The organism is Sphingomonas sp. SORGH_AS_0879 (genome assembly GCF_030819175.1).
In the GTDB taxonomy this organism is placed as follows: domain Bacteria; phylum Pseudomonadota; class Alphaproteobacteria; order Sphingomonadales; family Sphingomonadaceae; genus Sphingomonas.
The window spans coordinates 1,650,231-1,880,916 of the sequence record NZ_JAUTBJ010000002.1; the positions used below are offsets into that span (position 1 = coordinate 1,650,231).

Sequence of the window (230,686 nt, forward strand, 5' to 3'; positions counted from 1 at the left end):
GGCGGGCGAATAGGCGCGCAAGCTGACGCTGCGCGGTGTGCTATCGCCGATCTGCTGCACCTCCAGCCTGATCTCGCCCGCGCGCGCATTCTTGAGCGGCAGGGTCACGGTGACGCCGTCCGTCCCCCGCAGCGTGAAGGGCACCGGTTGCGCCGTGCCGCCCGGCCCGCGCATGGTGACGCCGGTGACGCAAGCGGCGGCGGGGCCGCTCAGCGTCACCGCATTGTCGCGACCGACGACCAGGCTCTGTCCCGCATCGCCCGCGCGCCATTCGCCGCCATCGGAGAATTGCAGCGTGAAGCCGGGCCCCTCGAACCCGTCGAAACCCCATTCACCGTGCAGCTTGGCGGTTACCTTGCCCGACAGCGCCCCCGCAGGCAGCGGCTCGGTGAGGACATAGCCGCCCCGGTCGGCACGCGCGCGCACGGGTACATCGATGGTCTTGCCGTTCGCCCCGGTCAGTGACACCCTCATGTTGCGCGCGAAGGCGGTGGAGTAGATCAGCGGCGCGCCCTCGACTGGCAGGACGAGGGCGGGACGCGCCCCGCACAGCGGCGCGTCCCCGGTCACGCGCAGGCGCGGCGGGCTGGACGCATCGATGGCGGGCATGGCGGCGACCAGCACCGATTTGGGCTTGGCGAAGGACGGCGCGGCGTTGAGCAACAGAGACAGCCGGTCCCCCTCGCGCGTGGCGAGCGTCGGCAGATAGCTGAACTGCGGATTGCCGAACGCGCCGAACACGCGTGCGATGTCGCGGATCACGCCGATATAGGGGCTGTAATAGCCCAGCCCCGCCTCACGCGTATAGCTGAGTTGCAGGGCCAGGTCGGTCGGCGCCCCGATCAGCGTGTCGGTCATCGAACTGCTGTGAATGTCCGCCAGCACCAGCGAGTCGCGGTTCTCCAAAAGGCATGCCGCCTGCAACTCGATGACGCGCGCCAGGCAGTCGGGGTTCAGCTTGATCGCCAGGCTGTTCGAGAGGGCGGGGGCCAGGGTGCGCAGGAATTCCGGGTGGCTGTTCTCCTGCGCGCGGATCGCCGCGACGAAGGCGTTGAGCCGCGACCGGTCGAGCGAGGCCTGGTTCAGATCCTGCACCGCGCGGACGAACTCGCCGGGCCGGTCGCGCACCGCATCGACGATGGTGCCCGATGCGCCGCCGGTCTCCGGCACCAGGAACAGCGCCATCTGCCGCGCCCCCTTGGGCACGGTCAGGGTCAGGCGGCGATCCTTGTCCTTGGACTTCCATGTCTCGGCGGACTGGACCCAGTTCTTGGGCGGCGGATTGGTCGCGCCGCTGAGGAAGGCGGAGAAGAGGATGTAGCGGGCCCGCTGGTCGCTGGGCAGGTCCGCATCGATCGTCAGCCTGTCGCCGGTGGCGAGGTTGGGCACCTCCGCGATGGGCAGGCTCTTGTCCCCGCGCGTCACCATGATGCGCAGGCCCGGGCCGGGCAGGTCGAAGGGCGCGGGATCGGCGGCGCAGAGCGGGCTTTCGACCAGGGCGGCGGCGGCCAGCGCGAGCGCCATCAGGGGACGGGGGAAGCGAAACATGACAGGGTTAAGGCCCAGACTGCCGAAAGGATCAACCCTCTGGCAGCAAATGACATAGGCGTGTCATCTGCAAATCCTCCCCATCTATGATGGGGAGGGGGACCATCCGAAGGATGGTGGAGGGGCGGGGAGCCGGACATTGCCCCCCCACCACCGCTTCGCGGCGGTCCCCCTCCCCAAGCGAGCTTGGGGAGGATTTACGGTCAGGCGAGCTTGTCTGCCGTGCGCAGGTCGAAGTCGCTGGCTTCGTGCCGCTCGGGCAATTGCTGGGCGGGATCGCCGAAAGTGCGGTTGACCATCCGCCCGCGCTTCACCGCCGGGCGCGCCGCCAGTTCCTGGGCCCAGCGCAGGACATGGGTGTATTCCTGCACCTGAAGGAATTCGGCGGCGTCATAGAGATCGCCCAGCACGACCTGCCCATACCAGGGCCAGATCGCCATGTCGGCGATGCTGTATGCGTCGCCCGCGACATAGGCGTTATGCTCAAGCTGGCGGTTCAGCACGTCGAGCTGGCGCTTGGCCTCCATGGCATAGCGGTTGATCGCATATTCGATCTTCACCGGCGCATAGGCGTAGAAATGCCCGAAGCCGCCGCCCAGGAACGGCGCGCTGCCCATCTGCCAGAACAGCCACGACAGGACCCGCGCCCGCGCGGCGGGCTCGGTCGGCAGGAAGGCGCCGAAGCTCTCCGCCAGGTGCATCAGGATCGCACCGGATTCGAAGATGGGCAGGGGTTCGCCGCCGCGACGGTCGACCAGCGCGGGGATCTTCGAATTGGGATTGATCTCGACGAAGCCGCTGCCGAACTGGTCGCCCTCGCCGATACGGATCAGCCAGGCGTCATACTCCGCGTCGGCATGTCCGGCGGCGAGCAGTTCCTCCAGCAGGATCGTGACCTTCACGCCGTTGGGCGTGCCCATCGAATAAAGCTGGAGCGGATGGCGACCGACCGGCAGCGGCTTGTCGTGTGTCGCGCCCGCGACCGGCCGGTTGATCGAGGCGAAGCGGCCGCCGCTTTCCTTGTCCCAGGTCCAGATGGCGGGCGGGGTATAGGCGTCGTCACTCATGCGCTTGCGGCTCCATAAGAGGGTTCGCCGCGGCAAATGGGGCGGGGCGGATACGAAAACAACCGCGACCGTGCTTTTATTTCGGAAGGGAAACGAGCCGGTCGCGACGGACGTAAAGCAGTTCGTGTCGCCCCTCGCGCGGGACCGCCATGACCGGGCGATAGTCGCTCGCCAGTGCTTGCGTCATCAGCCTTTGCGTCGCCGCGTTCCAGGGGGAAAAGGGGTCGTCCAGCGTCACGATGGCGGGCGGACGGCGGGCGAGGATGCGCGCGACCTCCGCCCTTTCGTCCACCCCGATCGCGCCCCGCTCGGCTTCATAGGCGAGCGAGGAGGGAAAGGCATAAGGGGTCGGCACGCATCCGCCCGACAGATGATAGAGGCTGGAATCTCCGGCGAAGACATAGGGACATTCGCCGCCATCGACCGCCGCCATGACGCTGGCCATGCGGCGGATGCCATCGCCCTCGCCGGGGTCGTTGGTGGCGGCGTGGAAGACGAACAGCCCGGCGCCGATGACGAAGACGGGCACAAGGGCCTTGCGCCCCATGGCGAAGGCGGGTGCGGCGGCGAGCGCCAGCGGGGCGAGCAGCGGCAGGGCGTAATGGTCGAAAAAGGCCCCGATCATCGCGAAGGCGATGAGAGCGAAGGCCAGCCAGATGCGGGTCAGCGTCATGGCGGGGCACTGCGGTCCCTTGCGCCAGGCGACGACCGCGCACGCGATCAGCGGCAGCAACTGTCCGCCGATCCCCGCCAGCCGCCCCGCGATCTTCGCCGCCGGATAGCCGCGACGCAGCGTGATCGAGGTGAAGTTGGCGAACCAGAAGCCATCGAACGCCGCTGTGCCCTTCAGCCAATATTGCAGGACGATCAGCGCGGTCGGCAACAGCCCCAGCACCATCCAGAGCAACGCCGCCGCCACGACCGTCGCCGGCTTCGCCCGCGCCCGCCACAGATACCAGAGATGCGCGAGGCCGAAGATCGCGCCCTCGACCAGCGGGGTGTATTTGATCTGGATCGCCACGCCCGCCAGCAGGCACGCCCCCACGCCGCTGAGTAGGATCATGCCGCTCGCGCGCCGCTCGGCCAGGCGGGGCAGTTCCAGCGTCAGCATTGCCGCCGCCGTCATCGCCAGATTATAGAAGACCGGCGACTGGCCGCTCCCGCCGCTGAGCAGCGGCAGCCAGAGGATATAGGCCGCCCCCGCCGCCAGCCCGGCGGGCGGGGCCAGCGCCATCCGCCGCGCCGCCAGCCAGATCAGCCAGCCCGTCGTAGCCGCGCATAGCGTGGCGACCAGTTGATAGGCCAGAAAGCCGTCGCCGGGCAGCAGGCGGAACCCGGCGAAGAGCAGGAACAGGCCGGGCGGCTTGCGATCCCACAGATCGATATAGAGCCGCGCACCGTGCAACAGCCGGTCGCCGACCAGCAGATAATATTGCTCATCGACATGCGCGACGGGATTTCCATAATCGCGCGCCCGGACCAGCACGGCGAAGACCAGCAGTACGATCGCCACGCCGATCGGCCTGTTGAGAACGCGGGGCGTGGCAAAGCGGCTGGCGTTAAATCGGGGCGACGTCAGGTCCGTCATGTCGATCCGTTCTGGGTGGGCCGCCGGGGCCCCCGGCTTCGCATCGCCCATGTCATCGCCGCAGGTCCGATCGCAAAGGAAATCGGCGTCGCATCCGCCCTGCGAAAAATATTTCCTAACTTATGTCCGGTCCGCGGGCGGCGGTGACGTCAGCCTTATGAAACACCTCGGCTTGGGCGGAAACGCTGTCGGGCGGGGGCTTTGGCAACGAGGATGTTTTCGGATTTCATGGGCGGGGTGGGGTAATGCTGCTCGATGCGGAAGGCGCGGCTTGGCGCAATGCCAGGGCCTGGGCCGATGCCGGCAAGACGGAACAGGCGGCGGCCTATGTCGCGCCATGTTGGACGGTGGTCGTGCCCTTCTTCAACGAAGAGGCCGAACTGGCGGCGACGCTGGAAAGCCTGGCGCGGCAGAAGGTGCGTTTCCGGCTGGTGCTGGTCGATAACGGGTCGCTCGACGCCAGCGCGCGGGTCGCGGCGGAAAGCTGCGAGCGGCTGGGGCTGGACCATGTCCTGTTGCATCAGGGAGTGCCTGGCAAGATCAACGCGTTGCGGCTGGGCCTCGACCATGTCCATACGCGCTTCGTCGCCACCTGCGATGCCGATACCCTTTATCCGGAGACCTATCTGGCCGAGGCGCAGGCGCTGCTGGAGCAGCCGGGCTGCGTCGTGGCGGGGGCCTATTTCATCGCACCCGGCGACGGCGAGGCGGAGCGGCGGCGCGAGTCCGCGACCATCCGTCTGGCCGCGCGGCTGCTGCCGCGGCAATGCCATGCGGGCGGCGCGGGACAGGCTTTCTGCACCAAGGCGCTGAAGGCGGCGGGCGGGTTCGATCCGCGCCGTTGGAACTATGTGCTGGAGGATCATGAGGTGATCCACCGCGTCCTTCGCCATGGCACGATGCGCTATGCCGACGGTTTCTGGTGCGTGCCGTCGGATCGCGAGCGCGACCGGGAGTCGATCCGCTGGACGCTGGCCGAGCGCTTGCTCTACAGCGTGACCGCGCCGTTCGCGGGGGACTGGTTCTTCTACACATTCCTTGCGCGGCGGCTGACGGCCCGGCGTCTGACCACCGAGCGGATGCGCGAAAAGGCCTATCAGGATCTGGCAGGAGTGGTGGGTGAACCGGCTTATTCTGTGCGCTGACGATTTCGCCTTTTCCACCGAAGACAGTCTGGTCATCGCCGAGCTTCTCCATGCTGGAAAGCTGAACGCCACGAGTTGCATGACGCTTCGCCCCAATTGGGCGGAGGACAGCGCGATGTTGCGCGACGTGCCTGCGACCGTGCAGATCGGGCTCCACCTGACACTGACCGAGGAAGCGCCGATCCATCCCAATGGCTTTACGCAAGATGGGGTGATGCCGGGAATCGATCCGCTGACCCGGCTGGCGGTGCGGGGACGGCTGGACCCTGCCGAGATCGCACGCGAGTTGGAGGCGCAGTTCGACCGGTTCGAGGCGGCGATGGGCCGCCCGCCCGCCTTTGTCGACGGGCACCAGCATTCGCACGCGCTGCCCGTCATCCGCCCGATCGTGCTGGAGATCACCCGCCGTCGCGCACCGGATGCATGGCTTCGCACCTGTGAGGACCGGGTCGCCGGGCTGCTCGGGCGGCCATGGCGTGGCAAGGCGATCGGTAGTGCCTTTCACTCGCGCGGATTCGCGGCGGCGGCGGAGGCGGTGGGCCTACGCTGCAATCGCGGCTTTGCGGGCCATTACGGGTTTGACGGTTGCTTCGCGCAGGCTCTGCCGCGTTTTCTGGACCGGGCGGGGGCCTATCATCTGGTGATGTGCCATCCGGGCGCGGGAACGCGCGCGGGCGACGCCATCGCGGCGGCGCGGCGGGACGAGGCGGACGTCTTGCGCAATATTTCGGTTTCCGACATGGCGGCGTCACGCGGGCTGGCCTTCGCCGCCTGACCAGAGGGCGGCGGTTTGAGCGATACGGGTCTGGAGGGCCAGTTCTTGGAGGCGCGGCCGCTGCTGCGTCGCCTGTTGGAGGCCCGGCTCGGTTCGGCGGAGGATGCCGAGGACGCGCTTCAGGATCTGTGGCTGCGCATCGCCGGGATGGACGGCGCGCATGTCGAGCAGCCGGTACCCTTTTTCTGCCGCATGGCGACCAATCTGGCGACCGACCGCCGGATCGCCGCCGCCCGGCGCAGCGCGCGTGACGGGGCATGGGAAGAGGTGCAGCCCAGGTCGGATGAATATGCCGATCCCGAACGCATCGTCGCGGGCCGCCGCGCGCTGGAACAGGCCCATGCCCGGATCGCGCATATGCCCGACCGGATGCGCCAGGCCTTCACCCTGTTCCGCTTCGAGGAGCAACCGCAAAGGGTGATCGCCGAGCGCATGGGGATCAGCGTCAGCGCGGTCGAGAAGCTGTTGCGGCGCGCCTATCGGTTTTTGCAGGAAAATCACGAAGGGGAGGGTGCGGATAGGGGGCTACCGCATCGTCCTGATCATGAAAGGAGCGCGGACGGGTGACGCGTGAAGAGCAGGCGATCGACTGGCACATCCGGCAGCGCGACATGAGCGCCGCCGAATGGGACGCCTTTGCGACGTGGCTGGAAGACAGCCCGGCCAATGCGCGCGCCTATGACGCGGTCGCCATGGCCGATGCTTTGCTGGTCGCGCCGCCCGTGCAGGCGGAAGCCGAGCCGGTGGTCGAAGCCGCCAACGACAATGGCGGATGGGGGCGCTGGTGGTTGCTCGGCGGCGTCGCGGCGGCGGTGGCGCTGGTCAGCGGGCCGGTGCTGTTGAATAACGGTCCCGACATGCGGGTCGAGCAGACCCGTGCGGGCGAGACCCGCCGGATCGCGCTCAATGACGGCACGCGGATCGACCTCGCGGGGGGATCGCGGCTTCGCTACGACCGCAACGACACGCGCGTCGCGACGCTGGAGGCGGGGCAGGCGCTGTTCCATGTCCGCCACGACCCGTCCGCGCCGTTCGAGCTTCATTCGGGCGGCGTCGTCATTCGCGATATGGGAACGGTGTTCGACGTACGGCGCACGGGGCGGCGACTGGACGTGGCGGTCGCGGAAGGATCGGTGGCGCTGGCCCCGCTGGGGCAGGAGATCGCGCTGACGGCGGGGCAGGGCATCCATCTGGACGAGGCACGGCACAGCCTTCGCCGAGTGACCGTCGATCCGTCGACCATCGGGGGGTGGCGCGGCGGGTTGCTCGATTTCGATGGCGAGCCGGTCGGGGCGATTGCTGTACGATTGCAATCGGCTTATGGCATGCGGATCGCGGTGGAGGGGGCTCTGGCCGATCGCAACGTCACGGGTGTCGTCCGCATGACGGGCGATGCCGGTCGGGACGTTCCTCGTTTCGCGAAGCTGATCGGAGCGGAGTGGCGCCAGAGCGGTGGGGACTGGATATTGCGGGCGTCGAACGAGGATCGCTGAGCGCGGCCTATGGGCTGCGCTCTGCCTCGTCACGCCGGTCGCGGTTCAGGCGCGGGAACGGCCGGTGTTGGTCGCGCGGCCCATCCGTATCGCTCCCACGACGCTGGACATGGCTCTGCGCGAACTGGCGCGGCAGGGCGGGATCACCGTCATCACCACCGATGACCGATTGCGCCGGGTCCGCACCCCCGCACTGACCACCGACATTCCGCCAGCCCGCGCGCTGAGGCTGTTGCTGCGTGGCACCGGATACCGCGCGGTGGCGATCGATGGGGAGGGTTTCCGCATCGTCGGGGCACCCCGCCCGCCACGCCCGGCCCCCCGACCCGCGCTGCCCCCGCCGAGTGGCAATGCGCAGGACATCATCGTCACCGCCAGCAAGCAGGGCACCGAACTGGCCCGCTATCCGGGCAGCGTCTCGGTCATCGGGCGCGGCGTCACGGTGCCGGTCGGTTCGGTCGACCTCAGCGACGTGGCGGCACAGACCCCGATCCTTCAGACCACCGCGCTGGGACCGGGGCGCAACAAGCTGTTCATTCGCGGCATCGCCGACAGCAGCTTCAACGGCGCGACCGAGTCGACCGCCAGCCTGTATCTGGACGAGGTGCAGATCGCCTTTGCCGGTCCCGATCCCGGCTTGCGCCTCTATGATATCGGCGAGGTGGAGATCGCCGAGGGGCCGCAGGGGGCGCTGCACGGATCGGGGGCGATCGGGGGGATCATCCGGCTGACCTCCAATCCGGTGGCGCTCGACCGGGATGCCGGGCGGCTGGAATGGGGCGGCGGGCTGGCCACCCATGGGTCGCCGAGCGGCGACGTGGCGGCGGTGGCGAACAAGGTGCTGCTGCCCGGAACGCTGGGGGTGCGGCTGGTCGGCTATCATGCGGTCGATGGCGGCTATATCGACAATGGCCGGACGGGCGCGACCGACATCAACCGCGTGCTGACCAGCGGGTTGCGTGGCACGCTGCACTGGGACGTGGGCGATGGCTGGCAGGCCGAACTGGGCGGCGGAGGCCAGTCGATCGTCGCGCGCGATGCACAATATGTGATGAGCGAGGACGTGCTGGTCAGCCGCGCGGCGATCGCGCAACCCTCCTGGAGCGACATGGCGTTCGGTCGTCTGCTGTTGACGAAATATTGGGGCGACGGCCTGCAATTCGTGTCGGCGACCGGGCTGGTCCGGGGAGCCTCGTTCGAGCGGTTCGACGCCAGCATGCTGGGTGCGGGCCTGGCCTATCAACTCGATGGATCGAAGACCCTGTTCACGCATGAAAGCCGCCTGTCGCGGCGGCTGGCAGGCGGCGGCTCCTGGGTCGTCGGCATCAATCTGGTGTCCGACCAGTCGGTGATGGGGCGTACGCTGACCGCCAGACAGGGGGTGCGACCGGTGATCGGCGTGACCAACCTGACGCGCAGCGGCGCGATCTTCGGCGAGGCGACGCATCCGCTGAGCGCTCGGCTGTCGCTGACGCTGGGCGGGCGGGTGACGGCGGCGCGGGTCGATGGCGAACCCTCGATCCGGCCGCGCAGCGCCAATTACGTCCGGGGGCGCTCGACCACGCGGGTCGATCCGACCTTCGGCTTTTCCTGGGTGATGGCCCCGGCCTGGAGCCTGTTCGGTCGCTATCAGTCGGGGTTCCGCACCGGCGGTCTGGCGGTCGCGGCGGGCGTGGGGCGGGTCGCCAATTTCGAATCCGACTCTATCCATATGGTCGAGTTCGGCGTCCGCCGTCTGCGACGCGGGCCGACCGGGCTGTCCGCCTCGCTCAGCCTGTCGCACGCCCGCTGGACCGCGATCCAGGCCGATCTGCTCAACCGATCGGGGCAGCCGGTGACCAGCAATATCGGCGACGCACGGGTCGATGCGCTGGAAGGCTGGGCCGAATGGGTGCCGCAGCGCGACTGGCACCTGACCGGGGCGGTCTTCGTGACGGACAACGAGGTGACCGGCGCCACCGCCGCGCTCAGCCGGGCGAAGAACCGGCGGCTGCCCGAAACGCCCAGCGTCTCGGCCCGGCTGGGTGTGGCGCGCGATTTCCGGGTGTCGCCCGAACTGATCCTGTCGGCGCGGGGGGAGGCCAGCTTCGTCGGGCCGTCGGTGCTCGGCGTCGGCGACATGTTCGACGTGCAGCAGGGCGGCTATGGCATCGGCAACCTGTCGCTGACCGCGCGCAAAGGCCGCTATTCGCTGGCTGCCACGCTCGACAACATCCTGGACGAGCGGGGCAATCGCTTCGCCTATGGCAATCCGTTCCTGCTGGGTCGGCGCAACGTCTCCACCCCGGTCAGGCCGAGGACGTTCGGGGTGCGGATGGGCGTCGATCTGTGATCGCGGCGCGGGCGTAGGCGGCGAAGCCCGCCAGCACATGGCGCAGGCGAAAGGCGTGGAAGTGGCGGATGGCGGGCACCGGCCCGACGAAGCGCATCCGCAGGTTGCGAACATCCTCGCGGATCAGCCGTCCGATGCGGCGGTCGGTCCACAGATGCTTGGCATAAAGCGCGCCGTCGCCGAAGCCATAGCCCGCCAGCAAAGCGACCGCTTCGTCCTCACGCCTGCGGCCATGATAATGGTCGACCACGAAACCGGGATCGTAGCGGATGGGGATGCCCGCCGCCTGTGCGCGGAACAGGAAGTCGGTATCCTCGGCGGCACGGAAGGGCGCACCCGCCCCGAAGCGTTCGTCGAACCGCCCGACCAGGCTCCGCACATCGGCGGTGAAGGCCAGGTTCGCCCCCATCACGAAGCCGCCGGGAAACCTGTTCGGGTCCGCCGTCATCGGATGATCCTCCAGCTTGACGGTGACGGGCAGGTCCGCCGGATCGCCCAGCAGGATGCGCCCGCCGATCACGACGGGAGCGGAGAATGCGGCAAAGGCCCGGATCAGCCGGGCGAAGTAATCGGGATGCAGCACGCAATCGTCATCGGTCATCGCGATGATCCGCCCCCGCGCCGCCGCCAGCGCCATGTTGCGGGCCCGCGACAGGCCGGGGCGCGGTTCGGACAGCAGGCGGATGGTGAAGCCGCGCTCGGTCGCCCAGTAGCGCACCATGGCGGGCGTACCATCGGACGATCCGTTGTCGACGACGATCAACTCCAGCCGCGTCCCGCGCACCTGCTCCGCCGCCCGCACGATCGAGGCCAGCGTCGCGGCCAGGCTGTCGCGCCGATCGCGGGTGCAGATGAGCAGGCTGACGTCGATCATCCGGCCACCATCGCCGCCACCTCCAACGGAGAGCGGGCCCGGCGGACCAGCGGACTGGCCTGCGTCCAGGTGGCGATATAGGCACCGACCTTGCCATAATCATTGTCCAGGACGACATGCGGAATGCCGAGCAGCAGCGCCAGGATATGGCCGTGCAGCCGGTCGGTCACCACCGTCTCCCCCCGCGCCAACAGGCGAAGCCCGCGCTCGACGCGGATACGCGACCGGGCGAGCGGATCGTCGGTGGCGACCGGCGGCTCCTCCAGCCAGTCGAGCATGACGCTTCCCCTGATGCCCGAGAGCGGCGCATCATCGCGCTCCGCCCGTTCGGCGTCGGAGCGCAGCAGCATCAGGCAGGCGCAATCCGGATCGGCGGGGCGGGCAACCGCGCCGAGGCCGAAGGCGGAGTCTGGCGCAAGCGTCGTCGGGCAGTCGAAATGCCGTTCCGCCAGTGCGAGGCTGGCGGTGTCGCGGACATGGAGGTGAAAGTCGGGATGCTCGGTCCCCACCTTCGCGAAACGGTCGCGCTGGGTTTCGTCGCGGAAATGGATCGACTGGGGAAGCTGAACCACCCGGCGGTCGCGGAAACGAGCCAGTATCGTCTCACGGAAATGCTGGTGATGCGGCCAGATATCGCCCAGATTGCCGCCGCCATGGATCAGGATCGGACCGTGGGGGCAGGCGTCCCGCAGCGCCGCCTCGTCGAAATCGTCCCAGCGGCAGATATAGGCCGGACCGCCCGCGCCGATGTGATGCAGACAGGCCATCTCCCCCAGCCAGATCGCGCTGTCCCCGACATTGGGATGATCGGGAAAGTCGACCAGCGCGTAAGCTTCGCCCGGTCGGACATGGCGACGATATAGCTCGTGCAGCAACGTCCGCTGGTGTTCGATGACGTCGCCGGTCATGCGGCGATGGCGCTCGGCCCGGCGGCGCAGACGCTGGCATAGAGCGCTTCGCACCGGTCCAGCCACAGGTCGCGGGCGAAATGCGTCTCCACCCGGCGACGGGCGACGCTGCGGGGGATGGCGATGGCGGCAAGGATCGCCCCGCCCAGCGCCGTGCTGTCGCCCGCCGGGGCGATGCACCCGGCCTCGCCCACGACCTCGCGCGCCGCACCCGCATCGAACGCCGCGACGGGCAGCCCACAGGCCATCGCCTCGATCGCGACCAGCCCGAACGGCTCGTCCCAGCACGGCGTGAACAGGAAGACCGATGCCCGCCCCAGTTCCGCCGCCAGGGCCGTGCCGTCCAGATGCCCGCCATAGCGGATCCCACCGCCCAGCCGGGGCTCGACCTCCGCCGCCCAGTAATCCGGGTCCTCGACCGCGCCGAACAGGGTCAGCGGGACGCCTGCGATCCGCGCCGCGTCGATCGCCTTATGAGTCCCCTTGTTCGGGGTGATCCGCCCGCACCACACCGCCTCGCCATTGCCGATCGGCACGAAAGGCCAGGCGGCGGGGTCGATGGCATTGTGCAGCACCGACGCCTCGGGCGGCGCACCCTCCGGCCACCAGGCACGAAGCTGGCTGGCGGAGGTTACGGTCAGGCGGTGGCTGGGCGCGGGGCTGACCCGGACGAAGTGATGCAGCGCGTCATAGGGCGGCACGTGCAGCGAGGTGACGGTCGGCGTCACGGCGGTGCGGCGCGGCTCCAGCGGAAAGCGGTGCAGGCTGTTATTGTGCACCACGTCGAACCCGCCGCGCGCGATCCGGTCGCAGGCCTCGGCATAGCCCGCATCGACATGCGCGATCAGTTCGGGCTTGCCGCGATGCTCGGCCCAGGGGAACACCGCCTCATAATGTTCGGGCAGTACGGGATCGATGGTGAAGCGCGGGTCGCTGTCGCCGCTGGCGAACAGCACCACCTCATGCCCGCGCGCCGCCAGCCCCTCCGCCAGATACCAGCCATGCGCCTCCATCCCGCCGAGAAAGGGCTGGCGGATCGGCTGGCGGACATGCGCGAGCAGCGCGATCCTCATGCCGCGACCTGGGCGCTCGCGGCGCGCTCCTCCAGCAAGCGGATGACGCTGGCGGTGTTGGCATAGGGCTGATGGCTCTGCTGGCCGGTCAGGCTCAGGTCATCGGCATCGGGGCGGCGCAGGATGCGAATCGGGCGACCGGGCGTGTCGTCGATCAGGCCCATCAGGCGAAAGGCGTGCAGCCAATGGCCCATGGTGCGGTATCCCCATTTCTCCTCGAACAGTTCGGCATTGCGCACCACGCTGTCGATATGATGGACGGGGGGCATGTGGTGCGGGTGGTATTGGTGATAGGCGAGGCCGCCCTTGATCCAGGCGATCGGCACGCCCGCCTTGTCGACCAGCTTGCCGAAATCGGTATCCTCGCCGCCATAGCCCGAATAGCGTTCATCGAAGCCGCCCGTCGCCAGGAAGGTCGCCCGCCGCATCGCGAAATTGAGCGACCAGAAGCAGCGATAATCCTCGCACCGCTCGATCCCCTCCGGCGGGGGGCCGCGCCGGTCGGAATGGCGGACGGCGCGCGCCGCGAAGTCTTCATAGCGCCATTCGCCCTGGGTCGCGCCGCCGGGCAGGTACAGGACCTCGCCCATCAGCAACCCGTCCATCTCGTCCAGATAGCGGTCATATTGGGCGATCAGGTCGGGCGCGGGGATGCAGTCCATGTCGAGGAAGACCAGCTTGTCGCCGATCGCCGCCTTTGCCGCCGCGTTGCGCGCCTGGGCCAGCGGCAGGCGCGGGCCCGACACCATCATCTGGCGGATCGGGAAGGGCGCGTCGGGCAGGTCATAACCCTCGTCCTGGATCACCGCGACGATCAGTTCGACCGGGAGCAGCGTCTGACGGCTCAGGCCCAGCACCACGTTGCGGAGATGATCGGGGCGGCCCCCGGCAAGAGTGACCACCGAGATGCTGGATGGCGAGATCATGAATGGGCTCCGGCGGAATTGGGGGTGGGGGAATGATCGAGTTCGACCGGCCAGAGCCGCGCGGCCAGCGCCTCCAGCCAGTCGGCGGCGTCCTGCGCGGGGGTGTCGGCGATCATCACGCGCTGGGCGGCGGGGCGGTGCTGGCTGCGGGTTTCGGCCAGCGCGGCGGTCCAGCTTTGCGCCGAAGAGGGAAGGTGCGGCCGGACACAGGCGACGCCCGCCGCCGCCAGCGCCTCGGCCTTGCGGTGCTGCTCGTCGAAATAGCGCCATTCCGGAATGGCGAGCCAGGGCCGGGCGGCGGCCAGGATCTGCTGGCAGGTGGTGTTGCCGGTCGAGGCGATGACCAGGTCGGCGGCGGCGACATGATCCGCCGGATTGTCGACCCAGCCGCGATGCTCGATATTGGCGGGCTCGGTGGCGTGCCAGTCGCGCACGACCGGGCCGATGGTGATCCAGCGCGAGCCCGGACGGCTGCGCGCCCCGACGCCGAGCGGGGCCTGAGCGAAGCCTTCGCCGCCGCCGCCCGACAGGACCAGGATCACCTCTTCCTCCGGTCCGACGCCGATCCGCTGGCGGGCGAGTTCGCGCTCGGGGACGCGGGTGTCGACGCCCAGGCCGCCCGCGAAACAGGTCTTGGCGCGCATCGCCGCGTCCCATTCGGGCTGGGCCAGCGCCTCGTCGAACGCGGCGAGCAGCCCGGCGGCCCCGTCATAGGCGGCGCGGTGGCCCGGATCGCTCCGATCGCCATGTTGCAGGATCTTCACATGCGGGACCGAGCAGATGCGCGCGAGCTGTGCGATCTCCGCCGACACGTCGCAGATCATCAGCGCGGGGTCGGCGCGGTCGAACCAGCCCGCGATCACCGCCATGGCATGCCGGATGCCCGGCCAGCCCAGCGGGGCGCAGTGGAGCGTGTCGGGCGTCGGCACCGCGTCCAGCCCGCGTGCCTCCAGCCCGGTCGGCTCGAACAGGGAGGGGATGACGACCATCTCCACCTGCGGCGGCAGCGGGGAGAAGATATCGTCGCGTGCACAGAACACCGTCACCGGCCGCTCGGGCGGCAGCGCGTTCAGGATCGCGGCGCAGCGTTCGGCATGGCCGCGCCCCTGATGGTGGACGAAATAGCCGAAGGGCCGGGTCATGCCGCGCTGGCCCGGATGGCGCTGCGCACCGGGATCGCGGCGGGCCTGGGATCGGCCAGACCCAGACGTTCCAGCCCCTCCAGCACGCCGCGCGCATGATGGCCCGCGACACGCATCAAACCCTCACGCGGGGGCAGTCCCGCGAGTTCGTCGCTGGCATTGCCGACGACGATGGCATGGCCGCACGCCTCCAGCATGTCGACATCGTTGCCGCTGTCCCCTGCCGCGATGCATGCACCCAGCGGCAGGTTGAGCCGCCGGGCATAGGCCGCCACCGCCGCCGCCTTGCCGCCCATCGGCGCGAGCACGTCGATCAGCCGACCATGCGAGAAGACGGTCTTGGCGGCGATCCCCCGTTCGGCCAGCGTCGCGCGGACCCGCATCGCATCCTCCGCCGTGCCGAAGAAGCTCAGCTTGTGCGGCCCGGCGGTGTCGCGCGGCTGGGGACGCAGGCGCAGCGGCTTGAGGGCGGCGACCACCGCCTTGCGGTCCCATCCGTGATTCAACCGGGCGGAGAAGGCTGGACATTCCTGCCAGCCGCGCTGGCTCTTCAACATGATGCGCGTGCCGACATCGGTGATGAAGGCATCGGGTTCGGGCAGGCCCCATTGCGACAGGATCGCGCGCGCCATCGCGAAGGAGCGCCCCGTCGCCACGACGAAGGGAAGGCCGCTCGCCCGCCGCCATTCGGCAAACCCATAGGCCCCCGCCGGGCAGCCGGTCAGCGTATGATCGATATCGCTCGCCAGCAGTCCCGGCGCGCGGGGCAGCCGAGCATAGAGGTTGATCGAGTCCGCGGCATAGCGCCGCCAGTCATAGCGGGCCGCCCCCGAACGCCCCGCCTCGCTCATCCGCGCATGGCATTGGGGATCGGACAATATGGTCAGGCACGCCTCGGCAATGGCGCTTTCGTCGCTCGGCTCGACCAGCAGGCCATGGTCCAGCGCCCCGACGATCTCGCTGGGGCCGCCATGGCGAGTCGCGACCACCGGCACCCCCGCCGCCGCCGCCTCGATCAGCGTCAGGCCGAAGGGTTCGTGCAGCGCCGCGTTGACGAAGATGCCGCCCTTTGCCGCCCGGTCATAGAGCGCCGCGACGTCGTGCCCGTCATGTTCGGGCGGCAGCGCGAAGCAGCCGTGCAGCGCGGGGCTTTGCGCCAGCGCCTGAAGTTCGGCCAGCACCGCGCGTTCCTCGGGCGATCCGGGGCCCTCATGCTGTCCGGCCAGAATGACCAGATTGGCCGCGTCCCGAAGCGCTGGCGAGGCGGCATAGGCGCGGGCGAGCGCGCCGAGGTTCTTCTTGGCGACGGGCCTGGCAATCGCCAGCACGATCGGCTTGGCGGGGTCGGCCAGCATGGTGTCTAGCCGTTCGGACAGCGAGGGGCGGCTGATCGGACTGGCGTCGCGGCTGGGGACGCCGGGCGGGATGCAGTGGATGCGGCCCGTGACCGGCGCGGCATAGGCATGGACCTGCCGCTCCGCCTCGTCGCGGGTGGAGACGATGATCGCATCGGCCCCGGCGATGGCGCTGCGCTCGGCGGCGATCCGTCCGTCCAATGCGGGGCTGTTGCCCTGATGCTTGCGCTTGTCGATGCCCAGCGCATGGGGGGTGTAGATGAAGGGGATGGCGAAGCGGCGCCGTGCCTCGGCCGCGACGGCGGCGGCGTCGGAGAAATGCGCGTGGATCACGTCGGGCAGGCGCGGCAAGCCTTCCAGATGCGCGCAGAACGCCTCGGTAAAGGCCGCCAGGTCGTTGGCCAGCGCTTCCTTTTCGAGATAGCGGTGATCGCCCGTCGCGATCCGATCGATGGTCAGCTTGGGCGAAATCCGCTCGCTGGCCAGACCATGTTCGCGGTCCAGCGCCACATCCTCGAACAGCCGGGTGACGATCGAGACGTGATCCGTATCAATATGATCCGCCTGCGCCATCGCTGCATCGAGAATATAGGCGATATGGCCGCCCGTGTCGGCGGTGATGCCATAATGGACAGGCGGCGATTTCAGGCAGCCGCCAAGTGCCAGATGCAGGATGAACAATCTCGCCCCTTTCGTTATGGAGCAAGAACGTTAGTAATATTGATTAGCTCCCAGCCGTTTCAGGGATTTGTCGGGGGCGGCGGCCACGATGGTTTTCGTTGTTCCGATCTTGATCTTTATCAAGTTTGGTTGGACCGATCGGGTTGGGGGTCATTGGACAGAAAGATGATGGCCTCAGTGATATCCGCCGGTTCGGCACTGCGGCCCGTCGGGATGCCGTCCTTCAGCTTGGCGATCAGCCCGGTATAGGTCAGTGAGGAGTTGACCACGTTGACCCCCACGCCGGGCACCAACAGGCGTCGCGCGACACCGTTCCCCGAAGGCTTCGAGAATGCGCGTCGGGAACACTCCGACAGAAGCGCATGCTTTGGGAGCGCGAGGCAAACTCGCAACGCATGATCGGGCCCACTGGCGCGGGACATGAACATTATTTTATGTTGCGGAGCGGAGCGGCATTTCGCGCTTTCTCGCTTCCATCGACGAATGGTGGAGACGTCAGGATGAATCGACGCACGGCGCGTCGCGCGATGGGCGCGGCGGTCATGACGGCCATGGCGGCTGCGGCCCAAGCGCAGGATGGTCGGATGCCCGACAAGGCTCCCGGCGCGGATCGGCCCGTGCTGGGCCAGACCGAGCGGGACGCGCCGTTCGCGACCGAGTCCGCGATGGTCTACCCCAGGACGATCGGCTGGCCGGAGGGGCGGACCCCCGTCGCGCCGCGCGGCTGGCGCGTCACCAAATTCGCGGGCGGGCTCGACCATCCGCGCCAGGCGCTGATCCTGCCCAATGGCGACGTGATCGTGGCGGAGGCGCGCACCGCCCTGAAGCCCGACCTCGAACCCGAACAGGCGCGGGCGCGGCATATGGCGCGCGGCTATGGCTATTCCGCCAACCGGCTGACCCTGCTTCGCGATGCGGACGGCGACGGCGTGGCGGAGCAGTGCCATGTCCTGCGCGAGGGGCTGAACCAGCCCTTCGGGATGCAATATGCGAACGGGCGGCTCTATGTCGCCAACACCGATGCGGTACTGAGGTTTCCCTATCAGCCGGGGCAGACGCAACTGACCGGCGCGCCGCGCACCGTGGTCTCGCTTCCGGCGGGCGGGTATAACAATCACTGGACGCGCAACCTGCTGCTCTCGCCAGACGGACGCACGCTGTATGTCTCGGTCGGCTCCGCCTCCAACGTCGCCGAGAACGGTATGGACGAGGAAAAGCGCCGCGCCGCCATCCTCGCCATCGACCTGTCGAGCGGGCGGGAGCGGCTTTACGCCTCGGGCCTGCGCAATCCGGTGGGGATGGACTGGGCACCGGGGTCGGGAACGCTGTGGACGGCGGTCAACGAGCGCGACCATTTCGGCGATGATATCTCGCCAGACTATCTGGTCGGCGTTAAGGAGGGCGGCTTTTATGGCTGGCCCTATAGCTATTACGGCAAGCAGGATCCGCGTCATGCCAACAACCGGCGCGATTTGTTGGCGACGACCCTGATGCCGGATGTGGCGGTCGGTGCCCATGCCGCCGCGCTCGGCCTCGCCTTCGCCAAGAACACGCCGGCGGACGCGCAATATGCCTATGTCGCGCGGCATGGGTCGTGGAATCGATCGACGCTGAACGGCTATGACGTGCTGGTCGTCCCCTTCGCGCAGGGCCGCCCGACCGCCGCGCCGCAGCCCTTCCTGACCGGCTTCGTCGCCGACGCCAAAAAGCGGGAGGTGTTCGGTCGTCCGGTCAGCGTCCAGACGCGCTCCGACGGTGCGCTCTATGTCGTCGATGATGCCGGGGATACGGTCTGGCTGGTCCGACGCGCCGGATGATGCTCCGGCTCGCGGGGCTGCTCGCGCTGCTTCCCGCCGCTCCGCTATGGGGGCAGAGCGTGCCGCTGGTCGATACCGAGGACGCCACATTGTCCTCGGTATCGGTGGGCGGGGGCTGGGGAGGGGGCGGGATGCATCCGATCCTGACCCTGGACGTGCGCAACGGCGATTATGCCCGCGCGACCTATGACCAGGACGGACCGGGGCTGGACCGCGTGTCGGTTCATATCGGTATCGGGCTGGCGGTGGTGCTGGATCGCGATGGGGCGGGACGGGGGCGCTGGTTCCTGACGGGGCAGAGTTCCAATGGCTTCCACGCGCCGTCGCCCGGCGAGCGCAGCCGCCCGCGCGCTTTTTACGAAAGCAACACGATCGCGGCGCTGGCGTGGCGTCCGGTCGAGGGGCTGACGGCGGCGCTCGCCTATGCGGTGAAGACCAGCCCCAACGGCGTCGATCCCACGACACAGGAGGCGAGCGTGACCATGGCCTGGACCGGCAAGGACGCGCTGGGCGATCTCGGCCCCAATATCGTGGTCACCCGGCGGACGCAGGGCGATGGCGGGTTCTTCACGCTGGCGAGTCTGTCGCCGTCGCAAAAATTGGGCGAGGGCGAGGATGCGGCGCAACTCTCCCTGCCGTTGGCGTTCGGCATGGGTTGGGATGGTTTCTACGGCGAAGGTCTGGGCGACCGCGCCTATGGCAGCGCGGGGTTTGCTCTGTCGCAACCGCTGACGCTGGGCGGCGCGAAGGCGACCTTGCGGGCGGAGATATTGGCGCTGATCCGCGACGGGGCGCTGGCCGCATCGGAAGCGCCCAATGCGACCAGCGACCGGATCATACCACTCGCCACCCTGTCCTTGCGGATGGGGTGGTGAGCGGCGTGGGAATCAGCGCTTGGTGAAACCGCCGATCCCGGCGATCGCCAGCTTTTCGGCGGGCTTGGACATTTCCGCGAAGGTCAGCCGCAGATAGCGGACCGGGCGGACGCTGGTGAAGGGCAGGCGCTGGGTCGAGAGGGCATAGGCGATGTTGGAGAATTCGCCCGACCCCGCCGGGGTCCAGCTTTTCCCGTCGACGCTCGTCTCCGCGACATAGCCGCGCGGCGGGGCGGCGTCGATCATCACCTGGCGCGAGGGGGTCAGGCTGAAGCCCGCGACATCCTGCGTCTTGCCCATGTCGATGGTCACGCTGGCGGGCTTGCCGGGCGTGGGGGCAGGTTGGACCCAGATGGTCTTGGCGTCATTGTCGAGCAGCTTTTCCGCCCCCGGCGCGCTGGCCGTGACGATGGCCCAGCCCTTGCTATCCATGACCGTCGGGTCGCTCGACACGATGGCGGGGACGGGGACCGGCGCGACGCTTTTGAAGAGCGAGATCTCGCTGATCGCGGGGCAGACGGCTGCGTCGACGATGCGCAGGCGTAGGCGGCGTGCGGTGATCGGCGCGGGCAGGCGGATGATCCGCTGTGCGCTGATGCACTCATGCTCGGCCAGTTGCTGCCATGCGCCGTTCACCTCGGCATCGACCGCGAAGCGCGTCACGCGGACGCCCAGCGGCAGATATTCGCGGATGCGGATCAGGTCGAAGCTGCGCCCCGGTGGCAGATCGAGCGTCAGGCTGGGCGTGGTCACGCCATCGGGTGCGGACCAATAGGTATCGCGGTTGCCGTCCAGCACTTTGGCCGCCTCGAACCCCTTGCCGCGCACATGGCTGGCGCTCGCCACCGCGCCTTGGGCGAGGTCGCTTGCGAAGCTGGCGCGGATCGCGTCGCCGAAGCTTTTCAGGATCTTCACATCCTGATCGGGGATGCGCCCGCGCCGGTCGGGCGGCAGGTTCAGGTTCATATTGGTGCCGCGCGCGACCGAGGTGTCGAAATAGTCGACCAGATTTTCAGGGGATCGGACCTTGGAATCCTCGTCGGCGTGATAGAACCAGCCGGGCCGGATCGAGGTGTTGGTCTCGGCAGGCCACCAGAGCGCCCCCCCGCGCACGCCCGAATTGCCTTCGGACTGGACGTACGGATGGTTCGGCATGGTCGGCCAGCAGGGATCGCCCGCCACGCCATCCTCATTGCCGACCCAGCGAATGTCCGCGCCGAGCGGATCGAAGGTGCAGGCCATGGGCTGGTGCTGGTGGACCAGCGCGATGATCGAGGGCCAGTTATAATATTTGGGCGCATCGATCTGCCGCGTCTCGCGCGCCCCGCCATAATAGCCGTCGCCGCCATTGGCCCCGTCGAACCAGAATTCGAACAACTCGCCATAGCCGGTGCAGAGTTCGACCACCTGCTTGCGGAAATACTCCACATAAGCGGGCCGACCATATTCCGGGTGGTTGCGATCCCAGGGTGACAGATAGATGCCGAACGCGAGCCCGGCGCGCTTGCAGGCGTCCGACATTTCGCGAACGATATCGCCCTGGCCGTTCTTGTAGGGCGCGTTGCGGATGCAGTGCTCGGTCAGCCGGGTCGGCCAGAGGCAGAAGCCGTCATGATGCTTCGCCGTCAGGATGATGCCCTTCAAATTCCCCGCCTTGGCCGCCGCGACGATCTGGTCGGCGCTGAAATCGCTGGGGTTGAAGGTCCTCGGGTCTTCGTCGCCATAGCCCCATTCCTTGTCGGTGAAGGTGTTCATGGCGAAGTGGATGAAGGCATATTGCTCGCGCTGATGCCAGCGCCACTGCCGCGCCGAGGGGACCGCGCCATAAGGGGCGGGGGCACCCGGCCCGGCTTTGGCGAAGGCGGGCGTGGCGGAGGCGACGAGCCCGGTGGCGAGGACGGCGCGGCGGGAGAAATCGGTCATCTTCAAGGCGGCTCCGGGAGGGATCAGGCAGGCAGGTGGTCGAAGGAGGGCGGGCGGTCCTTGGGGTTGCGACCAAAGGCGCGGTTGGGCTGCGCGCCCATGGTGAAGGACAGGGTGCCGCCCTTGGACAGCGTCGCATGGTCGATCCAGCTCTTGGTCCAGGGACGACCGTTCCAGGTCACCGACTGGATATAGGGCGTGGTCGGACCATTGCCCTTGGCCTCGATGGTCAGGGTTCGATCCCCGCCCATCGCCACCTGCGCCCGATCGAACAGCGGACCGCCGAACACATAGGCGCCGCTGACCGGATCGACCGGATAGAAGCCGAGCGCGGAGAAGAGGAACCACGCGCTCATCTGGCCGCAATCGTCATTGCCGATGATGCCGTCGGGCGCGTTCTTGTACATCTCGGTCAGCAGGCGGCGGACCATGGCTTGGGTTTTCCACGGCGCGCCGACATAGGCGTAGAGATAGGCGGCATGCTGGTCCGGCTCATTGCCATGCGCATATTGCCCGACCAGCCCCGAAATGTCCGGCGGCGCGTTCTTGGGCAGCGTCGAGGGCGCGTTGAACAACTCGTCCAGCCTGGCCTCGAACTTGGCGTCGCCGCCCATGTGGCGGATCAGGCCGTACACGTCATGCTGGTTGAGGAAGGTCGCCTGCCAGCCATTGGCCTCGGTGTAATCCCGCCACCAGGGCTTGGGCATATGGCCGAGTTGGACGGGATCATAATCCTTCCACCAGCTACCGTCATCGAAGCGCGGACGGGCGAAACCGATCGAGGGATCGATGACGTTGCGCCAATTGCCCGAGCGCTTGAGGAGGCGATCGGCCTCCGCCGTCTTGCCGACCCGGCGCGCGATGTGCGACGCGGCCCAGTCGTCATAGGCATATTCCTGCGTCCGGCTGACGCTCTCGAACCATTTGTCGGCGGGGACATAGCCCTTGGCGTCGTACAGGTCGCGGCCCTTGCTATTGTCCAGATCGGGCGCGGAGAAGTCGAAGCTGCGCTTGGCGATGCCGGGCCAGGCGGCGGCGTAATCGGCGGGAATGCCCTTCACCATCGCCTCGGCCATGATCGGCGTGCCGTGCCAGCCGATCATGATGCCCGTTTCCTTGCCCTGAAGCGTCCAGACCGGCGGGCCGTAGAGGCTCTGTTGGGTCTGGCGGATGACGTCCTCGATCAGCTTCCTGGCCTGTTCGGGCTGGGTCAGGATCAGCCAGGGGTGCAGCGCGCGGTACGTGTCCCAGGTGGAATAGGTGCTGTAGGCGAACTGGCCAGCGGGTGTCGTGTGCTCCCGCCCGTCCAGCCCGACGTAACGCCCGTCCACGTCGGAGAAGAGCGTCGGCGCGATCAGCGTGTGGTAATTGGCCGAGGCCATGATCGTCCGCTGATCCGGCGTCCCGCCCTCGACCCGGACCCCGCCCAGCGCGGTCGCCCAGTGGCGTTGCGCCGTCTCCAGCACGCGACCGAAGTCCCAATGCGACGCCTCCGCCGCCAGATTGGCCTTCGCCCCCGCCACATCGACTGCCGAGATGCCGCAACGGATCAGCAGCGGCGCATCGCCCATTTCGTCGAAATGAAGCGCCGCCTTCAACCGGTTGCCCTTGGCGTTGGTGCCCGCAACCGGCGCATCGCCGTCACCATAAAGCTGGATACGGCTCGGCCTCTTCGACAATTGCATCGCGAAGAAGATGCGCCGTCCCTTGGCCCAGCGGAACACGCGGCGGGTGCCGGTGATCGTGCCATCGGGCTCGATGGTCAGCTCGGCGTCGGTAATCAGCGGCCTGGCATCGCTCTTGTCGAGGACCAGGTGCGACAGGTCGATCAGGACATGGCCCGGCCCCTGGGGATAGGTATAGCGGTGCCACCCCGTCCGCTCGGTCACGGTCAGTTCGGCCAGAACGCCGGACTCCAGCTTGACCCGGTAATAGCCGGGTTTGGCCATCTCGTCGGAGTAGCGCTGGCGATAGCCTTCGTCCGGGTTGGACAGCGGCCCCGGCACCAGCTTCAATTCCCCGCGCGTCGGCACCACCAGCACGTCCAGCATGTCGCCGATCCCGGTGCCCGACAAATGGGTATGGCTGAACCCCATGATCGAGCCGTCGCCATGGTGATAGCCCGAACAGGTGTCCCAGCGCTCGACATCGGTGTCGGGGCTCAACTGCACCATGCCGAAGGGCAGGACCGCGCCGGGATAGGTATGACCGTCACCGCCCGTCCCGACGAACAAATTGGGTCGGGTCGGTAAGGCGGGCAGGCTGGCCATCACACCGCGAATGGGGAGGGCGGCGAGCGCGGTTCCGGCCAGGAGCGCGCGGCGGCTCAGGATCATGCAAAGGTCTCCCGCAGGACTTCCGGCCTCGTGGCCGCGACATGGACGACCAGTTCGCCGAACAGGCCATTGGCCCAGGCGAACCAGTCGCGCGTGAACTTGGTGGGATCGTCCATATCGACCCCTTCGTGAATGAAGCCGGTCCCGCCATGCGACTGCCGGATCATGGCGAGGCTGGCGCGAAGCAACGCCGGATCGGTCGAGGTCAGCGCGCGGGTGATGACCGACATGGGCCAGACCTGGCCCGGCCCGGTATGCGGGCCGCCGATGCCGCTGATTGCGCGTCCTTCGAAATACCAGGGATTGTTCCGGCTCCAGCAGGCCGCGACGGTGCGCTGCCACAGCGGATCGGCGGGATCGACGCAGCCCAGATAGGCGAGCCCCGAAAGCGAGGGCACATTGGCGTCGTCCATGAAGACGGCATTGCCATAGCCATCGACCTCATAGGCCCAGACCCGCTCGCCATTCGGCAGCGTCATCGTGCCGAACTGCCTGAGCGCGGTTTCGACTTCGGCACCGAGGGCTGTCGCATCCTGCGCCAAGGCGGCCTCGCCGACCGCATTCGAGAGCGCGGCCAATTCGCGAAGCACCGTCATCGCGAACAGATTGGCGGGCACGAACTGCCCGTACAGGCAGGCATCGTCCGAGGGGCGAAAGCCCGAATGGATCATGCCGTTCGGCCGCGTCGGCAGGCCGGTGCCGCGATACAGTGTCTCGGTCGGCTCGGGCGCGGACCGCCGGAAGCGATAGGGGCCGGGGCCGTCCTTGCGCTGCTGCTCGCGGAAGGTCTTCACGATCAGCGCGGCGGACGCCTTCCACTCCGCATCGAACGGCGTCGTGTCCCCCGTTTCGCGCCAATAGCCATAGGCCAGCCGGATCGCGTAGCAGAGCGAGTCGATCTCCCATTTCCGCTCGGCGACGCCGGGGTTTCATCTCGGTATCGTCGCTCAGCGCCCATTTCAGGTTCGTCCGGGCGCTCGGGTCCTGCATGAAGGCATTGGCGTAAGGATCGATCAGGATCGACCGCGCCTGTCGCCCGATCAGCCCCCGGAAGAGCCGCCCCAGCGCCGGGTCGCGCTTCACGAGGTGAAGGTACGGCCGCAACTGCGCCGCCGAATCCCGCAGCCAAAGGCACGGAATGTCGCCGGTGATGACGAAGGCGTCCGGCTTGCCATTCACCTCGCCCAGCGACAGGACGGTGGTGTCGAGCGTATTGGGATAGCAGTTGCCGAACATCCAGCGGAGTTCGGGATCGGCGATCATCTTCGAGACGCGGGCGATCTCCGCCTCGACCGCCTTCGACACGAAGCGGCGTTCGGCCACCGGCGGCCGCTTGCTGATAAGCGAAGGCGCGGCGGCGAAGGCCGGGGCGGCGGCCAGCGCCGCGCCCCCGGCGATCAGTTCACGACGGCTGGGCCTCACTTGGGCAAGTCCTGCGCCTGACCGGTGACGGTGAACTGCGTCCACTGGCCCGCGCCGTCACCCGGCTGGCCGCCGCCGATATAGAGATTGTACGTACCCGGCAGGATGCGGCGGCTGCCGTCGCGCCATACCTGGCTCATCAGGCGCGGATCGATGGTGAAGCGCGCGGTGCCCGCCTGGCCGGGCTTGAGCGCGACACGGGTGAAGCCGACCAACTGGCGTTGCAGCACGGGGTCGGTCATCACCGGCTTCTCGTCGGTGGTCGGCGGGACCAGATAGGCTTGCGCGACTTCCTCGCCGCTACGCTGGCCGATATTGCGCAACTGCACCGCGACCTCGACCGGCTGGCCGACGGCAACGCTGGCGGTCACGGTCGGCTGGCCATAGTCGAATTTGGTGTAGCTGAGGCCATGGCCGAAGCCCCAGGCGGGCTTGCCGGTGAAATAGCGATAGGTCCGCTCCTTCATGCCGTAATCGGCGAAGGCGGGCAGATCGGCGGTTGACCGATAGATGGTGACGGGCAGGCGGCCCGACGGGTTGACGTCACCCGACAGGATCTCGGCCAGTGCGGTGCCGCCCTCGGCCCCCGGATAGAAAGCCGCCAGCGTCGCGGCGGGCTTGAAGTCACCCAGCGACACCGCCGAGCCCGACACGACGACCGCGACCACCGGCTTGCCGGTCGCCTGGAGCGCGGCGAGCAGCTTGCGCTGCATCTCGGGCAGCACGATATCGGTGCGGTCGCCCCCTGCGAAGCCGGGGACCGAGACGCCCAGCGCCTCGCCCTCCAGATCCGGCGACAGGCCGACCACCGCGACCAGCACATCGGCATCGCCCGCGACCTTCAACGCCTCGGCCTGAAGCGCCTCGGCGGGGGGGAGCCATTGCAGGCGGAAGCCTTCGTCGCCGCCCTTATGGTCGATCTCGACGCGGATGCGGCGCGGCGCGCTGCCGTCGATCGCGGTTTCCAGCGTCTTGCCGCCGATCACGTCGTCGATAACCAGATGGTCGTCGATGTAGAGCTTCACCGCGTCATGCGCCGGGCAGGCATGCCAGCAGGCCGGGCCGTCGAGCCGCAGGCGATACTGGCCCGGCCCAGGCGGGGTCAGCGTGCCGGTCCAGCGGCGCTGGAAGGGCGCGACCTTGGTATAGTTGAAGTCGATGCGGCGGTCCTGACCCGCCGCCGACCACTGGCCGTTCGCGCCCAGTGTCTCGAGGGCGAGGCCGGTCTTGCCGTTCGCCGACAGCGCGGTTTCGGGCACGCCGACGAACGCCCCCTCGGCCAGCACCGAGCCTTGCGCATAGCGAATGTCGCGCCCGAACTTCGCGCGGATGCCCTCCAGCGGCGTCACCGGGTTGATCGCGGTGCCGTGGTAATTGGCCTCCAGCACGCCCAGATCATCGGCATTCGCACCGAACACCGCGATCCGCTTGCCCTTGAGCGGCAGCAGGTCGCTCGGATTGTCGAGCAGGATGATGCCCTTGCGCGCCGTCTCCAGCGCCAGCGCGCGATTGGCCGGGGTGGCAAGCTGGCTGGGCTTGATCCGGTTCCATGGGCTATCGACCGTCAGCATCCGCCGCACCGCCAGCGCACGGGCCAGCGCGGTGTCGATCTCACCCTCGGTCACCAGGCCGCGCTTCACCCCTTCGGGCAGCGACAGATAGGCCTTGCCGCAATTCAGGTCGGTCCCCGCGCGCAAAGCCGCCGCCGCCGCGGCGGGCGCGTCCGGCTGGGCATGGTGGAACATCCAGATATTGCCGACCGCGTCGCAGTCCGACACGACCAGCCCGTTGAAGCCCCAATCGGTGCGCAGCCGCTGGGTCAGCAGCATCGGGCTGGCGCAGACCGGCGTGCCGTGGATCGCATTGTACGCGCACATCAGCGACAGCGCCTGCCCCTCGGTGATCGTCGCGCGGAAGGCGGGAAGATAGGTCGCCTCCAGATCGCGCGGGGACACCATCACGTCGAAGCTGTCGCGCCCGCCCTCCGGCCCCGAATGGACCGCGAGATGCTTGACGGTGGCGATGACCTTGGGGTGCTTGAGGTCCGGCCCTTGCAGGCCACGGACGAAGGCGATGCCGATGCGGCTGGTGAGGAAGGGGTCCTCGCCATAGGTTTCCTGACCCCGGCCCCAGCGCGGATCGCGGAAGATATTGATGTTGGGCGACCAGATGGTGAGCCCCTGATACAGCCCGCGATCGGCGTTCAGCGGCCGGGAATTGAACTTCGCGCGCGCCTCGACCGCGACGACATCGCCGACCTTCTGGATGAGTGCGGGATCCCAGGTGGCGGCCATGCCCATCGCCTGCGGAAAGACGGTCGAGGGCCCGTTGCGCGCGATGCCATGCAGCCCCTCGCTCCACCAGTCATAGGCGGGCAGGTCGAGCGCGGGTTCGGCAGGGGCCTCGTTGACCAGTTGCGCCGCCTTCTGCTCGATGGTCAGCTTCCGTGCTGCTTCGGGAAGGGCGGGGGGAGCAGCCTGACCGGCGGCGGCGAGGAGGAGGAAGGGGATCACTGGGCGTCCTTCGGACCGAGGGTGTAGATGGCAAGCGTGCGCGCCAGCGTGGCGGCGTCCGCGTCACTCCGGATGGTGAGCGTGATGCTCTCGCCTGGCAACAGGTCGAAGCCATCGTCGGACGGTTCGGCGGCGATGGTGCCGAAATTGACCTGTACCTGCCGCGCGAGGTTGCGCGCGCTCAGCGTCAATTGCTTGCCCTCCCAGCGGGCGGTGATGCCGGGGGCGGGATAGGCCATGTCGCGCGGCACCTTCCGCTCGACGATCTGGCGCGCGATCGCCTTGTCGCCGTCGAACAGTTCGGCGACGGCGTAGCTGCTTTCGGGCGCGGCATTGGCGAACAGCGCTGCGTCGGGAATCATCGCGACATCGCTGGCCGAGGCGGCGGCCATGGTCACGCCGCCCGATTGCGAGCCCAGCTTGCGGCCGTCCATCGCATAGCCGGTGACGCGCCAGCCCAGCGGCTTGGGACTGGTCGCGTCCGACACCAGGGCGATCCGGGTCGCACCGGGCTTGGTCTCGGCCACGATGGTCTGGGGCGCGAAGAAGCGGCGGACCTCGTGCTGGAGCATCTTGTCATGCCCGGTCCAGTCGATGCTCGACCAACTGATCGCAGGCCAGCTATCGTTGAGTTGCCAGTAAAGCGAACCCAGCGTCACCGGGCGGCAGGCGCGGTGATGGCGCGCGGCGAGGCCGATGGCGCGCGCCTGCATCGCCTGGGACAGATAGACCAGATCGGCAAAGTCGCGCGGATCGCGCAGATTCTGCTTCAGGTAGAAGGTGATGCGGTCATTGCCTTCACCGCTCAGGAACTTCTGGTGCGCCTTCATCACCGGACTGTCGATGCGGAAGTCCGCCGGGTCGGCGAAGGTCGCGATGGTCGACAGGTCGGGGAAGGCCTGGAAGCCATATTCCGACATGAAGCGTGGGCAGCTATCGGTATAGCGCTCGACTGGCTTGGAGCCCGACCAGACATCCCAGAAATGGCGGTCGCCATCCTTGTCGGTGTCGGTCGGCCCTTCATAATCGGTCGAGGGCGAGCCGGGCCAATAGGGGATGCCGGGTGAATTCTTCGTCACCGCCTCGCGCAGCACGCGGTCGAACAGCACCGCCATGCCGGTGCCGATCCGTTCCTGTTCGTCCGGGCCGACCGCCTTCTTGAACGCCTTGCGATCCGACCAGTTTTCCCAACCCGACAGCACCTCGTTATTGCCCGCCCAGATGACCAGCGAGGGGTGCGATTGCAGGCGCGCGACCTGTTCCTCGGCCTCGATGCGGACATTCTCGCGGAACTTCGCGTCGGGGGGCGTCACGCTGCCGCCGAACATGAAGTCCTGCCAGACCATCAGGCCCAGTTCGTCGGCGGCGTTGTAGAAGCTGTGCTCGGGATAATAGCCGCCGCCCCAGATGCGGACCATGTTCATGTTCGCGGCGACCGCCTTTTCCAGCATCTGTCGCTCGGTCGCGGCGGAGACGCGCGCGGGGAAGGCGTCGAAGGGGATGACGTTGGTCCCCTTGGCGAAGATCACGTTGCCGTTGATCTTCAACCCGAAGCTACCCCCTTCACGGACCAGTTCGACGGTGCGCAGCCCGGTGCGCTTCTCCACCGCATCCGCGCCCGCCAGCGTGGCGTTGACCGTGTAGAGCGGATGCGCGCCGAAGCCGATCGGCTGCCAGCGCTGTGGGCGGGCGATCGAGACGGGGACGGTGACGTCATTCTCGCCCGCCTGCAACGCCACATCGCGGCGGACACGGATGCGGCGGCCATCGGGCCCGGTGACGGTGACGTCCATCCGTCCGGTCTGGGCACGGTCCGCCACCACCGAAGCGCGGGCGAGGATACGTGCCTCGGCATCGGTCAGCGCCTCCTGCTCAATGCGCAGGCCATCGATCCGCGCGGCGTCCCACGCCTCCAGCCGGACCGAGCGCCAGATGCCGATATCGACGATGCGCGGTGCCCAGTCCCAGCCATATTGGTACTTCGGCTTGCGGATATAGGGGGCGGTCTGAACGCCCTTGGGCTCGTCGCCATAGGGGGAGTCGTACTCGCCGGGCAGCGGATGCTTCTCGGCCAGCACCATCGGCTGGAGCGTCTTGATCGGCGAGGCGAAGGTGACGACGATCTCGTTCGCGCCAGCCTTGAGCAACGGCTTGGCATCCGCGCGCCAGCGGCGATGCGCATTGTCGGCGGAGAGCAGCGTCCGACCGTTCACGCTGACGGTCGCGAAAGTGTCCAACCCCTCGAACACCAGGTCCAGGTGATCGCGGCGGAGCATCTCCGGCGTGACGTTCAGCGAGGTCCGATACTGCCAGCCGGTCAGCCCCGCCCATTGGATCGGCGCTTCGTTCGCGCCCTTATAGGGATCGGGGACGATCTTGGCGGCGATCAGGTCCTGCTGCACGCTGCCCGGCACCGTCGCGGCCAGCCAGTTCGCCGCTTGGGGGTGCGCACGCGCGGCCTCTGCGTCCTTCGGATCGATCCGCACTTGCCAGCGGTCGAGTGTCGCCACCGTCTTGGGCGCGGCCAGCGCGGGGAAGGCCATGGGCAGGGGGAGGGCGAGCGCGGCCAGGATCAGGCCGAGGCGATGTTTCAAGCGGATGCTCCCAGAAACTGACGGCTTCGCAGGTGCCGCGAGCGGCAAGCCGATGGGTGAAATTCCCTGCAATGTCAGGCTCTTCTTTGGCACCCGCATCCCCTTGCTTGCCGGCTTATCATGCGCCGGTATTCTCATGATATGTTTTGGTATCATGGCAAGGCGGACCAAGGGCGTCCACCCTTTTATGAGGTTGCGAGCATCGCACCGGCGATGCAACCGATTGGCGGGTTATTGACGGGCGGCAGGCGGGTTCAGTGCGCGATACCGAGCGCCAGCAATCCAATCACCCAGAGCAGCAGGACAAGCTCCGCCATCACGCACAATATGATGGTCATGACCAGGCCGGACAGCCAGCCCAGCCCATAGGCCCCGCGCGTCTGGAAGAAGAGATGGACCGGGAAGGCGAGCAGCAGAAAGGCCTCGCCCGGCAGATGCGCCAGCTTCGCCCACAGGATCATCATCGCGAGCAACAGGCTGACGAAGCTGAGCGAATAGGTGACGAAGACCGCATGGTCGAACATCGCCACGCCGCGCTTCCAGATGAAGACCAGCCCCATGAAGGGCATCGACAACAGGATCAGCGCCCAAGAGAATTTATAGCCATTGGCCTCCATCTTGAAGAGGAGGAATTCCGGGTCGCGAATGGCATGGGCCAGCTTTTCGTCGAGCGATTTCCAGCCCGTTATGACCCGCTCTTCATGCTCGCCGTCGCCCGACGCAGTCGCCTTCGTCGCGCCACCGCCCAATGCGGTGCTGGTCAGTTCGAGCTGGCGATAGCGCTCCGCCAGCCGCGCACGCTCCTGGTCGACCGCCCCGACATTGCCCTTGTCGGCGAGGATGCTCGATCGCTGGCGGTCGAGCGCGGCGATCTGGCCCTGCGTCTTGACCGCCTCGGCATGGACTTCGGTCGCCGCTTCCCGCGCGTCCGAGGCGTTGATCGACCCGAAGCCCCCGAATATCGAATAGGCGACGTACAGCAGGAAGACGCCGAACAGATACAGCGCCAGCGGCGACAGGAAGCGCCGCCGCTCGCCCGCGATATAGCGCCGGGTCAACTCGCCGGGGCGGGTGAACAGGAAGGCGATGGTGCGCCACACCTGCCCCTCGATATGCAGGACGCCGTGGCTGAAATCATGCCACCACGCCCCCAGCGTCCGGTGGATATGCGAGGACTGGCCGCATTCATGGCAATAATGCCCGACCAACGCCGCTCCGCAATTCCGACAGCTTTCCCCGATCTGCGCGTGCATCCCATCCCCCCGATGCAAAAGCCCGTTGGCGAGACACGATAATTTTCGCGACCGCGCAAGCGCAAAGATGACCGCCGCGTCAGCTTTGCGCGGAGAGGCGCGTGTCGATAAGATCGAGTTCACGCCCCAGTTTCTGTGCCGTGCCGGAGCCGATCATCCGTGCGTTGAGCATCTCGAACACCACCCGCCGCTCGGCACGGATCGCGGCGAGGCGCATCTTGCGCTCGACCTCTTCGAAACGCTTGGCATCGGGATCGAAGTCGCCTTCCAGCGTGTCGATCCGGCTGCGATAGTCGTCCATCAGGCGCGAGGCGATCTCGACATATTGGTCGGCATCGTCGCGCCCCTCCGCCATTTCGTGCTGGAGCCGCTCCAGTTCGGCGATGGCGGCCTTGGCGGCGGCGACGCGGGTGCGGTCGAGTTCGCTGGCTCCGTCTTCGCTCGGCAAGGCGAGCCCGCGCAGCAACAGCGGCAGGGTCAGGCTGGCGATGACCAGCGATGACAGGATGACGCCACAGGCCAGGAAGATCACCAGATCGCGCGCCGGAAAGGGCGTGCCGTCGGTCAGCGTCAGCGGCAGGGTCAGCGCACCCGCCAGCGTGATCGCCCCGCGCGCGCCCGCCACCGACATGGCGGTGATGACCCGGCGCGGCGGGCTGGTGCGGCCCGGCATGTTGCGCTGGCGGAACAGGGTCAGGCGCAGCGCGACCCAGGTCCAGGCGAAGCGCAATGCCGCCAGTCCCGCGACGATGGCGAGCACGTACAGGCCCAGCCACCAGACGCTGTCATGCCCGGTCAGCATCACCGTGTCGCGCGCGCCGGCGAAGACCTGCGGCAATTGCTCGCCGAGCAGCACGAAGATGATGCCGTTCAGCGTGAATTGCAGCATGTCCCACACCGCCTGCCGCCGGATGCGCGTCGCGGCCTTGGCCCCGGACGAGACGTTGGTGAAGGACATGGCGATACCCGCCGCCGCCGCCGCCAGCACGCCCGAACTTTCGATATGCTCGGCGACCAGATAGGCGGCGAAGGGGATCAGCAGGCTGACGAGAATATTCGATCCGCTGTCATCGCCGAAGCGGCGGGCGAACAGCCCCTTGGCGGTGATCGTGCCCCAGGCGATCGCGACGCCCAGGCCGACGCCCGACACCGCCATCCACAGGAATGTAAGACCCGCTCCGGTCAGCGAAAACGCCCCCGTCAGCGCCGCCGCCACCGCGAAGCGCAGGCAGACGAGACCCGACGCATCGTTGAGCAGCGATTCGCCCTCCAGAATGTGCATCATCCTTTTGGGAATCGGCGCTTTTTGCGCGATGGCGGACACCGCGATCGGATCGGTCGGCGACACCACGGCGGCGAGCGCGAAGGCGACTGCATAGGGCATGGCCGGGATCATCCAATGGATGAACAACCCCATGCCCAGCACCGTCAGGAACACCAGCCCCAGCGCCAGCCCCAGCACCGCGCCCGCGTCGCGAAACAATTCGTCCTTCGGAATGCGCCAGCCGTCGAGGAAGAGGAGCGGTGGCACGAACAACAGGAAGAAGATTTCCGGATCAAGCTCCACCCGGATTTGCGCGATGCCCCCGATCACCGCGCCCAGCGCGATCTGCACCAGCGGGCGTGGCAGCGCCGAGGGCAACAGGCGGGAGATGACACCGCTCAACACCACGGCGAGCAGGAGAAACAGGCTGAGCGTAATGACGTCCAATCGGGGACCTTTCGGGTGCAGCGGTTGGAGCGGCCATGGCGACGAGCGGCACGACCGAGAAATCAGCGACAGGCGGGCCAAACCCGCACCGAATCGCGCGAAGCCCATGAATGACATGGGCGGCAAGGGTGGTTCAACCCGTTAAACGGGTTTTCGGGGGAGGGGGTGGTGGTTTGGGCCTCTTCCTCCCCTCGCAGGATTCCTCTGCGAAACGGCTCATTTGTGACAGAGGATCTGGGCGAGGCTGTCGCTTCAGGGATCCGGTACGGGCCTTGGTCAGCTTTGGCTGGCCGGTTTGGAGGGGCAGGATCGCTCCGGCTCAGCCAGCGGCAAGGATGGCGGCGCGTCTGATATTGTAGATGGTGGCAAAGGCGAGGAAGTCTGCGGCGTTCCGCTCGATCGACAGGCATCTGGTGCGCGCCTTGCCGTAGAGGCGCTTCATGGCGCTGAAGACCGCCTCGACAGGGGCGCGCCGTCTGGCGATGAGGTGGTTGCGCCGGGCCTGCCAGCGCGGCAGCTTTGGCATGTAGCGGTGCCGGCGATGCATGATGCGATCCTTGATCCCGGCCGCCTTCAGGGCCTTGCGACGCGCCTGGCCCTCATAGGCCCGGTCGGCATAGACCGCGCCTTCGTCGCCGCAGACCAGCGCGTCGGCCCGTTCGACATCCTGGACCCTGGCCGAGGTGAAGGCCAGCTTGCGGATCAGGCCCGAGCCCTCGTCCATGCCGATATGGAAGCGGTAGCCGAACACCGGCTTGCCGTCCTTGCGCGTCCAGTCGGCACCCGGCTCCTGGGGGTGCGGATCACCCGGCGCGATCCCGTCCCCGCGCGGGGGCTTGCGGGTCGCCTTGACCACCGAGGCATCAAGGATCGTCCCCCGCCGCAGCACCAGCCCCTGCGCATCCAGCTGCCGGTTGATCTCGGCAAAGCAGCGCTCCAGCACGTCCCCCGCCGCCGCCGCCGCGCGAAACCGGCACAGCGTCGTCTCGTCCGGCGTGCCGCCATCCAGCGCAAAGCCGCAGAACCGCCGGAACGACAGCCGGTCGAGCAGCGCCTCCTCCAGCCCGGGGTCCGACGGATCATACAACGCCTGTAGATACAGCGCCTTGACCATCGCCAGCGGCGCATAGGGCGGTCGACCCGTCCGACCCTGCCGCAGCGGCGACACCAGCGGCTCCAGCCGGCTCCAGTCGATCAGCCGCTCGATCCCCGACAGCTTCGCATTCGATCCCAAGCGCGGATCCATCAACGCTTCCACCAGCGATCGCTGCTCGACCATCACCATGCCCTCCTGCCCGCACAGTGAATCACTCAACCATCCTCATTGCCAGACGTTTCGCAGAGGAATCCTCGCAGGGGAGGAAGAGCGACCTACGCCGCCATGCGCAGGCTTCGGTCGATCGGGGCGAGGGCCGCCAGGAATTGTTCGGCGCTCGCCCGCCACGTGAAGCCCTGCCCATAGGCCGCACAGCGATCGCGATCGAGCGTCAGGGCTTTCGTGATGGCCCGCTCCAGTGCCTCGTCCATCACCCCGACCTGGGGGGTCAGCACATCCAGCGGCCCCTGCACCGGCAGCGCGGCGACCGGCGTGCCGCAAGCGAGCGCCTCGATCATCACCAGTCCGAAGGTGTCGGTCCGGCTTGGGAAGACGAACACATCCGCCGCGCGGTAGATGGCGGCCAGATCCTCACCGAACTTCGCACCCAGGAAATGCACCTGTGGATATTCTGCCGCCAAGGCCGCGCGGGCCGGGCCGTCGCCGACCACGACCTTCGATCCCGGTACATCGGTCGCGAGGAAGGCGGCGATGTTCTTCTCTACCGCGACGCGGCCCGCATAAAGCTGGACCGGGCCGGGCAGGGCGCGGACGACGCCGTCGCTTGGGCCATCGGCGCGGAACAGCGTGGTATCCACCCCGCGCCCCCAATGGCGGCTTTGCGGCAGGCCATGCGCCGCCAGCGCCCGCGCCACGCTGGGCGTCGAGGCGAGGATCGCGGCGGAGGGCGCATGGAACCAGCGGACATAGCGCCAGACGAATTCCGGGCTGACCGCCCGTATGCGCGCCGCGACATATTCGGGAAACTGGGTGTGATAGGCGGTCGTGAAGGGCAGCCCCCGGCTCAGGCACCAGCGGCGCGCCGACAGTCCCAGCGGCCCCTCGGTCGCGATATGGACCGCTTCGGGCCGGAACGCCGCCAGCGTCCGCCCGACTTCGCCCGGCCTGGGCAAAGCCAGGCGGATTTCGGGATAGGTTGGGCAGGGGACCGAGGGGTAAAGATCGGGCGAGACGATCGACAGGTCATGCCCCATCGCGCGCAACTCCGCCGCGACCGATTGCAGCGTGCGGACCACGCCGTTCACCTGCGGCGACCAGGCGTCGGTAACGATCGCGATGCGCATGACCCGTCCGTCCCTCTCGTTCAGGCGGCGATGGCGGCGACCGTCGGCAGATTGCGCCGCGCCTCCATCTCATCGCCCCAGTGCAGGATTTCCATCGTGCCGTCGAAATGCTCGACCAGCGCGGTGCAACCCTCCACCCAGTCGCCGTCATTATAATAGGTGACGCCGCCGATCTCACGGATTTCTGCGGTGTGGATATGGCCGCACACCACCCCGTCGACACCGCGCGCGCCCGCCGCATGAGCGACGACTTCCTCGAAATGCGAGATGAAGGCGACGGCGTTCTTGACCTTGGCCTTGGCGTGCTTGGACAGCGACCAATAGGGGCGCTTCATCCACCGCCGGACGATGTTGACCCAGCGGTTCACCTCCATCAGCGCGGTATAGGCGAAGTCGCCGACATGGGCGAGCCAGCGATGCGCCAGGGTGATCGCGTCGAACTCGTCGCCATGCAGGATCAGCAGGCGACGACCGTCCGCCGTCTCGTGGATCGCCTTGCGACAGATGGCGATGCCGCCGAAGTCCATGCCGGTGAACTGGCGGAAGATCTCGTCGTGATTGCCGGGGATATAGACGACACGGGTGCCGCGCCTGGCACGCTTCAGCAGCCGCCAGACCACGTCATTGTGCGCGGCGGGCCAGTAGAATTTCTTCTTCAGCCGCCAGCCATCGATCATATCGCCGACCAGATACATGGTTTCGCTGTCGACATGATCCAGAAAGTCGATCAGCATTTCGGCATTGCAGCCGCGCGTGCCCAGGTGGACGTCGGAAATCCAGATGGTGCGGTAACGGCGGCGTTCATTGCCTTCCGGCTCCGGCGTGACCGGCGCACGCGGAATGAAGTCAAGAATGGCGGCGTCCTCGTGCAATGCGCCATCGATCGGAATGCTGGTCATCGGCATCGGCGTTCCCCCACGCTTGAGCGTCGATGCTGTCATGCCCGTCATCTGTTACGCCCGCATCGCAGATCGGTGACAGAGGCAAAGCAGTTTCGTGACCGGTTCAAGTCATGGGCAAAGAAAAAGCCCGGCCGATCCATGGGACCGACGGGCTGTCTCGACGAACCGAACTTCGTGTGTCTCACGCCCCTCCCGCAAACGGGAGGGGATGGGGGAGGGCAGGGATTCTCACCGAGGCTATCGCCCGCGGCCTTTCCCTCCCCAAACCCCTCCCGCCTGCGGGAGGGGCTTAAGAAGAGAGGAAAGTTAGAACCGCACCGCCACGGCTGCGGAATAGGTCCGGCCGTTCTTGTAGAAGGCGGTCGGACGGTCCGGCGTCGCGTTATACTGGTAATAGGTTTCGTCCAGCAGGTTCTGGGCGTTGAAGGTCAGCGTGATCTCCTTGGACAGGTTCACACCCGCCGAGAAGTCGAGCTGGCTGTACGGCGCCACCATCTCGCGCGAGCCGAGGCGACCGATCGTGCGGAAATAGCTCGAACGATAATTGTAGCTCAGCCGCGCCTGGAAGATCCCGCTTTCGAAATAGGGGATCACGTTGACCGTGTGACGCGACAGATAGGGCAGGTTGAGCGCCGCACCCGTCGTGTCGACCGACGAGGTCGAGCTGTCCTGGTACGAATAGTTCGCCTGGATGCCGAAGCCGCCCCAGATTTCGGTCTGACCCGAAATCAGCGCGCCATTGACCTTCGCCTTGCCGCCATTGATCGGCTGGTTGATGTTATAGGTGGTCAGCGCACCCGCCAGCGTGTTGAAATACACCGCATTGGTGCGGGTGTTGATGATGTAGTTCGAGATGTCGCGACGGAACAGCTCGACCGCCACCAGCGAGCCGGCGCGCGGATACCATTCCGCCGTCAGTTCGTAATTGGTCGACTCATAGGGCTTCAGGTTCGGATTGCCGCCGCCGCCGTCGAGGGTGACGTTGTTGAGCGACAGGGATGCCGCCAGATCCTCATAGCGCGGCCGCGAGATCACCCGGGCGACCGCACCGCGCACGATCACCTGCGGGCTGATCGAATAGGCGAGGTTCACGCTGGGCAGGAACTTCAGATAATCGGTGGTGGTCGTGGTGGGCACCGGCACCGGATTGGTGAGGTTGCTCTGCGTCACCGCATAGCGGGACTGGTCGCGGGTATAGACCAGACGACCACCGATATTGCCGCGCAGGCCGCCCTGGTCGAAATTCGCCTGGACATAGGACGCCATGACGGTTTCGCGCACGCGGGTGGAGGCACCGATCTTGTTGACCAGCGGGCTGTTGATCGCCTTGGACAGGATGTCGATCACCGCCTGGTCGGGCAGGTTCAGATACTGGGTCGCATTGCCCGAGCCGCCGGTTCCGTCGAACACGCCGCCCGGCGTGACCAGCGTGGGCACGCCCAGTTTGTCGGCGGTCATCGAGGTCGTCATATAGGTGTTGATGCCGCGCGCATCGAGCCGGTTGACGTGGTCGGTCACGCGGCTGCCCAGCAGGATCTGGGTGAAGGGGCCGAATTCGACCGGGATGGTCGCGTCATAGCCGCCGTAAATGTCACGGTCGGTGGTGACGCTGTAATCCAGCCCGCCGATCTGCGCGGCGTTCAGCGGCTGGCCGTTGACGATGACCGGACGGCCCTCGATCGTGGCGGCATTGTTGTTCGGGTTGGTGAAATAATTCGCGGGGTTGGTCGGATCGCCGACATAGTTCACCGTCGCCGACTTCGGCCCGAACGCATAGCTGAACGGCAGCCTGGTCTGCACGTTGAACAGATATTCGGGGTTGCGGCCACCGACCGCGCGCGACCAGCCGCCCGCGAAGCTGATCTTGGCGCCGTCATCGCCTTCCCAATCGGCGAAGAAGTTGAGGTTGTCGGTCTTCAGCTTGGTCTTGCGGACCAACGTGTCGAGCTGCGACGACTGGCTGTTGGCCGCGCCGAAGCTGGCCGAGTTGACCGTGCCGTTGCTGACATTGGCGGTCTGCAACACGTCGCCGGTCCAGGCGCCGGGGATGGTGTACATCGACTGGCTGTAATTGTTGTAATTGCCGTCGATGTGCAGCCCGTTCAGGGTCAGCGTCAGATTGTCGGCCGGGCGATACTGGATCGTGCCCGACACGCTGGCGCGCTCGCGGGTCTGCTGGAAATAGGCATAGTTGATGCCGAAGGGCAGATAGGCGTTGGCCAGATCCTGGCGCGTGCCGCCGGTGACCGTGGCGTTGGTATTCTTCAGCAGCGGCTGGCCGCCCGCATCGTAGATCAGCAGGGGGCGGCCGTCGGCGCCGCGCAGCGTCTCGTCCTTGGCGTTCTTCTGCGTCTGGAAGAAACGCTCGTCGCCGCGCTCATAGCCGAAGAACTCGACACCCGCGCGGGTCAGGCTCTGGCGGTCATAGGTGGCGGCGACCAGGAAGCCGAAATTGTCGGCCTGATTGTGCCAGCTATACAGGCCCGAGGCGCGGACATTGCCCTTTTCGGAACGGTCATTGTACGAATAGCCGCCCGAGGCGAAGACCGAATTGGGCGCGAGGTCGAGCGGACGACGGGTGCGCACGATGACCGTGCCGCCCAGGCTGCCTTCCTCGATGCGCGGTTCCGGCGACTTGTAGACTTCGAGGCGGTCGACCAGTTCGGGGGCGAGCAGCGAATAGTTGAAGGTACGGCTGGACGGGTCGTTGTCGTTGCCGCCCCAGTCGGCCGAGGCCAGCGCGTGGCCGTCGAGCAGCATGCGGTTGAGCGCCGGATCGGTGCCCAGGATCGCGACCTTCTCGCCCTCGCCGAAGCGGCGGTCGATGCTGACGCCCGGAATGTGCGACAGCGATTCCGCGACGTTGCGGTCGGGGAACTTGCCCACGTCCTCGGCGGTGATCACGTCGACGACGGCGTTCGCCTCGCGCTTGACGTTGATGGCGTTGCGAAGGCTGCTGCGGATGCCGGTGACGACGACGTCGCCGCTGCTATCGGACTGATCGCTGCCCGGCGCGGTCTGCGTCGGCGCGTCGGCGGTCTGTCCGCTGGTCTGTGCGAAGGCGGTGCCCTGGATACCCGCGAGTGCGGTCGCGGTCAGGATGATGCTACGAAAGCTCAACACGCTGAAATCCCCCCAATTGCTGTCGCGCCATCTCGCGAAGCCTTGTCGATCCTCGGGTCGGGAGGTCGATGGCTTCCTCCCGTCGGCATCTTTTTTATACAGTATGCTCGAGACACCAACTTGTAACCAAAATGACATTGGTCCGTAAACGGGAAAAATGTGACGTTTGGTTCATGGGACCATTATGCTGGCGCATCGCGCCCCGTGCTGCTTAAATGACGCAATCCCGGCGTTCGCCGTGTCAGGGGCGGAGCGGCCGTCGAGAAGAGACTTTGGGGGATGCAGGCCATGGCGATACCACCGTCCCGAATTGGGTCGACGCTGTTGGAGATTTGCGTCGACGATGCCGATGGCGTGGCTGCCGTCGCGGCGGCCGGCGGCGACCGGATCGAGCTGTGCGGGGCGCTGGCGCTGGGTGGACTCACGCCATCGGCGGCCCTGGTCGCCTGCGCGGTCGAATCCGGTGTGCCGGTCCATGCGATGGTACGCCCGCGCGATGGCGATTTCCGTTATGACGACCGCGATGTCGCTCTGGCGACGGCGGAAATCGAGCGCATGGTGACGCAAGGCGTTGCGGGCGTCGTGGTCGGCGCGATGGCGGACGACCGGCAACTGGACCTCGACATATTGGCGCGCTGGCGGGATGCGGCCAAGGGCGTCGCGATCGTGCTCCACCGCGCCATCGATCTGGTCGCGGACCCCGTCGCGGCGGTCGAGGCGGTGGCACGGCTGGGCTATGACCATGTGCTGACCTCGGGCGGCGCGGTGACGGCGGAACAGGGCGCGGCGGTCATCGCGGACATGGTTGCGGCGGCCAGCGGGCGCATGGCGATCATCGCGGGGTCGGGTGTTTCGGCGGACAATGCGGCGCAACTGGTCGCCCGGACCGGGGTTGATGCGGTCCATGCCTCCGCCAGCGTGCGCGAGCCCTGGGGGGATTCGCGGATCGAGGCGATGGGCTTCGCATCGGGCCCCCGACGACGAACCGAGCCCGCGCGGATCGCGGCGCTAAGACAGGCTATCAAGTGGAGATGAAATCCAATGTATGCCAAATATAATACCTATTGCCCGACCGGTAGGGCTGCGATAGATCAAGTGGCGAAGCGGGGCGTGGCATGAGTGACGCCCGGGCAAAGGGGGATGGCGCGGCCATGACATTTTCGGCGCAGGTCGGCTCCTTCCGAAAGGGGAACCCCGCGCCGTTATACCTTCAGCTTCAGCAGCTGTTGCGCGACGCGATCAACGGCAATGTACTGGCGGAGGACGATGCCATCCCGGCCGAGCGCGATCTGGCGATCGAATATGACGTGTCGCGGATCACGGTGAGGAAGGCGATCGGCGGTCTGGTCGAGGAAGGGCTGCTGACGCGGCGGCGCGGCGCGGGCACCTTCGTCGCCGGGCGTGTCGAGAAGAGCTTCTCCAAGCTGTCCTCCTTCTCCGAGGACATGATCGCGCGCGGGCGCACGCCGAGCAGCCAGTGGGTCAGCCGCGCGCCGGGTACGGTCACGCCGGAGGAAGCGCTGTCGCTGGGCCTGTCGCCGGGCGCGCCGGTCTATCGGTTCCAGCGCGTGCGCTTCGCCGATGAGGTGCCGATGGCGGTCGAGGTTTCGACCATCGCCGGTTTCGCGCTCCCCTCGATCGAGGCGGTCGACCGCTCGCTCTACGCGGCGCTGGATCGGGCGGGGCATCGACCGGTGCGCGCGCTGCAACGCCTGCGCGCGGTGCCGTTCGGCGCGGACCATGCCAAGATGCTGAACGTCGATCCGGGCCATGCGGGCCTGTTGATCGAGCGGCGCGGATTTCTGCGCGATGGACGGGCGGTGGAATATACCCAGTCCTTCTATCGCGGTGATGCCTATGATTTCGTCGCGGAGTTGACAGATGTCTGAACTGATGACCGCCGGTAAAGCGGGAACCGGCACCCTGATGGGAGCGGAAGCGGGCGAGGCGCCGGAGGCGATCGCCCGGCTGCTCGCGCGCAACGCGCCGACCGTCAGGGCGCTGGCCGAGCGGCTGCGTGCCGCCCCGCCGCCGGTGATCATCACCATCGCGCGTGGGTCGTCGGACCATGCCGCGACCTATGGCAAATATATCCTGGAAACGAAGACCGGCGTGCCGGTGTCGTCGGCGGCTCCCTCGGTCGCGTCGATCTTCGAAACGCCGATGAAGGTGCAGGGTGCGCTGGTCATCGCCATCTCGCAGTCGGGGCGCAGCCCGGACCTGCTGGCGACAGTCGAGGCGTATCGGGCGGGCGGCGCGCATATCGTGGCGCTCGTGAACGATGAGGAGTCGCCGCTGGCAACCGGCGCGGACACCTTCCTGCCGCTGTCGGCCGGTCCCGAAAAGGCCGTCGCCGCCACCAAGTCCTGCCTGACCGCGCTGGCGGGTCTGGCGCAACTCGCCGCCGCCTGGGCGGGGGACGAAACGCTGGAGGCCGCGCTCGCCGAACTGCCGGGTCAGGTCGAAGAGGCGCTGGGCCTCGACTGGTCCCCGGCGGTCGAGGGATTGCGCGAGGTCAGCCAGATGTTCGTGCTGGGTCGCGGTTACGGTTACGGCGTGGCGCAGGAAGCCGCGCTGAAGCTCAAGGAAACCTGCTCGATCCAGGCCGAGCCGTTCAGTGCCGCCGAAGTCCGGCACGGCCCGATGCGCATCGTAGAGCCCGGCTATTCGGTGCTCGGCTTCGCCACCTCGGATGTGGCGGGCGAGGATGTGAAGGCGGTCGCCGACCAGTTCGCGGAGCGTGGCGCCAAGCCGTTCGTCGCGGGGCAGGGCGGTGCGCTGCCCATGGTCGAAGGCCACCCCGCGCTGGAGCCGATCGCGATGCTCGCCAGCTTCTACCGCATGGTCGAGGCGCTGGCGCTCGCCCGTGGCATGGACCCCGACTCGCCGCCGCACCTACAGAAAGTGACCCGTACGCTATGACCCGCTTCCGCTTCATCAATGGTCATGTCGCGACGGCGGACGGTGTCCTGCCGGGCGCGGAGATCGTCGTGCAGGGCGACCGGATCGCGTCGATCGGCGCGGTGGAGGGCGTTGGTCAGAATGGGGGCGACACGATCGACCTGAACGGCGGCTGGGTCGTGCCCGGCTATATCGACACGCAGGTCAATGGCGGCGGCGGTGTGCTGTTCAACGATCGCCTCGACGTGGACGGCATCGCGACCATGGCGGCGGCCCATGCCGCCTATGGCACGACAGCGATGCTGCCGACCCTGGTCAGCGAAACGCCCGACAAGATCGCCCGCGCCCTCGACGCCATCGATGAAGCGATCGCGGCCGGAGTGCCCGGCATCGTCGGCATCCATGTCGAGGGGCCAGTGCTCAACCCGGCGCGGAAAGGTATCCACGACCCGACGCGCTTCCGCGATCTGGACGACGATATGGTCGCCGTCCTGACCCGCCCGCGCCGTGGCAAGGTCATGCTGACCATCGCGCCCGAACGGGTGCCGGTCGCCACGATCGAGCGGCTGGTCGCGGCGGGCGTGCTGGTCAGCGCGGGGCATAGCGAGGCGAGCTATGAGCAGGCGATGGCGGCGTTCGATGTCGGCCTGTCGGGCATCACGCATCTCTACAACGCCATGCCCGCGATGCAGCAGCGTGTGCCGGGGCTGGCGGGCGCGACGCTCGACGATCCGCGCCCTTATTCGGGCCTCATAATCGACGGCTTCCACGTCTCCGCGCCGATGCTGCGGCTGGCGTTGAAGGCGCGGCCCTTCGACAAGCTGATGCTGGTCACCGATGCGATGTCGTCGGTGGGCGCGGTCCAGAAGGACTTCGTGCTGCACGGACGGCATATCGATGTGTCGGGCGGCAAGTGCGCCTATGCCGACGGCACGCTGGCGGGTTCGGACCTCGACATGGGCTCGGCGGTCGCCAATGCGGTCGAGCAGTTGCGCATCACCGTCGATCGGGCCGCCGCGATGGCCGCGACCAATCCGGCGGCGTTCCTGGGCCTCAGCCATGAGCGTGGTTCGCTCGCCCCCGGCCTGCGCGCCGATTGGGTGGTGCTCGACGCCGTATTGAAGCCGGTCGAGACCCGTATCGCCAAGCCAGAGAGGATTGCGGCATGACCGTCGCGCGCCGCGAACTGCTGCTGGGCAGCGCCGTCGTGGGACTGGTCGGGGGGATCGCCCCCATGCCCGTCTTCGCCGCACGGCGCCGCCCGGCGGAGGGGGCCGGCGCGCTTCCCATGCCCGAACCGGTCGACACGCTTCCCGCCGCCCTGCCGGTGCAGGACGCGGCGCGCGTGCTGATGGATCGCGGATGGATGTTCCATGAGGGCGATGTCGACCCTGCGCCGCTGGAAACGCATGACGCGACCTATGCCTCGGTCAAGGCGGGCAATGCGCGCGGCGCGGCGGCGGTCGATTTTGACGACAGCGACTGGCAGTCGGTCGACCTGCCGCACGACTGGGCCTCGTTCCAGCCCTTCGAGAAGACCGCCAATGTCGCGCAAGGCTATCGCGCGCGCGGGATCGGCTGGTATCGCCGCACCTTCCGGCTGGACCCCGCGCTTCGCGGTCGCCGGATCGAGCTGGAGTTCGGCGGCGTCGCGACCAACGCCACTGTTTGGGTCAATGGCAGCGTCGTCTCGCACAATTTCTCGGGCTATAGCGCGATCCGCATCGACCTGACCCCCTTCGCGCGGTTCGGGGACGAGGCCAATGTCGTCGCGGTCCGCGTCGATGCCAACGCCATGGAGGGCTGGTGGTATGAGGGCGCCGGGCTCTACCGCCATGTCTGGCTGGGCGATTATGCGGCCGTCTCGATCGCCACGGACGGCGTGCATGGCGATCCCCGCCGCCGCGCCGATGGCGGCTGGCATGTCCCCGTCACCATGACGCTGACCAGCATCGCCCCTACGGAAACCCCGGTCACGGTCGAGGCACGGCTGCTGGATCCGCAGGGCCGCGTGGTCGCCACCGGCCAGGCGCAGGCGAGCGTGCCGTCGCTGGACGAAGGGACGGCGACGCTGGACCTGCCGGTCAGCGACCCGACGCTCTGGTCGATCGAGCGCCCGACGCTCTACACCCTGCATGTCCGGCTGCTCCGCGACGGGCAGTTGGCCGATGAGCGCCGCGTGCCGATCGGCTTCCGCACCATCCGCTTCGATGCGGACAAGGGCTTTTTCCTCAACGAAAAGCCGGTCAAGCTGAAGGGCGTCTGCCTGCATCAGGATCATGCGGGCGTGGGCACCGCGATCCCCGATGCGCTGATCGGCTGGCGGTTGGAGCGGTTGAAGGCGATGGGCTGCAACGCGGTCCGCTCCAGCCACAACGCGCCGACGCCCGAGCTTCTCGACTGGTGCGACCGGCTGGGTCTGGTCGTGATGGACGAGAACCGCCAGTTCAACCCCGCGCCCGAATATCGCGCGCAACTGGAATGGCTGGTCCGCCGCGACCGCAATCATCCCAGCGTCATCCTGTGGTCGGTCTTCAACGAAGAACCGATGCAGGGCACGCCGTCGGGCGTCGAGATGGTCAAGCGGATGGCGCACTGGGTCCGCGCGCTGGACGACAGCCGACCGGTGACCGCGGCGATGAACGGTGCCTTCTTCAACCCGATCAACGTCGCGCAGGTCGTCGATGTGACCGGGTTCAATTACTATCAGGGCGATTACGACCGCTATCATCAGCTCAATCCGACCAAGCCGATGACCAGCTCGGAGGACACCAGCGCGTTCATGACGCGCGGTGCTTTCGAGAGCGACCCCGCGCGCCACATCGCCTCCAGCTATGACGACGAGGCGGCGAGCTGGGGCGCGACCCACCGTGTCGCGTGGAAGAAGATCGCCGACCGGCCCTATGTCGCGGGCGGGTTCGTGTGGACCGGCTTCGACTATCATGGCGAGCCGACGCCCTATGAATGGCCGACCATCGCCAGCTTCTTCGGCATCATGGATCTGTGCGGCTTCCCCAAGACCGCATTCGACATCCACCGCGCCGCCTGGGTCGATGACGAGGCCGTCGTTGCGATCGCGCCGCACTGGACCTGGCCGGGGCGCGAGGGCAAGCCGACCAAGGTCATGGTCCTGTCCAATGCCGAGCGCGTCGTCCTTCGCCTGAACGGCAAGACGATGGGCGAGGCGGCGGTCGACCGGCTGATGGGCAATGAATGGACCGTGCCGTACGCGCCGGGCCGGATCGAGGCTATCGCCTATCGCGGCGGGCGCGAGGTGGCACGCGCCGCGCATGAGACCACCGGCGCGCCGGTCGCGCTCCGCCTGACCCCGGCGCGCACCGTGATGGCGGGCGATACCGAAGATGCGCAGGCGATCACCATCGACGCGGTCGATGCCAAGGGGCGTCACGTTCCGACCGCCAATCTGATGACCCGCTTCACGATCGAGGGCGGGGCGATCATCGGCGTAGGCAATGGCGATCCCAACAGCCACGAATCCGAAAAGGGCAACCAGCGCTCGCTGTTCAACGGTCTGGCGCAGATGATCGTGCGGCCCGATACCGGGCGCGGGCGGATCACGATCCGGGCGACGGCGGACGGGTTGAAGCCGGCCACCCTGCGGCTCGACCGGCTGGGCGTGGTCCCGCGCGCGCAGGTGCCGGTGGCGGCGGGCGACATGGACTTGCGCGACTGGCGGCGGTCGGAGCGGCAGGATACCAAGCCCTCGCCCGATTTCGCGCCCGCCTCGAACGACAATAACGGCTGGGCCTTTGTCCGGGCGGGCACGCCGACCCCGGCGGAGGCGGCGGGATATCGCGTCTATCGCACCGTGATGACGCCGCGTCATGCGGTGGCGGCGCGGGGCGGGGAGATCCGCTTCGCCTCGGTCGGCGGCATGGCCAGCCTGTGGGTCGATGGGAAGATGGTCGCGGAGAAGCGCGATCCTCAGCCCGGCCCGCTCGTCGCGCCGCTGGCACCGGGCGTGGGCAAGCGGACGATCGTCCTGATCGTCGCGGGGCTGGGCAATATCGAGAGCGGCCTGCTGGGCCGGGTGTCGGTGCGCGACCGCTGACCGGCGGGGCCTGCTCAACCGACAAAGGAAGCGATTTGGCGAAAGTGACTGCAATGAGTGACCTGACCGTTTTTGCCCCTCTGGCGGGTTGGGTGACGCCGCTGGCGGACGTGCCGGACGCGGTTTTCGCCGAGAAGATGCTGGGCGATGGCATCGCGATCGACCCGGTGAACGACATGCTCTGCGCCCCTTGCGACGCGGTCGTCCTGACCGTGCACGAGGCGGGGCACGCGGTCACTCTGCGCAGCACCGATGGCTATGAGTTGATCTGCCATATCGGCATCGACACCGTGTCGCTGGGCGGCCAGGGGCTGACCCCGCAGGTGCAGGCGGGGGCGAAGGTGCTGGCGGGGCAGCCGCTGATCCGTTTCGACCTCGACCATCTGGTGCGCAATGCGCCCGCCGTGGTGACGCCGATCATCGTCGCCGACGCCACCCTCTATGGTGTCGAGTTGATCGCCAAGGGGCTGGTCGCGGTCGGCGATCCGCTGTTGCGCGTCGTGCCGCTCGCGGGTGAGGCCGTTGAAAGCGTCGCCGGTGGCGAGACGCTGGTGCAGGAAACGGTCGTCGCACTGTCGCACGGTCTCCACGCCCGCCCCGCTGCGCGACTGGTCGAGGCGGTGCGGCGGCATGAGGCGAAGGTCACGCTCTATCACGGCGATCGCCATGCCTCGGCTTTAAGCGCGGTCGGATTGTTGGGGCTGGGCCTGGGCCATGGCGCGACGGTTCGGATCGAGGCGAGCGGCGCGCAGGCCGCCGCCGCGCTGGCCGATGTCATCACGTTCCTGAAGGACGCCACGGTGGAGGAGACGCCGGTCGAGGCCCCGGAGCCCGCCCGTGCCGAAGGGCCGGGGCTGGGCGGCGTGCCCGCCGCACCGGGGCTGGCGGTAGGGCCGATCCACCGGCTGACCCGTGCGGCCATCCCGGTCGAGACGGTCGCCGGATCGGCGGACGAAGAAACCACGAAGCTGAACGATGCGCTGGCCCGCGTCCGCGAAGGGCTGGAGCAGGCCGCCACCGCCGGTGGCGCGCGCGGTGGGGTGATGGCCGCGCATGGCGCGATGCTGTCCGACCCGACGCTCAGCGAGGCGGCATTGACGGCAATCGGCCGGGGCCTGAGCGCGGGCGTGGCGTGGCAGGAGGCGATCGCCGAACAGGTCGCGATCCTTCTGTCGAGCGGCGACCGACGTATCGCCGAGCGTGCCGACGATCTGCGCGATCTGGAACGTCATGTCCTGGCCGCCCTTGCCGGATTGCCGATCGAGGGGCCCAGCGTCCCCGCCGGGGCGATCCTGGTCGCCGAAGACCTGCTGCCCAGCCAGGTCGCCGCGCTCGACGCCGCCAGCGTTGCGGGCATCGCCTTGGTCCGGGGCGGCCCGACCTCGCACGCCGCCATATTGGCGGCGGGCATGGGACTGCCGATGGCGGTGGCGTTCGGCGATCCGCTGGCTGCGCTGGAGGATGGCCGCGACATCATCCTCGACGCCGATCGCGGTCTGATCGATCCCGACGCGGATGCGGAGGCGCAAGCGGACGCGCGCGATACCATCGCCCGTCGCAAGGCCGAGATGGAGGCCGCCCGCGCTGCGCAAGGTCCTTGCCGCACGCTCGACGGCACCCGGATCGAGATGTTCGCCAATCTGGGCTCGGTCGCCGATGCCGAGGTGGCGGTGCGGGAAGGTGCCGAGGGCTGTGGCCTGTTGCGCACCGAATTTCTGTTCCTGGACCGCGCCACCGCGCCGACCCGCGAGGAACAGGCCAGGGATTATCAGGCGATCGCCGATGCGCTGGGCGACCGGCCGATGATCGTCCGGCTGCTCGACGTCGGCGGAGACAAGCCCGCGCCCTATATGGACCTGCCCGTCGAGGAGAATCCGGCGCTGGGCCTGCGCGGTATTCGTGTGTCGCTGGCCGATCCGCAATTGCTGGAGGATCAGGTCGGGGCGATCCTGTCGGTCCGCCAGCCATGCCGGATCATGGCGCCGATGGTCGCCAGCCTGTCAGAACTGGAGGCGGTCCGTGCGGTCGTCGAGCGGCAGGGCGGAAAGGCCGAGGTCGGCGTGATGATCGAAACGCCCGCCGCCGCGATCTCCGCCGATATCCTGGCGCGCAAGGCGGACTTCTTCTCGATCGGGACCAACGACCTGACCCAATACACCCTCGCCATGGATCGCGGTAACGCGGCGGTGGCGGCCGGGGTCGATGGCCTTCATCCGGCGGTGCTGCGGCTGATCGGCGCGACCTGCGACGGCGCGGCGCGAAACGATACGCCGGTGGGGGTGTGCGGCTCGCTGGCGGCCGACCGGCTGGCGGTGCCGATCCTGCTGGGGCTGGGCGTGACCGAATTGTCGGTGCCGCCGGCGCGCGTCGCCGCGATCAAGGCGCTGGTCGGCAAGCTCGACCTCGCCCGTTGCCGCGCGGCGGCGATGCAGGCGCTGGCGCTGCCTTCCGCCCCGGCGGTGCGCGCGCATGTCACCAAGATGCTTCAGGAGATCGGCGCATGAGCTCGCCCATGGCCTCGCTTCAATCGCTCGGTCGGGCGCTGATGCTGCCCATCGCGGTCCTGCCGGTGGCGGGGTTGCTGCTCCGGCTGGGGCAGCCCGACCTGTTGAACATCGCCTTCATGGCCAATGCCGGCAATGCGATCTTCGACAATCTCGGCCTGTTGTTCGCGGTCGGCGTCGCCACCGCCTTTGCCCGCGACGGCAATGGCGCGGCGGCGCTGGCGGGGATCACCTGCTACCTCGTCACCATCAAGGGTGCCGAGACGCTGGTCGTACCGCCGCCCGGCACCGGCGCAGGGCTGGCCAAGGATATCGCCGCGACGATCGATGCCGCATGGCGGACCAAGGCGGTTCACAAATTCGATGTGCCGGTCGGTATCGTCGGAGGGTTGATCGGCGGCGGCTTCTATAATCGTTTCGCCACGATCAAGATGCCGGAATATCTGGCCTTCTTTGGCGGTCGGCGGTTCGTGCCGATCATCTCGGGGATTGCGGGCCTTGCGCTGGCGGGTCTGCTGGGCGTGGCGTTCGGGCCGGTCAATGCCGGGATCGATGGCCTCAGCCAGGGCGTGGTGCAGGCCGGTGGCCTGGGGCTCTTCGCCTTCGGCGTGCTCAACCGGTTGCTGATCGTCACCGGTCTCCATCACATTCTGAACACCGTGGCCTATTTCGTGGTCGGTGACTTCCACGGCAAGACCGGCGACCTGAACCGCTTCTTCGCGGGCGACCCGACGGCGGGGGCCTTCATGAGCGGTTTCTTCCCGGTCATGATGTTCGGCCTGCCCGCCGCCTGCCTCGCCATGTATCACGAGGCGCTGCCGGAACGGAAAAAGGCGGTCGGCGGGATGCTGTTCAGCCTGGCGCTGATGTCGTTCCTGACCGGCGTGACCGAGCCGATCGAGTTCAGCTTCATGTTCCTGGCGCCCGTCCTCTACGCCTTTCACGCCGTCCTGACCGGCCTGTCGGAAGCGCTGATGAACGCGCTGGGCGTGCGGCTGGGCTATGGCTTTTCGGCCGGGCTGTTCGACTATGTGCTGAACTTCGGACAGGCGACCAAGCCGTTGCTGCTGATCCCTGTCGGAGTGGCCTATGCGCTGATCTATTATGCCGTGTTCCGCTTCGCCATCCGCCGCTGGAACCTCCAGACGCCGGGCCGCGATGTCGAAGCGGTGACCGAAGGCGATACCGCGAACGAGGCCGGGTCTGCGGTCGAGGGCGGGCGAGGCGCGTCCTTCGTCGCCGCGATGGGGGGCAGTGCCAATCTGACCGAGGTTGCCGCCTGCACCACGCGCCTGCGCCTGATCGTGGCCGATCCGGCTCAGGTCGACGAGCCCGGATTGAAGCGACTGGGCGCGCGTGGCATATTGCGGCCCTCTGCGAACGGGGTGCAGGTTGTGCTGGGTCCGGTGGCCGATACGGTTGCGATGGAGATGCGAGCGGCGATGGAGGCGGGGCCGATCGCGGCCTCGGCGGCACGCGTAACCGCTACGCCGATTGCGGCCGACCCGGTAGTATCCGCCCCCGTGGCCGCAAAGGCGGAAACCCTGCCCGATGCGCTGGCGCGCGTCGTGGGCGGTTCGGACAACATTCTGTCGGTCACCCGATATGCCGGGCGTTGGCGCGTCGAACTGAAGGACGATGCCAAGGTCGCGGTCGAGCTTCCGTCATCGGCTCGGGGGCTGGCGCGCGTCGGGCTGAACGTCGTCCATCTGCTCGACGGTTAAACTAGGTTGGATTTAAGTTTCTGATATTGCCGCCCATTGGGCAATCGGAGTAGGCGTTGCGGAACGTTGCATGGAGCGATTCCGACCGGGCGGTACTGGGATCGCGATGGAGATTCCTGATTGATTATGGATAGGGTTGCCAACGTTGACGACAAGCGCCTCTACCGAGCGCCGGCGTTGGAAAAGGGGCTGGACATACTCGAACTGCTGTCGGCCGAGGAAAGCCCCCTGACGGTGAGCGCCATCGTCAACCGGCTGGGACGCTCGACGGGCGAGTTGTTCCGGATGATCCAGGTGCTCGAACATCGCGGTTACGTGACGCAGGGTCCCGATGGCTATGTCATCACCTCGCGCCTGTTCCATCTGGGTCTGAAGCGGCCGCCGGTCCGTAGCCTGATGGAGCAGGCGCTGCCCGAGATGCGGCTGCTGTCGGATCGGATCGGCCAATCCTGTTATCTCGCCATCGCATCGGGTGCCGCTTCGTCGGTTATCGCGCGCATGGAGGCGGACACCACGGTCGGTTTCTCGGTGCGCGTCGGCTATCGCCGTCCCATGCATGAAACGCCGTCGGGCATCTTGCTCTATGCGTGCCAGCCGGAGGCGATCCGTCGGGAGTGGGAGGCGATGTTCGATCCGCCATTGTCCGAACAGGCACTGAGCGAATTGCGGGTCGAGGCGGATGCGATGCGGGCACAGGGTTTCGCCCAGGCGGAAAGCGTCGAACTGCTCGGCATGGTCGAACTGGCCGCGCCGATCATGCGCGGGTCGCGCGCTTGCGCGGTGTTGACCGTCCCGTTCGTCCGCATCATCGACGCGGTCGCCGGCGAGGATGAGGTTCTGGCCGAACTTTGCGATGCGGCGAAGCAGGTGTCGGAACAACTGATCGGCGGCGACCTGCGGGTCTGATCGCCGCTTGTCGCGATCCCGCTTCGCGGCGATAGAGCCCTTTGCCCGATGAACAAATCCGGCGGCCCGGACTTTACCGTCCGACCGCCGGATCGCCATGTGCGGTCGGTGCGGAAGCGACAGGGGGTTCGTGCGTGCTGCTGAAATATTATAAGGGTTCCTTCCTCTTCACGGCGCTCTGCCTGGCCGCAGCGGCGTGGCTGGGTTTCCAGAGCACGGGAAGCCTGCCCGGCACGCTCGGCGTCCTTTGGATCGTCCTGGTGCTGGGCGTGCTGGAGGTTTCGCTGTCGTTCGACAATGCGGTCGTCAACGCGACCGTCCTGCGCGACATGGACGACAAATGGCGTCATCGCTTCCTGACCTGGGGCATCCTGATCGCCGTCTTCGGGATGCGGATCGTCTTCCCGCTCGCCATCGTCGCGATCGCCGCGCATATGGGCCCGATCGAAGCGGTCAAGCTGGCCGCCGGGAACCCTGTCCGGTACGAACAGATCATCACCTCGGCCCATGTCGGCATTTCGGGGTTCGGCGGCAGCTTCCTGGCGATGGTCGGCCTCAACTTCTTCCTCGATGAGGAGAAGGAGGAGCATTGGATCGGCCCCATCGAGCGTCCGCTCGCCGCGCTGCGCCGGATTTCGGGACTGGCGATGGGGATCGTCCTGCTCGCACTGTACGGCATCGGGCAGTTCATTCCGGCGGACGAGGCGATGACCTTCCTGACGGCGGGCATATTCGGCCTGCTGACCTATATCGTGGTCCATGCCATCGGCGTGCTGCTGGAGGGCGATGGGGATGCCGTAACCGGGGCCGCGGCGCGGTCGGGGTTCGCGGCCTTTCTGTATCTGGAAGTGCTGGACGCCAGCTTCTCGTTCGACGGGGTGATCGGGGCCTTCGCCTTGTCGAACAACCTGTTCATCATCGCATTGGGGCTGGGCATCGGCGCGATGTTCGTCCGATCGATGACGATCATGCTGGTCGATAAGGGAACGCTGACCCAATATCGTTACCTGGAACACGGGGCCTTCTATGCCATCGTCGCACTGGCCGCGATCATGCTGTTGTCGGTGCGCTTCCATATCCCGGAGACGATCACCGGCCTGATCGGCGCGACCCTGATCGGCCTGTCCTTCTGGGCCTCGATGCGCAGCAATCGCAGGCATCCCGAACAGGGGCTGGAGGAGGCTCAGCCGGTCCGCCCGTCCGGCAAATCGGTCGGCGCGTAGTCGCCCGCGGGCGGCGACGGAACCCTTTGCCCTGGCCGGGGATTTGCCCTGGTGTCTGCCACGGGAGGGATCGCGCCATGTCGGTGTCCGCCATCGATACGCTGAGACAGCCAAGGCCGAGCAAGGATCGACCAAGCCTGACCGGCCTGTTCCTGAAGGACCGCGGGCGCGAGACGATGACGCCCGAGGAGATCGCCATGCTGGAAAACAGCGTGGACGAGGTGCGCTCCATCCCCGCCCGCACCATCGTCATCCGCCGGGACGAGCGTGTCCGCAACAGCAGCCTGCTGCTGGAGGGCGTAATGTGCCGTTACATGGACGACCGGCAGGGCAATCGTCAGATCGTGGCGTTTCACGTACCCGGCGATTTCGTCGACCTGCATGGCTTTGCGATGCGGTATCTGGATCATGACGTCGCGACGCTTACCCCGACGCGGGTGGCCCTGGTCGGGCATGATCGGCTGGAGCAGATCGTCGAGCAGCAACCGCGTCTGACCCGCCTCTTGTGGTTCTCGACCTTGCTCGACGCCGCGATGCACCGCGAATGGGTGTTCCGCCTGGGACGGCTGGAAGCGGATGGGCGAGTGGCGCATCTGTTTTGCGAGCTTCATGCGCGGCTGGCGATGGTCGATCTGGTGCGGGACGGCATGTTCCGCTTTCCGGTGACCCAGATCGACATCGCCGAGGCGGCGGGCGTGACCCCGGTCCATCTCAACCGCGTCCTGCGATCGCTGCGGGAGAGGGGGCTGATGACCTTTCGCGGCGGCGCCGTGCACATCCAGGATATCGGGGCGTTGACGGCGCTCGCCGATTTCGACCCGGCCTATCTGTATGGCGGCGGGCCGACATTGGAAGGGGCGGGGTCGTGACGCCGCCGGTCGCGGGGGCGCATGTGCATAGCGAGGCCGGGCTGGCGACAGCGGAACAGGGCATCGTGATGCTCGACGGTCCCAACGGCGTGGCGGTATCGATGACGCCATCCGCCGCGCGGGCGACAGGCGAGGGGCTGGTCGCCGCCGCTCGACTGGCGGAGAAGCAGCAACGCAAGGGGTAAAGCGTTTCGTCGCAGGACTTTACGTGATGGGCTCGTGGCTTATGGTGATGACGCGTCTTTCATGACCGGGAGTTCACTTTGCGTCATCTGCCTCTTGCCGTCGCTCTGGCGGCCCTTATGAACACCTCCGCCATGGCCAGCCTCCCGCAGGCGACCCAGGCCCCCGCCACCAATCCGTTGCTCAGCCCCTGGACCGGCCCCTATGGCGGGGTGCCGCCCTGGGACAAGGTGAAGCCCGAACTGTTCCCGGCGGCCTTCGCGGCGGCACTGGCCGAGCGGCGGGCGGAATATGAGCGGATCGCCAACGATCCGGTCAAGCCGAGCTTCGCCAATACCTTCGTACCGATGCAGAATGCCGGGCAGACGCTGAACCGCGTGATGACGCTGTTCGGGGTGATGACGGGGAACATGAACTCGCCCGCCTATCAGGCGCTCGACCGCGAATGGTCGCCCAAGCTGGCCAAGGCGTCGGATGAGATCACCTTCAACCCCAAGTTGTTCGCGCGGATCGAGGCGATCTACAAGACACGCGACACCAGCGGCCTCGACGAGCAGCAGAAGCGGTTGGTCACCCGCACCTATGACAGCTTCGTGCGGCAGGGCGCGAAGCTGACCCCGGCCCAGAAAGCGGAACTGTCCGCCTTCAACCAGAATCTGGCGATCAACTTCAGCGAGTTCTCCCAGCGGCTGCTGGCCGATGAGGGGACCGCGATCATCGTCACCGACGAGGCGCGGCTGGCGGGCCTGCCCGACAGCGTGAAGGCGGTCGCCAAGGCCGCCGCCGCCGAGCGCGGGCAGCAGGGCTGGGCGATCGTCAACACGCGGTCGGCGGTCGATCCCGTGCTGACCTTCGCCACCGACCGTAGCCTTCGCGAGCAGGTGTGGCGTGCTTTCACCAAGCGCGGCGACAATGGCGACATCAACGATACCAAGGCGACCATCGCGCGCATCGTCCGCCTGCGGGCCAACCGTGCACATCTGCTGGGGTTCAAGACCCATGCCGACTGGCGGATGCAGGACACCATGGCCAAGACTCCGGCCGCTGCGATGGACCTGATGATGCGGGTCTGGCCCGCCGCCAAGGCGCGCGTGGCGGAGGAAGTCCGCGATATGCAGGCGATCGCCGATAAGGAAGGGGCGAAGATCACGATCGAGCCCTGGGACTATCGCTTCTATCAGGAGAAGGTGCGCAAGAGCCGCTACGACCTCGATCAGGCCGAATTGAAGCCCTATTTCGAGTTGAACAACATCATCCAGGGTTCGCTCTATGCCGCGAACCGGCTCTATGGGCTGGAATTCAAGGAGATCACCGGCACGGTTCCGGTGTTCGAGCCGAACATGCGGGTCTGGCACGTCACGCGGAACGGCAAGGAGGTCGGCCTGTTCTACCGCGACGATTTCGCGCGGACCGGCAAGCGTTCGGGCGCCTGGGCGAACACCTATCGCGGCCAGCGCAACCTGCCGCCGGTGCAGAATGTCCTGTCGTCGAACAACAACAATTTCGCCAAGGGCGCACCCGGCGAGCCGGTGCTCATCAGCCTGGACGATGCCGAGACGCTGTTCCACGAATTCGGCCACGCCATCCACGCGATGCTCCAGAACGTCACCTATCCGGGGCTGGCGGGCACACCGCGCGACTTTGTGGAATATCCCAGCCAGGTGAACGAGCATTGGCTGCTGACCCGCGACGTGCTCGACAAGTACGCCCGCCACTACAAGACCGGCCAGCCCATGCCGCAGGCGCTGCTCGACAAGATCAAGGCGTCCGAGACCTTCAACCAGGGGTTCGCGACGACCGAATATCTGTCCTCGGCAATCGTCGACATGAAGCTGCACACCATCCCGGACGGGGTGGTCGATCCGGCGGCGTTCGAGGCGACGACCCTGCGTGAGATTGGGATGCCGAAGGAACTCGTGATGCGGCACCGCCTGCCGCAGTTTAACCACCTGTTCTCCTCCGACAGCTACTCGGCCGGCTATTACAGCTATCTCTGGTCAGAGACGATGGACGCCGACACCTTCGCCGCCTTCGAGGAAGCGGGTAGCCCGTGGGACAAGGCGACGGCGGACCGCTTCGCGCGGATCCTGTTGTCGACGGGGAATGAAACCGACCGGGCGGAAGCGTACCGAGCGTTCCGGGGGCGTGACCCGGACGTCAACGCATTGTTGAAACAGCGGGGCTTCCCGACGAAGTAACCGCTTAAATCCTCCCCATCGTCAGATGGGGAGGGGGACCGCGCCCGCAGGGCGTGGTGGAGGGGCAGGGCCGGTCCGTCTCGCCCCTCCACCATCCTTCGGATGGTCCCCCTCCCCAAGCATAGCTTGGGGAGGAATTGGGGTTACAGCGCCTTCAACCGGATCGCCTGGCCGCCGCCGGGGGCGAGCGACAGGGTGAGGGTATCCCCCTTCTTCACCATCCGCGTCTCGAACGCGATCGAATGGCGGGCGTCGGTGGCATAGGTCGCACCGGGGCCGTCCTTATAGACCTGCGCCTCATAGGTCTTGCCGGCATCGAGGAAGTCGAGCGTCACGGTCAACGCTCGAGAATTTTCGTCGGTGATCGAGCCGATATACCAGTCCCGGCTTTTCCGATCCCGCCGCGCGAAGGTGACGTAATCGCCGACCTCGCCGTTCAGCACCCGGCTGTCCTCCCAATCCACGGGCACATCCGCGATGAAGCGGAACGCCTGTGGGTATTTGGCGTAATTCTCCGGCGTATCCGCCGCCATCTGCACCGGCGAATAGAGCACGACGTAGAGCGCCAACTGCTTGGCGATGGTCGACTGGATCGGGCTATTGTCGCTGCCGGTCAGGCTCAGCACGCCCGGCGTGAAGTCCATCGGGCCTTCGAGCATCCGGGTGAAGGCCAGGTTCGCCTCATGCTCGGGCGGGTTCTTGCCCTGCCAGGCGTTATACTCCATGCCCCGCGAACCTTCGCGCGCCAGCCAGTTGGGATAGGTGCGGCGGAGCCCCGTGTCTTTCACCGGCTCATGCGCATCGATCGAAACCTTATATTTCGCGGCGGCCTCCAGCACGCGGAGATGGTGGTTCACCATCCACTGGCCCTCATGCCATTCACGCGACACCGAGCCGTCCGCATTCACCCGCTCGATCTGCCCGGCATCGGCGACATAGCCGGTCTTGACGACATGCTCGCCATGATTGGCGGCGAATTTGAAGGCGGGGTCGAACTGGCTCTCATAATGGCTGACCGCGCCGCCCGTCTCGTGATGGCCGATCAGCGAGACGCCCTTGGACCTGGCGTACTTCGCCAGCGCATCGGCGTCGAAATCCTCCGCCGGGGTCGCGAACTGCATCGCCGAGCCATTGCCCGCCCAGTCGCCGTCCCAGCCGATATTCCACCCCTCGACCAGAACGCCGGGGATGCCGTACTTCGCCGCGAAGTCGATATAGGTCTTCACATTGGCGGTGGTGGCGCCGTGGCGAGGCCCACGCGCCCAGCTCCATTCGCCCTTGATCATCTTCCACCAGACGCCGACGAACTTGCCCGGCTTCACCCAGGACACGTCGCCCAGCTTGTTGGGCTCGTTCAGGTTGAGCATCAAATGGCTCATATACAGCCCGCCCGCATCGGGGGCGATCAGGAAGGTGCGCCAGGGCGTCGTCCAGGCGCCGGTCTTCATGACCTTGGGCGCGCCCGAGCCGGGGGTGAGGACCGCCTTGAAGCTGTTCCCCTCGGTCTTCATCAGCGCCATGCTGGCATAGTCGACCAAAGCCGCCTCATGGATGGCGATGTGCGTGCCGTCGTCCAGCTTCATGGTGATCGGCGTCGCCGCCGTGCCGACCGCGTTGATCGGCGTGCGGTTGTAGAGATATTCCTCGCGGTTCCACAGGAAGGCGGGTTTCCACCAAGCGGTGCCGCCTTGCGCGATGTTGAACTCGGTCAGTTCCTCGGCGATGTTCGCGTGCGGCATCGCCTGCTGCTCGGGAAATTCGTAGCGAAAGCCGACGCCGTCGTCCTGCACGCGGAACACCACGTCGTAACGGCGGTGGAGCGCACTCGACTCCATCAGGCGGACGCGCATCTCGCGGTGATTGTCGCGGATGGTGCGCCATTCGCCCCAGGGCTGGGTCCAGCTCGTGTCGGACTTGGCGTGGGTGACCGCTTCGATCTTCAGGCCGCGCTCGATCTTGGGCGCGTCGGTGAACATCATGCCCAGCCGTGAGGGCGCGACGATCGCCTTGCCGTTCCGCGCGATCATATAGACCGCGCGGCCGTCATTGTCGGTCGAGACCTGCACGGTAATCTGGCCGTTGGGCGAGGTTTCCACCGCGTCGGGCTGTCCGGCGGGCTTGGCGAATTTGAACGTCTCGTTGACCGCCGGATCGGCGGGGCCGTTCTGGGCGGAAGCGGCACTGGCGATCAGGCCGAGGCCGATAGCGATGGTCGTCTTCATGCAGTCATCTCCCGGATCGCCGCCCCGAACGCGCCCAGGCGTTCGTCGGTGGCGTTATTGATTTGGACCAGCACCCGTTCGCCGCGTGGCAGGTCGGGCGGAAGCTGGACGGGCGTGACGCCCAGGTTGAACAGACAGAGCAGGCGCTGGCCGCCCTCGCATCGCTCGAAGGCGAGCAATTGGTCATCGGCATGGAGCAGCCTGAGGTCGCCGATCGCCAGCGCTGGCGTTGCGGCACGCAGTCGCACGAGCCTGCGGGTGAGGTTCAGGAGCGAGTCCGGGTCGCCCTCCTGCCGATTGACCGCCAGCGCGGCATGGTCGGGTCCGGTGGGGAGCCAGGGTTCCGCATCCGAAAAGCCGCCGTTGATCGCATTGCTGCTCCACGGCATCGGCGTGCGCACCCCGTCGCGGGACAGGGTGAGGGGCCAGTTGGCGATGGCCTCGGGATCGACCAACCGCTCGAACGGCACATCGACCTGGGTCAGTCCCAGTTCCTCGCCCTGATAGAGAAAGGCGTTGCCGCGCAGGGAAAGCAGCAGCAGCATCTTCATTCGGGCGAACGCCTCGCGATGCTCCGGCGTGGTCCAGCGGGAGACGGCGCGCGGCGCATCGTGGTTCTCGAACGCCCAGCTTGGCCAGCCGACCCCCGGCTCGGCGGGCCATTTGGCCAGCGCTTCGGCGACGATGCGCGGAGTCAGCCGATCGGCATAGAGGAAGTCGAAGCCGTAAGCGGTGTTCAGCCGATGGTCGCCAGCGGTGAACAGCTTCATCTCGCGATCCGCCTCGTCGCCACCGACCTCGGCCACGGTGAAGCGGTCGCCATAATCGTCCAGCGTGGCGCGGATACGCTCCAGGAACGGCACGATGTCGGCATGGCTCTGATTGTAGAGCTTGACCTGGAAGTCGAACGGCCGGGTGCGCGTCTTGCCGGTGTCGGGCGCGGGAGGGTTATCCCGCAGGGTCGGCTCGTGCATCATGAAGTTGATCGCATCCAGCCGGAAGCCATCCACCCCCCGGTCCAGCCAGAAGCGTGCGGTGGCCAGCAACTCGGCCTGCACCTCCGGATGGTGGACGTGAAGCTGTGGCTGCTCTTTGAGGAAATTGTGGAGATAATATTGCCCGCGCCGCGCGTCCCAGGTCCAGGCGGGGCCGCCGAACACCGACTGCCAATTGGATGGCGGCGAGCCGTCGGGCTTGGCATCGGCCCAGACATACCAGTCGGCGCGAGCGTTGGTCCGGCTCGAGCGGCTTTCGGTGAACCAGGGATGCTCGTCGGAAGTGTGGCTGTACACCTGATCGATGACGACCTTCAGCCCCAGTTCGTGCGCGCGCGCGACCAGCGCGTCGAAATCGGCGAGCGTGCCGAAGATCGGATCGACATCGCGGTAATCCGCCACGTCATAGCCGAAATCCTTCATCGGCGAGGTGAAGAAGGGCGACAGCCAGATCGCATCCACTCCGAGGGCCGCGACATGGTCGAGACGCGCGGTGATGCCGGGCAGATCGCCGATGCCGTCGCCATTGCTGTCGGCAAAGCTGCGCGGGTAGATCTGATAAATCACCGCGCCTTTCCACCAGGGACGGGGGACGGCAGGAATTCTTACGGTCATCAACGGCTCTCCGCCGCGCATACGGCATAGCCGAAGGCGGGCAATTCCAACATCAGGCTCCCCGGCGCGGCGGCGGTCGGGGCACAGGCACCGGCCATGGTTATGAACTGTTGCGATACCGTTTCAACCTGCACGGCCTGGGTGATCGGCTTGGCCGAAGTGTTGAACGCGATCACATATTCGCGGCTCGTCGCGGGGTCGAAGCGCGACACCGCGAACAGGCCGGGCGCATCGCCGCGCGCACGGATCACCTGCCGCCCCCGCGTCAGCGCCGGGTTGGCCACGCGGAGGCGGGCGAGGGTGGCGATCTCGCGATAGAGCGGATGGGTGGGCACGAAGCTGTCGGTCGCGGTGGTCTTGGTCGTGCCGACCAGCTTGTTGTCGTTATAGCTGGCGACCTTGCTGGCGAACATGTCCTCGCGTGCATCCTGATCGTTGCCATCGCCCGCAAAGCCCTGTTCGTCGCCCGAATAGATGGTCGGCACGCCGCGCAGGGTCAGCAGCATGGCGTGGCCGAGTTCGACCCGCTTCAGGATTTCCGCGTCGGAGGCATCGGGGTTCGCCAGCCGTACATCGCGGGCGAAGCGGCCATGGTCGTGATTGCCGAGGAAGGTCGGCAATATGTCCGCCGTCGCCTTCCCCTTGGCATAGAGGACGTCGCCCTCGAACAGGCTGGATAGGACCCGCGTCGGTTTGTTCTCCGCGACCGTCTGGATCACCGCGTTCATGAAGGCGAAGTCGAGGACCGCCGGATAGTCGGCGATCTTGGTCCAGCGCGCGAGGTAGCCGGGCTCCATCCCGGCCGTCACCTCGCCGAAGATGTGGAAGTTCGGAATACCCTTCGCCTTGGCGCGATCGAGCATCGCGGGCACGAAACTGCGCCAGAATTCCGGATTCACATGCTTGGCGGTGTCGATGCGATAGCCGTCGATGCCGAACCGGTCAATCCAGCTCCCATAGATGTCGATCATGCCTGCGATGACGCGGGGATTTTCGGTATAGAGATCGTCCAGCCCGGAAAAGTCACCGGTGGTCGAGCTTTCGTCCTCGAAGGTCGTGTTGCCGCGATTGTGGTAATAGATCGAGTCGTTGAGCCAGGCCGGGGTCTTGGCGTTCTTCTCGCCCGCCCGGACATAGGGCGTGTAGGCGTAGGTCGGATCGGTCAGATGCGCGAAGTTGGCCGCCGTCTGCACGTCGTCGCCGAGAAATCCGGAATTGATCGCCTTGCCGCCGACGCCGCCCTGCCGCTGATACGGGTAGGTCGCGCGGTCGCGATAGGGGCAGGGCGATCCCTCGCCGCATTCACGATACTGGATCACGTCCGCCGTGTGGTTGACGATGATGTCCATATAGACCTTCATCCCTCGCGCGTGCGCCGCGTCGATGAAGGCGTGGAGATCGGCCTCGGTCCCCAGATGCGGGTCGACGGTGGTGAAGTCGGTGATCCAGTAACCGTGATAGCCAGCGCTTTCCTGGCCTCTGGCACCTTGCACCGGCTTGTTCTTGAAGATCGGCCCCAGCCAGATCGCCGTCGCCCCCAGCCCCTGGATATAGTCGAGCCGCTTGGTCAGCCCCTTCAGATCGCCGCCGTGATAGAAGCCCTTGTGCGTCGGATCGAAACCGGTGGTCAGCGGCCCGCCCTTCAACCCGCCGCGATCGTTGGCGGTGTCGCCATTCTCGAACCGGTCGGGAAGGACGAAATAGATGACCTCGTCCTGCGGCAGGCGCTGGCGATAATCCTGTGCGGCGAGCGGCGTGGCGGTTGTCAGAAGGGCGAGCAATAACGTCTTCATGCGAAAGCCTTTTGAACGGGCGCGGCGCAATGCGCGGCGAGGAAGGCGTCGTGCGTCGGCAGCCGGCCGGCCACCTGCGCGGCATGACGCCGGGTGAGGCTGAGGAAATCGTCCAGTTCGTCCGCCGACAGCCCATCGGCGAGCGCGTGATGCCCGGCGGGGACGATGCCCTGGCCGATCATCACCTGCACCCAGGCGGGCTCGGCGAAAAGCTCGTCCCCTTCGCGGCGGAATCGGCCGTGGCTGCGGAACAGCGCGATGCGGGCAGCGAGGCTGTCGGGCACCGGCACCGCGCGCCGCTCGGTCCAGAAGGGCTCGGGGCGGGCATTGGCGTGGTAATGGAGGATCAGGAAGTCGCGGATCGCCCGCCACTCGGCCTCGGTCTCGCGATTATAGGCGTCGATCTCGACCGGCTGGAGTGTCTGGCCGGGCCAATAGTCCAGCAGCCGCGCGATGCCCGACTGGATCAGATGGATGCTGGTCGACTCCAGCGGTTCGAGGAACCCCGCCGCCAGTCCGAGCGCGACGCAATTGCCCACCCACGTGCGGGCGCGCCGTCCGGTGGTGAAGCGCAACAGTCGCGGCTCGCCCGTCGCTTCGCCGTTCAGCGCCGAGAGCAGCCGGTCGGCCGCTTCGTCCTCCGACAGATAGCGGCTGTCATAGACCAGCCCATTGCCGGTGCGATGCTGGAGCGGAATGCGCCAGCGCCAGCCGGCTCCATGGGCGATGGCGCGGGTATAGGGGGGCAGGGGGGCGGCACGCTCGCCCGCCACCGCCAGCGCGCGGTCGCAGGGGAGGAGGTCCGACCAGTCGTCGAACGGCTCGGCCAGCGTCTCGCCGATCAGCAGCGCGCGAAAGCCGGTGCAGTCGATGAACAACTCGCCCGCATGGGTCTCGCCGCCTTCCAGCACGACATGGTCGATCCGCCCGCCCGCATCCCGCGCGACCGAGGCGATGCGGCCTTCCACCCGCACCACGCCCGCCGCTTCCGCATGGCGGCGGAGCAGCGCGGCATAGAGGCTGGCGTCGAAATGATAGGCCCAGGCGAGGCCGCTGGGCAGGTCGGGGCGGCCGGGATCGGGGGCGAAGCGGCTGGCCATCGCGGCTTGCGCGCTTGCCATATGGCCCCAGAGCGAGGCGGGGTTCGCCGCTCCGCCGCCGCGCAGCCAATAATGGTGGAAGGGCACCAGCCCCAGCCCGCGCCCGATGCTGCCGAACGCATGGAGATAGCCGCTGCCCTCGCCCGACCAGCCCTCGAACCTTATGCCCAGCTTGAAGCTGCCGTTCGTCGCGCGCAGGAACTCCGCTTCGTCAAGCCCGAGCATCTGGTTGAACAGTCGGATGCCGGGAATAGTCGCCTCGCCCACTCCGACCGTGCCGATCGCATCGGACTCGATCAGGGTGATGCGGGTGGCGGCGGGCAGGAACCGCGCCAGCGCCGCCGCCGCCATCCATCCGGCGGTGCCACCGCCGACGATCACGACCTTTCCGGCGATACGGTCCGTGGTAGGGCGGGCGTCCATGCGGCATCTCACATTCGGGATTCCCGCGCCGGATATGGGGGGACCGGCGCGGGAAACTTGTATCAGAAGCGATAGGTAAACCCGGCGAGGAACCGGCGGCCATAGCTCTGATAGTCGATCACCTGATCGCGCTGTCCGCCATTGGTCGTGACGAACGGCGTGTCGGTCAGGTTCTGGCCCTGCACGAACAGCGACAGGCCCTTGAACGTGCCGTCCTGGAAGTCATAGCCGATCTGGCCATCGACGATCGTCTCGTCGATCGCGCGGCGGCGGACGCGGTTGGCGCCGAAGCCTGACAACTCACCCACGAAGGTCGAGCGATACCGGACCGATCCACGGATGTTCAGGCCCCACTTCTCGAAAAAGGCGGTGCCGTTCGCCACCCAGCGCGAATAGCCGGGAATATCCTCGGGCTCGCCGCCGGGGGTCGGGGTGATCTCGGTCTTGGTGTACGACCCGCCGCCCGTCAGGCCGAAGCCGTCGAGGAAACCGACCACCTGACCCAGCGGCAAGGTGCCCGCCAGTTCGACGCCGTAGATCGTGCCGCCGGTCCCGTTGATCGGACGGGTGATCCGGCCCTGAAGCGGAATGCCGACCGGCAGCGACGCGGGAAGGGGCAGGCCGGTATAGTCGTAAGGCTGCTCAAGATTGTAAACGAAGCTCTTGAGATCCTTGTAGAAGCCCTGCGCCGCCAGATAGCCGCGCGTGCCGAAATATTTCTCGATCGTCACGTCGTAGGAATTGGAGCGGATCGGGCGGAGGAACGGATTGCCGCCATTGCCCGAGATGATCCCCTGCGCCGTGTCGAAGCCATAGGAGAGTGCGACGCGCATGTCGTCGAAGCGCGGGCGCATCATCTGACGCGCCGCCGCGACGCGGAACACCCAGTCGCTGGGCAGGCGAAGCGACAGATTGGCGCTGGGCAGGATATCCCAGTAATCGTCGCCCTGGACGATCGTGTTGAAGCCGGTGCCGTTATAGACCAGCCCGCGCGACTTCTGCTCGGTGCCGACCGCCTGCACGCCGATATTGCCGGTCAGCTCCGCCGCGCCGATCTGCGCGCGCAGATCGGCCTGGAGATAGGCGGTCATCAGATGCTCGGTCGTGGTGTACGCCTTGGCGGGCACGTCCGGGCTGGTGTTGGGCGTCAGCGTATAGACGCCACCCGCCAGCAACGCGCGCGGGTCGTAGCTGAGCATCGGTCCCAGACCCAGATAGGTCAGGTCGGTCGGCGTCTGGCGATATTGCTGCGGCAGGGGCGCGATGGTCGCGCCGCCAGGCAGGGTGACGAAGGCCTCGTTGGGGGCCAGCGACTTGGCATGATCGGTATAGTTCAGGCCGAAGCGGATGGCGTGGACGATCGGGGTCTCGACTTCGCGTTCGATCTCGACGCGGTACTGCTTGATCTCGTCGGTGACCTTGCGGTCGTTATAATAGCCCGCCTGACGTGTCGTGCCGCCCCAGCCCAGCGGATCGGTCAACTGGATCAGATTGGGGTCGGAATAGTTCAGCGTCGGCTGGAACACGGTGCCGGTCCGGCCCGTGGTGAAGCCCAGCGTGTCGGTCGCGCCATTGCCCTGGCCGTAGCCGGTACCGCTATAGGTCTCCAGCGTCACCTCGTCGCGGTCGGTGCGCGAATAGCTGAGGTCGACGAATGCGCTCCAGCCGTCATCGCCCTTATACTTGCCGTTATAGCCGAACGAATAGAGCTTGGCCTTGCGCTGGAACGAGTCGTTGCGGACCACGCCCTCGACACCGCTGAACGTGCCCGATGTGACCAGGCCGTTATTGACCACCGCGTTGGTCAGCGACGGATTGGCGCCCCATTGCAGCGGCAGTTCGATGCCGCGCTTGATCTGGTCGTCGTTGAAGTCGGAATAGAAGCCGTCGAGCGTGCTGGTGAAGGTGTCGCTCATTTTCCACTGGAGCGTGCCCGAAAGGCCCAGGCGCTTCAGCGTGGTCGAGGTGACATAGGATTTGGATCCGCCGATGACGTTGGCCGACGCGCCGTTCACCGTGACCGGCGCATAGCCCCAGGCATTGCCTTCCTGAATCTGGTATGGTTCGTTGAGATAGCTGGCCGACAGCGCGACGCCGATCGTGTCGTCCGCGAACTGGTCGACATAGGTGGCCGAGGCGCGATAGCCGAAGTCCTTCGACCCCGCGTTCAGCTTGCCGATATCGGCATAGGTGCCACGCGCGCCGACCGAGAAGACGCGCTTGCCATAGTCGAGCGGGCGGATCGTCTTCAGGTCGACCGTGCCCGACAGGCCCTGGCCGATCAGCGCGGCATTGGCGGTCTTGTAGATCAGCACCTGGTTGACGACTTCCGCCGGATACTGGTCATATTCGACCGCACGGTTGTCGCCGGTCGAGGTCTGCTCGCGACCGTTCAATAGCGTCGTGGAGAAGTCGGGGGCGAAGCCGCGGATCGAGATGGCGTTGGAGCGGCCATTGACCCGCTGCGACGTCACGCCGGGCAGGCGGGCGATGGACTCGGCGATCGAGGCGTCGGGAAGCTTGCCGATATCCTCGGCCGAGACGGATTCGACGACCAGGTCGCGGTTCTTCTTCTCAGCGACGGCATTTTCCAGCGCGGCGCGAAAGCCGGTGACGACGATATCGCCGGGTTCGGCATTGTCCTGCGCTTGCTGGGCGGCGGTGTCCGCGGTGCCGCTGTTCGGCGCGGGTACGACCGCGACGCTTTGCGCACATACCGGCGCGGCGACGATCAGGGCGAGCGTGCTGACGCCGAGCTTCAGGAACGAGCGCGCGGCATCGGCCGACGCCACAGGGCGAACCGTCATGAAATCCCCTCCAGGAAACCCCGCTTTCTTTCGACGAACGGGTATGGTTGTTGCCGCACCTGTGAAATCGATCGCGATGAAAGGGAATGATGCCGCATACGTATTCAATGCGGCCATATCGGCCTGTTGCATTATTACGACAGGACTCCCGCTTAACCTGGTACAGCAAAGCCGGTATGGGGGGGCGAGGAGGATGCCCTGATCTTGGTCGGCCAGCGAAAGCCCACATCGTTCGATATCGCGCAAATGGCGGGCGTGTCGCAGCCTACGGTCAGCCGTGCGCTTCGAGGAAGTCCTTCGGTCAGCGCCGCCACCCGCGCGCGGATCGAGGCGATCGCCAAGACGCTGAACTATACGGTCGACCGCGCCGCCTCGAACCTGCGGAGCGGGCAGACGCGGACGCTGGCGCTGCTGCTGTTTCGCGATCCTTCGCCGGGGCGGACGCTGATAAACCCCTTTTTCCTCGGGATGCTGGGCTCGATCATGGAGAGTTGCGCGGAGGTCGGATACGACCTGCTCGTTTCTTTCCAGAACCCGACCAGCAACTGGCAGGCCGATTATGAAGACAGCCACCGCGCCGACGGGCTGATCCTGCTCGGTTATGGGGACTATGCCGATTATCGCGAGCAGCTCGATCAATTGGTCGCGCGCGGCACCCATTTCGTGCGCTGGGGCTCGGTCGCGCCGGGCCAGCCGGGGCTGACCATCGGATGCGACAATCATGCGGGCGCGCTGGCGGCGACACGGCATCTGGTGGCGCAGGGGCGCAAGCGGATCGCGTTCCTGGGCGATGCGACCGACCATTATCCCGAATTCCATGACCGTTATCGCGGCTATTGCGATGCGCTGGCCGAGGCGGATTTGCCCTGCGATCCCGCGCTTCAGGTCGGCGCGATCTCCAGCGAGGAAGAGGGCGAACGCGCCGCGCGCGAATTGCTGGCGCGGGGGCGGCCCTTCGACGCGATCATGGCGGCAAGCGACCTGATCGCCCTGGCGGCGATGCGCGTGCTGGCGGAGGCGGGGCTGCGGGTGCCCGACGATGTTTCGCTGGTCGGGTTCGACGATATCCCGGCGGCCAGCTTCGCGCATCCGCCGCTCAGCACGGTGGTACAGGATGCGGCGGCGGCGGGGCGGCTGCTGGTCCGCGCGCTGCTCGCCGAGATTTCGGGCAAGCCCCGGACGCCGACCCTGCTGCCCGCCACGCTGGTCGTGCGCGGGTCCAGCATCCGGCCATAAAACACAATGATAACAGAATATCGGGAGAGGTTATGGAGAAGCCGCGTCAGGGCTTTTGGGGGCTGTGGAACACGTCGTTCGGCTTTTTCGGAATCCAGATCGGCTTTGCCCTGCAAAACGCCAATGTCAGCCGCATCTTCCAGTCGCTGGGCACCGCCGAGAAGGACCTGGCGTTCCTGTGGATCGCCGCGCCGCTGACCGGGCTGCTCGTCCAGCCGGTGATCGGCCATTATAGCGACAGGACATGGGGCCGGTTCGGGCGGCGGCGGCCCTATTTCCTCGCGGGCGCGGTTCTGGCGACGCTGGCGTTGATGGGGATGCCCAATGCGGGCGGGCTGCTGGGCGCCGCGATGCTGCTCTGGCTGCTCGACGCCTCGCTCAACGTGTCGATGGAGCCGTTTCGCGCCTTTGTCGGCGACATGCTCCCCAGCCGCCAGCGGACGGCGGGCTATGCCTTCCAGACCGGGTTCATCGGGGCGGGCGCAGTGCTGGGATCGCTCGCACCGATGGTGCTGACCGATGTCTTCCACGTCGCCAATGTCGCGGGGCCGGGCGAGGTGCCGCCGTCGGTGCGCTATGGCTTCTATATCGGGGCGGCGGCCTTGTTCGGCGCGGTGCTCTGGACCGTGCTCACCACCCGCGAATATTCGCCCGAGCAGATCGCGGCCTTTGCCGAGAGCGACGAGGGGCAGGTGGCGCATAGCGATGCCGTGCCGTCCGACCGGATCGGCACCGCGCCGCTCTGGATCGTCGCGGGCGCGTTGGTCGTCGCGGGCGTCGGGCTGCTGGGGCTCGACAAGCCGGTCTATCTGCTGGGTGGCGGGTTGATCGCCTTCGGTCTGGCGCGGATTCTCAGTGCGGCGCTGGTGCGGAGTGGGCGAGGGGCCAATGCGCTCAGCCAGATCCTGGCCGATCTGGCGGCGATGCCCGCGACGATGAAGCGGCTGGCGCTCGTGCAGTTCTTCACCTGGTCGGCGCTGTTCATCATGTGGATATACACCACGCCGATCGTCGCGGCGCGGGTCTTCCATACCACCGACGCCTCCAGCGCGGCCTTCAACGAGGGGGCCAATTGGGTCGGCGTGCTGTTCGCGGTGTACAGCGGTGTGGCCACGCTCTGGGCCTTCGCACTGCCATGGCTGGCGCGGGCGATCGGGCGGCGGAACACGCATGTCGTCGGCCTGCTGTGCGGCGCGGCAGGGTTCGCGTCGTTCCTGATGATCCGGGACGCCTGGTGGCTGTTGGGGGCGATGGTGTTCGTCGGCATCGCCTGGGCCTCGATCCTGACCATGCCCTATGCGATCCTGTCGGCGGCGCTTCCGGCTGAGAAGCTGGGCATTTACATGGGGTTGTTCAACATCTTCATCGTGCTGCCGCAACTGATCGTGTCGTCCATCATGGGGGCGGTGGTCAGCCATTTCTTCCCCGGCGATCTGGTATGGGCGATGGCGATTGCGGCGGGGGTGATGGGACTGGCGGCGCTGGCGATGCTGAGGGTGGCAAAGGACGCCTGAGCCAACTCCTCCTTGTGCCGGGGAGGATTATCTCGGCAGCGTGATCGTTGCGGCCAGCCCGCCTTCTGGCCGGTTGGAGAGGCGGATATCCCCGCCCGCCTCGCGCACGATCGAGCGGGCTAGTGCGAGGCCCAGTCCGATGCCGCCCGTATCCCGGTTGCGTGAGCTTTCCAGGCGGATGAAGGGATCGAACACCGCCTCCAACTGATCGGCGGCGATGCCGGGGCCCTGGTCGGCGACGATGATCGCGACATGATCGGCCTGCGCATCGATCCGCACATCGGCGGAATGACCATATTTTACCGCATTCTCGATCAGGTTGCGGACCGCGCGCCGCATCAGCGTGGGGCGCAGCTTCAGCCGGAGCCGCCCGCCTTCCTCGAAGGTCACGTCCTGTCCCAGGTCCAGGAAATCGGCGACGACCGCATCGACCAGCGCGTTCAGGTCGACATCGGTCTCCGCCTCGCTCGGACGCCCCGCGCGCGCCAACGAGAGGATGTCCTCCAGCGTCTTGTTCATCTCGGCGATGGTGTCGGCCATGCGCAGCCGGTCCTGTTCGTCCTCGACCGACTCGATGCGGACCCGCAAGGCGGCCAGCGGCGTTCGCAGGTCATGCCCGATCGCGCCCAGCATCCGGTCCTTTTCCTCCAGCATCGCCCGGATCCGCAGCCGCAGCGCGTTGAACGCCGCGATCAGGCCGGAGACGTCGAGCGGCCCCTGTTCGGGAATGGGTTCGCCGGGCTCGCGCGGGTCGAAACGCTCCGCCGCGCGGGTCAGGTCGCGCAAGGGGCGCGAAATGCGCCGTCCGATCCACAGCACGGGCAGCAGGATGACGCCGTACAGGATCAGGGTCTGCGCGATCAGCCGCCAGACCAGATACATCCCGTCATTGGGCCAGAAGGAGCGCGTGACCAGCCAGCCGCCGGTCTTGCGCTCGACGGCGATCAGCAGTTCCTGTGCCGGAGGACGCCGCCGGTCGACACGGCGGCGGGGCCAGTCGAAATCCTCCGGGCGGAACGGGCGGATGCCGGTGACGACGCGCAGCACCGGATGCCCCGATTCTGCCAGTCCCTCGCGCACCAGCGCCTCTACCGCGGGCACGCCCGGCAGGTTGGGGCGGATCGGATTGTTGCGCGACATCCGCACCCGGCCGCGATCGGGGGCGGGCGGGCGGCCATTGGCGGCGCGGTCGATCGCATCGGTCAGCCGCGCAATGGCGGGGCCCGATGTCTGTTCCAGCAGCAACGTCCTCCGCTCGTGCAACAGTAGCGCGAAGTTGATCGCCTGCGCCACGAACAGCGCGATGGCGAGCAGCAGCGCCATCTGCGCCGCCAGCCGACGCGGCCAGAAGCGGAGCCTCACAGGCGCGTCACCTCGGCGGCCAGCGTATAGCCGCCGCCCCAGACCGTCTTGATGATCTCGGGCGATTTGGGGTCCGCCTCGATCTTGCGGCGCAGGCGGCTGACCTGATTGTCGATCGCGCGGTCGAAGGCGGCGGCCTCGCGCCCCTGGGTCAGGTCGAGCAACTGGTCGCGGGTCAGCACCTGGCGAGGACGGCTGACCAGCGCGAGCAGCAGATTATATTCGCCGGTCGACAGCATCACCGACACGCCCTCGCGATCGACCAGCGACCGCTCGCCCGATTTCAGCACCCAGCCCGCAAAGGCGTAGGAGCCGCTGTCCGGCGCATGGAGCCGCGCGCCGCCCGCCTGGGTCCGGCGCAGCACGACCTTGGCCCGGGTCGCCAGTTCGCGCGGGGAAAAGGGCTTCACGACATAGTCGTCCGCGCCCATTTCCAGTCCGACGATCCGGTCCGTCTCCTCGGCGCGGGCGGTCAGCAGGATGACCGGCACCTCGCTGGTCGCCGCGATATGGCGGCAAAGGCTCAGCCCGTCCTCGCCCGGCATCATGATGTCGAGGATGACCAGGTCGATGGCATAGGCCGCGAGCCGGGTGCGCGCCGAGGCGGCATCGCCCGCCTGGGTCACGCGGAACCCCTGTTTGGTCAGATAGACGGCGAGCGGCTCGCGGATGGAACGCTCGTCATCGACGAGCAGCAGGTGCGGCGTGTCGGACATGGGGGAGGGGTCTAGCATGGCAAGCGCGGCTCGCAAGCGGGGCGACGGATGGGGGGATCGGTCGCCCCGCCTGACGGCTCAGTCGTCCTGCTGGGGGGCAGGCTGAGCTCCGGGGGCCATGCCGCCATGGCGGCGGCCACCGAACCGGGGGGCGGCGGCGCGTTCGGCCACGTCGATCTTGCCGTCATGATTGATGTCGAGACGATCGAACACCGCCACGGCGCGGGCGCGGAAGGCGTCGGCGGTGATGGGTTGCGGGGCGCGACGGCCGGGGCGGTCACCGCCGCCCTGGCGACGCTCCTGCCACTCGGCACGACGCTGCTCGCGATAGGCGCGCATTTCGTCCGGGGTCACGGTGCCGTCGTGATTGGCGTCCATCGCGGCGAAGCGCTGGTCGGCGGCGGCAATGGCGGCGGCGCGGGTGATATTGCCCGAGGCGTCGGGCCGCATACCCATCAGGCCACCACCCATCCGGCCGGGCGGCGGGGGAGGGGCCGAGGTCTGGGCCTGCGCGGCGGTGGCGGTCAGCAGGGTGGTGAGGGAAAGGCCGATCAGGGTCTTTCGCATGGGTTTCGGGTCCTTTGCGGCGGAGAGGAAAATCCCTTCCGGTCGATGGCCCTTCTCGCCTGGGGCTGTCGCCCGATCATGTCGGGCGACAGCCGCAATTGTCGCAAATTGTGCGGCTTGGCCGCCGCCTTCAATCGAGAAATCGATCGTCGAACATGCCGTAGAGGATGGTCGAGGCATAGAGTGCGATGGCGTGGGGGCGCTCCATCGTGCCCGCCCATTTGCGCATGTCGAAGGCCGCGTTCTGGATCGCCATCAGCGCCTGGGCCGCGATCAGCGCATCGACCGCGCGCATCGACCCTTCCGCCACGCCGTCCATGATCGTGCCCGCATAGCGCCGCGCGATCCCGTTGGAGCGCTCGACCATTTGCGCGCGCACGTCGCCCGGCAGGCTGGCGAGCGCGGTGGTGCGGAGCAACGGCCCGCGTTCGGCGAACTGGACGTCCAGCAGGGTCGCGATCGCGCTGGACAGCCGGTGCCAATGGCTGCTCCCGGCCGCATCGGCCAGTTGCTGCGCGGCGGTGATCGTGTCGAAGCTGCGGCGGTAACAGGCGGCGACCAGATCGTCCTTGGCGTCGAGATGGTGATAGAAGCTGCCCTTGGTAACGTTCAGCTCGCTGGCGATCCGCTGCACGCTGGCGCCGCGATAGCCGAGCTGGTTGATCAGCCGGGTCGCGGCCAGCAGAAACGCCTCGCGCCCCGGCTCGGTCCGCTGCGCCATCCGCGCGTCGAGGTCGAGCATGGCGGGGGACCAGGTCGATCCCTTCGCCGCGATGCCATGGGTCAACACGTCGAGCAGCCGTTCCTCGACGCGGGGAAACTGGTCCAGTTCATACCGGACCAGCCAGATCGGCAGCCAAAAGGTGTTTTCCAGCAGAACATGCGCCCGCGCGCCGTGCAGGTCGGTATGCGCGCGGCTGGGGGCCGGACCCCACAGGCTGCGCGTGGCGCGGAATACCTTCTGCCACCCGGCCATCAGGCGCCCCCGGATCGGCTCCTCCATGGCGCGAAGGTCGGACAGGACGGCGAAGGGCGCCTCCTCGCCTCGTTCGATCCGGGCGAGCCGGGCCATGTTGATCGACAGATAGCGCGCGACGCGGGCCTGCGGCGTGGGTGCCTCGGCAGCGAGCGTCAGCATTTCGAGCAGCCGGTCCAGCGTATGCTCGAACGCCGCCGCCGCCAGTTCGTCCTTGCGACGGAAATAATAGGTGACGCTGGTGGTGTTCAGCCCGACGCGCTGCGCGACATCGGCGAAGGTCATGCCCTTGGCCGATTGTTCGTTGATCGCTTGCGCCGCCGCCGCCAGGATGGCGTCACGCTTCTGTCGATAGCGTTCGGTACTCTGCTCTTCCTCGACGGACGTTGCCGCCATTGCCGTCACCCTCTCGATACTCGCCCGTCGATCCGTCGATCTGCGACGGACCGATATTCCCTATCTCGAAAAACGACGCCGGTCATCGCTTTTTGCGGAATCGAGGATTGGGCGAGTGCGCCGCCCCTCTCAAATCCGAAATCGGGTATGGCCGAAACGGCTTGGACCGTCTTTGGATCATATCGCGCCGGTAACGAGCCATTAACAAAGGTTTAGTCCATTTTGGGCAATAAGGGCCCATGGGTATCGAATTTTTCCCCGCAAAGCCTGACCAGATTTGGCAGCGGGAGGACATGATGTTTCGGTCGATCGACCGAGCGCATCTACTGGTGGTGTTCGATACCGATGGCGTCATTCAATGGGCCAATGACAATTTCCTTCAGGTCTTTGGTCATACCGCTACCGAATTGGCAGGGCGGCCCCATGCGATGCTGTGTCCCGCCGATATCGCCGCGTCAGCGGACCATGAACAATTCTGGTCCGATCTGCGCCGGGGCCTGACCCATAGCGGGGCCTATCGCCGGATGGGGCGGCAGGGGCGGTCGATCTGGCTGGAGGCACGCTATCTGCCCATCCTGGATGCGGACGGGACCGTCACCCAGGTCCTCAAGATCGCGACCGATATCACCGGGCATTGCCTGACCGATGGGGAGGCGCATAGCAAACTCGCTGCGATCGACCTGTCGCAGGCGGTGGTGGAATTCGATCTGAAGGGCCGTGTGCTGGCCGCGAACGACATCTTCCTGTCGCTGATCGGATACTCGCGCGCGGCGACGATCGGCGTGCATCACAGCCGCTTTTGCAGTGCCGACCATGTCCGCTCGCCCGCCTATGCGCGCTTCTGGGCCGATCTGGCGGCGGGGCGGTTCATCGCCGGGCGGTTCGAGCGGCGGCGCGCCGATGGGACGGCCCTTTGGCTTCAGGCCACCTACACCCCGATCCTCGACGCCGAGGGCGTGCCGTACAAGATCGTGAAGTTCGCGACCGACATGACCGACCGGGTCCGGCTGGAGGCGGAGGCGAGCGAGCGGCTGGATCAGGCCGAGCGGTTTCGCCTGATGGCGGAGGATCGCCAGACCGCGCTGGAGACCATGCTTCGCGACATGGAGGGCCTCGTCGACAGCATCGCCGCCATCGCCGGACAGACCAACATGCTGGCCCTGAACGCGAGCATCGAGGCGGCGAGGGCGGGCCCCGCCGGGCGCGGCTTCGGCATCGTCGCCGCCGAGGTCAAGAAGCTGGCCGAGGATACCCGCAGCGCCACTCAGTCGGTGCGCGAGATGCTGCGCCGTTAACCGCCGGCCTTGGGCGAACGCAGGCGAATCAGCCCTTCCTGCGCGACGCTGGCGACCAGCCGTCCGTCGCTGGTGAAGATGCGGCCCCGGTTGAACCCGCGCGCATGGCCCGCCCAAGGGCTGTCGGTCGTGTAGAGCAGCCATTCGTCCGCCCGGAACGGCTCGTGCAGCCACAGGGCGTGGTCCAGGCTGGCCGTCTGCATATCGTCGATCAGCCAGTGGACCGCGTGCGGCAGGGTGGAGGTGCCGAGCAGCGCGAAATCGCTGGCATAGGCCAGGATCGCGCGGTGCAGCGCGGGATCGTCGCCGACCGGCGCGACGAGGCGGAACCAGATCGACTGGGACGGTGCGCGGGGCTCGGGCTTGAGCAACTGCCGGGGATCGACGGGCCGCAGTTCGATGGGACGGGGACGCGACAGAAAGGCGCGGAGCGGCTCAGGGATTTGGTCGCCCAGCGCGGCCAGCAGCTCCCGTTCGGGCGTCAGCGTATCGGGTGCGGGGACGTCGGGCATGGCGTCCTGATGATGCAGCCCTTCCTCCGGCGTCTGGAACGAGCAGGCCAGGTTGAGGATCGGCTTGCCCTTCTGCATCGCGATCACCCGCCGGGTCGCGAAGCTGCGCCCCTCGAAATCGCGCTCGACGCGGTAGACGATCGGATAGCGTTCGTCGCCCGGCCGCATGAAATAGGCATGGAGCGAATGGGCGGTGCGCGGTGCCTCGGTTGAGCGTTGCGCCGCCTGGAGCGCCTGTGCGATCACCTGTCCGCCGAAGACCCGCCCCTCGCCACCGGGGCGCCGCGCGCCGCGATAGAGGTCGGTGTCGATCTCCTCGACATCCAGCAGCGCGACAAGGCCCTGGGCCATGATTTCGGGGGAAGGGGGCGGTCGATGATCCATGTCGTGGTGATGATTGTACTTGACGTAAACGTCAACCGCTGATCCCTTGTGCGGAAAAGATACTTTCACCGGTGCCTGGGCATCGCTACACAGTCGCGGTCGATCAGATCCGGGAGTTGGCGATGGACGCATTGAACGAAGACGGCGCGTCGGAGCGTGCGGAATTGCACTTTCTGGCGGCCCTGACCGAAGAACTGATGCGTCACCTGATGGAGGCGGGCGTGCTGTCCCGCACGCAGCTCCAGTCCATCGAGAATGCGGTCGCCGAGCGGACCGGCGGCATCCCACGCGCCTGGTAAGGTCGTGCGCGCCGGTGATCGGTACGCTTCATGACACAAACGTCATCCCCGCACGGCGTTAGCGGCTTTCCTGACCGGGGAAAGCCGCTAACGTGATCGCCATGAGTGACGTGCATGACGACGCGACCGCCAAGGCCCCCATGGCCGGCGATTCGATCCTGGGAACCCCGGCGGGCATGGGCTCGCGGGAGGCGATGCGGATCGCGATGCGGCGTGATCGCCTGCTCGCCGGGCTGACGCTGACGGCGGGGGCGGGGTTCACCCTGGCGCTGCCCTTCGCGCTGAAGGAGGGGGCGGAGTTCTTCCTGCCGCTGACCACCGCGCTGGTCATCGCGATCGCGCTGGTCCCCATTCTCGAATGGCTGGAGCGGCGGCGGGTGCCGTCTCCGCTGGCGGCTTTGCTGTGCGTCCTGCTGTTCCTCGTCGTCGCCAATATCGCGCTGGCGGCGATCATCGTGCCCGCGACCGATTTCTTTCGTCTGCTGCCCAGCCGGATCGGGCGAATCCAGGACAATCTGGCGCCGCTTCTCGACCTGTACTCCAACCTCGAACGCTATGTGAACAAGGCGCTGCGGCAGGTCGCCTCGACCCCGATCCGCCAGCCGCAGACGAGCGCGGTGTCGCCGCCCAGCTCGATCCTGGAGCTTGCCGCGACCTCGGCCCCGACGCTGATCGTCCAGTTCCTGTTCGGCGTCCTCGTCGTCTTCTTCGTGCTGTCGGGCTGGACCCGGATGCGGCGCGAGACGATCCGCGGGCGGACCAGCTTCGACGGCGCGATGGCGACCGCGCGGGTGATCCAGGAGGTAGTGGACGACGTGTCCGCCTATCTGGGCACCATCACCATCATCAACCTGGCGCTGGGCGGGGCGGTGGCGGGGGCGCTGTCGCTGTTCGGCATGCCCTATCCGTTGATGTGGGGCGGCATCGTCGCGCTGCTCAACTACATCCCCTATTTCGGGCCGGTGATCGGCGCGCTGCTGCTCGCGGTCGGGGGGCTGATGACGTTCAGCGACATCTGGGTCGCGCTCGCCCCGCCCGCGATCATGTACGGGATGCACCTGATCGAGGCTAACCTCATCACTCCGCTGGTCGTCGGACATCGCCTGACCATCAGCCCGGTCATGATCCTGGTCTCGCTCAGCTTCTGGGGATGGGTGTGGGGGACGCTGGGCGCGCTGCTGGCGGTTCCGCTGCTCATCATCCTGCAAACCGTGCTGAAGGCGGCGGGCAAGCCGGACATTGCGGGCTTCCTGTTCGAGCATGGTACGCTGACCTATCTCGACCGTGACAGCGACCCGGAGGACGTTCCGCAAGAAAGTTCGAAATGAAGCGTTGACAGCTTCGGGGCGCTCGCCTAGTTGGCGCGCCTCGACGCTTTCAGCGGGTGTAGCTCAGTTGGTTAGAGCGCCGGCCTGTCACGCCGGAGGTCGCGGGTTCGAGCCCCGTCACTCGCGCCATTCCCTTCCGGGAATGGCTGAAAACATCGAAATCCCCAAAGGGGCCGATGCCGGATATATGCGGCGTCACATGGCTTTCAAGCGGGTGTAGCTCAGTTGGTTAGAGCGCCGGCCTGTCACGCCGGAGGTCGCGGGTTCGAGCCCCGTCACTCGCGCCATCCTTCGGGATGGCGTTTTCGTTTCCGGGTTACGGGGACGTTCCATTTCTCCCGACATTCCATTCGTCATCCCAGCGAAGGCTGGGATCTCTGGCGACGGGCCACTGCGATCGAGAAAGGCCCCAGCCTGCGCTGGGGCGACGCGATTGGACCTTCGCTCAGGATAAACTCCGGCGCACTGCCAAAGTCGAAGGGAAACCCTAACCCCGTCCCCCCTCCATCCACCGCAACAGCGGCTTCATCGGCGTGATCCACACGATCCCGGCGACCACATAGAAGGCCAGTTGCAAAACCCAGTGCCACCGGCCCACCACGCCCGACAGGCTGGCGACCAGCACCGCCCACAGGATGATGATCGCGACGATCAGCAGCATTCCAGCGGGTTTGCGCCAACTGGGGGTCATGGGACGATCCATTCCGATTCGGTGGCGATGGCGTGGAGCGGTACGTCCCAGTCATCGGGGGCCAGCGCCTCGACCTCCTGCACGCCCCAGGCGAGCCCGACGCGCCAGGCGTCGGGGTGTGCGGCGAAGGCGCGGTCGTAATGGCCCGCTCCCTGGCCCAGCCGGTTGCCGCGCCGGTCGAAGCCGACCAGCGGGGTCAGGATGATGTCGGGCATGCATTCGGGCGCATCCGGGTCCGGCTGGTGAAGCCCGAAAGCACCGACATGCAGATCCTGTCCCTCCACCCATGTCAGGAAGCGGATCGGGCTCGCGCGATCGACGACATGGGGCAGGGCGATCGTCGCGCCCGCATGCAGCGCCGCCTCGACCCATAGCGCCGGATCGGCCTCCGCCCCGATCGGGCGGTAGGCGGCAATGATCTGTCCGGGCAGCAGGCGGTCGAGAAAGGGGCGCGCCACCGGCAGCAGGCCGGGGCCGTGCGCGTCACGCGCCGCCCGCATCCGGGCGCGAAGGGCGCGTTTGTCGGTCATGTCAGAGAAGGGCGGGTGGCGGGACCGCCATGGCCGTTTGCCGTAATATCCACTGACGCCCAATACGTCAGGTGGGGACCATGTGCGTCGGACCAGGGTCCGGGCAGGGACAGCCCCCTTGGATGAAGAATAGCCTCAGGGATTATCGTGGCTCGTACCGGGCAGAACCCGCCACTGACCCATGTAGGGGAGAGGCCCGGCTTACTCAAGGGGCCCGCGTCCTTCGGAATCCAGCGCATCGGCCAATCCCTCCAGCCGCTCGGCGATCCGGGTGAGCGCGGCCTCGCTGACCGCGGCCCCGGCGGGCGGGCGACGCTCCGCCTCTTCCAGCGCGTCGGCCAGCATCAGCGCGACGAACAGCAGCGCGCGTTCGCCATTATGTCCGCCTGACGCGCGCATCGCCGCCGGCCAGCGCTGGTCGAGCATCTGGCCGAGCATTCGGACCCGCGCTTCGCCGCCTTCCTGGCAATAGACGGTATGGGGGCGGTCGCCGATCGTGATCGTGACTTCGGCCATCAGACGGCGCTCCCCCGGCTGATCACTTCGTCCAGCGCGGAAACGGCGTCGGCCATGCGGGCCTTGAGCGCGGCATGGCGTCGCGCGAGCGCGTCTTCCTTGGCCGCGCGGGTGCGGATCGTCTGTTCGATGCGGGCGATCGCGCGGTCGATGCGCTCGACGGAGGAGAGGACATCGTCGGCAATGGGTTCGGGCATGGGATCGGCTTAGCAGGATGGCTTGACGCGGCAACCCGCAATTGGACGATGCGAAGCCTGGGGGCGGTTGACAGCGAACCCATCGGCTCCGAAAGGCGTGGCGCGAACGATGGAATCGCGGGACGTGCCCGCCCTCACCATCCAACCGGGGGCGGTGCCGTCCAGGCAGTGCCCGTATGAGACAGGAGCTTGCTGGCATGACGGTCAAGGTTGCAATCAATGGTTTCGGTCGCATCGGCCGACTGGTCGCGCGCGCCATTCTCGAACGGGGCGGCGACGCGCTGGAACTGGTCGCGATCAACGATCTCGCCGACGCCAAGTCCAACGCCTGGCTGTTCAGCCGCGACAGCGTCCATGGCCGCTATCCGGGTGAGGTGTCGGCGGACGGCAACGACATCGTGATCGACGGAAAGCGCATCCGCGTCACCGCCGAGCGCGACCCCGCCAACCTGCCGCACAAGGAACTGGGCGTCGATCTGGTGCTGGAGTGCACCGGCTTCTTCACCGACAAGGCGTCGTGCGAGAAGCATCTCGCGGCGGGCGCGAAGAAGGTGCTGATCTCGGCGCCGGGCAAGAATGTCGACCTGACCGTCGTGTACGGCGTCAACCATGACAAACTGACCGCCGACCACACCATCGTGTCGAACGCCTCGTGCACCACCAACTGCCTGGCGCCGGTTGCCAAGGTGCTGAACGATGCGATCGGGATCGAGCGCGGCCTGATGACCACGGTCCACGCGTACACCAACGACCAGAAGATCCTCGACCAGATCCACCCCGATCTGCGCCGCGCCCGCGCCGCCGCCATGTCGATGATCCCGACCACCACCGGCGCCGCCCGCGCGGTGGGCGAGGTTCTGCCCGAACTGAAGGGCAAGCTGGACGGCTCGGCCATCCGCGTGCCGGTGCCGGACGTCAGCCTGGTCGACCTGACCTTCACCCCTGCGCGCGACACGACCAAGGAAGAGGTCAACGCCATCCTGAAGGCGGCCGCCGAGAGCGGTCCGCTCAAGGGCGTGCTGGTTTATACCGACGAGCCTTTGGTCTCGATCGACCTGATGCACTCGCCCCAGTCCTCGACCGTCGACAGCCTGGAGACGGCGGTGCTCGACGGCAAGCTGGTGCGCGTCGTGTCCTGGTACGACAATGAATGGGGCTTCTCGAACCGCATGGTCGACACCGCGACCGCGATGGCGAAGTTCCTCTGATGAGCGACGGGCGGGTGATGACCGGGCATCTGGCCGGTATCGCCCGCCATGCCGTGCCGAAGGGGAGGGTGGAGGTGCTGGACACCGCCATCGTCACCCTGGCGGGCGGCGTGGAAGGCGATTGTCGCGGGCGGATCAAGCCCGGCGGGCGGGGCAGGCGTCAGGTGACGCTGATCGAGCGCGCCGACTGGGACGCCGCGCTGGCCGAGATCGACCGCGATATCCCCTGGCAGGAACGCCGCGCGAACCTGCTGGTCGAGGATTTCGACCTTCCCCAAATTCCGGGCACCCGGTTGCGTATCGGGCCCGTCCTTCTGGAAATCACCATGGAATGCGATCCGTGCCACCGCATGGACGCGATCGCCGACGGGTTGCAGGCGGCCCTCCGTCCCGATTGGCGCGGCGGCGTGTGTACCCGCGTGATCGAGGGCGGCACGATCCGCATCGGCGACAACATCAGGATCGAGGAATCATGACCAAGGCATTCAAGACGCTCGACGATATGGGTGACGTGTCCGGCAAGCGCGTGCTGGTCCGCGAGGATCTGAACGTGCCGATGGCCGATGGTCGCGTGACCGACGACACCCGCCTGCGCGCGACGATCGCGACGGTGACCGAACTGGCCGACAGGGGCGCGATCGTGCTGATCCTCGCCCATTTCGGCCGCCCCAAGGGGCAGCGCAATCCCGACTATTCGCTGGCGATGCTCACCCAGCCCTATAGCGACGTGCTGGGCCGCCCGGTCCGCTTCATTGAGGATGTCGCGGGCGAGGCGGCGGAAGCGGCGGTCGCGACGCTGAACCCCGGTGATATCGCGATCCTGGAAAACACCCGCTTCCATGCGGGCGAAGAAAAGAACGATCCAGAACTGGCGGCCTCGATCGCCAAGCTGGGCGACTTCTACGTCAACGACGCCTTTTCGGCGGCGCACCGTGCGCATGTCTCGACCGAAGGGCTGGCGCGACAGCTTCCGGCGTTCGCGGGCCGCGCGATGGAGGCCGAACTCGACGCGCTGGAAAAGGCGCTGGGCCATCCCGAGCATCCGGTCGCGGCGGTGGTCGGCGGGGCCAAGGTCTCGACCAAGCTCGCGGTGCTCAAGCATCTGGTCGGCAAGGTCGATCACCTGATCATCGGCGGCGGCATGGCCAACACCTTCCTCGCCGCGCGCGGGGTCGATGTGGGCAAGTCGCTGTGCGAGCATGACCTGACCGGCACGGCCGAGGAGATTCTCGACGCGGCCGATAAGGCGGGCTGCACCGTGCATCTTCCCTATGACGTGGTGGTCGCCAAGGAGTTCAAGCCCAACCCCGCCACCCGCACCGTCAACGTTCATGAGGTCGCGGCGGACGAGATGATCCTCGACCTCGGCCCCAATGCGGTCGAGGCGCTGGGCGATGTGCTGAAGAATTGCCGGACGCTCGTCTGGAACGGCCCGCTCGGCGCGTTCGAGACGCCGCCCTTCGACATGGCGACCGTCGCGCTCGCCAAGACGGCGGCGGCGCTGACCCAGGATGGCAGCCTCGTCTCGGTCGCGGGCGGCGGCGATACGGTGGCCGCGCTCAACCAGGCGGGCGTGGGGGCGCAGTTCACCTTCGTCTCGACGGCGGGCGGCGCATTCCTGGAATGGATGGAGGGGCAGGACCTGCCCGGCGTCGCCGCACTGACGGCCTGACCTGTCAGTCGCCCCAGCCTTTGCTGGGATGACGTTTGGACTTCAGGACCCCGTCGCCACTGGCGGCGGGGTTTCCTGCAACAGGGGCACCAGCAACCGGTTGAGGTCGTCCAGGTCGAACGCCGCCGCCTTGGCGTAGCGAACCCGCCCGGCGCGATCGATGATATAGTTGGTCGGCACTGCGCCCAGCGTGTCGTAAGGTCCCCGGATCCGCCGCGCCGACGGGATCGCCATCGCCGCGAATAGCGGTTTCATGCGATAGAGCGGCAGCGAATCCTCGGTCGCCACCGCAAAGACCTTCAACCCGTGTCTGGCCTGCGCCCGGTAATATTGGTCGAGCAGCGGCAACTCCGCGCGGCACGGCCCGCACCATGTCGCCCAGAAATTCAGCACGACCACCTGCCCGCGCAGATCGGCCAGGCGGACATGCGTGCCGTCGATCAGCGTCAGGTCGAAATCAGGCGCCATCTCGCCGGCCCTGGGCACCGCCTTGGCCGCGACGCCGGAGGGAAGGACGAGCATCATCGCCGCCAGCCATGCCCAGCCCGTTCGCCGCATCCCCGATCTCCCCGCCAGCATGCCGATGGCGAGCATGGCCGTCGCGGCGGGCCAGCGTCAAGAGTGCTTGATCCGACGTGTCGGACTTGCTACGTTGAACACGTTAAACGAAGGAGTGGTGATGCTCGGCGTCCGTCTCGACACCGAATTGGAGCAGCGGCTGGCCGCCGTCGCGCGCACCCAGGGGCGCAGCAAGAGCGACATCGCGCGCGAAGCGGTGCGGCGTTACGTCGACCTGCACGACGAGGCCTATCGCCGCGAGGCGCGCCGCCAGTCGACCCGCGCGTCGAAGCGCGACACACCGGAGGATTTCGCCTTCTGGAATCAACTGGCCCAGGAAGCGGGCGCGTGAAAATCGCGCATGCCGCCATCGTCCTCGCCACGACGGGGGAGGGGAACGATCACCGCCCGTTCCTGGTTGTCCAGTCCGATCTCTATAACGAGACGCACAACACCATCACGGTCTGTCCGATGACCTCCGTGGTGGGGGGAGAGGCGCTGTTCCGCGTCGCCTTCTCGCCGCGCGAACATACCGGCCTGACGGTGGAGTGCGAGGTGCAGGTGGACAAGATCCTGTCCATCCCGCGCAACGGCATCGTCAAGATCCTCGGCCATGCTTCGCCCACCCGGATGGAGCAGGTCGATCAGGCGCTGCGCCGCTGGTTGATGCTCTGACATTCGTTTCGAACCAAAGACCAATCCGGAGAGACCGCATGACCCCGACCGTGAAGGCCATTCTCGACAAATATGAGGGCACGCCCGCCGCCGTGAAGGCCAATCTGGCGCGCATCCTGATGCAGGGGAAGCTGGGCGGCACCGGCAAGCTGATCATCCTGCCGGTCGACCAGGGTTTCGAACATGGCCCGGCGCGCAGCTTCGCGGTCAACCCGCCCGCCTATGACCCGCATTACCATTTTCAACTGGCGATCGATGCCGGGCTGTCGGCCTATGCCGCGCCGCTGGGGATGCTGGAGGCGGGGGCCGACACCTTTGCCGGGCAGATTCCGACGATCCTGAAGATCAACAGTTCGAACAGTTGGGGCACCTCGATCACCCAGGCGGTGACGGGCAGCGTGCAGGATGCGGTGCGGCTGGGTTGCGCGGCGATCGGCTTCACCATCTATCCGGGGTCTGACGGTATTTTCGACGCGATGGACCAGATCGCGATCCTGTCCGCCGAAGCGCGCGAGGCCGGCCTCGCCACCGTGATCTGGAGTTACCCGCGCGGCGGCAAGCTGACCAAGGACGGCGAACTGGCGCTCGATGTCGGGGCCTATGCCGCGCATATGGCGGCGCTGCTGGGGGCGCACATCATCAAGGTGAAGCTGCCCAGCGACCATATCGAACAGGCCGAGGCGAAGTCCGCCTATGAGGGGACCGACTGGTCCAACCAGGCCGATCGCGTTCGCCATGTCGTCCAGTCGAGCTTCGCGGGCCGCCGCATCGTCGTCTTTTCGGGCGGCGCGGCCAAGGGCGCGGATGCCGTCTTTCAGGATGCGCGCGATATCCGTGACGGTGGCGGCAACGGCTCGATCATCGGCCGCAATACTTTCCAGCGTCCGCGCGACGCGGCGCTGGCGATGCTCGACAAGCTGATCGCGATCTACAAGAACGAGGAATAAGTTCTTGCAGGGCTGGGCGTTTCGGTTGGGGAACCGGGACGCCCAATCCTTCCCGCCGCCGTCACAGGTGACGGGGCGTGCGTCAGGCGCTAGGGAAGGCGGCATGACGCTTGATGACGATCCTCTCGGCCCGCTCGATCCCGAATTCGCCACCGCCTTTGTACGGGACATGCGACGGCCGCCCTGCCAGCTTTACCTGATCTCGCCGCTCGACGTGACCGGCGGTTTCGCGGACCGGCTGGCGCGCGCGCTCGATGCCGGGCCCGTCGCGGCCTTCCAGTACCGCGTGAAGGACATGGACCAGCACGCCGCCGCCAAGCTGGCCGAGCCGCTCCAGCGCATCTGCGTCGACCGTGAGGTGGCGTTCATCGTCAACGACAGCATCAGCCTCGCCAAGCGGCTGGGCGCGGACGGTGTGCATCTGGGCCAGGAGGACGGCGACTCCCGCGAGGCGCGCGACGTGCTGGGCCCGTCGGTCCAGATCGGCGTGACCTGTCACGACAGCCGTCATCTGGCGATGGAGGCCGGGGAGGCGGGGGCGGATTATGTCGCCTTCGGTGCCTTTTATCCGACGACGACCAAGGAGACCAAGCATCGCGCCGAACCCGTGGTGCTGTCCTGGTGGTCGACCCTGTTCGAACTCCCCTGCGTCGCGATTGGCGGGATCACGCCCGACAATGCCGGAACGCTGGTCAAGGCGGGCGCGGACTTCCTGGCGGTGTCGGGCGCGGTGTGGAACGGCGACGAGGCGGCGGCGGTCAAGGCCTTTGCCGAGGTATTGAAGTAGGGCGCTCCGACAGGGGCATGGCGATCACCTCGCCATTCCATCCATTAGGCTGTGCCGCCATTCCAACATGCTCTTCTTTTCCCCCGCTCCTCATAGAGGGGAATAAGGAGCCGCATGAATGTCGATTGGCCCTACGCCCTGCGTGAGCCCGCCGGTATGATCGCCTATCCGTTGCGCATCGGAAACAAGCGTCCTTCGCCTGCGTTCAACAGACAGGCTACGAACGACGCGGAGGAGCGGCGCATGAAAAGACTGGCGATCGCCCTGGGGACGGGGGTAGCCATGGCATTGGTGGCGGTGGCGACGCATCCCACCCCCGCACCCGCCTATCCGATCGAGCCCGGCAGGGGTGCGGCGTCGCCGAGCGGCGTTGGCGCGCCCCCCGCAAGCGCGATCACGCCACCGGGCAAGCACAAAGTGCCGCAGGAATGAGGCGAAGCGGGGGCAGGGGCCCGCTGTCGCGTTTCGGCTGGGTGATGCTGGGCCTGATCGTGGTCGGGGTCGGCGGGTTTCTGTCGATGCTGTCCGTCGGCTCGGGCGATGTCGTGGTGCCCGAAGCACAGGCGCCTGCCTCCGGGGGCGTGACGGGCGGCGCGGCGGCGCTCATCATGCCGATCGCCGACTATCCGGTGGCCTCGCTCCGCCACGACTGGGGCGACCCGCGCGAAGGCGGCGAGCGCCGGCATCGAGGGATCGACCTGATGGCACCGGGCGGCACCCCGGTCGTGGCGGCGCTTCCGGGCACGGTCGAGAAGCTGTTCGACAGCGCGCGGGGCGGCCATACGCTCTATATCCGCTCGCTCGACCGGCGCTGGAGCCTCTATTACGCGCATCTGAAAAGCTATGCGCCAGGCCTGACCGAGGGGCAGCGCGTCGCGCAGGGGCAGGTGGTCGGCTATGTCGGGGATACCGGCAATGCGGGCGCGGGCAACACCCATCTCCATTTCGGGGTCAGTTGGATGCGCGCCGGGGATGACTGGTATCAGGGCGAGCCGGTCGATCCCTATCCGCTGCTTGCCGGAAAGACCGCTTCAAGCTAAAGCAGCGTCCACGGACCGCCGGGCTGCGTCACCGCCCCGGCATCCTTCGCTCTTTCCAGCAGGTTGAAGACCCATGAAGATCAGCGGCGTGGACATTCGTCCCGGCAACATCATCGAGTATGAAGGCGGCATCTGGCGCGCCGTGAAGATTCAGCATACCCAGCCCGGCAAGGGCGGTGCGTATATGCAGGTCGAGATGAAGAACCTCATCGACGGCCGCAAGACGAACGTCCGCTTCCGCTCCGCCGAGACGGTCGAGCGCGTCCGCCTGGACACCAAGGACTTCCAGTTCCTGTTCGCCGAGGGTGACGACCTGACCTTCATGGACAAGGAAACCTATGAGCAGATTACGCTGCCGCGGGACCTGCTGGGCGATGCCGCGGCCTTCCTTCAGGACGGCATGGACGTGGTGATGGAACTGCATGAGGAGCGTCCGATCTCGGTCCAGCTTCCCGACCAGATCGAAGCCACCATCGTCGAGGCCGACGCCGTGGTGAAGGGGCAGACCGCCTCGTCGTCGTACAAGCCCGCCATCCTCGACAATGGCGTGCGCGTGATGGTGCCGCCGCACATCGCCAGCGGCGTGCGCATCGTCGTCGACGTGTACGAACAGACCTACGTCCGCCGCGCGGACTAATCGGTATCGGCGGATGACCGGCGCGACAGACGCGCGACCCAGTCATCCGCCGCCCCGGCCCGTCGTTCGCGGCGGGCCTTTTCATTATAGCGCCGTGGAGATGCAGCGGCGCGATCGAAAGGACGATCATGGCCTCGCACTCCGGGCTTCTCACCATCATGGAACGCGCCGCGCGCAAGGCCGCCCCGCGTCTCCGCCGCGACTTCAACGAGGTTCAGCACCTCCAGGTCAGCCGCAAGGGCCCCGCCGACTTCGTGTCGATGGCGGACAAGCGTGCCGAGGAAACCGTCTTCGAGGAATTGAAGAAGGCGCGCCCCGACTGGAACTTCCTGATGGAAGAGGCTGGCGAGATCAAAGGCGATCCGTCCAAGCCACGCTTCATCATCGATCCGCTCGACGGCACCTCCAACTTCCTGCACGGCATCCCGCACTTCGCCATCTCGATCGCGGTCGAGGAGCAGTTGCCGAGCGGCAAGCGCGAAGTGACCACCGGCCTGATCTACCAGCCGCTGACCGACGAAAGCTTCTGGGCCGAAAAGGGCCGGGGCGCGTGGTTGCAGGACGGTCGTCTGCGCGTGTCGTCGCGCCGCGATCTGTCGGAAGCGCTGATCTCGACCGGCATCCCCTTCCTGGGGCACGGCGATTTCGTCCAGTGGAGTCGCATTTTCGGTGCGATCGCGCCGCAGGTCGCCGGTATCCGCCGCTTCGGCTCGGCCGCGCTCGACCTCGCCTGGGTCGCGGCGGGCCGCTATGACGGTTTCTGGGAGTCCGGCCTGAAGCCCTGGGACGCAGCGGCGGGCATGCTGCTGGTGCGAGAAGCGGGCGGTTTCGTCAGCGACTTCCGGGGCAGCGACAAGTCGCTCGAGCGTGGTGAGTATCTGGCCGCCAACGAGGGGCTGCATTCCAAGCTGCACAAGCTGCTGGCCAACGCGCTGCGCTGAGATTTCGAGGGGATTTGAACGCAATCGCGTGCAGCTATTGCGTTCAAGCCTTTCAAATACCATCTGAAAATCTGTCCGATGGGGTGAATGGCACGGTTCAGTTGCGATTCATTCTCATGCCTCCGCTGACTTGCTCCGGCGGGTTCATCGGCCTAAAGCCATCCGCATCCAGTTCCGCATCTGCGAGAGAAAAACTTGGTCGATCTGTCGCAATATCTGCCGATCCTCCTGTTCCTGGGCGTTGCCCTGGTTCTGTCGACGGCCTTCGTGTTTCTGCCGATGCTGGTCGCGCGCCTGACGGGTGCGCATCAGCCCAACGAGCAGAAGCTGTCCGAATATGAATGCGGCTTCCCCGCGTTCGAAGACCCGCGCAGCCAGTTCGACGTGCGTTTCTACCTCGTCGCGATCCTGTTCATCATCTTCGATCTGGAAGCGGCGTTTCTGTACCCCTGGGCGGTGAGTGTGTTCAGCCTCGGCTGGACCGCCTGGTTTTCGATGATGATCTTCATCGGCGAGCTCGCGCTCGGGCTTGTCTATGCGTGGAAGAAGGGAGCGTTGGATTGGGAGTAAATCTTCACTCCGGTCCGGTCGAGTTCAAGCCGCAGGCCCATGGCGGAGTCGTCCATGACGGCCAGGCCGTCATCCAGCCCGATCAGGGCTTTTTCGACGGACTGAACGGCGAACTGACCGACAAGGGCTTCCTCGTCACCTCGACCGAGGAACTGTTCCAATGGGCGCGCACCGGCTCGCTCTGGTGGATGACCTTCGGTCTGGCGTGCTGCGCGGTGGAGATGATCCACGTCAACATGCCGCGTTACGACATGGAGCGTTTCGGTGCCGCGCCGCGCGCGTCGCCGCGCCAGTCGGACGTGATGATCGTCGCGGGTACGCTGTGCAACAAGATGGCTCCGGCGCTGCGTCGTGTGTACGACCAGATGTCGAACCCGAAATATGTCATCTCGATGGGTAGCTGCGCCAATGGCGGCGGCTATTACCATTACAGCTATTCGGTGGTGCGCGGCTGTGACCGGATCGTGCCCGTGGACATCTATGTCCCCGGCTGTCCGCCGACCGCCGAGGCGTTGCTCTATGGCGTGATGCAGTTGCAGCGGAAGATCCGCCGCGCCGGGAGCATCGAACGGTGAGGGCGCCCGCTCCCCGCTTCGCCTCGAACGACGGCGTGATCGATGCGGCGCGCGCCGCGCTCGGCCCCTGGCTGGTCGATGCGCGCGAGCATGTGGGTGAGGTCGCGCTGATCGTCGATCGTGCGAACCTCGTGCCCGCCATGATCGCGCTGCGCGACACCAAGGGGCTGGAATATCAGCAGCTCATGGAGATCGCCGGCGTCGACTATCCCGAGCGCGACGAGCGTTTCGAGGTGGTCTATTGCCTGCTCTCGCTGACCCGCAACCATCGCCTGCATGTCCATGTCTGCGCCGACGAGGACAAGCCTGTGCCGTCGGTGACGGGCCTGTGGCCGGTCGCGGGCTGGCTGGAGCGTGAGGTCTATGACCTGTACGGCGTGCTGTTCTCGGGCAATAGCGATCTGCGTCGCATCCTGACGGACTATGGCTTCCGTGGCCATCCGCTCCGCAAAGACTTCCCGCTGACCGGCTATACCGAGTTGCGTTACTCGGAAGAGGAAAAGCGCGTCGTCTATGAGCCGGTGAAGCTGGCGCAGGACTTCCGCAATTTCGACTTCCAGAGCCCGTGGGAAGGGGCGGAATACGTCCTTCCCGGCGACGAAAAGGGCTCGCAGCCGGAAGGCAAGGGCGCGCAGACCCCGGCCAGTGCCGATGCGGTGAAGAAGGCCGATGCCGCGCCGGACAAGACCGCGCCGTCGCAGACCGCCGAGACGAAGACCACCGAAAGCCCCAAGCAGACGGGCGCGGGCGAACCGCATCCGGGCAACAAGGCCGAAGGTAAGCCCCAGAACCCGGACGTCGTGCCGGGCAAGGGTGGAGGACAGAATCAGTGAGCGACTATGTCGACGAACTGCTCCACAAGACCGACGCCGTCGACCCGACCACGGGCGACGTGTCGATCCAGAACTATACGATCAACTTCGGCCCGCAGCATCCGGCGGCGCACGGCGTGCTTCGCCTCGTCATGGAGTTGGACGGCGAGATCGTGGAGCGTATCGATCCGCATGTCGGCCTGCTGCATCGCGGCACCGAAAAGCTGATCGAACACAAGACCTATTCGCAGGCGCTGCCCTATTTCGATCGCCTCGATTACTGCTCGCCGATGTGCATGGAGCACAGCTATGTGCTGGCGGTCGAGAAGCTGCTCGATCTGGAAGTGCCGCTGCGTGCGCAATATCTCCGGACGTTCTTTGCGGAACTGACCCGCATTTCGAACCACATGCTCAATCTGGGCAGCCATGTGATGGACGTCGGCGCGATGACGCCGAACCTGTGGATGTTCGAAATCCGCGAAGACTGCATGAACTTCTATGAGCGTGCTTCGGGCGCGCGCATGCACGCGAATTATTTCCGTGTCGGCGGCGTCCATCAGGACGTGCCGCTCAAGCTGCTGACCGATATCGCCGACTGGCTCGACACCCGTCTGCCGCAGCTTTTCGAGGATGCGATCGGGCTGGTTTCGAACAACCGTATCTTCAAGCAGCGCAACGTCGACATTGCGGTGGTCAACCGCGAGGATGCGATCAAATGGGGCTTCTCCGGTCCGATGATCCGCGGCTCGGGCATTCCGTGGGACCTGCGCAAGTCGCAGCCCTATGACGCCTATGACAAGGTGGACTTCGACGTGCCGGTGGGCACCAGCGGCGATTGCTATGACCGGTTCATGGTGCGCGTCGAGGAAGTGCGCCAGTCGGCCCGGATCATGAAGCAGTGCCTGGCGCAGATGCCCGAGGGGCCGGTGCTCAGCCCAGACCGCAAGGTCACGCCGCCCAAGCGCGGTGAGATGAAGCGCTCGATGGAAGCGCTGATCCACCACTTCAAGCTTTATACCGAAGGCTATCACGTCCCCGCCGGCGAGGTATATGTCGCGACCGAAAGCCCGAAGGGCGAATTCGGCGTTTATCTCGTCTCCGACGGATCGAACAAGCCCTATCGGTGCAAGATCCGCCCGACCGCGTTCAGCCACCTCCAGGCCATGGAATTCATGTCCAAGGGGCATATGCTGGCCGACACGACCGCGATCCTGGGCGCGATGGATATCGTGTTCGGGGAGTGCGATCGTTGAGCGCGATCGATTCTCCTGCGCGCATCGCGATCGCACGCCAGATGGTCGCGCATTACAATGCGCAGGACGCCGACGCTTATGTCGCGCTGATGACCGAGGATGCTTGCGAAGCGGGTTATCGCGGGGCCGTGCTGCGCGAGGGACGCGAAGGCGTGCGTTCGGGGCTGAAGGCGATGTTTGCCCAGTTCCCGCGGAACCGCGCCGAAATCGTCGCCGAACAGGCGTTCGGCGAAACCGTGCTGCTGCATGAAAAGGTCGAACGTGCGCCGGGTGGCCGAGGCGTTCGAGGTCATGTCCATCTATTCCTTCGAGAACGACAAGGTGTCGCGCGTGGAGTTCATTCGCTAATGGCCGACGCAGCCATCATTCCCGACGAGGCAGAAGTCCGCGCCCGCTGGGGCAATTTCGCCTGGACGGACGAGAACCAGAAGAAGGCGAACGAGATTCTCGCGCGCTATCCCAAGGGTCGCGAACAATCCTGCTCGATCCCGTTCCTCGACCTGGCCCAGCGCCAGGTCGGTGCCGAGACGCAGACGCAAGGCTGGTTGCCCGTGCCGGTGATCGAGTTCGTGGCGCGCCAACTGGGTGTCGCGTATATGCGCATCTATGAGGTCGCGACCTTCTATACGATGTTCAACCTGGCGCCCGTGGGCCGCTATCATGTGCAGGTGTGCGGCACGACGCCGTGCATGTTGCGCGGGTCGGACGACGTGCTGGCGGCGTGCAAGAACAAGGGGCTGATCAAGGGCAAGACCACGCCCGACGGCCTGTTCACGCTGACCGAGGTCGAGTGCATGGGCAATTGCGCATCGGCCCCGATGGTCCAGATCAACGACGACAATTACGAGGATCTGGATTACGACCGCACGGTCACCATCCTGGAAGCGCTGGCCAAGGGCGAAAGCCCCAAGACCGGCACGCAGGAGCCGGGTCGCCACACGGTCGAGCCGCTGGGCGGTCCGACCACGCTGACCGCCATGGTCGGCGATAATCACGACTATCGCGGGGAGTGGGGCGCATAATGCTCGCTGACAAGGACCGCATTTTCACCAATCTCTACGGCTATCAGCCGTGGAACGTCGACGCGGCGATGAAGCGCGGCGATTGGGACAACACCAAGGCGCTGCTCGAACTGGGCCAGGACAAGATCATCGACGTCATCAAGGCGTCGGGTCTGCGCGGGCGCGGCGGTGCGGGCTTCCCGACCGGCATGAAGTGGAGCTTCATGCCCAAGGAACCGCGCCCCGACCGGCCGAGCTTCCTGGTCATCAACGCCGACGAGTCCGAGCCGGGTTCGTGCAAGGACCGCGAGATCATCCGTCACGATCCGCACAAGCTGATCGAGGGGGCGCTGGTCGCGGGCTTCGCGATGCGCGCGCGGGCGGCCTATATCTACATTCGCGGCGAATATATCCGCGAGGCGGAGACGCTGTTCGCGGCGGTGGCCGAGGCCTATGACCGGGGCTTCCTGGGCAAGAATGCCTGTGGCTCGGGTTATGACTTCGACGTCTTCGTCCATCGCGGCGCGGGCGCATACATCTGCGGCGAAGAAACCGCGATGATCGAGAGCCTGGAGGGCAAAAAGGGCCAGCCGCGCCTGAAGCCGCCTTTCCCGGCGGGGGCGGGGCTTTATGGCTGCCCGACCACGGTCAACAATGTCGAGTCGATCGCGGTCGCCCCGACGATCCTGCGGCGCGGCGCCGAGTGGTTCTCCTCCTTCGGACGCGAGAACAACAAGGGCACCAAGCTCTTCCAGATTTCCGGCCATGTCGATCGCCCCTGCGTGGTCGAGGAAAGCATGTCGATCACGTTCCGCGAACTGATCGAGCGGCATTGCGGCGGCATTCGCGGCGGCTGGGACAATCTGCTCGCGGTGATTCCGGGCGGTTCGTCGGTGCCTCTGGTACCCGCCGCCCAGATCATGGACGCGCCGATGGACTTTGACGGCCTGAAGGCGGTCGGATCGGGCCTTGGCACGGCGGCCGTGATCGTCATGGACAAGTCGACCGACATCGTCCGCGCGATCAGCCGCCTGTCCTACTTCTACAAGCATGAAAGCTGCGGCCAGTGCACCCCGTGCCGTGAAGGCACCGGCTGGATGTGGCGCGTGATGGAGCGGATGCGCACCGGCGATGCCGATGTGGCCGAGATCGATACGCTGTTCCAGGTGACGAAGCAGGTCGAAGGCCACACCATCTGCGCGCTCGGCGACGCGGCGGCCTGGCCGATCCAGGGCCTGATCCGCCATTTCCGCCCGGAGATGGAACGCCGCATTCGCGAACGCAAAGGCGAGACGGGCGGCAACGCCCCGATGATGGAAGCAGCCGAATAATGCCTAAGGTCAAAGTCGACGGCGTCGAGATCGAGGTGCCCCAGGGCGCCACCGTGCTCCAGGCCTGTGAGCTGGCGGGCAAGGAAATCCCGCGCTTCTGCTATCATGAGCGGCTGTCCATCGCGGGCAATTGCCGCATGTGCCTGGTCGAGGTGAAGCCTGGGCCCCCCAAGCCGCAAGCGTCGTGTGCGCTTCCGGCGGCGGAGAATCAGGAAATCTTCACCACCACCCCGATGGTGAAGGCCGCGCGCGAAGGCGTGATGGAATTCCTGCTGATCAACCATCCGCTGGACTGCCCGATCTGCGATCAGGGCGGGGAGTGCGACCTACAGGACCAGTCCATGGCCTATGGCAAGGGCCATAGCCGCTATGACGAGAACAAGCGGGCCGTCACCGAGAAATATATGGGTCCGATCGTCAAGACGGTCATGACTCGTTGCATCCAGTGCACCCGCTGCGTCCGCTTCGCCGAAGAGGTTGCGGGTGTCGAGGAAATCGGCGCGATCTATCGCGGCGAGAATATGCAGATCACCTCCTATCTCGAGCAGGCGGTGTCGAGCGAGCTGTCGGGCAATGTCGTCGACCTGTGCCCGGTGGGCGCGCTGACCTCCAAGCCCTATGCGTTCGAGGCGCGTCCCTGGGAGTTGAAGAAGACGCTCGCCATCGACGTGATGGACGCGGTCGGCACCAACATCCGCCTCGACAGCCGGGGTCGTCAGGTGCTGCGCTGCGTGCCGCGCATCAACGACGAGGTGAACGAGGAGTGGGCGAGCGACAAGACGCGTCACGCGATCGACGGCCTGGTCCGTCGTCGTCTCGACCGTCCGTTCATCCGCCGCGACGGCAAGCTGGTGCCCGCCACCTGGGACGAGGCGTTCGCCGCGATCCGTGACGTGAATGCCGGTGCCAGCGTCGCCGCAATTGCCGGTGATCTGGTCGATTGCGAGACGATGTTCGCCGCCAAGGCGCTGCTCGCCAAGATGGGTTCGAGCCTGCTCGAGGGCCGTCAGACCGGCATGGATTACGACACGTCGAGCCTGGCCGCGGTCAACTTCAACACGACCATCGCGGGCGTCGAGAAGGCCGACGCGATCCTGCTGATCGGCACCAATCTGCGCTGGGAAGCGCCGCTGGTGAACACTCGTATCCGCAAGGCGATCAAGAAGGGCGCCAAGGTCTTCGCGATCGGCCCCGAAACCGACCTGACCTACAAGGTCGAGTGGCTGGGCGCCGACCTGTCGGTGCTGGGCAACCTGCCCGAGGCGGTGACCGAGTGGTTCGGCAAGGCCGCGCGTCCGATGGTGATCGTCGGTGGCGGTGCGCTGAAGGGTGCGCATGGCGCGAGCCTGAAGCTGGTCGACCAGTTCAATCTGGTGCGGACGCTGGAGGACGGTTCGGCGTGGAACGGCTATAATGTCGTTCACATGGCGGCTTCGCGCATGGGTGGGCTGATGCTCGGCTATGCGCAGAAGGGCGGCATTGCGGACGTGGTTGCGGCCGCGCCGAAGCTGGCCTTCTTCCTGGGTGCGGACGAGGTTGATTTCGCCAAGTTCGGCAGCAGCTTCAAGGTGTTCGTCGGCCATCATGGCGACAAGGGTGCGCATCACGCCGATGTCATCCTGCCGGGCGCGACCTATGCCGAGAAGTCGGGAACCTGGGTCAATCTGGAAGGCCGGGTGCAGCGCGGCGACCGTGCGGTGTTCGCGCCGGGCGATGCGCGCGACGACTGGACGATCTTCCGCGCGCTGTCCGAAGTGCTGGGCCAGACCCTGCCTTTCGACACGCTGGAGGCTCTGCGCGCCGCGATGGCCGCGGAGGTTCCCGCGCTGGGCCAGGTCGGTCTCGTCACCTTCGACTGGGCCGCGCTGTCGCTGAACGCGACCGCGTCGGGCACGATCGAGGGCTATCCGATCAAGGACTTCTACCTCACCAACGCGATTTGCCGCGCCAGCCCGACGATGCAGCGCTGCTCGGCCGAACTGGTCCATGGTGAGAGCTATGCGGAGGCAGCGGAGTGACCGCGTTTTTCAACACGACGCTCGGCCTTCCCTATGGCTGGGCCTGGACGATCGCGACCTTGGTCGGGATTCTGGCGATCGCGCTGCCGCTGATGCTGGCGGTCGCGATGGTCATCTATGTCGACCGCAAGATCTGGGCGGCGATGGCGCTGCGCCGTGGTCCGAACGTGGTCGGTCCCTTCGGTCTGCTCCAGTCCTTCGCCGACGGTCTGAAGGTCTTCCTTCAGGAAACCATCGTTCCGGCCGCCGCCAATCGCGGGCTGTTCCTGCTGGCGCCGATCATCACCTTCACGGTCGCGCTGATCGTCTGGGCGGTGGTGCCGTTCCAGCCGGGCGTGGTCGTCGCCAACATCAATGTCGGCCTGCTCTATGTCCTCGCCGCCTCGTCGCTGGGCGTATATGGCGTGATCCTGTCGGGTTGGGCGTCGAACTCCAAATATCCCTTCTACTCGGCGCTTCGTGCGGCCGCGCAGATGGTGTCCTATGAAGTGGCGATCGGCTTCATCCTGATTTCGGTCGTGTTGTGGTCGGGCAGCTTCAACCTGACGAATATTGTCGAGGCGCAGAAGGGTGTGTTGAACACCCCGATCAACGGCTTCTTCCTGAACCCGCTGCTCTTCCCGATGGCGGTGATGTTCTTCATCTCGGCGCTGGCCGAGACGCAGCGTGCGCCGTTCGACCTGACCGAAGCGGAGTCGGAGTTGGTCGCGGGCTACCAGACCGAATACAGCTCGATGTCGTTCGCGCTGTTCTGGCTGGGTGAGTACGCCAACGTCATCCTGATGTGCGCGCTGAACGCGATCCTGTTCTGGGGTGGCTATTTGCCGCCGTTCGACTGGGCGCCGCTCTATGTCGTGCCGGGTATCGTCTGGCTGCTCATTAAGATGTGCGTGTTTTTCTTCATCTTCTCGTGGGTGAAGGCGACGGTACCGCGCTATCGGTACGACCAGCTGATGCGGCTGGGCTGGAAGGTGTTCCTGCCGGTGTCGCTGTTCTGGGTATTCTTGGTGTCTGGCGTGCTGATGTATGCGCGCGTGGGAGTTCCAGCATGAGCGTCGCTCAGTACGTCAAGGCTTTTACGCTGTGGGAGTTCGTGAAGGGCCATGCGCTGACCCTTCGCTACTTCTTCAAGCCGAAGGCGACGATCAACTATCCGTTCGAGAAGAACCCCATCTCTCCGCGTTTCCGGGGTGAGCACGCGCTGCGTCGCTATCCCAATGGCGAGGAGCGGTGCATCGCGTGCAAGCTGTGCGAGGCGATCTGCCCCGCCCAGGCGATCACGATCGAGGCGGAGCCTCGCGACGACGGCAGCCGCCGCACGACGCGCTACGACATCGACATGACCAAGTGCATCTATTGCGGGCTGTGCCAGGAGGCTTGCCCCGTGGACGCCATCGTCGAGGGTCCGAACTTCGAATTTTCGACCGAGACCCGCGAAGAGCTGATCTACGACAAGTCGAAGTTGCTCGATAACGGTGACCGCTGGGAAAGCGCGATCGCGGCGAACCTTGCCGCCGATGCGCCGTACCGTTAAAGCCCGCGACCATCGGTTCGGGGCGGACAGAAAAGGGGCCTGACAGGCAGTGATACAGGCTATCGCCTTCTATATTTTCGCGACCGTGGTGATCGTGTCCGCAGGGCTCACGATCGCGTCGCGCAATCCGGTGCACTCGGTCATGTGGCTGATCCTGGCGTTCTTCAACGCCGCGGGCCTCATGGTGCTGTGCGGGGCCGAGTTCATCGCGATGCTGCTCGTCATCGTCTATGTGGGCGCGGTCGCGGTCTTGTTCCTCTTCGTCGTCATGATGCTCGATATCGAGGTCGCGGCGATGCGGGCGGGCTTTGCGCGCTACCTGCCGCTGGGTCTGGCGCTCGCCGTCGCCCTGCTGGCCGAGATCATCATCGCGTTCCAGGCGTGGAGCGTCGGCGGCGTGCAATTGGCCGCGCGTGCCGCGCCCATCGCGCCGGAGGTGTCCAACATTCAGGCGATCGGCAACCTGCTCTACACGCGCTACCTGTTCATCTTCGAGGGGGCGGGCTTGGTCCTGCTCGTCGCGATGATCGGCGCGATCGTGCTGACACATCGCAAGCGCGGTGGTGTCCGTCCGCAGAACATCGCCAAGCAGAATGCGCGTCAGCCGCATGAGGCGACCCGCAATATCAATCAGCCCATCGGGCAGGGGGTGGAGCTGTGACGATCGGTCTCGTCCATTATCTGGTCGTCGCGGCGATCCTGTTCACCATGGGGGTGCTGGGTATCTTCCTCAACCGGAAGAACCTGATCGTCATCCTCATGGCGATCGAACTCATCCTGCTCGCCGTGAACCTGAACCTCGTCGCCTTCTCGGCCGCGCTTCAGGATCTGGTGGGGCAGGTCTTCGCCATGTTCGTGCTGACCGTGGCCGCCGGTGAATCGGCGATCGGTCTGGCGATCCTGGTCATCTATTTCCGTGGCCGCGGCACCATCGCGGTCGACGACGTCAACCGGATGAAGGGGTAATCGGGTTGATCCTCGCTATCGTCTTCCTGCCGTTGCTGGCCGCCGCCATTGCGGGGTTCGGCAACAAGGCCATCGGGAACGTGCCCGCCAAGGTCGTCACGACCGGCGCGCTGTTCATTTCCTGTGCGCTGTCCTGGCCGATCTTCATCGGCTATCTGAGCGGTGCCGATGTCGCGACCGTCACGCCGGTGCTCCACTGGATCACCAGCGGCGACATGTCGGTCGACTGGTCGCTGCGCGTGGACTCGCTGACCGCGATCATGCTGGTGGTCATCACCAGCGTCTCGGCGCTGGTCCATCTCTATAGCTGGGGCTATATGAGCGAGGAGCCGGATCAGCCGCGCTTCTTCGCCTATCTCTGCCTCTTCACCTTCGCGATGCTGATGCTCGTGACGGCGGACAATCTGGTCCAGATGTTCTTCGGCTGGGAAGGCGTGGGTCTCGCGTCCTATCTTCTGATCGGCTTCTGGTTCCGCAAGCCGTCGGCCAATGCGGCCGCGATCAAGGCGTTCGTCGTCAACCGCGTCGGCGATCTAGGCTTCATGCTGGGCATCTTCGGAACCTTCCTGGTGTTCGGCACCGTCTCGATCCCCGCGATCTTGGCCGCCGCACCCGGCATGGCGGGCTCGACCATCGGTTTCCTCGGATACCGGTTCGACACGATGACCGTGCTCTGCCTGCTGCTGTTCGTCGGTGCGATGGGCAAGTCGGCGCAGCTCGGCCTCCACACCTGGCTGCCGGACGCGATGGAAGGCCCGACCCCGGTGTCGGCGCTGATCCACGCGGCGACCATGGTGACGGCGGGCGTGTTCATGGTGTGCCGCCTGTCGCCGATGTTCGAAACCTCGCCGACCGCGCTCGGTGTCATCACCGTGATCGGCGCCTGCACCTGCTTCTTCGCGGCGACCGTCGGCACGGTGCAGACCGACATCAAGCGGGTCATCGCCTATTCGACCTGTTCGCAGCTCGGCTATATGTTCTTTGCCGCAGGCGTCGGCGCGTATGGCGCGGCGATGTTCCACCTGTTCACCCACGCCTTCTTCAAGGCGCTGCTGTTCCTGGGTGCGGGCTCGGTAATCCATGCGATGCACCATGAACAGGACATGCGCTATTATGGCGGCCTGCGTCGTCACATCCCGGTGACCTTCTGGGCGATGATGATGGGCACGCTGGCGATCACCGGCGTCGGTATCCCGGCTCTGTTCGGCAATCCGATGGCGTTCGGTTTCGCGGGCTTCCACTCAAAGGACGCGATCATCGAAGTCGCCTATGCGGGTGGTTCGGGCTTCGCCTTCTGGGCGGGCGTTATCGCGGCGCTGCTGACCAGCTTCTATTCGTGGCGTCTGATGTTCCTGACCTTCTGGGGCAAGCCGCGCTGGACCGGGTCGGAGCATATCCAGCACGCGATCCATGACGCGCATGGTCACGGCCATGACGATCATGCGCACGGCCACGCTCATGATGCGCATCACAATGACGCGCATTCGGAGGATGCCGGTCACGAGCCGCATACGCACGACGCGGGTCACACCGACGTGCCGGAAGGCACCGGCGGCTATCATCCGCATGAGAGCCCGCTGGTCATGCTGATCCCGCTGATCGTCCTGTCGATCGGTGCGATCGCGGCGGGCTTCGTCTTCCATGGCTGGTTCATCGAGCCGGAAGCGGGCGAGAGCTATTGGAAGGGTGCGATCGCCTTCAACGAGCATCTGATGCACTCGATGCATGGCGTGCCGGTGTGGGTGAAGCTGTCGGCGACGGTGGTGATGCTGCTCGGTCTGCTGACCGCGTATCTGACCTATATCCGTGCACCGGAGTTCCCGGCCAAGTTCGCGGACCAGTTCCGCATCCTGTACCGCTTCCTCCTCCACAAATGGTATTTCGACGAGATCTACCATTTCCTCTTCGTGCGCCCCGCCTTCGCGATCGGCCGGTTCCTGTGGCACCGTGGCGACGAGAAGACGATCGACCGCTTCGGCCCCAATGGTGTTGCCTGGCTTATCCAGCAGGGCAGCAGGGGCGCGGCGCGCTTCCAGACGGGATACCTTTACAGCTATGCCTTCGTCATGTTGATCGGCCTGACTGCGGCCGTCACCTGGGCCATTTTGGGTTGATCGCGTGATGCAGGGCTTCCCGATCCTCTCCGTCATGCTGGCGGTCCCGGCCATTGCCGCGATCGCCTGCCTCTTCCTCAACGCGAACGGCGCGCGGATGCTGGCGCTGGCCGCCACGCTGGTCGACTTCGCCCTGGGCATCCTGCTCTGGACGCAGTTCGATGTGGGCGGCGCGCAGTGGCAGTTCGTCGAACATGCCCCCGGCGTCTTCGGCCCGTTCGGCTGGTCGCTCGGTATCGATGGCTTCGCGCTGATGCTGATCATGCTCAGCGTGTTCCTGATGCCGATCTGCATCGGCGCAAGCTGGCGTTCGATCGACAAGCGGGTGCCCGAATATATGGGCCTGTTCCTGTTCACCGAGGTGCTGATGATCGGCACCTTCGCGGCGCAGGATCTGTTCCTATTCTACGTCTTCTTCGAAGCCGGCCTGATTCCGATGTACCTCATCATCGGCATCTGGGGCGGAGCGAACCGCATCTACGCGTCGTACAAGTTCTTCCTGTACACGCTGCTCGGCTCGCTGCTGATGTTCGTCGCGATGCTCTATATGGCGCGCACGGCGGGCACGACGTCGATCCCGGCGCTGCTGGCCTATGACTTCCCGACCTCGGTCCAGACCTGGTTGTGGATCGCCTTCTTCGCCTCGTTCGCGGTCAAGATGCCGATGTGGCCGGTCCACACCTGGCTTCCCGACGCGCACGTTCAGGCCCCGACGGCGGGTTCCGTCATCCTGGCGGGCGTGTTGCTGAAGCTGGGCGGCTATGGCTTCCTGCGCTTCCTGTTGCCGATGTTCCCGGAGGCAAGCGGACAGCTTACCTGGCTGATCTTTGGCCTGTCGGCGGTGGCGGTGATCTATGCATCGCTGGTCGCGCTGGTGCAGTCCGACATGAAGAAGCTGATCGCCTATTCGTCGGTCGCGCACATGGCGATCGTGACCATCGGCCTCTATGCCTTCAACCAGCAGGGCATCGAAGGCGCGATGATCATGATGCTCAGCCACGGGCTGGTGTCGGGGGCGCTCTTCCTGTGCGTCGGCGTCATCTATGACCGGCTGCACACCCGCGAGATCGCCCGGTACGGCGGGCTGTCGATCAACATGCCGAAATATGCGGTGCTGTTCCTGTTCTTCACCATGGCGTCGATCGGTCTGCCGGGCACCAGCGGGTTCGTCGCCGAGTTCCTGTCGCTGATGGGCACCTATCAGGTGTCGACCTGGACGGCGTTGCTCTGCACCACCGGTATCATCCTGGGTGCGGCCTATATGCTCTATCTCTACCGGCGGGTCGCTTATGGCGAGATCAAGTCGGACGAGGTGGCGGCGATGCCCGACCTGTCGCACCGCGAACTGTGGTTGCTGGCACCGATCGCGGCGGTGACGCTGTGGATGGGCGTGTACCCGGAGAGTTTCCTCGCGCCGATGCGCAAGGACGTGACGATCCTGCTCCAGCGGATCGACCGGGCGAACCCCGGTTCGGACAGCCGCCCGACCGCAGGCAACCCCGCGCTGGCCACCACCCACGCCCCTGAGCACCAAGCTGCGCACGGGGAGGCGCACTGATGAGCTATTCGTTCAATCTTCTGATGGTCCTGCCCGAGTTGGTGCTGACCCTCGGCGCGATCGCGCTGATGCTCGTCGCCGCCTGGGGCGGGACCGCCTCGACGCGGGGCATCTCGATCGCGGCGGTGTTCGTGCTGGCGGGGGCGATGGTTTCGCTCGCCGGTCCTGCGACCACGGGCGGGCTCGCCTTTGGTGGCCTGTATCGCGCGGACGCCTTTGCGGGTTTCGCTAAGGTGCTGATCTATCTGGCGACCGCGGTGGCGATCGTCATGGCGCCCGGCTTCTTCGCCAAGACGGCGGGTGAGGATTTGCGGCCCGAATATCCCATCCTCATGCTGCTCTCGGCCGTGGGCATGGGCATGATGGTGTCGGCGGGCGATCTGCTGACGCTCTATGTCGGCCTCGAACTCCAGAGCCTGTCGGCCTATGTGCTGGCCAGCTTCATGCGCCGTGACAGTCGTTCGGCGGAAGCGGGGCTGAAGTATTTCGTCCTCGGCGCGCTGGCCTCGGGTATCCTGCTTTACGGCATCTCGCTGGTGTACGGCTTTTCGGGGTCGACCGACTTCGCGCAGATCGCGACCGCCTATGGCCGTGATGCCGCGATGGGCACGCGCTCGCTGGGCCTGGTGTTCGGCCTGGTGTTCGTGTTCGCAGGTCTGGCGTTCAAGATGTCGGCGGTGCCGTTCCACATGTGGACCCCGGACGTCTATGAAGGCGCGCCGACCCCGGTGACGGCCTTCTTCGCCTCGGCGCCCAAGGTCGCGGCCATGGCGCTGGCCATCCGCGTCGCCGTGGAGGCGATGGGTTCGGCGGTGCAGCAGTGGCAGCAGATCGTGACCTTCGCAGCGCTGGCGTCGATCATCCTGGGTGCCGTGGCGGCCATCGGGCAGACCAACATCAAGCGACTGCTGGCCTATTCGTCGATCAACAATGTCGGCTTCGCGCTGATCGGTCTGGCGGCGGGCACGGCGCAGGGCGTCGCGGCGGTGCTGACCTATCTGACCATCTACGTCATCATGACGCTGGGTGCGTTCCTGATCGTCATCCGGATGCGCGACGAGAACGGCAATCCGCTGGAGTCGATCGCCAGCCTGTCGGGCCTGTCACGGACCCGCCCGGCACTGGCCTGGGCGATGGCGTTCTTCATGTTCTCGGTTGCGGGCATCCCCCCGCTGCTCGGCTTCTATGCCAAGTTCGCGGTGTTCAATGCGGCGGTCGCGGCTGGGCTGTTCCCGCTGGCGGTCATCGGTGTCGTCGCCTCGGTGATCGGCGCTTATTATTATCTGCGCATCATCAAGACGATGTTCTTCGATGAGCCGGCGGGTGCCTGGGACAACGGCGATGCGCAGCCGGTCGAGAACGGTCTGATCGCGCTGTCGGCGCTGTTCGTTTCGCCGGTCGGTTATCTGGCGATCCCGCTGCTCGGCGCATGGTCGCTGGCGGCGGCACGGGCGCTGTTCTGAGCCGATTGCTGCATGTCCCGGAAACGGGATCGACCAATGCCGATCTTCGCCAGCTTGCCGAAGCAGGCGGCGAAGACGGTAATTGGGACGGCCTTTGGCTCCGCGCCGACCGGCAGACGGCGGGGCGCGGACGCCAGGGGCGGGAATGGTCCTCGCCCTCCGGCAATTTCTATGGCTCGACCTTGGTGCGCTTGCGCCCCGGCGATCCGATGCCCGCGACGCTGGCACTGGTCGCCGCCGTCGCGATCGAGGACGCCGTCCGGTCCTGCATCCCCGACATCGGGCCGCGGCTCTGCCTGAAATGGCCCAATGACCTGCTGATCGACGGCGCCAAGCTGTCGGGCATTCTTCTGGAGCGAACCGGCGATGCGGTCGTCATCGGCATGGGGATCAACCTGGCGTCGGCCCCGGACCTTCCCGACCGCGCCACGACCGCGCTCCGCGATCATGGCGTCGATGTCGCGCCCGCGACGATGCAGGCGCTGCTCGCCGATGCGATGACCCATTGGGTCGCAGTCTGGCGTGGGGTCGGCCTGTCCGCCGTGATCGAAAGGTGGGAAGGGCGGGCCCATCCACAGGGCACCACGCTGACGGCCAGACTGCCCGATGGTCAGGCGCTTACGGGCAGTTTTCAGGGACTGGCGCCGGACGGTGCGCTGCAACTCGGCTTGGCGGATGGCGTGACCCATGTCATCCACGCCGGTGACATCTTCCTGGTCTGAAGGACGAACCATGCTGCTTGCGATCGATGCCGGGAACACGAACGTGGTCTTCGCGCTGCTCGATGGGCGAGTGATCAAGGGCCGCTGGCGCATCGCCACCGATCCGCGCCGGACGGGCGATGAATATGCGGTGTGGCTCAGTCAGTTGCTGGCGCTGGAAGGCTATGCCCGTGAGGACGTGACCGGCGTCATCATCGCCACCGTCGTCCCGCGTGCGCTCCACAATTTCCAGGTGCTGGCGCAGAAATATTTCAAGGTCGATCCGCTGATTGCTGGGAGAGCGCCGGTCGAGTGGGGGATCGCGATCGACGTGGACGAACCCGCTTCGCTGGGCGCGGACCGAGCGGTCAACACCATCGCAGCGCATGAACTCCATGCGGGCGACCTCATCACCATCGATTTCGGCACGGCGACCACCTTCGACATCAGCGACTATCGGGGTGCCTACAAGGGCGGGATCATCGCGCCGGGGATCAACCTGTCGCTCGATGCGCTGGTCACCGCCGCCGCCAAGCTGCCGCGCATCGCGATCGAGGCGCCGGCCAGCCGCGACGTCATCGGCCGCAACACGGTGGACCAGATGCATATCGGCATCTTCTGGGGCTATGTCGCGATGATCGAGGGGCTGGTCGCGCGACTGAAGGCGCAGGTCGGGCGGCCGGTCAAGGTGCTCGCGACCGGCGGCCTGGCGGCGTTGCTCAGCCCGCATACCGATGTTTTCGACCATATCGAACCCGACCTGACCATTCAGGGGCTGGCGATCCTGTGGGAACGCGCCCATATTGGCCGATGAAGTTTCGGATCGGACAGCCCGCGAAAAGCCGCAGGGCGTCCGCATCCGCAAAGGAATGACCGCGCTTTGACCGGCGCACCCCTATCGCCCCGAACCCGCTTTCAGCGGGGTGGGCGTCCATTGTCAGGAAGTGAATGACTCCCAAGAAAGAATTGCTGTTCTGCGCGCTCGGTGGCTCGGGCGAAATCGGCATGAACGTGAACCTGTACGGCACCGAAGGTAAATGGGTGATGGTCGATTGCGGCATCACCTTCGCCGATCCGGCCTATCCGGGCATCGACGTGATCCTGCCCGACCTGAGCTTCATCGAGGACCGGCTGGACGATCTGGTCGGCATCGTGCTGACCCATGGTCATGAGGACCATATCGGCGCGCTGCCCTATCTGGCCGAAGACCTGGGCGTGCCGATCTACGCCACGGCGTTCACCGCCGGACTGGTGCGCGGCAAGCTGGAGGAAGAGGGCAGCGCCAACCGCGTCAAGCTGCGCGTGATGGAAGCGGGCAAGGCGTTCGAGGTCGGTCCGTTCGACTTCACCTTCGTGCCCCTGTCGCACTCGATCCCCGAGGCGAACGCGTTGCTGATCGAGACGGCGGTGGGCCGCGTCTTCCACACCGGCGACTGGAAGATCGATGCGACCCCGGTGATCGGCAAGCCCGCCAGCCCCGCGCAACTCTCATCGATCGGCGACCGGGGCGTCGACGTGCTGGTCTGTGACTCCACCAACGCCTTCAACACCGAGGCGTCGGGCTCCGAAGCCAGTGTCCGCCCCGGCATTGCCGAGACGGTCGCCAAGGCCAAGGGGCGGGTCGTGGTCACCACCTTCGCCTCCAACGCCGCGCGTCTGGTGACGCTGGGCGAGGTCGCCAAGGAGACGGGGCGCAAGCTGTGCGTCACCGGCCGTTCGCTCGACCGGATTTTGAAGGTCGGCAAGGCCTGTGGCTACTTCAAGGGCTTCCCCGAGACGGTCGATCCCGAAACCGCGATGCGGCTGCCCAAGGACCGCGTCCTGATCGTCGCGACCGGCGGACAGGGTGAGCCGCGCGCGGCGCTGTCGCGGATCGCGGAGGGCAGCCACACCATCCGGCTCGACACCGGCGACACGGTGATCTTCTCGGCGCGCCAGATTCCGGGCAATGAGACGGCGGTCGGTCGCATCCAGAACATCCTGGCGGGCAAGGGCGTCCGCATGGTCACCGAGCGTCAGGCGCATGTCCATGTCTCCGGCCATCCCGGCCAGCCCGAACTGGCGCAGATGTACAAGTGGCTGCGGCCCAACACGCTGATGCCCGTCCATGGCGAGATGCGCCACATGATGGAACATGCCCGCTTCGCGACGACGCAGGGTGTGCCGCAGACGCTGGTCCAGTCGGACGGCGACATGGTCCGGTTGCTGCCGGGCAATGCCACCAAGATCGGCAAGGTGCCGGTCGGGCGGCTGGTGCTGGACGGCGACGTCATCCTGCCATCCGACGGATCGACCATGAACGAGCGACGCAAGCTGGCGATCAACGGCCAGATCTCGGTCGGTGTCGCGGTTGCCAAGGGGCGGCTGGTCGGCAGTCCGCAGATTCGCGTCCAGGGCGTGCCTGTCGAGGACGAGCGCGACGCGTTCATCGCCGAGGCGATTGCCGCCGCCGCCAAGGCGGTGGATGGCCCGCGCCGCGCCAGCGACAAGCTGCGCGAGGATATCCGTCTGTCGGTGCGCAAGGTCGCGACGCGCTGGACCGGCAAGAAGCCGATCGTCGACGTCCTGCTGATCGAGGGATAAGCCATGCACTGGACGTCGGCCCTCGCGATCTACGTCCTGTTCTGGTTCCTGGCGGTGTTCCTGGTCCTGCCCTTCGGGGTCAGGACCGCGCATGAGGCGGGGGCCGAGCATATCCCCGGCACCGCCGAAAGCGCGCCGCATGTCTTTCTGATCGGACGCTTCTTTCTCCGCACGACGATCGTCGCGACGGTGATGTTCGGCCTGTTCTATCTGAATTACGTCCATGGCTGGATCACCGCCGACATGCTCGACTGGAGCGGGGTGAGCCGGGGCGTCTGACATGGCGCGCGCGTCCCGCCTGTTCGATCTGCTGCATTTGCTCCACCGCCAGAGCCGCGCGGTCAGCGGGCGTCATCTGGCCGAGCAACTCGGCATATCGCTGCGCACCCTGTATCGCGATATCGCCACGCTTCAGGCGATGGGCGCGGATATCGAGGGCGAGGCGGGGCTGGGCTATCGGCTGAAACCCGGCTTCCTGCTGCCGCCGATGAGCTTCCCGATCGAGGAGGTCGAGGCGCTGGTGCTCGGCGCGCGCTGGGTCGCCGAGCGGGCGGACCCGGCCATGGGGCAGGCCGCGCGCAGTGCCGTCGCGCGGATCATGCGCGCGATGACGCCGGAACAGGCCGAAGCGATGCGCGCCACCCATTTGTTCATCGGTGTGCGCTCCGAGGCCTATGAGTCCGAGGTCGATCCCGCTCCTCTCCGTGCGGCGATCCGCAGCGAACGCCGCCTGTCGATGATCTACCGCGATGCCGAGGGGGCTGCGTCCGAGCGGATCATCTGGCCCTTCGCGATCGCGCTGTTCGACCGGGCGGACGTGCTGCTCGGCTGGTGCGAGTTGCGGGGCGACTATCGCACCTTCCGCATCGACCGCATCGTCACCGCCCGCCCCTTGCCCGAGCGCTATCCACGCCGCCGTGCGGTGCTGCTGCGCGAATGGAGCGAGGCCCAGAGCATTCCGCAGGAGCGTTTCCTGCTGACGGAAACTGACGCACGGGTCGGATAGGCGAGGCTCCTCTCGAACCAAGGAGCCTTGTCATGGAATGTCCGACCACCACCATCCTGCTGCATGTCGCCGATCCCGCCGTCAGCGCCGATTTCTATCGCCGGGTCCTAACCCAAGAGCCCGTGGATGCCAGCGAGGCCTTTGTCCTGTTCCTTCTGTCGTCCGGCCAGGCGCTGGGCCTTTGGCGTCGCGACGTGATCGATCCGCCCGCAACCGGCGTGACCGGCGGTATCGAGATCGGGTTCAAGCAGAGCCATGAGGGCGTCGATACGTGTCACGCGGAATGGCTGGGGCAGGGCGTCACGATGCTGATGCCGCCGACCGACCTACCCTTTGGGCGAAGCTTCGTCGCGCTCGATCCCGATGGTCATCGGTTGCGGGTCTATGCGCTGAACGGGTGAGGCGAGGGCGGGGTCTGGCCTTCGACTTCGCTCAGGCCGAACGGGGTGAGGGGTAGGCCCAAACCTCCGTTCGCACTCAGCGAAGTCGAAGTGCGTGGGACATCCGCGCCGCCCCTTTACCGCAACCGCTCGATTGCCTGGGCGAGCGCCACATAGAGCTTGCCCATGTCCGACGACAGCAACGTCACGCCCAGCGGCGATCCGTCCCGCTGGGCGAGCACCCCGCGCAGCATCGCTTCGAAATCATGGATGTAGCGGTTCACATGGTCGCGGAACTTGGCATCGTCATCGTACAGATCGGCGATGTTGCGCGCCTGAACCGAATCCAGGATCCGCACCGCCCGCCGGGTGAAGACGCCGCGATCGCCCTTCAGATAGGCGGCCCAGGCGCTGTCGGTCACTTCGGGCGCATAGATTTTCGCAATGTCGATCGACGCCGAATTGAGCGATTCGACCAGCAGCGAGGCGCGACGCGCGAAATTGTCGCGTTCGGCTTCCTCGCGCTCGGTCCGTGCTTCCTCTAGCCGCGATTCGACGATCGCGGTCCTCTCGACGATCAGATCGGCCTGTTTGGCCAGCCGCTCGGTCGCGCGGGTGGCGGCTTCGACCGCGCCCTGGGTCGCGTCGACAATGGCATGGACCTGACGCTCGACCGTGTCGCCGGTGGCGCGGCGCATCGCCTCGGCGCTGGCGAGTTCGAGCGCATGGGCGGCCTCGGGAATGACGTCGGCCAGCGTCTCACGCGCCTTTTCGGCGGCTGTCGCGGCGGTCTCGCGCACGCGGAGCAGCGCATCGACCAGCTTGGGGGCCGCTTCGTCGGCGAAACGGTGTGAGCGTTCGATGGTTTCGTCCACCATCATGCCCAGCGCATCCGCCTTGGCGCGCCCGCTCGACAGGGTTTCGAGCAGTGATCCCGACAGGCTTTCCAGCGTCTGGCGCTGTTCGGCGATGACGTCGGCGATCGCCTCGATCGCTTCATGGGTGCTTTCGGCGGCGGCGACCAGCGCCAGCAATTCCGGCTTGGTCTCCACCACGACCGCATGGCTGGCCTGCATCCGCTGATCGAGCCGGTCGAGCGCTTCGGGCAGGGTCTCATCCATCTCGCGCGCGGCGGCGTCGAGCGCGATCAGCAGCGTCTCGGTCGTGCCGATGACGCGGTTGGCCATCTGCTCGCCCGCCTCCAGCGCGCCGGTCATCGCATCGGCCGATCCGCCGAGCGCACTGATCGAGGCGGCCAGCATCTGTGACTTTTCGGTGCCCTGCATATGGAGCAGCGCGATCCGCGTCTCGACCCGTTCCAGTTCGCCGTCGAGCGACTGGACGATCGCCTCGCCCGCGATCCGTTGCGCATCCAGTTCCTGGGTCAGACGGGCGACGGCGGCATCGACACCGGCGATCCGCTCGGCCAGCGCATCGGCACTGTCGCGCGCCGCACTGTCCAGCGCCGCCTGATTCGCGCCGACCATGGCCAGCATCGTCTCACTTTGCGCGGCCAGGCTCTGCCGCGACCGGTCGATGGCCTCGGCAGTCCGATCGAGCAGGGCGTCGATGGTGGTCGAGACGGTAGCGGTCACCTTTTCCAGATGCTGGCTGGCGGAACGGCTGGTCGTCTCCATCTGTTCGATATGGGTGGCCAGGCGCATCGCCGCGCCACTGGCGATGGTGTCGGCATCCTGTCCGCGCCGTCCCAGTGCGACCAGTTGCGCGTCCAGCGCGGCGACATGCGTCTCCGCCGCGCGGACGATATCGGCCATCCGGTCGCTCGCCTCGCTGACATCCTCCGCCGCCTGGGGCAGCGCACCCAGCAACTGGGTCAGGCTGGCCTGGCTGGTCGCGGCGACATCCGCCAGGGTGCGGCCATGCGCCTCGACCATGAGGATATCGTCGGTCAGGTCGCGCGCGATGGTGGTGAAATGCCTTTGCGCCAGTTCCATCATATCGGACAGGCTTTCCGCTTGCGCCGCCAGTTCGCCCCGGTTCGCAGCGAGCGCCTGACCGATGGCGGCGACCGCGCGTTCCAATGCGACCGCCTCCGCCCGCATCTCATGCGCGGTCAGGGCAAAGCGGCGCTGCTCGGCCCGGCTGCTCCGCTGCACGATCAGCCATAGGACGGCGATCGTCATCGGCCCCGCCAGCGCGAGCGTCATCAGGGGCGGCAGGGTCGCGATCGACAATTCGCCCGAGCGCGACAGGCCCAAGGCGGCGACCGCCCCGACCCAGCCGATCGCCCCCGCCAGTGCCAGCAGCATCGGCCAGCGCGCGGCGGGCTCCTCCGCCACGGGATCGGGGACGGCCCCTTCGTCCAGCCAGGGGCTGCCTGTCATCGCGGTCATGTCCGAAGCACTATCATGGGCCATGTACGGCGCGCCATGGTCGGCCATATCCGACGCCGTTTCCGGCATGTCCGACCTGTCCTGACGCTCCGCGCGCACATCCACGATCATCAAAGCCCCCGTGTCACAATGGGTCGGTTTATCACGTTTGCCCGCCGCAGGAAGCGATTTGCGCTATTCCGTGGCGGGCGGCTTCCGGTTTATGAGGGGGCAATGACTTATGAACATGGAACGATCGACTCCGCCCTGGCGGCAGTTGCCGGCGATGAGCCCGCCGTCATCCAGGATCTGCGCCGTGCTTTCGTCGAAGGCGTCACCCATGTGCTGGAGGTGATGCACCTGGCGCAGAACGGTCAGGAATGGCGCGAGGCCGCCCTGCGGCTGAAGGGGCTGGCGGCGAGCGTCAATGCCCTGCCGCTGATGACCCTGGCCGCCCAGGCGGCGGAGCGTGACGGCCGCGACGCCGCGCTGCTCGACCAGATCGGGAAGCTCGTCGCCCGCCTTTGAACGAGGTGGGCGGGGGCATGCGGTCGGGGCTGGCAAGGACCGCCCCGAGCGCCTAACAGCGGACGATGCTGTCCGGTCTTCTTTTCGCGATTGACGACGCCGACGACCGCCCCGGGCGGTTGACGGCCACCTTGCCGTTCGCCGGCGTGACGCTGATCGAATATCAGGCCCGGCTGCTGATCGCGGCGGGCGCGGCGCAGATCATCATCGTGGTCGCCCGGCTGACCCCCGAATTGCTGGGCGCGATCGCCCGTATCGCCCAGCGCGGCGTAGTGGTCGACACCGTGCGCAGCGCGGTGGAAGCGGCGGAGAAGCTGCATCCCCTGTCGCGGCTGGTCGTGCTCGCCGACGGCCTGATCACCACCGAGGATACCATCGCACTCGTCCTGCGCGACACCGGCCATGACGCGCTGGTCGTCGTGCCGGAGGCGGGGGCCGAGGCGGGGCTGGAGCGGGTCGGCGGCCAGATGGCCTGGGCGGGCGTCGCGCGGGTCGATCCGCGCCGCGTGGCCGAGGTCGCCGCCCTGCCGCGCGATTACGACCTGCAATCGACGCTGCTGCGGCTCGCGGCGCAGGCCCATGCGACCCATATTCTCCTCCCCGGCGATGCGCAGAAGGCCGGGCATGGCATCGTCCACCGCGCCGAGGCGCTGGATGCACAGGGGCGTGCCGTGGTCGCCCGGCTGGTATCGGGGCGGCGTAGCTGGTTCGACCGTTATGTCCTGGCCCCCATCGCGCGGTTGAGCCTGCCGCGTCTGGTCGAGCGGGCCGTGCCCGCGCATGTCGCGGGCGGGGTGGGGACGGGACTGGGCCTGTTGGGGCTGGTGCTGATCGGTTTCGGGCTGCCCGCCTTCGGAGTGCTTGTCACGATCATCGGTACGCTGGGTCTGGGCCTGGCCGAGACACTGGCGGGGCTTCGCGACGAGCAGGGGGCGGTACGGGCGCATTCGGCGTTGATCGCCGGGCTGGCCGCGCTCGCCATCGCCGTGCTGGGGTGGCAGCATTATCGCCTCTGGGCCGACGATCTGGCGCCGATGTTCGCCATCATGCTGATCGTCCTGGCGATTCTGACGGAGCGGGCGGCGCTGTATCGCTTTCGGCGGCGCTGGTGGGCCAGCCCTCCGGCCTATCTGCTCGTCGTCCTGCCCGCGACCATGCTGGGCATGACGCTCGGCGGACTGGTGCTCGCCAGCATTTATGCGATTGTCACTTTGGCGTCCGCAATCGAGACATTACGCGCGCAAGTTTAGTGTCGCTTTAACATCAAAGGCATTAGCGATGCCGGATGGCGGTCGCACCGGACCCATTTGATGCCCTCGATTGGCAGCGCGCTCGGCTATCCGAGCGGGTGGCCATGGCGCGTATGCGTGCCGCCGCGCGGCGTCAGGGCGCGGTGGCCGACCTGCGGCTCGACGATGATTCGCGACTGACCGACCGGATACGGTTCGAGGTCGCCGCGCGGTTGGACGCGCTGGTCGAAACGACCGCCGCCGACCTGTTGCACCAGGCCGAGCGGCTGCGCGCCGAGGACGACGGCGAACGCGATCCCGTCGCTCCACCTTCGCCAGCGGAGGCGATGGCGCGCATGCGGCAGGCGGGGCTGTTCCATGCCCCCGATATGGTCGCCGAACTGGTCGCGCAGGTCCGCCAGCAATTGCTGGCCGAGGCGCTACCCATCGAAAGCATGGCGGGCGACGCGCCCAGCCTGCTCGTTCGCCTGATCGAAGCACCAGACCGGATCGTCGCCGCGTCGGCCCGCGCCGTACTGGCCGCTGAGGGTCGCGCGCGCATGGTGGAAGCGGATGGCGAGGTGATCGCCTTGCCCGGCGCGGTGCGTCGCAATCTGGTCTGGACCGTCGCCGCCGCATTGCGTCAGGGCGACGATGCGGGGCTGGACCGCGCCCTGGCGCAAGCGGCGGAGCGGGTGCTGGCCGCGCATGGCGAATCGGAGAGCCCGGGTGCGGCGGTCCTGAGGCTGGCGGAGGCGATCGATGCGCGTCCCGCCGAACTGCCCGACCTTTTGCTGGAAAGCCTGTCGGATCGGCAGCTCGGCCTGTTCATCGCGCTGCTCGCCCATGCCACGGGCATCGAGCATGACGAATTGCGCGACATCGTGCTGGAGCCGGAGGGCGATCGGCTCTGGCTGGTCCTGCGGTCGCTCGACCTGGGCCGCACGGCGGTGGCGCGGATCGGTCTTGCCCTGTCGGACGCGGATGGGCGACGCGACGTGGACGGCTTTGCCGACGCGCTGGATGCGATCATGGCGATCCCGGCGGCGGACGCGCGGCGCGCCATCTCCACGCTGGGCCTGCCGCGCGCCTTTCGCGAGGCGATGGCGCGGCTGGACGAGGGGGCGTCGCGTTGACCTCGATCGACGGCCCCGGCGAATCGATGGTGGCGCGCGCCATATTGGATGCGGGCGATCATCTCCTCTCCGCCGACCCGCCCATCGAGTTGCTCCACATGCGTTCGGGCGGCGGCGCGGACGATCCGATCGCGGTCGCGCCCATCGCGCGGATTGCACGACTGGCGCGCCGCCTGGGCATATCCGTGTCGCGCAAGGTGCGGGTCGCCGACGACGAAGGCGATCTCGACCTGTGGGTGCAGGCGCGACCCGAGACGGGGCAGATCAGGCTGAGCGTCAGCGGCTGGCGAGATCGATCCGCCTGGCGGCCCGTTGCGACGCCGCCGGACCATGCCGCGATGGGAGCGGATTTCCGCTGGGAGACCGACGCCGCGCTGCGCCTGACTTTCCTGTCACGGGAGGTGGGGGCGCGATACGGCTTCGATCCCGACGCACTGCTCGGACGGCCCCTGAACGCGCTGTTCGCCTTCGATCCCGCGACGGGAGATGCCAACGAGTTGATGCGCGCCGCCGCGCCGCTCGACGGTCGCTGCGCCCGGCTTCGCCCGACCGATGCGCCGGTTCGGCTGTCGGCGGCGATCCGGCATGACGGGATGGGGGGGATCGCGGGGCTGACCGGTGCGACCTTCCTGATCGATCAGCCGGGCGCAGGGGAGGGCGATACGCCGTCGCCGATCCATCAGCCGCCCTTGACCGAGAGCTTCACCGCCGGGCTCGACCGTGCGCTTCGCACGCCGCTCGCCCGGATCGTCGCGAATGCCGACAGCATCGCGGCGCGTGCCGATGGGCCGATCGCGGCGGACTATGCCGAATATGCCGGGGATATCGCCCATGCGGGGCGGCATTTGCTGGGGCTGGTCGACAATCTGGTCGAGTTACAGGCGATCGAGCAGCCGGACTTCCGCCTGGCTGCGACACCGATCGATCTGGCCGATGTCGCGCGCCGTGCCGCCGGGCTGCTGGCCGTGCGGGCCGATGCGGCGGGGGTGACGATCCGTCGCCCCGGCATGGCGGAGGGGATGAGCGCGGTCGGCGATTTCGGCCGCTCGTTGCAGATCCTGATCAACCTGATCGGCAATGCCCTGCGCTACTCCCCCCATGGTGGGGAAGTGGTGGTCAGCGTCGCGCGGGAGGCTGACTGGGCGATGGTCCGCGTCACGGATCACGGCAAGGGGATAGCGCCCGAAGACCAGCCGCGCATCTTCGAGAAGTTCGAGCGGGTCGATCCGTCCGAACCCGGCGGCAATGGCCTGGGCCTTTATATCGCGCGGCGACTGGCGCGCGCGATGGGCGGCGACCTGACGGTCGAGAGCGAGGCGGGGCAGGGCGCGACCTTCACCCTGGGCCTGCGCGCCCGATAGAAAAGGGCCCCCGAAGGAGCCCTTTTCCCACATCGGCCGGATCGATCAGCGCCGCCTGGGCAAGCGCCGCGCGACCAGGATCAGCACCAGTCCGGCGATCGCGACGAATGCGCCGCGATCGGCCCATTCGCCCTGGCCGAGCATGAAGCTCTCCTGCGGCCAGCAGATATAACCCAGGCCCTGACCGATCCACAAAAGCCCTGTCAGCGCCAGTAGGACGCCGATGGCGATCAGGATCGGCCGGGCCCGGTTCATGGCTTAGCGCTGCTCGACCGGAACGTACGAACGCTGCGTCGGGCCGGTGTAGAGCTGACGCGGACGGCCGATCTTCTGGTCGGGATCGGTGATCATCTCGTTCCACTGCGCGACCCAGCCGACGGTACGGGCGAGCGCGAACAGCACGGTGAACATCTCGGTCGGGAAGCCGATCGCCGACAGGATCACGCCCGAATAGAAGTCGACGTTCGGGAACAGCTTCTTCTCGACGAAATATTCGTCGTTCAGCGCGATCTCTTCGAGGCGCAGCGCCGTCTCGAACAGCGGGTCGTTGACCTTCAGCGCGTCGAACACTTCGCGCACGGTCTTCTGCATCACGGTCGCGCGCGGGTCGTAGTTCTTGTAGACGCGGTGACCGAAGCCCATCAGGCGGAACGGATCGTTCTTGTCCTTGGCGCGGGCGATGAACTCGGGGATGCGGTCCGGCGTGCCGATCTCGCGCAGCATGTTGAGCGCGGCCTCGTTCGCCCCGCCATGCGCCGGACCCCAGAGGCAGGCGATGCCCGCCGCGATGCAGGCGAACGGATTGGCGCCCGACGACCCCGCCAGACGCACGGTCGAGGTCGACGCGTTCTGCTCGTGATCGGCGTGCAGGATGAAGATGCGGTCCATCGCCTTTTCGACGGCCGGGTTCACCTCATAGGCCTCGGCCGGAACGCCGAAGGTCATGCGCAGGAAGTTGCCGGTATAGGACAGCGAGTTGTCCGGGTACAGGAAGGGCTGGCCCACGCTGTACTTATACGCCATCGCCGCGATCGTCGGGATCTTGGCGATCAGGCGGTGCGAGGCGATGGTCCGCTGCACCGGGTCGTGGATGTCGGTCGAATCGTGATAGAAGGCCGACAGCGCGCCGACCACGCCGCACATGATCGCCATCGGGTGCGCATCGCGACGGAAGCCACGGAAGAACGCCGCCAACTGTTCATGCACCATGGTGTGGCGCGTGATCGTGGTGTTGAAGCCCTCCAGTTCCGCCTTGTTCGGCAGTTCGCCGTTCAGCAGCAGATAGGCGACTTCCATGAAGCTGCTATTCTCGGCCAGTTCGCCGATCGGATAGCCGCGGTGCAGCAGCACGCCTTCATCACCGTCGATATAGGTCAGCTTCGACTGGCACGACGCGGTCGAGGTGAAGCCGGGATCATAGGTGAAGGCGCCCGTCTGGGCATAGAGTTTGCGGATATCGACCACGTCCGGGCCGATCGAGCCCGACATGACCGGATAGTCGAATTCTTTGCCGCCGATGCCGAATTTCGCGGTGTCGCTCATACTCAATGATCCTTCCTATCTGCGGTCATCTGGTCCGCGATCCGCCCCAGGCTTTCTTCACGGCCCAGCAATGCGAGCACGTCGAAGATTCCGGGGGACGTCTTGCGTCCGGTCAAGGCGGCGCGGAGCGGCTGGGCGACCTGGCCGAGCTTGATGCCCTCGGTTTCGGCCACCTTGCGTACCGCGTCTTCCAAACGCTCCGTATCCCAGTTGTGCACCGCGTCAAGCGCGGTGTGAACGGAAAAGAGAATGCCCCGTGCCTTTTCATCGAGAAGGCCCGTGGCGGCGTCGTCCAGACTCAACGGACGGGCCGCAAAAAGGAAACGCGCACCCTCGGCCAATTCGTTCAAATTCGCGGCGCGGGGCTTGAGCGCGGGCATGGCGGCGGCGAGCAGTGCAACGTCTTCGACCCCCATACGCTTGGCGGTCAGTTCGGCCAGCCGGGCATCCTCGGCCTCACGGATATAATGACCGTTGAGGTTTTCCAGCTTCTTCAGGTCGAAGCGTGACGGGGCCTTGCCCACGGCGGCCAGATCGAACCACTTCACCGCCTCCTCGCGCGCGATGATCTCGGCATCGCCATGTCCCCAGCCGAGGCGGAGCAGGTAATTGTCGAGCGCTTCGGGCAGGATACCCATCTCGTCGCGATAGGCCTCGATCCCGACCGCGCCGTGACGCTTGGACAGCTTCGCGCCGTCCGATCCGTGGATCAGCGGGATATGCGCATAGATCGGCTCGGGCCAGCCCATCGCCTTGTAGATCGGCAATTGGCGGAAGGCGTTGTTCAGGTGATCGTCGCCCCGGATCACATGGGTCACGCCCATGTCATGATCGTCGACCACCACCGCCAGCATATAGGTCGGCGTGCCGTCCGAACGCAGCAGGACGAGGTCGTCCAACTCGGCATTCTGGACGGTGACGCTGCCCTGTACCCGGTCCTCGATCGTGACCGCACCTTCGCGCGGCGCACGCAGGCGGACGACGAAGGGCTGGCCTTCGGGGGCGGTCGCGGGATCGGCGTCGCGCCAGGGCGAGCGGATGCGCAACGGCTGCTTGGCGGCCTGAGCCGCTTCACGCTGGGCGGCGATCTCTTCCTGCGTCATGTAGCAGCGATAGGCATGGCCCCGTGCCATCATTTCCTTGGCGACCTCGGCATGGCGATCGGCGCGGGCGAACTGGAACACCGCCTCGCCGTCCCAATCCAGGCCGAGCCAACGCATGCCGTCGAGGATCGCGTCGATCGCCGGCTGGGTCGAGCGGGCGCGATCGGTATCCTCGATGCGCAGCAGGAACTTGCCGCCATTCGCTCGCGCGAACAGCCAGTTGAACAGCGCGGTGCGCGCGCCGCCGATGTGGAGGAAACCCGTCGGCGAAGGCGCGAAGCGGGTCACCACGGGCGTGGCGTTCGATCCGGCGGCGATATCATCTGTTGCGCTCAACCGCGCATACTCCCAATCATGAAATCCGATGGCCCATTCAGCCGCCGCAGCCCCTAGCATCAAGCGTCCGCGCCGCCAAATGCCGCGCCTTCGCTTATTGGAACATTGGGCCGAGGCGGAGCGGAACCAGTTGCCGCTATGGGTGCCGGTGATGCTGGGCGTCGGGATCGCGGCATGGTTCATGCTGCCCGATCCGCGGGCGTGGATCGCCGTGGTGCTGGCGCTGACCGGAATGGGGCTCGGCGCGGCGACGCTGGCGGATGGCGGACGGGTGCCGCGCTTGCTGGCGATGGCGGCGTTGCTGGTCAGCGCGGGGGTGCTGCTTGCTTGGGCGCGTGCCGAGTCGGTGGGCGCTCCGGTGCTTGGCCGACCGACGATCGCGACATTGGTGGCGGATGTGGAGGGGGTGGACCGGCTGGCGGCACGGCGGGTCGTGCGGCTGATGCTGCATCCGCTGGCCGCGCGCGACGGTCGGGGACGCGCATTGACCTTGCCGCCGCGCATCCGGGTTTCCTTGGCGGAGGAGGATGCGATCGATGGTTTGGGCGCGGGCGCGCGGGTGAGCTTGCGGGCCCGGTTAATGCCGCCTGCGGGTCCGGTCGCGCCGGGCGGCCATGACTTTGCGCGAGCCGCCTGGTTCCAGGGGATCGGCGCGACCGGGCGTGGCTTCGCACGAGTTACGCTGTTGCGCCCGTCTCCGGAGGCCATGGGGCTTAGGCAGCGTCTGTCGGCGCGAATCACGGCACGGATCACGGGCAGCGAGGGTGGTATCGCGGCGGCGCTCGCCACCGGGGATGTGGGCGCGATCGATGATTCGGATGCGGAGGCGATGCGCCGGGCTGGGCTCGCCCATCTGTTGTCGGTCAGTGGCCTGCATATCACCGCCGTGGTGGGGATCGTCATGGTCCTGACGGTGCGGCTCTTGGCGTTATGGCCGTGGCTGGCGTTGCGGGTCCGTTTGCCTTTGCTGGGGGCGGCGGCGGGGGCGGTCGGGGCGATCGGCTATACCTGGCTGACCGGGGCGGAGGTGCCGACGATCCGGTCCTGCGTCGCGGCGATGCTGGTGCTCGCGGCACTCGCGCTGGGGCGGGAGGCGATGACCCTGCGGCTGGTAGCGGCTGGCGCGTTGATCGTTCTGCTCTTCCGGCCCGAGGCGCTGATGGGGCCGAGCTTCCAGCTTTCCTTCGCGGCGATCACCGCCATCGTGGCGCTGCACGATCATCCCGCGATGCGGCGCTGGTTCGGGCCGCATCCAGACTGGCGGTGGTCGGCGCTCCGCCATCTGGCGGCGCTGCTGGTGACCGGACTGGTGGTCGAGGCGGCGTTGATGCCGATCGCGATCTTCCATTTCCATAAGGCCGGGCTCTACGGCGCGATGGCGAATATCATCGCCATCCCCTGGACCACCTTCGTCGCGATGCCGCTGGAGATGATCGCGCTGTTGCTCGAGCCATTGGGGGTGGCCGGACCCTTCTGGTGGCTGCTGGGGCGGTCGCTGGGCCTGCTGCTGGCGCTGGCGCACCATGTCGCCGCAATGCCCGGCGCGGTCGTCGCGCTACCGGTCGCACCGGACTGGGCCTTTGCGGCGGCGGTGGGCGGGGGGCTTTGGATTGCGCTGTGGCGGACCCGGTGGCGGTGGCTGGGTCTGCCGATGCTCGCCCTGGGCTTCGCCGCGATGCTGCTCGCCCCGACGCCCGACCTGATCGTCACGGGGGACGGCCGTCATGTCGCGGTGGTGAGCGGCAAGGGCGTCGCCCTGCTGCGCGACCGGGCGGGCGATTATATGCGCTCGGCTCTGTCGGAAATGGGAGGGGCCGACGGGGAACCGCAGGCGCTCGCCGATCGACCCGGTGCACGATGCGGGCCGGATATATGCGTCACACGGATCGCGCGCGACGGCAAGGTCTGGCGGATCGCAGCGACCCGGAGCGGCTATGCGGTGCCCTGGCGTGACCTAGTTGCGCTATGCCAGCGCATGGACATCGTCATCGCCGACCGCCGCTTGCCGCCCGATTGCCGTCCGCGCTGGTTGAAGCTCGATGCGCCAGCTTTGCGACGGACGGGCGGAGTGACGATCCGGCTCGGGCCGCCGCAGGTCGATATGGTGCACCGACCGGGCGATCGTCACCCCTGGATCGAGGCGGCGACAGCGGCCCGTCCGGCTCAGTCGTAGCGGCGGAGGATACCCGACAGCCTGCCCTGCACCCGAACTTGTGCGGGGGCGTAACGCTGGGGATCATAAGCGCGGTTGGCCGGATCGAGCCGGACCATCGAACCCTCGCGACGGAAATATTTAAGCGTCGCTTCGGCATCGTCGATCAGTGCGACGACGATCTGGCCGTCGCGCGCCACATCGGTCCGGCGGATCAGCGCATAGTCGCCATCGAGAATCCCCGCCTCGACCATCGAATCGCCCGAAACCTCCAGAGCATAATGCTCGCCCGATCCCAGCAGCGCGGCGGGCACGGCCAGGGTCGAGCTACCTTCGAACGCCTCGATGGGGAGGCCGGCGGCGATCCGGCCATGCAGCGGGATTTCGACCACGTCATTGGCGGGTTCCGCCACGGGGCGGAGCGAGGGGCCACGGACAGCATCCGAGGTCGCCGCCGGTGCCGAAGCCGCCAGGGGCTTTTCAGGCCGATCGGGCATCCGCAACACCTCCAGCGCGCGGGCGCGGTTGGGCAGGCGGCGGATGAAATGGCGTTCCTCCAGCGCGGAGATCAGGCGGTGGACGCCCGACTTGGACTTGAGGTCCAGCGCCTCCTTCATCTCCTCGAAGGACGGCGACACGCCGGTTTCCTTCAAACGGTCATTGATGAAGCAGACAAGCTCATGCTGCTTTGCGGTGAGCATCGCGATCCTCCGTCCAGAACAGACGTGGAACTTATATGGAACGTTTGGGCTTGCGTCAAGCGAGCATCAGGATTTCCGCCGAGTCGCCCGCCCGAGCCGCCGGGGCGTGCGGCGGGCGGATCACCAGGCAGGTCGAACGCGCCAGGGTCAGCAGCATCGAGCTGTCCTGGATCGCCGCCGCAAGGACCCGCCCGTCGATCATCGCCGCGCGCAGATAGTCGATGCGCGGCCCGTTGGCGGGCAGATCCTCTCCCAGGATCGCGGGAATCGGCGTAGGGAAGGGGGCTGCCGCGCCCGCCATGTGCGCGATCAGGGGACGAACGAACAGGGTCGCGGTGACGAAGGCCGAAACCGGGTTGCCGGGCAGGCTGAGCACCACTGTTTCACCCAGTCGCCCCGCCATCATCGGCTTGCCGGGGCGCAGGGCGATGCGCCAGAAATCGATGCTCCCCCCGGCGGCCTTCAACGCGGGCTGGACCAGGTCATGGTCGCCTACCGACGCCCCGCCGGTCGTGACCAGCAGATCGGCCTCCACCCCCGCGAAAGCGTCACGCAGCCGCTCCAACTTGTCGGGCAGGATACCCAGATCGATGATGTCGACCGGCAGGTCGGCGAGCATCGCGGCCAGCATCACGCCGTTCGATTCGGGCAGGGCATCGGGGTTGCCGAGCCCTGGCGGCACGAGTTCGTCCCCGGTCGCGGCAATGGCGACGCGGATGCGCGGGCGGACGGGCAGAGTGCCATGCCCCCCCGTCGCCGCCACCGCGATGCGGGCGGGGGTCAGGCGCTGTCCGGCGGCGATCAGCCGGTCGCCCGCCGTGAAATCCAGTCCCCGCCGCCGGACGTTGCGCCCGCGATGCGCGGGGCCTTCGCCGGTCAGGGTCAGCGTCGCGCCGTCACGGCCCGCTTCTTCCTGGATCAGCACCGTGTCGGCTCCGGGGGGCAGCGCCGCCCCGGTGAAGATGCGGGTGGCCTGGCCCGGTTCGATCGCATGGGGAAAGGGCCGCCCCGCCGCACTCTCGCCGATGACGGTCCATGGTCCCGGCATATCGGCGAAGCGGATCGCATAGCCGTCCATCGCCGACAGGTCGCTCGCCGGTTGGGTTCGTATCGCCGCTATGTCGCGCGCGGCCCAGCGACCGGCGGCCTCGCGCAAGGGCAGTTCGACGATCGGACGCTCGGTGGCAAGGGAGAGCAGGCGCTGCTGGGCTTCGGCGACGGGTAGAAGAATGACGGTCACTCCTGTTAGCCCAAGGACGCTTCGACGGCGATCCGCGTTCCCGGCCGCGTCCCCGGCGTCAGGCGCGCCAGTCGCCGGATTTGCCGCCGGTCTTCGACAACAGGCGAATGTCGCCGATCGCCATGCGCTTATCCAACGCCTTGGCCATGTCATAGACGGTCAGCAGCGTCACCGACACCGCCGCCAGCGCCTCCATCTCCACGCCCGTCTGCCCCGCCGTCGCGGCGGTGGCGGTGGCGGTGACGCCCTCGGCATCCAGCACGAGGTCGATCTCGACCTTGCTCAGCGGCAGGGGGTGGCACAGCGGGATGAGGTCACTCGTCTTCTTGGCGGCCATGATGCCCGCGACCCGCGCCACGGCCAGCACATCGCCCTTCTGAACGCCGCCCGCTCGAATCGCGGCGGCGGCCTCGGGCGACATGGTGATGCGTCCTTGCGCCACCGCCTGCCGGGCGGTCACCGACTTGGCGCCGACATCGACCATCCGCGCCGATCCGCTGTCGTCCAGATGGGTAAGGCCGCTCATCCGATCAGCGCGCGGGTCGCCGCCTCGACATCATGTTCGCGCATCAGGGCTTCGCCGATCAGGAAGCAATGGATGCCATGCTCGGCCATCGCGTCGAGATCGGCGCGGGTCGTCAGGCCGCTTTCGGCGACGAAGGTGCAACCCTGCGGCGCGCGCCCGACCAGTTCATAGGTGCGCTGGAAATCGACCGAAAAGTCGCGCAGGTCACGATTGTTCACGCCGATCAACCGAGACTTGAGCCGGGCGGCCCGCTCCATCTCGGCGGCGTCGTGGACCTCGACCAGCGCATCCATCCCGCATTCGATGGCGGCGGCCTCGATCTCCTGCATCTGCGTATCGTCGAGCGCCGCGACGATGATCAGGATCGCATCGGCCCCCAGCGCGCGAGATTCATGGACCTGCCACGGATCGACCATGAAGTCCTTGCGCAGCACCGGGATCGACACCGCCGCGCGCGCCTGTTCCAGATAGGCGTCCGCCCCCTGGAACCAGCGTTCGTCGGTCAGCACCGACAGGCAGGCGGCACCCCCGGCCTCATAGGCGCGGGCATGGGCGGGGGGATCGAAATCGGCGCGGATCAGGCCCTTGGACGGGCTGGCCTTCTTCACCTCGGCGATCAGCGCATGGCCGGTCTTGGCGTCCAGCGCGGCGCGAAAGCCTCGGGGCGCGGAGACGGTCTCGATCTTGGCGTCGAGATCGGCGAGCGACATCGTCGCCTTGCGCGCGGCGACATCGGCGCGCTTGGTTTCCAGGATGCGGTCGAGCATCGTCATCGGTAGGCAATCCATCGATCGAGAAGCGCTGCGGCATCACCCGTATCGATCGCGCGAGCAGCGGCCACGGCCCCTTGGGACAGGTCGGCGCTATGCCCGGCGACCAGCAGGGCCGCGGCGGCGTTGAGGAGAACGGCGTCGCGATACGCGCCCGGCTCTCCGGCGAGAAGACGGCGAAGCGCTTCGGCATTGTGCCGCGCGTCGCCGCCACGGATGGCGGTGATGGGATGGCGGGGCAGGCCAGCATCCTCCGGCGAGATCGTGGCGGGCGCGTCGATGCCGCCCACCGACACCGCGATGCTGGGCCCCGCACCCGACAGTTCGTCAAGGCCCTCTTCGCCCGACACGACCAGCGCGGCCTCCGCGCCGAGCTGCTCCAGCGCCTCGGCATAGACCGTCGCATAATCCGGCCGGGCGATGCCGATGAGCTGACGCCCGACATGCGCGGGATTGGCGAGCGGGCCCATCAGGTTGAAGATCGTCCGCCGCCCGATCCGCCGCCGGATCGGGGTGATCCGCGCCATGGCGGGATGGTGGTTGGCGGCGAAGAGGAAGGCGATGCCGATATCGGCCAGGCTCGCCTGCGCCACCTGTCCGGCGCGCTCCATGTCGAGGCCCAGCACCTCCAGCGTGTCCGCCGCGCCCGCTTTGGACGAGGCCGCGCGGTTGCCGTGCTTGGCGACCGGCACGCCCAGCGCCGCGACGACCAGCGACACGGCGGTCGAGACGTTGAGCGTGTGATGCCCGTCGCCGCCCGTGCCGCACACATCGATGGTGCCGGGCGGGGCTTCGATCGGGATCAGCCTTTGCCGCATGGCGCGGGCCGCCTCGGCGATCTCGATCGAGGTCTCGCCGCGCTCGGCCAGCCGGATCAGGAAGTCGGCGGTCGCTTCGTCATCCGCACGCCCGTCGAGAATGTCGGAAAAGGCGACGTTGGCCGTCTCGCGCGACAGCGGGCTGACGGGATCGGGGAGCAGCGAGACGGTGGTCACGCCGCACGCTCGACCGGGGGACGAAGCCGTTCGGGCAGGTCGTGCGCGACGCCCGCCTCGCGCAGGAAATTGGCGAGCATCGCATGGCCATATTCGGTGGCGATGCTCTCGGGGTGGAACTGGACCCCGTGGATCGGCAGCGTCGCATGTCGAAAGCCCATCACCGTCCCATCCTCGGCCCGCGCATTGACGACCAGGCTGTCGGGCACGTCGTTGACGATCAGCGAGTGATAGCGGGTGGCGGTGAAGGGCGAGGGCAGGCCCCGGAACAGCCCAGTCCCGTCATGATGGACGGGCGACGTCTTGCCATGCATCAGCCCGCCGCGCTGCACCAGCCCGCCGAAATGCTGGCCGATCGCCTGATGGCCCAGGCACACGCCCAGCAACGGGCGGCCCGCATCGGCGGCGGCGGCGACCAAGTCCAGGCTGACGCCCGCCTCGGTCGGCGTGCAGGGGCCGGGAGAGATGAGAAAGGCTTGCGCCCCCGACGACAGCGCTTGGCCCGCCGAGATCGCGTCGTTGCGGACCACCTCCACCTCGCTGCCCAATTCCTGAAGATAATGGACGAGGTTCCAGGTGAAGCTGTCGTAATTGTCGACGACCAGGATCATGGGGACCGCCATAGCCGATCGTGCGGGCGGTGCAACGCCTGCTTGACGCAATCGATATGTCGGGCGGTATGTCGGGCCCGGACGGACCGGACGACGCATGGCCGCAATTTCGCCCGAAAGACGCCGTTAGGGCGAACCGTTCAGCGTGGAGCCATGCGCCGCGTTCGACGTTGATGTCTCAAAGGAGTCCCGTTGCCATGGTCCGAGCCGCCCTGATTGCCGCCCTCTTGCTGACCCCGGGCGCTGCCTTCGCGCAACAGGCGACGCAGGACCAACAGGCCGCGACCGGCCAGCCGCCCAAGCGGGTGCGGCAGGTGACGCTGACCGGCGATCAGAAATGCCCGGAAAGCACCGCCGAGGAAGTGGTGGTCTGCGGCCGCGACGACGAACCCTATCGCATCCCCAAGGGCCTGCGCGACGACAAGCCGATCCCGGCGCAGAACCAGAGCTGGGTCAACCGCGCCGCGACGATGGACCAGGTCGGGCGTGTCGCGGGCGGCATCCCCGACACCTGCTCGCCCGTCGGCACGGGCGGGCAGAGCGGATGCAGCATGACCTGGAACCGCCAGTTCGCCGACGAACGTCGTGCCCGCCGCGCGGAACAGACCCCGCCGGCTGCCGACGGGAATTGAGGCGGTCGTCGCCCCTGACGCCATGACTTGAAGTCGAAACGCCTCGGCGAAGGCCGGGGTCTGGAGTCGATCGGGATTCATTTTCACGCGAAGACGCGAAGACACGAAGAATGTGTTCGCGCGGAGGCGCGGAGAACGCAGAGTGGTTGAGCCCGAGGCGACGGCAGTCCGTTTCCGCCATAGGATGAAAAACGGGGCGCGCTACCGAGCGTGTATAGCTTCTCTGCGTCCTCTGCGCCTTTGCGCGCAAAAAAGGATTGGCGTGTTCGCTTGAATTCTTGGGCCTGATCGACATTCAGGCGGCGTCCTCATTCCTCCCTGCAAGGGGAGGGGGACCAGCGAAGCTGGTGGAGGGGCGTTCCCCTATCGAGAGCGCGACACCCCTCCGTCAGGCCTGACGGCCTGCCACCTCCCCTTGCAGGGGAGGAATAGGCGAAAGTCGATCGGCCTTCGCCGGGGTGGTTCGGGGGTGTGGTAGGGGCCGCTTCTCGCGGATCAGTCTTGAAGAAGCGTCCGGAGAACGGCCAAACCGCCCCTATTGACCGAAACCGCCTTCGCCCGCCCGCGCCACCGCGTCCCTGGCAGCGGCGAGCATCGCTCCGGCCTTGGCTTCGCATTCGCGCTGTTCATAGGCGGGGTCGCTGTCGGCGACGATGCCCGCGCCCGCCTGGACGTGGATGGTTCCGTCCTTGACCACAGCGGTCCGCAGCACGATGCAGGAATCCATCGACCCGTCCGGCGAGAAATAGCCGACGCCGCCCGCATAGGCCCCGCGCCGCTCCGGCTCCAGTTCGGCGATGATCTGGCAGGCGCGGACCTTGGGCGCGCCGCTGACCGTGCCCGCCGGGAAGCCCGCGAACAGCGCATCCAGCGCGTCCTTATCGTCACCCAGCCGTCCGACGACGTTGGAGACGATGTGCATGACATGGCTGTAGAATTCGACCGTATAGCTGTCGGTCACGCGCACGCTGCCCGCCGACGCCGCACGACCGACATCGTTGCGGCCCAGGTCGAGGAGCATCAGATGTTCGGCGCGTTCCTTGGGATCGGCGAGCAGGCTGTCGCGGTTCGCGGCATCCTCGGCCCCGGTACGCCCGCGCGGACGGGTGCCCGCGATCGGGCGGATCGTCACCTCGCCGTCGCGGACGCGGACCAGGATCTCGGGGCTCGACCCGATCAGCGAGAAGCCGGGCAGGTCGAGATGGTAGAGGAAGGGCGAGGGGTTGATCCGTCGCAGGCTGCGGTACAGCTCGAATGGGGGCAGGGCGAAGGGCGCAGAGAAACGCTGCGCCAGCACCACCTGAAATATGTCGCCCGCGACGATATAGTCCTTCGCACGGGTCACCATCTCGGCATAGCAGCCCTGCGGCAGAGCAGGGGCGTAGGCGGGCTCGGGCAGGTCGGCGCGGACGGGCGAGGGAAGCGCGGTCGTCGCCAGCCGGGCGGCGGTCGCGTCCAGCCGTTCCTCCGCCTCGGCGATCATCCGGCCGGCATCGCGTGCGGCATCCGGCCAGACCGGCGCGACCAGATAAAGCGCGTCGGCCAGCCGGTCGAAGACCAGGATGACGGTCGGCCGCACGAAGATCATGTCGGGCAGGCCGAGCGGATCGCTTTCCGGCTGGGGCAGGTCCTCGACCAGCCCGACCGTCTCATAGCCGAAATAGCCGACCAGACAGGCGAGAGCCGAGGGCAGCCCCTCCAGCACGTCGGCGCGGCATTCGGCGACCAGGCTGCGGAGCGCGGCGAGCGTCGGTTGCGAGCACGGCTCGAACGCCTCGCGGTCGGTGGCCCAGCGACGGTTGATCGCCGCCGCATGGCCATGCGCGCGGAACACCAGATCGGGGGCGAGGCCGATCAGGCTGTAGCGCCCGCGCGTCGCGCCGCCCTCGACCGATTCGAGCAGGAAGTCGCCGCGACCCGGCTCGATCAGCTTGAGCGCCGCCGCCACCGGGGTTTCGGTGTCGGCGATCTGCCGCCGCCAGATCAGCATCGGGCGACCGGCGCGAAGCCGGTCGGCGGCGCCGTCGGCGGCGTTCGCCTCAGTTGCCGCCATTGTTCAGCAGTTCTGCGCGGACCTTCGCCACCGCCTTGGGATCGGTCTTCACGCCCACCGAGTCGCGAACGGCGCGGGCGAATTGCGAGACATATTCGCGGCCGATCAGGCGACCGATATCGGCGCGCGCGGCGCGGATCGCTGCTTCGTTGCCGGCGGCGTTGCCCGCCTCGATCTTGTTCACGCGCAGGATGTACCAGCCTTCGTTCTGGGGAGCCTCCAGCGTGCGCGCCTTGTTCTGCGGCATCGAGAAGAGCAGCGCGAGCGGCGCGGCGGCGGGTGTGTTCTGCGCGGCGGCCAGATCGCGGCGCGACGCGGCGATGGGGCGGACCGGCGGCACGGCCAAGCCGGTTTCCTTCAGCGCCTGCGCCATCGGCATGCCCTTGTTCACCTTGGCGAGCACCGCATTGGCGAGCTTGCGCGCGGCGGCACGGGCGCGGTCGGCGTTCAGGTCGGCGAGAACCTGGTTGCGTACCTGCGCCAGCGGACGCGGGGCGGAGCGCTGGATCTGCCCGACGCCGACGACCGCAAAGCCGCCATCCTGCCCGACCGGCACGATCTGCGGCGCATCGCCTTCGTCGGCGGTGAAGGCGGCGGTGATCATCGCGCGCTGTTCCGGCGTCGGCTGGAAAGTCGGCGCATCGGGCGCGGCCCCTTGCGCGGTCACCGCCGGGGTGGTCTGCGCCTGCAACTTACGGTCGGTGACGACCTCGTCGAAGGTCGCATTGCCCGACAGCGCATCCTCGATGGTGTTGCGCATCTCGCCCAGGGCGGCGGCCTGCTTCTGCTTGGTCAGCTCGGCGAGGATCTCGGGCCGTGCCTGTGCCAGCGTCTTGCCGGGAACCTGGGTGATCGCATCGACCTTGGCGACGACGAAGCCCAGCGTGCCGCGAACCGGACCGACGACCGACCCTTGCGCGGCGCCGAACACGGCGTCGGCGACGGCAGCAGACGCCTGCGTCGTATAAGCGGCCTTGTCGACACCCTTCTGGGTCGAGGCTTCCAGCCCGGCGGCGCGGGCGGCATCGGCGAGCGAGGCACCACCCTTCGCCTTGGCCGCCAGCGCGTTGGCGCCCGCCTGATCGGCGACGATCACCTGGGTCACGTCACGCTTCTGGGTCGCGGCATAACGCGACTGGTTGGTCTGGTAATAGCGGGCGATCTCCGCCTCGCTGGGCGTCGCGCCGGCCGCGACGGCGGCGGGCGTCACCAGTGCGTAGCGGACGACGCGGCGCTCGGGCAGCGTGTAGCGCTGGACGTTGCGCTGATAGAAGGTCTGAATCTCGGCATCGGTCGGCGCGGCCCCGGCGGCCACCAGACGGGTCGGGACATAGCCGACCTCGCCCTCACGCTTTTCCAGCAGCAGAGAGGCATAGGGCAGCGCCATCTGCATCGCGAACTGGGTCGCGCCGATGATCGGTACCGTCAGTTGCTGAGCATAGCTGGTCCGCTCGATATCGGTCCGCACCTGCGCGTCGGTCATCTTCCGCTGCGCCAGAAGCTGCTGATAGAGCGCCGGATCGAACTGCCCATTGGGCCCGCGAAAGGCGGGGATCGAGGCGATCTGGCCATCGACCAGGCGGCGCGACACGACCATGCCCTGATCCTTGCCGAACTGTTCGAGCGACAGGCCGGTGATCTCGCGCTGAAGCACGCCCTCGAACCCGCCCGCCGCGACGAACTGTGCCATGTCGAGCGTCGGCTGTTCCTGGCGATAGGCCGCGACCTCGTTCTGCGCGGCGGTGCGCAGGTCGTTGGCGGTGACCTTCGCACCGCCGACCTTGGCGACGTCGGACCCGCCCAGACCGCCCGCCATGCCGGCGATGTTCGACACGTCGCCCGCCGCGAACGCGATCGCGATCACGCCAAGCACGATGAAGGTCACGACGACGCCGGCCTTGGAATTGATGATCCGGCGGAAGAAGCTGAGCATGGACGACCGATCGGCAAGGAATAAAAACGTCCCCGCTTTAGGGGGCAGTCGCGCCCGCATCAAGCTTGTGCGGACGCCACGATCCGCTATCGGTGTTGAACACGTATAACATGCGACTCAATGGGAGCCTGAATATGGCAAGGCGCAAATTGGTGGCGGGCAACTGGAAGATGAACGGCTCGCGCGCCGCTCTGGCCGAGCTGGACGCCATGGCGCGGGCGGCGGAGGCGGCCCCGAACGTCGATGTCGCGATGGCCGTGCCCTTCACCCTGATCGGCCCCGCCGCCGAGCGGGTGCCCGGACTGTCGATCGGCGCGGAGGATGTGCACGAGGCCGATTCGGGTGCGCATACCGGCTGCGTCTCGGCGGGCATGGTCAAGGAGGCGGGGGCCCGTTTCACGATCGTCGGCCATTCGGAACGTCGTGCGGACCAGGGCGAAACCAGCCAGGACGCCTGGGCCAAGGCGGCGGCGGCGCATCGCCAGGGGCTGAACGTCATTCTGTGCTGCGGCGAGACCGAGGCGGAGCGCAATGCGGGTCGCGCCGAGCGCGTGGTGCAGGCGCAGATCGAGAAGTCGGTGCCCGACAATGCGGACGGAAGCTGGTTCACCCTGGCCTATGAACCGCGCTGGGCGATCGGGACGGGGCGCACCCCGACGCTGGACGAGATCGCGACGATCCATTCCATCGCGCGCGCCAAGCTGCGGATGCTGATCGGCGATGCGGCGGATGCGGTGCGCATCCTGTATGGCGGGTCGGTGACGGGGGACAATGCGGCGACCTTGCTGGCGGTCGAGAATGTCGACGGCGCGCTGGTCGGCGGCGCGAGCCTGACCGCCGCGAAGTTCGTGCCGATCATTGAGGCGGCGGCCGGGTTGTAACGCCGGGAGGCCACCGTCGCCCCAGCGAAGGCTGGGGCCTTTTGCGGCGGATCGGTATGGCCGCCAAAGATCCCAGCCTTCGCTGGGATGACGGTTGGGGGCTGGTCGTCAGCCCGAATACCGCCCCTTCAACATCCGATACGCCGCGCGCAGGGCATAGGCATCACCCCCCTTGGGCCGCCCCGGCTTGGCCGAGGGCCGCCAGGCGAACACGTCCAGATGCGCCCAGGCCGTTTCCTTGAGCACGAAGCGTCGCAGGAACAGCGCCGCCGTGATCGCGCCCGCGAAGCCGCCGTCCGGGGCATTGACCATGTCGGCGATGTCGGACTTCAACATCTCGTCATAACCGTCCCAGAGCGGCAGGCGCCACACCAGGTCCTCCTCTGCGACACCCGCCGCCAGCAGGTCCGCCGCCAGCGCCTCGTCATCGGTGAACAACGGCGGCAGGTCCGGCCCCAGCGCCACGCGCGCCGCGCCGGTCAGGGTCGCGAAGTCGAGGATCAGTTCGGGCCTCTCCTCGCCCGCGCGGGTCAGTGCGTCGCCCAGGATCAGGCGGCCTTCGGCATCGGTATTGGTGTTCTCGACCGTCAGGCCCTTGCGGGTCTTCAGCACGTCGCCGGGGCGGAAGGACGCCGCCGACACGGCATTCTCTACCGCCGGGATCAGCAGATGCAGCCGCACCGGCAGCTTCGCGGCCATCACCAGCCCGGCCAGCGCCAGCGCATGCGCCGCGCCGCCCATGTCCTTCTTCATCAGCCGCATGCCCGAGGACGGCTTGATGTCGAGCCCGCCGGTGTCGAAGCACACGCCCTTGCCGACGATGGCGATGCGCGGGTGCGCGGGATCGCCCCAGTTCAGTTCGATCAGGCGCGGGGCGCGATCGCGCGTGGCGGCCTGTCCGACAGCGTGGATCATCGGGTAATCGCGCGCCAGCGCCTCGCCCGCCGTCACGGTGACGGCCGCGCCATGAAGACGCGCCAGCGTTTCCGCCTCCGCCTCCAGTTCCGCGGGGCCGAGATCACCCGCGCCGCTATTGACCAGATCGCGGACCAGCGCGGGTGGCGGCGGCGATGCGGATCACCTCGTCACGATGCGCCACGTTGCGGGTCAGAAGCACGCGCGGCGCGGCGTCCTCGGCCTTGCGATAGCGGGTGAACCGGTACTGGCCGAGCAGCCAGCCCAGCGCATTGGCCCCGACCTCCGCGCCGTCGAGGCGATAGCAGCCCTCTGGCAAGGTTTCGGCCAGCCTGGCCAGCGCCCAGGGCGATTCGGGATCGCTCATGCCCGCGACCACCGCGATCCCGTCCTCATGGGGAAGGAGGAGGTGGGTGTGGGGCCTGGCGGCGAAACGCTGGGCGGCAGCCAGCGCGCGGATCGATGCCGTCTGACGGTTCAGCCAGCCGTCGAAGGCGTCGGCGGTCAGCAACGTGATCGTCCGCGCGGGCTGTCCGCGATCGGGTTGGAGCAGGGGGGCGAAATCCGTCACTGGGCGGGGCTCACGAGGAATTGTTCGATCCTTCCGTTCGTCCCCGGTTCGGCATATGTGCTGATCCTGAGGCTGCGGTTCGGGTAGGTGACGCGATAGGAACGGTTGACGAAGCCGCCGCGCAGCCGCGTCTTGCCCACCTGTTCGATCTTCGTCGGCGCGCCGAGCGGCGACAGGCTGGTTCGATAATCCGCCATGGTCGCGGGCGTGAAATAATAGGCGGCGTCCTCGGTCAGAAGCGCCCGGTCGACTTGGCCCGTCTGAAGCTGGAGATAAATCCGCTTCGTCCGATCGAGCGCGGCGGCATCCTCGACATTCGCCCTGGGGGCGGGGAGGACGATGTCGGAAAGGCCCTTGGCGATCCGGTCATGGGCGTCGGCGAACCAGGCATTGACGGCGACCACCACGGCGGCCTTGTCGTCGGGATAGACGATATTCTCGGTCAGGAAGCCCACCGCCTCGCCGCCATGCTCGACGAAGCGGCGGCCGTCGGCAGTGCCGACCCCGACGCCCAGTCCGTAATTGGTGCTGGAGCCGTCGGGCAGCCTGACCGGTTTTTCCTGCTCCGCCCAATCCTGGGGCGGCAACAGGGTGCGGTTCATCCGGGCGACGTCCCATTTGGCCAGGTCTTCCGGCGACATGGCGAGTCCGCCCGCCGCATAGAGCCAGCCGGACGCTGCGGGCGTCTCGACCCGGACGGGGCCCAGCGCGTGGCGGAGATAACCTTGGGGAAAGCCGGGGCCGACCGCCTTGTCCTGATCGACCGCCCGCATGCCGAGGGGGCGGAATACCCTTGCCTGGAGGAAGTCGAGCAGCGGCTGGCCAGACAGTTTCTCGACGATCATGCCCGCCACGACATAGCCGGTGTTGGAATATTGCCACTGGGCACCGGGCTGGAAATCCAGCGGTGCCTTGGCCCAGCGGTCGACGATGCCCTGCGGGCTGGTCGGGGTCGCCATCGCCCTGAAGCTGTAATCCTGCGGCCAATAGTCGCGCAGGCCCGAGGTGTGGCTGAGAAGCTGGCGGATGGTGATCCTGTCGCCATCGGTGATGCCGGGAATATATTTGGCGACGGTGTCGTCCAGCGACAGCTTGCCTTCGTCCGCCAGCAGCAGGATCGCGGCGGCGGTGAACTGCTTCGAGACGGAGGCGATCTGATAGGGGAGTTTCGGGTCGGCGGGGCCGGTCTGCCCTTCGAACTGCTTGCCGTAAGCCTTGGCGAGCACGACCTTGCCGCCGCGAACCACCGCGATCGAGGCGGAGGGGACGCCGGTATCGGCCAGCGTCTTTTGCACCAGCGCATCGATCTTCTGGGTTTCCGCCGGGGTCAGGGCTTGGGCTGCGAGCGCGGCGGGAGCAATCAACGCGATCGCCGCCAGCAATGTCGGGTATCTCATGGGGCCAAGGAAGCAGGTTTGTGGGGGCGGTGCAACGGGTTCGGAGCGTGCGCTTCGACTTCGCTCAGCGTGAACGGTGGTTGGAATGGCCCCCCTCGCTCCGTTCGACCTGACTAAAGTGGGGGGAATGCCCCTCCACCACCGCTTCGCGGCGGTCCCCCTCCCCAAGCATCGCTTGGGGAGGATTGGGGCCTGTGGGTCCGCCGAGTATCTTCATTCCTCCCCAGGCTATGCTTGGGGAGGGGGGCCGCTCGCGTCAGCGAGTGGTGGAGGGGCGGGGCAACGCCCGTGACGATCGGATATAGATGCTCATCCGTTTCCGGTGACGGGAACGCCGTACAGGTCATGTTCGTCCGCATCCTCGATCGCGACCGGCACGATGTCGCCGACCGTCAGATGCCCGGCGTCGCGCAGGAAGACCTCGCCATCGATCTCCGGTGCATCGGCCTGGGACCGGCCGGTCGCGCCGCCTTCTTCGTCCACCGCGTCGATGATGACGGGCAGGGTGCGCCCTACCTTCGCGGCGAGCTTGGCGGCGGAGATCGCGGCGGTCTTTTCCATGATCCGCGCGTAACGCTCTTCCTTCACCGCCTCGGGGACGTGATCGGGCAGGGCATTGGCGGCGGCGCCCTCGACGGGCTCGAAGCGGAAGGCGCCGACCCGGTCGAGTTGCGCCTCGTCCAGCCAGTCGAGCAGATATTCGAAATCCTCCTCCGTCTCGCCGGGGAAGCCGACCACGAAGGTCGAGCGGATCGCGATGTCGGGGCAGATGTCGCGCCACTGGTGGATGCGGCTCAACACCTTGGCATCGTTACCGGGGCGCTTCATGCGGCGGAGGACGGACGGCGCGGCATGCTGGAACGGGATGTCCAGATAGGGCAGCACCAAGCCTTCCGCCATCAGCGGGATCACCTGATCCACATGCGGATAGGGATAGACGTAATGGAGACGCACCCATGGCGCGATCTTGCCGAGTTCACGGGCAAGGTCGGTCATGTGCGGCACGACTTCCTGCCCCTTCCACATCCGGGGTTCGCGGCGGATATCGATGCCGTAAGCCGAGGTGTCCTGGCTGATGACCAGCAGCTCGCGCGTGCCCGCCGCGACCAGCTTTTCCGCTTCGCGCAGGATCGCGTCGGGGCGGCGGCTGACCAGATCACCACGGAGCGACGGGATGATGCAGAAGCTGCACCGGTGGTTGCAGCCCTCCGAAATCTTCAGATAGCTATAGTGACGCGGCGTCAGCTTGAGCCCCGCATCGGGGATCAGGTCGATATAGGGCGACAGGTTCGCGGGCGCGGCGGCGTGGACCGCCTCCACCACCTGCTCATATTCATGCGCGCCGGTGATCGCCAGCACGTCGGGGAAGCGGGTGCGGATCGCATCGGCTTCCTTGCCCATGCATCCGGTCACGATGACGCGACCATTTTCCTTGATCGCCTCGCCGATCGCCTCCAGGCTTTCCTCCTTGGCGGAGTCGAGAAAGCCGCAGGTGTTGACCAGCACGACGTCCGCCCCGGCATAGTCGGGCGACATCTGATAGCCATCGGCGCGAAGCTGGGTCAGGATGCGTTCGCTGTCGACCAGATTCTTGGGACAGCCGAGCGAGACCATGCCGACGCGCGGCGGAGTGGGGAGTTTGGTTGCCATGGGATACGCGCGCACATAGTCCAGATCGGAACGCTTTTCCAGATGTGCTTGCGCCAGGTGGTCGACAGGCCCCCGCGATCCCGGCATGAGGGGGCAGTTTCACAAAGGTTAAATTGGCGATGCTGGCGATCGGATTGATGTCGGGAACCTCGCTGGACGGCGTGGACGCCGCCTTGGTCGAGACGGATGGCGAGACGCTGGTGCGCCCGGTCGCCTTTCGCTCCGAAACCTATTCGGACGGCGCGCGTGCCGAACTGGCGGAGGCGACCGCGATGGCGCTGACCTTCGACCGTCCCCGCGCCAGCCCGCCCATCGTCGCGGCGGGCGACCTGATCGTCCGGACCCATGCGATGGTCGTGCAGAAGCTGTTGCGCGATGCGGGTGTCGAGGCAGGGCGGGTCGATGTCATCGGTTTCCATGGCCAGACCGTGGCGCATCGCCCCGATCGCGGCTGGACCTGGCAGATCGGTGATGGACAGGCGCTGGCCGATGCCACGGGAATCGTCACCGTGTCCGACTTCCGCTCCGCCGATGTCGCGGCGGGCGGGCAGGGGGCCCCGCTGATCCCGGTCTATCATGCGGCACTCGCTACCGAACTGGAAAAGCCGGTCGCCATCCTCAATCTTGGCGGGGTCGCCAACATCACCTGGGTCGGCCGCGACGGAGCGCTGGTCGCGTTCGACACCGGGCCTGCCAACGGCCTGATCGATAGCTGGATGGAGGCGGAAACCGGCCAGCGTTACGACGCGGACGGCGCGTTGGCGGCGAGGGGGCGGGTCGAGCCGACCGTGCTGGACACGATGATGGACAATGGCTGGTTCGATCTGGCCCCGCCCAAGTCGCTCGACCGCAACGACTTCACCATCCAGCCGGCGCGGGGCCTGTCGGCGGCGGACGGGGCGGCGACGCTGACCGCCTTTACCGCGCGGACCGTGGCGCGGGCGCTGGACCATCTGCCCGAGCGGCCCCGGCGGCTGCTGGTCGCGGGCGGCGGTCGGCACAATGCGACGATGCTCCGCATGATCGGGCAGGAAACCGGACTGACGCCCGAGCCGACCGATGCGCTGGGCTGGAACGGCGACGCGATGGAGGCCGAGGGTTTCGCCTATATGGCGGTGCGGCGGCTGAACGAGCGCCCGATCAGCTTTCCGGGCACGACCGGTGTGGCGCAGGTAATGACCGGCGGCGTGATCCACCGGCCAGCCGCGAACTGACCGTCTTTTCCTCGCACGTCCGCGTAGGGCGAAGCTCGATCCCCCTAGCAATCAGCGGGCGACATAGGCGTCGATCAGCGCGCCGACATAATCGGGCTTGTCGCTGGTCAATTCGGGCGCGGCGCGGCCCTTGCCATAGATGAAGCCGTAGATCGGATAGGTGGAACTGCCCAACCCGTCCGAGTCGCGGAACCAGACCTTCACCTCGCTCCAGTCATTGGCGGGGGATACGTCGAACAACGTCACATCCTGTTCGGCATGGCCGCGCTCGCCATTCTGGATCGACCAATTGGCGTGGGTCAGCATCAGCACCCGGTCCTCGACCACGCGGCTGACCACCGCGACATGGCCCAGCGGCAGGCGGCTGGTCTTTTCGAAGACGACGACCGCGCCGACGCGGGGGCTGTGGCCGCGCGGATATTTGCCTTCGGCCTGGTTCCACCAGGTCCAGGCATCGCCATAGATGGAAATGCCGGAAGCCTCGCGCGCGAAAGGCACGCATTGCCCGACATAATCGAGCAGCGATCGCGCTTCGGCCGACACGGCGACCGTCAGTGCGCAGAGCGATAGGACTGCTTTGGACACCAGGGCTTTCATGACGATCACGCTAAACCCGGCGGATTAATCGTGCACTGTTCAAGATGGTTAACGGGCCGGTAGCTCGCCCGGCCGAGTGTTTCGCGCGACGGGCGGACAGCGCGGGGCTGGTCTCCGCTAGCCGCGTCGTGCGCTCGCCCGCGCCTCCAGCAAATCCCAGAGTACGCGATGCTGGACGAGCAACTGAGTCGCGCCGAAACCGCGCGCCCGTGCCAGGCCCAGCGTCGCCGCCTCTTCCTCGGTCATGTCGAGCAACGGTTCGGGCAACTGGTTGACGGGGGCGGACAGGCCGAAGCGGCGGGCGGCCTGGTCCAGAAGCTGCCGGATGGTCCGCCAGTCGAGGATCAGCGCACAGACCGCGCCGGTCGCGCATCCGCGACGATCCGAATTGGCGAGCATCTCCAGTGTCTGGCGCAACTGGGTCAGCGCCGCATCGGTCTGTGCCTGACCCGGTGTCGAGGGAAGCGGGCCCGCCGCTGAGGTCAGGTTGGCGAGAAAGGCCCGCTCATGGGCGAAGGCGTTGGACGACTGGATCAACCAGGGCAGCGTTTCGATCTGGATGCCGCGCGCCATGGCGTAGTCGATCATGCTCGGATGATTGCCATGGACCGCGCACACCGCATGAACCGCATCGGTCAGGTCATGCAGCAGCGCCTGCGGCAGAAGCAGCGACTGGACATGAGGATGCCCCGCGCTACCCGAGCGCGCCAGGATCGCCCGGATATCACCCCGCCGATCGTTCTGAATGTCGAATGCGATGGTCGCCGCCATGTCCGTTCCGATAATGTGCGGAGTATGACGACGGGGATCATCTCCTCGTGCCGTGCCCGCCCGAACGGTCTAAACAAATTTCGTTAATAGCGGGTTTACGAAGAATTTCTGACCGAAACGGCGACTCTTCGCGCAGCATCTGGCGATCCTGTCCGACCGGATCGGATCGCGCTTGCCCGATCGCCGCGCCGTCGCGATAACGCGCGGCGACGCGCCGGGACCGATCCGGCGAATATGGGTCTGGAGTGGTATGAATGCGCAAATGGGTGCTCGGTCTGGCGCTGGCCTCGGTCGGGGCGTCGATCACATCGGGAATGGGGGCACCGGCCATGGCCGCTGAGCCGGAAAAGCAGGGCGAACTGACGCTGGCGCGCGTCTTCGGCAGCCCCGACCTGTCGGGATCGCAACCACGCGGGCTACGCCTGTCGCCCGACGGCACGCTGTTGACCTCGCTGCGCCCTCGCGCCGACGAGCGTGAGCGGCTGGATCTCTGGGCGCGCGACACCCGCACCGGCGAAGAGCGGATGCTGGTCGATTCGAAGAGGGTCGGCTCGGGTGCCGAACTGTCCGAGGCGGAGAAGATGCAGCGCGAGCGCGCGCGCATCGGCGGGTCGAAGGGGATCGTCGCCTATGACTGGGCCCCCGATGGCAAGTCGATCCTGGTGCCGCTCGATGGCGATTTGTACCTCGCGGGGCTCGACGGGCAGGTCCGCCGCCTGACCAACACGCCGGGCGGCGAGCTGAACCCGATCGTCAGCCCCAAGGGCGGTTTCGTCAGCTTCGTGCGCGACCAGAATCTGTGGGCCATGCCGCTGGGAGGTGGCGAGGCGCGGGCCTTGACCACCGAGGGCGGGGGCACCGTCCATTTCGGCGAGGCGGAGTTCGTCGCACAGGAGGAAATGCACCGCTTTACGGGCTATTGGTGGAGCCCCGACGAGCGTTACATCGCGGTCGAACGCTTCGACGAGGCCCCGGTCAAGGTCGCGGTCCGCGCGGCGATCGGCGCGGCGGGGACCAAGGTCTATGAACAGCGCTATCCGGCGGCGGGCACGCCCAATGCGCTGGTCGATCTCTATGTCATGAAGGCGGACGGATCGGGCCGGGTGAAGGTGGATCTGGGCAGCGATCCCGACATTTATCTGGCGCGCGTCGACTGGACCCCGGACGGCTCGGCGATGCTGGTCCAGCGGCAGAGCCGCGACCAGAAACGGCTCGACATGCTGCGCGTCGATCCGACCACCGGCAAGTCCACGCTGGTCTTCACCGAGCGGTCGGGTGAGCGGAGCTGGCTGAACCTGTCCGACGCCTATCGCCCGATGAAGGATGGCAGCCTGATCTGGCGGTCGGAGCGGGACGGCTATGGCCATCTCTATCGCTTCGCGAACGGCAAATGGACGCAACTGACCAAGGGGCCCTGGGTCGTGACCGGCCTGGTCGGGGTGGACGAGGCCAAGGGCCGTCTGTACTTCACGGGCCTCAAGGACGATGTCCTCGAACAGCATCTCTACGCCGTCGATATCGCCAAGCCGAACGTCATCACCCGCCTGACCGAGCGCGGTTATACCAACAGTGCGTCGATGGACTCATCGGCCAGCCGCTTCATCGTCTCGCGCTCCAGCCCGAGCCAGCCGACCCAGGTCTATCTCGCCGACACGAGCGGCAAGCGGCTGAGCTGGATCAACGAGAACGCCATCGTCGCGGGGCATCCCTATGCGCCCTATCTCGCCAGCCACCGGGAGACCCAGTTCGGCACGATCAAGGCCGATGACGGCACGACGCTCTATTGGGAGATGATCACCCCCAAGCTGGAACCGGGCAAGCGCTATCCCGTCTTCTTCCAGCATTATGGCGGCCCCGGCACCGGCCAGCAGGTGACGCGCGGCTGGCAGGGCGCGCTGCCGCAATATCTGGTCGATCAGGGATGGATATTCTTCCAGATCGACAATCGCGGCTCCTATAATCGCGGCAAGGCGTTCGAGGATGCCATCTACCACGCGATGGGCACGGTCGAGGTCGCCGATCAGTTGGCGGGGGCCAATTATCTGAAGAGCCTGCCCTTCGTCGATCCGACCAGGATCGCGACCTATGGCTGGTCTTATGGCGGCTATATGTCGATCAAGATGCTGGAGAAGACGCCCGGCGTCTATGCCGCCGCCGTGTCGGGCGCGCCGGTGACCGGCTGGCAGCTTTACGATACCCATTATACCGAACGCTATCTGGGCGACCCGCGCACCGATCCGCAAAGCTATGCGACCTCGCAAGGGATCACGGATGCGGCCAAGATTCGCGATCCGTTGATGCTGATCCACGGCATGGCGGACGACAATGTCTTCCTCGACAATGCCACCGCCTTCGCGGCCGAAATGCAGAAGACGGATACGCCGTTCGAAATGATGCTCTATCCCGGCCAGACCCACCGCGTCGGGGGGGCGGGCGTGTCGGAGCATCTGTGGCACACGATCCTGAACTTCCTGAACCGGACGGTGAAGGACAAGAAGGCGAACTAATCCCGATCCTCCCCGGCACGGGGAGGGGGACCATGCGAAGCATGGTGGAGGGGGATTGCCGCAAGTGACGTCCTCGGTGGCGGCCCCCCCTCCGTCAGCGCTCGCGCGCTGCCACCTCCCCGTAACGGGGAGGATTTAGGATATGCACATGGCATTTCTGAAAACCTTCCACCTCTGGCCGTTCCTCGACACACTGGTCAGCTATCTGACGGCGTTCGTACTGGGCACCGTGATCGGGGCGGAGCGGCAATATCGCCAGCGCACGGCGGGGCTGCGCACCAATGCGCTGGTCGCGATCGGCGCGGCGGCGTTCGTCGATCTGGGACAGCGGCTGGGCGGCGATGTCGAGTCGATCCGCATCATCGCCTATGTCGTGTCCGGCATCGGCTTCCTGGGCGCGGGCGTCATCATGAAGGAGGGGATGAACGTCCGCGGGCTTGAACACCGCCGCGACCCTCTGGTGCTCGGCGGCGGTGGGCTCGATCGCGGGTAGCGACATGGTGGCGGAGGCGGTGCTGCTGACCTTCGTGGTCCTGCTCGCCAATACCGCGCTGCGGCCGTTGGTCGACGCGATCAACCGCATTCCGGTGGAGGGGCGGCATGTCGAGGCGACCTACTCGGTTAGCCTGACCACCGTCACGGCGCAGGCCGGGCCGGTCGGCGACATGCTGGTCGAGCATCTGGAGCGCGCCGGATTGCCCGTCGCGGAACTGGAGACGGAGGAACTGGGCGAGGATCAGGTGACGGTCACCGCCACCCTGACCAGCACCATCATCGAGGCGGGCGAACTCGACCGCATCACCGACCATTTCCAGTCGGTCCACGGGATATCCCACGCCACCTGGGCGGCGAGTACGCATGATTGACTCCAAGCCCGTCGCCCCAGCGAAGGCTGGGGCCTTTCTCCGCATAGGCTGACCGATGGCGGGCTGGGTCTACATCATGACCAACAAGCCTGACGGCGTGCTCTATATCGGCGTCACCGCGCATCTCGCGGCGCGCATTCATCAGCATCGCACCGATAGAGGCGCGGAATTCTGTCGCCGTTATGGCCTGCATCGACTGGTCTATGCCGAGGAGCATGATCGGATCGACGATGCCATCGCTCGCGAGAAAGCCATGAAGGCGTGGAAGCGGGAATGGAAGGTCCGGCTGATCGAGAGCATCAATCCTGAGTGGGACGACCTCTTCGACCGACTGGCCTGAGGCGAGAGGCCCCAGCCTTCGCTGGGGCGACAGGGGTTACGTCGCCCCAGCGAAGGCTGGGGCCTTTGGCGATAATCACCCCTAAACCCCCGCTTGCCCCGCGCAAACGCGCACTTTTCGCAAAGTTGGTGGACGCGTCCGCGCAATGACGCTACCGGCTCACGCTTCCGAGTGGAGGGTTGAATGGGTTATCGCGTGGTGGTCGCCGGGGCTTCGGGCAATGTCGGCCGGGAAATGCTCAACATTCTGGCGGAGCGGGAATTCCCGATCGACGAACTGGCGGTGGTCGCCTCGTCGCGCAGCCAGGGCGACCAGATCGAATATGGTGAGACCGGCAAAATGCTCACCATCAAGAATATCGAGCATTTCGATCCCGCCGGTTGGGACATCGCGCTGTTCGCGATCGGATCGGACGCGACCAAGATCTATGCGCCCAAATTCGCCGCCGCGGGCTGCGTCGTGATCGACAATTCGTCGCTCTACCGCATGGACCCGGACGTGCCGCTGATCGTGCCGGAGGTGAACCCGGACGCGATCGACGGCTACAAGGCCCGGAACATCATCGCCAACCCCAATTGCTCGACCGCGCAGATGGTCGTGGCGCTGAAGCCGCTGCACGACAAGGCGACGATCAAGCGCGTCGTCGCCGCGACCTATCAGTCGGTGTCGGGCGCGGGCAAGGCTGGCATGGACGAGTTGTTCGAGCAAAGCCGCAACATCTTCGTCGGCGACCCCGCCGAGCCCAAGAAGTTCACCAAGCAGATCGCCTTCAACGTGATCCCGCACATCGACAGCTTCCTGGACGACGGCTCGACCAAGGAAGAGTGGAAGATGGTGGCGGAAACCAAGAAGATCCTCGACCCCAAGGTGAAGGTCACCGCCACCTGTGTCCGCGTGCCGGTGTTCGTCGGCCATTCCGAGGCGCTGAACATCGAGTTCGAGAACGAGATTTCGGCCCAGGAAGCCCAGGACATTCTGCGCGAAGCCCCCGGCGTCATGCTGGTCGATAAGCGTGAGGACGGCGGATATGTCACACCGGTCGAGTGCGTCGGCGACTTCGCCACCTTCATCAGCCGCGTGCGCGAGGACTCGACGGTCGATAACGGCCTGTCGCTGTGGTGCGTGTCGGACAATCTCCGCAAGGGGGCCGCGCTGAACGCGGTGCAGATCGCCGAACTTCTCGGCCGTCGTCACCTGAAGAAGGGCTGACGTAAAACTCCTCCCCGGCAACGGGGAGGGGGACCATGCGCAGCATGGTGGAGGGGGCTCTCCGCAAGGAATGCCCTATGAGGAAGCCCCCCTCCGTCAGCGCTCGCGCGCTGCCACCTCCCCGTGCCGGGGAGGATATACTCATCGACCCATATAGAGCCCCGGCCGGTGCCAGGCGAACAGGATCAGGCTGATCGCCGCGGCGCTGATCGCGGACCACATCATCTGCACTCCCGATACGACCGGGATGGCCATCGCCAGGATGAACACGTCCAGCGCGACCTGGGTCATGCCCATATTCCATCCGCGCTTGCGATAGAGCCAGATGGTGATGACGCCCGTCCCGCCGACCCCGGCCTGATGCCGGGCCAGTGCCAAGATGCCCATGCCGATCACGGTGCCGCCGACCAGCGCGGCAAAGGCGGGATGGACGGTGTCGACATGCACCGAGACGCGGGTGATGGCCGAGGCCGCGCCGATCCCGATATTGACCAGCACCGTCTTTACGGCGAACCGCGCGCCCATCACCTTGTGCGCGAACAGGAAGAAGGGGATGTTGACCAGCGTGAACAACACGCCCGCAGGCAGCGGGATCAGATAGGACAGGAGCAGCGCCACGCCCGCGATACCCCCGGTCACCAGCCCCGCCGCCTTCAGGAACACCAGCCCCACGATCAACAGCGTGACGCCGATGAAGATCGCATAGGCATCCTCGAGCAGGCTGTGCGGACGCCCGATCGGGCTGGGCGGAAGGGTGGTGGCGGGGGAGGCGTTGGCTGCGGTCATCGAGGGTCCGGTTATGGGTCCGGCATCCGCTCCCGATCATCCTGCTTCTCGTGGCAGGCCCATGCCTTATCGCAAAGCATCGCCGCCGCCAATCGGGCTATCGGACGATCAGCCAGCCGATCCCGACGATCACCGCCAGCGCATAGAGCCCGCCCTGCGCACGCAGCAGATAGCTGGCCCCCAAGACGCCGGTCGCCGCCAGCGCACAGGCCGCGACCCGGTCGGCGGCGATCCATTCCAGCACGATCAGCGCACCCGCCAGATTGGCGGCGGCGTTGATCGCGATCCAGAGATAGGAGGGCAGCACCCCGATCGATCCCCAGATCGGCAGCTTGATCGTCGCGAAGCCGCGCATCGTGCCGGGAAACAGGTCGGCGGCCAGGTGAAAGCCGACCCCGAAGCCCAACCCCGCCGCGACGCCCCAGGTGCGGATGTCGAACAGCGCGACATAGAAGGGCAGGATGCTGTGGATCAGCGCACTGCGATGCTGAAGCTGCAACGGCGTATCCAGATCGGGCAGCTTGGTCCCCGCCGCCGTCGCGACGGCGACGGTCGCGATCAGGACCCAGGGCCCGCTCCCCCCGGCAAAGGCCAGGACGACTGCGATCAACAGGAAAAGCGAGGCTGCCATTCATGGCGGCTAACCACTTGTACCCCTTTTGTCCATGCCCGCGACTCGTGGATTTCTGCGGAAAATCCATGGAATCCCATAGGTCTTGGACCGTCTTGGTGAGGCGTGCTGGGAAGGGCGGGGATGGCCGCATCGGATCAAGACGTGCACATCCCGCGCGATCCGATTAGGAGGCTGGCCGATTAGGAGGCTGGCGTACTGCTTGCCCATCGGAGACCTGAGCCTTGGCCGACACCGCCCCCGAAACCCGCTTCTTCGACAGCTTCGATGGAACTCCGATCGCGTGGCGCGAAATGGGGGAGGGGCGGCCCGTCGTGCTGATCCATGGCTATTTCTCCGACGCCCATACCAACTGGATCCGCTACGGCCATGCCGCCGCGATCGCGGCCAAGGGCTACCGGGTCATCATGCCCGATCTGCGCGCGCACGGGGAAAGCGGCAAGCCGCACGACCCCGCCGCCTACCCGAAGGACGCGCTGACCCGCGACGGCCATGCGCTGGTTGAGCATCTGGGGCTGACCGATTATGTTCTGGGCGGCTATTCGCTGGGCGCGCGGACGGTCAGTCGGATGCTCGCGACGGGCGCGGAGCCGGGCAAGGCGATCTTCGCAGGGATGGGGCTGGAGGGGCTGCTCCATACCGACCGGCGGGTCGAGCATTTCACCAATATCCTGACCCGGCTGGGCGAGCATAAGCGTGGCAGCCCGGAATGGATGGCGGAGGCGTTCCTGAAGACCACCGGTGGCGATCCGGTGGCGCTGCTCCATATCCTCCAGACCTTTGCCGATACGCCGTTGTCGGCGATCCAGGGGTTCGACCTGCCTGCGCTGGTCGTGGCGGGTGTCGACGATTTCGACAATGGCGCGGCGGTCGACCTGGCCGAGGCGCTGCCGCGTGGCCGCTATGTCGAGATTCCCGGCAACCATATGAGTTCGGTGACGAAAGCCGAACTGGGCGAAGCGATCGCGCAGTTCCTGACCGCTTGACGGCGGCGGGCAAAGCCGCGCAACTGCACGCCATTCGCCCCGTTTCGAGGGCGAGCCATGATCTTTGGGGGATAGCATGATCCGTTCCGCCGTTTCCGGCACCGTGCTGGCGTTCCTGCTGGGCCGGGACCGCCCAGGCGCAGACCGCCGCTTCGACATCACAGGCCGCGACGCCCGCCGCCGCCGATGCCTTCGTCGCCGAAGCCGAGAAGACGCTGGCCGAAAAGTCGGTGGGGGCACAGCAGGTCGCGTGGGTCAATGCGACCTATATCACCGACGATACCGATGCACTGGCCGCCGCCTCGGGGGCGGAGATGACCGATCTGGCCGTCCGCTATGGCCTCGGCGCGGCGCGTTATCAGGCGGTGCCGGGCCTGTCCTATGACACCAAGCGCAAGCTGGACCTGCTCCGCGGCGGCATCACCCTGCCTGCCCCGACAACGCCGGGTGCGGCGGCGCAACTCTCAACCCTGACGACGCGCATGTCCTCCTCCTATGGCAAGGGCAAGGGCGTGCTGAACGGCCAGCCGATCAACGGATCGGATATCGAGGCCGCGATGGGCAGCGAGCGCGATCCCGCCAAGCTGAAGGAGATGTGGGTAAGCTGGCACGACAATGTCGGTGCCCCGATGCGCGCCGACTATGCGCAGATGACCGGCCTCGCGAACCAGGGGGCCAGGGAACTGGGCTATGCCGATGCGGGCGCGCTGTGGCGCTCGGGCTATGACATGTCGCCGGAGCAGTTTGCGCAGCTGACCGACAAGATCTGGGGCGAGCTGGAGCCGCTCTACAAGGCGCTGCACACCTATGTCCGTTGGAAGCTGAACGAAAAGTACGGCGATGCGGTGCAGGCCAGGACCGGTCCGATCCGCGCCGACCTGCTCGGCAATATGTGGGCGCAGGAATGGGGCAATATCTACGACCTGGTCGCGCCCAAGGGCGCGGGCGATGTCGGCTTCGACACCGGCGATCTGCTCAAGGCCAAGGGCTATGATCCGATCAAGATGGTCAAGGCGGGCGAGGGCTTCTACTCGTCGCTGGGCTTCGCGCCACTGCCGCAGAGTTTCTGGCAGCGCTCGCAGATCGTGAAGCCCGCCGACCGCGAGGTCATCTGCCACGCCTCGGCCTGGGACGTCGACAATCTCGACGATATCCGGATCAAGATGTGCACCAAGGTCAATGCCGACGACTTCGTGACGATCCACCACGAACTCGGCCACAACTATTACCAGCGCGCGTACAAGGGGCAGCCCTTTCTCTACAAGAACGGCGCGAATGACGGTTTCCACGAGGCGATCGGCGACACCGTCGCCCTGTCGATCACGCCCGATTATCTGGTGAAGATCGGCCTGCTCGATCCGGCGCGCGTGCCGAGCACCGACAAGGATATCGGGCTGCTGCTGCGCCAGGCGATGGACAAGGTGGCGTTCCTGCCCTTTGGCCTGTTGATCGACAAATGGCGCTGGGGCGTGTTTTCGGGGCAGATCCCGGCGGGCCAGTATCAAGCGGGTTGGGACGCGCTACGGCTGAAATATCAGGGCGTGGTGCCGCCGGTGGCGCGCGACGAGACCAAATTCGATCCAGGCGCGAAGTACCACATCCCGGCGGGCGTGCCCTATGCCCCGCTATTTCCTGGCGCGGGTGCTCCAGTTCCAGTTCTACAAGGCGGCGTGCGACCAGGCCGGGTGGAAGGGGCCGCTGCACCGCTGTTCCTTCTATGGGAACAAGGCGGTTGGCGAGAAGCTGAACGCGATGCTGGCGATGGGCCAGTCCAAGCCGTGGCCGGACGCGCTCCAGGTGTTCACGGGCAGCCGCGAAATGTCGGGCAAGGCGCTGGTCGAATATTTCGCGCCGTTGAAGGCGTGGCTCGACCAGCAGAACAAGGGCAAGCCGCAGGGTTGGTGATTTTGCGGGTGGAGGGCGCGGGGTACGCCGCCTACCCCTCCACCACTCGCTGACGCGAGCGGTTCCCCTCCCCATCGGGAATGGGGAGGATTGAGGAAGGCCGAACTCATTCCTCCCCAAGCTCGCTTGAAGAGGGGGACCGCCGCGAAGCGGTGGTGGAGGGGCCGGGTCGCGAGCGGTGACACCCCTCCGTCAGTCCTGCGGACTGCCACCTCCCCTTGCACGGGAGGAAGATTGGCTCTCCCCGTCCGTTCAGCCTGAGCGAAGTCGAAGGCGTAAAGATATACACCCGTCATCCCAGCGAAGGCTGGGATCTTAGGCAGCTACATCCAGCAATCGAAAAAGGCCCCAGCCTGCGCTGGGGCGACGGCCTTTTGGACGGCCTCACCGTTTAGCCTTCGACTTCGCTCAGGCTGAACGGGGCGGGCGATTCAGCGTTGCTCGCCGTCCTCATTCCCATCCCGTTTGGCGGAACTCCCCTTCAGCGACAATAACGCGGCCGTCAGCCCGGCCGCCGCCGCCAGGCTCCCGAGGATCGACGCGACCCCCCATTTGCCGCCGACCCGGTCCAGCCCGTGCTTGCCCAGAACGGGAGCAGGCGCGGCCGTGATCGCGGCGGGTTTGCGCGGAGGGGCCTTGCGCGGCGCGGTGCGCTTGGTCGAGCGGGGCTTGGGCGGGGCCTTGGGCTTGGCCGCCGGCTTTGGCGCTTCGGGAGCAGCGCCTTCCGCCTCTTCGGCAGCCGGGGGCGTGACCGGTTCTTCGGTCGCAACGTCCGCCTTGGGGGCGGCGCGTTTGCGCGGCGAAGGGGTGCCCGCCGCCTTGGGCGTGGCGCGGCGGCGGGGCGGACGTGGCTTTTTCGGGTCCATGGTGTCGACCATCGCAAAATCCCCTTCGGTTCGTGACCGTAACGCTTGCGCCTGCCCCCGGTTTCTTATCCGCTTGCCGATCAGCGGAAGGGCGGCTCGTTGAATGCGCGCAGCTTGCGGCTGTGCAGCTTGTTGCCCTCCAGGCGGAGTTGCTCGCAGGTTTCGATGCCGATCCGCATATGCTCGCTGATCGCGCGTTCGTAGAAGCGGTTGGCCTGCCCCGGCAGCTTCAATTCGCCATGCAGCGGCTTGTCCGACACGCAGAGCAATGTCCCGTACGGCACGCGGAAGCGATAGCCCTGCGCCGCGATCGTCGCGGACTCCATGTCGATCCCGACCGCGCGGCTGAGCGAGAAGCGCAAGGCCGACTTGGAATAGCGCAATTCCCAATTGCGGTCGTCGGTGGTCACGATCGTGCCAGTGCGCAAGCGGCGCTTCAACTCGTCGCCCGACTGGCCCGAGACGATCTCCGCCGCCTTGGCCAGCGCGACCTGCACCTCCGCGATGGCGGGCACCGGGATTTCGGGGGGGAGCACATCGTCCAGCACATGGTCGTCGCGCAGGTACGCATGGGCCAGCACATAGTCGCCGATCCGCTGGCTGGGGCGCAGGCCGCCGCAATGGCCGATCATCAGCCATGCCTCGGGCCGCATCACCGCGAGGTGGTCGCAGATCGTCTTGGCATTGGACGGCCCGACGCCGATATTGACCAGCGTGATGCCGGTGCCGTCCTTGGCGACCAGGTGATAGGCGGGCATCTGGTGCCGCCGCCACGCGCTGTCGGTGACGATCTTGTCGACATCCTCGGGCCGCTCGATGACGATCCCGCCCGCGCCGGACAGAGCGGAGAAGCGCGAACCTTCGCCCAGTTGCGACGCGCCCCAGCGGACGAACTCGTCGACATAGCGGTGGTAGTTGGTGAACAGCACGAAGCGCTGGCAATGCTCGGGCGGGGTGCCGGTATAATGGCGCAGCCGGGCGAGCGAGAAGTCGGTGCGCAATCCGTCGAACAGCGCCAGCGGCCGGTTGCCGTCGGCGGTCATCCACAGGCCGTCGGCGATCTCGTCGCCGATATGCGCCAATTCGGTCGCGGGGAAGAAGCGCGCCAGTTCGGCGGCGGACACCGTGTCCAGGCTCAGCGCATGGCCGGGGTCGAGGACATAGGGAAAGGGGATTTCCTGTCGCCCGGGCACCGCCTGGACCTCGACATCGTAATCCTCGATCAGCAGGGTCAGTTGTTCGACCAGATAGTCCTTGAACAGCGCGGGCTTGGTCACGCTGATCCGGTAGTCGCCGGGCGACACGAGGCGACCGAAGGAGCGCATCGGGGCGGGACGCCCACCGACGCCACGATAGATCAGGCGGATTTCGGGATAGGCGAAGCAGCCATGCGCGCGGTCTTCCAGCGTCGGCACGGTGCCGTCGCGCAGATAGGCGGTCAGCGCCTCCTTCAAGCGAGTGACGGAGTCGGTATAAAGGCGGTCGAGTTCCTCGACGATCTGTAGGGCTTGAGTCATCGCCCGGAGCTTAGCCGTGTCACCAGTTCTGGCAAGCGAACTACGTTTTTATGAGGGGGTGGGTGATCCCCGAAGCTTGGTTCAGCCTGAGCGAGGGCGAAGGATGTCCTGGGTGCCTGCCTTGGCAGGCAGTCGAAGAGGCCACGCTTTGGACCCCTCCGAAAATATGCACGATAATCGGATAGCGATTCCCTTGGCCTTCGACTTCGCTCAGGCTGAACGGAGGTAGGGAGTTGGGCCAAGGTGCTTACCCCAATTCCTCCCCAAGCCAGGCTTGGGGAGGGGGACCATCCGCAGGATGGTGGAGGGGCGGGGCGCTTTCATCAACGCGCTCCGCACGTCACGCGCCCTGCGACGAATTCTCGTCTTCGGCCTTATCGCGCAGCTTTGCCGCCCCGAACGCCGCCCCCGCCACTGCCGCAGCGACACCGGCCGCGATTCCGGCGGCGGCGTAGGGGTGTTCCTTCACCGTGTCGCCAGCGGCCTTGGCCGCACCCTGCGCCTTTTCGGCAAAGCTCTTCGACGGAGCCTGCTTCTCGGGGGGGACATAGGTGGTCATGACCAAGGTTCCTCTCGTTATGCTGGTCGGTAGATGGTGGAAAAACGCCCGACCGAGCCGCACTGTTCCGCCTCCGATCCGACCGGGCATGCGGTTCGCCGGATCAGAGGGCCGACAGCAGATGCTCGGCGGAGCTGACCTTGAATTCGCCCGGTGCCTCGACGAACAGCTGCTCGACCACGCCGTCATCGATCAGCATGGTGTAACGCTGGCTACGCGTGCCCATGCCGAATTTCGATCCGTCCAGCGTCAACCCAACCGCCTTGGCGAACTCCGCATTGCCGTCCGCCAGCATGGTGATCGCACTTGCCGAATTGACCTGGCCCCAGGCCTTCATGACGAACACGTCGTTGACCGAGGTGCAGACGATCTCGTCCACGCCCTTGGCCTTCAGCGCGTCCGCCTGGGCGATGAAGCCGGGCAGGTGCTGGGCCGAGCAGGTCGGGGTGAAGGCCCCCGGCACCGCGAACAGCGCGACGCGCTTGCCCGCGAAGAAATCGGTGGTGGTCACCTGTTCGGGGCCCTCGGGCGTCACCTTGACCAGCGTGGTGGTGGGGAGGCGGTCTGCGACCTTGATCGTCATCATCCTGATCCTAGGGGCAATCGGCCCGGCACCGCGCCGGGCGTTGGTCCGGCGTACATGCCCGAAGCTCCGCGCATTTCAAGCTATGGCGAGGCGAAGCGACGATCCCTATAGTCGGGTGGTGCATCAACTGACCTATCTTTCCGGCCAATTCCTGCTCGCCATGCCCGGCATGGCCGATCGCCGTTTCGACCATGCCGTCATCGCCATGTGCGCCCATGACGAAGGGGGCGCGCTGGGCATCGGGCTGGGCACCACGATCGAGGGGCTCGGCTTTCACGCGCTGCTCGACCAGTTCGACATACCCCATGGCGACGTGCCCGATGTGCCGGTCCATCTCGGCGGACCGGTCGAGCCCCGGCGCGGCTTCGTCCTGCACTCCCATGATTGGGAGGGGCAGGACAGCGTCGATGTCGGCGGCAAATGGATGCTGTCCAGCACGGTCGACGTGCTGCGCGCCATTGCCGAGGGGCGCGGACCCGCCCGCTGGGTGGTCGCGCTGGGCTATGCCGGATGGGATGCGGGCCAGTTGGAGGAGGAACTGCGCGAGCCCGGCTGCTGGTTCAATGTCGGGGGCGAACTCGACATCCTCTATGACGTACCGGCGGAAGGCCGGTGGCAGGCGGCGTTCGGCGTCGCGGGCGTCGATCCGCGTCAGCTCGTCATGGGCGGGGGCACCGCCTGACGCCCATGGGAGGGCGACAGCGAGCCGCCCATTCACACTGAAGCATATAAAGATATCTTTATATTTGATCCCGGGGGCGATCGCCGCTAAGGCGGGCGCCGTGCCGATCGGCGTGCCTATGCGTCTTGGTCGGCCCCATTTTGCACGGAGTTCCGTCGTGTCCACGACTGCCGCCACCAAGAACGATTATGTCATCAAGGACATCAGCCTCGCTGATTTCGGCCGCGCCGAGATCAAGATCGCCGAAACCGAGATGCCCGGCCTGATGGCCCTGCGCGAGGAATTCGGCGCGGCGCAGCCGCTGAAGGGCGCGCGCATCACCGGTTCGCTGCACATGACGATCCAGACCGCCGTGCTGATCGAGACGCTGACGGCGCTGGGCGCCGATGTCCGCTGGGCGACCTGCAACATCTTCTCGACCCAGGACCATGCCGCCGCCGCGATCGCAGCGTCGGGCGTGCCGGTCTTCGCCGTAAAGGGCGAAACGCTGGCCGAATATTGGGACTATGTCGGCGACATCTTCACCTGGGATCACGAGGTCGCAGGTCAGACTGCGAACATCATCCTGGACGATGGCGGCGACGCGACCATGTTCGCGCTGTGGGGCGCGAAGCTGGAAGCCGGGGCGACCTTCGCCGAGCCGGAGAATGAAGAGGAAGTCGAGTTCCAGCGCTCGGTCAAGGCGTTCATTGCCAAGAAGCCCGGCTATCTGACCGAGACGGTCAAGAACCTGAAGGGCGTGTCGGAAGAGACGACCACCGGCGTCCACCGCCTGTACGAGATCGCCAAGAAGGGCGAGCTGCCCTTCCCGGCGATCAACGTCAACGACTCGGTAACCAAGTCGAAGTTCGACAACCTCTATGGCTGCAAGGAGTCGCTGGTCGACGCGATCCGTCGCGCCACCGACGTGATGCTGGCCGGCAAGGTCGCGGCGGTCGCCGGTTTCGGTGACGTGGGCAAGGGCTCGGCCCAGTCGCTCCGTAACGGCGGCGCGCGCGTGCTGGTGACCGAGATCGACCCGATCTGCGCGTTGCAGGCGGCGATGGAGGGCTTTGAGGTCGTGACGATGGACGAGGCCGTGAAGCGCGCCGACATCTTCGTGACCGCGACCGGCAATGCCGACGTCATCACCGCCGATCACATGAAGGCGATGAAGCCCATGTCGATCGTCTGCAACATCGGCCATTTCGACAGCGAGATCCAGATCGCGGCGCTGTCCAACTACAAGTGGACCGAAGTGAAGCCCGGCACCGACCTGGTCGAATTCCCGGACGGCAAGCAGATCATCGTGCTGGCCAAGGGCCGCCTGGTGAACCTGGGCTGCGCGACCGGTCACCCCAGCTTCGTGATGTCGGCCTCGTTCACCAACCAGACGCTGGCGCAGATCGAACTGTGGACCAAGGGCGAAAACTACAAGAACGAAGTGTACGTCCTGCCCAAGCACCTCGACGAGAAGGTCGCCGCCCTCCACCTCGAAAAGCTGGGCGTCCAGCTGTCGAAGCTGTCGGAGAAGCAGGCCGCCTATATCGGCGTGCCGGTCGAAGGTCCGTTCAAGCCGGATCACTATCGCTATTGATGCGACCATCGGGTTTCGACCCGACGGCAACGGAAAAGGGGGGCGTCCGAAAGGGCGGCTCCCTTTTTCTTGGGCGGGTGCCGTTCCGCCGCTGTTCGATGTGGCGCAGCGCGTGTCGATCGGGCTAGAGATGCGGGAATGCAGCTTTCTGGCCCGGACCTTCTCGGATGATCGCGATCGATAGCGTCGAGGCCGCGCTGTTGGGGGCGGGGGCGTGCGGACTGATCCTGATCGGGATGCTCCTGTTGTTCCTGGGCATTCGCGCGCGGGCCGAGGCATCGGCGGTGCGAGTGGAACGCGACCGGCTCGACGCGCTGCTGCGTGCGGGGCCTGCCCAGGCGATGCTGATCCGCAGCGACGGGCGGATCGAAATGCCCCGGCGGCTGGCCGATTGGCTGGGCCTGCCGGACGTCGCGCGCTTCCTGGAAGAGCTGACATCGGGCGATACGGGATTGGCGGTCGATGACGCCGCGCTGCTCGCCGCCGATCTGAACGCCGCGCAGAAGACCGGCCGCCGCTTCCGCCGCATCGTCCGCCCGCAGGGGTCGGAACGCACCCTGTTGTTCGACGGCGCGCGCGCGCCGGGGGATCAGGGGGCGGCGGGCGCGGTCGTCATCTGGGTCTTCGACATGACCGAGACGCAGGACGAGATCGTCCGATTGGATGCCGAGGCCAAGCGGCTCGGCGATGCGTTCCAGGCGCTGACCGGGCTGATCGAGGCGGCACCGCTGCCCATGTGGTATCGCGGGGCGGATCTACGCCTCGCCATGGTCAACACCGCCTATGTCGAGGCGGTGGAGGGCCGCGACGCCGCCGATGTGGTCGGGCGCGGGCTGGAACTGGTCGAGGGGTCGGGACGTGGCGGCCCGCTGGCGGGGGCGGCGGCGGCGCGCGACCAGGGGCGGCCGCATGAGCAGGTGCTGCCCGCGACGATCGACGGCGCAAGGCGTGCGCTGCGCATCTTCGACGTGCCGCTGCCTACGGGGGGCATTGCGGGCTTCGCGGTCGATATCGAGGATCTGGAACAGTCGCGCGCCGGGGCCAAGCGTTTCGCCGAGGCGCAGCGCGCGATGCTCGACCGGTTGTCGACCGCGGTCGTGCATTTCGGCCCGGACCGGGGCCTCGTCTTCTGCAACCAGCCCTTCCGTCGCATGTTCGCGATGAAGGCCGAGTGGCTGGCCGACAATCCCGAATTCGACCGTATCCTGGAGCGGATGCGCGAGGCCAATCGCAGCCCGGAGGTCCGCGACTTCCCCGGCTGGAAGGCCGAGCGGGTCGGCTGGTTCCGCCAGGCGAGCGGCGGGATCGAGGAGCAATGGCACCTGCCCGGCGGCACCCATTTGCGCGTCGTGGCGCAGCCGCTGCCCGATGGCGGACTGTTGTTGATTTTCGAGGACCGGACCGAGGAGGTGCAACTCGCCTCCGCCCGCGACACGCTGCTCAGGGTGCGAACCGCGACGTTCGACAATCTGTTCGAGGCGCTGGGCGTCTTCGCCGCCGATGGCCGACTGCAACTCTGGAACAATCGTTTCGGCGCGCTCTGGGGGCTGGAGGAGGATTTCCTCTCCAGCCATCCGCGCGTCGATGCCTTTGCCGACCGCGTCGCCGGGCGTCTGGCGACCCCCAACCGGTCGGGCCTGATCGTCGATCTGGTCCGGTCCGCCACGATCGAGCGGCAGCAGCGCGGCGGCCGCGTCGCCTTTGCCGATGGGCGGCATTTCGAATTCGCGGGTGTCCCGCTGCCCGACGGCAATGCGCTGTTCACCCTGCTCGACATCACCGACAGTCGGCGTGCCGAACAGGCGCTGCGCGACCGCGCCGATGCGCTGGAGGCGGCGGACAAGGTGAAGACCGCCTTCGTCGCCAATATGAGCTACGAACTGCGCACGCCGCTGACTTCGATCAGCGGTTTCGCCGAGATGCTGCATGGCGGGTTCGCGGGCCCCTTGCCGGAAACGGCGACGACCTATGTCGAGGCGATCCTGGAATCGACCGAGCGCTTGGGCCTGCTGGTCGATGACGTGCTCGACCTGACACGCGATCAGGCGGATGCGGAGATCGCCCGCGAGGACGTCGAACTCGCCCGCGTCGCGCGTGCGGCGGCGGACGCGATCCGGCCGCTGGCGGGGCGGCGCAAGCTGGACTTCGCGGTGGAGATCCAGCGCTCGCTGGGCCGTATCACCGGCGACCGTCGCCGCTTGCAGGAAACGGTCGAGCATCTGCTGCGTCATGCGATCGAACAGACGCCGGAGGGCGGGCGTATCCTGCTCCATGCCGATGGTGATTCGGCGCGCGCGCGGATCGTGGTGTCGGATGACGGGCAGGGCATGGACGAACAGTCCGTCGCCCGCGCCTTCGACCGTTTCGCCGAGCCGGGGATCAAGGCGACGGGCGAGCGCGCGCTCGGCCTCGGCCTGCCGCTCGCCAGGCAGTTCGTCGAGGCGCATGGCGGCACGATCAGTTTGTTGTCGGAGCCGGGCGAGGGGACGCTGGTGACGGTCGAACTGCCCCGGCGGGTGGCCGAGAAGGACAAGTCATGACGATCCACCTGGCCGATGCCGCCGCCACCGAGGATTTCGGACGGCGGCTGGCGGCGCATCTCCGCCCCGGTGACGTGGTGACGCTGACCGGCACGCTCGGCGCGGGCAAGACCAGCCTCGCGCGCGGTCTGCTCGCCGCGCTCGGCCTGCCCGGCGAGGCGCCGAGCCCCAGCTTCGCGATCGTCCAGCCCTATGCCCCGCCGGAGACGGCGTTCCCGATCCTCCATGTCGACCTCTACCGGCTCGACGGGCCGGAGCAGATGGAGGAACTGGGTCTGGACGAGGCCTTGTGGGACTCCGCCCTGATCGTCGAATGGCCCGACCGGGCGGGTGAAGGGGCGTGGCCGCAGGCGCTGGCCCTGACGCTGGAAACCGATCCGGCGGGCGGTCGTGTCTTGACAGCGAAGGTGCCCTCGGGCTGGGAAGCGCGATGGCCGATATGACCCCTCCGGCGGATGCCGCCGCCTTTCTGACGACGCTGGGATGGGGAGGGGCGGTGATCGCCCCGCTCGCTGGCGATGCGTCGTTCCGCCGTTATTTCCGCGTGACCCTGGAGGGGCGCAGCGCCGTCCTGATGGACGCGCCGCCGCCGCATGAGGACCCGCGCCCCTTCATCGCGATCGCGCGCTGGCTGGTCGGGCGGGGGTTCGCAGCGCCCGCCATATTGGGCGCGGACGAGGTGCGCGGCCTCGTTTTGATCGAGGATTTCGGCGACGATCGGATGCGCGAGGCGATCGAGGCCGATCCCGACGCCACGGTGAAGCTCTATGGCGACGCGGTCGATCTGCTCGCCCGGTTGCGCGGCCATGCGCCCGAGGGGCTGGCCCCCTATGACGCTGCCGTCCTTCACCGCGAGGCGGGGCTGTTCACGGAGTGGTATGGCCCGGCGGTCGGCCTGGACGTCGATATCGAGGGCTATCGCGCCGCCTGGGAGCGGGTGTTCGCCCACGCCATCACCGACAATCCGGTCACGGTACTGCGCGACTATCATGTCGAAAACCTGATGCTGGTCGGGCCGCTGCGCACGCTGGGGCTGCTGGACTTTCAGGACGCGCTGGCGGGGCATGCCGCCTATGATCTCGTCTCGCTGCTCCAGGACGCACGGCGCGATGTGGAGCCGTCGATCGAACAGGCGATGCTGGAGCGCTATCTGGCCGAGACGGGCGAGGGCGATGCGTTCCTGAACGCCTATCACGTACTGGGCGCACAGCGGAACGCGAAGATCCTGGGCATCTTCACACGGCTATGGAAGCGGGATGGCAAGCCGCGCTATGCCGGGCTCTGTCCGCGCGTCTGGGCCTATCTGGAACGCGATCTGTCGCAGCCGGTGCTAGCGCCGGTCGCGGCCTGGTTCGACGACAATGTGCCGCCCGAGCTGCGCGGCGATCCACAGCGTCTGGCATCGGGGGATGGCGACCAATGACCCGGCAACTCTCGCTCCGCCCAACCCCTTCGGGTCAGGTGCCGCGCACCGCGATGGTGATGGCGGCGGGCCTCGGCAAGCGGATGCGCCCCCTGACCGCTACGCGCCCCAAGCCCCTCGTTTCGGTCGCGGGCAAGCCGCTGATCGACCATGTGTTCGACCGGCTAGTCGCGGCGGGGGTCGAGCGGGCGGTGGTCAATGTCCATTATCTCGCGGATCAGTTGGAAGCGCATCTGAAGGATCGTTTTCCGGGGATCGAAATCCTGATCTCGGACGAACGGGCGCAGTTGCTGGAAACCGGCGGCGGGCTGGTCAAGGCACGGCCCCTGTTGGGCGACGAACCGATATTGGTGGTGAACAGCGACAATCTGTGGATCGACGGGCCGGTCGATGCGATCCGCCTGCTCGCCTCGCGCTGGGACGAGGCGCGGATGGATGCGCTATTGCTGATGGTGCCGCTGGCGCGCGCGCATAATCATCAGGGGCGGGGGGATTTCTATCTCGGGGCCGATGGGCGGATCACCGCGCGCCGCGCGCCCAACAGGGTCGCGCCTTTCTCCTATACCGGGCTTCAGATCCTGCATCCGCGCCTGATCGCCGATGCGCCGGAGGGGCCCTTCTCGACCAATATCTTCTGGAATCGTGCGATCGAGGCCGGGCGTGCTTACGGTCAGGTGCATCAGGGACTGTGGTTCGATGTCGGCACGCCGCGCGCCATTCCGCAGACGGAGCTGATCCTCGCGGATGGCTGAGCCGCGCCGCCCCCGGCTGCACACCATCCCCGCCCATCGCGGTTTCGCCGATGCGCTGGTCGCCGGACTGATGCGGCGCGCCGGGGGCGATCCGTTGACCCTGGCGCAGGGGATGATCCTGCTGCCGACCAATCGCGGTATCCGCGCGGTGACCGAGGCGTTCGTGCGTGCGAGCGGCGGCGGCCTGATCCTGCCGCGCATGGTCGCGCTGGGCGATCCCGAACTGGGCGAGGCGGCGGGCTCCGCCCTAGACCCCGCCGATGCGGAGGCGCCGCCCCCGCCCGCCATCGCGCCGTCGGCCAGACGCATGATCCTGGCCCGGCTGGTCGAGGAGGAGCGCGCGCGGGGCGGGCATCCCGTCACGGCGGCGGAGGCGGTGCGGCTGGCGGGCGATCTGGCCCGCACATTGGACCAGATGCTGGTCGAGGAGGTCGATCCGGCCGAACTGGCGGCACTCGACCTGGGCCCCGAACTGACCGAGCATTGGCAGTCGGCCCTTGCCACCTTTTCGGTGGTGCTCGATCGCTGGCCCGCCGTGCTGGCGCGGATGGGGCGGATCGATGCGGCGCGGCGGCGGACCATGTTGCTCGACCGGATCACCGCCCGGTGGCGGGCGGCCCAGCCCGCCGGGTTCGTCTGCGCGGCGGGCGTCACCGATACCGCGCCCGCCGTCGCGCGGCTGCTCCGCTGCGTGTCGGAGATGCCGGGCGGTTCGGTGGTGTTCGCCGGACTGGACCTGACCATGCCGGCCGAGGAATGGGATTCGCTCGGTCCCCACAAGGCCGATCCCGTGACCGGTCGGGCGCGGCGATCGGTGGAGACGCATCCGCAATATGCGCTCAAGCTGCTGCTCGACCGGATGGGCGTCGGACGGGGTGAAGTGACGGTGTGGCGCGGCGGCGGCGACTATGACGCCGGACCCGCGCGCGGACGCGCCATCGCCAATGCCATGGCGCCTGCCGACTTCACCGGCAAATGGACTGACCTGCCCGCCGAGGACCGGCGGTTGTCCGGTGTCGCCACCATCGAACTCGCCACGCCCGCCGAAGAGGCGCAGGCCATCGCGCTGGCATTGCGCGAGGCGATCGAGAAGCCGGGCCGGACCGCCGCACTCGTCACGCCCGACCGCGCGCTGGCGCGGCGGGTGGCCGCGCATTGCCGGCGCTGGAACATCCTGATCGACGACACGGCGGGGCGGCCCTTGTCGATCCTGTTGCCGGGCACTTTCCTGCTGCAACTGGCCGAGGCGGCGGCGCAGCGTTTCGCGCCGTTGCCGCTGCTGGCGTTGCTCAAGCATCCGCTGATCCATGGAAATATGGAGCGGGTCGAGTGGTTGGACGGCGTCCGTGCGCTCGACCGGGCGCTGCGGGGGCCGCGCCCCGCGCCGGGGCTGGAGGGCATCGCCGCACATGTCGCCGACAAGCCGACTGCCGCCGCCTTCTGGGCCAAGGCCGCGCCGATGCTGGAGGCGGTGGGCAAGACCTTCGGCGAGGGCGCTCAGTCGTTGCGGGGGCTGCTCGCCTGTCTGCGCGAATGCGGGCAGACGCTGTGCGGCGATGCGCTGTGGACGGGACCGCAGGGGCGGGCGGCGGCGGAGCTCCTCGCGGGCTATGAAGAGCAGGCCGATCACGGCCCCGCCCGCGTCGATCCCGCCGAATTGCCCGCTCTGCTCCGCAGCCTGTTCGACGAGATCGCCGTGCGTGCCATCCCGCGCGAGGGGCAGCATCCGCGCCTCGCCATTTACGGGCCGATCGAGGCGCGTCTCCAGACCGCCGACCTGATGATCGCGGGGGGGCTGAACGAAGGCGTCTGGCCGGGGCGGCCCGCACCCGATCCCTGGCTGGCGCCGCGTATCCGCTCGCTGCTGGGGCTGGTCGGGTTGGAGCAGCGGATCGGGATCGCCGCGCATGATCTGGCCCAGGCGATGGGGGCGCCGCGCGCGATCCTGACCCGCGCGCGCCGCGATGCGAGCGGTCCGACCCTGGCGTCGCGCTTCTGGCTGCGGCTCCAGGCCATGGCGGGCGACCGGTTCGAGGCGCATCCGGACCTGGCGCGCTGGGCCGAGAGGCTGGACCAGCCGGAGGACTATACCCCCACCGACCGGCCCGCGCCCAAACCGCCCGCTGCGCTTCGCCCGACGACCATCTCGGTGACCGAGGTCGACCGATTGAAGGCCGACCCCTACGCCTTCTACGCTCGCCGGGTCCTGCGCCTGTCACCGCTCGACCCGGTCGATGCCGATCCCAGCGCGGCATGGCGGGGCACCGCCGTCCACGACATATTGGAGATGTGGTGGAAGGAGGACCGTTGCGATGTGTCCGCCCTTCGCCCGCGCGCGCTGGCGATGCTGCGCGACCAGCGGACGCATCCCATGATGCGCGCGCTGTGGCAGCCCCGGCTGATCGAGGCGATTGACTGGATCGCGGCCGAGGTCGCCGCCAAGGCCGGGGAGGGCCGCCACGTCCTGAGCGCGGAAGGCAAGGGCGAGGCGAAGCTGGCGGGCGTGACCCTGACCGGACGGTTCGATCGGATCGACAAGGCGGCGGACGGATCGCTGGTCGTGATCGATTACAAGACCGGCAAGCCCCCCTCCACCACGGCGGTGCGTGAGGGGTTCAGCCTGCAACTGGGGCTCCTCGGCCTGATCGCCGAGCGGGGCGGGTTCGAGGGTGTGTCAGGCAAGGCGGGCGGTTTCGAATATTGGTCGCTGGGGCGTGGGCGCGAGGGGCTGGGCTATATCGCGACCCCGGTCGATCCCGATGGCAAGCGCGAGCGGATACGGACCGACGAGTTCGTGTCCATCGCGGCGGCGAATTTCGCGGAGGCGGCGGGGCAGTGGCTGACGGGCGATGCGCCGTTCACGGCCAAGCTGGTGCCGGAATATGCACCCTATGCGGAATATGACCAGCTCATGCGGCGGGATGAATGGTATGGCCGTGATCGGTGAATTTCATGCGCGGTTCTGGTGGCCCGTCCTGCCGGGCGGGCGTCGGTGCGTGGCCTTCGACTACGCTCAGGCTGAACGGGGCGGGAGGGAGCATCGCCCCGCATCCCGCCCTCCGTTCGCACTGAGCGAAGTCGAAGTGCAAGGGGTGACCGCCGCATGAGTGCCCGTCCCATGGCGAACCTGCCCCCGCTGAAGGGCGATCAGGCCGCCGCCAGCGATCCCGCCGCGCATGTCTGGCTGTCCGCGTCGGCAGGCACTGGCAAGACCCAGGTGCTGGCCGCGCGCGTGTTCCGCCTGCTTCTGCGCGGCGTCGCGCCCGAGGCGATCCTGTGCCTGACCTTCACCAAGGCGGGCGCGGCGGAGATGGCGCAGCGGATCAACGGTCGGCTCGCCGCCTGGGTGCGGATGCCCGAAACCGAGTTGTTCCGCGACCTGAAAGCGCTGGGTGAAACGCCCACACCCGACTTGCGCGACCGGGCACGGACGCTTTTCGCGCGCGTGCTCGATGCGCCGGGCGGCGGTTTGCGCATCCAGACCATCCATGGATTTTGTCAGGGACTGCTTGCCGCCTTCCCGGTCGAAGCGGGGCTCGCTCCCGGCTTTCGTCCGCTGGAGGCGCGTGAAGAGGCGGTGCTGGCGCGCGAGGCTCTGGCGCGAATGCTCGAGGCCGCCGAGCGCGAGGGCCGGGTCGCTCCGGTCGAAACGGTCGGTGCGCTGTCGCTGCGGCTGGGCGAGGGCGGGGCGGAGGCGTTCCTGGCGGCCTGTGCCCGCGCTCCCGGCGCGCTGGAGGCGCTGCCCAGCGGTATCCAGCCCTGGCTCCGCCGCGCGCTGGACCTGCCCCCGGGCGATATCGACGAGGCGATCGCCGAGGGCGTCGAGGAGATGGACGAGGACGCGGTTGGCCGGTTGGCGGGCGCGAACCGGGCCTGGGGCACGGCGACCGGCGAGAAGGCGGCGGCGACACTTGAACGCTGGCTGGGCAGCGACCGGGCTGGCCGGGTCGCGCTGCTCGAAGATCTGATGGGCACGGTCTTCACCGCCAAGGGCGAGCCGCGCAAGGCGTCCAAGAAGCTGACCGACGCCGATCCCGATTATGAGGATATGGCCCGTGAACTGGGCGAGGCGTGCCGGTATCTGCTCGGCCTCGCCGCACGGGCGCGACATGCCGACCTGCTGGCGGACGCGCTGACCGTGGGGCGCGATTATGCGCGGGCCTATTCCCTGTCCAAGCGTGCGATCGGGGCGGTCGATTTCGACGACCTGATCCGCACCACCGTGGAGTTGCTCGAACGGCCCGGCATCGGCGAATGGGTCCGCTACAAGCTCGACCAGGTGACCGAGCATGTCCTGATCGACGAGGCGCAGGATACCAATGCGCATCAATGGCGGATCGTCCGTGCGCTGGCGGACGAGTTCTTCGTCGGGCGCGGGCTCTATGCGCCCTCGACCCGGACGCTGTTCACGGTCGGGGATCACAAACAGGCGATTTTCGGCTTTCAGGGCACCGATCCGATCAATTTCCAGGCGGCGGAACTCCATTTCTCCCGCCGGGCCGAAGAGGTGGCGGGCGATGATGAATGGCCGCCCGAGGAGCGCGGCCTGCCCTTCAACCAATTGTCGCTGACCCACAGCTTTCGCTCCACCACCCCGATCCTGGAGTTCGTGGACGCCGCGATCGAGGCTTTGGGCGAACCCGGCATGGGCATGGCCGGAGAGGTGGAACGTCACGCCAGCGAGGTGAAGGGCCCCGGTCGCGTCACCCTTTGGCCGCCGGTCGTCGCGGGCGGCAGCGACGAGGATGAAGAGGGCTGGATCGACGATGCGGTGCGCAAGGTCGCGACCGACATAGCGCGCGCCGTCCGTCGCTGGCTGGACGATGGCGTCATGCTGGAGAGCAAGGGCCGCCGTCTGGAGCCGCAGGACATCATGATCCTGGTCAAGCGGCGCGGCGACCTGGCCTCGCTGATCGTCGCGCGGCTCTATGCCGAGGGGGTGCCGGTGGCGGGTGTCGACCGGTTGCGGTTGAACGCACCGCTGGCGGTGCAGGACCTGCTGGCGACGGTGCGCTTCGCGCTCCAGCCCGATGACGACCTGTCGCTGGCCTCGCTGCTCGTCTCGCCGCTGATCGGCTGGTCGCAGGAGCGTTTGATGGCGGCGGGACACCGCGAGCGGGGATCGCTCTGGTCGCATCTGACCCGGACGCTGCCCGCCGCCGATCTCGCGCCGCTCCGCCAGATGCTGGCGCGGGCCGATGTGTCGACGCCGTACCAGTTTCTGGAGGAATTGCTGTCCGGCCCGCTCGATGGCCGTCGCAAGCTGATCCGCCGTCTGGGAATCGAGGCGCGCGATCCGATCGAGGAGTTGCTGGGCGCCGCCCTGACCTTCGAGAGCACGACCACGCCCTCGCTTCAGCGGTTCCTCGACTGGTTCGATCGCGGCGATGTGGAGATCGTGCGCGATCCCTCCGCGCCGCTCGATGCGGTGCGGGTGATGACCGCGCATGGATCGAAGGGGTTGCAGGCACCGCTGGTCATCCTGGCCGATGCGACCGCCGATCCGACGGCTTCGCCCCGATCGATCCTGCGCTGGACGCCGGAGCCGGGGGCGCAGCCCATCCCCGTCTTTCCGCCGCGCGCCGAGGAGCGGGGCGGGCCGCTCGACGCGGTGGCCGCCGAGATCGCCGCGCGGGAACTGGCGGAGCATTGGCGGCTCTTCTACGTCGCCGCGACGCGCGCGGAGGAGCAACTGGTCGTCACGGGCGCGCTCGGCAAGCGCGCGGCGGGGGTGCCGCCCTTGCATAGCTGGTATGCGACCTGCGCCCGCGCGATGACCGCGCTGGGCGTGCCGGAAACCGAGGCGGGCGATGGCCAGTCGCGCGCGTTCCTGGGCACGGTGCCGCAGCCCCCCGTCGCGGCGCGCCCCGCATCCTCCACCGCGTCCGTCGCCGAGCGACAGGTGGACCTCCCCGCATGGGCTCATCGCCCCGCGCCGCAGGAATCGCGCCCGCCCCGCCCGCTCGCGCCGTCGCAACTGGGCGAGGACATGGTCGCCGATCCGCCACCCACCCCCGCGATGCGCGCGGCGGCGGAGCGGGGGCGGTTGATCCATTGCCTGCTCGAACGGCTGCCCCCGGTCGCACCGGACTTGCGGCGCGGGGCGGCGGAGCGCTGGCTGACCCAGGCGGCGGGGGTCGAGGATGCGGCGTTGCGTGCCGATGTGACGGGGGCGGTCTTCGCCATTCTGGATGACCCGGCCTATGCGCCGCTGTTCGGGCCCGGCTCTCTGGCGGAGGCGCCGATCGCGGCGACGCTGCCCAATGGGCGCGTCGTGTCGGGGCGGGTCGACCGTCTGCTGATCGGCGCGGAAGAGATACGGTTGATCGATTACAAGACCGGGCGGCGCGCGCCGGGCGGCCTCGACGACGTGCCGGTGTTCCATCTGGCGCAGATGGCGGCCTATGCCGCCGCGCTGGAGGTGATCTTTCCGGGGCGGACCGTGTCGGTGGCGCTGCTCTATACCGCTGGTCCGCGTCTGGTCACGGTGCCGGAGAGGGTGCTCGCCGACCACAAGCCCGGCTATCGCGACGGGGAGCAAAGCTTGGCCCTTGGTGGTTGAGCGGTCGGCCCCGGCATCCTAGATGGATGACAATTCAAGGAGTGTAGACGACATGGCAACTAAGCAGATCACCGACGCCAGCTTCGAAGCGGACGTCCTGAACTCCGACAAGCCGGTGCTGGTCGATTTCTGGGCCGAGTGGTGCGGACCCTGCAAGATGATCGGCCCGTCGCTGGAGGAACTGTCCGAGGAACTGGGCGAGCAGGTGACGATCGCCAAGCTGAACATCGACGACAATCCCGATGCCCCCGGCCGCTATGGTGTGCGCGGCATTCCGACGATGATCCTGTTCAAGGGCGGTGCCGCCGCCGCGACCAAGGTCGGCGCCGAACCGAAGGGCCGGATCAAGGCTTGGCTCGAAGGCGCGCTGTAAGCGGTCGATGGGGGTTCGTCCCGGCTGTTAGGGCGGGACGCGCCCTGCGAGCCCCGGGCCCTCCCCAAACCCCTCCCGCCTGCGGGAGGGGTTTTTTTGTGTCCCGACCCTTTCGACAAGAACACGCCCCTCCCGCAAGCGGGAGAGGATGGGGGAGGGCAAGGTGTCTCACCGAGACTGACGCCCGGTTAGCTCAGCGGGATCATCACCACGTCGCGAAACGCCGCACGCTCCTGAAGTGCGGCATACCAGCGCTCCAGATGGGGTCGCGAAGGTCGCGCCACCGGAAGCTGGAACCAGCTATTGGCATAGGCCGCGACCGGAATGTCGCCGATGCCGAACGCGTCGCCCGACAGCCAGGGCTGCCGCCCCAGCACATCGTCGAGGATCGCGGACAAATCCGCCGCCCGCGCCACGCTGCGCTCCACTAGCGCCGCGTCGCGCTGTTCGGGCACCGTCCGCACCATCTGGAAGAAGATCGGCCGGATCGCGTCGGCCCAGGTGAAGTTCCAGTCCATCCAGCGATCGGCCAAGGCCCGCGCATGCGGATCGAGCGGATAGAAAGCCTCACCGCCATGGTTCGCCGCCAGATAGCGAAGGATGGCGTTCGACTCCCACAGGACGAAGCCGTCATCCTCGATCGTCGGGATCAGCGCATTGGGGTTGAGCGCGCGATAGGCCGCGTCCATCCCGAACTGGCCGCCGACATCGCGCCGGTCATAGGCCAGCCCCATCTCCTCGGCCAGCCAGACGACCTTCTTGACATTGTGCGAGTTGAGGCGTCCCCAGATGGTCAGCATCGGCCTTAGCTCCGGTAATCGGCGTTGATCGAGATATAGCCATGGGTCAGGTCGCAGGTCCAAACCGTCGCGGCGCCTTCGCCCAGCCCCAGATCGACGCCGACCGCGATCTCCCGGCCCTTCAGATGCTCGGCGACGGGGGCTTCGTCATAGCCTTCCACCGCCAGCCCTTCGCGTGCCACCAGCGTCTCGCCGAAACGGATCGACAGCTTGTCGCGCTCGGCCGGTTCGCCCGCCTTGCCGACCGCCATGACGACACGGCCCCAATTGGCGTCCTCGCCCGCGATCGCCGTCTTCACCAGCGGCGAATTGGCGATCGACATGGCGATGCGGTGCGCCGAGCGATCGCTCTCCGCCCCCTCGACCCGGATTTCGATCAGCTTGCTCGCCCCCTCGCCGTCCCGCACCACCAGCAGCGCGAGTTGATGGCACAGATCGGCCAGCGCCGCGCGGAAGGCGTCCGCCCCGTCGCTCTCGTCATCGATCAGAGGCGCGTTGCCCGCCTTGCCCGTTGCGAAGGCGAGAACGGTGTCGCTGGTCGAGGTGTCGCCATCGACCGTGATGCACGAAAAGCTGCGGCCATTGGCTTCGCTCAGCGCAGGTTGCAGGAATTCGGGGGCCACGGCGGCGTCGGTGAAGATGAAGCCCAGCATCGTCGCCATGTCGGGCGCGATCATGCCCGAGCCCTTGATGATCCCCGCCAGCGTCACCGTGCGGCCATCGACGATCGCGGTCGTCGTCGCGCCCTTGGCGAAGGTGTCGGTGGTCATGATCGTCGCGGCGGCATCCTCCCAGCCACAGGGCTCGGCGGTGAAGGCCGCGTCCAGCCCGGCTTCGGCCTTGTCGATGGGCAGGGGCACGCCGATCACGCCGGTCGAGGCGACGAATATGTCCGAGGGCTGGCAGCCGATGGCTGCGGCGACGCGGGCGGCGATCGCCTCGACGGCGGCGCGGCCCCGGTGCCCGGTAAAGGCGTTGGAATTGCCCGCATTGACGACCAGCGCTCGCGCCTGGCCCAGCACCAGCGCCTTGCGACACCATTCCACTTCCGGCGACGGACATTTGCTGGTGGTCAGCACGCCCGCCACGCTGGTCCCCTCGGGCAGCGTCACGAAGGTCAGGTCGCAGCGGTCCCAATTCTTGTACTGCGCGCGGGCGACGCGAAGCGTCACGCCGTCGATGGCGGGGAGCGCGGGGAAGGGTTGGGCGAGGGGCGAGATGGCGGTGCTCATAGAGGCAAGCTACATAGCCGAGCGTGTAACCGGAGCAAGCGCTTCCGCCTGCTTGACCGAAAGTGGTCGAGCGGTTCTGATGCGTAAGACGGCGGATGGGCGGGGGCGATATGTGGGGTGCTGGACGGGGCCTTCGAAATGGCGTGCTGGCCCTTGTGGGGCTGCTCCTGGCGATGTTGCTGGTCTTGGTGTCGCTGTTGATCGAGCGGGCTTATGAATGGCGGCATCGATACGAGCCGCGCGCCCTGCCACGTGATCTTTCGGTTCCGGCTATCCCCCCGCGGATATCCGGCAACCCCGCCGCTTATTTCGGACCAGACGTCTATCCGGAGGAAGCGGCGCGCCGGGGATGGGAGGGGCGTTCGAGCGTTGCGGTCATGGTCGATCCGAAGGGCGTGCCGACCGCCTGCGAAGTCACGCAAAGCAGCGGTCATGCGATCCTCGACCGAACGACCTGTCGGATGGCGGTGGAGCATGTCCGGTTCCGCCCCGCCCTTGATCGCCGGGGGCGGCCGGTACGCGGCATTTATCGCGGCTTCCACGTTCGATGGCAGTTGCCGCCGCCGCCGGATGCGCAATAGGGCCCATGTCGGAGGCCCGAGCGTCGCGATGGCCCATGCAACGGATGGACGCGCCGCGCGTATCTGCCTAAGACAAGCCTCGCATGAACCTGCTTCTGCTCCTTTCCGCCCTTTTGTCCGCGCTGACCGGCGTGGGTGCGAGTGCGCGTGGGCAGGAGGCGCGGGGCGTCGTTGCCGAGTGCAGCATTGCGGCCGCCGCCAAGCAGGCTGCCGTCGCCCGCGCCGCGACCCGGCCGGTGCAGCCGCTCGCCACGCTGGTCGACATGGCCGCGCCGCTGCCGCTGTTCCGCGCGATCGAGCCGCGTGCCATCGCGGCGATCTTCATGGGCCGTCGGCGCGAATAGGCGCTGGCGTCGGCCATCCGCCGACCCCATTTCCCACGCATCATGTCCGTGCGCGCCGTCGGTTCGACGTGGCCGCGCCCCTATCACGCTATCAGTCAGGAAATCGCTTATGTTCGGCGGCCTTGCCAAGTCCCTGTTCGGTTCGTCCAACGACCGTTACATCAAGTCGCTCAAGCCCCTGGTCGCCAAGATCGCCGCCTTCGAGCCCGAGATGGAGGCGATGACCGACGATCAGCTTGCCGCGCAGACGGTCAAGTTCCGCGAACAGCTCGATCAGGGCGTGACGCTCGACAGCCTGCTGCCCGAAGCCTTCGCCACGGTGCGCGAAGCGGCCAAGCGCGTGCTGGGGCAGCGTCACTATGACGTGCAGATGATCGGCGGCATCGTGCTCCATCGCGGCGAGATCGCCGAGATGCGCACCGGCGAGGGCAAGACGCTGGTGGCGACGCTCGCCACCTATCTCAACGCGCTGCCCGGCAAGGGTGTGCATGTCGTGACCGTCAACGACTATCTGGCCAGCCGCGACGCCGCGACCATGGGCCGCATCTATAACTTCCTCGGCCTGACCACCGGCACCATCATCCCCAATCTGGACGATGCTCAGCGCCGCGCGGCCTATGATGCCGACATCACCTATGGCACGAACAACGAGTTCGGCTTCGACTATCTACGCGACAACATGAAGTATGAGCGCTCCTCGATGGTGCAGCGCCCCTTCCACTATGCGATCGTCGACGAGGTCGACTCGATCCTGATCGACGAGGCGCGCACGCCGCTGATCATCTCGGGCCCGACCGACGACAAGTCCGAACTCTACATCAGCGTCGATGCGATCGTGAAGCAGCTCACCGCCGACGATTATGAGAAGGATGAAAAGCAGAAGTCGATCATCCTGACCGAAGACGGCACCGAGCGCGCCGAGCGTCTGCTCGAGGCCGCAGGGCTGCTCCAGGGTGAAAATCTCTACGACTTTGAAAATACCCAGGTCGTCCACCATCTGAACCAGGCGCTGCGCGCGAACATGATGTTCAAGCGCGACACCGATTACATCGTCAAGGACGGCAAGGTCGTCATCATCGACGAGTTCACCGGCCGCATGATGGACGGGCGTCGCTGGTCGGAGGGGCTTCACCAGGCGGTCGAGGCGAAGGAGGGCGTCAATATCGAGCCCGAAAACCAGACCATGGCCTCGATCACCTTCCAGAATTATTTCCGCATGTACCCGAAGATCTCGGGCATGACCGGCACCGCCGCCACGGAAGCGGGCGAATTCTACGACATCTACAAGATCAACGTCGTCACCATTCCGACCAACCTGCCGATCGCGCGCGTCGACGAGGAGGACGAGTTCTACAAGAACACCCAGGACAAGTTCCTGGCGATCGCCAAGAAGATCCGCGACCATGCCGCCAAGGGGCAGCCGGTGCTGGTCGGCACGGTGTCGATCGAGAAGTCCGAACTGCTGAGCGAATTCCTGACCCAGGAGGCGGTGCCCCACAAGGTGCTGAACGCGCGCTATCACGAGATGGAGGCGCATATCGTGGCGCAGGCGGGCCGTCTGGGCGCGGTGACGATCGCGACCAACATGGCCGGTCGCGGCACCGACATTCAGTTGGGCGGCAACCTCGAATTCCGCATGCTCGACGAGCATCCCGATCTGGTCGAGGGCACGCCCGAATATGAGGAAGCGGCCACCCGCATCCGCGCCGAGATCATCGCCGAGAAGCAGAAGGTGCTGGAGGCGGGCGGCCTGTTCGTGCTGGGCACCGAGCGGCACGAGAGCCGGCGCATCGACAACCAGCTTCGCGGGCGCTCCGGGCGTCAGGGCGATCCGGGCCTGTCGCGCTTCTATCTCAGCCTGGACGACGATCTGCTCCGCATCTTCGGGCCGGACACGCTGTTCGCCAAGATGATGCGCAGCAATATCGAGGATGGCGAGGCGATCGGCAGCAAGTGGCTGTCCAAGGCGATCGAAACCGCGCAGAAGAAGGTCGAGGCGCGTAACTACGACATCCGCAAGCAGGTCGTCGAATATGATGACGTGATGAACGACCAGCGCAAGGTCATCTACGAACAGCGTTCCGACATCATGGATGCCGAGACGGTGGGCGATGTCGTCGCCGACATGCGCGCCGAGACGGTCAATGCGATCGTGGGCAGCGCCTGCCCGCCCAACAGCTATCCCGAACAATGGGACGTGGCGGGCATGAAGCAGCAGCTCAAGGACCTGCTGAACATGGAGCCGCCGATCGACGACTGGATGACCGAGGAAGCGATCGATCCCGAAATCGTACTGGAGCGCGTCTCCGCTGAGGCCGATGCGATGGTCGAGGCCAAGTCCAGGGAATTGGAACCCGAAACCTGGGCCAGCGTCGAAAAGTCGATCCTGCTCCAGAATCTGGACCATCACTGGAAGGAGCATCTGGCGACGCTCGATGCGCTGCGCCAGGTCGTCCATCTCCGCGCCTATGCGCAGAAGACGCCGATCAACGAATATAAGCACGAGGCGTTTTCGCTGTTCCAGCGGATGCTCGACAATATCCGCGAGGATGTGACGCGTACCATCGCCTATGCCCAGTTCCAGATCCAGGCGCCGCCGGAACTGCCCGAACTGCCGGACTTCATCACCTCGCATTTCGACCCGTTCACGGGCGAGGACAATACGAACGACTGGGACGCCGCCGCACGCGGCCTGATCCAGCCGCAGATGCCGCCGATGCAGATTCCGATGCCGGAAGGCTCGGACCTCGGCACCGATCCGTCGCAGTGGGAAGGCCGGGTCAACCGCAACTCGCCGTGCCCGTGCGGCTCGGGCCTGAAGTACAAGCACTGCCACGGGGCGGTGACGGCCTGATCCGTCGCGACATGGGAAAAGGAAAGGGCGGTGGACTTCGGTTCGCCGCCTTTTTTCGTAGCCCTTCCCCCCCCGTCCGTCGCCCCAGCGAAGGCTGGGGCCTTTATCGTGGAGTGCCGACGTCGCCGAAAATCTCAGACTTCGCCGGGATGACGTCGGGATTCCGTCGGACAGCGACCGTTCAGCGACACGGCGCCACCTTCCGGCAACAGGGAGAAAGAAGGATGAGACACCAAGCGATTCTTGCGACCGCGTTGCTCGCGCTACCTGTTGCCGCACATGCGCAATTCACCCGGGCCGGTCCGCCCGCCGACATCGTCGCCATGCCGGGCCAGCCCGATGTCTCGCCCAATATGTCGAACGACCGCCGCGACATCCGCCGTTCGATTCGCGAAGGGCGGCGGAGCGGCGATATCAGCCGGGCCGAGGCGCGCTCCTTCCGGCGTGACGACGCGGCGATCGGTTCGCTGGCGGATCGCTTCTCATCCGATGGGCTGTCGCTGTCCGAACAGGCCGAACTGCAAAGCCGGACCGAGGCCCTTCGCGGCCTGGTCAATGCCCGGCGGGTGCGAGGCGGAAAGCCCTGAATGCGAAAAAGGGCGGCCACCCATCCGGTGACCGCCCCTTTCCTTGGCCGGAAATCCCGAGTGATTATTTCGGCAGGACCACCGTCGGCCCGATCGTGCTGACGATCGCGCGGGCGTCGAAGGCGCGCAGATTGTCGCGCGGGATCGGCCCCTTGCGCATCACCACCTCGGCGGTCGCCTCATATCGGTCGATGGTGTTGATATCCATGTTGTTGCCGAAGAAGGGATCGCCCCAGAACGGGTCCCAGCTACGCCAGCCGAAGCCGCGCCCATAATAGCGCCAGGACGGGCCCCACCAGCCGCCGCCCCAGCCGCCGAAGCCGGGTCCGAACGCGCCGGGCGTCGAATAGGTGCGCGAGCGTAACTGGGTGTCGCGGTCGGCCATGACGAAATAGTCATAGCCATTGGCCAGCGTCAGCTCGGCCGCACGGAACAACAGATAGCGCTCGACCGTGTCGCGCGACGTGACGGTGTTGCCCGCGAAGCTGACGATGAAGCGACCGGGCTCGATCTGCTGTTCGGAATAGCCGGTGCGGTAGAAGCCCGAACCCGTGGCCGGGCGATAGGCGGTTTCGGTCGCGCATCCCGCGACCATCAAGGTGCTGGCGCCGAGCAGCGCGAGCGCGATCTTCCGACCGAATTGCATGGACACTTCTTCCTTTCCTTGCCACCCGGCGGAACCGGCCGGCAACAGCCCTGTAGCTGGCGGCTGTGTAGCCCATCCCGACAAAACGGTCGATGAACGGTTTTGCTCCCGCGATGAATAGTGCGTCACGCACCTGCCATATGCACGGCGATCTGTCGCCGATGCGGCGCCCGCCGATGTTCGAACAGATAGATGCCCTGCCACGTCCCAAGCATCAGCCGTCCGCCGATCAACGGGATCGACAGATGGACGCCGGTCAGGATACTGCGCAGATGCGCGGGCATGTCGTCGGGCCCTTCATCGTCATGGGCATAGGCGTTCCGGTCCTCCGGCGCGAGCCGGGCGAAATAGTCGAGGATATCGGTCTTCACCTCCGGCGCGGCATTTTCCTGGATGATCAGCGAGGCCGAGGTGTGGCGGCAGAACAGGGTCAGCAGCCCCTCGTCCATATCCTGTTCACGCACCCAGGCGGACACGGCACGGGTGATCTCGGTCAGGCCCTGACCATGGGTATCGACGGACAACAGGGTGGTGGCTTGGCGCATGGCCCCATCATGCCCGACCGCGGGACTTCGTTCCAGCGGGGCCATGAGACGAGCCGAAATGAACGGCTTGATCGGACATGCGTTGTGCCGGCTTGAGGAAAAGGAGACCTGCCATGAAAGCCCTGCTCGCCGCTTTGGCCGTCGTTACCGTTGCGGCCCCCATCGCCGCCACCCCCGCCGTCGCGCAGGACCGCGACTATCGCTGGCATGGCGACCGTCAGGATTGGGACGCCTCGCGCGACTATCGCCGTAGCAATGCCCGCGAACGTCGCCTGAACCGCGACGATCAAGTGTTCCGGGGCCGCGACGGTCGGACCTATTGCAAGCGCAACGACGGCACGACCGGTCTGGTCGTGGGCGCGGTCGGCGGCGGTGTGCTGGGCAATGTGATTGGCGGCGGCACGCTGGGCACGCTGCTCGGCGCGGGTGGCGGCGCGCTGCTCGGCCGGTCGATCGATCGCGGCAAGGTTCGTTGCCGCTAAGGCGTTGACCGGCAAAGGGGATGTCATCGGGTTCGCCCCGGCGAAATCCCCTTTTTGCTGGCCTCTAGCCAAAGGCCCTTCGACTGCCCCATGGTGTCCGGCGGGAGGGAAATCATGGCTTTCGATCTGAAATGGACCACCGCGATGGCCGCCGCGTTGCTGGCCAGCGGTTGCAACCGGTCCAATGCCGATGACGGCTGGACCGCCGAGCAGGATACTGCGATCTGCACCGACGCGCAGGGCAAGCGCCTGCCCGACGATCGCTGCCGACAGACGCGTATGGGCGGCAGCGGGGCCTTCTGGTATTTTCTGGGGCGCGGTCGCCCCATTCCCTTTTATGGCGAGCGGGCGACGGGGGGCAGCTTCCGCCCTGCATCGGGTGCGCGCTACGCCGTCGCACCGGCGAGGAGCGCGATGACGCGCGCGGCGGCAGTCAGTCGCGGCGGCTTCGGCGCCTCCGCCTCGCGCTTCGGTAGCATCCACGCATGATCCGCGAGACGCTCTCGCCCCGGCCCGACTGGCGCGCCAAGGTCGAGGCGCTGGGCCTGATCTGGCATGCGGGCGAGACGCGGCCCTATTGGGACGAAAGCGCCTGCTATCGCTTCACGCGTGGGCAGATCGACCGGATCGAGGCGGCGACGACCGAACTCTATCGCCTGTTCCTGGCGGCGGGAGAGGCGGTGGTCGGCGATCCGGCCCTACTTCGTCGATTCGCCATCCCGCCCGCCTTTCACGACCCCATTCGCGAGGCGTGGGAGGCCGAGCCGCCCTCGCTCAATTTCGGGCGGTTCGACCTGGGCTTCGACGGCAGCGATGCGCCCAAATTGTTCGAATTCAACTGCGACACGCCGACCTCTCTGCTGGAAGCGGCGGTGGTGCAATGGGCGTGGAAGGAGGAATGTTTCCCGGCGCTCGACCAGTTCAACAGCCTGCACGAGGCCATGGTCGCGCGCTGGCGGGAGATCGCACCCCATCTGCCCGCCACGCTCCACGTCGCGCATGTCGCCGACATGGCGGGCGAGGATGCGGTGACGGCGGCCTATCTGCGCGACACGGCGGAGGCGGCGGGGATCACGACGGTGCCGATCCTGATGGAGCGCATCGGATGGGACCATGATGCGCATTGCTTCGTCGATGAAGCGGACATGCGGATCGAGGCTCTGTTCAAACTCTATCCCTGGGAATGGCTGATCCATGAGGAGTTCGCGCCCGCATCTGCTCGACAATCTCGAGCGCGGCGACCTGATCTGGCTGGAGCCGATCTGGAAGATGATCTGGTCGAACAAGGCGATCCTGCCGGTGCTGTGGGACCTGTTCCCCGGCCATCCGAACCTGTTGCCCGCCAGCTTCACCGTTCCGAACGGAGATGCGGTTGCCAAGCCGCTGCTGTCGCGGGAGGGGGCGAACGTCTCGATCCGCCGGGCCGGGGCCATCGTGGCGGAAACGGCGGGGGACTATGGCGAGGAGGGCTATATCTACCAGTCGCTCTACCGCCTGCCGGAAACCGCGCCGGGATGCTATCCGGTCTTGGGAAGCTGGGTGGTCGACGGCGCACCGACGGGGATGGGGATCCGCGAGGACGGGCTGATCACTTCGAACACCGCGCGGTTCGTGCCGCATGTGATCGACGGCTGATCCGTCATGACTGATGCTGTCGGGGGGAGAAGACAGCGCCGGTGGCTCCCTGAGTAGGATTCGAACCTACGGCCGCTCGATTAACAGTCGAGAGCTCTACCGCTGAGCTATCAGGGAATGTTCCGGCGCTGTGGAGGGGTCCTATAAAGGGCTCGAAAAATGCCGCAACCCCTTTTTTGACGGTTTTGCGTAAGTCCATCCGCCAAAGCTGTGGATAATTCGACGGCCTGGGGGGCAATCGACATTCCTGCGACTCTTCTTCCCTCTCCCCTGGATAGGGGAGAGGGGAACAAGGGCATATCTGAATGTCGATCCGAACTAGGCGACGAACTGCTCCATGGTGATGCGGTCGTCCAGCGCGTGTTCGGGATCGAACATCAGGGTCAACTCGCGCGAGCGGTCCATGCAGATATCGACCTGCGCCACGTCGCGCACCTCGCGCTGGTCGGCGACCGCCGAGACGGGGCGCTTGCCGGGATCGAGGACGCGGATCGAAATCCGCGCCTTGTCGGGCAGGATCGCGCCGCGCCAGCGCCGGGGCCGAAACGGGCTGATCGGGGTCAGCGCGATCAGCGCCGAGCCGAGTGGCAGGATCGGCCCCTGTGCGGAGAAATTATAGGCGGTCGATCCCGCCGGGGTCGCGGCCAATATCCCGTCACAGGCCAGTTCGGGCAGGACCACCCGTCCGTTGACCATGACTTCCAGCTTGGCGGTTTGGCGGGTTTCGCGGAGCAGCGAGACTTCGTTGATCGCGGGCAACTGGTGCACGCGCCCGTCGATCCCGGTCGCCGTCATCTGTAGCGGGGTGACGCGGAACGGCTTGGCGCGGGCGAGCCGGTCTTCCAGCCCATAGCTACGCCATTCGTTCATCAGGAAGCCGACCGTGCCCAGGTTCATGCCGAACACCGGCACCGGCCCGCGCCGCCGCTCCAGCATGCGGTGGAGCGTCTGGAGCATGAAGCCGTCGCCGCCCAGCGCGATGACATAATCGGCCTCGTCGAAATCGACCCAGTCGGCGCTGTTGAGCAGGTCGGCGACCGCCGCCTGGGCCGGTGCGGTGGGCGAGGCGACCAGCGCCCGCCGAACGGGAAGGGTCATCCGCCGGTCACGCTCATATGACGCGATACCGCCGGGGCCGACCCCGCCTCGATCCGGAAGTCGTGCCGCGCGGGCTTCGCCGCCAGCCCCGCATCGATCGCGGCGTCCAGCCCGGCAACCCCGCCGTCGCGCAGCGCGGCCTTCAAATCCACCTGATCCTCATGACCGAGACACATATACAGCTTGCCCTCGGTCGTCAGCCTCACACGGTTGCAGCCGTCGCAAAAATTCGCGGTCAGCGGCGAAATCAGCCCGAGCCTGGTGTCGGTGCCCTCCACCTGCCAATAGCGGGCCGGGCCGCCGGTGCGATGCCCGGCGCGAACCAGCGGGAAACGTGCGGAAAGCCGGTCGAACACCTCGGTCAGCGGCAGGAAGCGGTCGACCCGGTCCTCATCGATCGCACCCAGCGGCATCGTCTCGATCAGTGACAGGTCCAGCCCCTCGGCCACGCACCATTCGAGCATCGAGGCGATCTCGTCCTCGTTCAGGCTTTTCAGAGCGACCATGTTGATCTTGATCGCCAGCCCGGCGTCGCGCGCGGTCAATATGCCATGGATCACCTGATTCACGTCGCCGTGCCGGGTAATGTAGCGGAAGCGCTCGGGATCGAGGCTGTCCAGGCTGACATTGATCCGACGCACGCCCGCATCGACCAGCGTCGCCGCATGCTCGGCCAGCCGCGTGGCATTGGTCGTCATGGTCAGTTCGTCCAGGCCATGCCCGACATGGCTGCCCAGGCGGCGGACCAGATCGGCCACGTCGCGCCGGACCAGCGGCTCGCCGCCCGACAGGCGGATGCGGGTCACGCCGCGCGCGATGAAGCGTTCGGCGATGATCGCGATCTCGTCCAGGCTCAGCAGCTTGGCGCGCGGCAGGAAGGTCATCTGCTCTGCCATGCAATAGCGGCATCGCAGGTCGCACCGGTCGGTCACCGAAATCCGCAGATAGCGGATCGTGCGGCCATGCTGGTCGATCAACGACCCCCCGGTCGAACGCGGCTCGGCAATCGATCCGACAGTCGAGGCATTGGTGCAACCCATTGTCACGAAGTTAGCCCCATGACGGGACGCGGGCAAGGCGGATTGCCATTGGTCTTGTCCAAGCCGGTGGATAGGGTGCGCCCATGACGCAGGATGAATTCGGTTTTAACGCCCACCGCAGAGGAACGGCGGTCTTTGCGCTTTCGTTCCAACATCCTGCGATGCTGGACGAAGCAATCATCCGGGCGGGCTGGGCCATCTGGTCGATGGCGCCGGGCGACGGCGATCCGCCGGCAGGGGATACGCTCGTCGGATCGTTCCTGGCGAGCGAGGCGCGGGTCGCGCTGATCGATGCGCGGGGGCGGGGCGATGCGGGATTGCGCGCCGCACAGGCGCTGGGCGCGGTGATCGCGGCGACGGGGGCCGCGTTGCTGGTCGTCGTGCCCGATACCACGAGCGAGACGTTGGAGGCCTTTTTGTCGGCGGGGGCGACGCATGTGCTGGCCGCCGATGCCGGGGATGCGATGATCCATGCCTCGCTGAAACTGGCCGAGCGCCATGCCCGGCGTACGCTCGACGTACGGCGGCGGCGCACTCATGCGGATGGCGAGGTGGGGGAGGTGCATCGCTGGATCGCCGAGGCCATCGGCCGTGGCGAACCCTGTGTCGCGATCATCGTCGCCCTGTCGCGGCTGGACCTGATCAACGCCGCGCATGGCCGTCCGGCGGGCAATATGCTGCTGCGCGGGGTCGAGGCGCGGATGCAGGCCGCCGCCGAAGAGGCGTTCGGCGATCGCGCGATCGTCGCGCGCTCGGGCGGAGCGGAATTCGTGATGGCGGGCGTGATCGAGGCGGACCGGGCCCGCGCCGTCGCCGAGATGCTGGAGGCGTTGCTCGCCACGCCGTTCCAGGCGGGGGCGGTGCCCATCCGCCTGGGCGTCCGGCTGGGGCTGGCGACGCACCGGGCGGGGGAGGATCCGGCCAGCCTGCTCGCGCGGGCGGGGGAGGCGCTGTCGCGGGCGCGTGTCAGCGACGGTTCGATGCTGCGATTCGCGCATCCGGGCGATGTCGCGCCGCTCGACGTGCTGGCCGCCGATCTTCATCACGCCATCGAACGGGGCGAGATCGACATCGTGTTCCAGCCGCAGGTGGCGATCGCCACCGGGCTGATCTCGGGCGCGGAGGCACTCGCCCGATGGCGGCATCCGACGCTGGGTCCGCTGGGGGCCGATCCGCTGTTCGCCGCCGCCGAGCGCGCCGATCTGGGGCTGGCGCTGTCGGATCATATCCAGCAGATGGCGTTGCAGCGGGCGGCGAAATGGCCGTCCGCGCTGTCGCATCTGCGCCTGTCGATCAACATCACCGCCGCCGATGTCGCGCGGGCGGGTTTCGCGCGGCTGTTCCTCGACCGGGTCGCCGATAGCGGCTTCCCCATCGATCGCCTGACCGCCGAAATCACCGAGACGGGCTTGATCAGCGAACTGGACCGGGCGGCGGGCGTGCTTGGGGTGCTACGCGACGCAGGCGTGCGGATCGCGATCGATGACTTCGGCACCGGCTATTCCAGCCTCGCCTATCTGACCAGTCTGCCGGTCGATGCGATCAAGCTCGACCGGTCGCTGGTGGCGGAGGTCGATGGGACGACGCGGGGTCGGGTGGTGGTGCGCGGCATCATCCGGATCGCGGCGCGGTTGGGCATGGCGATCATCGCGGAAGGGGTCGAGACGCACGACCAGGCCCAGTTGCTGGGGCGGCTGGGGTGCCAGACCTATCAGGGTTTCCTGCGCGCCGCGCCGCTCGATGAAGAGGCGCTGCGGGCGATGGTCGAGGAGGAGGTGCAATGCGCGGTGTGACGATGATGGCGGCGCTGGTCGCGGCTCCCGCGATGGTGCAGGCGGCGACCCCGGCGAGCGATCCGGCGGCGGCGGGCATTCGCGCCGCCATGCTGGCCAGCGCGGCGGGGTGGAATGCGGGCGATCTGAACCGGTTCATGGCGATCTATGCCCCCGATGCGATCTTCGTCGGCAAGCGGGGCCTGATCAAGGGCAAGACCGCCATCGCCGACAATTACCGGCGCAGCTTCGTCGATTCGGGCAACAGCCGGGGAACGCTGCGCTTCGACTTTCTCGACCTGAAGCGGATCGGCGATCGGCGCATCCTGTTCGCCCGCTGGATGCTGTCGGGCGGGGAGGAAGAGGAAAGCGGGATGACCACGCTGGTCTTCGAGCGCCGCGCCGATGGGTGGAAGATCGTCGCGGATCACAGCAGCTAAACGCAATTCCTCCCCAAGCTGTGCTTGGGGAGGGGGACCATCGCGTCAGCGATGGTGGAGGGGCGGGGGCCATGCCCCTCCACCACCGGGCTGCGCCCGGCGGTCCCCCTCCCCATCGGAGATGGGGAGGATTGGGTTAACCGGCGGCCTTCGCCAATCCCTTGGACAGTTGCAGTGCGCCGTGCAGCCTCGCCTTGGCATCGGGCCAGGCGCGGTTGAGGACCAGCTTGCCGTCGGGACGCAGCTTGGCGAGGTCGCCCAGCCGCTCGACATAGGCGAACAAGCCATCGACATTGGGCGGGCGGTTGTCGTGGAACGCCACCAGCACCCCGCGCGGGCCGACATCCATCTTGGCGATGCAGGCGGTCTTGGCGTTCAGCTTGATCTTGATGACCTGGATCAGATTGTCGGTCGCCTCGGGCAGCGGGCCGAAGCGGTCGATCATCTCGGCGGCGAATTCCTCTACCTCTTGATGCTTTTCCAGATCGTTGAGGCGGCGATATAGCCCCATGCGCAGGTCGAGATCGGGGACGTAATCGTCGGGGATCAGGATGGGCGCATCGACGGTGATCTGGGGCGAGAAGTCGCGCTTCTTCTCGAAAGCACCGCCCGCCTTGGCCTCCAGGATCGCCTCTTCCAGCATCGACTGGTAGAGTTCGTAGCCGACCTCCTTGATATGCCCCGACTGTTCGTCGCCGAGCAGATTGCCCGCGCCGCGAATGTCGAGGTCGTGGCTGGCCAACTGGAACCCCGCGCCCAGCGAGCCGAGGTCGGACAGCACCTTCAGCCGCTTTTCCGCCGCCTCGGTCATCATCCGCTCCGGCGGGGTGACCATATAGGCATAGGCGCGCGTCTTCGACCGGCCGACCCGCCCGCGAAGCTGGTAAAGCTGGGCCAGGCCGAAACGGTCGGCGCGGTTGACGATCATCGTGTTGGCGGAGGGGATGTCGATGCCGCTTTCGATGATGGTGGTGGACACCAGCACCTCGAACTTGCGGTCGTAGAAGGCGGACATGCGCTCCTCGACTTCGGTGGCCGACATCTGGCCGTGGGCGACGACATAGCGGACCTCGGGCACCTCCTTGCGCAGATAGTCCTCGATATCCGGCAGATCGGCGACGCGCGGGGTGACGAGGAAGCTCTGTCCGCCGCGATAATGTTCGCGCAAGAGAGCCTCGCGCAGCACCACCGGGTCCCAGGGCATGACATAGGTCCGTACCGCCAGGCGATCGACCGGCGGCGTCTGGATCACCGACAATTCGCGCAGGCCCGACATCGCCATTTGCAGCGTGCGCGGGATCGGCGTCGCGGTCAGCGTCAGCATATGGACATCCGCCTTCAGCGCCTTCAGCCGTTCCTTATGGGTCACGCCGAACCGCTGTTCCTCATCGACGATGACGAGGCCGAGCCGCTTGAACTCGACATTCTTGGCCAGCAGCGCATGGGTGCCGACGACGATATCGATATCGCCACTGGTCGCGCCGTCCTTGGTCCGCTTCGCCTCGGTCGCGGTGACGAGGCGGGAGAGGCGGCCGATCTTGATCGGGAAGCCCTCGAACCGCTGAACGAAGTTGTTGTAATGCTGGCGCGCGAGCAGGGTGGTGGGGCAGACCACCGCCACCTGCATCCCGGCCATCGCCGCGACGAAGGCGGCGCGAAGGGCCACCTCGGTCTTGCCGAAGCCCACGTCACCGACGATCAGCCGGTCCATCGGCTTGCCCGCGGTCAGGTCGCCCAGCACATCGTCGATGGCCCGGTCCTGATCGTCGGTTTCCTCATAGGGGAAGCGGTCGACGAATGCCGGATAGCCCGCGCTGTCCGGCTCGGCCACCTCGCCGGGGCGCAGCGCACGTTCGGCAGCGGTGGCGATCAGCTCACCCGCGATCTCGCGGATGCGCTCCTTCATCTTCGACTTGCGCCGCTGCCAAGCCTCGCCGCCCAGCCGGTCGAGCGTCGCGCCGTCCTCGCCCGATCCGTAGCGGGTCAGGACTTCGAGATTTTCGACCGGCACGTACAGCTTGTCGCCCCCCGCATAGGAGAGCGCGACGCAGTCATGTGGACTCTTGCCGACCGGGATCGAGGTCAGCCCCTCATAACGGCCGATGCCGTGGTCGGAGTGAACGACCAGATCGCCGGGCGAAAGCGTCGCCAGTTCGGCGAGGAAGGCGTCGGCCGATTTGCGCCGCTTCTGCCGCCGGATCAGCCGGTCGCCCAGCATGTCCTGCTCGGTCAGCACCGCGATGCCCGGCGCGGTAAAGCCATGGTCGAGCGGCAGGACGACCAAAGCGACGCCGAAACTCTTCGACGTGTCGGCGATGCCGAGCGCTTCCTGCCAGGTTTCGGCGGCCTTGGCCCCCTTCAGCCCATGGTCTTTCAGCAGGCTGCCGAGTCGCTCGCGCGCGCCGACCGAATAGCTGGCGAGGACGGGCTTGCGGCCTTCCTTGCGCAAGGCTTCGACGTGATCGACCACCGCCTCATAGATATTGGCATGCGCGGCGCGTTCCGGGGCGAAGTCGCGCGCGCCGTCCACCTCGAAGTCGAGGACGGACTTGCTCTCCGGCTCGTGGAAGGGCGAGACGAGATGCGCGGTCGCGGCCTCCAGCCCTGCTTCCCACTCCTTGTTGGTGAGATAGAGCGACTTGGCGGGGAGGGGGCGGAAGCTGCCGGGCTGGGCGGCCTCGGCGCGTTTGCGGTTCTCGTAATAGTCGGCGATCGCATCGAAACGCCCCGCCGCCGCCGCCGCGACGCCGCTGTCGCGCACCACCACTGCGCCGTCGCCGAGATGGTCGAACAGTGTCGAGAGTTTCTCTTCGAACAGCGGCAGCCAATGCTCCATGCCCGCCATGCGCCGCCCCTCCGACACCGCCTGATAGAGCGGATCGCCGGTCGCCGTCGCGCCGAAGGTCTCGCGGTAGCGGGTGCGGAAACGCTTGATCGATTCCTCGTCGAGCAAAGCCTCCGAAGCGGGGAGCAGGGTGAAACCCTCGATCCGGCCCGTGGTCCGCTGGTCGGCGGGGTCGAAGGTGCGGACGCTCTCGATCTCGTCGCCGAAGAAATCGAGGCGGAGCGCCTGTTCCTCGCCGCTGGGGAACAGGTCGACCAGGCCGCCGCGCACCGCGAACTCGCCCTGGTCGTGCACCGTCTCGGTGCGGACATAGCCATTCGCCTGGAGCAGTACGGCCAGCTTCTCCAGCCCGATCCGCTCGCCGGGGGCGAGGCGCGCGACCAGTTGCCGGATGCGGAACGGGGTCAGCACCCGCTGCGTCGCGGCATTGGCGGTGGTCAGGACGAGTTGCGGCGTCTTCGGCTTGGCCTGGAGCCGGTGGAGCCCCGCGATCCGCTCCGCCATGACGCGAAGGGTGGGCGAGGCGCGGTCATAGGGCAGGCAGTCCCAGGCGGGGATCTGCAATATTTCCAGTTCGGGCGCGAAATAGGTCGCGGTCGAGGCCAGTTCGCGCATCTGCGCTTCGTCCGCGCAGATGAACACCGCCCGCGTCGTCGCGGCGCGCGCCAGATCGGCGAGCAGCACCGGCAGGAACCCCGCCGGAACGCCCGACAGGGTCAGCGGGCTCTGGGCGGACAGGATCGTCTTGATATCGGGCATGGGGTTCCGAAAATGGGGTAAGGGCGCGAAGCCTAACGCGCGTCGGGGGAAAGTTGCACCCTTCACACCGTCATCCCAGCGAAGGCTGGGATCTCACGCGGCGAAGCGAAAAGAGCCGCCAAAGGCCCCAGCCTTCGCTGGGGCGACGGGTCAGCGGGCGATCGGCACGAAATTCAGCGCGCGCATCCGCTGCATCACCGGGCCGTCCCATTGCGGGGGGCAGGGCTGGGTGCCGATGGCCCAGGCCATGATATCGACATCCTGTTCCTCCAGCAGCGCCTCGAACCAGTCGAGCTCCTCTGCCGACAGCGTCTCGTGATGCGCGTCGAAAAAGCCGCCGATCATCAGGTCGGCTTCCTTGGTGCCGCGATGCCATGCGCGGAAGCGGAGGCGCTTGATACGGGTTTCGTGGTCCATGGGGTTCCGATCCAACGAGATTAAGGCCCGAGACGCTCTGGCGGCGCGCGGGACACAGGCTATACAGACCCATCTAGTCATGCGTCCCGATATCCTCAATCCGCTGTTCGCCGAGGTCACGTCGCTGAAAGGCGTCGGGCCGGGCCTCGCCAAGCCGCTCGAACGCCTGCGCATCGCGCGGGTGGTCGATGTCGCCTTCCATCTGCCGACCGGGCATATCGACCGCGTGCCCCGCGACGAACTGATGGCGTCGGATGCGGGGCGGGTGATCGCCATCTCCCTGACCGTGAAGGAGCACCGCGTCTCGTCGTCCCCGCGCGGTCCGACACGGGTGCGGGCCGAGGATGCGGCGGGTAACAGCGTGGCGCTGGTCTATTTCGGCGGCAATTCGGGCTGGGTGAAAAAGCTGCTGCCCATCGGCGAGACGAAAGTCGTTTCGGGTCGCCTTGATCTCTACGGTCAGGATTTGCAGATCGTGCATCCCGATCTGGGCGACAGCACCGAGGATTTCCGCGAGCGCGAGGCCATCTATCCGCTGTCGGAGGGGATCACCTCGCGGCGGCTGGGGGCGCTGGCCGCGCAGGCGGTGGAGCGGGCGCCCGAACTGCCCGAATGGATCGAGCCGGGGCTGAAGGCGCAGCGCGGCTGGCCCGATTGGCGGCAAGCCCTTGCCCGCATCCATGCCGATCCGGCGGACGCCAAGGCGCGCGAGCGGCTGGGTTATGACGAGGTGTTCGCCAATCAGCTGGCGATGACTCTGGTGCGCGCCGACACCCGCAAGCGGCGGGGGCGGGCGCTGAACGGCGATGGGCGACTGCGGGATATGCTCAGGCTGCCCTATACGCTGACCGGCGCGCAAAGCCGGACGGTGCGCGAGATCGAGGGCGATCTGGCGCAGGACGCGCCGATGCTGCGGTTGCTCCAGGGCGATGTGGGTGCGGGCAAAACGCTGGTCGCGGCGATGGCGATGCTGATCGCGGTGGAGGCGGGGGCGCAAGCAGCGATGCTGGCCCCGACCGAAATCCTGGCGCGTCAACATTATGAGACGTTGCGCAAGACCCTCGCCGGGCTGCCGGTCGAGATCGCGGTGCTGACCGGGCGCGACAAGGGCAAGGCGCGTGAGGCGACGCTGATGGCGCTGGCGGCGGGGGAGATCGACATTCTCGTTGGCACCCACGCGATTTTCCAGGAAACGGTGACGTATCGCGATCTGGCGCTGGTGGTGGTGGACGAGCAGCACCGCTTCGGCGTGGCGCAGCGGATGATGCTGTCCGCCAAGGGCAAGGCCCCGCCGCATCTGCTCGCGATGACCGCGACGCCGATCCCGCGCACCCTGACGCTGGCCAATTATGGCGAGATGGATGTCAGCCGGCTGGACGAAATGCCGCCGGGCCGCCAGCCGATCGAGACGCGCGTGGTGTCCGAGGATCGGCTGGACGATGTGGTCAACGCGCTGGGGCGGCATCTGTCGGATGGGGGGCAGGCTTATTGGGTCTGTCCGCTGGTCGAGGAGAGCGAGAAATCCGACCTCGCCGCCGCCGAGATGCGCGCCGATACCCTGCGCGCCCGGTTCGGCGAGCGGGTGGGGCTGGTCCATGGCAAGATGAAGCCCGCCGAAAAGGACGCCGTGATGGAGGCGTTCGCGGGCGGACGGCTGGGCGTGCTGGTCGCGACGACGGTGATCGAGGTGGGGGTGGACGTGCCCAATGCGACGCTGATCGTGATCGAACATGCCGACCGGTTCGGGCTGGCGCAGTTGCACCAGTTGCGCGGGCGCGTCGGGCGGGGCGGAGGGCTGTCGCGGTGTCTGTTGCTGCGGGGCTCGCATCTGTCGGAGACGTCGCGGGCGCGGTTGGCGTTGATGCGCGAAACCAATGACGGCTTCCGCATCGCCGAGGAGGATTTGCGGTTGCGCGGTGCGGGCGAACTGCTCGGCACGCGACAATCGGGCGAGATGGCGTTCCGGCTGGCGACGCCGGAGAATATGGCCGACCTGATGCAATGCGCGCAGGACGATGCGCGGCTGCTGATCGACCGCGACGGCGGGCTGGAGGCACCGCGTGGCCAGGCGGCGCGGACGGCGCTCTATCTGTTCGAGCGCGATGCGGGCGTGGCGCTGTTGCGCTCCGGCTGAACGAAGCGGCGCGCCCGGCGTTGGGTGCGCCGATATGGCAGCCATCTTTCCGCTCATCCTCGTCCTGATCGCCGGTATCGGACTGGCGATCCAGCCGCCGACCAATGCCGCGCTCGCCAAGGCCTCGGGGTCGGTGGTTCTGGCGGCGCTGACGTCGTTCCTGATCGGGGCGGTGGTTCTGGCGGCGGCCTGGGCCGCGATCGACCGGACCAACCCTGCGGCCTTGAAGGGCGCGCCGGGTTGGGCGTGGCTGGGCGGGGTGTACGGTGCGGGGTTCGTCGCGGTGCTGGCCTATGCCGCGCCGCGTCTGGGGATTTCGGTGGCGCTGACGGCGGCCATCGCCAGCCAGTTGGTCGCCGCGCTGATCGTCGATCACTTCGGGTTGTTCGGGGTTCGGGTCGAGCCGGTAACGATGGGGAAGGTCGTCGGAGTGGCGCTGGTGATCGCGGGGGCGGTGGTGGTGAAGCGGGGATAGCGCCGGGCGTGGCCTTCGACTTCGCTCAGGCTGGACGGGGGGTGGTTATGCCTTACCTTTCGACCCCGGCGGAGGCCGGGGCCCAGGCTCCAGGCCGTTGGTAGCGCGCCAAGGCGGTGAGGGGGAGGCAGCAGCACTCCACCCTCGATCATTCACCGCAACTGGGCCCCGGCCTTCGCCGGGGAACAGAAATTATAGAAATACCCCGTCCAGCCTGAGCGCAGTCGAAGGCCAAGGGAATCACCCCGCCGTCAGCAACCCGTGGTTCTTCTTGCCCGAAGACAGCTTCACCGACTCGGCCCCGACGGCGATGACGGCATTCTCGTCCGACACCTTCTCGCCATCCACCCGCGCGCCCCCGCCCGCGATCAACCGCCGCGCCTCGCCCTTGGACTTGGCGAAGCCCAGCCCGACCAGCGCATCGACGATCCCGATGGAACCGCCCGCCACCGCAAAGCTCGGCAGCGCCGCGCCCGCAGATCCTTCCTCGAAGGTCCGCCGCGCCGTCTCCGCCGCCTCGTCCGCCGCGGCGCGACCGCGGCACATGGCGGTGGCTTCGTTGGCGAGGATTTTCTTGGCCTCGTTGATCTCCGCGCCTTCCAGCTTTTCGAGACGGGCGATCTCGTCCAGCGGCAGGTCGGTGAAAAGCCGCAGGAAGCGGCCCACGTCACGGTCGTCGGTGTTGCGCCAGAATTGCCAGTAATCGAAATGCGGCAATTGGTCCTCGTGCAGCCATACCGCGCCCGCCATGGTCTTGCCCATCTTGCCGCCATCGGCCGTGGTGATCAGCGGGGTGGTCACGCCGAACACTTCCGTACCGTCCATGCGACGGGCGAGTTCGATGCCGTTGACGATATTGCCCCACTGGTCCGACCCGCCCATCTGCAACCGGCAGCCATGACGCTGCGCCAGTTCGCAGAAGTCATAGGCCTGAAGGATCATATAGTTGAATTCGAGGAAGCTGAGCGACTGCTCGCGGTCGAGCCGCAGCTTCACCGAGTCGAACGACAGCATCCGGTTGACCGAGAAATGCTGGCCCACTTCACGCAGGAAGGGGATGTACTCCAGCTTGTCGAGCCAGTCGGCATTGTCGACCATCACCGCATCGCTGGGTCCGTCGCCGAAGGTCAGGAAGCGTTCGAAGATGCGCCTGATCGAGGCGACGTTGGCCTGAATGCCATCCTCGGCGAGCAGCTTGCGCGCCTCGTCCTTGAAGCTGGGATCGCCGATCTTGCCGGTGCCGCCGCCCATCAGGACGATCGGCTTGTGCCCGGTCTGCTGCATCCGGCGCAGGAGCATGATCTGCACCAGGCTGCCGACATGCAGCGACGGCGCGGTCGGATCGAAGCCGATATAGCCGGGAACCACCCCCGACGCCGCCAGCTTGTCCAGCGCGGCGGCATCGGTCATCTGGTGGACGTAACCCCGTTCGTCGAGGGTGCGAAGCAGATCGGACGTGTATGCCATGATGGCCGCTCGTTACACCGCCGATCCCGGTTCGTCACCCTCCATGGGCGCCGGCGTCAGCGACAGACCGTCCGGCCCCCGCGCTGGACATAGGTGCAGGGGCGATAGCCCGAGCCGCGACCGTTATAATTGGTATAGTCGCCCTGCGAGCGCGGATCGACATAGCCGGGGGTGCGACGCGCCCGGTCCAGTTCGCGCTGGGTCCGAGCCTCGCGCCGACCGCGCCAGTCATCGCGACCCCGGCGGCGGTCGTCGCGCCAGCCGCGACGCTCGCCCCGCCAGTCGCGGCGATCGTTCTGACGCCAGTCGCGCCGGTCGTCGCGCCGATCCCGGTCATAACGCGGGCCATCGCCGCGCCAGGACTGGGCCTCAGCGCTCGACACGGGAAGCGCCGTCGTCGTCGCGATACCCGCCACCGACAGGCCGATCGCGGCCAAAGCCTGGAACGTCTTCTTCATACGCCAACTCCCGGGGGCACCGGCCCCATGATCGTTTCCAACCTATGACAGGGTGTGGCGTTCCCGATCCTGAACAGCGTGTTAGGCGGTGTTCAGGATCGGGGAAGTGGTCAGCGTCCGGGCAGCTGGCTCATCGGATCGACGGGTGTGCGGCCCCGGCGCAGTTCGAAATGGAGTTCGGGGCGGTCGGCGAAACCGGTCTGGCCCGACAGCGCCAGCGTCTGTCCGCGCTTCACGCTCTGTCCGCGCTGGACCATCAGCTTGGAGGCATGGCCATAGACGCTGGTCCAGCCATCGCCATGTTTGACGATGACCAGGCCGCCCAGCGCCGCGATGCCGTCGCCGACATAGGCGACCACGCCGTCCGCCGTGGCTTTGATCGGGGTGCCGATGGGCACGGCGATCTTGATGCCGTCATTGCGCTCGCCGCTGGAGCCCGCGCCGAAGCGCTTGATCACCTTGCCCTCCACCGGCCAGGCGAAGCCGGAGCGCAACCGGCTGGGGGCCGCGACCACGGCGGTCGGCGGCAGGACGCGGGCGGGCGTCGCGCTGGGCTTGGCGGGGGCCTGGTTGGTCGCGAGCGCGGGTTCGCCGCCGGTCAGGATGTCGTCCACGTCGAGCGTGAAGGCCGCCGCCCGCTCCGCCGCGCTGCTGGTGACGGGCGTGCCCGTGGCAGTGGTGCCGGGGATGAGGATGCGTTGGCCCGCGCGCAGCACATAGGGTTCGGCCAGCGCATTCGCCTCGACGATGCGTGACCAGGGCACGCCATAAGCCCGCGCGATCGCGATGCCGCTCTCGCCTGACCGGACCAGATGATAGCGCCCGGCGGGGATGGTCAGCCGCTGCCCCGCGCGGATGAGGAAGGGAGCGCTCAAGCCGTTGGCGCGCGCGATCGCCTCCGACCCCGCGCCCGTCCGGTCCGCCACGCCGCGCAGCGTGTCGCCCGGCTGGACGACATAGACGGAGGCGGGAATTTCCTTCGCATCCGGCGCGACGGGGCGGATTTCCCAGGAAGGGCGCGGCGCGGGCAGGCTGGACACCGGCTCCTTGATGGGCGCGACGACGGGGGGCGTCGTTGCAATAGGCGGTGCGGTACGGCGCGGCGTCGCGGGCACCGAGCGGCGGATGGGTGCGCGAGGCGCGACCTTGCGGGGCGCGGGCGTCGCCACGGCTTGTGGCGTGGCGGGGCTGGCCATGGCCGGTGCGGGCAGCGGCGTGGCCGGCGGCGACGGAGCGACGGGCTCGCTCGCGGCCATGGGCGGCTCCATATGGGGGATGCAGGCCGACAGCAGCAGCGAGGCCCCGATGACGCCCGCCACGGGCCCGAAACTCCGATTCACCCCAAGTCCCCCCAGACCATGTTCAGCGATATGCCGCGCCGAGCATAGCAAGCGACGCAGCGTGCGTCAGGTCGAGATGCAGCGGCGTGACGGAGATGCAATCCTCGGCTATCGCATCCAGATCGGTGTCGTCCCCCGGCTGATGCGGCAGGCGACCCAGCGCCAGCCAGTAATAATCATATCCGCGCGGATCGCTTCGCCGCTCCAGCTTGGCCCGGCCATAATCGCGCAGGCCCTGTCGGGTGGCGCGGATGCCCTTTACCGCTTCCGGCGCGACCGGCGGGAAGTTGATGTTGACCAATGTCCGGGGCCCGAAATCCATGGTCAGCAACGGACGCAACACCCGCTCGCCCCAAGCCTCCGCCGTGGCGAAGGACACCGCGTCGCCGACCCCCTGAACCGCATAACGCTGGCTGAGCGCGATCGAGCGGATGCCCGCCAGCGCACCTTCCATCGCGGCAGAGACCGTCCCGGAATAGAACACGTCCTCGCCCAGATTGGCGCCGCGATTGACCCCCGACAGGATCAGGTCGGGCTTCCGGTCCGCCATCACCTCGCCCAGCGCCATCAACACCGAATCGGTCGGCGTGCCGGTGACGGCGAAGCGCCGTTCGCCGAACTGGCGCAGCCGCATCGGCCGGGTCAGGGTCAGCGAACGGCTGGTCCCCGACTGGTCCTCGGCGGGCGCGATGATCCAGACATCGTCCGACAGCGTCGCCGCGATCCGCTCCAGCGCGGCAAGGCCGGGTGCGTGATAGCCATCGTCATTGGTGAGCAGGATGCGCATCAGCGCGGCTCCAGCACCGCCTGTCCGCCGAGATAGGGGCGAAGCGCCTCGGGCACGACGACCGAGCCGTCGGCCTGCTGATAATTCTCGATCACCGCGACCAGGGTGCGACCCACCGCCAGGCCGGAGCCGTTGAGCGTATGGACGAAGCGCGTCCCCTTGCCTTCGGTCGGGCGATAGCGGGCCATCATCCGCCGCGCCTGGAAATCGGTGCAGGTCGAGCAGGACGAAATCTCGCGATACCGCGCCTGTCCGGGCAGCCAGACCTCCAGGTCAAAGGTCCGCGCCGCCGAGAAGCCCATGTCGCCGGTGCACAGCAGCATCCGGCGATAGGGCAGGCCCAGCGCCTCCAGCACGCCCTCGGCGGCGGCGGTCATCCGCTCATGCTCGGTGTCCGACTGGTCGGGGGTGGTGATCGACACCATCTCGACTTTGTCGAACTGGTGCTGGCGGATCAGGCCGCGCGTGTCCCGTCCCGCCGCGCCCGCTTCCGACCGGAAACAGGGGGTCAGCGCGGTGAAGCGCAGCGGCAGCTCCGCCTCCGACAGGATCGATTCGCGCACGATGTTGGTCAGCGACACCTCGGCAGTGGGGATCAGCCAGCGGCCATCGGTGGTGCGGAACAGGTCTTCCGCGAACTTCGGCAACTGGCCGGTCCCGAAGGCGACCTCGTCCCGGACCAGCAGCGGCGGCTGGACCAGCTCGAAGCCGTTCTCTTCCGTCATCTTGTCGAGCATGAACTGGCCGAGTGCCCGCGACAGCCGCGCCATGGCCCCGCGCAGCAACGTGAAGCGCGCGCCCGACAGCGCCACGCCGGTCTCGAAATCCATGCCCAGCGCCGGGGCGATCGCGTCATGCTCGCGCGCCGCGAAGGCGAAGGCGGTCGGCTCGCCCTTCTGGTGGACCAGCGCATTGTCATGCTCGTCCGCGCCCTCGGGCACATCGGCGGCGGGCAGGTTGGGGATGGCGGCGAGCGCGGTGTTCAGCTCCGCCTCGATTTGGCGTTCCTGCTCTTCCAACTCGGGCAGCCTGGCCTTGAGCGAGGCGACCTCGTCCATCAGCGCCTGTGCGCGTGCCTCGTCGCGCGCCGCCTTGGCCTGGCCGATCTGCTTGGACAGGTCATTGCGGCGGGTCTGCGCCGCTTGCGCTTCGGCGACGATCGCGCGGCGGCGCTCGTCGATCGCGATCAGGCTCTCGGCCAGGGGATCGGCGCCCCGCTTGGCAAGGCGTGCGTCGAAGGCGGCGGGGTCGTCCCGGATCAGGCGGATGTCGTGCATGGGGGCGAGGCTATGGCCTCCGCTCCGCCGTCACGCAACCCGTGCCGAAGCCTCCGCGTTATCCCCCTGCAAAGAGAAGGAGAAACGCGATGCAGGTACCGCATAACAGTTTCGTGCTGGTCGTCGATGGCCGCAAGAGCCTGTTCTTCCGCAACGAAGGCGACGCCGAATATCCCAATCTGGTCGTCGAACACGCGGTCGAGCATCCCAATCCCGCCGACCGCGACCAGAAGACCGATAGCGCGGGTTCCGCCTCCTCGACACAGAGCGGTGCCGGTGCGCCCGCCATCGCGCAGGGCGGATCGAATCAGGCCGGCGGCGGCGGGCAGGGTGCGCAGTTTGCCGCTTCGCGCGGGTCGATGGGCGAAACCGACTATCACCAGCAGGAGGAGGATCGCTTCGCCGCCGAAACCGCCGACATGCTGAAGCGCCGCGCGCTCGCCAACGAGTTCGAGGCGCTGATCGTCGTCGCACCGCCCAAGACGCTGGGCGAGTTGCGCAAGCATTATCACAAGACGGTCGAGGATCGGCTGGTCGGCGAACTGGCCAAGGACCTGACCGGTCATCCGGTGCCCGAGATCGAGGCCGCGCTGCAAAAGGCGTAAGGCCCGCCGCACGCGGCGGCGGGGCAGTGGTTCAGGCGGGCTTGGCCTTGGTCAGGCGCCGCCGGATCACCAGCGCCGCCGCCGCGCCGCCGAACAACAGCACCATCGGCGGTGCCGGAACCGGCGTGGGTGGCGGCGTATGGTCATTGCCCGAAGACGATGCGCTGCTCGCCGATGATGCGCTCGACGCCGAGGATGTGCTGGAGGCGGACGAGGCCGAACTGGCCGACGAACCGTTGGACGACCAGCCGTCGCTACTCGATCCATAGCCGCTCGACGAGGCCGAGGATGCGGACGACGCCGAGGATGCGCTCGACGCGCTCGAAGAACTGACATTGCCCGACGAGGAACTGGTCGAGGACACATTCCCCGAGGAGGTCGACGACCCTCCGGTGGATGATGTCGAAGAGACGTTGCCGCTCGACGAGGTGCTCGACACATTGCCCGAGGACGAGGTGCTGCTGACCCCGCCGGTCGAGGTGGACGAGCCGCCCGAACCGCCCGATGCCGAGGAGGTGGAGGTCGAACCGCCGCTGCTGGTCGAGGAGATGACGATGCTCCCGCTCGACCCGCCGCCACCGCCGAACCCGAAGCCCCCGCCAAACCCGCCGCCCCAGCCGCCGCCGAAACCACCCCAGCCGCCGATGACGGCGGGGACATAGCCGCCGCCCGTTGCCATGGACGGAGCGGGGGGCAGGGGAACGGGGACGGGGGGGGCTTCGGTCGTGACGGTGATGACGGTGGGTGGCGGGGTGGTGGTGGTCGTCGTCCGGCGCGTGACGATCCGGCGGGCGGCGCGGGGCGGCGGCGGGCGGTGGACGATCCGCTTCTTCTTCACCTTGGTCTGCTTGACGAGCGGCGGGCGCTGGGGATGGTCCACCATGTGGACGGCCCCGCCGCCGATCACGGCGCCACCTGCGGCACAGGCCGTCAGTTTCGCCAAGGCCATTCGCACTGACATCGTCACATCCTCAAACCAGGCGGAGGCTCAAACCCGTCGGGGGACGGCGTCGCCGCCAGGCCGCCCGCAGGCCGCCCACACGGCCGCCATGTGTTCGCCTTTGTCATTATAGTGACCAAGAAATCCCTAAGGTCCAACCCCGTTGTTCGAAACCGCGTTCAGCTTTGGGATTCGCGCCGGCCGGATCGAATCCGGTTCGAACCCTTCCCGCACTTCGGCCGGTGGCGATTCGAGGATCGGGTGTGGAAATAGGCCATCTCGTCCGGCTTTCGTCCATTTCCCGTTCACCTCGCAATATTATTATATAATGAGTGTTTACGATGAAATGCCGGTCGCTTGCGGCGGACTGTGGCACCGACTATAGGCGCTCTCGACCATTAGGGGGCGGCCCCGAGGACACGGTGCGAAGCGTCGCACCGACGGGCCCTTTGGGAGAGTGGTATGGCGACGGTGTTTAATCGCGTGACGGACTCCACCGGGCCGGATGTGGCCAACGATATCGATGAAAATTATCGTCCCAGCGCGGACGAGCCTTTCATGAGCCTGAAGCAGCAGGCCTATTTCCGGCGCAAATTGCTGGATTGGAAGGAATCGATCCAGCGGGAGGCGCAGGGCACCCTGTCGCAGCTTCAGATCGACTCGCTGCGCGAACCCGATCTGACCGATCGCGCGTCGAGCGAGACGGACTGGTCGATCGAACTTCGCACTCGCGATCGCCAGCGCAAGCTGATCTCGAAGATCGACGCCGCGCTGCGTCGGCTCGACGAGGGCGAGTACGGCTATTGCGAAGTCACCGGCGAACCGATCAGCCTGGGTCGGCTGGAAGCCCGGCCCATCGCGACCATGACGGTCGAGGCGCAGGAGCGTCACGAACGGAATGAAAAGGTTTCCCGCGACGACTGACGCATCGCCGCTGCCGGTTTTCGCCCGCACAGCCGGGCGCTGACCGGTGGGGCGCGTCGGCATGGCGCAAACGACTTGCCCCATTGGGCGACAATCTGTTGGGCTCATCCTACATTAAGGAATTGGCAAGGCCGTCGCGGGTAACGCATGGTCGGGCTAGAAAAAAACGGGCACCAACGGATTTCGATATGGACGCGATGAACCGCGAACCCGGAAACGGGACTCAGATGGTGGAAGACGACGATTCGAACCGGGCTGATCGTACCGGTCGGCGCGACAGCCTGTTGCTGATGGCGCAGATGACCCTGGCGGGCGATGCCGCACCGCGCGAAGTGCGGGTCCGCAACATCTCCGAGGGCGGATTGATGGCCGAACTGCCCCTCGCGGTGGAGATCGGCGCGCCGATCACCTTCGATCTGCGGGGCATCGGGCCGGTCGCGGGTCGGGTCGCATGGAGCACCCAGGGACGGGTCGGCGTCGCCTTCGACCGTCCGATCGATCCCAAGCTGGTCCGCAAGCCGGTCGGCGGCGGCACCACGACGCCGGATTACGCCAAGCCCGCAACGGGATTGCGCACCCGCCCGTTCAGCTACTGAGGGCTATCCGAAATTTTCCTGGGGGATGACCACCGCTCTGGTGGTCGTTTCTCACCGATGCACGAGCGGGGCAGGGGCCCTTTCGACCCGATCATCCCGACCCCGAAAGCGGGGCCAAAGGCCGCGGCGGGTCCGACGACCCGCGCGGCCAGCCAAGGCTATAGGCCTTGCATCTCTTCCTTCAGCTTCAGCTTCTGCTTCTTGAGATCCGCCAGAATCCGAGTGTCCGGCACGGGACGCTGCGATTCGGCGCTGATCCGCCGATCGAGCGTAGCGTGCTTGGTCTCCAGGGCCGTTTGATGCGCCGTATACATAGGGCTTCAACTCCTGTTCTTGCTGTGGGGAAGGAAGTAAATCATCAAATCGACCATCTGTCCCCCCTCTTTTTAGCAGAATCGACCGACCGAGCGATTTGGACGGATGACGTGTTGCCGCCCTTCACCATGGGGCGGCAGGCGTGCCGGGGTTCGGCCGCATAACGGCCATTGCCGTTTATGGGACCGGACCCTAGAGGGGCGGACGGACGCCGGAGTTTCCGGGCGTCGGCTCATCAGGGACCCGTCGGAGGGGAGCAGGATGGACGTCACGCTGGCGCGCGCGCGGATCGACATGTTGCGTGTGGAGCATCGCGATCTCGACGATGCCATTTCGGCGCTGTTGATGGCGCCGACCCCCGATCAGTTGCAGATCGCCCGCCTCAAGAAGCGCAAGCTGCGGCTGCGCGACGAGCTGGCGGAACTCGAAGATCGGCTGATCCCCGACATCATCGCCTGAATGCGCCGTATCGGACATGTTGTCCGACACCGCCACTTGTCAGCGACCCGGCCCCGTGCGAGCGTTCGGCGATGCTGCATTTCACTTTCGACAGCCATTTTCAAAGGCGGCTGATCGACAGCCTTTACGCCGAGGCGATGATCCTGGCGGAGGCGTCACGCGGCTATTTCGACGGGATAGGGCGTGAGGAGCGCGACATGCTGGGGCCGGTCCAGCGCGTAAGTTTCTCGTGTGAATCGCTAAAGGTAACGACCCGGCTGATGCATGTCCTCACCTGGCTGCTGACCCAGCGCGCGGTCGAGGCGGGCGAACTCCACTGGGCCGAGGCGCGGCTCCCGGCGCGGCGACTGGTCCGTTCGCCCGAATCGGATATGCGGCAGGTCGGCCAACTTCCGCCACGAGCGTTCAGGCTGACCCAGGCCAGTATCGACCTGCACGGCCGGGTCGAACGGCTCGACGTGATGGCCGACGGCGCGCTGCGGACAATGAGCCCGGTTCGCCTGCTTCAGGCCCGGTTGAGCCGCGCCTTCTAACCCAGCAGCCGCGCGCGCGCCGCTGCATATTGCCGGGCGAGCGTCGCCACGCGCTCGGCGGCGTGTTCGATCCGGTCGATCGCGCCGATCCCCTGGCCAGCACCCCAGATATCGCGCCAGGCCTTCGCGGCCTGGCCACCACCGAAATTCATCGCCGCCGCATCCCCTTCGGGCAGATGGTCTGGATCGAGGCCTGCGGCCAGGATCGAGGCGCGCAGGTAATTGCCGTGCACGCCGGTGAACAGGCTGGAATAGACGATGTCGCTGGCCCGCCCCTCGACCACCGCCTGCTTGTAGGCTGCCGCCGCATTCGCCTCGACGGTCGCGATGAAGGGCGAGCCGATATAGGCCAGGTCGGCGCCCATCGCCTGGGCGGCCAGGATCGCATCCCCCGTCGCGATCGATCCCGCCAGCGCCAGCGGACCATCGAACCATTGACGGATTTCCTGCACCAAAGCGAACGGAGAGAGCCGCCCGGCATGACCGCCCGCCCCCGTCGCCACCGCGATCAGGCCGTCCGCGCCCTTTTCCACCGCCTTGCGCGCGAAGCGGTCGTCGATCACGTCATGCAGGGTGATGCCGCCCCAGCCATGGACGCCCGCATTCACATCCTCTCGCGCGCCCAGCGAGGTGATGACGATCGGCACCTTCCACTTGGCACAGACTGCCAGATCGGCCTCCAGCCGGTCGTTGGAACGGTGGACGATCTGGTTGACCGCGAAGGGCGAGGCGGGGCGATCGGGATGGGCCCGGTCGTGCGCGGCCAGTTCCTCGGTGATCCGGTGCAGCCATTCGTCCAGCAGGCTGGAGGGCCGGGCGTTCAGCGCCGGAAACGACCCGACGATCCCCGCCTTGCACTGGGCGATGACCAGATCAGGGTTGGAGATGATGAACAGCGGCGACCCGATGACGGGCAGGGCCAGACGACTCAAGGCAGGGGGCAGGCTCATGGCTTGACGATAACGTAAAGGTAAGGCCTGTCCAGCGTTCGCCGATGTGACAAAGTGACATCAGCGTCATTTGCTTTGCCGTGGCGAGCGCGTAGAGATCGGGCCATCCTGAAATGAGAGGCTTAGATCGCCATGAAGTCCGCTTTTTCGGTCCTGCTTGCGTTGACCGTGTCCACCCCGGCGCTCGCGGCGGGCCAGTTGCCGCAAACGGTGCTGCCGGTTCTGTACGACATCACCGTGCGCCCCGATGCGAAGGCGATGACCTTCGCCGGTGAGGAAACCGTCGATGTCGATGTGCGCCAGTCGACCACGGCGATCGTCCTCAACGCCGCCGAACTGACGATCACCGCCGCGACGTTTGACGGCAAGCCGGTGCCCTTCGCGCTCGACAAGGAGGCGCAGACACTGACCCTGACATTGCCGCAGGCGGCCTCTGTCGGACGGCACAAGGTCGGCTTCGCCTGGACCGGCACGATCAACCGCTCGGCCAACGGGCTGTTCGCGATCGACTATACCAATGCCGACGGCACGCCCGACCGGATGCTGGCGACCCAGTTCGAGGCGCCCGACGCCCGCCGCTTTGCGCCGATGTGGGACGAGCCCGCCTTCAAGGCGAAGTTCCGCCTGACCGCCACCGCACCCAAGGGACAGCGCGCGATCAGCAACATGCCGGCTGCCTCGATCACACCCCAGGCGGACGGGGCGCAACTGTACCGCTTCGACGAGACGCCGGTCATGTCGAGCTATCTGCTCTATTTCGGTTCGGGCGATCTGGATCGGAAGACGGTGAATGCCAATGGCGTCGAGATCGGCGTGGTCAGCCGCAAGGGCGTGGTCGACCAGGGCGATTATTCGCTCGCCTCGGCATCCAGGCTGCTCGCCTATTATAACGACTATTTCGGCACGCCCTATCCGCTGCCCAAGATGGACATGATCGCCGGGCCGGGTTCCAGCCAGTTCTTCGGCGCGATGGAGAATTGGGGCGCGATCTTCTATTTCGAGAATGAACTGCTCTTCGATCCCAAGGTCATGACCGAGAGCAACCGGCAGCGCATCCACACGGTCGTCGCGCATGAGATGGCGCATCAGTGGTTCGGCGACCTCGTCACCCCGCGCTGGTGGGACGACCTGTGGCTGAACGAGGGTTTCGCTTCGTGGATGGAGGGCAAGGCGTCCAACGACCTGAACCCGAGCTGGAAGGCCGCCGCCGCCAGCATCGCAGGCGAACGCGAGTCCGCCATGGGCATCGACGCCACCGCCGCGACCCATCCGATCATCCGCAAGGTCGAAACGGTCGACCAGATCGGCGAGGCGTTCGACAGCATCACCTACCTCAAGGGGCAGGCGGTGATCGGCATGCTGGAATCGACATTGGGCGCGGACACGTTCCGCAAGGGCATCCGCGCCTATATGGCCAAGTATAAATATCAGAACACCGTGACCGAACAGCTTTGGGAGGAATTGTCCAAGGCGTCGGGCACCAATGTCGCGACGATCGCCCATGACTTCACCTTGCAGGGCGGCGTGCCGCTGATCACAATGCAGGGTTCGCGCTGCGAAGGCGGCCAGACGGTCGCGATGCTCGGCCAGGGCCGGTTCGGCCTGGATGCGGCGTCGAAGGCGGCGCAAACCTGGCATGTGCCGATCCGCGTCGCGACGATCGGTGGTGGTGAGACGAGCGCCATCGTCACCGGCGCGGCCGCGACACCGGTCAGCGTGGGCGGGTGCGGCACCCTGGTCCTGAACCGGGGCAAGGGCTCTTACACCCGTGTCATGTACGACGACGCCGGGCACGCCGCGATCGTGCGCGATTATGCCCGTCTGTCGCTGGAGGACCGGTTGGGCACGCTGGGCGACGATTATGCCCTGGCGGCTGGGGGGTATCAGGATCTCGGCCGTTGGTTCGACCTGATGGCCCGCGTCTCGCCCGAGGCGGATCCGCTGGAATGGGAAACGGTGGCGGGCGAATTGTCGCGCCTCGACGGCCTGTATGAGGGCACGCCGCTCGAAAAGCCCCTGCGGGCCAAGGTGGCCGCGATCCTGTCTCCGGTGCTCGCCCGGATCGGGTTCGAGGCCAAGCCCGATGAGGGCGCGCTCGTCAGCAACCTGCGCGAAACGCTGATCGGGCGGCTGGGGGCCAGCGGCGACGCGATGGTGGCGGCGCGGGCACGCGGCTATGTCGCGGCGCTCGCGAAGAATCCGGATGCCATCCCGGCAGCAATCCGCCAGCCGATCCTGGCGACCTATGCCGCCCGCGCGACGCTCGCCGAGTGGGACCGGCTGTACGAACTGGCCAAGGCCGAGCGCAATCCGGTGGTGAAGAACCGCTATGTCTCGCTGCTGGGCTTCGCCGAGGACGAGGCTGCGGCGCGTCGGGCGCTGAGCGTGTTGAAGAACGACACCTTCACCCCGCCGCAGCGCGCGGCCCTGCTCCGCTCGATCGCGGGGGCACATCCGGACATGGCGTTCGACTGGGCGGTCGCGAACAAGGCGCTGGTCGACAGCTTCCTGGAAGAGAGCAACCGTGCGACCTTCATCGTCGGGCTGGGCGCGGGCTCGAACGATCCGGCGATGCCCGGCAAGATCGAAAGCTGGGCCGCCGCCAACCTGCCCGAAGGGTCGCGCGGCGGGGCCAAGCGGTCCATCTCGCAGATCGCGGTGCGCAAGGCGGTGGCCGAACGCCTCAAGCCCGCCGTCCAGGGCTGGCTGGCGCGCTGAGGCAAAGGTTGGCGGGGGAGTAACCCCCGCCGACCCTGAGCCCTAACCTCCGTTCAGCCTGAGCGAAGTCGAAGGCCAAGGGAAACTCTCGCCACTTGTCTCGACCGACATGGCGTGGCCTTCGACTTCGCTCAGGCTGAACGGGGTTGCGGTATTGCCCCCCGCGGCCGGCTTGCCATAATCGGCGGACGGCTCTGCAACCCCTTGCCTTGCTTCCAAAAACGCGGAACCATGACGGCTCCGTCATTCAATCGAGAGCCCTTCGTGATCCGCAACAGCCTTGTCCTGCTTCTCGCCGCCACCGCCCTGACCGCGCCGCTCGCCGCGCAGGAGGAGGGGGAGAAAAAGACCCCGCATCACGAAGCCGCCAAGGCCGAGGCGGAGGCGGCCTGGGCGCGCGCACCGCTCGACGAGACCGAGGTGCGGCACAAGGATAGCGTGACGATCAACGGTCGCAGCTATCCCTACGTCGCCTCGGCGGGGACGCTGACCGTCCGCGATATCGAGGGCAAGCCGACCGCTTCGATGTTCTACACCGCCTATACGCTCGATGGCGTGAAGCCGGGCACCAAGCGGCCGGTGACGTTCCTGTATAATGGCGGGCCGGGCTCACCCTCCTTCTGGCTGCGCATGGGGTCGTTCGCGCCGATCCGCATCCGCACGACCAGCCCGGAATTCGTCCGACCGGCGCCCTATGACGTGGGGCCCAACCCGGACTCGCTGCTCGACAAGACCGACCTGGTGTTCCTCGACGCGATCGGCACCGGCTATTCCCGACCGCTGGGCGATATGAAGCCCGCGCAATTCTATGGCGTGGATGAGGATGTCGACGTGTTCGCGGGCGCGATCCAGCGTTACGTCACCAAATATGGCCGCTGGATGAGCCCGAAGTTCCTGCTCGGCGAAAGCTATGGCACGTTGCGCTCCGGCGCGCTGGCGTATCAGTTGCAGGAAAAGGGCATGGCGCTGAACGGCGTGGTGCTGCTCAGTTCGATCATGAATTACGGTTATCGCCAGCCGGGGCTGGATCAGGTCTATCTCAATTACCTGCCCAGCTATGCGGCGACCGCTTGGTATCACAACCGTCTGGCCGATCGCCCGGCCGATGTCGCGACGGTGGTGGCGCAGGCACGGGCCTTCGCGGTCGGACCCTATATGTCGGCGCTGGCCAAGGGGCAGAGCATCTCGCCCCAGGAGCGCGACCAGATCGCCGAGCAGATGAGCCGGTTGATCGGCATTTCGCCCGAGTTCATCAAGCGCGCCAATCTGCGCATCGACCTGCCGCGCTTCCAGAAGGAGTTGCTGCGCGGGTCGGCCCGGACGGTGGGGCGGTTCGACTCCCGCTATCTGGGAATCGACACCGACGCGGCGGGCGAGCGGCCGGAGACGGATGCCTCTTCGGACGCGATTTCAGGAGCTTATATCGCGTCCTTCCAGGATTATCTGCAATCGACGCTCGGCTACAAGACCGAGCTACCCTATCGCCTGTCGGCGCGCGACGCGGCAGGCTGGACCTGGAACTGGAAGCACAAGTCGCCCGACGGGGGACAGAACAACCCGAACACCGCGATCGACCTGGCCGCCGCGATGCGGGCGAACCCGTATCTGAAAGTGCTGTCGATGAACGGCTATTACGACATGGCGACGCCGTTCTTCGGAACCGAGAATGATTTGGGCCATATGATGCTGGAGCCTGCGCAACAGGCGAATTTGCGGTTCACCTACTATCCGGCGGGGCACATGACCTACCTGAACCCGGATGCGCTACGGAGCATGAAGGCGGACCTGGCCGGTTGGTATGACGAGGCGGTGAGCGATGCGAAATCGGCGACGCCGCCGGTGCCGCCTTCGGGGCAGGGGGCGACGCCCTCAGGTCGAAGCGGGGCAAACTGAACGGCAGAGGGGCGGTGACGGTCGGACCGTTGCCGCCCAGCGGACAGGTTACGAGCCGTATCGCCCATAATGAGCAAGTATCGGATAAATTCTGGAAAATGGTGGACGCACTTGGGCTCGAACCAAGGACCCGCTGATTAAGAGGTCCTGTTCCAGATGCACCAGGTGGTCTACAATAGGCCATTTTGAAACCATGTCAACCTTGATGGCCTCGGTGCGTGGGGTAAACTCGTTTCTAATTACCCACGGCGGCCCCCGTTGGCCTGCCACGGCCCTGGGGGCGTAGAGGGGAATTCAAGGGGGTGGGGAGGAAGGGGAGGAAGTGCCAACGGATCTGCCACGTCCGTCCTCGGCTATTGAAAACTGCCGTGGTGGGATTTTGTCAAAGAAACGGCCCGACCGATCATGCCGGTCGGGCCTCTCCTACAGGGTGTTTACGAGCGTACGATACTACCGTCATCCGCCCATGGCATTTGGATTACCGCACAGGCCCGAGCAAATGCGGGCTTCAAATAGTAGATGGCCCGACTCTTATGCCGGACGAGTGGCCCCTCCGGGTCGCACAGCGAGTCTAAATCCTTCCGGATTGCCACGCGAGCGTGCAGGTTACGCGCATCAAACCAGCCTACCGAGAGAAAGGCATCGAGAGCGGTTTTGGCCATGTTGCCGGCATCCGGCGACCGAGGTCCTTTCGACTTATGCTCGCCCATTGCCCGCAGCACCAGAGCTTTGAGGCTGGTGAATACATCGATGATGGACGCTTCTCCCTCGAGCGCTTTGCTTGAGTGGTCCTCGAGGCGATCCAGACGATCTGACGCTGCACAAAGAGAATTGCAGAACGAGCCGCTGTGCGGCCTCTGCCGTGAAATCGTCGCTTGTTTCTCCGGTCAGCTTTGACGTGACCCCCGTTTCTTCATCCAACTGGAAGTAGAGACCGTCTCCTTAAAGGGACGGACGGAATGAAGCGGAAGCAGTTTTCGGAAGAGCAGATCATCGGCATCCTGAAGGAGGCCGAGGCGGGTGCGGTGGTGACGGAGCTGTGCCGCAAGCACGGGATGTCGAGCGCGACTTACTATGCGTGGAAGGCGAAGTTCGGCGGCCTGGAGGTATCCGACGCAAAGCGCCTGCGGTCGCTCGAAGAGGAGAACGCCCGGCTCAAACGGCTACTGGCGGACACGATGCTGGACAATGCGGGGTTGAAAGACCTGCTGTCAAAAAAGTGGTGACGCCCGCCGCGAAGCGGCAAGCGGTCGCGCATCTCCAGGCGACGTTGGGGATGAGCGAGCGGCGGGCATGCACGGTCGTTGGGGCAGACCGCACGAGCATGCGGTATCGCTCGTGCCGGGCGGATGATGGCGACCTGCGGTCGCGGCTGCGCGAGCTGGCGCAGCAACGCCGACGGTTCGGCTATCGGCGTCTGCACATCCTGCTGCGCCGGGACGGCATCACGATCAACCGCAAGAAGACCCAGCGGCTCTATCGTGAGGAGGGTTTGACGGTCAGGCGCCGGAAGGGACGAAGGCGCGCCACAGGCAGCCGTGCGCCCGCGTCAGTGCTGGCGCTTCCCAACCAGCGCTGGAGTCTGGACTTCGTCCACGACCAGCTCGTGACCGGCCGTCGGTTCCGCGTGCTCAACATCGTCGATGACGTCACGCGCGAATGCCTTCGGGCGGTGGTGGACACGTCGATCTCGGGCCGGCGGGTCGTGCGCGAGCTGGCCGATCTGATCGCCGAGCGTGGCAGGCCGAAGATGATCGTCAGCGACAACGGGACCGAACTGACGTCGAACGCGGTGCTCGCCTGGTCCGGCGATGCCCGCATCGAGTGGCATTACATCGCGCCGGGCAAGCCCACGCAGAACGGGTTCGTCGAGAGCTTTAACGGTCGCATGCGCGACGAGCTGCTCAACGAGACGCTGTTCTTCACCATCGGTCAGGCCCGCTCGATTCTGGCCCGCTGGGTCGACGACTACAACAACGAGCGTCCGCACTCCTCGCTCGGCTACGCCACTCCGGCAGCCTTCGCTGCCGGGCTCGAACAGCAACGGGCGGGGTTAACCCCGCCCGTTGCTTCACCTGCGCTTATGCGCGAAAACCACGGTCGGTCTCTGGTTGCCGCTGGATGAAAGACCGGGGTCACGTCAATAGCCCCAAGCCTCCTTCCTAGGCTCAAATCCGTCCGGTCGAAATGGGGGCCAGTTCAACACCTGAGCGAGTCAGTTTCAAGGCTCGAAATTTATGAGGGCTACGCTGCCTGACGCCGGGATAGCGTACCGGGATAGAAGGGCGGCACCAAGCGCTGCGCGGGTGTTCACTAGCGCTCTTTTCTCAAGAAACGGGTTCGGCAAACTCGTGTGCGTGCTGTTTAATATGGCAGCTACCATAACTATGAGTATCGAACATTGATTGACGGCGTCTAATGCTGAGAGAGTGGCGTCTAAACGGTGGATCAGAGCGTCGGCTTTGGCGCCGGTTGGCGAGCCCGCAGACGCGCTAGAGTAACTTCCCCGTGCGCCTCCGATAGGCCGAGACCAATCTGAACGGCCGCGGATTTAAGGAAACGATGTGGCTATTCGTGAAGGTTGGAAATGGGGCACGGGGCCGCCGACGCATAAATTGTGTCAGGCGTCCCACTATCAAAGGGGAAAGTCAGGGGAGCCCAAAAGCACAACGGCCCCGCATTGCTGCGGAGCCGTTGAAAAACCTGGTGGACGCACTTGGGCTCGAACCAAGGACCCGCTGATTAAGAGTCAGCTGCTCTACCAACTGAGCTATGCGTCCATCGCCGAATTTCGGCTAGGCGGGGAGGGTGTCCCCGGCTGGTCGGGCGCTGTTAGCGGAGCGACTCCGACCTGCCAAGGGGGTTTTTGACATTTTATTGTCGCGGGGCCGGTTCTCCGATCCTGGCCGGGGCAAAGCTCAATAGCCGGCGGTGAAGCGCTGGCGGATGTGGCGGGGCTGTTCGATCTCGTCGGCCAGGGCGATGGCGTAATCCTCGAACGAGATGCGGCTGCCTTGGTCGTTGGTCAGAAGCCGGTCGATGCCGAGGCGGAACCGGCCCGTCCGCTCGCCGGGGACGAACATCGCCGAGGGCGAGAGGAAGGTCCATTCCAGATCGTCCACGCCCCGCAGCAGGTCGAGGAAGGTCGCGCCCGCACGCGCCTCTGCCTTGTACGCCTCCGGGAAGTCGGGCTGGTCGATCAGGCGCTGGCCGGGTGCGATCTCCAGGCTGCCCGCGCCGCCGACGACCAGATAGCGCGTCACGCCCGAGGCGCGGACGGTGCCGATCAGGCCTTGCGCGTCGGTGGTGAGGAAATGGACTGAACTGATGACGGCGTCATGCCTGCGCAATGTCTCGACAAGTGCGGCGGTGTCGCTCACATCGCCTGCAACCGGGGTCACACCGGGCAGCGTCGCGATCCGTTCGGGCGTGCGGGCGATCGCGGTCACGGCATGGCCGCGATCCGACAACTCCCTCAGGATACGCGAGCCCGCATTTCCCGAGGCTCCGATCAGCGCGATCTTCATGGTCTTTCCTTCCGATGGTCCACTTTGTAGACCTTGGAGGTATGCAGAGCAGCACCGCGCCACAAGACGTCCTTTTCGAGGGACCAGGTCACACCGGCCTGACCGGGGAGGGCGGTTGCCCGATCCGCGACGTGCTCGACCGGATCGGGGATCAATGGAGCCTGTTGATCCTGGCCGCGCTGGAGCCGGAAACGTTGCGCTTCAACACGTTGCTGCGCCGGATCGGGGACGTGTCGAAACAGATGCTGTCGCGGACGCTCCGCAGGTTGGAAGAGGATGGGTTCGTCGAGCGGACCGTCTATCCCGAGGTGCCGCCGCGCGTGGAATACCGCCTGACGGAGTTGGGGCGGTCGTTTCTGGAGCCGATGCGCGGGCTGATCCGCTGGGCGGATGCGCACCAGGCGGAGGTGGAGGCGGCGCGGGCGGCGTATCGGGCTCGAGGCTGACGGGGCCTGCCCCTCCACCATGCCCTTCGGGCGCGGTCCCCCGTCCGCATCGGGGATGGGAGGATTGAGAAGCCCATTCCTCCCCAAGCTTGCTTGGGGAGGGGGCCCGCCGGGCGTCAGCCCGGTGGTGGAGGGGCGAGCCGTCAGGCGATGTGGACCGACTTCGTAATCATATGGTTCGCGATGCCTTCCGGCCCGTCCTCCGAGCCATAGCCGCTTTCCTTGACCCCGCCGAAGGGCGCGTCGCCCCAGCTGAGCCGGACGGTGTTGATCGCGACCATGCCCGCCTCGATCTCGTCGCCCAACTGGTTCTGGCGGCGGCCATTCTCGGTGAAGCAGTACGCACCCAGGCCGAAGGGCAGGCGGTTCGCCTCGGCGATGGCGTCCTCGGTGGTGGCGAAGGAACGGATCAGCGCGATCGGGCCGAACGGCTCCTCGTTCATCGCCTTGGCCTCCAGCGACACATCGGCCAGCACCGTGGGGGCGAAGAAGAAGCCGTCTCCGCTCTTCGCCTCGCCGCCGGTCAGCTTGCGCGCGCCGTTCTTCACCGCATCCTCGATCATCGCGCCGATCGCTTCGGGGCGGCGGGGATTGGCCATGGGGCCCATCTGCGTGTCGGCGGACAGGCCGTCACCGATCTTCAGCGCGGCGGCGCGCTCGGCAAAACCCTTGGCGAAGCGCTCGTAAATCCCCTCCTGCACATGGAAGCGGGTGGGGGCGACGCAGACCTGGCCCGCATTGCGGAACTTGTGGGTGACGAGCGTGTCGAGCGTCTTGTCGAGGTCGCAGTCGTCGAACACCAGCACCGGGCCATGCCCGCCCAACTCCATGGTCGACTTCATCACCGTATCGGCGGCGAGCTTGAGCAGATGCTTGCCGACCGGCACCGATCCGGTGAAGCTGAGCTTGCGCGTGACCGGCGAGGCGAGCAGGTGGCGCGACACCGCATCGGGGACGCCGAAGACCAGTTGCGCGACATCGCCCGGCAACCCCGCATCCTGGAAGCAGCGCAGGATCGCGATCGCACTGGCGGGGGTTTCCTCGCTGGGCTTCAGGATCACCGAACAGCCCGCCGCGATGGCGGGCGACAGCTTGCGCACCGGGTTCATGACGGGGAAGTTCCAGGCGCAGAAAGCGGCGACCGGGCCGACCGGCTGTTGCAGCACCAGCGAGCGGGTGCCGGTGGGACGCGGCAGGACGCGGCCATAGATGCGGACCGCTTCGCCGGCGTGGAAGTCGAGCAAGGCGGCCGTGGCCGCGACCTCGCCGCGTGCCTCGACGATGGGCTTTCCTTCCTCCAGCGTGGCGAGGCGGGCGAGATCCTCGGCACGCTCGCGGACCAGCGCGGCGGTGCGGTGAAGCACGGCGGCGCGCTCCTGCGGTGCGGTCTTGCGCCACAGTTCGAATCCGCGCGCGGCGGCCTCCAGTGCGCGGTCCATATCGGCAGTCGTCGCGAGCGGCAGGTCACCCAGCGGCTGGCCGGTCGCGGGGTTCAGCACGGCTTGCGTCTCGCGCCCCTCCGGCCCCAGCCATTCGCCGCCGATATAGAGGCCGGTCTTTACGTCAAAATCGGGGGCGGTCATGCGCGTCCTTTCCAAGACTGTAAGCGTTTGATGCGGGCGGGAGATTGGCCCTGGCGGCTATCGATGCAAGGGGCGGTCATGCCGAATCGGGCTTCTGTCCGGATCGGGGGAGCAAAAGCGGGGCTTTGTGCGTCCCAAGCATTCCGGCATTTCCTATCGGGGGGATCGAGATAGGTTGTGCGCCGAAACGAAAAGGGACGGGTCCGTATGCGAGCACCATTTCCGGCCATGATGGCCGCATTGATGATCGGGGCGGTCGGTCTGGCTGGCGGCCTGTCCGGCTGTTCGGGCGGAGGCGATGGCGGCAAGGGCTCGGTCGAGTTGCTGAACGTCAGCTATGATCCGACGCGCGAACTGTACAAGGACGTCAACGCCGCCTTCGCCAAACAGTGGCGGGCCAGGACCGGCCAGGCCGTGTCCTTCCGCATGAGCCATGGAGGATCGGGCAAACAGTCGCGCTCGGTGATCGACGGGCTGTCGGCCGATGTGGTGACGCTGGCGCTCGCCTATGACATCGACGCGATCGCCGAGCGCGCCAAGCTGCTTCCCGCCGACTGGCAGAGCCGGTTGCCCGACAACAGTTCGCCTTACACCTCGACCATCGTGTTCCTGGTGCGCAAGGGCAATCCCAAGGGCATTCGCGACTGGGCCGATCTGGTGAAGCCGGGCGTGCAGGTCATCACCCCCAGCCCCAAGACCAGCGGCGGCGCGCGGTGGAATTTCCTGGCGGCCTGGGCCTATGGCAAGAAGGCGGGCGGGTCGGACGCGGCGGCGCAAAAATATGTCGCCGACCTCTATTCGCATGTGCCCGTGCTGGATTCCGGCGCGCGCGGGGCGACGACGACCTTTGTCGAGCGGGGCCTGGGCGACGTGCTGATCGCCTGGGAGAATGAGGCGCTGCTCTCCGAAAAGGAACTGGGCGCGGGCAAGTTCGACATCGTCGCACCTTCCATCTCGATCCTGGCGGAGCCGCCGGTCGCTGTGGTCGATGCCAATGCCAAGGCGCATGGCACCGAACAGGTCGCGACCGAGTATCTGAAGTTCCTCTACACGGCGGAAGGGCAGGAGATCGCCGCCCGCAACTTCTATCGCCCGCGCGATCAGGCGGTGCTGGCGAAATATGCCACGACCTTCCCCAAGCTGGAGATGGTGACGATCCAGGATTTCGGCGGTTGGGCGGCGGCGCAGGAGCGGTTCTTCGCGGACGGTGGCGTGTTCGACGCCATCTATGCCGGCAAGGCCGCGCGGCGCTAACGGCATGAGGGCTGCAAAGCGCCGCTCGGCGCTGCCGGGCTTCGGCCTGACCATGGGCATGACCCTGTTCTGGCTGGGGCTGGTCGTTCTGGTGCCGCTGTCCGCGCTCGTCATCCGGGCGGCGGGCATGGGTTGGGAAGGCTTTGCCGAGGTCGGGTTGTCGCCGCGCGCATTGGCCGCTTACCGGTTGAGCTTCGGCGCGGCGCTGGCGGCGGCGGCGGTCAATGCGGTGTTCGGGCTGTTGATCGCGTGGATCTTGGTCCGCTACGAATTTCTGGGCAAGAAGCTGATCGACGCGGCGGTCGACCTGCCCTTCGCGTTGCCGACGGCGGTGGCGGGCATTGCGCTGGTGTCGCTCTATTCGGACAATGGCTGGGTCGGGTCGATGTTGGCGCCGCTGGGGATCAAGGTGGCCTATACGCCTCTGGGCGTAACGATTGCCCTGGTTTTCATTGGCTTGCCGTTCATTGTTCGCTCGGTGCAGCCAGTGCTGGCCGATCTGGGGCGCGATGTGGAAGAGGCGGCGGCGACGCTCGGGGCGACCCGCGCACAGACGTTTCGCCACGTCATCCTGCCCGCCATCGCGCCTGCATTGCTGACCGGCTTCGCACTCGCCTTTGCGCGAGGGGTGGGCGAATATGGCTCGATCATCTTCATCGCGGGCAACATGCCCTTCAAGTCGGAGATCGCACCGCTGCTGATCATCACCCAGCTCGAACAGTTCGACTATGACGGCGCGACCGCCATCGCCTGCGTGATGCTGGTCCTGTCCTTCGCGATGCTGTTGTTCGTCAATTTGCTCCAGGCGTGGCGCGCCAAGCGGGGGACGCGATGAGCGGCTCCAACCCCACCACCATCGAAAGCCCCTGGGCACGCCGGGCGCTGATCGGCACCGGTTTCCTGTTCCTGGCGCTGTTCCTGTTCCTGCCGCTGGTAATGGTCTTCGTGGGCGCACTGGCCAAGGGGTGGGAGACGTTCGCGACAGAATTGTCCGATCCCGACGCACTCGCGGCGATCCGCCTGACCCTGCTGGTCGCGGCCATTTCGGTGCCGGTCAACGCAGTGTTCGGCGTGGCGGCGTCCTGGGCGATCGCGAAGTTCGACTTTCGTGGAAAAAGCCTGCTCATCTCACTGATTGACATACCTTTTTCGGTGTCGCCGGTGGTGTCGGGGCTGATCTTCGTGCTGCTGTTCGGGGCGCAAGGCTGGCTGGGGCCGTGGCTGACCGCGCATGGCGTGCGGATCATCTTCGCGGTGCCCGGCATCGTGCTGGCGACCGTGTTCGTGACCTTTCCCTTCGTCGCGCGGGAGATCATACCGCTCATGGCCGAACAGGGCCGCGACGATGAGGAGGCGGCGCGCTCGCTGGGTGCGAGCGGGTGGCAGACATTCTGGCATGTCACCCTGCCCAATATCCGCTGGGGGCTGCTCTACGGCGTGCTGCTGTGCAATGCCCGCGCGATGGGCGAGTTCGGCGCGGTGTCGGTGGTGTCGGGGCATATCCGGGGGCTGACCAACACCATGCCGTTGCATGTCGAGATCCTTTACAATGAATATGACTTTGTCGGCGCGTTCGCGGTGGCGTCTCTGCTCGCCTCGCTCGCGCTGGTGACCTTGGGAGTGAAGACCGTGCTGGAATGGCGTTTCGGCATCCACCGGGCAGGAGCCGCGCATTGAGCATCACTGTCGAGAATATCTCCCGCCGGTTCGGGGGTTTCGCCGCGCTGGACCGCGTCTCGCTGGAAACACGGCCGGGTGAGTTCCTGGCGCTGCTGGGGCCGTCCGGCTCGGGCAAGACGACGTTGCTGCGCACCATCGCGGGGCTGGACTTCGCCGATGAGGGGCATGTGCTGTTCGAAGGGCAGGACATGACCGGGACCCCCGCCACCGAACGCCGCATCGGCTTCGTCTTTCAGAATTATGCGCTGTTCCGCCACATGACGGTGGCGCAGAACATCGCCTTTGGCCTGACGGTCCGCAAGCGGCGCGACCGGCCCGCCAAGGCGGCGATCGCGGCCAAGGTCGCCGAGCTGCTCGCGCTGATCCAGTTGCCCGATATCGGCGACCGTTTCCCCGCCCAATTGTCGGGCGGCCAGCGGCAGCGTGTCGCGCTGGCCCGCGCGCTCGCCATCGAGCCGCGCCTGCTCCTCCTCGACGAGCCCTTCGGCGCGCTGGACGCACAGGTGCGCAAGGACTTGCGGGGCTGGCTGCGGCGCATTCATGACGAGACGGGGCTGACGTCGATCTTCGTGACGCACGACCAGGAAGAGGCGCTGGAGATCGCCGACCGCATCGTGGTGATGCGCGGCGGCGTGATCGAACAGGTTGGCACCCCGCACGAGGTGCAGAGCGCGCCCGCCACCGCCTTCGTCTCGTCCTTCATCGGGGAGACGAACCGCCTGCCCGTCATGCGCCGCGAAGGGGCGGCGGTGGTCGGCGAGGGGCTGGCGGTCCTGCCCGATGAGGCGCGCGGGCATGGGGTGGGCGAGATTCATATTCGCCCGCACGATGTCGAACTGGCCGAGAGGGGGGACAAGGACGCCCTGGCGGTCACCGTCCTGACCGCTCGCCCGATCGGACGGTCGCGCCGGATCACCGCGCAGGTCGCCGGGGTGGCCGAGCCGCTGACCTTCGATCTGCCGGTCGCGGTCGAGGCGGCGGCCGGAGATTGTCTGGCGATCCGCCCCCTCCGCTATCGGATATTTTGAGCGGCTTTTGTATTTGCCGATTTCTGACAATTCGCCTGGACGCCCGCTTCGCCATTTGCCAGCGGCGGATCGTCCGGGCATGACGCGGCGGTAATCGGGAGATCGGCGTGAAGGTCGGACAGGAATGCTGGCGGATCGAACAGGCCGACCGGATGGCGGTCATCATCGACGCGGAGAAATATTTCCGCATGGCCCGCCGCGCGATGCTGAATGCCCGGCGGCAGATTTTGCTGATCGGCTGGGACTTCGACGCGCGGATCATATTGGATCACGACGAAGCGCCCGGCGAGACGGTGGGCGACTTCATCTATTCGCTGGTCCAGCGGCAGCCGGAACTGGAAATCTATCTGCTCCGCTGGGACACCGGCGCGATCAAGTCGCTGTTCCGGGGGCGGACCTTCTTCACGGTGATGAAGTGGATGGCGCACAAGCGCATCCATACCAAGATGGACGGCCATCATCCCATCGCCGCCTCGCATCATCAGAAGATCGTCATCATCGACGATCAGCTGGCTTTTTGCGGCGGGATCGACATGACCAGCGACCGCTGGGACACACGCGAGCATCGCGACAACGACCCCGGTCGCAAGCGTCCCGGCGGCCAGCCCTACAAGCCATGGCACGACGCGATCAGCGCGGTCGAGGGGCCCGTGACCCATGCGCTGGGCGAGTTGTTCCGCGAGCGCTGGCATCTGGCAGGCGGCAAGCGCATGGCACCGGCAGTGCCGGGTGCAAGCTGCTGGCCCGAGGGACTGGAGCCCGACTTCATCGACCAGCCGGTCGCGATCGCGCGCACCATGCCCGAGATGGACGATCAGGCCCCGGTGCACGAGAATGAAGCGTTGTTCCTGGCGCAGATCGCGCGGGCCGAACGCTATGTCTATATCGAGAGCCAGTATTTCGCCTCCCGCCGGGTGGCGGAGGCGATCGCCAAGCGGCTGGACGAAGCGGACGGCCCCGAATTCGTCATCGTTAACCCGCTGACCGCGCAAGGCTGGCTGGAGCCGATCGCGATGGACACGGCGCGCGCGCGTTTGATCGAGGCGCTGCGGCGGCGGGACCGGCATGGACGGTTGCGGCTCTATCATCCGTTCACGGCGGGGGGCGAGCCCATCTATTGCCATGCGAAGATCCTGATCGCCGACGACCGGGTCTTCCGGCTGGGATCGTCCAACCTCAACAACCGCTCGATGCGGCTGGATACCGAATGCGATCTGGCCATTGCGGTCGAACCCGACAGCGCGGCGGGACGGCGGATCGGCGCGATTCGCGACGATCTGCTTGGCGAGCATCTGGGCGTGGCCCCTGGCGACGTGGCCGAGGCCGTAGCGCGGACCGGCTCGCTGGTAAGCGCGGTCGAACAGCTGCGAGGGACCGGGGGGCGGACGCTGCGCCCCTATGAAGCGCCCGATCTGTCGAGCGTCGAGGAATGGCTGGCCGACAACGAGGTGCTGGACCCCGAAGGCCCCACCGAGATGTTCGAATCATTGACCGCGCGAAAGGGCCTGTTCCGGCGGCTGCGGCGGCGCTGATGGGCGAGGTCGTCAATTTCCGTCAGGCGCGCAAGGCTCTGGTACGCAAGGCGGCCGAACAGCAGGCGACCGAGAACCGGGCGCGTTTCGGTCGAACCAAGGCGGAGAAGCAGCGCGATGCGGTGGAGCGGGAGCGGCTGCGCAAAGAACTGGACGGGGCCAAGCGCGAGGATTGACGTTTGGGCAATCGGCATCCCTCCCCTTGCAGGGGAGAAATGAACCAGTCTCAGCGCGGCGTCGCGAACCAAATGGTGTGGGTGGCGCCCTTGCCATTATCCCTTGCCCGCACCTTCACCTCATCCACGGTGAAGCCCGCGCGCGACAGGCGGCGGGCGAAGACGGGGTCGGGCGCGGCGGACCAGATCGCCAGCACGCCGCCCGGGCGAAGCGCGACGCGCGCCTCGTCCAGTCCACGCGCGGAGTAAAGCCCATCATTGGCCGGGCGGGTCAGCCCGTCGGGGCCATTGTCCACGTCGAGCAGGATCGCGTCATAGGTGCCGCGCCCTGCATAGATGGCGTTGCCGACATCGCCCATAGCCAGCGTCACGCGCGGATCGTCCAGGCACCCGGCGGTCAATTCCGCCATCGGTCCGCGCGCCCATTCGATGATGCCTGGCACCAGCTCGGCGACGGTGACCCGCGCATCCTTGCCCAGCCGCGCCAGCACCGCGCGTAAGGTAAAGCCCATGCCATAGCCGCCGATCAGCAGGTGCGGGGCATTCCGCCCATCCAGCCGGTCGCAGGTCATCGTGCCGAGCGCCACTTCCGAGCCGCTCATCCGCGTGCTCATCAGCTCGTTGCGGTCGAGGACGATCATGAAGTCCTTGCCGCGCCGGAACAGACGTAGCGGCTCGCCGCCGGGCACCTCGGCGACGCCCAGCAGCTCGCGCGGGGTCACTTGCCCTGGCGTGCCTTGCGAGCGGCGTAGCGGGCGTCGCGCGCAGCCTTCAGCTCGGCGGCGGTCGGAACCACCGGCGGACGCGCGGCGGCGGCAGCGGCCTCTGCGGCGGCGTCCGCCTCGGCCTGGGCCTTGGCGCGAGCTTCCTCGCGGGCAGCCTTTTCCTGCTCGATCGCGGCCTTGTGCGCGGCGCGGCGCTCGGCCTCGGCGGCCTCCTTGGCCTCGCGCGCGGCCGCGCGGGCGGCGACCACCGCCGGATCGGGCGCGGCCTTGTTGCGCAACTTTTCGAGTGCCGCCGCCTTGGCATCGCGCGAGGCCGATGCACGATCGGCGAAACCGGGAACCTTATATCCTGCCATCAATCATCTATCCCGTTTGGGGGCGCTGGGCCCCATAGCACAACGGCCCCGCATCGCTGCGGAGCCGTCGTAGAAACTGGTGGACGCACTTGGGCTCGAACCAAGGACCCGCTGATTAAGAGTCAGCTGCTCTACCAACTGAGCTATGCGTCCGATCGTCACGCTCGTCAGGCCGTCCGGCGGCCCGCCTCGTGATCAGGAGGCGCGCCTTTAGCATCGCCTTCCCGCTTTGCAAATGCTTTTCGACGAATGACGCCACTTTTTTTGGGGGTCACCAGCGCGCGGCGCGTCGGTTTTCCCGGTCGATCGCCATCAATATGCCCAGGCACAGCAGCACCGTCATCTGCGACGACCCGCCATAGCTGACCAGGGGCAGGGGGATGCCGACCACCGGCGCGAGACCCATGACCATCATCAGATTGACCATGACATAGATGAAGATCGTGGTGGACAGTCCCGCTGCGGTCAGCCGGGCGAAGCGCGTCGGTGCGGCCTGCGCCACGTTCAGGCCCCAACGGATGACCATCAGGAACGCGAAGATCAACAGGCACCCGCCGATCAGCCCCCATTCCTCCGCCATGGTCGCGAAGACGAAATCGGTATGACCTTCCGGTAGATAGTCGAGATGGCTCTGCGTGCCGTTGAGGAAGCCCTTGCCCCATATGCCGCCCGATCCGATCGCGATCTTGGACTGGCTGATATGATAGCCGGTGCCGAGCGGATCGCTTTCGGGGTCGAGGAAGATCAGCACCCGGTTGCGCTGATAATCGTGCAGCACGAAATTGACCGCGAGCGGCGCGGCCACCGCCAGCGCCATCGCCCCGCCGATGAAGAGGCGCAAGGGCACCCCCGCCAGGAACATGACGGTCGCCCCGCCCGCACAGATCATCAGCGCGGTGCCCAGGTCCGGCTGTTTCATCACCAGCGCGGCGGGCACCGCGATCATCGCCGCGACGGGCCATATTCCGGAGAATCGCCGCGTTTCAGCAGGAGGCATGAGTTCGTAGAAGCGCGCCGCGCCCAGCACGATGAACAGCTTCATCAGTTCGGACGGCTGGAGTCGGATGAAGCCGACGTCCAGCCATCGCTGGCTGCCCCCACGCACCGCGCCGAGCAGTTCGACCAGCACGAGCAGCACGACGAGGATGAGATAGCCCGGCATCGCGATCCGTCGCCACAGATCGAGCGGCAGGCGCGACAGGACCAGCGACCCGGCCAGCAGCACGAAGAAGCGTACCCCCTGCGGCTTGGCCCAGGGGGTCAGCGATCCGCCCGCCGCCGAATAGAGCACGACCAGCCCGAAACAGCCGATCGCCATGACCAGCAGGATCACCCGCCAGGGCAGTTGCGCGATGGGTTCGGGGATGATGCGGGGACCGCTCATGGATTGGGGTCCGCTATATCGTCGCTGGGGTCGGTTTCGCGCGTCGCCATTGCCTCGGCCTGGGCGTCGGACACGTTGGTCGCGGCCTCGACCGCGGGGGCGTCGGTGGCGGCACCCGCATCGGTCTTGGTCGCGGCGGAGGCGGGCTTGGGCGAATGGGCGGCCCGATAGGCGGCTTCGTCGGCGCGCATCCGGGTGGCGATGTCGCCGCCCCAGGTCGGTTCACCTTCCGCCAGCGAGGCGAGCGCCCGGTCCCGGTCGAACAGATAGGTCATGATGTCGCGCCCGATCAGCGGCGCGTCGAGATTGCGCACGGTATGGCCGTTATGTTCGAGGACGACGGAGATGGCATAACGCGGATTGTCGGCGGGGGCGAAGCCCACGAACAGCGCGTGATCGCGCAGCTTGAAGGGCAACTGCCCGTTCTTGAGCACGCCCGTGCTGCGCCGCTCCGCCATGCTGATCCGGCGAACCTGCGCGGTGCCGGTCTTCGCCGCGAGCGCGACGCCGGGCACCAGCATCCGCGCCGCGCCGCCCGTGCCGCCTTGGTTGACCACGCCGAACATTGCGTCGCGCACGACCGCCAGATGCTCGGACGCCAGGGGCAGGGCGGGGGCGTCGAGATGGACCTGATGCGACAAAAGGCTGGGCTTCAGGTCGCGACCCGAAGCGATCCGCGCCGCCATCACCGCCAGTTGCAACGGATTGGCCAGCACATAGCCCTGGCCGATCGACGCGTTCAGGCCGTCGGCGATGGTCCATTTCGTCTTGTATTTCTTCAGCTTCCACGCCGAATCCGGCACGGTGCCGTAACGCTGCGTATTGAGGGGCAGGTCGAATTTCTGCCCCAGTCCCAGCATCCGTGCGACCGGCGCGATCTTGTCATACCCCATGCGCCGGATCATCTCGTAGAAATAGATGTCGCAGCTCTGCTCGATCGCGCCCTTCAGGTTGAGCGCACCGTGCCCGCCCTTTTTATGGCAGTGGAATATCCCGGTGCCGACCCGCATCGCGCCCGTGCACAGGATGCGGTCGTCCGCGCCGACCCCGGCCGCCAGCAAGGCTAGTCCGTTCATCGGCTTGACGGTCGAGCCCGGCGGATACAGCCCCTGGGTCACCTTGTTCATCAGGGGCACATGGTCATTCTCCGACAGCATCGCCCATTCCAGATGGCTGATCCCGTCCGAAAAGCTGTTGGGGTCGTAGGCGGGCATCGACACCATCGCCAGCGTCTCGCCGGTGCGGCAGTCGAGCACCACCGCCGACCCCGAATTGGTGCCCAGACGCCGCGCGGCATATTCCTGCAAGCCCGCATCGATGGTCAGGCGGATGTTGCGACCCGGCACGTCGGGCCGGGTGGCCAGTTCGGCGACGACCTTGCCCCGCGCGGTCACCTCGACCCGCTTGGCGCCGGGCTTGCCGCGCAAATAGGGCTCCAGCATCTTTTCCAGCCCGTCCTTGCCCAGCTTGAAGCCGGGAGTGACAAGCAACTGGTCGTGCGTGGCCTTGAACTGTTCGGCGGTGGGCGTGCCGACATAGCCGGTCAGGTGGGCGACCGCCGGTCCGGCGGGATAGAAGCGGGCGAAGCCCCGCGTCGGCTGGACGCCGGGTAGCTCAGGCAGGCGGACGCTGACCGCCGCGAAGCGTTCCCAGTCCAGCCGCTCGGCGACCTGCACCGGCTGGAACCCGGCGGCGTGTTCCAGGTCCAGGCGGATGCGGTTCATCGCCTCTTCGTCCAGCTTCAGGATCTGGCGGAGCAGGTTCAGCACCCGCTCCTTGTCCTCTTTCGCCAGCCGATCGGGGATGATGTCGACGCGGAAATCGGTGCGGTTGTTGGCGATGGGCAGGCCGTGCCGGTCGATCAGCCAGCCCCGGCGCGGCGGGATCATCGTCGTGTTGACGCGGTTGCTCTCGGAGAGAAGATTATACTTCTCGTTCTGCGCGATCGACAGCCAGGCCATCCGTCCGGCGAGCAGCAGCCCGACCGCGCCCTGTGCCGCGCCGAGCACGAAGGCGCGGCGCGAAAAGCTATAGGCCTGCGCCGCCTCGGTCATGATCCGCCCCTGGCGTTCCATGTCAGACCCCTACCTCATTCCGGCCGCGTTTGCGATCGATCCACGCGACCAGGCGGGTGGCCATGGGGAAGAGAAGGATGGTGATAGCGATCTGGATGACCAGCGGCGCGTCGACCTGCGCCGCCATCGGCACCGCCAGGAAGCGCCCGGCGATCAGGCAGAAGGCGATGGCGCCGCTGGCGATCAGCCAGTCCTGCCAGAAATCGCGGAACACCAGCCGATGCTCGAACAGATCGATGGCGAGCGAGGTCAGCGACCAGAGCAGCATCGCCGAGCCGAGCGGCTGTCCCGACAACAGATCGTCGAACAGCCCCAGCGGCGCCGCTGCCCAGAGGCGCAGCGCGAACCGCGCCACCAGCCGCCACGCCAGCAGCATGAGCAGGCCCATCGGCGGCTGCAACGGCACGATCGCCACCACCGGGACGATGGCGGTCAGCGATCCGGCCATCACGGTCAGCCATGGCAGCGCGCGGGCGCGGGCGGGGGGCAGTCCGGGGTCGAAGGGGTTATAGGTGTCGAGGGTCACGGCCGGGGCGCCGGCGCAGATGGCGGCATCGGCATGAAGGCGCGCTGAACGATCGCGAAATCCAGCGTGTCGGGATGAACGAACGGGCGCGCGATCGCCACGTCTCCGCCCGCGCTGCGGATGCGCGCAACCGGGATGTTGGGCGCGTAAAGGCCGCCGGTGCCCGAGGTGACGAACAGGTCGTCCTTGGCCAGCCGGACATTGGTGGTAACGGAACGCACATCGAGCATCCCGTCCCCACGCCCGACCGCGATGGCGGGCAGCCCGTCGCGCGTCCGGCGGACCGGCACGATGCTTTCCGGATCGGTCAGGAGCAGGACGCGCGCGGCGGCGGGCCCCGCTTCGGTCACGCGACCGATCAGGCCTTCGGGACCGCGCACCGCCATGCCGGGCGTCACGCCCTGCCAGCGCCCGGCATTGAGCAGGGCGAAGCGCCGACCGCTCGCCCCGGTCGAACTGACCAGCCGGGCGGTGGCGATGCTGTCGGGCGTCCGGTCGCGGACCGCCAGCAAGCGCCGCAACCGGCGATTGTCATAGGCGATGGTCCGCGCGGTTAGCAGGACCTTGCGCGATTGCTCCAGTTCGGCGCGCAGTCGCTCATTCTCGGAATGGACGAAGAAATAATGGCCGATCGTATCGGGGACGCCGCTGATCGCGTCGCCGATCGCGACGAACCCGCCCGAGATGGGCGCCGTCACGCTGCCCAACGTCATGCGCAGGGCGCCGAAGGCGGGCGGGTGGAAGGTCGATGCGACAAGCAGCACCGCACCCACCACCGCACCCGCCACCGCGAGCACATAGGCCAGGAAAGCCCCATATTGCCGCCGTCGCGAAAAGCCGGTGCGACGGTCGCGGGCAGGCGCCATGCGCCGGTCCCCTTATGCTGGAGGTTAGCCGTTCAGCAGGACGCCGCGATACATCGGGTCTTCCAGCGCGCGGCCGGTGCCCAGAGCCACGCAGGTCAGCGGGTCCTCCGCCACCGTCACCGGCAGGCCGGTCTCGTCGCGCAGCACCTCGTCCAGCCCTTCGAGCAGCGCGCCGCCGCCGGTCAGGACGATGCCCTGGTCGACGATATCGGCGGCCAGTTCGGGCGCGGTGTTCTCCAGGGCGACACGAACGCCCTCGACGATGGTCGCGACCGGCTCGGACAGCGCCTCGGCGATCTGGCCCTGGTTGATCGAGATTTCCTTGGGCACCCCGTTGACCAGGTCGCGGCCCTTGATCTGGATCGTCACGCCGATGCCGTCCGCCGGGGGACGCGCGATGCCGACCTCCTGCTTGATCCGCTCGGCGGTGGCTTCGCCGATCAGCAGGTTATGGTTACGGCGAACGTAAGAGACGATCGACTCGTCCATCTTGTCGCCGCCGACGCGGACCGAGGTCGTGTAGGCGAGCCCCCGGAGCGACAGCACCGCGACTTCGGTCGTGCCGCCACCGATGTCCACGACCATCGAGCCGATCGGCTCGGTGACGGGCATGTCGGCACCGATCGCGGCGGCCATCGGCTCTTCGATCAGGAAGACTTGGCTCGCGCCCGCGTTCGAGGCGGCGTCGCGGATCGCGCGGCGCTCGACCTTGGTCGAACCCGACGGCACGCAGATCACGATCTCGGGCCAGCGCGCGAACTTGCGCGGGCCGTGCACCTTCAGGATGAAGTGCTTGATCATCTGTTCGGCGACGTCGATGTCCGCGATCACGCCGTCGCGAAGCGGCCGGATCGCCTCGATATTGCCCGGTGTCTTGCCCATCATCAGCTTGGCGTCGTCGCCGACCGCCTTTACCCGCTTGATGCCGTTGATCGTCTCGACCGCGACGACGGACGGCTCGTTCAGCACGATGCCGCGTCCGCGGACATAGACCACGGTGTTCGCGGTGCCGAGGTCGATCGCCATGTCTTGCGACATGAATTTCAGGAAGCGGGGAAGGGGCATCGAGGCTTTCGTTCCGTCTGTGGACCGGGTGGGCGTGGACTCATATCCCAGACCGCCGCCAAGAGCCGTTACAGGCACCTGCTCCGTCACATTTGCGGGGTCGCGGGATGCCGTCGCTTGGGCTAGGGTTTGCCGCATGTCAATACGGCGTCTGCCTCCGCATCTCGTCAATCGTATCGCCGCCGGTGAAGTGGTCGAAAGGCCCGCCAGTGCGTTGAAGGAACTGGTCGAAAATTCGATCGATGCGGGGGCCACCCGGATCGCGGTCACGCTGGGTCAGGGCGGGCTTAGCCGGATCGAGGTCGCCGATGACGGATGCGGCATGTCGGCGGAGGACATGGCCCTCGCGCTGGAGCGGCATTGCACGTCCAAACTGCCCGACGAGGCGATCGAATCGGTCGTAACCCTCGGATTTCGAGGCGAAGCCTTGCCTTCGATCGCCAGCGTCGCGCGGGTCACGATCGAAAGCCGCCCGGCGGGGCGTGATGGCTGGAGCCGTGTCGTCGACAATGGCGAGGTGCTGCGCGACGGTCCCGCCGCCGTGCCGCCGGGCACGCGGATCGTGGTGGAGGACCTGTTCGCGCGGGTCCCCGCCCGCCGCAAATTCCTGCGTTCGCCGCGATCCGAATATGCCGCCTGCCTCGACATGGTGCGCCGCCTGGCCATGGCCCGGCCCGACATCGCCTTCACGCTGGAGCATGACGGCAGGCGGGCACTGACCGTGCCGGGCGGCGAGGAGCGACCGGGGCGAGTCGCGGGGCTGACCGACCGCGCGCTGGCGGAGAATTCGGTCGCGATCGACTGGGTCCGTGATTCGGTGACGTTGGGCGGCGTCGCCAGCCTGCCGACCTTCAACCGGGGCATTGCCGACCATCAATATCTGTTCGTCAATGGACGACCGGTGCGCGACCGGCTGCTGATGGGCGCCATTCGCGGCGCCTATGCCGAGATGCTGCCGCGCGATCGCCATGCCGTCGTCGCGCTGTTCCTCGACCTGCCGCCGAGCGAGGTCGATGTGAACGTCCACCCGGCCAAGACCGAGGTCCGCTTCCGCGACCCCGCCCTGATCCGGGGCATGATCGTCTCGGGACTCCGCCGCGCGCTGGACGAGGCGGGGCATCGCAGCGTGCAGCGGCCCGCCGAGTCCGCGCTCGCCATGTGGCAGACGGAGAGCGTCGGGGCTGCCCCGCAGCCTGCGATGCCGCCCGCTGACGACTGGACCCCCGCCGGTCCGGAAACAAGGGTGATGGAGCGCCAGTCGCTCTTCGCGCCGCGCCCCGGCTTTTCGGCCCCCCCGCCGCTGGCCCGCGCCGAAGCCGCCTTCACGCTGCCGCCCGAGGTCCGGCAATTCCCGATGGGCGTCGCGCGCGGGCAGGTCGCCAAGACCTATATCGTCGCCGAGGCCGAGGACGGGCTGGTCCTGGTCGACCAGCATGCCGCGCATGAGCGACTGGTGCTGGAGCGGATGCGCGCGGCGCTGACCGGCGGGCGGATCGCATCACAGGCGATGCTGATCCCGGAAGTGGTCGAACTGGACGAACCCGCCTGCGACCGGCTGGAGGCGCGGGCCGAGGAACTGGCCGAGTTCGGGCTGGACCTCGAACGCTTCGGCCCGACGGCGATGCTGGTTCGCGCGACGCCCGCATTGCTGGGGCAGAGCGACCCCAAGGGGTTGGTGTCCGACCTGGCCGATGAACTGGCGGCGTTCGACCAGGCGCTTTCCTTGCGCGAACGACTGGATCATGTCGCCGCGACCATGGCCTGCCACGGCTCGGTCCGCGCGGGCCGCATCCTGTCGGTTGCCGAGATGAATGCGCTGCTCCGCGAGATGGAGGTCACTCCGCATTCCGGCCAGTGCAACCATGGTCGCCCAACCTGGGTGAAGCTCCAGCATGGCGATATCGAGAAGCTGTTCGGGCGTAAGTAATCCCGCTCTGGCGATCGCTCGCTGAAATCTTAACGAAGCGACCGGAATGGATCAGCTCTGTCAATTCGGATGCGATTGGATAGCGTTGCCCATCCGACCCCATAGTATCGTCGCCCGCAACTCTTGGGCGAGAGATGGGGGGCATTATGAAGCGCGGCGGGGCGTCATCGGTGCGATCGATAATAGGCATTCTGGCTATCGGTGCGTCCTTGGCGGGATGTGCTGGCCAGCGCAGCGCTCTGGAGGCGCAAAGCCGCGTCAATCCGGTTTCGTCCGCCGCTTATCCCCTGAAATTCTGTCCTTTGGTCATGGCCAGCGGATCGGACACGCGCATGGGGGCGATCAATCTCGACTGCTTCGCCTTTCCGGAAGTCGATGCCCGATATGATCGCGAGGAGGGCCGGTCACCGCGCTATGGGATCAGGAATCGTCGAAATCTCGCCTATGCGATGGCGACCGAGGAAGCGATATATCGCAATCGGTTGACGTCCATCCTTATCAAGCAGTCGGATGATATCTGCGTTCAGGAACTCGGGCGCCTGACCGCCAATGAGGCGACGGTGAATACCGCGCTCAGCATCTTCGGGACGGGGTTCTCGACGGCGGCGTCCATCGTCTCGGGCGATCTCGCCAAATCCATTCTGGCGGGCGGCGCAACGCTGGCGGGTGCCAGCCGCGACCATATCAATGTCCATGTCTATCGCAACACGATCGCCCAGGCGATCAGCCAGGTGATCTGGTCGGAGCGCCAGTTGCGCCAAGCCGAAATCCAGAAACATTATGAGCAAGCCTTGGGCGCATGGTCGATCGACGACGCCATTCGCGACGTGAACGCCTATCACGCGCAATGTTCGTTCTACAAAGGCCTCGAACTCCTTCTCAAGGCGGCGAACAACAATGGCGATGTGGGCGCATATCGCCGCGAACTCACCCGGCGGGCAGAGGTCTCCCGCGCGCGTGAAGCGATCCTGGGGGTCGAGCAATCCTTGAGGCAACTCCCTGCCGACAGTCCCGAAGCGGCGTTGCTGCGACAGGAGGTCGTTCGCCTGACGTTGAAGTCGACCGGGGATACGGGTGCTGAAGACGAAGGTGGCGGGGACGCCGACGTGAAGGAATGACCGCGTGATCGTGGCCGGATCCTGCGTGGTGCGCATTCAACTGCCGATCGCATCGGCGGTTGCCGCAAGCCTATCTTCGATCCAAACCGGATCATCCCTTTTCCGGCGATGAAGCGAGCCCATATAGCGACCAACCGAGATTATTTTCGGCCGTGCGTTCATCCTGACGCAACTTTTGCACGGAGCCGTGTATTATTGGCGTCAACAAGGGTTTGGGCGGTTTTTGATATGAAGCACATCATGCCTGTGATTTTCGCGCTCATTCCGTTGGCCGCTGTGGTCAGCGCGTGTGTCGCCTGTCCCTGACCTGGGACGCGCGGTTTTGAGGCCGTAGCCCGATCTGCCGTCGCCCAAGACGCAAAAAAGGGCCGCCCGGACATGCCGGGCGGCCCTTCTTTCACTCGGCGGAAGGCCGAAGCGTAGGGATCAGCCCTGCACTTCTTCTTCCTGCTCCGGCTGAACCTCGGCGGTGGCGCCGGGCTCTGCGTTGGGATCGTAATCCTCGGTGAAGCCGGCTTCGTCACGCTCGAACATCGACGACATCACGTCGACGCCCTGCGCCTGCATCTCGGCCTCTTCCGGCGAGCGGGCGACGTTGACCTTGACGGTCACGGCCACTTCCGGGTGAAGCGCGACGCGCACGTCGTACAGGCCGATCGCCTTGATCGGACGGTCGAGCACGATCTGGCCCTTGTTGACCTTGTGGCCATCGGCGACCAGCGCGTCGACCAGATCGCGAACCGCGACCGAGCCATAGAGCTGACCGACGTTCGATGCCTGACGGATCAGGGTCACGGTCACGTTGTCGAAAGTCTTCGCCTCGACCTCGGCCTCGGCGCGACGGTTCGCGTTCTCGGCTTCGATGCGGGCGCGGTTGGCCTCGAACACCTTCTTGTTGGCTTCGTTGGCGCGCAGCGCCTTCTTGCGCGGCAGCAGGAAGTTACGGGCAAAGCCGTCCTTCACCGTGACCACGTCGCCGATGGCGCCGAGCTTTTCGACGCGCTCAAGCAGAATAACGTCCATCTCTAGGACTCCTTACTTCACGACGTAGGGCAGGAGGCCCAGGTGACGGGCGCGCTTGATGGCCTGGGCCAGTTCGCGCTGCTTCTTGGCCGACACGCTGGTGATGCGCGAAGGCACGATCTTGCCGCGCTCGGACACGAAGCCCTGGAGCAGACGGACGTCCTTATAGTCGATCCGGGGCGCGTCCTTCGCGGAGAAGGGGCAGCTCTTGCGGCGACGGAAAAACGGGCGGGCCATTATGCGGCTTCCTCTTCACGATCACGACGGGGGCGGTCAGCGCGGTCGGGGCGTTCGCCACGATCGGCACGACGCTCACGGTCGCGCTCCTGCTTGCGCATCATCACCGAGGGGCCTTCTTCATGGCCGTCAACCTTGACGGTCATGTAGCGGATCACGTCTTCGTTGATCTGGGTCTGGCGCTCCAGCTCGGCAACGACGCCCGCGGGCGCGTCGATCTCGAGCATCACGTAATGCGCCTTGCGGTTCTTGGCGATCTTGTACGCCAGCGAACGCAGGCCCCAGGTCTCGGTCTTCACGACCTTGCCCTGATTGTCCTCGACGATCTTCGTGGCGGCTTCCGCCAGCGCGTCCACCTGCGCCTGTGCCAGATCCTGGCGCGCAAGGAACACGTGCTCGTAAAGAGCCATGCAGCTTACCTTATGTTGGCCGATCGCTGACGCCCACCCCATGTGGTGCGCCCCTCCGGCTGTCTTCCATACTTCAATACCGTCACGCCAAAATGGCATGAGGGCGGGTGAAGCAGGTGCTTCCCGCCCAATGGTGAGCTGGCTCATAGCGGATCGCGGGCAAAAGGCAAGCGGGGAAGATGGCGCGCACTTGCCAGCGGCGGGCGACCTTTCTACCGCGCGGGCCATCCACTTACGCTTTGATGGCAGATAAGACATATGCGTGCATTCATCTTTCCGGGCCAGGGCAGCCAGGCCGTCGGCATGGGCAAGGCGCTGGCCGAGGCGAGCCCCGTCGCTCGCGAGGTGTTCCAGGAGGTCGACGAGGCGCTGGGCCAGAATCTCTATCGCCTGATGGTCGAAGGCCCCGCCGATGAGCTGACCCTGACCGAAAATGCGCAGCCCGCGATCATGGCGAACGCCATCGCGACGCTGCGCGTGCTGGAGAAGGAAGGCGGCGTCCGCCTGTCGGAGAAGGCCGATTTCGTCGCGGGCCATTCGCTGGGCGAATATACGGCGCTGTGCGCGGCGGATGCGCTGGATATTGCGACGACCGCGCGGCTGCTGAAGCTGCGTGGGCGGGCGATGCAGGCGGCGGTGCCGGTGGGCGAGGGCGCGATGGCGGCTTTGCTCGGCGCGGACCTGGACAAGGCAAAGGTCATCGCGGGCGCGGCGGTCGATTCGATCCTGGCCGAGGGTGGCGGCGAACTGCTCTGCACTGTCGCCAACGACAATGACCCGTCGCAGGTGGTGATCTCGGGCCACCGCGCCGCGATCGAGAAGGCCGTTGCGCTGGCCAGGGACCTGGGCGCCAAGCGTGCCGTCCTGCTGCCGGTGTCCGCGCCCTTCCACTGCCCGCTGATGCAACCCGCCGCCGATGCGATGGAGGCAGCGCTTGCCGAAGCGACGATCCGCGCGCCGCTGGTGCCGGTATACGCCAATGTCGAGGCCGCACCGGTTGCCGATCCGGGCGCGATCCGCGCGCTGCTGGTCGCGCAGGTGACGGGCATGGTCCGCTGGCGCGAATCGGTGCTGGCGATGCAGGATGCGGGCGTGGCGAATTTCGTCGAATTCGGCGGCAAGGTCCTCGCCCCGATGGTCAAGCGGATCGCGCCGGACTGCGACGCGCTGAGCGTCGTGACGATGGACGATATCGAGGGGCTTCTCGCCAAGCTCTGATTTTGCGCGCAGAGGCGCGAAGGACCCAGAGGGGGATTGGGGCGATGCGCGACATTGATCTCGTTAGTGGGGACGTGGTCGATGTCGCGTTGAGATTGCATCGCGAATTGGGCCCCGGTCTTTTGGAGAGCGTCTATGAGATTGTGCTGGCCGCCAGATTGGCGGCCATGGGCTATTCTGTCGCGCGTCAGCGCAGCATCGACATCGAGTTTGAAGGTGTGCGGATCGATGGAGCATTCAAGATCGATCTGCTGGTTGACGAGCGCTTGATCGTTGAAATCAAATCCGTCGAGCGGCTGGCACCCGTTCACGCCAAACAACTTCTGACATATCTTCGTCTCACCGGGCAGCCCGTCGGACTGCTGATCAACTTCGGAGGGGAAACCTTGCGCGAGGGCATACGCCGTCTCGTTAACAACCATTACCCCTCTGCGTCCTCCGCGCCTCTGCGCGAACAAGAATTCTAGGGAGTTTCCAAATGTTCGACCTGACAGGAATGACCGCCCTCGTGACCGGCGCATCGGGTGGGCTCGGCTCGGCGGTGGCGAAGGCGCTGGCGGCGCAGGGGGCGAAGCTGGCGCTGTCCGGCTCCAATATCGACAAGCTGGAGGCATTTCGCGCCGAACTGGGCGGCGATCATGTCGCGGTGCCGTGCAACCTGTCCGACCCCGTCGCGGTCGACGCGCTGATCCCGCAGGCGGTGGAAGCGCTGGGCGGCAAGATCGACATCCTGGTCAACAATGCGGGCGTCACGCGCGACAACCTGACCATGCGGATGAAGGACGAGGAGTGGGATCAGGTGATCCGCGTCAATCTGGAGGCCGCGTTCCGTTTGATCCGCGCCGCCGCCAAGCCGATGATGAAGGCGCGTTTCGGTCGTATCATCTCGATCACCTCGGTCGTCGGTGCCACCGGCAATCCGGGGCAGGCGAACTATGCCGCATCGAAGGCGGGCCTTGTCGGCATGTCCAAGGCGGTGGCCCAGGAACTGGCCAGCCGCAACATCACCGTCAACTGCGTCGCGCCGGGCTTCATGCGCTCGGCGATGACGGACGTGCTGCCCGAGGCGCAGAAGGCCGCATTGCTCACCCGAATTCCGGCGGGCGATCTGGGCAAGGGCGAGGATATCGGTGCCGCCGTCGTCTATCTGGCGTCGAAGGAAGCGGGCTATGTCACCGGCCAGACGCTGCACGTCAATGGCGGCATGGCGATGCTGTAAAAGGCGTATTTGCCACGAATGATCCTATCCTGGTCCAAGTCCGTCGCCGGACGGGCTTGCCAGACATGGGCGCGCGTTCTACGTGCGTTCAGCAAGTATCAACCCCCGATGAATTACGAGAAGGGATTACCATGAGCGAGACCGCCGACCGCGTGAAGAAGATCGTCGTCGAGCATCTCGGCGTCGAAGCCGACAAGGTGACCGAGGACGCGAGCTTCATCGACGACCTCGGTGCCGACAGCCTCGACATCGTCGAGCTCGTCATGGCGTTCGAGGAAGAGTTCGGTGTCGAAATCCCGGACGACGCCGCCGAGAAGATCACGACCGTCAAGGACGCGATCACCTATATCGACGAGAACAAGGCCTAATTCCGGGGCCACTCGGCCTGCGTGATCCGCAGACCGAACGGGCCGTCAGGCCAGGTTGCAAGCGGCTCCCCGATCCCGACTAGCGGGCGGGGAGCCGTTTTCGTTATGGAATGGAGTGGAATATGCGGCGCGTCGTCGTAACCGGATTGGGTCTTGTCACGCCGTTGGGCGCGGATGTGGAAACGGCCTGGGCCAATCTGATCGCTGGCAAGTCCGGCGCGGGAACGATCACCCGCTTCGATACCACGGGGCAGAAATGCACCATCGCCTGCGAGGTGAAGCCCAAGGATCATGAATATGGCTTCGACCCCGACAAGCGCGTCGACCACAAGGTCCAGCGCCAGGTCGATCCCTTCATCGTCTATGGCATCGACGCCGCCGGACAGGCGCTGGAAGATGCGGGCCTGACCGAGATGGACGAGGCGACGAAGCTGCGCGCGGGCGTGTCGATCGGCTCGGGCATCGGCGGTCTGCCGGGTATCGAGATCGAGTCGGTCAACCTGCATGAGCGCGGTCCCGGCCGGGTCAGCCCGCACTTCGTCCATGGTCGCCTGATCAACCTGATCTCGGGCCAGGTCAGTATCAAATACGGCCTGATGGGTCCGAACCATGCGGTCGTCACCGCCTGCTCGACCGGCGCGCATTCGATCGGCGACGCGGCGCGGATGATCCGCGACGACGATGCCGACATCATGCTGGCGGGTGGTGCGGAGAGCACGATCAACCCGCTGGGCGTGGCGGGCTTCGCTCAGGCACGCGCGCTCAACATGAGCATGAACGACCGTCCCACCGAGGCGAGTCGCCCCTATGACAAGGGTCGCGACGGCTTCGTGATGGGCGAGGGCGCGGGTGTCGTGGTCCTCGAGGAGTACGAGCATGCCAAGGCGCGTGGCGCGAAAATCTATGCCGAGGTCGTAGGTTACGGCCTGTCGGGCGACGCCTATCACGTCACCGCGCCGCACCCCGAGGGCAAGGGCGCGGAAAATGCGATGCGCATGGCGCTGCGCAAGGCAGGCATGGAGCCGTCGGACATCGACTATATCAACGCGCATGGCACCTCGACCATGGCCGATACGATCGAACTGGCCGCGGCCAAGCGCGTGTTCGGCGACGACCTGTCGGGCGCGTCCATGTCGAGCACCAAATCGGCGATCGGCCATCTGCTGGGCGGGGCTGGTGCGGTGGAGAGCATCTTCTGCATCCTGGCGCTGCGCGACCAGATCGTGCCGCCGACGCTGAACCTCGACAACCCGGACGAGGGGACCGAGGGCGTCGACCTGGTCCCGCACAAGGCCAGGAAGCGGGAGGTGAAGGCGGTGCTGAACAACTCGTTCGGCTTCGGCGGGACCAATGCCTCACTGGTGATGAAGGCGATCTAAACGTCACTTGCCGTTCGGACGGGGCGGTTGTGTTGCCAAGGGACGCGGGCGAGTTCCGGACTTGCACCTCGACTCCGCTCAGGCCGAACGGAGGGCGGGCTTTATAAAGAACGACCCCGGCGACGTCCGGGTCCGGTTGCAATCTGGATCAAGCCGCGCCATCGGCCTGACACGCAAACGGACCCGGATAGTCGCCGGGGTCGTTCCATGTCGGGGCCCAGCGCCCTAGTCAAAACCGGGTGAGATATGCGCAAGGTCGGCTGTATCGGATTGCTGCTGGGGCTGATCGGCATCGCCGTCTTCGCCTGGGTCGCACATGACTGGGCGGGCAGCGGCCCGGCGGCCAAGCCACTCGCGGTCGTCGTACCCGAAGGGGCGAGCCTCGCCCGTGCCGCCAACGAACTGGAAAAGGCCGGAGCGATCCGCTCGGCCAGCCGGTTCCGGCTCTATGCGCGGGTGTTTGGCGGCGGCGGAGCGATCAGGGCGGGCGAATATGCCATTCCCGAACGGGCCAGCGCCTCGGACGTGTTGACGCTGCTTCAGGACGGCAAGGTCCGCCAACGGCTGGTCCCGGTGCCGGAGGGCTATCCCTCGGTGCTGGTCCATGACGCGTTGCTGCGCGCCGATGGCCTGACCGGCGATGTGCCCGTTCCCGCCGAGGGTTCGATCCTGCCCGACAGCTATGCTTATCAGAAAGGTGACACCCGCGCCTCGGTGGTCGGGCGGATGCAGAAGGCGATGAAGGATTATCTCGCCAAGGCCTGGGCGAACCGCAAGCCCGGCATCGCGGTTACCTCGCCCGAACAAGCCATCATCCTGGCCTCGATCGTCGAAAAGGAAACCGGCAAGCCATCCGAACGCCGCACGGTGGCGGCGGTTTATGGCAATCGTCTGCGCATCGGCATGCCGCTTCAGGCGGATCCGACCGTGATCTATCCGATCACCAAAGGGCGTCCGCTCGGCCGCCGTATCCTGCGGTCCGAACTCCATGCGAAGAACGGCTACAACACCTATGCCAGCCCCGGCCTGCCGGTCGGGCCGATCGCCAATCCCGGCCGCGCCTCGATCGACGCGGTGCTGGACCCGGCGGACAGCAAGGCGCTGTATTTCGTGGCCGACGGATCGGGTGGCCATGTCTTTGCCGACACGCTGGCGGAGCATAACGCCAATGTGCGCAAATGGTACGCGATCCGCCGCCAGCGTGGGGGAAATGTAAGGTTCGCCACTCGCCGCGCAGCCCTTTGCCGTTGAGGACCGAGCAGGCAGTGGAAAAGCGGCCGCCATGACCGCGCTGCCGGCACTTCACGCTTGCCAGACGTGATCGCGGCGGACGCTGACCGGTCCTCCCATCTCCGATGGGGAGGGGGACTATCGCGTCAGCGATGGTGGAGGGGTGTGGCTCGGACTTTCAGCAAGGGCTGGCGGGAGTGGCAGTCCCACCGCCCCTCCACCACCCGGCTGCGCCGGGCGGACCCCCTCCCCAAGCAAAGCTTGGGGAGGATTGGGGGTTAGCCGCGCAGTGCAGCCGCCGCGCGCGCCTTGGCTTCGACATCGGCCATCGACCCGCCCGTCACCCAGCTACCACCGACGCACAGCACGCGGTCGAAGGCCAGCCAGTCGGGGGCGCTCGCCTCGGTGATGCCGCCGGTCGGGCAGAAGCGCGCCTGGTAGAAGGGCGCGGCCAGCGCCTTCAACGCCTTCAGCCCGCCGCTGGTCTCGGCTGGGAAGAACTTGAAGTGCGTCAGCCCCAGGTCGAGCCCGCGCATGATGTCGCCCGCATTGGCGATGCCGGGGAGATAGGGGATGCCGCTCTCGATCACCGCCGCGCCCAGACGATCCGTCAGGCCCGGCGAGACGATGAACTCCGCGCCCGCATCCGCCACGTCGCGAAGCTGCTGCTCGTTGACGACGGTGCCTGCGCCGACGATCGCGCCGGGGACCTTCTTCATCTCGGCCATGGCCTCGAGTGCGGCGGGGGTGCGCAGCGTCACCTCCAGCACCTTCAAGCCGCCCGCGACCAGCGCCTCGGCGAGAGGCTTGGCGGTGGCGGCGTCGTCGATGACCAGCACGGGGATGACCGCGCTGGTGCGCATGATGGTGGCGATGTCGGTCATGTATGCTCCTGTGCGAAGGCCGCGGCCGCACCGAACAGGCCGGGCTGGGGATGGGTGATGAGCTTGACGGGGATGCGCGCCATCAGCGACTGGAAGCGCCCCTTGGCGACGAAGCGCTGGTCGAAGCCCGAGCGCAGCAGCTTGTCCTTGATGCGGAAGCCCAGGCCGCCCGCGATCACGACGGTCTTGGCCCCCTGCGCCAGCGCGAAGTCGCCCGCGACCGCGCCCAGCGCCAGGCAGAAACGGTCGAGCGCGGCGAGCGCGATCGAATCAGTGCCGTCCAGCGCCTCGGTCCAGATTTCGCGGTCGTCGCGGCTGGGGACCGCGCGGCCCTCCATCGAGGCGAGCGTCTCATAGATGGCGATGATTCCGGGACCGGAGCAGATCCGCTCGCACGACACGCGGGTATAGGTGCGGCGCAGGCGCTTCAGGATGGCGTCCTCGATCCCGTCGAGCGGGGCATAGTCCATATGCCCGCCTTCGGTTTCGATGACATGGTAACGCTGGGGCGTCATCAGCACCTGTGCGACGCCAAGGCCCGTGCCGGGGCCGCAGACGGTGACGACGCCGTTGTCCGTCATCGGCTCCTCGGGGCCGCAGATGTGGAGGAAGTTCTCTTCCGGCACCTGCGCCACGGCATGGCCGACCGCGCCGAAATCGTTGATGACGGTATAGACGTCCGCGCCCAGCCGCTCGGGGACCAGCGAGGGGCGGATGACCCAGGGATTGTTGGTCATGCGGATCACGTCGCCGGTGATCGGCGAGGCGATGGCGAGCGACGCCGCCTTGGGCAGCGGGCGGCCGATATGCGCGCCGAACGCCTGCCATGCGGTCTGGAGCGAGGCGTGCTCGGCGGTCTTCTGCGTGCAGGGTTCGCCCAGCTTGACGACGCGCCCGTCCTCGACCTCGGCGATCGCGAAGCGCGCATGCGTGCCCCCGATGTCGACGGCTACGATTTCCATGATGTCCTCCCCCGAACTCTTACAGGCCCGCGCCGGCCAGAACCGGCGACGCGCCCTTTTCGGCTTCGTCGGCGGCCTGGCGGAACAGCGCGAACAATTCGCGGCCCATGCCCTGAACCGGGGCAGGCGTCTCGGCCAGTTGGCGCGAGGCCCATTCGGCCGGATCGACCAGCGCGTTCAGCGTCCCCTCGACCGCGTCGAGCCGGACGATGTCGCCATCGCGGATCAGGCCGATCGCCCCGCCGCCGATCGCCTCGGGGCTGAGATGGATGGCGCAGGGCACCTTGCCGCTCGCCCCCGACATGCGGCCATCGGTGACCAGCGCCACCTTGAAGCCCCGGTTCTGGACCACGCCCAGCGGCGGGGTCAATTTGTGGAGTTCGGGCATGCCGTTGGCCTTGGGGCCCTGGAAGCGGACCACGACGACCACATCGCGTTCCAACTCGCCCGCCTTGAACGCGGCCTGGACCTCGGACTGGTCGGAGAAGACGCGGGCAGGGGCCTCGATGACCCAGCGCTCGCGCTCGACCGCCGACACCTTGATGCAGGCGCGGCCCAGATTGCCCGACAGGATGCGCATGCCGCCATCGGGCGAGAAGGGCGCGGCGGCGGGGCGCAGGATCGTCTCGTCGCCGCTGTCGCCAACCGGGGTCCAGGCGAGCGTGTCGTCCGCGATCACGGCGGTCTGGCCGTAATCGGACAGGTCCTTGCCCGCGACGGTCAGGATGTCGCGGTGGAGCAGCCCCGCCGACAGCAATTCGCGGATGACATAGGGCATGCCGCCCGCCGCCTCGAACCCGTTCACATCGGCCGAGCCGTTGGGATAGACCCGCGCGATCAGCGGCACGGCGGCCGAGAGGCGGTCCATATCCTCCCAGTCGATGATGATCCCCGCCGCGCGCGCGATGGCGGGCAGGTGGATCAAATGGTTGGTCGAACCGCCGGTCGCCAGCAGGCCGACCGCCGCGTTGACGATCGCTTTCTCATCGACGCAGCGCCCCAGCGGCCGATAATCCTCGCCCCGCTGGCCGATGGCGGCGAGGCGATGGACGGCGGCGCGGCTGAGTTCCTGGCGCAGCTTGGTGCCCGGATTGACGAAGGCGGCGCCGGGCATGTGCAGGCCCATCACCTCCATCATCATCTGGTTGGTGTTGGCGGTGCCGAAGAAGGTGCAGGTGCCCTTGCTATGATAGGCGGCGATCTCGGCGTCGAGCAGTTCGTCGCGCCCCGCCTTGCCCTCGGCGAACGCCTCGCGGACGGCGGCCTTCTGCTTGTTGGGCAGGCCGGTCGGCATCGGGCCGCCGGGAACCAGGATCATCGGCAGATGGCCGAAGCGCAGTGCGCCCATCAGCAGGCCCGGCACGATCTTGTCGCAGATGCCGAGCAGCGCCGCGCCCTCAAACGTGCCGTGGCTCAGCGCCACCGCCGTGGACAGCGCGATGGTGTCGCGGCTGAACAGCGACAATTCCATGCCCGCATAGCCTTGCGTCACGCCGTCGCACATGGCGGGCACGCCGCCCGCCACCTGCGCGGTCGC

General features: G+C 66.9%; 196 protein-coding genes, 5 tRNA genes and 7 pseudogenes (2 of these 208 only partly in view). 115 read left to right on the forward strand and 93 right to left on the reverse strand.

Annotated features, from left to right (window positions below):
* From QE379_RS08630 to QE379_RS08640, 3 genes are all read right to left on the reverse strand, one after another.
* Positions 1-1,548 carry the 5' portion of a hypothetical protein gene (locus QE379_RS08630; protein WP_306999696.1) on the reverse strand. It extends 351 nt beyond the left edge of the window, so only the first 1,548 of its 1,899 coding nucleotides appear in the window; it begins with the start codon at positions 1,546-1,548; its stop codon lies beyond the left edge, outside the window.
* A gap of 203 nt (positions 1,549-1,751) precedes the next feature.
* A complete protein-coding gene (gene yghU, locus QE379_RS08635; RefSeq protein ID WP_306999697.1) occupies positions 1,752-2,615 on the reverse strand; it encodes a glutathione-dependent disulfide-bond oxidoreductase in 864 nt (287 codons plus the stop codon).
* Positions 2,616-2,691: 76 nt separating this feature from the next.
* The gene (locus tag QE379_RS08640; RefSeq protein WP_306999698.1) at positions 2,692-4,203 is read right to left on the reverse strand and encodes a glycosyltransferase family 39 protein; all 1,512 of its coding nucleotides are present in this window, start codon (positions 4,201-4,203) and stop codon (positions 2,692-2,694) included.
* A 245-nt stretch (positions 4,204-4,448) separates the two neighbouring features.
* Between QE379_RS08640 and QE379_RS08645 the strand changes: the two genes are divergently transcribed.
* The 5 genes from QE379_RS08645 (at position 4,449) to QE379_RS08665 (ending at position 9,948) form a co-directional block, all read left to right on the forward strand.
* A complete protein-coding gene (locus QE379_RS08645) occupies positions 4,449-5,348 on the forward strand; it encodes a glycosyltransferase family 2 protein (RefSeq protein ID WP_306999699.1) in 900 nt (299 codons plus the stop codon).
* The gene (locus QE379_RS08650; protein WP_306999701.1) at positions 5,323-6,123 is read left to right on the forward strand and encodes a ChbG/HpnK family deacetylase; all 801 of its coding nucleotides are present in this window, start codon (positions 5,323-5,325) and stop codon (positions 6,121-6,123) included. The genes QE379_RS08645 and QE379_RS08650 overlap by 26 nt, the downstream gene beginning before the upstream one ends.
* 15 nt (positions 6,124-6,138) lie before the next feature.
* On the forward strand, positions 6,139-6,690 hold the full coding sequence (locus tag QE379_RS08655; protein WP_306999702.1) for an RNA polymerase sigma factor: 552 nt from the start codon (positions 6,139-6,141) through the stop codon (positions 6,688-6,690).
* Positions 6,687-7,616 carry a FecR domain-containing protein gene (locus tag QE379_RS08660; protein WP_306999703.1) on the forward strand — a complete coding sequence of 310 codons (930 nt, stop codon included), beginning with the start codon at positions 6,687-6,689 and terminating at the stop codon, positions 7,614-7,616. The genes QE379_RS08655 and QE379_RS08660 overlap by 4 nt, the downstream gene beginning before the upstream one ends.
* 64 nt (positions 7,617-7,680) lie before the next feature.
* Complete coding sequence (locus QE379_RS08665; protein WP_306999704.1) at positions 7,681-9,948, forward strand: TonB-dependent receptor; 2,268 nt, start codon at positions 7,681-7,683, stop codon at positions 9,946-9,948.
* Here QE379_RS08665 and QE379_RS08670 read toward each other — a convergent pair.
* The 7 genes from QE379_RS08670 to QE379_RS08700 form a co-directional block, all read right to left on the reverse strand.
* Positions 9,905-10,822 (reverse strand): glycosyltransferase family 2 protein, encoded by a 918-nt coding sequence (locus tag QE379_RS08670; protein ID WP_306999705.1) that lies wholly within the window; start codon positions 10,820-10,822, stop codon positions 9,905-9,907. The two genes, QE379_RS08665 and QE379_RS08670, sit on opposite strands and share 44 nt — an antisense overlap.
* The gene (locus QE379_RS08675) at positions 10,819-11,730 is read right to left on the reverse strand and encodes a polysaccharide pyruvyl transferase family protein (protein WP_306999706.1); all 912 of its coding nucleotides are present in this window, start codon (positions 11,728-11,730) and stop codon (positions 10,819-10,821) included. Before QE379_RS08675 ends, QE379_RS08670 begins: the two co-directional genes overlap by 4 nt.
* Entirely contained in the window at positions 11,727-12,803 is a 1,077-nt protein-coding gene (locus QE379_RS08680; protein ID WP_306999707.1) for a glycosyltransferase, read from the reverse strand. Before QE379_RS08680 ends, QE379_RS08675 begins: the two co-directional genes overlap by 4 nt.
* The gene (locus tag QE379_RS08685; protein ID WP_306999708.1) at positions 12,800-13,729 is read right to left on the reverse strand and encodes a galactosyltransferase-related protein; all 930 of its coding nucleotides are present in this window, start codon (positions 13,727-13,729) and stop codon (positions 12,800-12,802) included. Before QE379_RS08685 ends, QE379_RS08680 begins: the two co-directional genes overlap by 4 nt.
* The gene (locus QE379_RS08690) at positions 13,726-14,871 is read right to left on the reverse strand and encodes a hypothetical protein (protein WP_306999709.1); all 1,146 of its coding nucleotides are present in this window, start codon (positions 14,869-14,871) and stop codon (positions 13,726-13,728) included. The genes QE379_RS08685 and QE379_RS08690 overlap by 4 nt, the downstream gene beginning before the upstream one ends.
* On the reverse strand, positions 14,868-16,907 hold the full coding sequence (locus QE379_RS08695) for an HAD-IIB family hydrolase (protein ID WP_306999710.1): 2,040 nt from the start codon (positions 16,905-16,907) through the stop codon (positions 14,868-14,870). The genes QE379_RS08690 and QE379_RS08695 overlap by 4 nt, the downstream gene beginning before the upstream one ends.
* 119 nt (positions 16,908-17,026) lie before the next feature.
* Positions 17,027-17,329, reverse strand: a complete 303-nt coding sequence (locus QE379_RS08700; protein WP_306999711.1) for a hypothetical protein — start codon at positions 17,327-17,329, stop codon at positions 17,027-17,029.
* A gap of 78 nt (positions 17,330-17,407) precedes the next feature.
* On the opposite strand from QE379_RS08700, the gene QE379_RS08705 reads away from it, so the two are divergent.
* Together QE379_RS08705 and QE379_RS08710 are read left to right on the forward strand one after the other, a co-directional pair.
* Positions 17,408-18,724, forward strand: a complete 1,317-nt coding sequence (locus QE379_RS08705; RefSeq protein ID WP_306999712.1) for a sorbosone dehydrogenase family protein — start codon at positions 17,408-17,410, stop codon at positions 18,722-18,724.
* Entirely contained in the window at positions 18,721-19,599 is an 879-nt protein-coding gene (locus QE379_RS08710) for a hypothetical protein (RefSeq protein WP_306999713.1), read from the forward strand. Before QE379_RS08705 ends, QE379_RS08710 begins: the two co-directional genes overlap by 4 nt.
* 12 nt (positions 19,600-19,611) lie before the next feature.
* Here QE379_RS08710 and QE379_RS08715 read toward each other — a convergent pair whose 3' ends face one another.
* The 11 genes and pseudogenes from QE379_RS08715 to QE379_RS08765 form a co-directional block, all read right to left on the reverse strand.
* A complete protein-coding gene (locus QE379_RS08715) occupies positions 19,612-21,522 on the reverse strand; it encodes an alpha-L-fucosidase (RefSeq protein ID WP_306999714.1) in 1,911 nt (636 codons plus the stop codon).
* A 23-nt stretch (positions 21,523-21,545) separates the two neighbouring features.
* The gene (locus QE379_RS08720) at positions 21,546-23,858 is read right to left on the reverse strand and encodes a GH92 family glycosyl hydrolase (protein ID WP_306999715.1); all 2,313 of its coding nucleotides are present in this window, start codon (positions 23,856-23,858) and stop codon (positions 21,546-21,548) included.
* A pseudogene (locus QE379_RS08725) lies at positions 23,855-25,256 on the reverse strand (glycoside hydrolase family 125 protein). Before QE379_RS08725 ends, QE379_RS08720 begins: the two are co-directional and overlap by 4 nt.
* Before the next feature lie 20 nt (positions 25,257-25,276).
* Positions 25,277-27,793, reverse strand: a complete 2,517-nt coding sequence (locus tag QE379_RS08730; protein ID WP_306999716.1) for a glycoside hydrolase family 3 C-terminal domain-containing protein — start codon at positions 27,791-27,793, stop codon at positions 25,277-25,279.
* Positions 27,790-30,387 carry a glycoside hydrolase family 2 protein gene (locus QE379_RS08735; RefSeq protein ID WP_306999717.1) on the reverse strand — a complete coding sequence of 866 codons (2,598 nt, stop codon included), beginning with the start codon at positions 30,385-30,387 and terminating at the stop codon, positions 27,790-27,792. Before QE379_RS08735 ends, QE379_RS08730 begins: the two co-directional genes overlap by 4 nt.
* A 254-nt stretch (positions 30,388-30,641) precedes the next feature.
* Positions 30,642-31,640, reverse strand: coding sequence for a DUF3667 domain-containing protein (locus tag QE379_RS08740; protein WP_306999718.1), 999 nt, complete (start codon positions 31,638-31,640; stop codon positions 30,642-30,644).
* Between the two features lie 79 nt (positions 31,641-31,719).
* A complete protein-coding gene (locus tag QE379_RS08745) occupies positions 31,720-33,351 on the reverse strand; it encodes a Na+/H+ antiporter (RefSeq protein ID WP_306999720.1) in 1,632 nt (543 codons plus the stop codon).
* Positions 33,352-33,670: 319 nt separating this feature from the next.
* Positions 33,671-34,666, reverse strand: coding sequence for an IS5 family transposase (locus tag QE379_RS08750; RefSeq protein WP_306999721.1), 996 nt, complete (start codon positions 34,664-34,666; stop codon positions 33,671-33,673).
* A gap of 56 nt (positions 34,667-34,722) precedes the next feature.
* Positions 34,723-35,751, reverse strand: coding sequence for a glycosyltransferase family 1 protein (locus QE379_RS08755; protein ID WP_306999722.1), 1,029 nt, complete (start codon positions 35,749-35,751; stop codon positions 34,723-34,725).
* 20 nt (positions 35,752-35,771) lie between these two features.
* Positions 35,772-36,656, reverse strand: a complete 885-nt coding sequence (locus QE379_RS08760; protein ID WP_307003142.1) for a UDP-2,3-diacylglucosamine diphosphatase — start codon at positions 36,654-36,656, stop codon at positions 35,772-35,774.
* A 303-nt stretch (positions 36,657-36,959) separates the two neighbouring features.
* On the reverse strand, positions 36,960-39,773 hold the full coding sequence (locus QE379_RS08765; RefSeq protein ID WP_306999723.1) for a TonB-dependent receptor: 2,814 nt from the start codon (positions 39,771-39,773) through the stop codon (positions 36,960-36,962).
* 291 nt (positions 39,774-40,064) lie between these two features.
* On the opposite strand from QE379_RS08765, the gene QE379_RS08770 reads away from it, so the two are divergent.
* The 12 genes from QE379_RS08770 to QE379_RS08825 all read left to right on the forward strand — a co-directional run bounded on the left by QE379_RS08770 (position 40,065) and on the right by QE379_RS08825 (position 56,356).
* Positions 40,065-40,811 (forward strand): copper homeostasis protein CutC, encoded by a 747-nt coding sequence (locus tag QE379_RS08770; RefSeq protein ID WP_306999724.1) that lies wholly within the window; start codon positions 40,065-40,067, stop codon positions 40,809-40,811.
* A 116-nt stretch (positions 40,812-40,927) separates the two neighbouring features.
* Positions 40,928-41,665: a GntR family transcriptional regulator gene (locus tag QE379_RS08775; RefSeq protein ID WP_267433681.1), complete on the forward strand. Its 738-nt coding sequence runs from the start codon at positions 40,928-40,930 to the stop codon at positions 41,663-41,665.
* A gap of 4 nt (positions 41,666-41,669) precedes the next feature.
* Positions 41,670-42,698: an SIS domain-containing protein gene (locus QE379_RS08780; protein WP_307003143.1), complete on the forward strand. Its 1,029-nt coding sequence runs from the start codon at positions 41,670-41,672 to the stop codon at positions 42,696-42,698.
* Complete coding sequence (gene nagA / locus QE379_RS08785; protein ID WP_306999725.1) at positions 42,695-43,846, forward strand: N-acetylglucosamine-6-phosphate deacetylase; 1,152 nt, start codon at positions 42,695-42,697, stop codon at positions 43,844-43,846. Before QE379_RS08780 ends, nagA begins: the two co-directional genes overlap by 4 nt.
* Positions 43,843-46,749: a beta-galactosidase GalA gene (galA, locus tag QE379_RS08790; protein WP_306999727.1), complete on the forward strand. Its 2,907-nt coding sequence runs from the start codon at positions 43,843-43,845 to the stop codon at positions 46,747-46,749. Before nagA ends, galA begins: the two co-directional genes overlap by 4 nt.
* Before the next feature lie 53 nt (positions 46,750-46,802).
* Entirely contained in the window at positions 46,803-49,253 is a 2,451-nt protein-coding gene (gene ptsP, locus QE379_RS08795; RefSeq protein WP_306999728.1) for a phosphoenolpyruvate--protein phosphotransferase, read from the forward strand.
* Positions 49,250-50,977 carry an N-acetylglucosamine-specific PTS transporter subunit IIBC gene (gene nagE / locus QE379_RS08800; protein ID WP_306999729.1) on the forward strand — a complete coding sequence of 576 codons (1,728 nt, stop codon included), beginning with the start codon at positions 49,250-49,252 and terminating at the stop codon, positions 50,975-50,977. Before ptsP ends, nagE begins: the two co-directional genes overlap by 4 nt.
* A 126-nt stretch (positions 50,978-51,103) precedes the next feature.
* Positions 51,104-51,883 carry an IclR family transcriptional regulator gene (locus QE379_RS08805; protein ID WP_306999730.1) on the forward strand — a complete coding sequence of 260 codons (780 nt, stop codon included), beginning with the start codon at positions 51,104-51,106 and terminating at the stop codon, positions 51,881-51,883.
* A gap of 137 nt (positions 51,884-52,020) precedes the next feature.
* Positions 52,021-53,106 (forward strand): DUF475 domain-containing protein, encoded by a 1,086-nt coding sequence (locus QE379_RS08810; RefSeq protein ID WP_307003144.1) that lies wholly within the window; start codon positions 52,021-52,023, stop codon positions 53,104-53,106.
* A 77-nt stretch (positions 53,107-53,183) separates the two neighbouring features.
* The gene (locus QE379_RS08815; protein ID WP_306999731.1) at positions 53,184-53,975 is read left to right on the forward strand and encodes a Crp/Fnr family transcriptional regulator; all 792 of its coding nucleotides are present in this window, start codon (positions 53,184-53,186) and stop codon (positions 53,973-53,975) included.
* Positions 53,972-54,160, forward strand: a complete 189-nt coding sequence (locus QE379_RS08820; protein ID WP_306999732.1) for a hypothetical protein — start codon at positions 53,972-53,974, stop codon at positions 54,158-54,160. Before QE379_RS08815 ends, QE379_RS08820 begins: the two co-directional genes overlap by 4 nt.
* A gap of 132 nt (positions 54,161-54,292) precedes the next feature.
* Positions 54,293-56,356: a M3 family metallopeptidase gene (locus tag QE379_RS08825; protein ID WP_306999733.1), complete on the forward strand. Its 2,064-nt coding sequence runs from the start codon at positions 54,293-54,295 to the stop codon at positions 56,354-56,356.
* Positions 56,357-56,499: 143 nt separating this feature from the next.
* On the opposite strand, the gene QE379_RS08830 is transcribed toward QE379_RS08825, so the two are convergent.
* From QE379_RS08830 to QE379_RS08850, 5 genes are all read right to left on the reverse strand, one after another.
* Entirely contained in the window at positions 56,500-58,578 is a 2,079-nt protein-coding gene (locus QE379_RS08830; RefSeq protein WP_306999734.1) for a glycoside hydrolase family 97 protein, read from the reverse strand.
* The gene (locus tag QE379_RS08835) at positions 58,575-60,188 is read right to left on the reverse strand and encodes an alpha-glucosidase (protein WP_306999736.1); all 1,614 of its coding nucleotides are present in this window, start codon (positions 60,186-60,188) and stop codon (positions 58,575-58,577) included. Before QE379_RS08835 ends, QE379_RS08830 begins: the two co-directional genes overlap by 4 nt.
* Entirely contained in the window at positions 60,188-61,981 is a 1,794-nt protein-coding gene (locus QE379_RS08840; protein WP_306999738.1) for an alpha-amylase family glycosyl hydrolase, read from the reverse strand. The genes QE379_RS08835 and QE379_RS08840 overlap by 1 nt, the downstream gene beginning before the upstream one ends.
* The gene (locus tag QE379_RS08845; protein ID WP_306999739.1) at positions 61,978-63,504 is read right to left on the reverse strand and encodes a tryptophan halogenase family protein; all 1,527 of its coding nucleotides are present in this window, start codon (positions 63,502-63,504) and stop codon (positions 61,978-61,980) included. Before QE379_RS08845 ends, QE379_RS08840 begins: the two co-directional genes overlap by 4 nt.
* A gap of 62 nt (positions 63,505-63,566) precedes the next feature.
* Entirely contained in the window at positions 63,567-66,311 is a 2,745-nt protein-coding gene (locus QE379_RS08850) for a TonB-dependent receptor (protein ID WP_306999740.1), read from the reverse strand.
* 204 nt (positions 66,312-66,515) lie between these two features.
* Here QE379_RS08850 and QE379_RS08855 point away from each other — a divergent pair, with 204 nt between their 5' ends.
* Positions 66,516-67,547 (forward strand): LacI family DNA-binding transcriptional regulator, encoded by a 1,032-nt coding sequence (locus tag QE379_RS08855; RefSeq protein ID WP_306999742.1) that lies wholly within the window; start codon positions 66,516-66,518, stop codon positions 67,545-67,547.
* 32 nt (positions 67,548-67,579) lie between these two features.
* The gene (locus QE379_RS08860) at positions 67,580-69,061 is read left to right on the forward strand and encodes an MFS transporter (protein ID WP_306999743.1); all 1,482 of its coding nucleotides are present in this window, start codon (positions 67,580-67,582) and stop codon (positions 69,059-69,061) included.
* A 27-nt stretch (positions 69,062-69,088) separates the two neighbouring features.
* Here QE379_RS08860 and QE379_RS08865 read toward each other — a convergent pair whose 3' ends face one another.
* From QE379_RS08865 to QE379_RS08880, 4 genes are all read right to left on the reverse strand, one after another.
* Entirely contained in the window at positions 69,089-70,384 is a 1,296-nt protein-coding gene (locus QE379_RS08865; protein ID WP_307003145.1) for a HAMP domain-containing sensor histidine kinase, read from the reverse strand.
* A 35-nt stretch (positions 70,385-70,419) separates the two neighbouring features.
* A complete protein-coding gene (locus QE379_RS08870) occupies positions 70,420-71,139 on the reverse strand; it encodes a response regulator (RefSeq protein ID WP_261268163.1) in 720 nt (239 codons plus the stop codon).
* 78 nt (positions 71,140-71,217) lie between these two features.
* Positions 71,218-71,706, reverse strand: coding sequence for an EF-hand domain-containing protein (locus QE379_RS08875; RefSeq protein WP_306999744.1), 489 nt, complete (start codon positions 71,704-71,706; stop codon positions 71,218-71,220).
* 130 nt (positions 71,707-71,836) lie between these two features.
* The gene (locus QE379_RS08880) at positions 71,837-73,078 is read right to left on the reverse strand and encodes a TetR/AcrR family transcriptional regulator (protein ID WP_306999745.1); all 1,242 of its coding nucleotides are present in this window, start codon (positions 73,076-73,078) and stop codon (positions 71,837-71,839) included.
* A 293-nt stretch (positions 73,079-73,371) separates the two neighbouring features.
* On the opposite strand from QE379_RS08880, the gene QE379_RS08885 reads away from it, so the two are divergent.
* The gene (locus QE379_RS08885; RefSeq protein ID WP_306999746.1) at positions 73,372-74,373 is read left to right on the forward strand and encodes a PAS domain-containing methyl-accepting chemotaxis protein; all 1,002 of its coding nucleotides are present in this window, start codon (positions 73,372-73,374) and stop codon (positions 74,371-74,373) included.
* Here QE379_RS08885 and QE379_RS08890 read toward each other — a convergent pair.
* Entirely contained in the window at positions 74,370-75,236 is an 867-nt protein-coding gene (locus QE379_RS08890) for an acyl-CoA thioesterase II (protein ID WP_306999747.1), read from the reverse strand. The two genes, QE379_RS08885 and QE379_RS08890, sit on opposite strands and share 4 nt — an antisense overlap.
* Positions 75,237-75,391: 155 nt before the next feature.
* Between QE379_RS08890 and QE379_RS08895 the strand changes: the two genes are divergently transcribed.
* The 4 genes from QE379_RS08895 to QE379_RS08910 all read left to right on the forward strand — a co-directional run bounded on the left by QE379_RS08895 (position 75,392) and on the right by QE379_RS08910 (position 77,183).
* Positions 75,392-75,568, forward strand: coding sequence for a hypothetical protein (locus QE379_RS08895; protein WP_267433662.1), 177 nt, complete (start codon positions 75,392-75,394; stop codon positions 75,566-75,568).
* 140 nt (positions 75,569-75,708) lie between these two features.
* Complete coding sequence (locus QE379_RS08900; RefSeq protein WP_373461854.1) at positions 75,709-76,896, forward strand: AI-2E family transporter; 1,188 nt, start codon at positions 75,709-75,711, stop codon at positions 76,894-76,896.
* A 52-nt stretch (positions 76,897-76,948) separates the two neighbouring features.
* Positions 76,949-77,025, forward strand: a tRNA-Asp gene (locus tag QE379_RS08905).
* A gap of 81 nt (positions 77,026-77,106) precedes the next feature.
* Positions 77,107-77,183 (forward strand) — tRNA-Asp (locus QE379_RS08910).
* A gap of 200 nt (positions 77,184-77,383) precedes the next feature.
* Here QE379_RS08910 and QE379_RS08915 read toward each other — a convergent pair.
* The 4 genes from QE379_RS08915 to QE379_RS08930 form a co-directional block, all read right to left on the reverse strand.
* Positions 77,384-77,587 carry a DUF2842 domain-containing protein gene (locus QE379_RS08915; RefSeq protein WP_306999748.1) on the reverse strand — a complete coding sequence of 68 codons (204 nt, stop codon included), beginning with the start codon at positions 77,585-77,587 and terminating at the stop codon, positions 77,384-77,386.
* Complete coding sequence (locus QE379_RS08920) at positions 77,584-78,117, reverse strand: 5-formyltetrahydrofolate cyclo-ligase (RefSeq protein ID WP_306999749.1); 534 nt, start codon at positions 78,115-78,117, stop codon at positions 77,584-77,586. Before QE379_RS08920 ends, QE379_RS08915 begins: the two co-directional genes overlap by 4 nt.
* A 201-nt stretch (positions 78,118-78,318) precedes the next feature.
* Positions 78,319-78,633, reverse strand: a complete 315-nt coding sequence (locus QE379_RS08925) for a cell division protein ZapA (RefSeq protein WP_267433659.1) — start codon at positions 78,631-78,633, stop codon at positions 78,319-78,321.
* On the reverse strand, positions 78,633-78,830 hold the full coding sequence (locus QE379_RS08930; protein WP_267433658.1) for a hypothetical protein: 198 nt from the start codon (positions 78,828-78,830) through the stop codon (positions 78,633-78,635). Before QE379_RS08930 ends, QE379_RS08925 begins: the two co-directional genes overlap by 1 nt.
* A gap of 197 nt (positions 78,831-79,027) precedes the next feature.
* On the opposite strand from QE379_RS08930, the gene gap reads away from it, so the two are divergent.
* From gap to pgk, 3 genes are read left to right on the forward strand one after another with little or no spacing between them, the layout of a single operon-like run.
* Positions 79,028-80,038: a type I glyceraldehyde-3-phosphate dehydrogenase gene (gene gap / locus QE379_RS08935; RefSeq protein ID WP_306999750.1), complete on the forward strand. Its 1,011-nt coding sequence runs from the start codon at positions 79,028-79,030 to the stop codon at positions 80,036-80,038.
* Positions 80,038-80,514, forward strand: a complete 477-nt coding sequence (locus QE379_RS08940; protein ID WP_306999751.1) for an MOSC domain-containing protein — start codon at positions 80,038-80,040, stop codon at positions 80,512-80,514. The genes gap and QE379_RS08940 overlap by 1 nt, the downstream gene beginning before the upstream one ends.
* Positions 80,511-81,710, forward strand: coding sequence for a phosphoglycerate kinase (pgk, locus tag QE379_RS08945; RefSeq protein WP_306999752.1), 1,200 nt, complete (start codon positions 80,511-80,513; stop codon positions 81,708-81,710). Before QE379_RS08940 ends, pgk begins: the two co-directional genes overlap by 4 nt.
* 42 nt (positions 81,711-81,752) lie before the next feature.
* Here the strand turns inward: pgk and QE379_RS08950 are convergent, their stop codons facing one another.
* Entirely contained in the window at positions 81,753-82,268 is a 516-nt protein-coding gene (locus tag QE379_RS08950; RefSeq protein WP_373461855.1) for a TlpA family protein disulfide reductase, read from the reverse strand.
* A gap of 121 nt (positions 82,269-82,389) precedes the next feature.
* Here QE379_RS08950 and QE379_RS08955 point away from each other — a divergent pair, with 121 nt between their 5' ends.
* From QE379_RS08955 to QE379_RS09095, 29 genes and pseudogenes are all read left to right on the forward strand, one after another.
* Positions 82,390-82,620, forward strand: a complete 231-nt coding sequence (locus tag QE379_RS08955; protein WP_306999753.1) for a ribbon-helix-helix protein, CopG family — start codon at positions 82,390-82,392, stop codon at positions 82,618-82,620.
* Entirely contained in the window at positions 82,617-82,943 is a 327-nt protein-coding gene (locus tag QE379_RS08960; RefSeq protein WP_306999754.1) for a type II toxin-antitoxin system PemK/MazF family toxin, read from the forward strand. The genes QE379_RS08955 and QE379_RS08960 overlap by 4 nt, the downstream gene beginning before the upstream one ends.
* 38 nt (positions 82,944-82,981) lie before the next feature.
* Positions 82,982-83,890, forward strand: coding sequence for a class I fructose-bisphosphate aldolase (locus QE379_RS08965; RefSeq protein ID WP_306999755.1), 909 nt, complete (start codon positions 82,982-82,984; stop codon positions 83,888-83,890).
* A 103-nt stretch (positions 83,891-83,993) separates the two neighbouring features.
* Positions 83,994-84,677, forward strand: coding sequence for a thiamine phosphate synthase (gene thiE, locus QE379_RS08970; RefSeq protein WP_306999756.1), 684 nt, complete (start codon positions 83,994-83,996; stop codon positions 84,675-84,677).
* A 114-nt stretch (positions 84,678-84,791) separates the two neighbouring features.
* Positions 84,792-85,109 (forward strand): hypothetical protein, encoded by a 318-nt coding sequence (locus QE379_RS08975; protein ID WP_306999757.1) that lies wholly within the window; start codon positions 84,792-84,794, stop codon positions 85,107-85,109.
* The gene (locus QE379_RS08980) at positions 85,106-85,717 is read left to right on the forward strand and encodes a M23 family metallopeptidase (RefSeq protein ID WP_306999758.1); all 612 of its coding nucleotides are present in this window, start codon (positions 85,106-85,108) and stop codon (positions 85,715-85,717) included. The genes QE379_RS08975 and QE379_RS08980 overlap by 4 nt, the downstream gene beginning before the upstream one ends.
* A 73-nt stretch (positions 85,718-85,790) precedes the next feature.
* Entirely contained in the window at positions 85,791-86,354 is a 564-nt protein-coding gene (efp, locus tag QE379_RS08985; RefSeq protein WP_267433648.1) for an elongation factor P, read from the forward strand.
* Positions 86,355-86,482: 128 nt separating this feature from the next.
* Complete coding sequence (locus tag QE379_RS08990; RefSeq protein ID WP_306999759.1) at positions 86,483-87,295, forward strand: inositol monophosphatase family protein; 813 nt, start codon at positions 86,483-86,485, stop codon at positions 87,293-87,295.
* 195 nt (positions 87,296-87,490) lie between these two features.
* A complete protein-coding gene (gene ndhC, locus QE379_RS08995; protein WP_306999760.1) occupies positions 87,491-87,865 on the forward strand; it encodes an NADH-quinone oxidoreductase subunit A in 375 nt (124 codons plus the stop codon).
* Positions 87,856-88,440 (forward strand): NADH-quinone oxidoreductase subunit B family protein, encoded by a 585-nt coding sequence (locus QE379_RS09000; protein ID WP_373461756.1) that lies wholly within the window; start codon positions 87,856-87,858, stop codon positions 88,438-88,440. The genes ndhC and QE379_RS09000 overlap by 10 nt, the downstream gene beginning before the upstream one ends.
* Positions 88,437-89,273, forward strand: a complete 837-nt coding sequence (locus QE379_RS09005; RefSeq protein ID WP_306999761.1) for an NADH-quinone oxidoreductase subunit C — start codon at positions 88,437-88,439, stop codon at positions 89,271-89,273. Before QE379_RS09000 ends, QE379_RS09005 begins: the two co-directional genes overlap by 4 nt.
* Positions 89,270-90,505 (forward strand): NADH-quinone oxidoreductase subunit D, encoded by a 1,236-nt coding sequence (locus QE379_RS09010; RefSeq protein ID WP_306999763.1) that lies wholly within the window; start codon positions 89,270-89,272, stop codon positions 90,503-90,505. The genes QE379_RS09005 and QE379_RS09010 overlap by 4 nt, the downstream gene beginning before the upstream one ends.
* A gap of 41 nt (positions 90,506-90,546) precedes the next feature.
* Positions 90,547-90,853 (forward strand): annotated as a pseudogene (locus tag QE379_RS09015) (nuclear transport factor 2 family protein).
* Positions 90,853-91,527 (forward strand): NAD(P)H-dependent oxidoreductase subunit E, encoded by a 675-nt coding sequence (locus QE379_RS09020; RefSeq protein ID WP_306999764.1) that lies wholly within the window; start codon positions 90,853-90,855, stop codon positions 91,525-91,527. Before QE379_RS09015 ends, QE379_RS09020 begins: the two are co-directional and overlap by 1 nt.
* Complete coding sequence (gene nuoF / locus QE379_RS09025) at positions 91,527-92,837, forward strand: NADH-quinone oxidoreductase subunit NuoF (protein WP_306999765.1); 1,311 nt, start codon at positions 91,527-91,529, stop codon at positions 92,835-92,837. Before QE379_RS09020 ends, nuoF begins: the two co-directional genes overlap by 1 nt.
* On the forward strand, positions 92,837-94,855 hold the full coding sequence (nuoG, locus tag QE379_RS09030; RefSeq protein ID WP_306999766.1) for an NADH-quinone oxidoreductase subunit NuoG: 2,019 nt from the start codon (positions 92,837-92,839) through the stop codon (positions 94,853-94,855). Before nuoF ends, nuoG begins: the two co-directional genes overlap by 1 nt.
* On the forward strand, positions 94,852-95,907 hold the full coding sequence (gene nuoH, locus QE379_RS09035) for an NADH-quinone oxidoreductase subunit NuoH (RefSeq protein WP_306999767.1): 1,056 nt from the start codon (positions 94,852-94,854) through the stop codon (positions 95,905-95,907). Before nuoG ends, nuoH begins: the two co-directional genes overlap by 4 nt.
* Positions 95,904-96,389: an NADH-quinone oxidoreductase subunit NuoI gene (gene nuoI / locus QE379_RS09040; RefSeq protein WP_042483186.1), complete on the forward strand. Its 486-nt coding sequence runs from the start codon at positions 95,904-95,906 to the stop codon at positions 96,387-96,389. Before nuoH ends, nuoI begins: the two co-directional genes overlap by 4 nt.
* Positions 96,390-96,438: 49 nt before the next feature.
* Positions 96,439-97,050, forward strand: coding sequence for an NADH-quinone oxidoreductase subunit J (locus tag QE379_RS09045; RefSeq protein ID WP_306999768.1), 612 nt, complete (start codon positions 96,439-96,441; stop codon positions 97,048-97,050).
* Positions 97,047-97,355 (forward strand): NADH-quinone oxidoreductase subunit NuoK, encoded by a 309-nt coding sequence (gene nuoK, locus QE379_RS09050; protein WP_007404079.1) that lies wholly within the window; start codon positions 97,047-97,049, stop codon positions 97,353-97,355. Before QE379_RS09045 ends, nuoK begins: the two co-directional genes overlap by 4 nt.
* Positions 97,355-99,469, forward strand: a complete 2,115-nt coding sequence (gene nuoL / locus QE379_RS09055) for an NADH-quinone oxidoreductase subunit L (protein WP_307003152.1) — start codon at positions 97,355-97,357, stop codon at positions 99,467-99,469. The genes nuoK and nuoL overlap by 1 nt, the downstream gene beginning before the upstream one ends.
* Before the next feature lie 7 nt (positions 99,470-99,476).
* Positions 99,477-101,027 (forward strand): NADH-quinone oxidoreductase subunit M, encoded by a 1,551-nt coding sequence (locus tag QE379_RS09060; RefSeq protein WP_306999769.1) that lies wholly within the window; start codon positions 99,477-99,479, stop codon positions 101,025-101,027.
* Positions 101,027-102,490: an NADH-quinone oxidoreductase subunit NuoN gene (gene nuoN, locus QE379_RS09065; RefSeq protein WP_306999770.1), complete on the forward strand. Its 1,464-nt coding sequence runs from the start codon at positions 101,027-101,029 to the stop codon at positions 102,488-102,490. The genes QE379_RS09060 and nuoN overlap by 1 nt, the downstream gene beginning before the upstream one ends.
* Positions 102,457-103,212: a biotin--[acetyl-CoA-carboxylase] ligase gene (locus tag QE379_RS09070; RefSeq protein ID WP_306999771.1), complete on the forward strand. Its 756-nt coding sequence runs from the start codon at positions 102,457-102,459 to the stop codon at positions 103,210-103,212. The genes nuoN and QE379_RS09070 overlap by 34 nt, the downstream gene beginning before the upstream one ends.
* A 10-nt stretch (positions 103,213-103,222) precedes the next feature.
* Entirely contained in the window at positions 103,223-104,005 is a 783-nt protein-coding gene (locus tag QE379_RS09075) for a type III pantothenate kinase (RefSeq protein WP_306999772.1), read from the forward strand.
* Positions 104,006-104,139: 134 nt separating this feature from the next.
* A complete protein-coding gene (locus QE379_RS09080) occupies positions 104,140-105,774 on the forward strand; it encodes a ribonuclease J (RefSeq protein ID WP_306999773.1) in 1,635 nt (544 codons plus the stop codon).
* A 3-nt stretch (positions 105,775-105,777) separates the two neighbouring features.
* On the forward strand, positions 105,778-106,053 hold the full coding sequence (locus QE379_RS09085; RefSeq protein WP_306999774.1) for a DUF1467 family protein: 276 nt from the start codon (positions 105,778-105,780) through the stop codon (positions 106,051-106,053).
* 1 nt (position 106,054) lies between these two features.
* Positions 106,055-106,780, forward strand: coding sequence for a YafY family protein (locus QE379_RS09090; protein ID WP_306999775.1), 726 nt, complete (start codon positions 106,055-106,057; stop codon positions 106,778-106,780).
* A gap of 32 nt (positions 106,781-106,812) precedes the next feature.
* Positions 106,813-107,181: a VOC family protein gene (locus QE379_RS09095; protein ID WP_306999776.1), complete on the forward strand. Its 369-nt coding sequence runs from the start codon at positions 106,813-106,815 to the stop codon at positions 107,179-107,181.
* Positions 107,182-107,297: 116 nt separating this feature from the next.
* Here the strand turns inward: QE379_RS09095 and QE379_RS09100 are convergent, their stop codons facing one another.
* Positions 107,298-109,625, reverse strand: coding sequence for a hypothetical protein (locus tag QE379_RS09100; protein ID WP_306999778.1), 2,328 nt, complete (start codon positions 109,623-109,625; stop codon positions 107,298-107,300).
* Positions 109,626-109,727: 102 nt separating this feature from the next.
* Between QE379_RS09100 and QE379_RS09105 the strand changes: the two genes are divergently transcribed.
* From QE379_RS09105 to QE379_RS09120, 4 genes are all read left to right on the forward strand, one after another.
* Complete coding sequence (locus tag QE379_RS09105) at positions 109,728-110,021, forward strand: Hpt domain-containing protein (RefSeq protein ID WP_306999779.1); 294 nt, start codon at positions 109,728-109,730, stop codon at positions 110,019-110,021.
* A 131-nt stretch (positions 110,022-110,152) separates the two neighbouring features.
* Complete coding sequence (locus QE379_RS09110) at positions 110,153-111,271, forward strand: hypothetical protein (RefSeq protein WP_306999780.1); 1,119 nt, start codon at positions 110,153-110,155, stop codon at positions 111,269-111,271.
* Positions 111,272-111,375: 104 nt separating this feature from the next.
* Positions 111,376-112,386, forward strand: coding sequence for a DUF2336 domain-containing protein (locus QE379_RS09115; protein ID WP_306999781.1), 1,011 nt, complete (start codon positions 111,376-111,378; stop codon positions 112,384-112,386).
* The gene (locus QE379_RS09120; RefSeq protein WP_306999782.1) at positions 112,383-113,747 is read left to right on the forward strand and encodes a sensor histidine kinase KdpD; all 1,365 of its coding nucleotides are present in this window, start codon (positions 112,383-112,385) and stop codon (positions 113,745-113,747) included. The genes QE379_RS09115 and QE379_RS09120 overlap by 4 nt, the downstream gene beginning before the upstream one ends.
* A gap of 45 nt (positions 113,748-113,792) precedes the next feature.
* Here QE379_RS09120 and QE379_RS09125 read toward each other — a convergent pair whose 3' ends face one another.
* Genes QE379_RS09125 through gltX form a run of 3 tightly spaced genes read right to left on the reverse strand, consistent with a single transcriptional unit; the run spans position 113,793 to position 116,728 of the window.
* Entirely contained in the window at positions 113,793-114,002 is a 210-nt protein-coding gene (locus tag QE379_RS09125; RefSeq protein ID WP_306999783.1) for a hypothetical protein, read from the reverse strand.
* Between the two features lie 3 nt (positions 114,003-114,005).
* On the reverse strand, positions 114,006-115,289 hold the full coding sequence (locus tag QE379_RS09130; RefSeq protein WP_306999785.1) for a citrate synthase: 1,284 nt from the start codon (positions 115,287-115,289) through the stop codon (positions 114,006-114,008).
* A gap of 2 nt (positions 115,290-115,291) precedes the next feature.
* A complete protein-coding gene (gltX, locus tag QE379_RS09135) occupies positions 115,292-116,728 on the reverse strand; it encodes a glutamate--tRNA ligase (protein WP_306999787.1) in 1,437 nt (478 codons plus the stop codon).
* Positions 116,729-116,807: 79 nt separating this feature from the next.
* On the opposite strand from gltX, the gene QE379_RS09140 reads away from it, so the two are divergent.
* The gene (locus QE379_RS09140) at positions 116,808-118,901 is read left to right on the forward strand and encodes a ComEC/Rec2 family competence protein (RefSeq protein ID WP_306999788.1); all 2,094 of its coding nucleotides are present in this window, start codon (positions 116,808-116,810) and stop codon (positions 118,899-118,901) included.
* Here QE379_RS09140 and lexA read toward each other — a convergent pair.
* From lexA to QE379_RS09170, 6 genes are read right to left on the reverse strand one after another with little or no spacing between them, the layout of a single operon-like run.
* Positions 118,892-119,581 (reverse strand): transcriptional repressor LexA, encoded by a 690-nt coding sequence (gene lexA, locus QE379_RS09145; protein WP_306999789.1) that lies wholly within the window; start codon positions 119,579-119,581, stop codon positions 118,892-118,894. The genes QE379_RS09140 and lexA overlap by 10 nt on opposite strands.
* Before the next feature lie 55 nt (positions 119,582-119,636).
* Positions 119,637-120,821 carry a gephyrin-like molybdotransferase Glp gene (gene glp / locus QE379_RS09150; RefSeq protein ID WP_306999790.1) on the reverse strand — a complete coding sequence of 395 codons (1,185 nt, stop codon included), beginning with the start codon at positions 120,819-120,821 and terminating at the stop codon, positions 119,637-119,639.
* Between the two features lie 58 nt (positions 120,822-120,879).
* Positions 120,880-121,347 (reverse strand): cyclic pyranopterin monophosphate synthase MoaC, encoded by a 468-nt coding sequence (moaC, locus tag QE379_RS09155; RefSeq protein ID WP_306999791.1) that lies wholly within the window; start codon positions 121,345-121,347, stop codon positions 120,880-120,882.
* Positions 121,344-122,120, reverse strand: a complete 777-nt coding sequence (trpC, locus tag QE379_RS09160) for an indole-3-glycerol phosphate synthase TrpC (RefSeq protein ID WP_306999792.1) — start codon at positions 122,118-122,120, stop codon at positions 121,344-121,346. Before trpC ends, moaC begins: the two co-directional genes overlap by 4 nt.
* A complete protein-coding gene (trpD, locus tag QE379_RS09165) occupies positions 122,117-123,112 on the reverse strand; it encodes an anthranilate phosphoribosyltransferase (RefSeq protein ID WP_306999793.1) in 996 nt (331 codons plus the stop codon). The genes trpC and trpD overlap by 4 nt, the downstream gene beginning before the upstream one ends.
* On the reverse strand, positions 123,109-123,723 hold the full coding sequence (locus QE379_RS09170; RefSeq protein ID WP_306999794.1) for an aminodeoxychorismate/anthranilate synthase component II: 615 nt from the start codon (positions 123,721-123,723) through the stop codon (positions 123,109-123,111). The genes trpD and QE379_RS09170 overlap by 4 nt, the downstream gene beginning before the upstream one ends.
* 197 nt (positions 123,724-123,920) lie before the next feature.
* Between QE379_RS09170 and QE379_RS09175 the strand changes: the two genes are divergently transcribed.
* The gene (locus QE379_RS09175; RefSeq protein ID WP_306999795.1) at positions 123,921-124,355 is read left to right on the forward strand and encodes a hypothetical protein; all 435 of its coding nucleotides are present in this window, start codon (positions 123,921-123,923) and stop codon (positions 124,353-124,355) included.
* A 535-nt stretch (positions 124,356-124,890) separates the two neighbouring features.
* On the opposite strand, the gene trpE is transcribed toward QE379_RS09175, so the two are convergent.
* Positions 124,891-126,408 carry an anthranilate synthase component I gene (gene trpE / locus QE379_RS09180; RefSeq protein WP_306999797.1) on the reverse strand — a complete coding sequence of 506 codons (1,518 nt, stop codon included), beginning with the start codon at positions 126,406-126,408 and terminating at the stop codon, positions 124,891-124,893.
* Positions 126,395-128,341 (reverse strand): peptidylprolyl isomerase, encoded by a 1,947-nt coding sequence (locus QE379_RS09185; RefSeq protein WP_306999798.1) that lies wholly within the window; start codon positions 128,339-128,341, stop codon positions 126,395-126,397. Before QE379_RS09185 ends, trpE begins: the two co-directional genes overlap by 14 nt.
* A 134-nt stretch (positions 128,342-128,475) precedes the next feature.
* Here QE379_RS09185 and tpiA point away from each other — a divergent pair, with 134 nt between their 5' ends.
* Positions 128,476-129,222 (forward strand): triose-phosphate isomerase, encoded by a 747-nt coding sequence (gene tpiA / locus QE379_RS09190; protein WP_306999799.1) that lies wholly within the window; start codon positions 128,476-128,478, stop codon positions 129,220-129,222.
* Positions 129,223-129,330: 108 nt separating this feature from the next.
* On the opposite strand, the pseudogene QE379_RS09195 reads toward tpiA, so the two are convergent.
* The 3 genes and pseudogenes from QE379_RS09195 to rimO all read right to left on the reverse strand — a co-directional run bounded on the left by QE379_RS09195 (position 129,331) and on the right by rimO (position 133,755).
* Positions 129,331-130,708 (reverse strand): annotated as a pseudogene (locus QE379_RS09195) (M17 family metallopeptidase).
* On the reverse strand, positions 130,705-132,105 hold the full coding sequence (locus tag QE379_RS09200) for a serine hydrolase (protein WP_306999801.1): 1,401 nt from the start codon (positions 132,103-132,105) through the stop codon (positions 130,705-130,707). Before QE379_RS09200 ends, QE379_RS09195 begins: the two are co-directional and overlap by 4 nt.
* Positions 132,106-132,414: 309 nt before the next feature.
* Entirely contained in the window at positions 132,415-133,755 is a 1,341-nt protein-coding gene (gene rimO / locus QE379_RS09205; protein WP_306999802.1) for a 30S ribosomal protein S12 methylthiotransferase RimO, read from the reverse strand.
* Positions 133,756-133,874: 119 nt separating this feature from the next.
* Here rimO and QE379_RS09210 point away from each other — a divergent pair, with 119 nt between their 5' ends.
* Positions 133,875-134,969 carry an anhydro-N-acetylmuramic acid kinase gene (locus QE379_RS09210; RefSeq protein WP_307003153.1) on the forward strand — a complete coding sequence of 365 codons (1,095 nt, stop codon included), beginning with the start codon at positions 133,875-133,877 and terminating at the stop codon, positions 134,967-134,969.
* A 51-nt stretch (positions 134,970-135,020) separates the two neighbouring features.
* Here QE379_RS09210 and QE379_RS09215 read toward each other — a convergent pair whose 3' ends face one another.
* Complete coding sequence (locus tag QE379_RS09215; protein ID WP_373461757.1) at positions 135,021-135,554, reverse strand: CHAP domain-containing protein; 534 nt, start codon at positions 135,552-135,554, stop codon at positions 135,021-135,023.
* 129 nt (positions 135,555-135,683) lie between these two features.
* Positions 135,684-136,337, reverse strand: a complete 654-nt coding sequence (locus tag QE379_RS09220; RefSeq protein ID WP_306999803.1) for a hypothetical protein — start codon at positions 136,335-136,337, stop codon at positions 135,684-135,686.
* A gap of 254 nt (positions 136,338-136,591) precedes the next feature.
* Between QE379_RS09220 and QE379_RS09225 the strand changes: the two genes are divergently transcribed.
* The 4 genes and pseudogenes from QE379_RS09225 (at position 136,592) to QE379_RS09240 (ending at position 141,259) form a co-directional block, all read left to right on the forward strand.
* Entirely contained in the window at positions 136,592-138,844 is a 2,253-nt protein-coding gene (locus QE379_RS09225; protein ID WP_306999804.1) for a DPP IV N-terminal domain-containing protein, read from the forward strand.
* 148 nt (positions 138,845-138,992) lie between these two features.
* A pseudogene (locus tag QE379_RS09230) lies at positions 138,993-139,710 on the forward strand (MgtC/SapB family protein).
* A 55-nt stretch (positions 139,711-139,765) separates the two neighbouring features.
* Positions 139,766-140,050 (forward strand): GIY-YIG nuclease family protein, encoded by a 285-nt coding sequence (locus tag QE379_RS09235; RefSeq protein ID WP_306999805.1) that lies wholly within the window; start codon positions 139,766-139,768, stop codon positions 140,048-140,050.
* Between the two features lie 183 nt (positions 140,051-140,233).
* Positions 140,234-141,259, forward strand: a complete 1,026-nt coding sequence (locus QE379_RS09240; protein ID WP_306999806.1) for an aspartate-semialdehyde dehydrogenase — start codon at positions 140,234-140,236, stop codon at positions 141,257-141,259.
* Between the two features lie 141 nt (positions 141,260-141,400).
* Here QE379_RS09240 and QE379_RS09245 read toward each other — a convergent pair whose 3' ends face one another.
* The gene (locus QE379_RS09245; RefSeq protein WP_306999807.1) at positions 141,401-142,045 is read right to left on the reverse strand and encodes a YitT family protein; all 645 of its coding nucleotides are present in this window, start codon (positions 142,043-142,045) and stop codon (positions 141,401-141,403) included.
* Positions 142,046-142,142: 97 nt separating this feature from the next.
* The gene (locus tag QE379_RS09250) at positions 142,143-142,676 is read right to left on the reverse strand and encodes a hypothetical protein (RefSeq protein ID WP_306999808.1); all 534 of its coding nucleotides are present in this window, start codon (positions 142,674-142,676) and stop codon (positions 142,143-142,145) included.
* A 224-nt stretch (positions 142,677-142,900) separates the two neighbouring features.
* Here QE379_RS09250 and QE379_RS09255 point away from each other — a divergent pair, with 224 nt between their 5' ends.
* The gene (locus tag QE379_RS09255; protein ID WP_306999809.1) at positions 142,901-143,662 is read left to right on the forward strand and encodes an alpha/beta fold hydrolase; all 762 of its coding nucleotides are present in this window, start codon (positions 142,901-142,903) and stop codon (positions 143,660-143,662) included.
* A gap of 137 nt (positions 143,663-143,799) precedes the next feature.
* A pseudogene (locus tag QE379_RS09260) lies at positions 143,800-145,567 on the forward strand (M2 family metallopeptidase); the annotation flags it as partial.
* Between the two features lie 431 nt (positions 145,568-145,998).
* Here the strand turns inward: QE379_RS09260 and QE379_RS09265 are convergent.
* The 4 genes and pseudogenes from QE379_RS09265 to QE379_RS09280 form a co-directional block, all read right to left on the reverse strand.
* Positions 145,999-146,445 carry a hypothetical protein gene (locus QE379_RS09265; protein ID WP_306999810.1) on the reverse strand — a complete coding sequence of 149 codons (447 nt, stop codon included), beginning with the start codon at positions 146,443-146,445 and terminating at the stop codon, positions 145,999-146,001.
* Between the two features lie 68 nt (positions 146,446-146,513).
* Positions 146,514-147,995, reverse strand: a pseudogene (locus QE379_RS09270) (AMP nucleosidase); the annotation flags it as partial.
* Positions 147,996-148,290: 295 nt separating this feature from the next.
* Positions 148,291-148,509: a hypothetical protein gene (locus QE379_RS09275; RefSeq protein ID WP_306999811.1), complete on the reverse strand. Its 219-nt coding sequence runs from the start codon at positions 148,507-148,509 to the stop codon at positions 148,291-148,293.
* Positions 148,510-148,612: 103 nt separating this feature from the next.
* Entirely contained in the window at positions 148,613-149,092 is a 480-nt protein-coding gene (locus QE379_RS09280; protein WP_307003156.1) for a peroxiredoxin, read from the reverse strand.
* 121 nt (positions 149,093-149,213) lie between these two features.
* On the opposite strand from QE379_RS09280, the gene QE379_RS09285 reads away from it, so the two are divergent.
* The 9 genes from QE379_RS09285 to trxA all read left to right on the forward strand — a co-directional run bounded on the left by QE379_RS09285 (position 149,214) and on the right by trxA (position 163,003).
* Positions 149,214-149,777: a YqgE/AlgH family protein gene (locus QE379_RS09285; protein WP_306999812.1), complete on the forward strand. Its 564-nt coding sequence runs from the start codon at positions 149,214-149,216 to the stop codon at positions 149,775-149,777.
* Between the two features lie 157 nt (positions 149,778-149,934).
* A complete protein-coding gene (ahcY, locus tag QE379_RS09290) occupies positions 149,935-151,353 on the forward strand; it encodes an adenosylhomocysteinase (protein ID WP_306999813.1) in 1,419 nt (472 codons plus the stop codon).
* A gap of 167 nt (positions 151,354-151,520) precedes the next feature.
* On the forward strand, positions 151,521-153,893 hold the full coding sequence (locus tag QE379_RS09295) for a PAS domain-containing sensor histidine kinase (RefSeq protein WP_306999814.1): 2,373 nt from the start codon (positions 151,521-151,523) through the stop codon (positions 153,891-153,893).
* Positions 153,890-154,336, forward strand: a complete 447-nt coding sequence (tsaE, locus tag QE379_RS09300) for a tRNA (adenosine(37)-N6)-threonylcarbamoyltransferase complex ATPase subunit type 1 TsaE (RefSeq protein ID WP_306999815.1) — start codon at positions 153,890-153,892, stop codon at positions 154,334-154,336. Before QE379_RS09295 ends, tsaE begins: the two co-directional genes overlap by 4 nt.
* A complete protein-coding gene (locus tag QE379_RS09305; protein WP_307003157.1) occupies positions 154,333-155,316 on the forward strand; it encodes an aminoglycoside phosphotransferase family protein in 984 nt (327 codons plus the stop codon). Before tsaE ends, QE379_RS09305 begins: the two co-directional genes overlap by 4 nt.
* Positions 155,313-156,068 (forward strand): nucleotidyltransferase family protein, encoded by a 756-nt coding sequence (locus QE379_RS09310; RefSeq protein WP_306999816.1) that lies wholly within the window; start codon positions 155,313-155,315, stop codon positions 156,066-156,068. Before QE379_RS09305 ends, QE379_RS09310 begins: the two co-directional genes overlap by 4 nt.
* Positions 156,061-159,015: a double-strand break repair protein AddB gene (gene addB, locus QE379_RS09315; protein WP_306999817.1), complete on the forward strand. Its 2,955-nt coding sequence runs from the start codon at positions 156,061-156,063 to the stop codon at positions 159,013-159,015. Before QE379_RS09310 ends, addB begins: the two co-directional genes overlap by 8 nt.
* Positions 159,016-159,171: 156 nt before the next feature.
* Positions 159,172-162,630 (forward strand): double-strand break repair helicase AddA, encoded by a 3,459-nt coding sequence (gene addA, locus QE379_RS09320; RefSeq protein ID WP_306999818.1) that lies wholly within the window; start codon positions 159,172-159,174, stop codon positions 162,628-162,630.
* A gap of 52 nt (positions 162,631-162,682) precedes the next feature.
* Complete coding sequence (gene trxA / locus QE379_RS09325) at positions 162,683-163,003, forward strand: thioredoxin (RefSeq protein WP_007404159.1); 321 nt, start codon at positions 162,683-162,685, stop codon at positions 163,001-163,003.
* Between the two features lie 188 nt (positions 163,004-163,191).
* On the opposite strand, the gene QE379_RS09330 is transcribed toward trxA, so the two are convergent.
* Complete coding sequence (locus tag QE379_RS09330) at positions 163,192-163,803, reverse strand: glutathione S-transferase family protein (RefSeq protein ID WP_306999819.1); 612 nt, start codon at positions 163,801-163,803, stop codon at positions 163,192-163,194.
* 5 nt (positions 163,804-163,808) lie between these two features.
* Complete coding sequence (argJ, locus tag QE379_RS09335) at positions 163,809-165,035, reverse strand: bifunctional glutamate N-acetyltransferase/amino-acid acetyltransferase ArgJ (RefSeq protein WP_306999820.1); 1,227 nt, start codon at positions 165,033-165,035, stop codon at positions 163,809-163,811.
* 143 nt (positions 165,036-165,178) lie between these two features.
* Between argJ and QE379_RS09340 the strand changes: the two genes are divergently transcribed.
* The 4 genes from QE379_RS09340 (at position 165,179) to QE379_RS09355 (ending at position 169,401) form a co-directional block, all read left to right on the forward strand.
* Complete coding sequence (locus QE379_RS09340; protein WP_306999821.1) at positions 165,179-165,616, forward strand: energy transducer TonB; 438 nt, start codon at positions 165,179-165,181, stop codon at positions 165,614-165,616.
* A gap of 83 nt (positions 165,617-165,699) precedes the next feature.
* On the forward strand, positions 165,700-165,960 hold the full coding sequence (locus tag QE379_RS09345; protein WP_306999822.1) for a hypothetical protein: 261 nt from the start codon (positions 165,700-165,702) through the stop codon (positions 165,958-165,960).
* 109 nt (positions 165,961-166,069) lie between these two features.
* Positions 166,070-168,814, forward strand: coding sequence for a preprotein translocase subunit SecA (secA, locus tag QE379_RS09350; protein ID WP_306999823.1), 2,745 nt, complete (start codon positions 166,070-166,072; stop codon positions 168,812-168,814).
* Between the two features lie 224 nt (positions 168,815-169,038).
* Positions 169,039-169,401: a hypothetical protein gene (locus QE379_RS09355; protein WP_306999824.1), complete on the forward strand. Its 363-nt coding sequence runs from the start codon at positions 169,039-169,041 to the stop codon at positions 169,399-169,401.
* A 64-nt stretch (positions 169,402-169,465) separates the two neighbouring features.
* Here the strand turns inward: QE379_RS09355 and QE379_RS09360 are convergent, their stop codons facing one another.
* Together QE379_RS09360 and QE379_RS09365 are read right to left on the reverse strand one after the other, a co-directional pair.
* On the reverse strand, positions 169,466-170,047 hold the full coding sequence (locus QE379_RS09360) for a hypothetical protein (RefSeq protein WP_306999825.1): 582 nt from the start codon (positions 170,045-170,047) through the stop codon (positions 169,466-169,468).
* 125 nt (positions 170,048-170,172) lie between these two features.
* Positions 170,173-170,592, reverse strand: coding sequence for a secondary thiamine-phosphate synthase enzyme YjbQ (locus tag QE379_RS09365; protein WP_306999826.1), 420 nt, complete (start codon positions 170,590-170,592; stop codon positions 170,173-170,175).
* Positions 170,593-170,705: 113 nt separating this feature from the next.
* On the opposite strand from QE379_RS09365, the gene QE379_RS09370 reads away from it, so the two are divergent.
* From QE379_RS09370 to QE379_RS09380, 3 genes and pseudogenes are all read left to right on the forward strand, one after another.
* Positions 170,706-171,074 (forward strand): glycine zipper 2TM domain-containing protein, encoded by a 369-nt coding sequence (locus QE379_RS09370; protein WP_306999828.1) that lies wholly within the window; start codon positions 170,706-170,708, stop codon positions 171,072-171,074.
* A gap of 114 nt (positions 171,075-171,188) precedes the next feature.
* Entirely contained in the window at positions 171,189-171,563 is a 375-nt protein-coding gene (locus QE379_RS09375) for a hypothetical protein (RefSeq protein WP_306999829.1), read from the forward strand.
* Positions 171,560-172,709: pseudogene (locus QE379_RS09380) on the forward strand (glutathionylspermidine synthase family protein). The gene QE379_RS09375 and the pseudogene QE379_RS09380 overlap by 4 nt, the downstream one beginning before the upstream one ends.
* A gap of 42 nt (positions 172,710-172,751) precedes the next feature.
* Here the strand turns inward: QE379_RS09380 and QE379_RS09385 are convergent.
* From QE379_RS09385 to moaA, 3 genes are all read right to left on the reverse strand, one after another.
* Positions 172,752-172,826, reverse strand: a tRNA-Asn gene (locus QE379_RS09385).
* Positions 172,827-173,027: 201 nt separating this feature from the next.
* Positions 173,028-173,807, reverse strand: coding sequence for an NAD kinase (locus QE379_RS09390; protein ID WP_306999831.1), 780 nt, complete (start codon positions 173,805-173,807; stop codon positions 173,028-173,030).
* A complete protein-coding gene (gene moaA / locus QE379_RS09395) occupies positions 173,804-174,847 on the reverse strand; it encodes a GTP 3',8-cyclase MoaA (RefSeq protein WP_307003158.1) in 1,044 nt (347 codons plus the stop codon). Before moaA ends, QE379_RS09390 begins: the two co-directional genes overlap by 4 nt.
* Positions 174,848-175,008: 161 nt before the next feature.
* On the opposite strand from moaA, the gene QE379_RS09400 reads away from it, so the two are divergent.
* Entirely contained in the window at positions 175,009-176,640 is a 1,632-nt protein-coding gene (locus tag QE379_RS09400) for a GGDEF domain-containing phosphodiesterase (RefSeq protein ID WP_306999833.1), read from the forward strand.
* On the forward strand, positions 176,628-177,059 hold the full coding sequence (locus QE379_RS09405) for a DUF4440 domain-containing protein (RefSeq protein ID WP_306999835.1): 432 nt from the start codon (positions 176,628-176,630) through the stop codon (positions 177,057-177,059). Before QE379_RS09400 ends, QE379_RS09405 begins: the two co-directional genes overlap by 13 nt.
* Before the next feature lie 136 nt (positions 177,060-177,195).
* Here the strand turns inward: QE379_RS09405 and mfd are convergent, their stop codons facing one another.
* Entirely contained in the window at positions 177,196-180,663 is a 3,468-nt protein-coding gene (gene mfd, locus QE379_RS09410; protein ID WP_306999839.1) for a transcription-repair coupling factor, read from the reverse strand.
* 150 nt (positions 180,664-180,813) lie between these two features.
* Positions 180,814-181,080, reverse strand: coding sequence for a succinate dehydrogenase assembly factor 2 (locus QE379_RS09415; protein ID WP_306999841.1), 267 nt, complete (start codon positions 181,078-181,080; stop codon positions 180,814-180,816).
* A 79-nt stretch (positions 181,081-181,159) separates the two neighbouring features.
* On the opposite strand from QE379_RS09415, the gene recG reads away from it, so the two are divergent.
* Together recG and QE379_RS09425 are read left to right on the forward strand one after the other, a co-directional pair.
* Positions 181,160-183,214, forward strand: a complete 2,055-nt coding sequence (recG, locus tag QE379_RS09420) for an ATP-dependent DNA helicase RecG (RefSeq protein ID WP_306999843.1) — start codon at positions 181,160-181,162, stop codon at positions 183,212-183,214.
* 34 nt (positions 183,215-183,248) lie between these two features.
* Entirely contained in the window at positions 183,249-183,689 is a 441-nt protein-coding gene (locus QE379_RS09425; RefSeq protein ID WP_306999845.1) for a DMT family transporter, read from the forward strand.
* 240 nt (positions 183,690-183,929) lie between these two features.
* On the opposite strand, the gene tyrS is transcribed toward QE379_RS09425, so the two are convergent.
* The 5 genes from tyrS to serS form a co-directional block, all read right to left on the reverse strand.
* Entirely contained in the window at positions 183,930-185,156 is a 1,227-nt protein-coding gene (tyrS, locus tag QE379_RS09430) for a tyrosine--tRNA ligase (protein ID WP_306999847.1), read from the reverse strand.
* Positions 185,157-185,212: 56 nt separating this feature from the next.
* Entirely contained in the window at positions 185,213-185,614 is a 402-nt protein-coding gene (locus tag QE379_RS09435) for a hypothetical protein (protein ID WP_306999849.1), read from the reverse strand.
* A gap of 110 nt (positions 185,615-185,724) precedes the next feature.
* Positions 185,725-186,933, reverse strand: coding sequence for a M23 family metallopeptidase (locus QE379_RS09440; protein ID WP_306999852.1), 1,209 nt, complete (start codon positions 186,931-186,933; stop codon positions 185,725-185,727).
* A 43-nt stretch (positions 186,934-186,976) separates the two neighbouring features.
* On the reverse strand, positions 186,977-187,741 hold the full coding sequence (gene surE / locus QE379_RS09445; RefSeq protein ID WP_306999854.1) for a 5'/3'-nucleotidase SurE: 765 nt from the start codon (positions 187,739-187,741) through the stop codon (positions 186,977-186,979).
* Entirely contained in the window at positions 187,741-189,018 is a 1,278-nt protein-coding gene (gene serS, locus QE379_RS09450; protein ID WP_306999856.1) for a serine--tRNA ligase, read from the reverse strand. Before serS ends, surE begins: the two co-directional genes overlap by 1 nt.
* Positions 189,019-189,107: 89 nt before the next feature.
* Between serS and QE379_RS09455 the strand changes: the two genes are divergently transcribed.
* Positions 189,108-189,623, forward strand: a complete 516-nt coding sequence (locus QE379_RS09455) for a host attachment family protein (RefSeq protein ID WP_306999858.1) — start codon at positions 189,108-189,110, stop codon at positions 189,621-189,623.
* A 31-nt stretch (positions 189,624-189,654) separates the two neighbouring features.
* Here the strand turns inward: QE379_RS09455 and QE379_RS09460 are convergent, their stop codons facing one another.
* The gene (locus tag QE379_RS09460; protein ID WP_306999860.1) at positions 189,655-190,572 is read right to left on the reverse strand and encodes a PEP-CTERM sorting domain-containing protein; all 918 of its coding nucleotides are present in this window, start codon (positions 190,570-190,572) and stop codon (positions 189,655-189,657) included.
* A 453-nt stretch (positions 190,573-191,025) separates the two neighbouring features.
* On the opposite strand from QE379_RS09460, the gene dksA reads away from it, so the two are divergent.
* Both dksA and QE379_RS09470 read left to right on the forward strand, forming a co-directional pair.
* The gene (dksA, locus tag QE379_RS09465) at positions 191,026-191,487 is read left to right on the forward strand and encodes an RNA polymerase-binding protein DksA (RefSeq protein WP_267432390.1); all 462 of its coding nucleotides are present in this window, start codon (positions 191,026-191,028) and stop codon (positions 191,485-191,487) included.
* 188 nt (positions 191,488-191,675) lie between these two features.
* Positions 191,676-192,083, forward strand: a complete 408-nt coding sequence (locus QE379_RS09470) for a PilZ domain-containing protein (protein ID WP_306999864.1) — start codon at positions 191,676-191,678, stop codon at positions 192,081-192,083.
* A 158-nt stretch (positions 192,084-192,241) separates the two neighbouring features.
* Here the strand turns inward: QE379_RS09470 and QE379_RS09475 are convergent, their stop codons facing one another.
* Positions 192,242-192,397 (reverse strand): DUF465 domain-containing protein, encoded by a 156-nt coding sequence (locus QE379_RS09475; RefSeq protein ID WP_267432393.1) that lies wholly within the window; start codon positions 192,395-192,397, stop codon positions 192,242-192,244.
* Between the two features lie 262 nt (positions 192,398-192,659).
* Here QE379_RS09475 and QE379_RS09480 point away from each other — a divergent pair, with 262 nt between their 5' ends.
* On the forward strand, positions 192,660-192,857 hold the full coding sequence (locus QE379_RS09480; RefSeq protein WP_267432394.1) for a YdcH family protein: 198 nt from the start codon (positions 192,660-192,662) through the stop codon (positions 192,855-192,857).
* 71 nt (positions 192,858-192,928) lie between these two features.
* A complete protein-coding gene (locus tag QE379_RS09485) occupies positions 192,929-193,390 on the forward strand; it encodes a DUF1465 family protein (RefSeq protein ID WP_306999867.1) in 462 nt (153 codons plus the stop codon).
* Here the strand turns inward: QE379_RS09485 and QE379_RS09490 are convergent.
* Entirely contained in the window at positions 193,387-194,340 is a 954-nt protein-coding gene (locus QE379_RS09490; protein WP_306999869.1) for a nitronate monooxygenase family protein, read from the reverse strand. The genes QE379_RS09485 and QE379_RS09490 overlap by 4 nt on opposite strands.
* A gap of 168 nt (positions 194,341-194,508) precedes the next feature.
* Between QE379_RS09490 and QE379_RS09495 the strand changes: the two genes are divergently transcribed.
* The 3 genes from QE379_RS09495 (at position 194,509) to QE379_RS09505 (ending at position 201,076) form a co-directional block, all read left to right on the forward strand.
* On the forward strand, positions 194,509-197,058 hold the full coding sequence (locus tag QE379_RS09495; RefSeq protein WP_307003159.1) for a M1 family metallopeptidase: 2,550 nt from the start codon (positions 194,509-194,511) through the stop codon (positions 197,056-197,058).
* A 231-nt stretch (positions 197,059-197,289) separates the two neighbouring features.
* Positions 197,290-198,951 (forward strand): S10 family peptidase, encoded by a 1,662-nt coding sequence (locus QE379_RS09500; protein WP_373461758.1) that lies wholly within the window; start codon positions 197,290-197,292, stop codon positions 198,949-198,951.
* A gap of 959 nt (positions 198,952-199,910) precedes the next feature.
* Positions 199,911-201,076 (forward strand): IS3 family transposase gene (locus QE379_RS09505; RefSeq protein WP_373461696.1). Its coding sequence is split into 2 segments (ribosomal slippage): positions 199,911-200,172 and positions 200,172-201,076, totalling 1,167 coding nucleotides; the frame shifts between segments, so codons are not numbered across the junction.
* A 579-nt stretch (positions 201,077-201,655) separates the two neighbouring features.
* On the opposite strand, the gene QE379_RS09510 is transcribed toward QE379_RS09505, so the two are convergent.
* Positions 201,656-201,731, reverse strand: a tRNA-Lys gene (locus QE379_RS09510).
* 138 nt (positions 201,732-201,869) lie between these two features.
* Positions 201,870-202,478, reverse strand: a complete 609-nt coding sequence (locus tag QE379_RS09515) for an NAD(P)-dependent oxidoreductase (protein ID WP_306999873.1) — start codon at positions 202,476-202,478, stop codon at positions 201,870-201,872.
* Between the two features lie 41 nt (positions 202,479-202,519).
* Here QE379_RS09515 and QE379_RS09520 point away from each other — a divergent pair, with 41 nt between their 5' ends.
* Positions 202,520-202,924 carry a helix-turn-helix domain-containing protein gene (locus QE379_RS09520; RefSeq protein WP_306999875.1) on the forward strand — a complete coding sequence of 135 codons (405 nt, stop codon included), beginning with the start codon at positions 202,520-202,522 and terminating at the stop codon, positions 202,922-202,924.
* Positions 202,925-203,067: 143 nt separating this feature from the next.
* Here QE379_RS09520 and QE379_RS09525 read toward each other — a convergent pair whose 3' ends face one another.
* On the reverse strand, positions 203,068-204,507 hold the full coding sequence (locus QE379_RS09525) for an NAD-dependent succinate-semialdehyde dehydrogenase (protein WP_306999876.1): 1,440 nt from the start codon (positions 204,505-204,507) through the stop codon (positions 203,068-203,070).
* Between the two features lie 228 nt (positions 204,508-204,735).
* Here QE379_RS09525 and QE379_RS09530 point away from each other — a divergent pair, with 228 nt between their 5' ends.
* From QE379_RS09530 to QE379_RS09555, 6 genes are all read left to right on the forward strand, one after another.
* Positions 204,736-205,761: a sulfate ABC transporter substrate-binding protein gene (locus tag QE379_RS09530; protein ID WP_306999878.1), complete on the forward strand. Its 1,026-nt coding sequence runs from the start codon at positions 204,736-204,738 to the stop codon at positions 205,759-205,761.
* A 4-nt stretch (positions 205,762-205,765) separates the two neighbouring features.
* Positions 205,766-206,596: a sulfate ABC transporter permease subunit CysT gene (cysT, locus tag QE379_RS09535; RefSeq protein WP_306999880.1), complete on the forward strand. Its 831-nt coding sequence runs from the start codon at positions 205,766-205,768 to the stop codon at positions 206,594-206,596.
* Positions 206,593-207,438, forward strand: a complete 846-nt coding sequence (gene cysW, locus QE379_RS09540; RefSeq protein WP_373461856.1) for a sulfate ABC transporter permease subunit CysW — start codon at positions 206,593-206,595, stop codon at positions 207,436-207,438. Before cysT ends, cysW begins: the two co-directional genes overlap by 4 nt.
* Positions 207,435-208,469, forward strand: a complete 1,035-nt coding sequence (locus QE379_RS09545) for a sulfate/molybdate ABC transporter ATP-binding protein (protein ID WP_306999884.1) — start codon at positions 207,435-207,437, stop codon at positions 208,467-208,469. Before cysW ends, QE379_RS09545 begins: the two co-directional genes overlap by 4 nt.
* Before the next feature lie 152 nt (positions 208,470-208,621).
* Entirely contained in the window at positions 208,622-210,001 is a 1,380-nt protein-coding gene (locus tag QE379_RS09550) for a phospholipase D-like domain-containing protein (RefSeq protein WP_373461857.1), read from the forward strand.
* Positions 210,001-210,177 (forward strand): DUF4169 family protein, encoded by a 177-nt coding sequence (locus QE379_RS09555; protein ID WP_306999888.1) that lies wholly within the window; start codon positions 210,001-210,003, stop codon positions 210,175-210,177. Before QE379_RS09550 ends, QE379_RS09555 begins: the two co-directional genes overlap by 1 nt.
* 50 nt (positions 210,178-210,227) lie before the next feature.
* Here the strand turns inward: QE379_RS09555 and QE379_RS09560 are convergent, their stop codons facing one another.
* The 8 genes from QE379_RS09560 to QE379_RS09595 form a co-directional block, all read right to left on the reverse strand.
* A complete protein-coding gene (locus QE379_RS09560; protein WP_306999890.1) occupies positions 210,228-210,899 on the reverse strand; it encodes a spermidine synthase in 672 nt (223 codons plus the stop codon).
* The gene (locus tag QE379_RS09565) at positions 210,896-211,258 is read right to left on the reverse strand and encodes a DUF6481 family protein (protein ID WP_061779050.1); all 363 of its coding nucleotides are present in this window, start codon (positions 211,256-211,258) and stop codon (positions 210,896-210,898) included. The genes QE379_RS09560 and QE379_RS09565 overlap by 4 nt, the downstream gene beginning before the upstream one ends.
* 77 nt (positions 211,259-211,335) lie before the next feature.
* Positions 211,336-211,411, reverse strand: a tRNA-Lys gene (locus tag QE379_RS09570).
* A gap of 118 nt (positions 211,412-211,529) precedes the next feature.
* The gene (gene rodA / locus QE379_RS09575; protein WP_306999894.1) at positions 211,530-212,642 is read right to left on the reverse strand and encodes a rod shape-determining protein RodA; all 1,113 of its coding nucleotides are present in this window, start codon (positions 212,640-212,642) and stop codon (positions 211,530-211,532) included.
* Complete coding sequence (mrdA, locus tag QE379_RS09580) at positions 212,639-214,717, reverse strand: penicillin-binding protein 2 (RefSeq protein WP_306999897.1); 2,079 nt, start codon at positions 214,715-214,717, stop codon at positions 212,639-212,641. Before mrdA ends, rodA begins: the two co-directional genes overlap by 4 nt.
* Before the next feature lies 1 nt (position 214,718).
* Positions 214,719-215,243 (reverse strand): rod shape-determining protein MreD, encoded by a 525-nt coding sequence (locus QE379_RS09585; protein WP_267432413.1) that lies wholly within the window; start codon positions 215,241-215,243, stop codon positions 214,719-214,721.
* Positions 215,240-216,109, reverse strand: coding sequence for a rod shape-determining protein MreC (gene mreC / locus QE379_RS09590; protein WP_306999900.1), 870 nt, complete (start codon positions 216,107-216,109; stop codon positions 215,240-215,242). The genes QE379_RS09585 and mreC overlap by 4 nt, the downstream gene beginning before the upstream one ends.
* Before the next feature lie 24 nt (positions 216,110-216,133).
* A complete protein-coding gene (locus tag QE379_RS09595) occupies positions 216,134-217,174 on the reverse strand; it encodes a rod shape-determining protein (protein WP_306999903.1) in 1,041 nt (346 codons plus the stop codon).
* A 136-nt stretch (positions 217,175-217,310) separates the two neighbouring features.
* On the opposite strand from QE379_RS09595, the gene mutL reads away from it, so the two are divergent.
* Positions 217,311-219,101, forward strand: coding sequence for a DNA mismatch repair endonuclease MutL (gene mutL / locus QE379_RS09600; protein WP_306999906.1), 1,791 nt, complete (start codon positions 217,311-217,313; stop codon positions 219,099-219,101).
* Between the two features lie 209 nt (positions 219,102-219,310).
* The gene (locus QE379_RS09605; protein ID WP_306999909.1) at positions 219,311-220,219 is read left to right on the forward strand and encodes a hypothetical protein; all 909 of its coding nucleotides are present in this window, start codon (positions 219,311-219,313) and stop codon (positions 220,217-220,219) included.
* A gap of 426 nt (positions 220,220-220,645) precedes the next feature.
* Here QE379_RS09605 and rplI read toward each other — a convergent pair whose 3' ends face one another.
* From rplI to rpsF, 3 genes are read right to left on the reverse strand one after another with little or no spacing between them, the layout of a single operon-like run.
* A complete protein-coding gene (rplI, locus tag QE379_RS09610) occupies positions 220,646-221,242 on the reverse strand; it encodes a 50S ribosomal protein L9 (protein ID WP_306999913.1) in 597 nt (198 codons plus the stop codon).
* Positions 221,243-221,254: 12 nt separating this feature from the next.
* Positions 221,255-221,479 (reverse strand): 30S ribosomal protein S18, encoded by a 225-nt coding sequence (gene rpsR / locus QE379_RS09615; RefSeq protein WP_007403456.1) that lies wholly within the window; start codon positions 221,477-221,479, stop codon positions 221,255-221,257.
* On the reverse strand, positions 221,479-221,889 hold the full coding sequence (gene rpsF / locus QE379_RS09620) for a 30S ribosomal protein S6 (protein ID WP_037567458.1): 411 nt from the start codon (positions 221,887-221,889) through the stop codon (positions 221,479-221,481). The genes rpsR and rpsF overlap by 1 nt, the downstream gene beginning before the upstream one ends.
* A gap of 258 nt (positions 221,890-222,147) precedes the next feature.
* On the opposite strand from rpsF, the gene fabD reads away from it, so the two are divergent.
* The 6 genes from fabD (at position 222,148) to mltG (ending at position 227,324) form a co-directional block, all read left to right on the forward strand.
* Positions 222,148-223,107 carry an ACP S-malonyltransferase gene (gene fabD, locus QE379_RS09625; protein ID WP_306999916.1) on the forward strand — a complete coding sequence of 320 codons (960 nt, stop codon included), beginning with the start codon at positions 222,148-222,150 and terminating at the stop codon, positions 223,105-223,107.
* A 44-nt stretch (positions 223,108-223,151) separates the two neighbouring features.
* On the forward strand, positions 223,152-223,574 hold the full coding sequence (locus tag QE379_RS09630; RefSeq protein ID WP_306999919.1) for a GxxExxY protein: 423 nt from the start codon (positions 223,152-223,154) through the stop codon (positions 223,572-223,574).
* Between the two features lie 11 nt (positions 223,575-223,585).
* Entirely contained in the window at positions 223,586-224,326 is a 741-nt protein-coding gene (fabG, locus tag QE379_RS09635; protein ID WP_306999922.1) for a 3-oxoacyl-[acyl-carrier-protein] reductase, read from the forward strand.
* A gap of 131 nt (positions 224,327-224,457) precedes the next feature.
* On the forward strand, positions 224,458-224,694 hold the full coding sequence (locus QE379_RS09640; RefSeq protein ID WP_007403554.1) for an acyl carrier protein: 237 nt from the start codon (positions 224,458-224,460) through the stop codon (positions 224,692-224,694).
* 122 nt (positions 224,695-224,816) lie between these two features.
* Positions 224,817-226,073: a beta-ketoacyl-ACP synthase II gene (gene fabF / locus QE379_RS09645; RefSeq protein WP_306999926.1), complete on the forward strand. Its 1,257-nt coding sequence runs from the start codon at positions 224,817-224,819 to the stop codon at positions 226,071-226,073.
* Positions 226,074-226,319: 246 nt separating this feature from the next.
* Positions 226,320-227,324, forward strand: a complete 1,005-nt coding sequence (gene mltG, locus QE379_RS09650; RefSeq protein ID WP_306999929.1) for an endolytic transglycosylase MltG — start codon at positions 226,320-226,322, stop codon at positions 227,322-227,324.
* A 257-nt stretch (positions 227,325-227,581) separates the two neighbouring features.
* Here mltG and eda read toward each other — a convergent pair whose 3' ends face one another.
* The 3 genes in view from eda to edd are tightly spaced (at most 19 nt apart) and all read right to left on the reverse strand, a layout consistent with a single transcriptional unit that may run on beyond the window.
* Entirely contained in the window at positions 227,582-228,187 is a 606-nt protein-coding gene (gene eda / locus QE379_RS09655) for a bifunctional 4-hydroxy-2-oxoglutarate aldolase/2-dehydro-3-deoxy-phosphogluconate aldolase (protein ID WP_042482810.1), read from the reverse strand.
* Positions 228,184-229,149: a glucokinase gene (gene glk, locus QE379_RS09660; RefSeq protein ID WP_306999932.1), complete on the reverse strand. Its 966-nt coding sequence runs from the start codon at positions 229,147-229,149 to the stop codon at positions 228,184-228,186. The genes eda and glk overlap by 4 nt, the downstream gene beginning before the upstream one ends.
* A gap of 19 nt (positions 229,150-229,168) precedes the next feature.
* On the reverse strand, positions 229,169-230,686 hold the 3' portion of the coding sequence (gene edd, locus QE379_RS09665) for a phosphogluconate dehydratase (RefSeq protein ID WP_306999934.1). 300 nt of this gene lie beyond the right edge of the window; the window shows 1,518 of its 1,818 coding nt (coding positions 301-1,818); its start codon lies off the right edge, out of view; it ends in the stop codon at positions 229,169-229,171.

Excerpts from the sequence above, each read along its gene's own strand:
- QE379_RS08860 (WP_306999743.1), top strand. The coding sequence starts at position 67,580 with ATGGAGAAGCCGCGTCAGGGCTTTTGGGGGCTGTGGAACACGTCGTTC.
- surE (WP_306999854.1), bottom strand. The coding sequence starts at position 187,741 with ATGCGCATCCTGCTCACCAATGACGATGGCTATCACGCACCCGGCCTT.
- QE379_RS08870 (WP_261268163.1), bottom strand. The coding sequence starts at position 71,139 with ATGTCCGACACGCCGCACCTGCTGCTCGTCGATGACGAGCGTTCCATC.
- QE379_RS09360 (WP_306999825.1), bottom strand. The coding sequence starts at position 170,047 with ATGCAATTCGGTCGGAAGATCGCGCTCGCGCTGCTCGGCGCCAGCACC.
- QE379_RS09070 (WP_306999771.1), top strand. The coding sequence starts at position 102,457 with ATGGTCGCTGGCGGCGGCACGGGCGCTGTTCTGAGCCGATTGCTGCAT.
- QE379_RS09355 (WP_306999824.1), top strand. The coding sequence starts at position 169,039 with ATGAGACACCAAGCGATTCTTGCGACCGCGTTGCTCGCGCTACCTGTT.
- cysW (WP_373461856.1), top strand. The coding sequence starts at position 206,593 with ATGAGCGGCTCCAACCCCACCACCATCGAAAGCCCCTGGGCACGCCGG.
- QE379_RS08805 (WP_306999730.1), top strand. The coding sequence starts at position 51,104 with ATGGATAGGGTTGCCAACGTTGACGACAAGCGCCTCTACCGAGCGCCG.
- QE379_RS09525 (WP_306999876.1), bottom strand. The coding sequence starts at position 204,507 with ATGACCGCCCCCGATTTTGACGTAAAGACCGGCCTCTATATCGGCGGC.
- serS (WP_306999856.1), bottom strand. The coding sequence starts at position 189,018 with ATGCACGACATCCGCCTGATCCGGGACGACCCCGCCGCCTTCGACGCA.
- QE379_RS09175 (WP_306999795.1), top strand. The coding sequence starts at position 123,921 with ATGGTCCGAGCCGCCCTGATTGCCGCCCTCTTGCTGACCCCGGGCGCT.
- QE379_RS08700 (WP_306999711.1), bottom strand. The coding sequence starts at position 17,329 with ATGTCCCGCGCCAGTGGGCCCGATCATGCGTTGCGAGTTTGCCTCGCG.
- QE379_RS09235 (WP_306999805.1), top strand. The coding sequence starts at position 139,766 with ATGGCGGGCTGGGTCTACATCATGACCAACAAGCCTGACGGCGTGCTC.
- mfd (WP_306999839.1), bottom strand. The coding sequence starts at position 180,663 with ATGCCCGATATCAAGACGATCCTGTCCGCCCAGAGCCCGCTGACCCTG.
- QE379_RS08770 (WP_306999724.1), top strand. The coding sequence starts at position 40,065 with ATGGCGATACCACCGTCCCGAATTGGGTCGACGCTGTTGGAGATTTGC.
- fabF (WP_306999926.1), top strand. The coding sequence starts at position 224,817 with ATGCGGCGCGTCGTCGTAACCGGATTGGGTCTTGTCACGCCGTTGGGC.
- QE379_RS08880 (WP_306999745.1), bottom strand. The coding sequence starts at position 73,078 with ATGGCGGCAACGTCCGTCGAGGAAGAGCAGAGTACCGAACGCTATCGA.
- QE379_RS09170 (WP_306999794.1), bottom strand. The coding sequence starts at position 123,723 with ATGATCCTGGTCGTCGACAATTACGACAGCTTCACCTGGAACCTCGTC.
- QE379_RS09330 (WP_306999819.1), bottom strand. The coding sequence starts at position 163,803 with ATGCTGACCATCTGGGGACGCCTCAACTCGCACAATGTCAAGAAGGTC.
- QE379_RS08885 (WP_306999746.1), top strand. The coding sequence starts at position 73,372 with ATGATGTTTCGGTCGATCGACCGAGCGCATCTACTGGTGGTGTTCGAT.
- QE379_RS08710 (WP_306999713.1), top strand. The coding sequence starts at position 18,721 with ATGATGCTCCGGCTCGCGGGGCTGCTCGCGCTGCTTCCCGCCGCTCCG.
- QE379_RS09310 (WP_306999816.1), top strand. The coding sequence starts at position 155,313 with ATGACCCGGCAACTCTCGCTCCGCCCAACCCCTTCGGGTCAGGTGCCG.
- QE379_RS08900 (WP_373461854.1), top strand. The coding sequence starts at position 75,709 with ATGGCCGGCGATTCGATCCTGGGAACCCCGGCGGGCATGGGCTCGCGG.
- QE379_RS09125 (WP_306999783.1), bottom strand. The coding sequence starts at position 114,002 with ATGAACCGGGCCCGGCCGATCCTGATCGCCATCGGCGTCCTACTGGCG.
- QE379_RS08760 (WP_307003142.1), bottom strand. The coding sequence starts at position 36,656 with ATGCCGATGACCAGCATTCCGATCGATGGCGCATTGCACGAGGACGCC.
- QE379_RS08990 (WP_306999759.1), top strand. The coding sequence starts at position 86,483 with ATGGCCTCGCACTCCGGGCTTCTCACCATCATGGAACGCGCCGCGCGC.
- nuoN (WP_306999770.1), top strand. The coding sequence starts at position 101,027 with ATGAGCTATTCGTTCAATCTTCTGATGGTCCTGCCCGAGTTGGTGCTG.
- QE379_RS08670 (WP_306999705.1), bottom strand. The coding sequence starts at position 10,822 with ATGATCGACGTCAGCCTGCTCATCTGCACCCGCGATCGGCGCGACAGC.
- pgk (WP_306999752.1), top strand. The coding sequence starts at position 80,511 with ATGACCAAGGCATTCAAGACGCTCGACGATATGGGTGACGTGTCCGGC.
- rpsR (WP_007403456.1), bottom strand. The coding sequence starts at position 221,479 with ATGGCCCGCCCGTTTTTCCGTCGCCGCAAGAGCTGCCCCTTCTCCGCG.
- QE379_RS08925 (WP_267433659.1), bottom strand. The coding sequence starts at position 78,633 with ATGGCCGAAGTCACGATCACGATCGGCGACCGCCCCCATACCGTCTAT.
- QE379_RS08715 (WP_306999714.1), bottom strand. The coding sequence starts at position 21,522 with ATGACCGATTTCTCCCGCCGCGCCGTCCTCGCCACCGGGCTCGTCGCC.
- QE379_RS09140 (WP_306999788.1), top strand. The coding sequence starts at position 116,808 with ATGCCGCGCCTTCGCTTATTGGAACATTGGGCCGAGGCGGAGCGGAAC.
- QE379_RS09020 (WP_306999764.1), top strand. The coding sequence starts at position 90,853 with ATGGCCGACGCAGCCATCATTCCCGACGAGGCAGAAGTCCGCGCCCGC.
- QE379_RS09250 (WP_306999808.1), bottom strand. The coding sequence starts at position 142,676 with ATGGCAGCCTCGCTTTTCCTGTTGATCGCAGTCGTCCTGGCCTTTGCC.
- mutL (WP_306999906.1), top strand. The coding sequence starts at position 217,311 with ATGTCAATACGGCGTCTGCCTCCGCATCTCGTCAATCGTATCGCCGCC.
- QE379_RS09565 (WP_061779050.1), bottom strand. The coding sequence starts at position 211,258 with ATGGCAGGATATAAGGTTCCCGGTTTCGCCGATCGTGCATCGGCCTCG.
- QE379_RS09115 (WP_306999781.1), top strand. The coding sequence starts at position 111,376 with ATGGCGCGTATGCGTGCCGCCGCGCGGCGTCAGGGCGCGGTGGCCGAC.
- dksA (WP_267432390.1), top strand. The coding sequence starts at position 191,026 with ATGGCGACGGTGTTTAATCGCGTGACGGACTCCACCGGGCCGGATGTG.
- moaA (WP_307003158.1), bottom strand. The coding sequence starts at position 174,847 with ATGGGTTGCACCAATGCCTCGACTGTCGGATCGATTGCCGAGCCGCGT.
- QE379_RS08980 (WP_306999758.1), top strand. The coding sequence starts at position 85,106 with ATGAGGCGAAGCGGGGGCAGGGGCCCGCTGTCGCGTTTCGGCTGGGTG.
- rimO (WP_306999802.1), bottom strand. The coding sequence starts at position 133,755 with ATGGCAACCAAACTCCCCACTCCGCCGCGCGTCGGCATGGTCTCGCTC.
- QE379_RS08835 (WP_306999736.1), bottom strand. The coding sequence starts at position 60,188 with ATGACCGTAAGAATTCCTGCCGTCCCCCGTCCCTGGTGGAAAGGCGCG.
- QE379_RS09640 (WP_007403554.1), top strand. The coding sequence starts at position 224,458 with ATGAGCGAGACCGCCGACCGCGTGAAGAAGATCGTCGTCGAGCATCTC.
- QE379_RS09305 (WP_307003157.1), top strand. The coding sequence starts at position 154,333 with ATGACCCCTCCGGCGGATGCCGCCGCCTTTCTGACGACGCTGGGATGG.
- QE379_RS09415 (WP_306999841.1), bottom strand. The coding sequence starts at position 181,080 with ATGGACCACGAAACCCGTATCAAGCGCCTCCGCTTCCGCGCATGGCAT.
- QE379_RS09130 (WP_306999785.1), bottom strand. The coding sequence starts at position 115,289 with ATGAGCGACACCGCGAAATTCGGCATCGGCGGCAAAGAATTCGACTAT.
- mreC (WP_306999900.1), bottom strand. The coding sequence starts at position 216,109 with ATGGCGCCTGCCCGCGACCGTCGCACCGGCTTTTCGCGACGGCGGCAA.
- QE379_RS09095 (WP_306999776.1), top strand. The coding sequence starts at position 106,813 with ATGGAATGTCCGACCACCACCATCCTGCTGCATGTCGCCGATCCCGCC.
- galA (WP_306999727.1), top strand. The coding sequence starts at position 43,843 with ATGACCGTCGCGCGCCGCGAACTGCTGCTGGGCAGCGCCGTCGTGGGA.
- addA (WP_306999818.1), top strand. The coding sequence starts at position 159,172 with ATGAGTGCCCGTCCCATGGCGAACCTGCCCCCGCTGAAGGGCGATCAG.
- QE379_RS08845 (WP_306999739.1), bottom strand. The coding sequence starts at position 63,504 with ATGGACGCCCGCCCTACCACGGACCGTATCGCCGGAAAGGTCGTGATC.
- QE379_RS09245 (WP_306999807.1), bottom strand. The coding sequence starts at position 142,045 with ATGACCGCAGCCAACGCCTCCCCCGCCACCACCCTTCCGCCCAGCCCG.
- QE379_RS08830 (WP_306999734.1), bottom strand. The coding sequence starts at position 58,578 with ATGAAGACGACCATCGCTATCGGCCTCGGCCTGATCGCCAGTGCCGCT.
- nuoG (WP_306999766.1), top strand. The coding sequence starts at position 92,837 with ATGCCTAAGGTCAAAGTCGACGGCGTCGAGATCGAGGTGCCCCAGGGC.
- QE379_RS08850 (WP_306999740.1), bottom strand. The coding sequence starts at position 66,311 with ATGACGGTTCGCCCTGTGGCGTCGGCCGATGCCGCGCGCTCGTTCCTG.
- QE379_RS08915 (WP_306999748.1), bottom strand. The coding sequence starts at position 77,587 with ATGACCCCCAGTTGGCGCAAACCCGCTGGAATGCTGCTGATCGTCGCG.
- QE379_RS09240 (WP_306999806.1), top strand. The coding sequence starts at position 140,234 with ATGGGTTATCGCGTGGTGGTCGCCGGGGCTTCGGGCAATGTCGGCCGG.
- rplI (WP_306999913.1), bottom strand. The coding sequence starts at position 221,242 with ATGGACGTTATTCTGCTTGAGCGCGTCGAAAAGCTCGGCGCCATCGGC.
- QE379_RS08705 (WP_306999712.1), top strand. The coding sequence starts at position 17,408 with ATGAATCGACGCACGGCGCGTCGCGCGATGGGCGCGGCGGTCATGACG.
- QE379_RS09435 (WP_306999849.1), bottom strand. The coding sequence starts at position 185,614 with ATGAAGAAGACGTTCCAGGCTTTGGCCGCGATCGGCCTGTCGGTGGCG.
- QE379_RS09105 (WP_306999779.1), top strand. The coding sequence starts at position 109,728 with ATGACTTATGAACATGGAACGATCGACTCCGCCCTGGCGGCAGTTGCC.
- yghU (WP_306999697.1), bottom strand. The coding sequence starts at position 2,615 with ATGAGTGACGACGCCTATACCCCGCCCGCCATCTGGACCTGGGACAAG.
- QE379_RS08675 (WP_306999706.1), bottom strand. The coding sequence starts at position 11,730 with ATGACCGGCGACGTCATCGAACACCAGCGGACGTTGCTGCACGAGCTA.
- QE379_RS09595 (WP_306999903.1), bottom strand. The coding sequence starts at position 217,174 with ATGCCCCTTCCCCGCTTCCTGAAATTCATGTCGCAAGACATGGCGATC.
- QE379_RS09100 (WP_306999778.1), bottom strand. The coding sequence starts at position 109,625 with ATGATCGTGGATGTGCGCGCGGAGCGTCAGGACAGGTCGGACATGCCG.
- QE379_RS09225 (WP_306999804.1), top strand. The coding sequence starts at position 136,592 with ATGCGCAAATGGGTGCTCGGTCTGGCGCTGGCCTCGGTCGGGGCGTCG.
- secA (WP_306999823.1), top strand. The coding sequence starts at position 166,070 with ATGTTCGGCGGCCTTGCCAAGTCCCTGTTCGGTTCGTCCAACGACCGT.
- QE379_RS08840 (WP_306999738.1), bottom strand. The coding sequence starts at position 61,981 with ATGAAGACGTTATTGCTCGCCCTTCTGACAACCGCCACGCCGCTCGCC.
- QE379_RS08780 (WP_307003143.1), top strand. The coding sequence starts at position 41,670 with ATGACCGCCGGTAAAGCGGGAACCGGCACCCTGATGGGAGCGGAAGCG.
- argJ (WP_306999820.1), bottom strand. The coding sequence starts at position 165,035 with ATGAGCACCGCCATCTCGCCCCTCGCCCAACCCTTCCCCGCGCTCCCC.
- mrdA (WP_306999897.1), bottom strand. The coding sequence starts at position 214,717 with ATGGAACGCCAGGGGCGGATCATGACCGAGGCGGCGCAGGCCTATAGC.
- QE379_RS09210 (WP_307003153.1), top strand. The coding sequence starts at position 133,875 with ATGCTGGCGATCGGATTGATGTCGGGAACCTCGCTGGACGGCGTGGAC.
- QE379_RS08965 (WP_306999755.1), top strand. The coding sequence starts at position 82,982 with ATGACCCCGACCGTGAAGGCCATTCTCGACAAATATGAGGGCACGCCC.
- QE379_RS09400 (WP_306999833.1), top strand. The coding sequence starts at position 175,009 with ATGCTGGACGAAGCAATCATCCGGGCGGGCTGGGCCATCTGGTCGATG.
- QE379_RS09460 (WP_306999860.1), bottom strand. The coding sequence starts at position 190,572 with ATGGCCTTGGCGAAACTGACGGCCTGTGCCGCAGGTGGCGCCGTGATC.
- trxA (WP_007404159.1), top strand. The coding sequence starts at position 162,683 with ATGGCAACTAAGCAGATCACCGACGCCAGCTTCGAAGCGGACGTCCTG.
- QE379_RS09075 (WP_306999772.1), top strand. The coding sequence starts at position 103,223 with ATGCTGCTTGCGATCGATGCCGGGAACACGAACGTGGTCTTCGCGCTG.
- QE379_RS08975 (WP_306999757.1), top strand. The coding sequence starts at position 84,792 with ATGAATGTCGATTGGCCCTACGCCCTGCGTGAGCCCGCCGGTATGATC.
- thiE (WP_306999756.1), top strand. The coding sequence starts at position 83,994 with ATGACGCTTGATGACGATCCTCTCGGCCCGCTCGATCCCGAATTCGCC.
- addB (WP_306999817.1), top strand. The coding sequence starts at position 156,061 with ATGGCTGAGCCGCGCCGCCCCCGGCTGCACACCATCCCCGCCCATCGC.
- QE379_RS09295 (WP_306999814.1), top strand. The coding sequence starts at position 151,521 with ATGATCGCGATCGATAGCGTCGAGGCCGCGCTGTTGGGGGCGGGGGCG.
- QE379_RS08645 (WP_306999699.1), top strand. The coding sequence starts at position 4,449 with ATGCTGCTCGATGCGGAAGGCGCGGCTTGGCGCAATGCCAGGGCCTGG.
- QE379_RS09455 (WP_306999858.1), top strand. The coding sequence starts at position 189,108 with ATGCAGGTACCGCATAACAGTTTCGTGCTGGTCGTCGATGGCCGCAAG.
- moaC (WP_306999791.1), bottom strand. The coding sequence starts at position 121,347 with ATGAGCGGCCTTACCCATCTGGACGACAGCGGATCGGCGCGGATGGTC.
- QE379_RS08920 (WP_306999749.1), bottom strand. The coding sequence starts at position 78,117 with ATGACCGACAAACGCGCCCTTCGCGCCCGGATGCGGGCGGCGCGTGAC.
- lexA (WP_306999789.1), bottom strand. The coding sequence starts at position 119,581 with ATGCTCACCGCAAAGCAGCATGAGCTTGTCTGCTTCATCAATGACCGT.
- QE379_RS09520 (WP_306999875.1), top strand. The coding sequence starts at position 202,520 with ATGCAGAGCAGCACCGCGCCACAAGACGTCCTTTTCGAGGGACCAGGT.
- QE379_RS09475 (WP_267432393.1), bottom strand. The coding sequence starts at position 192,397 with ATGTATACGGCGCATCAAACGGCCCTGGAGACCAAGCACGCTACGCTC.
- QE379_RS08950 (WP_373461855.1), bottom strand. The coding sequence starts at position 82,268 with ATGCGGCGAACGGGCTGGGCATGGCTGGCGGCGATGATGCTCGTCCTT.
- eda (WP_042482810.1), bottom strand. The coding sequence starts at position 228,187 with ATGACCGACATCGCCACCATCATGCGCACCAGCGCGGTCATCCCCGTG.
- gap (WP_306999750.1), top strand. The coding sequence starts at position 79,028 with ATGACGGTCAAGGTTGCAATCAATGGTTTCGGTCGCATCGGCCGACTG.
- QE379_RS09405 (WP_306999835.1), top strand. The coding sequence starts at position 176,628 with ATGCGCGGTGTGACGATGATGGCGGCGCTGGTCGCGGCTCCCGCGATG.
- QE379_RS09530 (WP_306999878.1), top strand. The coding sequence starts at position 204,736 with ATGATGGCCGCATTGATGATCGGGGCGGTCGGTCTGGCTGGCGGCCTG.
- recG (WP_306999843.1), top strand. The coding sequence starts at position 181,160 with ATGCGTCCCGATATCCTCAATCCGCTGTTCGCCGAGGTCACGTCGCTG.
- efp (WP_267433648.1), top strand. The coding sequence starts at position 85,791 with ATGAAGATCAGCGGCGTGGACATTCGTCCCGGCAACATCATCGAGTAT.
- QE379_RS09085 (WP_306999774.1), top strand. The coding sequence starts at position 105,778 with ATGCACTGGACGTCGGCCCTCGCGATCTACGTCCTGTTCTGGTTCCTG.
- QE379_RS08875 (WP_306999744.1), bottom strand. The coding sequence starts at position 71,706 with ATGCGAAAGACCCTGATCGGCCTTTCCCTCACCACCCTGCTGACCGCC.
- QE379_RS08720 (WP_306999715.1), bottom strand. The coding sequence starts at position 23,858 with ATGATCCTGAGCCGCCGCGCGCTCCTGGCCGGAACCGCGCTCGCCGCC.
- QE379_RS08895 (WP_267433662.1), top strand. The coding sequence starts at position 75,392 with ATGGACGCATTGAACGAAGACGGCGCGTCGGAGCGTGCGGAATTGCAC.
- QE379_RS08815 (WP_306999731.1), top strand. The coding sequence starts at position 53,184 with ATGTCGGTGTCCGCCATCGATACGCTGAGACAGCCAAGGCCGAGCAAG.
- QE379_RS09275 (WP_306999811.1), bottom strand. The coding sequence starts at position 148,509 with ATGACCACCTATGTCCCCCCCGAGAAGCAGGCTCCGTCGAAGAGCTTT.
- rodA (WP_306999894.1), bottom strand. The coding sequence starts at position 212,642 with ATGAGCGGTCCCCGCATCATCCCCGAACCCATCGCGCAACTGCCCTGG.
- glk (WP_306999932.1), bottom strand. The coding sequence starts at position 229,149 with ATGGAAATCGTAGCCGTCGACATCGGGGGCACGCATGCGCGCTTCGCG.
- QE379_RS09200 (WP_306999801.1), bottom strand. The coding sequence starts at position 132,105 with ATGAGATACCCGACATTGCTGGCGGCGATCGCGTTGATTGCTCCCGCC.
- QE379_RS08865 (WP_307003145.1), bottom strand. The coding sequence starts at position 70,384 with ATGGCGCTGCTGCTCGCCATCGCGCTGTTCGTGGCGCAGGCGATCAAC.
- QE379_RS09485 (WP_306999867.1), top strand. The coding sequence starts at position 192,929 with ATGCTGCATTTCACTTTCGACAGCCATTTTCAAAGGCGGCTGATCGAC.
- QE379_RS09490 (WP_306999869.1), bottom strand. The coding sequence starts at position 194,340 with ATGAGCCTGCCCCCTGCCTTGAGTCGTCTGGCCCTGCCCGTCATCGGG.
- QE379_RS09630 (WP_306999919.1), top strand. The coding sequence starts at position 223,152 with ATGCGCGACATTGATCTCGTTAGTGGGGACGTGGTCGATGTCGCGTTG.
- fabG (WP_306999922.1), top strand. The coding sequence starts at position 223,586 with ATGTTCGACCTGACAGGAATGACCGCCCTCGTGACCGGCGCATCGGGT.
- nuoI (WP_042483186.1), top strand. The coding sequence starts at position 95,904 with ATGAGCGTCGCTCAGTACGTCAAGGCTTTTACGCTGTGGGAGTTCGTG.
- QE379_RS08955 (WP_306999753.1), top strand. The coding sequence starts at position 82,390 with ATGCTCGGCGTCCGTCTCGACACCGAATTGGAGCAGCGGCTGGCCGCC.
- QE379_RS08680 (WP_306999707.1), bottom strand. The coding sequence starts at position 12,803 with ATGAGGATCGCGCTGCTCGCGCATGTCCGCCAGCCGATCCGCCAGCCC.
- ptsP (WP_306999728.1), top strand. The coding sequence starts at position 46,803 with ATGAGTGACCTGACCGTTTTTGCCCCTCTGGCGGGTTGGGTGACGCCG.
- QE379_RS08930 (WP_267433658.1), bottom strand. The coding sequence starts at position 78,830 with ATGCCCGAACCCATTGCCGACGATGTCCTCTCCTCCGTCGAGCGCATC.
- QE379_RS09500 (WP_373461758.1), top strand. The coding sequence starts at position 197,290 with ATGACGGCTCCGTCATTCAATCGAGAGCCCTTCGTGATCCGCAACAGC.
- trpE (WP_306999797.1), bottom strand. The coding sequence starts at position 126,408 with ATGGCGGCAACTGAGGCGAACGCCGCCGACGGCGCCGCCGACCGGCTT.
- tsaE (WP_306999815.1), top strand. The coding sequence starts at position 153,890 with ATGACGATCCACCTGGCCGATGCCGCCGCCACCGAGGATTTCGGACGG.
- QE379_RS09375 (WP_306999829.1), top strand. The coding sequence starts at position 171,189 with ATGGCTTTCGATCTGAAATGGACCACCGCGATGGCCGCCGCGTTGCTG.
- QE379_RS08755 (WP_306999722.1), bottom strand. The coding sequence starts at position 35,751 with ATGCGCATCGCGATCGTTACCGACGCCTGGTCGCCGCAGGTGAACGGC.
- QE379_RS09185 (WP_306999798.1), bottom strand. The coding sequence starts at position 128,341 with ATGCTCAGCTTCTTCCGCCGGATCATCAATTCCAAGGCCGGCGTCGTC.
- QE379_RS09080 (WP_306999773.1), top strand. The coding sequence starts at position 104,140 with ATGACTCCCAAGAAAGAATTGCTGTTCTGCGCGCTCGGTGGCTCGGGC.
- QE379_RS08825 (WP_306999733.1), top strand. The coding sequence starts at position 54,293 with ATGGCCAGCCTCCCGCAGGCGACCCAGGCCCCCGCCACCAATCCGTTG.
- QE379_RS09390 (WP_306999831.1), bottom strand. The coding sequence starts at position 173,807 with ATGACCCTTCCCGTTCGGCGGGCGCTGGTCGCCTCGCCCACCGCACCG.
- QE379_RS08890 (WP_306999747.1), bottom strand. The coding sequence starts at position 75,236 with ATGGCCCAGGGCCTTGTCGCGCTGCTGGATGTCGAGGAGATCGACACC.
- mltG (WP_306999929.1), top strand. The coding sequence starts at position 226,320 with ATGCGCAAGGTCGGCTGTATCGGATTGCTGCTGGGGCTGATCGGCATC.
- QE379_RS09060 (WP_306999769.1), top strand. The coding sequence starts at position 99,477 with ATGCAGGGCTTCCCGATCCTCTCCGTCATGCTGGCGGTCCCGGCCATT.
- tyrS (WP_306999847.1), bottom strand. The coding sequence starts at position 185,156 with ATGGCATACACGTCCGATCTGCTTCGCACCCTCGACGAACGGGGTTAC.
- nagE (WP_306999729.1), top strand. The coding sequence starts at position 49,250 with ATGAGCTCGCCCATGGCCTCGCTTCAATCGCTCGGTCGGGCGCTGATG.
- QE379_RS09345 (WP_306999822.1), top strand. The coding sequence starts at position 165,700 with ATGAACCTGCTTCTGCTCCTTTCCGCCCTTTTGTCCGCGCTGACCGGC.
- QE379_RS09425 (WP_306999845.1), top strand. The coding sequence starts at position 183,249 with ATGGCAGCCATCTTTCCGCTCATCCTCGTCCTGATCGCCGGTATCGGA.
- QE379_RS09555 (WP_306999888.1), top strand. The coding sequence starts at position 210,001 with ATGGGCGAGGTCGTCAATTTCCGTCAGGCGCGCAAGGCTCTGGTACGC.
- cysT (WP_306999880.1), top strand. The coding sequence starts at position 205,766 with ATGAGGGCTGCAAAGCGCCGCTCGGCGCTGCCGGGCTTCGGCCTGACC.
- QE379_RS09370 (WP_306999828.1), top strand. The coding sequence starts at position 170,706 with ATGAAAGCCCTGCTCGCCGCTTTGGCCGTCGTTACCGTTGCGGCCCCC.
- nuoF (WP_306999765.1), top strand. The coding sequence starts at position 91,527 with ATGCTCGCTGACAAGGACCGCATTTTCACCAATCTCTACGGCTATCAG.
- QE379_RS09265 (WP_306999810.1), bottom strand. The coding sequence starts at position 146,445 with ATGGTCGACACCATGGACCCGAAAAAGCCACGTCCGCCCCGCCGCCGC.
- trpC (WP_306999792.1), bottom strand. The coding sequence starts at position 122,120 with ATGACGATGCTCGACCGCATCCTGGAAACCAAGCGCGCCGATGTCGCC.
- QE379_RS08775 (WP_267433681.1), top strand. The coding sequence starts at position 40,928 with ATGACATTTTCGGCGCAGGTCGGCTCCTTCCGAAAGGGGAACCCCGCG.
- QE379_RS09090 (WP_306999775.1), top strand. The coding sequence starts at position 106,055 with ATGGCGCGCGCGTCCCGCCTGTTCGATCTGCTGCATTTGCTCCACCGC.
- QE379_RS09220 (WP_306999803.1), bottom strand. The coding sequence starts at position 136,337 with ATGGCGGCGACCATCGCATTCGACATTCAGAACGATCGGCGGGGTGAT.
- QE379_RS08940 (WP_306999751.1), top strand. The coding sequence starts at position 80,038 with ATGAGCGACGGGCGGGTGATGACCGGGCATCTGGCCGGTATCGCCCGC.
- QE379_RS09470 (WP_306999864.1), top strand. The coding sequence starts at position 191,676 with ATGGACGCGATGAACCGCGAACCCGGAAACGGGACTCAGATGGTGGAA.
- rpsF (WP_037567458.1), bottom strand. The coding sequence starts at position 221,889 with ATGGCTCTTTACGAGCACGTGTTCCTTGCGCGCCAGGATCTGGCACAG.
- QE379_RS08740 (WP_306999718.1), bottom strand. The coding sequence starts at position 31,640 with ATGCACGCGCAGATCGGGGAAAGCTGTCGGAATTGCGGAGCGGCGTTG.
- QE379_RS09515 (WP_306999873.1), bottom strand. The coding sequence starts at position 202,478 with ATGAAGATCGCGCTGATCGGAGCCTCGGGAAATGCGGGCTCGCGTATC.
- QE379_RS08685 (WP_306999708.1), bottom strand. The coding sequence starts at position 13,729 with ATGATCTCGCCATCCAGCATCTCGGTGGTCACTCTTGCCGGGGGCCGC.
- fabD (WP_306999916.1), top strand. The coding sequence starts at position 222,148 with ATGCGTGCATTCATCTTTCCGGGCCAGGGCAGCCAGGCCGTCGGCATG.
- QE379_RS08690 (WP_306999709.1), bottom strand. The coding sequence starts at position 14,871 with ATGACCCGGCCCTTCGGCTATTTCGTCCACCATCAGGGGCGCGGCCAT.
- QE379_RS09550 (WP_373461857.1), top strand. The coding sequence starts at position 208,622 with ATGGCGGTCATCATCGACGCGGAGAAATATTTCCGCATGGCCCGCCGC.
- QE379_RS08640 (WP_306999698.1), bottom strand. The coding sequence starts at position 4,203 with ATGACGGACCTGACGTCGCCCCGATTTAACGCCAGCCGCTTTGCCACG.
- QE379_RS09280 (WP_307003156.1), bottom strand. The coding sequence starts at position 149,092 with ATGACGATCAAGGTCGCAGACCGCCTCCCCACCACCACGCTGGTCAAG.
- QE379_RS09480 (WP_267432394.1), top strand. The coding sequence starts at position 192,660 with ATGGACGTCACGCTGGCGCGCGCGCGGATCGACATGTTGCGTGTGGAG.
- tpiA (WP_306999799.1), top strand. The coding sequence starts at position 128,476 with ATGGCAAGGCGCAAATTGGTGGCGGGCAACTGGAAGATGAACGGCTCG.
- nagA (WP_306999725.1), top strand. The coding sequence starts at position 42,695 with ATGACCCGCTTCCGCTTCATCAATGGTCATGTCGCGACGGCGGACGGT.
- QE379_RS09365 (WP_306999826.1), bottom strand. The coding sequence starts at position 170,592 with ATGCGCCAAGCCACCACCCTGTTGTCCGTCGATACCCATGGTCAGGGC.